A 228,140-nucleotide genomic window follows, 5' to 3' on the forward strand; every position below is an offset into this window, starting at 1 on the left:
GCTCAACCCTGTATCCCTTTGATTCTTCGACGATCGACAGGCCGTCCCTGAAGTCGTCGCGGCAACTACGTCCGGTGCGCGGTTCAGTGCAGAGATCGCTCGGCTGCGAGTACTGGCCTGTCCATGCCTCCCCGTCCCGGTTGCCTGCCAACGCCGCCTGCAGCGCGCAGGCGTGGAAGACCAACGAGAACCACACCAGCGTCTTTGCAAGATTGTTTTTCATTCATCTAACCTCTCGTGCTGGGCGTTGCATGTTGCGCACCTTCCTGGGCCATGCCGGCCAGCGGCCGGCACTACCGATCCGCTCAGAACGCGTTGATGCCCGTCAGCTCCCGCCCGATCACCAACTGGTGCACGGTTTCGGTGCCCTCGTAGGTGATGACCGATTCCAGGTTCAGCGCGTGGCGGATCGCCATGTGTTCGGTGGTGATGCCCGCGCCGCCGAGCAGGTCGCGGCATTCGCGGGCGATGTCGATGGCCATGCGGCAGTTGTTCCACTTGGCCAGGCTGACCTGCTGCGGCTGCAGCTGGCCGGCGTCCTTCAACCGCCCCAGCTGCAAGGCCAGCAGCTGCGCGGTGGTGATGCGCCGGGCCATGTCGGCCAGCTTGATCTGCGCGCTCTGCGTGGCAGCCACCGGCCGGCCGAACAGCACGCGCTGCTTGGTGTAGTTCAGCGCCTCGTCCAGGCAGGCCACCGCCGCGCCGATCGGGCCCCAGCTGATGCCGTAGCGCGCCTGGTTCAAGCAGCCCAGCGGGCCTTTCAGGCCCTGCACGTTGGGCAGGCGGTTGCGCTCGGGCACGCGCACGTTGTCGAAGAACAGCGCGCCGGTGAGCGAGGCGCGCAGGCTCATCTTGTGCTTGATTTCCTGCGTGGTGAAGCCGGCCATGCCCTTTTCCAGCACGAAGCCCTGGATGCCGTCTTCGGTGTGTGCCCAGACGATGGCGATGTCGGCCACCGGGCCGCTGGTGATCCACATCTTGCTGCCGTGGACCAGCCAGTCGCCGCCATCGCGCACCGCGCGCGTCTTCATCGCCGCCGGGTCGGAGCCGCCGTGCGCTTCGGTCAGGCCGAAGCAGCCGATCACCTTGCCGGCGGCCATGTCGGGCAGCCAGCGCGTGCGCTGTTCTTCGCTGCCGTAGGCATGGATCGGGTACATGCACAGCGAGCTCTGCACCGACACGAAGCTGCGCAGGCCCGAATCGCCGCGTTCCAGTTCCTGGCAGATCAGCCCGTAGCTGACCGCGTTGAGCCCGCCGCCGCCGTACTGCTCGGGCAGGCTGGAGCCGAGCAGACCCAGTGCAGCGATCTCGGGGATCAGTTCGTCCGGAAAGCGGCCTTCATCAAATGCATCACCGATGATCGGCAGCACCCGGGTATCAGTGAAGCGCGCCACTGTCGCCTGCACCGCGCGCTCCTCCTCGCTCAGCAGCGAACGGATATCGAACAGATCGAACGGATTGAGTGACATGGCATCCCGGCAGGTGGCGGTGGAACAGGCCCCCATTGTGGTCGTTGTGCAGGAAGCGGCCAAGGGACGGCGCCGCAGCGCGGTTGCTGCGCCGCAGCATCCCGGTATCCAACACGCGCCGACACCGCTCTCATCGTCGGCGATCTAGGCTTACATGCGCCGTGCCGGTACTCTGGCGCACTGATCCACCGTTTCGCCGTGGTGTGACACGCGCGATTCCCAGGCAACCGCCGCCGTTCAACCCGCGGCACTACCCAAGAGTTACGCAGCCCCATGAGCGAAGAAATCAACGTCCTGCCCCCGCGTGAAGTGATGGAATTCGATGTGGTGATCGTCGGTGGCGGCCCTGCTGGCCTGGCCACGGCGATCCGGCTGCGCCAGCGCGCCATCGAGGCTGGCCGCGAGCTGTCGGTCTGCATCCTGGAGAAGGGCTCCGAACCCGGCGCGCACATCCTGTCCGGCGCGGTGATGGACCCACGCGCGTTGACCGAACTGTTCCCGGACTGGGCCGAGCGCGGCGCACCGCTGAAGCAGAAGGTTACCCGCGACGAATTCCTGTTCCTCAATGAAACGGGGTCGCGCAGCACACCCAACGCACTGTTGCCGGAGTGCTTCCACAACGAAGGCAACTACATCGTCAGCCTGGGCGAGGTCACCCGCTGGCTCGCGCAGCAGGCCGAAGCGCTGGAGGTGGCGATCTTCCCCGGCTTCCCGGCAGCGGAAGTGCTGTACAGCGACGACGGCGCGGTGATCGGCGTGGCCACCGGCGACATGGGCATCGAGAAGAACGGTCAGCCCGGCCCGGCGTTCGAGCGCGGCATGGCGCTGCACGCCAAGTACACGATCTTCGCCGAAGGCTCGCGCGGCCATCTCGGCCGCCAGCTGATCGCCCGCTTCCAGCTCGATGCCGGCAAGGATCCGCAAGCCTACGGCATCGGCATCAAGGAACTGTGGCAGATCGATCCGGCCAAGCACGAACCGGGCCTGGTGGTGCACGCCGCCGGCTGGCCGCTGGACAACGACACCTACGGTGGCGCGTTCCTGTACCACGCCGAGGGTGGCAAGGTGTCGATCGGCTATGTGGTCGGCCTGGACTACAGGAATCCGTGGCTGAGCCCGTTCGAAGAGTTCCAGCGCTTCAAGACGCACCCGGACATCCGCAAGCACCTGGAAGGGGGCAAGCGCATCGGCTACGGCGCGCGCGCGATCACCGCCGGCGGCCTGATGTCGCTGCCCAAGACGGTGTTCCCCGGTGGCGCGCTGGTCGGCTGCGAGGCCGGCTACCTCAACGTCAGCCGGATCAAGGGCAGCCACGCCGCGATCAAGACCGGCATGCTCGCCGCCGATGCGGCCTTCGATGCGCTCGCCGCTGATCGCCAGCACGACGAGTTGAGCGCCTATCCGCAGGCGTTCGAGAGCAGCTGGCTGCATGCCGAGCTGCAGCAGGCCAAGAACTTCAAACAGTGGTTCAAGAAGGGCCAGACCGTGGCCACGCTGATGACCGGCATCGAGCAGTGGCTGCTGCCCAAGCTGGGCATCCGCAACCCGCCGTGGACGCTGCGCCACAGCACGCCGGACCACGCGTGCCTGGAGCCGGCGTCGAAGCACGCGAAGATCACTTATCCCAAGCCCGATGGCGTGCTCACCTTCGACCGCCTCAGCTCGGTGTTCCTGAGCAGCACCAACCACGCCGAAGACCAGCCCAGCCACCTGACGCTCAAGGACGCCAGCGTGCCGGTGCGGATCAACCTGAGCGAATACGCCGGGCCGGAAGCGCGTTACTGCCCGGCGGGCGTGTACGAGTTCGTCGGCAGCGATGGTCATGAGCAGTTGCAGATCAATGCGCAGAACTGCGTGCACTGCAAGACCTGCGACATCAAGGATCCGACCCAGAACATCGTCTGGGTGACCCCGCAGGGCGGCGGCGGCCCGAACTACTCGGGGATGTGACCGGCCCGACCTGCGACCACCGGTCGCAGGTCATCGGATGCGGCAGGCGCCACCGCGCTCGCTATCCTGAGCGTCCTGTTGGACCTGACCGTTGCGCCATGGCCCCTGCTTTCCGATCGACATTGGCGTTACTGGCCTGCCTGCTGCTGGCAGCGTGTTCGCGCACCCCGCAAACGCCGGAGCAGGCCCATCAGCAGGATCTGCAGCGCGCGTTCGCGATCTGCGCCGGCTGCCACACGGTCAGCCCGGGGGGCGTGCACCGCTTCGGCCCGAACCTGCACGGGGTGATCGGCCGGCGCGCCGGCAGTGTCACCGGCTACCCGTACTCCACCGCCATGCGCGAGGCCGGGCTGACCTGGAACGAGCAGACCCTGGATGCGTTCCTGCGCTCGCCGACCCACGTGGTGCCGGGCACCCGCATGGTCAACACCACCGCCGACCCGGAGCGCCGGCGGCAGGTGATCGAATACCTGCAGCAGCAGCGATGATCGGCAGGGCGCCGGTCAGGACGCCTGCAGCTGCACCAGATAAGCGCGCAACGCCGCATCGAATGCGCTGACCGCCTCGGCGTGCGCCGCCACGCCTTCGTCGTCGACGCGTTCCATCAGGCTGCGCGCCTGTAGCGCCAGCGCATCGGCCCCCAGCGTTGCCACGGCCCCCACCAGCCGGTGCAGCACATTCACCAGCGCGGGCCCGGCCTGCGCATCCAGGGCTGCCTGCAGCTTCACCAGATCCTCGGCCGAGGCCGTGCACAGGCTCTCGATCAGCACGCCAGCCACGTGCTCCGAACCAAACCGGCGCACGAGCGCGGCCCGGTCCGGCGGCGCGTCATCCGTACCCGATGCCTGCACCGCGCCGGACGGCGGGCGATCCCCGTCCGGCAGCCACTGCACCAGTGCCTGGCGCAAGGCGCCCAGTGCGACCGGCTTGGCCAGCAGATCGTCCATGCCGGCCTCGCGGCAGCGCTGCAGATCGTCCTCCATCGCGCTGGCGGTCAGCGCGATCACCGGCAGCCGGGCGCTGCCGCGGTCGCGCTCCTGCTCGCGGATGCGGCGGGTCATGGCATAGCCGTCCATGACCGGCATCCGGCAGTCGGTAAGGACCAGGTCGAAACGGGTACGCGCCAGCAGCGCCAGTGCCTGTTCCCCGTTCTCGGCCAGCACGTGTGGCAGGCCCAGCTGTTGCATGCGCCACCCCATCAGCGCCTGGTTGGTGGGATGGTCCTCCACGATCAGGATGCGCCGCTGCTGCACTGCGGCCGGCAACGGCACCGCCTGCGTGTGTTCTTCCGCGGCGCCGGGCTGTTCGTCCACCGGCACCACCGGTACGGTCAGCAGCACCTCCACGCGCGTACCCTCACCGGGCACGCTGTGCAGCGTCAGCGTGCCATGCATCATCGCCACCAGGCGCTGGCAGATGCTCAGCCCCAGCCCGGTGCCACCGTACTGGCGGCTGGTCGCCGCGTCGGCCTGTACGAACGGCGCGAACAGCCGTTCGCGCTGCTCGGGCGAAATGCCGATGCCTGTATCGCGAACGGTCAGGCGCAGCCGCTGCGCGCCGTCGGCCTCAGCGTCGAGCACCGCCAGCGCGATGCCGACCTCGCCGGCACGCGTGAACTTGATGGCATTGCTGAGCAGGTTGAATGCGATCTGCCGCAGGCGCATGCCATCGATCAGGTGCATGGCCGCGAGCGCGTCGTCGATCTGGATCTGCAGGTCCAGTCCCTTGGCCACCGCCTGTGGGGCAAGCAGCTGCTGCACATTGCCAAGCAATGCGCGCAGCGCGACCGGATGCGGTTGCAGCGACAGCGCGCCGGCCTCGATCTTGGAGTAGTCCAGCAGGTCATCGAGGATCTGCCGCAGCATCTGCGCCGAGTCCTCGATCACGCTGATGATGCGGCGCTGCTCGCCATCCAGCGAGGTATGCGAGAGCACCTCCACCATGCCCAGCACGCCGGACATCGGCGTGCGGATCTCGTGGCTCATCGTGGCCAGGAATTCGGATTTGGCGGCGGTGGCGCGCTCGGCTGCCGCCTTGGCCAGCGCCAGCGCGTCGGCCTGGGCGCGCGCATCGGTCACATCGATCCAATAGCCGCTCCACAGCAGCACCCCGTCCTCGGCGTCGTAGGGCAGCGCGCGCGAACGTACCCAGCGCAGCATGCCACTTGGGCGGGTACGGAATTCCATGTCCAACGGGGCGAAGTCACGCGCGGCGCTTTCCATGGCCTGGCGCACACTGGCGCGATCACGCTCGTCGATGCGCGCCATCAGCGCGCTTTCATCGGCCATCGCCTCGGCCGCGGTGAGCCCGAACAGCGCTTCGGTGTCACCGGCGATATACGGCAGCGACAGCCGGCCATCCCGTTCGCGACGGCCCTGGTAGACGATCGCCGGCAGGTTGTCGGTGACGTCGGCCAGGCGCTGCTCGGCACGGCGGCGCATCGCCACTTCACGGCGCAGGCGCCAGTGCCCCCACCCATGGACGAGCAGTGCGGTCAGCAGCACCAGGGCCAGCGGCACCGCCCAGCGCGCGATCCTGCGCCAGTCCAGATCGCTGCGGTACTCGGCCGACAACCAGTCGCTGCGGATCGCTTCGTGCTCGCGCGCGCTCATGTTCAACAGCAGGCGGTCGAACGTGGTGGCCAGCGGCGCGTACTGGCGTTTGACCGCCAACGACAGGCGATCGCTGAATCCTGCCGGCGCTGCCACCTGCAGCTGCGCGGGATAGTGATCACGCACGATCCGATCGATGACGGCCAGGTTGCCGATGTAGGCATCGGCGTCTCCCTTGGCCAACCGCGCCAGCGCCAGTTCGGCGCTGCGCGCGGGCACGATGCGCGCATTGGGGGCCTGCTGCAGGACATACCCGCGCAACCGCTCCGGATCGGACAGCAGGATGCTGCGGCCATCCAGATCGGGCACGCCCAGCACCGATGCACTGCCACTGGCTGTCACCACGACGTTGGGAACGGTGATGAAGGGCTGGCTGAACACCCAGCCGTCGCCCAGGTAGTTCGAATCGTTGGGGATGCCCATGATCGCGTCGACCTCGCCACGGCGCAGCTGCTCGCGCACATCGAACCAGTCGTGCGCCGGCACCCGCGTGAGCTGCGCCCCCACCGTGCGCAGCAGGCGCAGGTACTCGGCCGAGACACCGCTGGGCCGGTCGGCACTGTCGATGAAGGCCAGCGGTGCCGCGTTCGGCGCGAAAGCAAGGCGCAGCGGCGTTTCCAGGACACGCCGCTCCGCGTTGCCCAGGATCACCTGCGACTGCACCGACCATCGCGGCGTCGGGAGCCAGCGCCGTTCCAGGCGCTCGCGCTCGCTCTCGGCGAGCGCGGCCAGGCCCATGTCCAGCGCTTCAGCCAAGGGCTGCTTGCCGTTGGGTACACCGAAATGCAGCCGCTCCGGTGGCAGGTCGCTGGGGCGCAGCAGGCTGACATCGGTCAGCCGTCGCTCGGCGATCAGGGTCGTGGCCACATAAGCGTTGCCGATGTAGACATCGGCCTCGCCCCTGCCGACCATGGCCAATGCGGCGGCGGTGCTGGCCGCGGTCACGCGCCGGGCTTCGGGAAAGCGCGCGCGCACTTCGTCGCTGGTGACGAACTCGCGCTCGGTGACCACGCGCAGGCCGCGCAGGTCAGGATCAGACGATGCCCGGGTTTCGCCGGGGCGGCCCACCAGCGCCAGTGGCGCATGGGCATAGGGGCGGGTGTAGACCATGCAGCGCGTGCGATCAGCGGTGAGGGTGATGTTCATCACCACATCGACTTCGCCCCGACATGCCGCCTCCAGGACGTCGGTCCAGTCGCGATACATCCGCACCTGCACCTGCACCCCCAACTGCCGGGTCAGCAGGCTGAGATAGTCGTAGCCGAGGCCGACCGGCGTGCCGTCGCGCATGGACTCGAATGGCGGCCAGCCGCTGTCGTACATACCCAGGATGATGGTAGGGTGCCTGTCAAGCCACTCGCTCTGGTGGGCGGGCAAGGGAGGCGATGAAGCAGCGGATGCCTGCATGCCCATCGCCATCGCGAGCACGAACAGAACCAGCCAGCGAACGACGTGGGTACGCATGCTGCCTGATCTCCGTAGAATGACATTCCCATCCCGGCACGGCCCGACGGCTGCCTCACAGGCAATACTAGTCCATGACCCTGCGCATTATCATTGCCGATGACCATCCAGTCGTACGGATCGGCACGAAGGCCGTGATCGAATCCAGCGGCGTTGGCCAGGTGGTGGCCGAGGCCAGCACCGTGGCCGAGCTGATGACCGCACTGGGCGACCACGAGTGCGATGTCCTGGTCACCGACTACTCCATGCCCGGCGGCGCGCAGGCCGATGGCTTCGCGATGATCGCCATGATCCGCCGTCGTTTTCCCGAGCTGCCGGTGCTGATGCTCAGCGTGTCCAACAATCTGGCGATCCTGCGCATGGTCGTCGCTACCGGCGTGCTGGGGCTGGTCGACAAGACCTCGTCGATGGACGAACTGCCGCTGGCGATCCAGACGGTGCAGCGTGGCATGTCCTACGTCAGCCTGTCGCTGAAGGAACGCATTGACGCAATCGGCACGGAGAGTGTCGAGGAAGGCGAAGCCCGTCCCCTGTCACCGCGCGAAGTGGAAGTGCTGCGTCTGCTCGGCAGCGGCATGACGGTCAAAGAGATCGCCATCCATCTGCACAAGAGCGTGAGCACCATCAGCCGCCAGAAAGGCGATGCGATGTTGAAGCTCGGTCTGAAAGGCGACGCCGAGTTGTTCGATTACCTGCGCGACGGCGAACGCTGATCCCAGACGCCCGATAGCGGGCGCGTTTCTCATTTTTCTGCGCCGGCGATGCACCGTCATCGTCGCGATGCAGTGCGCGCGTGCATAGCAGATCGCGTCGGCAAAGTTCCCTGGAATGCCCTTGTATTTATGTACTGCTCAGTTTGATATTCAGGGCTAATTGGGGTGACTAACGGATAATTCACACCTGTCGCCAGCAGCGATTTCCCCTCCCCTCTGCTGGCGGACAAAACCAAAAAATACAAAGGTGTCCCCGAAAATGAAGACTTCCCTGCTTGCTCTGGGTCTGCTGGCTGCACTGCCGTTCGCTGCGTCGGCAACCGACGGTCTGTCGTACAACTATGTTGAAGGCGGCTACGTGAACACCGATGCCAAGGGCGGCGACGCTGATGGTTGGGCGGTGAAGGGCTCGGTCGCCGTGGCGCCGAACTTCCACATCTTCGGTGACTACAACGCGCAGGAAACCAAGCGCGGCAGCAACGATGTGGACCAGTGGAAGGTCGGTGTCGGCTACAACTACGGCATCGCCCCGACCACCGATCTGGTCGCCCGCGTTGCCTACCAGAAGTTCGATCCGAAGCACGGCCTGGACTTCAACGGCTACTCGACCGAAGTCGGCGTGCGCAGCGCGTTCACCCCGAACTTCGAAGGCTACGTGATGGCCGGTTACGAGGATTACAGCAAGAAGCACGGCATCAACCCGGACGGCGAGTTCTACGGCCGCGTCGGCGCCCAGGCCAAGCTCAACCAGAACTGGGGCCTGGCCGGCGAAGTGAAGCTGGCCAAGGGCGGCGACAAGGAATGGTTCGTCGGTCCGCGCTTCACCTGGTAATACGCGATACGCAACACCGCGGTACGTTGTTGGATGGCGCGGTCTCTCTCCCCTGCGCCATGAAGCCCGGCTCACGCCGGGCTTCACTTTTACAGCAGCCGACCAACGGTCGGCTCTACCTGCACGGCCGTCGCGGTTTTTTTGCGGTTGGCATGGCGACACCCTCGTCGGTACGCCACGAAACAACCCGGCCACGTGCCGGGTTGTTTCGTTCTGGCGTGGCCCAGCGCCCGACCCATCCGCCGTCGCGCCTGAAGGGACTCAGAGCGCGCTTCGTGCCTGCAACGCGGATGGAAGAAGAACCAAAAAAAACCCCGGCGTCTGCCGGGGTTTTTCGTGCCTCACTTGAACAGCGTGTCCGGATACTCCGGCTTCTGCTCGCGTGCCAACAGCGCACGCAATCCTTCTTCCGGCGTCTGCTCACCGTGCAGCACCGCGCGCACGCGGTCGGAGATGGGCAGGTCGATGCCGTGACGCCGCGCCTGGCGCATCACCTCATCGGCGGTCTGCACCGATTCCACCACCTGGCCGATCTCACGGACCGCATCGGTCAACGTCTGGCCGCGACCCAGGGCCAGGCCCAGGCGACGGTTGCGTGACAGATCGCCGGTGCAGGTCAGCACCAGATCGCCCAGCCCGGCCAACCCCATCAGGGTCTCCGGCTTGGCACCGATCGCCGCGGCCAGCCGCAGCATTTCGTTGAGGCCACGGGTGATCAGGCCGGCACGGGCGTTGAGGCCCAGCTGCATGCCATCGGCGACGCCGGTGGCCACGGCCAGCACGTTCTTCATCGCACCGCCGAGCTCGGCACCGACCATGTCATCGCCGGTGTAGGCGCGGAACGCCGGACCGTGCATGGCATCGGCCACCTGCTGGGCGAAGTCCGGCGCGTCACCGTGCACGGTGATCGCGGTCGGCAGACCCTGGGTGACCTCCTTGGCGAACGACGGACCGGTCACCACCGCCAGCGGCACGTCCGGCCCGAGGACCTCACGTGCCACTTCGTGCAGGAACCGACCGGAGCCGGGCTCGAAGCCCTTCGTCGCCCAGGCCACGCCGGCATCGGCCGGCCGCAACGGTGCCAGCGCACGCACGGTTTCACCGAAGGCGTGCGAGGGCACCACCACCAGGATCCAGGCAGCGTCCTTGACGGCAGCGGCCAGATCGGTGGTCGCGCGCAGCGACTCGGGCAGCGGAATGCCCGGCAGATAACGGGTGTTCTCGTGGCGCTGGTCGATGGCCTCGACCATCGCCGCATCGCGCCCCCACAGCACGGTCGGATGACCGTGCCGCGCGAGCAGGCTCGCCAGGGCAGTACCCCAGGAGCCGGCGCCGAGAACCGCGATTTTGTCTGCGTGGTTGCTCATCCGTACTGCAGCGCCGATCAGGCGTTGCCGGCCGGCTCGGAATCGGCGAGCGAGGTTTCGCCCTGTTCCTGGCGCTGACGCAGGGTTTCGGCGTACAGGCCTTCGAAGTTGATCGGCTGCAGGAAGAACGGCGGGAAGCCGCCGGCCTGGATCAGCTCGCTCACCAGCGAACGCACGTACGGGAACAGGATGTTCGGGCACTGGGTGCCGAGCAGCACGTCGATCGACTGCGGGTCCAGGCCGACCAGGCCGAACACGCCGGCCTGCTGCACTTCGGCCACGTAGGCGGTCTTCTCGCCGGCCTTGCAGGTCAGGGTCACGGCCAGCACGACTTCGAAGGCGCTCTCGCCCAGGCGCTGCACGCGCTGGTTCAGGTTGAGCTGCAGTTCCGGCTGCACGGCGTCATTGAAGACGGCCGGAGCGTTCGGCGATTCGAACGAAACGTCCTTGACGTAGATCTTCTCGACGGTGAACGAGGGACCGGTTGCGGCGTCGACCGGCGCGACAGCGCCGTTGGTGTTCTCTTCGGACATTTCCTGTTGCTCCAAAAATGAATGCTGTAAAAACGGATTGTTACATGCCCTGCGATGGGGGCGCTGTGCGCCGCGTACAAGGCGTGCGCTGCAATCCGATGGGGATCAGTTGCGGCCCTTGACCAGCGGCAACTCGGCCTGCTGCCACGCCGGGATGCCACCGTCGAGCACGTTGACCTGGGTGAAACCGGCCTTCTTGAGCGCCTTGGCGGCCGTCTCGGAGGCATTGCCACTGCGGCACACCAGCACCACCGGGCTCTGCTGGGCCTTGGCGACCAGCTTGTGCTCCGGACCGAACTGCGCCGGCTGCACGTTGCGGCTGCCCGCGATATGGCCCTTCTCGAAATCGCTGCTCGAAGACAGATCGACCACGATGGCGCCACCGGCATTCATCAGCTGGATCAGTTCGGCCGGCTTGAGCGACTTGAAGCCGCGGAACAGGCGGCGGACTTCGGTCACGATGATGGCCACGGTCAGGCCGACCAGGGCCATCGACAACATCGGGTTTCGGCCGGCAAAGGCCAGCAACTCTTCGTAATTCACTAAGATCACGGGTCGATAAGCGGGCGCCGATTGTCGCACATGCGGGCGAATCGGCGTCCAGCCCCGTGCGGGCGGGGGTCAGCGTTCCTGCCAGAGGTCCGGCAGGCCGTTGGCCTGGAGCCAGCGCTTGCCCTCGGCGTCCCAGCGCCAGATCTCCCGGACCCGTACCGTCCGCTCGGACTGGGTGTTGTTGTTGATCACCCGCACCTCGGCGTTGCGCCCGACCCGGCCATCGGGCAGCGGCACGTTGTCGCCGGCGCGATAGCTGGAGATCTTCACCTGCTCGAAGCGGCGCAGTTCCAGGTCGGTCATCGGGTGGGCACGGGCATAGTCGGGATCCAGGTACGGCAGCGCGTCCTCCACGGTGCCCCAGCGCATCGTGGCGTCGTACTTGACCTGGGTCTCCTCCAGTTCCTTGCGCTGCTTCCTGGTGGTCTTCTGCTCGGCAGCCAGTGCGCTCACGCTGGTCAGCGCGAACAAGGCGATCAGCAGGATCTGAAGCGTACGGCGCATGCGAATTCCCCAATAGGCAAGGCGCCCATCCTACCGCCTGGCGAAGGCCACGAAACGGCCGCTCAGTTCCGCCGCGGCCTTGTCGCCCTCGCCCGGCTGGCGGGCGGTGAGGCTGATGCGGGCCTTGCCGCGCTGGGCGAAGGTGGCCAGGAAGCTGTCCCAGTCGGTTTCCGCATCGGCCTGGGCCTGTGCGTGCAGATCGCCATAGACCGGGGCAAGGTAGCGGATATGGCTGTCGGCGACGTAGACATCCGCATCGAACCCGGCCAGGCGCAGGCGCAGGGTCACCAGCGCCCACCCGGACAGGGTCAGGGCCGAGGCCAGGCTGCCACCGAAGGCATTGCCCTTGTCGTTGACGTTGGCCGCCAGCGGAGCGTGGATGTGCAGGACGCCATCGCGGTAGTCGTGGACCCGGATCTGCATGGCCGCCACCGGCGGCATGGCATCCAGGACATGCTGCAGCGCGGACAACTGCGCCGGCAGGGAATCGGTTGCGGACATCTGGCTGATCACGTCACATCGAAGGGCTCGCATAATGCCCGCAATGAACACCGAAACGAAAGTCGCGCCCTGGACCCTGATCTCGCTGCGCCCGCGCGGCCAGCATGCGCCACTGCGGCGTGCGGCGAAGGCGGCGGGTGCCCACCTCATCGCGCTGTCGCCGTGGGCGCTGCAGGCCCAGCGCGATACTGCCACCCACGCCGACCTCACCGCCGCGCTGGCGGCCGAGCGGGTGGTCTTCAGCAGTCCCGCCGCGGTGCAGGCCGCCGCGCGCCTGGTGGATCTGGCCGCACCCCACCCGGGGCAGTGGCTTGCCGTGGGCGCCGGCACGGCGGCGGCGCTGCACCGCCAGGGCGCGCAGGACATCGCCGCACCGGCACGGATGGACAGCGAGGGCCTGCTTGCGTTGCCGGCATTGGCTGACCTGCGCGGCCTGCGCGCGGGCCTGGTCACCGCCCCCGGCGGCCGCGGGGTGATCGCGCAGACCCTTGAGCAACGTGGTGCCCAACTGCTGCGCGCCAACGTCTATGCGCGCCAGCCGCTGCCGCTGGCCCCGCGCGCCCTGCAGCGCCTGCGCCGTGCGGCCATGCCCTGGGTGCTGGCGCTGAGCAGCGGCGAGGCCCTGGCGCTGTTGCTGGCGCAGTTGCCCGACGATCTGCAGGCACCGCTGCGCGCGGCCACCGTGGTGGCCGCCAGCGAGCGGCTGGCCGCACAGGCGCGCGCCGCAGGCTTCGGGCAGGTGCGGGTCGCCGCCGGGCCGATGCCGGCACAGTTGGTTGCGGCTGCACACGCCGCGCTCATCCCGCCCGCATCTTCCTGAACAGGGAGCCGGGGCGGTCTTGCAGGGGCCTTGGGCGGCGGGCGATGCTGTGTGCCACGTCGCTCGCCAGCCAAGCGGATTGCCCGGCGCGCGCGACAAGGATGCCCGTATGAATGACCCTGTTTCGCCCCCCTCTCCGAGCCGCCCCCTGCGCTGGATCGTGCCGATCACGGCGCTTGTCGTGTTGGCCGGCGGCGGCGCCTGGGGCTGGACGCAGTGGCAATCGCGACAGGCGCAGGAACGACTGCGGCAAGAGAACGACCAGCTGCAGGTGCAGGGCCTGCTGGACAGCGTGGAAGCACTGCGCCGCGACCAGCGTTCGACCTCCCAGCGCGTGCAGGACGCCGCCGCCACCAACCGCGTGCTGCGCGATGAAATGCTCGGCCTGAGCCAGCGCAATGCGCTGCTTGAAGAGAACCTGGCCAAGCTGGCCGACAGCACCCGCCACGGCGCGCAGGCACTGCAGCTGGAAGAAGCCGAACTGTTGTTGAGCCAGGCCGGCCAGCGGCTGGCCTATGCCGATGACGCAGAAGGCGCCAAGCGCCTGTACGCGTTGGCGGCCGCCTCGCTGGACGATGTGCAGGGCAACGAGTATCTGAACCTGCGGCAGGCATTGATGCAGGAGCGCAATGCGGTGGACGCGCTCGGCCCCGGGGTGCGCGCGCAGACCCAGGCACGGTTGGGCCGGTTCGCCCAGGCCCTGACCACCCTGCCCGAACAGATCGACGCCCCCGCCGATACCGCTGGCGCCACGCCCTGGTGGCACCAGGTGCTGGCGCCGTTCGTGACCATCACCCCCACCCGCCTGCAGGGCCCGCTGACCGAAGCCGACCGCGTGGCCGCGTGGGATTCGCTGCAGCTGGAACTGACCTTGGCGCGGGCAGCGGTGGAGCGCGGCGATCAGCCGGGGTATCTCCAGGCGCTGGACCGCGTTGCCCTGTGGCTGCCGCGGCTGTGGCCGGATTCACCTGCTCTGCGCGAGCAACGTGCTGAACTGCAGCAACTACGCGCCTGCGAGCTGCGTCCATCGCTGCCCGAACTGGGCAGCACCCTGCAGCAACTGCGCTCGATGCGTAACGGGAGATAATCGATGAAGCCCTTTCAATCTCTGGTGGTCCTGCTCCTGGCCGTGGCCTTGGGCGTGATCGCCTCACAGTGGCTCGGCACCGAACAGCTGCGCCAGTTCGGCGAAGTGATCTACCGCTACGGCGGCACCGACTACCGCTCCACCGTGCCCCAGGTTGCCCTGATGGTGCTGGTCGGGCTGCTGGTGCTGTGGCTGCTGTGGAGTCTGCTGGCCTCGCCGTTCCGCGCCTGGGGCCGCTACCGCCGCAAGCAGGGCCGCGCGCGCCTGACCGAAGGCCTGCAGGCGCACGAACACGGCCACTGGCAGCGTGCGGAAAAACTGCTGACCAGTGCGGCTGAAGACAAGGAAGTGAGCGCTGTCGCCATGGTGACCGCGGTGCGCAGTGCGCAGGCGCGCGATGACGATGCTGCGGTCAATCAGTACCTGCAGCGCCTGGCCACCGAAGATGCCACCAGCCATGCCCTGCTGCTGGCCGAGCGCCTGCTGGTGCAGGAACGCCCGGTCGATGCGATCAACGTGCTGGACGTTGCCGCGATCCAGCCGCTGCCGCCGCGTGGCCTGTGGCTGCGCACCGAAGCGCTGGCACGTGCCGATCGCGCGCATGAGGCCTATGGCCAGCTGGGCGCACTGCGCAAGCAGAAGGTCCTGCCGGATGCAGCCGTGGCCGAGCTGGAAATCCGCCTGGCCGCACAGTCGCTGCTGGAAGCCGGTGACGTCAACGCGCTGGCCGCACAGTGGGAAGCCACGCCAAAGGCCCTGCGCAGCGATCCCGATGTCGTCTCCGCCTATGCGCTGCGCGCAGTGGCACTGGACTGGGACGAACCGGCCCTGCTCAACCTCGAACAGGCACTGGACACGCGCTGGGACGAATCGGTGGTGACGCTTTACGGCCAGATGCCGGTGGAAAAGCTGGCCACGCGCCAAGCCAATCTGCAACGCTGGTTGACCACGCAGCCCTCCAGCCCCGCACTGCTGCTGGCGCTGGGCCGCATCGCCGCCCGTCAGCGCCAGCACACGCTGGCCGAGGATTACCTGCACCGCGCGATCGCCGCCGGCGCCGGCCCGGCCGCGTGGGAAGCGTTGGGCGAGGTGTTCCTGGATCGCGGCGAGACCGCACTGGCCTCGCAGTGCTTCGCCAATGCCCTGCGCCAGCAGCGCGGCGACGACAGCGTGGCGCTGGCCCGTGCATCGGCCACCCCTCCGCTGGATCCGATCGTGCCCGAGCGCGCCACCATCGAAGAGCAATCACTGATGGGCGAACCGGCCCCGGTGCAGGATCGCCTGCACGTGGAACAGGGGCGCGTGCACGTCGAAGAAGATCGCCTGCACGTGGAACGCGACGAGTTCGGCAATCCGCGCCTGCCGTAAAGGGCGACGCGGCACCCGGTAGTGCCGGCCGCTGGCCGGCAATGCGGGGCCTCTGTGACGGTGTGGAGGAGCCGGCCAGCGGCCGGCACTACCAGAGCCCAATGGTGCACATCTCCGCCAGATACAAAAAAAGAAGGCCGCCCCGGGGCGGCCTTCTTCGTTCAATGCCGCCGGCGATCAGCGCTCGACGATCGCCACCACGCCCATGCCACCGGCGGTGCAGATCGAGACCAGCGCGCGACCACCGCCGCGTTCGGCCAGCTGCTTGGCCGCCGTGGCGATCACGCGGGCGCCGGTGGCGGCGAACGGGTGGCCGGTGGCCAGCGAGGAGCCCAGCGGATTGATCTTGGCCGGGTCGATCTTGCCCAGCGGCGCATCCAGGCCGAGGCGGTTGCGGCAGTAGTCTTCGCTTTCCCACGCGCGCAGCGTGCACAGCACCTGGGCGGCGAACGCTTCGTGGATTTCGTAGAGGTCGAAATCCTGCAGGGTCAGGCCGTTGCGCTTGAGCATCTCCGGCACGGCGATGGTCGGCGCCATCAACAGGCCTTCGCCGTGCACGAAATCAACGGCCGCCACCTGCGAATCACGCAGGTAGGCCAGCGGTTCGTGGCCGTGCGCGCGCGCCCATTCCTCGCTGGCCAGCAGCACCGCCGAGGCGCCGTCGGTGAGCGGGGTGGAGTTGGCGGCGGTCAGCGTGCCGCGGCCGGAGACCTTGTCGAACGCCGGCTTCAGCGTGGCCAGCTTTTCCAGCGAGGTATCGGCGCGCAGGATGTTGTCGCGCTCCACGCCGCGGAACGGCGCGATCAGATCGGTGAAGAACCCGCGCTCATAGGCGGCGGCCAGCTTCTTGTGCGAGGACACTGCCCACTCGTCCTGCGAGTCGCGGGAGATGTTCCACTCCTTGGCCATGTCTTCGCAGTGGTCGCCCATGCTCTTGCCGGTACGCGGCTCGGCCACGCCCGGGAACTCCGGCTTGAGCTCGCTCAGCTTGAAGCCGCGGGTCAGTGCCTTGAGCTTGTCGCCGGTGCTCTTGGCGCGGTTGGCCGCCAGCAGGCGCGCGCGCAGCTTCTTGCCATAGACGATCGGCACATCGGAGGTGGTGTCCGAACCGCCGCCGATGCCCGAATCGATCTGGCCCAGCGCGATCTTGTTGGCCACCGCGATGATCGTATCCAGCGAGGTGCCGCAGGCGCGCTGCATGGTGATACCGGGGGTCAGCGGAGACAGGCCCGAGGACAGCGTGGCTTCGCGGCCGAGGTTCCAGTCGCTGGAGTGCTTGATCACCGCGCCCATCGCCACTTCGCCCAACTGCTGGCCGTGCAGGCCGAAGCGTTCGACCAGCGCACCGAGGGTGCGCACCGACATACCGAGGTTGCCGACGTCCGAATAAGCCGTGTTCTGGCGACAGAACGGAATGCGGACGCCGCCGAGGATGGCGACGGGACGGGCGTTGGGCATGGAGATACCTGGCATGGGAGGGGTGTCTGCAACATGGCCTGCACGAAGGAGCAGGCATAATGGGGCCAAGTGTAGCTGCCGCCCTGTGATGGGCCAACCGTGAAACCATGAGCAAACCCGACCACGGCATGAATGCCATTGGCGTACTGGCATTGGAACTGGCCGGCGGCGACGCCCCGCGCCATGCCGCGCTGTCCTCCGAACAGGCTGGTGAACTGGCCGAGCGCGTCGGCCGCGATCTGGCCAAGCTGGTGCCCGGCGTCAGCGGGCTGGACTTCGTGTTCGCCGGCGCCCATTTCGATCCGGCGGAAATCCTGCGCCCGGGCTGGCCGGTGCACCGGCGCCTGGAAGAACTGCAGATGCGCGCCCCGGGCCGCAACCAGGGCCCGCGCGTGCTGGCCTTTGGTGCCGGCGCCGACGGCGATGTGCCGTTGCCGTTCCAGGCCGATGCCAGCCTGACCGGTGGCGGCCTGCGGGTCGTCCCGTTCCTGCTGACCGGCACCGAAGTCGTCCAGACCCAGGCCGTGGCCGAAGCACTGGAAGAGGTGCTGCTGGCCCAGGGCATGGCGCAGGCCGATACCGCGCTGCAGGCGCAGAACGCCTTCGGCGCGCAGATCGAGCACGCCCGCTATTTCACGGTGAATGATCTCGCCGCGATGATGTCGATGCAGTACGACAACCAGGGCCTGGCGATTCTGTGGCCGCTGATCGAAACCGCGCTGATGGCACCGCACGTGGAAGAGTGGCTGGATGCCGCGCCGGAGCCGCTGCTTCGATACGCTGATGGCGAAGTGCGTATGGCGCTGTTCGACCCCGCCGGCTGGTGTGCGTACTACAACCACGGCACCGGCGACTGCGATCGCCTGCAGGGCATCTACGACCAGTACCTGATCCGCCAGCGGCAGATGGCCGCCGTGCTCGAAGCGCATGGCCTGCCGGTGCTGTTCGTGCATTGCGAGGCCGGACAGGACGCGCGCGAACTGCTCACCCGCTAACGGTAATGCCGGCCGCTGGCCGGCTCCCTCGGGAAAATCGATATCGCTCATTGCAGCCACGCATGGCGTGGCTCTACCAACGTTCAAAAAAAACGCCGGCTTTCGCCGGCGTTTTTCGTCAAACACGGCCCGGATTACAGGGCCGCTTTGATCACCGCGCAGGCCAGGCGTGCACCGGCATTGCCGGTCGGCTGGGTCTTGTAGTCATCCGCGTCGGCATGGACGATCAGGCCGCGGCCGATGATGTCAAAGCCATCCCCCTTGCCGATGTTGACGTTGGTCGACACCGGGGCGTCGACCACGGCGTTGCCCTGGGCGTCGGCCTTGATGTTGGGCATGTCGCCGCCGTGATGCGGTTCGCTGGCCACGCTGCCATGGTCTTCCTGGCCCGGGTTGAAGTGGCCGCCGGCGCTGGCGCCGTCCGGCGCGCTGCAGTCGCCCTTCTCATGGATGTGGAAGCCGTGCTCGCTGTTCGGCTTCAGGCCGCTGACCTGGCCTTTCACGTGCACCTTGCCGTCAACGACGCTGAAGGTCACGGTGCCTTTGACGTCATTGCCCTGGGTGGCCGCGAGATCGGCACTGGCGGTGTGGTTGGCATGGGCTTCGCTGGTCATCGCCGGCGGTGCCTCGGGGGTCGCTTCAGCGGTCGGCTGGGCGGCAGTGGCTTCGGCGGCCGGGGTGGCTTCCGGGGTAGTGTCGGCCGGCTTGTTGCAGGCGGTCAGGCAGAGCGCGGCGATGGCAGCGAACAGCGTGGTGTGGATCAGGCGCATGTGGATCTCCTTGCGGGTAGCGTTGGTAGAAACGACGTCGTGGGAGGGCGCGATCAGCGCACGACCCGGATGACGCCGCAGGCAATGCGGGCGCCGGCGTTGCCGGCCGGCTGGCTGCGATAATCGTCGGCGTTGGCGTGCACGATCAGTGCACGCCCGGCGATATCAGTGGCTGCGCCGCCGCCAAGCGTAACCGCTGGCAGGCGGATGTCGACGTTGACGCGACCCTGCGCATCGGCGCGCAGGTTGTCCATGTCACCGGCGTGATGCGCACCGGCACTGTTGCGGCCGTGCGGCTGACCGGCGGGATTGAAATGCGCGCCAGCGCTGCTCGCGTCGACCGCACTGCAGTCGCCGCGCTCATGCACATGGAACCCGGCTACCTGCAGCGGCTGCAGGCCACCGATGACCCCGGTGATGTGCACGCCACGGGCGTCCGGCACCAGCGCCAGGCGTCCACTGACCAGACTGGCCGAGGCCGGCGACAGATTGGATTCGGCCATCTGCGCGGTGCTGACCACCGGTACGACGGGGGCGACGGGGCGCGGCGGCGGTGTGGTGCCGCAGGCGGCCAGACCGACCGCGATCACCGCAGCGAGGACGACTTGGGAACTGCGCATGGGAAGACTCCTTGGTTGCAAACTAACCGTGTGCTCGTCCACGGGCCATGAAAGCGGCCCGGACATCGCGCACACGCGGTGTGGACATGCGGTTCATCCGCCGCGACGGCGGCCGGCGCCGAGCTTGCGGGTGAGGGTGTTGCGGCCCATGCCCAGCCGCGCGGCGGCCTCGGCACGGCGGCCATGGGTGATCTGCAGGGCCGCTTCGAGCAGCGCCTGGTCGACCCGGTCGCGCACCTGCGCGTGCAGACCTTCAGCCCCTTCGGCCAGACGCTGGCGCGCCCATGCCGAAAGCAACGTTTCCCACTGCCCCGGATCGCCGGCACTGCGCGAGCGCGGTGCGCCGGCACCGCGGTGCAGTGCGCTGTCCACATCGGCCACGCCGATGCTGTCGGCCGCGGCAAGCGCCGCCATGCGCCAGCACACGTTCTCCAGCTCACGCACGTTGCCGGGCCAATCGTGTTCGCGCAGCGCCTGCAGGGCCGCCGCGGTCAGCCGCTTGGGTGGCGTATCCAGTTTGCGCGCGGCCGCGGCCAGGAAGGTCTCGGCCAGCTGCGCGACATCGTCGCGACGCTCACGCAGCGGCGGCAGTCGCAACCGCACCACATCCAGCCGGTGCAGCAGATCCGCGCGGAAGCGCCCCTGCGCGACCAGCGTTTCCAGATCCTGATGGGTCGCGGCGATCACACGCACATCGACCCGGATCAACTCGCGCCCGCCGACGCGGAAGAACTCGCCCTCGGCCAGCACGCGCAGCAGCCGTGTCTGCAGCGGCAACGGCATGTCGCCGATTTCATCCAGGAACAAGGTGCCGCCATTGGCCTGCTCGAAGCGGCCGATGTGGCGACGCTGCGCACCGGTGAACGCACCGGCCTCGTGGCCGAACAACTCGCTTTCCAGCAGTTCGGACGGAATCGCCGCGGTATTGAGGGCGACGAACGGCCCCTGCACCCGCGGCGACTCGTGGTGCAGCGCATGCGCGACCAGCTCCTTGCCGGTGCCGGTTTCGCCATTGATCAACACCGACAACGGCGCCTGCGCGAGGCGCCCGATCGCGCGGAACAGCGCGCGCATCGCCGGCGTATCGCCGACCAGCTGCGGACGCTGATCGGGCGGTATCGTGCTGGCGGTCTCGCTCGGCTCGGCCAAGGTGACATCCGGGGCCGGCAGGACGCGCTGCGCCAGGGCGACCGCATCGTCCAGATCGAATGGCTTGGACAGGAACTCCTGTGCACCGCCGCGGAAGGCACCTGCGGTGCTCGCCACATCGGTATAGGCCGACATCACGATCACCGGCAGCTGCGGATGCGCTGCCTTGAGCTTGTCGAGCAACACCAGCCCATCATCGCCGGGCATGCGGACATCGGTGAACAGCAGATCCGGCGGCGCCTGCTCGGCGAGCATCGCCAGCGCGGCAGCCGCACCGTCGAACCCTTCGACACGGTAGCCAGCCTCGCGCAGCGCGGTGCACAGCACGAAGCGCACCGCGCGGTCATCGTCGACCACCCAGACGCGCTGGGCGGTGGTGTCGACCTGGTCAGCCATGGGCGGCAGTGTCCTCGGCGGGGGTGCCCTGCCCGATCGGCAGCAGCACGGTGAATACGGTATGGCCCGGGCGCGAGCGGTAGGTCAGGGTGCCGCGATGCTCGCGCGCGACCTGCTGCGCCAACGCCAGGCCCAGCCCGGTGCCTTCGGCGCGGCCGCTGACCAGCGGCAGGAACAGATGCTCGGCCAGGTCTTCTGGCACGCCACGGCCGTCATCGGCGATTTCCAGCCGCAGCGCCAGCGGATGCAGTTGATCGGTGATGCGCACGCCGTGCTCCACGCGCGTGCGCAGGGTGACGGTGCCCGCACCGGCCTGGATCGCATTGCGGACCAGGTTCCACACGGCCTGGGTGAGCCGGTCCGCATCGCCATCAAACTCGGGAATGCTGGGGTCGTAATCGCGCTGGATCCGGACCGCCCAGCCACCCTCGCTCTCGGCCAGGCGCAGGACGCGTTCCAGCGAGGCATGAATGTTGAGCGCTGCATGCGGCGCGGCCGGCGCGGGTGACAGCAGTTGCTCGAGCAGGCCGTTCAGGCGCTCGATCTCCGAGCCGATCAGCTCGATCAGTTCACGCTCGTCCGGATCGCGTTGCGCGTTGCGGCGTGCCAGCAGCTGGGCCGCGCCCTTCAATCCCGCCAGCGGATTGCGCAGCTCGTGCGCCAGGCCCTTGAGCGCGGCACTGAGCGCGCTGGGCAGCGCCTGGGTGGGGTCCAACCCCGGGAATTCATCGACCGGATGCGCCTCCAGCAGCCAGCCGCCCTCGTCCCAGCGGCTGAGCCACCCCTCGGCAAAGCGCGGCGCATCGCCCGGCAGCGCCAGGGCCAGCCGGTGCAGGCGCAGGGTGTCGCGCTCATCGCGGGCCAGGAAGTGGGCCAAGGCGTCGCCCTGGGCCTCCAGCGAAGCCAGCGGCTGGCCCAGCAGGCGGCGCACGCTCACGCCCAGCCAGCGGGCGAAGGCCGGATTGCAGCCCACCACACGGCCGCTGGCGTCGGCCCAGGCGACCGGAGTGCCGAGGGCGTCGAGGGCGGGAGGCGGGAGCGTGGTGGTCATTGCACCAATGTAGTGCAAAACGAAGGTGGGTTGAGCGTAGGAGGACTGTGGACGGAGTAGATCGCCGAGAGATTCAGGTCAAATCAAACGGTGCCGGAGTGCTGCTTCAGTGCGTCTACCAAGTCCGCCTCGAGCCCGGCAACTGTTCCGTAGATCCCATTGGCCAAAAGCACCAACTCGTCTTCGAGACCATCGAACGCATAGTAGACATCCTCCGGAAGCTGCGTCGCACGCGCCACCTGCATGGCGGTCCGGCACGTGTCCAACGCCGAGCGCTGACCGGACTGGAACTGCGCCAGCAAGTCCTCCAGCAGCCAGCGGCCGGCGGCTGGCCAATCGGCATGGGCCGTAACGGCTTGCAGCGCATCCAGAGCTGCATTGCGGTCATACGCGGTGGCGATTTCGATGATCTCGATGGCCGGCGTATCGCGTGCTTCGATCCGGGCGTACGCCCATTCCCGGCTGGCCTCCTCATCCAGCACGCCCAAGACCAGTCCAATCCGGAAGAAAGCGCAGGCCGTTGCGTCGTCTGCGACATCTAGAGAAGTTGTGTGCATGGTCAGTCTGTACCTAGACATGCTCCAGGATATTTACCAGCTGGCCCAACGGATCCCGGACATGGAATCTGCGGACGCCCCATGGTTCGTTGGCTGGGCCATACGCGATGGGCAAGTTCGCCGCCTGGACCCGTCGGAGCGCTTCGTCCACGTCGTCCACCTCGATGGAAAGATCGGGAACCTCGGTACCGGATCCGCCCTCGGCCGCGACACTCACCTGGACGTTCATGTCGGCTGACCCGGCGTACGTGCGGATCCAGCCGTGATCCATGACCAGTTCCAGGCCGAGGATGTCCCGATAGAAACTGTCCGCGGCGGCGGGGTCGGACGCGGCGATGTTGGCGATGATGCGTTTGACTTTCATGAGTCCTCCCGGCAATTGATCGCTAGTGCTAAGCCTCAGCCCAACTGAGAAATACACCAAGCAACTCAGTCAAGTTCCCGGCGCCACCGCTCGCCACAAACTGCGACTTCTCAACCGTGCAGATGATCCAGTCAGCATCATCTTCCGAGTCCCCGCGGCTGATCGATGCAAAGGGCTTTTGCTCAAGCTCCGTCTCGATGAGATCAATGCTGACGTGCCAGCCGGGGTTATCAAGGGTCTCGATAGTGACCCCGAACGTATGCTCCCAGTCCTCATTGCACTGCATTCGATACCAGTGCTGGAGTCGCTGCAGTTCATCCATCGGTGTCACTCGCTCTTGTCCGGCGCCTTCGGCAACGCCACACCCTTCGGCCACAGCATCCAGATCGTGCCCTTCTGCTTCATGTGCCCGGCCAGCTCACCCGCCGCATCGCCGGTGCCCCAGAACAGGTCCGCGCGCACTTCGCCGGTGATGGCACCACCGGTATCCTGCGCGGCGACCGGGCGCACCAGGGCGGTGCCGTCCGGGCGCGTGGTGGACAGCCACAGCAGGCTGCCCAGCGGCACGACGTTGCGGTCCACCGCGACGCTGTAGCCGGCGGTCAGCGGCACGTTCAACGAGCCGCGCGGGCCGTCATCGCTGTCCGGGCCACGGGTGAAGAACACATAGCTGGGGTTGCTGGCCAGCAGCTCAGGCACGCGCGCGGGATGGGCATCGGCCCAGGCGCGGATGGCGGCCATGCTGACGTCGGCCTGCTTCAGCTCGCCCTGCTCCACCAGCCAGCGGCCGATCGGGCGATAGGGATGGCCGTTCTGGTCGGCGTAGGCGATCCGCAGCTGACGGCCGTCGGCCAGCTGGACGCGACCGGAGCCCTGGATCTGCAGGAACTGCAGGTCCATCGGGTGGGTCAGCCAAGCCAGCACCGGTGCTTTGACGCCGTTCGCGGCGATCCGCGCGGCATCGTCATACGGTTTGAGCACGCGCCCTTCCAAGCGGCCGCGCAGGCGCTTGCCCTTGAGTTCGGGGTAGAGGCTGTCGAGCTGGACGCTGACCATGTCGTCCGGCACGCCGTACACCGGCACCGATGCCTTGGCGGTACGCGTGAGGCTGCCGGCGTAGATGGGCTCGTAGTAGCCGGTGATCAGGCCGTCAGCCCGGTTGTTGGCGGCGCGCAGCGCATAGACGTCGAAATTCGCCTGCAGGAACTGGCGGATGGCGGCCGGCGTGGTGGCAACCTTGGCCGCCGCTGCGCAGGTAGGTGCCCAGTTGGCCTCCGTCTTCAGGCGCGGGCAGGCACTGCGCCAGGCCGCGAAGCCGGCTTGCAGATCGGCGTCCGCGACGGCGGGCAATGCGCTCCAGTTTGCCTTCGCATAGGTGCTGGTTGGCGCTGGCGCTGGTGATGCCGGGCGCTGCGGCGCGACCGCGCACGCGCTCAACAGCGCCAACCCGACGCCCATCAGCGCGGCGTGCTTGAGTGTGGACAGGACGGGCGTGAACTTCATGGGCGGCGTTCCTGTTGCAGCAGCAGCGAGTGCAGGATGCGGGCGTCTTCGGCATCGAGATCCGCGGGGAGATCATCGCGGCCGCGGAAGCGGCGATGGAAGGCGCCGACGGCAGCAGCGCGGTCGTCCATCGGGTAACCGAACGTCTGCAGGGCCATCCAGGGATCGAAGCCGACCGGTGCCGGGCCATCGGCTGCGCGCGGCCACACGCCGAAACCGGCTTCGGCCAGTTGCTGCCACGGGAAGAAACGGCTGGGATCCTGCTTGCGCGAGGGCGCCAGATCGGCATGCGCGATGATCTGGCTGGGCGGAATGCGCAGGCGCGTGCACAGGTCATCCAGCAGGCGGATCAAGGCCGCGATCTGTGCCGGTGCGAACGGCGTGTTGCCATCGTTGTCGATCTCGATGCCGATCGAGGCCGAGTTGAGATCGGTGATCGTCCCCCAGCGACCGGGACCGGCATGCCAGGCGCGCCGGTCATCGCCCACCAGTTGGTAGATGTGGCCATCGGCCCCGACCAGATAGTGCGAACTGACCTTGCCGCCGCTGTTGGCGCTGCGCAGCGTGTCCAGGCTCTGCTGCACGGAATGCTGATCGGTGTGGTGCAACACGATCACCACCGGCGCGCGCGCGTTGTGGTTCGGCGACGGCACCCAGGTGGCGAGCGGGCTGCGGACCTCGGTGCTGGCGCAGGCGGCGAGCAGCAGAAGGGCGAGCAGTGCGAGGGAAGTACGGGTCACGTGCATGCCTGCATTGTGCGTGATTGCACGATCAGCTGCCAAAGCACGGTAATGCCCGGCAGGCGCCCACAAAGAAGCCGGCGACCCGAAGGCCGCCGGCGAAGGTAAAGCATCTCTCTCTCGTTTCTAATGCGGTATCGCGCAGCTCAGGCCTCGTAGGCCGACTCGCCGTGCGAGGTGACGTCCAGGCCGGTGCGCTCTGCTTCTTCGGTGACGCGCAGGCCGAACACCATGCGTACCACCAGCAGGATCAGCACGGTGGCCACGGCACACCAGACGATGGTGAAGCCGACGCTGACCAGCTGCACCCAGACCTGGTGGCCGATGTCCAGATCGGCCTTGGTGCCGCCCAGCGATTGCGCGCTGAACACACCGGTGAGCAGTGCACCGACGATGCCGCCGATGCCGTGCACGCCGAACACGTCGGCGGTGTCATCGACCTTGAGCAGGCGCTTGAGACCGGTGACGCCCCAGACGCAGACCACGCCGGCGACCAGGCCGATCACGATCGCGCCCAGCGGACCCACGGTGCCGCAGGCCGGGGTGATGCCGACCAGGCCGGCCACGGCGCCGGAGGCGGCGCCCAGCGCGGACGGCTTGCCCTTGCTGACCGCTTCGACCAGGGTCCAGCCCAGCACGGCAGCAGCGGTGGCCAGGATGGTGTTGATGAAGGCCAGCGAGGCGACGGTATCGGCCGCGGCGGCCGAGCCGGCGTTGAAGCCGAACCAGCCCACCCACAGCAGCATCGCCCCGATGTAGGTGAACGGCACGTTGTGCGGCTTCAGTGCCGTCTGGCCGTAGCCGATGCGCTTGCCGACGAAGTACGCGCCCACCAGGCCCGCCACGCCGGCATTGATGTGGACCACGGTGCCACCGGCGAAATCGATCGCGCCCATCTCACCGAGATAGCCACCGCCCCACACGATGTGCGCCATCGGGATGTAGCTCAGGGTGAACCACAGGGCAGAGAACAGCAGCACGGCCTTGAACTTGATGCGCTCGGCGAACGCACCAACGATCAGGGCGGTGGTGATGCCGGCGAAGGTCGACTGGAAGGCAACGAACAGGTAGTCCGGCAGGCCGGCGATCGGCGTGTTGCCGACGGTGTCCGGGCCGAAGCCCTTGAGGAAGGCGAACTGCGTGAACGAGCCGAAGAAGGCGTTGCCTTCACTGAACACCGCGCTGTAGCCATAGGCCACCCACAGCATCAGCACCAGCGAGAACACCACCAGGATCTGGCTGAGGATGGACAGCACGTTCTTTGAGCGGACCAGGCCGCCGTAGAACAGGGCCAGGCCCGGCACCACCATCAGCAGCACCAGCAAGGTGGAGGTCAGCATCCAGGCGACATCGCCGTGGTCGAAGGTGGCTGCAGCAGCGGCTTCGGCGACCGGGGCAGCCGTGGCCTCCGGCGTGGCCGGCAGCGGCTCGACCGCGACCGTCTCCGAGGGTGCCGGCGTGACCTGCGCCTGGGCGTGCGCGCTGCTGGAGAAGGCACCAACGGCCAATGCGCTGAGCAGCATCATCAGGCACACGGCATGGAACCGGGCTTGCCACCCGGTGAACAAAGAGGTCTTCATTGTGGGCTCCGAGTGGGGTTAGAGCGCGTCAGCGCCGATTTCGCCGGTGCGGATGCGGACGACCTGTTCGACCGCGGTGACAAAGATTTTGCCGTCGCCGATCTTGCCGGTGCCGGCCGCGGTCTGGATGGCCTCGACGACGGCCTCCAGGCGATCGTCGGTCACGACGGTCTCGATCTTGATCTTCGGCAGGAAATCCACGACGTACTCCGCGCCGCGATACAACTCGGTGTGGCCCTTCTGGCGCCCGAAGCCTTTGACTTCGGTCACGGTGATGCCCGACACGCCAGCGTCGGAGAGGGCCTCGCGGACCTCGTCGAGCTTGAACGGCCGGATGATGGCGGAGATCAATTTCATGCGCATATCCCGATGGTGGATGGAACCGGCCCACGTGGGACCGATGTCAGGTCAACCGGCGGCCACTTGCACATGGCCGCCGGTCGTTGCGCCGAACGTTGCATGGGCCACGCCGTTGCCGACGCCCGAAGGGCGACGCCAGCGGTGACGCGGGAGGGAGGAAGGGCCCATGACACGCGTCCGGTCTCTCTTGCCCCTGGTGGTGAAGCGGACCAACGGTCCGCTCTACCCTTTCATAGCGGACCAACGGTCCGCTCTACCCTTTCGTAGCGGACCAACGGTCCGCTGTACGACGTACCTTGCCGGCTCCCCAGCCGGAAAGGCGGCGACGATGACGAAGGGTGGGAGGGAAATCCTTCGTCATCGTCACCTGTTGCTCAGTTCGCGTAGTACATCTGGTACTCGAGCGGGTGGGTCGCCGCGCGGAACTTGGTGACTTCCTGCATCTTCAGTGCGATGTAGCCGTCGATGAAGTCGTCGCTCATCACGCCACCGGCCTTGAGGAACTCGCGGTCCTTGTCCAGCGCTTCCAGGGCCTGGTCCAGCGAGGAGCAGACCTGCGGGATCAGCTTCTCTTCTTCCGGCGGCAGGTCGTACAGATCCTTGTCGCTCGGTGCGCCCGGGTCGATCTGGTTCTTGATGCCGTCCAGGCCGGCCATCATCAGCACGGTGAAAGTCAGGTAGCCGGACTGGATCGGATCGGGGAAGCGCATTTCGATGCGGCGCGCCTTCGGGTTGGACACCCACGGAATGCGGCACGAGGCGGAACGGTTGCGGGCCGAGTAGGCCAGCATCACCGGGGCTTCGAAGCCCGGGACCAGGCGCTTGTAGCTGTTGGTGCCGGAGTTGGCGAAGGCATTGATCGCCTTGGCGTGCTTGAAGATGCCGCCGATGTACCACAGCGCCAGCTGGCTCAGGCCGCCGTAGCCGTCACCGGAGAACAGGTTGGTGCCGCCCTTGGAGAGCGACTGGTGCACGTGCATGCCGCTGCCGTTGTCGCCGACCAGCGGCTTGGGCATGAAGGTGGCGGTCTTGCCGTTGCGGTGGGCGACGTTCTTGATGACGTGCTTCATGCGCAGCAGTTCGTCGGCCTTCTGCACCAGGGTGCTGAACTTGGTGCCGATTTCGCACTGGCCGGCGGTGGCCACTTCGTGATGCTGCACTTCCACTTCGATGCCGACCTGTTCCAGCGTCTTGCACATTTCCGCACGCAGGTCGTGCAGCGAATCGGTCGGCGGGACCGGGAAGTAGCCGCCCTTCACGGCGGGACGGTAGCCGCTGTTGGCGCCGTCGTACTTGTCACCGGTGCTCCACGCGGCTTCTTCGGAATCGATCTTGAAGAAGGTGTGGCCCATGTCGTTGGCGAAGCGGACCGAGTCGAAGATGAAGAACTCCGGCTCCGGACCGAAGAAGGCCTGCTCGGCGATGCCGGAGGACTTCAGGTAGGCCTCGGCGCGCTTGGCGATGCCGCGCGGGCAGCGGCCGTACGGCTGCATGGTGGCCGGATCGAGGATGTCGCAGCTGATGACCAGGGTCGGGTCGGCGTAGAACGGGTCGATGTAGGCACTGGACGGATCCGGCAGCAGGACCATGTCCGATTCGTTGATGCCCTTCCAGCCGGCGATCGAGCTGCCATCGAACATCTTGCCTTCTTCAAACAGCGACGGCTCCACGATGCTGACCGGGAAGGTGACGTGCTGCTCGATACCACGCATATCGACGAAACGCAGGTCGATGAACTCGATCTGGTTGTCCTTGATCAGCTTCTCAACATTTTCCACGGACATCGGTGAAACCTCAGATGGGTGATTGCGTAGGTAGATACAGCAAACCCCGTGCCAACTTTTCAGCGTTCACAAATCCTTGATTTCACTGGCCTGGCGCACCGCGCGCCGCGTGGGCGGACGCACCAAAGCAGTGCAAACGCTGCACCACGCACACCTTTGGTGCGATGCGCGATGCTCTATGCTTTACGCCCACGGGCCGTCGACAGGCGACGTTGGCCACAGCGTCCCGCTGTCGCCGCTGCCCGATTCCTCCCTTCCGCGAGCTCCAGTACCGCCGATGTCCGACCTGTTCTCCGCCCTCCTTCTGGGCATTCTTGAAGGCCTCACCGAATTCCTGCCGATCTCCAGCACCGGCCACCTGCTGATCGCCCAGCACTGGCTGGGAGCACGCTCGGATTTCTTCAACATCATCATCCAGGCCGGCGCGATCCTGGCGATCACGCTGGTGTTCCGGCAGCGGCTGTGGTCCCTGGCGACCGGCCTGCATGAGCGCGCCAACCGGGATTACGTGCTCAAGCTCGGGACCGCCTTCCTGGTCACCGCCGTGGTTGGCCTGCCGGTCCGCCTGGCCGGCTGGGAGCTGCCGGAGACGGTCACGCCGGTGGCCTGGGCGCTGATCATCGGTGGCCTGTGGATGATCCTGGTGGAGGCCTACACCGCGCGCCTGCCCGAGCGCGATGAGGTGACCTGGAAGGTCGCCATCCTGGTCGGTGTGGCGCAGGTGGTGGCGGGTGTGTTCCCGGGCACCTCGCGTTCGGCGGCGGCGATCTTCATCGCGATGCTGTTCGGCCTGAGTCGCCGCGCGAAAGCCACCGAGTTCGTGTTCCTGGTCGGCATCCCGACCATGTTCGCCGCCAGCGGCTATGCCTTCCTGGAACTGGCCAAGGACGGCAAGCTTGCCAGCGAGAACTGGACCGATGTGGGCGTGGCCTTCCTTGCCGCGGTCGTCACCGGCTTCATCGTAGTGAAGTGGTTGCTGGGCTACATCAAGTCGCACAAGTTCACGGCGTTCGCGGTTTACCGCATCGCACTGGGCGCGGCATTGCTGCTCTGGTTGCCGGCTGGCAACTGAACGGCCCGGCGCCGACGTCACCCCGTTGTGGCTGCGCCGGCGTTTTTCCCCAGGTTCCCAAGGAGATGTACATGAAACGCACCCTGATGCTGATCCTGCCGCTGGCCCTCATGGCCGCCTGCAGCAACCCCTCCACCGCCCCGGCCGGCCGCGATGACCTCGCCCCGGCACCGACCGCCGCCGCCGACCAGGCCGCCGTGGCCCGTCTGGACGTGCAGCGCCTGCAGGGCAGCCATTGGCGCCTGGATTCGGCCACCGACGCCGGCGGCAAGCGCATCGATGCGCTGTTCGCCCGCGCCGACAAGCCGGTCACGCTGGACTTCAAGGATGACCGCATCGCGATCAGCAACACCTGCAACCGCATGGGCGGCGGCTACACGCTGGCCGATGGTTCGCTGACCATCTCGCCGATGGCCTCGACCATGATGGCCTGCACGGACAAGCACCTGATGGCGCTGGACCAGGCCGTCGGCAGCCGCCTGGAAGGCGCGCTCAAGACCGAACTGGGCGATGCCGGCCAGCTGACCCTGCGTACCGCCAACGGGGATGTGCTGGTGTTCACCCCGGAACCGACCGCTGAAACCCGCTACGGCGGCGAAGGCGAAACGGTGTTCCTGGAAGTGGCCGCGCAGACCAAGCCGTGCCCACACCCGATGATCCGCGACAAGCAGTGCCTGCAGACCCGCGAGATCCGCTATGACGCCAACGGCATCAAGCAGGGCGAGCCGGGCGAGTGGCAGAACTTCTACGACGTCATCGAGGGCTACACTCACGAAGACGGCGTGCGCAACGTGGTGCGCGTGAAGCGCTACACGATCGCCAACCCGCCGGCCGATGCCTCGTCCAACGCCTATGTGCTGGACATGGTGGTCGAGTCCGCGAACGAGACAAAGTAAGACGCAGAAGGGCGGCCACGGGCCGCCCTTCTTCATCCCGTAGTGCCGGCCGCTGGCCGGCTCCCGACTGTAGTGCCGGCCGCTGGCCGGCTCCCGACAGCGCAGTACCGACCAACGGTCGGTACCTACCGGATGTGGCGCCGACCAACGGTCGGTACCTACCGGGGCGCGCCGACCTGCGGTCGGCACGTATCACCTCACGCCAGCGCCGGATTCAACGTGTAGGTGCCATGCAGCGAGGCTTCGGCCAGCACGTGCCCGTGCATCGCATGCAGCACATCCGCGGCGGTGAACGGCGTGGGCAGCACCAGCTGGGCCACGTCCAGCGCGAACACACGGAAGAAATAGCGGTGCACGCGCTCATCGTTGAACGGCGGGTACGGGCCGTCGTAGCCCAGGTACTGGCCGGCCATGTCCGGATTGCCGGCGAACCAGCCGGTGAAATCGTTCAGGCCCTGGCGGCAGCCTGCCGGGCCCGCCGGCTGCGTCTTGCCGCCCACGGTGAAGCCATCGCTGCAGCTGCCCGCGGCCAGCGCGCGCACGTCGGCCGGGATATCGGCCATCGCCCAGTGCGCGAAGTGCGCACGCGGCTGATCGCGCGGCACCGTGCAATCCTGGCGGCCGACCGTGTCCGGCACGGTCGGCACATCCGGGTCGATGCACAGCAGCGCGAACGACCGGGTGCCGGCCGGCACATCGTGCCAGGCCAGCTGCGGGTTGCGGTTGGGCGCGAAGCCCTCGGCATCGCCGGCCGCGAAGGTGGCGGCGATCGGTTGGCCGTTGGTGATGCTGTCACTGCTCAGATGCATACCGGTCTCCTCATTCTTCCGGGTAGCCCAGGCGCACGGCGACCGAGGTCAGCAGCGCGAAGGCCGGGCCCATTTCATCGCGGTAATCGCGCCAGTGGCCCGGTGCCATGCGGGCCGGGCCAAGCGTGGGTGCGGGCGGGAAACGCATGCCGAACTGGGCGCCGAGGTACTCGGCCATCGCCTGCGGATCGTTGCCGATGTCGTCGATCTTCAGCAGCGCGTGCGGGTACAGGCTCTGTTCGTGCAGGGTGGCGACCTGGGCCAGCGAACGCGCCAGCCATTCGGCCGCTTCGTGCACCGAGGTCACCGCGAGCGGCGCCGGGGCGCTGAAGGCGATCCACTCCAGCAGCATGTCGCGCGGATCGCGCAGCACGATCACCAGGCGTGCTTCCGGCAGCTGCGGGCGCAGCGCCCACAGCAGTGCGTTGTCCCACCACAGCAGCCAGTCGATCACCGCGCCTTCGGCGATGCCCCGGGCCGGCAACTGGCTGCGCCACTGCTCCACCAGCGCCTCGGGCGTGAGCTTGCCGGTCGAGAGCTCCTGCAGCGTGTGATAGCGCTGGAAGGGATCGTTGGGCGGCGTCGGCCCGAAGCGGTCACCGCGCATCACCGGGCTGGCGGCCGCCATCGCGGCGACCACCCGCTCCACCCCGGAGCCCGGCGCACCCCAGATGAACAGCGGGGCGATGGCATTGTCCTCAGCCACCGGCGCCAGCTCCGGCCAGCTCAGCGGGGCTTTGGCCTGCGGCGGCAACGGCAGGCGCTGGGGTGCCTCGGCCGCATGCAGGTCCACCCACGTCCGCAGCGCATCGTGGTACTGGCCGGCACGGTCCTGGACGGACCCCAGCCACGCGCGCAGTCCGGCCTTCGCTTCTTCAGGTGCGTTGTCATGCAGCGCCTGCACGCGCGCAATGGCGGCGGCCGGCTCGCGCGTGAGCAGGCCGTCGACCAGGCGCACTTCAGCAGACACCCGGCCCGGCTCCAGCGCGACGATGCGCTCGGCCACGGCCTCGGCCTGGTCGGCTTCGTTGTTCATGTCGTGCAGGCGCAGACGCGTTTCCAGTGCCGGCAGGTGCTCAGGCATGGCCTGCAGCCAGCGTTCGCCCACGGCCACCGCTTCCGGGCCACCCACGGGTTCCACGGTAAGGCGCGCCATCCACAGGTCATGCACCTCGGGATGATCGGCCAGGGTCGCATCCAGCGTTTCCCGGGCCTGCTGTTCACGCCCCAGGCGCTGCCAGGCCATCAGCAGCATCTGCAGCGTGTGGCGATCGGACGGCCACTGCGCCAGCACCGGCAACAGGTGCTCAAGCGCCAGCAACGGCTGACCGGCCTGCAGTTCGAGCTCCCCGGCCAGACGGCGCATGGCCGGGGTGTCGCCACCGGGCGCCGCCAGCACCTGGCGCATCATGTCCGACGCGCTTTCCAGGTTGCCTTGGCGCAGCGCAAGCTGGACCACCAGCCCCTGCAGGGCGGTGGTCGCCGGATTCAGGGCAAGCACACGGCGGAAGGCCTGTTCGGCGAAGGCCAACATGTCTTTGCCGAGGTAGGCGAAGCCGAGCGCATACAACACACGGGCGTCATCGGGCAGCGCCTGGCTGGCTGCCGAGAGCTGGGCCAGCGCGCGATCCACCTCGCCACGGCGCAGCGCGACCATGCCCGACAGCGCGGCCAGTTCCGGATGCTCGGCGTCCACGCGCAGCGCCAGGCGGGTCAGTCGATCGGCTTCATCCACGTCGTTGCGGGCCAGCGCCAGATGCGCCTGCATCACGTACGCGGACAGTTCGTTGGGATTGAGTTCGGCCGTGCGGTCCAGCGCCGAGCCGGCCGCATCGAACTGGCGCAGGGCCAGCAGCAGGCCCGCCTGCTGCAGATGCAGGTCGGCGTTGTCCGGCGCCAGCGTCAGCGCCTGCTGCAGGCTGGCCAGTGCGTCATCGAACTGGCCCTGCTGCTGCAGCGACAGCGACAGCCAGCGGTGCGCCTGCGGCTGCTCCGGCTCGGCCGTGGTCCATTCGCGCGCCAGCTGTACCGCGTCGTCGGCCGCATTGCGGCGCAGGGCTTGGAGAATCTGGTCTTGCATGACGGTCCGAACTCGAGGGCAAACCCCGATTGTAGCGGGGCCGGCCGGCCAGAACGCCCGATCAGGCGGGGGTATTGGCCTCGATCCGCAGCCGCTGGGCTACCCAGCGCTCGGAGAAGCCATCGCCGCGCCAGTTTTCCAGGAAGCCGCAATGGCCGCCCCACGGGGCAATCTCCAGGTGGGCATGGGCCGGCAGACGCCAGCCGTTGAAGGTGGCGAACGGGATCACCGGATCGTCCTGGGCCATCAGGATGTCGGCCGGCACCTGCAGCCCGGCCAGGCGATCACCCGCGATGGAGTAGCCATCGAAGTAGGCCTGCAGCGAGCCGAACTCGGTGTGGTGCTCGACCAGCCAGGCGGTCAGCGCGCGGATGTCCAGCTTGAGCACGCGGTCGTCCCAGTCGCTCAGCTCGGGAAACAGATCGCGCTTGCGGCGCAGCGAGCCAGCCCATTTACGCCGGAAGTACCAGTCATACATTGCCGGGCCGTTCTCGATGCTCTCCATCGTGATCGCCGGGTCCAGCACCGGGCAGACCGAGGCCACGCGGCGCAGCGGCACGCCGGCCGAGGGCGCACGCAGGGCCAGGCGGAGCACGAAGTTGCCACCCAGCGAATAACCGGCCGCGACCAGGGGCAGCTCGGGCCAGCGTCGGGCGATGTCGCCGGCGGCCTGCACCACTTCATCGATGCGGTTGGAGTGGAAGATGCCGGGGTTGAGGTGGTGGGTGTTGCCGTGGTCGCGGAAGTTCAGCCGCACCACGTCGTAGCCCTCCTCCAGCAGCCGCGCGGCAGTCATGCGCATGTAGCTGGATTCGGCACTGCCTTCCCAGCCATGCAGCAGCAACGCCATGCCGATCGGCTGGCGTCCCTGGATATAGCTGTGCCACCCCTGCAGGCGGACGCCTTCGCCGCCATCGAGAATGAGTTCGTCGGTATGTGCGCCGGTGGCCGCCAGCAGCACCAGGCCGCGCTGCATGCGCATCCGGCTGGAACTGAGCATCGACTGCAGGTGCGGATTGCGCAGCCAACGCGGGGGGTGATAGTCGGCAGCGGTCAACATGGGCGCGAGCCTGCTCCCGGCCGCGACGCTGGCGTGTGAAGGATCACCACCGCCTACTCGGCGGACATGGCCGCCAGGATGCGCGCACGCGAGGTTTCTGCGATGCGGCGACGGCCTTCCAGATCGTGGGTATCAATGGGCGCGAGGAAGTGCACCTCGGCCCGCCGTGCCGGCTCTCCCAGCACACGCAGGAAGTTGGCGAAGAAGCTCTCTTTCGGGCCGAACGCGACAATTGTCTGCGCATCACCGCGCCAGCCATACCGCAACGCGACCGGCTGGATCGGGACCTGGGTCTCGACGGCGGCCTGGAAGATGCGCGCATGGAACGGGCCGACTTCATGGCCACCGCGGGTGCGTCCTTCGGGGAACACGCCGACCGCCTTGCCTTCGCGCAGGCGCACGACCATTTCCTGCATCACGCCGCCCAACGATTCGGTGCTGCCACGCTGGTGGAAAATGGTCTGCCCGCGCGCGGCCAGCCAACCGACCACCGGCCAGCCGGCGATCTCCTGCTTGGCCACGAAGCCCATCATCCGCTGGCTGTGCAGCATCGAGATATCGACCCAGCTGACATGGTTGGCCACGAACAGCACCGCGCCCGGCAGCGGCGTGCCGATCCGGTGCAGGCGGAAGCCGAAGATCCACATCAGGCCGGCCGACCAGGCGTTCACCGCCGCATGTTCGAACGTGCGCTCGCCCACACGCATACGCCCCCACGGCGGCAGCATGGCGATCAGCAGCATCGGCAGGAACAGCAACAGGTGGACCAGCAGCAGCGGTACGCGGTACAGGTAACGGCACACACGCGCCACGCCGCCACGTGAGGCCGGAGTGGGGGAATTCATCCGCGAACGATACCCGAGCGCCGCAGGCTCTGCCAGCGGAATCCGGACAAATCGATGGCGTGCGCAAGCCAGCCGCCGCAAGCCGTCAAGCCAACGGCCACCGGCGGCACAACGGCCGTGCCCACATGCGCCGGCGCACTGTCGCGGGCCACGCAACACAGCATCCGTGCCATGCGCGCGATCAGCCCGGGCGCACGGCGGGCACCACCGCCAGGGTCAACCGCGAGGTACAGACCAGCTTGCCGGCCTCGTCCTCGATGCGGATGTCCCACACCTGGGTGCTGCGCCCGACATGCACCGCACGCGCGGTGCCGGTCACCGTGCCGGCGCGCACGGCGCGGATGTGGTTGGCATTGATCTCCAGCCCGACGCAGACCTGCGCGGTGGTATCCACGCACAGGTTGCCGGCGCTGCTGCCGAGGGTTTCGGCCAGCACGACCGACGCCCCGCCGTGGAGGATGCCGTACGGCTGGCGGGTGCGTTCATCGACCGGCATGGTCGCGCTGATCCAGTCCTCGCCGGCGGCGGTGAACGCGATGCCCAGGTGCTCGATGAGCGTGTTGCGGCTGAGCGCGTTGAGCGCTTCGATGGACACCGCGTCGCGGAATACCTGGGACATGCAGCTTCTCCGTGGGGTTGCAGACTTACAGGATCGGGACCAGCCCGGCGCCGAAGGCGGTGAGCATGCGCACCAGCAGCCACTTCGGCCCGACATTCACTTCGGGAAAGTCACCGACGGCGACATAGCACGTGTGGAAGGCCGGGTCCTGCCGCTTGAGCGGATCCGGGCACGCGGGCCCGGGCTGGAATTCGTAATCGGTGGCGTAGCGCCACGGCCAGAAATCGAGCACCGGCAGCGCCTCGGAGGCCTTGCCGACGCTGTAGTTCAGGCCGGACAGCACCGGCGGCTTGGCACGCGGCGCGACCACCCAGGAGTTCTGCGGGTGGATGTCGCGCAGGATGCTCTGCGCCAGCGCCTCGGCGAACACCGGGTCATCGATGATCACCGCGCCTTCGGTGTTGTAGTTCTCGCTGCGCGGATCGAAGTTGTGCGTGCCGATCACGCCGATGCGGCGGTCAACCACCATCGACTTGGCATGCAGGCCCATGCGCGCGCCCTTGCGGGTGACCGGCAGCGGCTTGTTGACCGCCTTGGTGCCCAGGAACGAGGGCCGGGTTTCGGCACGCAGCACGCGGCGCTCGACTTCGCTGCCATCGGTACTGCGGCGGCGACCGCTGGCGCTGTTTCGATCGGCGCTCCCTCGGCGGGGGCCGCTGCTGGCACGGTTGTCGGCGCTGCCGCGCGCATTGCTGCCGGCCGCGCTGCCGCCGAGCAGGCTGCTGCGCTTGCCCTGCGACGGCGGCTCCTCGGTTCCCAGCGGTGCGGGCAGCAGATTGCGGTAATCCACCGGCGCATCCAGCGGGAACGGCTTGAACTCGTAGATGTTGAAGCCAAGCTCACGCAGGTTGCGGCGTTTGTACTTGTAGGACAGCGCGTAGACGATCGGGTTGTCGGTGGCGGCCAGGCTGTTGGTCGAGACCACCACGCGCGGCGCCTGCTCGCGCTTGCGCAGGGTGCGGAACAGCTGCTGCGCCGGCTTGGACAGGACCAGATACGGCGTCTGCAGCAACACCTCGGACTGCGCGCTGGCAATCAGCGCATCCAGCTGCGGTTCGGTCACGTGCTGGCCGTTGGCCGGCTGGCTGGCGCGTTCGCGGCGATGTTTGCGTGGCAGGTCCGCGACGTACTGCACCGAGGCTACCGGCAGAGCGGTGTCGACGAAGGTACGCCGCACGAAGTCCGGATCGTTGGCTTCTTCGCTGACCCGCTCGACCCGCTCCGGGCGCCGGAAGTCGGCCGGCGGCATGGCCGGTACGCCCTGGCGGAGCAGGGTTCGCCCCACATCGTTGAGGCGCTCGGCCGGCACGCTGCGCGGCGCGCGCCAGAAGGCATCGAAGTTGGCGGCCATCTCACGCACTTCCGGGCCGGCCACGATCACGTCGCGGTCGCGGAAATTGTATTCACTGTCCCAGTCGTAATAGTCGTCCTGGTAATTGCGCCCACCGACCACGCCCAACGCATCGTCGACCACCAGCAGCTTGTTGTGCATGCGCTGGTTGAAGCGGCGGAAGCAGCAGACCACGCTGGCGGCGTAGTCGAAGTAGTTCAGGCGTGCCTTGCCGAAGGTCGGGTTGTAGACCCGCAGCGAAAAATTGGCATGGCTACCGGACAGGGCGCCGAGAATCTCCAAGTCGGAGATCGCCGAGAGCTGGTCGATCAGCACGCGCACCTTGACCCCGCGGCGGGCGGCCGCCTGCAGTTCGTCCAGCACCAGCCGGGCGCTGTCGTCCTTGTCGAAGATGTAGGTCTGCAGGTCGATGCTGCGGGTGGCGCTGCGGATCAGGTTCAACCGTGCGACCAGCGAGATCTCGCCTTCGTCCAGGATGGTGGCGTAATGCCGCGGCTGCCCCGGGTGGGATTCGGCAAAGGCGCGGCCACCGAGCGCGCGCAGCGGTGAATCCAGCGCGCAGCGGTCCGGCTGGTCGCAGTCGACCACGGTCGAGCGCGCCTGCACGGCGATGCCGGCCGCGCGCTCGCGTTCGGCGTTGGACAGCGAGGCACAGCCGCTGCCCAGCAACAGCGTTGCCAGCACCAACAGACGCAGCAATGGATTCACGGTTTCGGCGCCTCGCTCAGACGCGCACGCAATACAAAGGTCACTCGATCACTCAGGGCAAGCTGCCAGCTGTCCATTCCATACCGGCCACGTTGGACGGTACCGCGGCTGACCACATCGCAATCATACCCGGCCCGGGCACAGGCCGGCGGCTCGACCCGCAGGGTCTCCGGGTGGCTGACCCCGCGCAGGATCAGCCGGCCCTGGATGCTGCCGCCCTTGTCCACCACCTCGGGCCAGTAGGGCAGCGAGTCGAACTCGACCACCGGGTAGCGGGCCGAGTCGAAGAACTCCTCGCCGCGCATCCAGCCGGTGTACCGGGGCTTGCCGGGGATTTCCACATAACGGGTGAACATCCGCAGGTGCACCTGGTGGCGACCGTCGGAGAGCACCTCGATGTTGCCTTCAAAGCGCGGGAACACGCCCTCGATGCGCTGTCCCAGCCGCGTCCGGATCTCAAACCCGAAGCGCGAACTGGCCGTATCGAAGGCCAGGGCATGGCTGGTCGGAGCCGGTACCGACGACGGCGGGGCGGCATGCACCGCCCCTGCCATCAACAGCAGCCCGGACCACGCCGCGCGGACTGCCCACACTGCTTACGGCCACCAGAAGGCGGTCAGGCTGGCCACGCCAGGCTCGATGGCGGCCTCACGGTCGAAGGCCAGTACCGCGATCCCACCCGGCGGCATGCCCCGGTAGTCGCTGCTGGTGCCCTCGCTCATCAGGGCCACCAGTTGTTCCAGGCCGGGGTTATGGCCCACCACCAGCAGGCGGTCCACATCGCGGCGTGCATCGATCAACCCCATCAGGGTGCCGGGGGTGGCCTCATAGACAGCATCCTCCAGCCGCTTCTCGACGAAGCCGGTGATGCCCAGGACGGCTTCCAGGGTTTCGCGGGTCCGCCGCGACGGCGAGCAGAGCACGCAGTCCGGCAGCAGATTGTTTTCCTTGAGCCAGCGGCCGGCGGCCTCGGCTTCGGCCAGACCGACCGGCGACAGCGGGCGGTCCAGATCGGCCTGGCCGGTGCTGGCGGTTTCAGCATGGGCGTGACGCAGCAGTATCAGTTCTCGCATGGGATCTCTCGTGTCAGGCTTTCTTCAGCCACTTCAACAGCGGCTCCCAGTCATTCTGGTGCTCGCGCACCTGGGCCGAGCGGTAGTCGAACAGACTCCGTCCGAGCCCGACCATCACCACATAGCTTTGGCTGTCGCGCAACTGCGCGACGACCTCATACGGCCAATCGGCCAACATCTGTATCGCCTGTTGCGAGGTCTGCGTCCAGGGTTTGGTGCGGTTGAGCACCAGCCCGACCGGCAGGCGGCGGTTATGTACGCGGGGAACCTTGGACAGGCTGTTGAGGAAGCCGACGATGGCTTCGATGTCCAGCGCGGAGGGCAGCACGGGGACCACCACCGCATCGGCAACGTCAAGGAAATGCGGAATATCGTCGGCCATCGCACCGGCCGGGGCATCGATGATGACCTCGTCGGTGCCCTCGGGAACCAGTCGTTCCCAGCTCTTTTTGCGGTACACGTCGATCGGCAGCACGGCGCTTTCCAGGACCGAGCGGCGTTGCGCCCAGCGGGTGCTGGAGCCCTGTGGATCGGCATCGGCCAGGACGGTCCGTTTGCCTTCCAATGCCGAATGCGCCGCCAGGTGGGTGGCGACGGTGGTCTTGCCCACCCCGCCCTTGGAACCGGCCACCAGGATCGTCTTCATGCAAGCCTCGCTTCCGGGGAACGTTCCCGCAGCCTACACCGGCGCCTGTGACGGAGATAGTCGCAGCGCTGAACCAGAACCGACGGCCACGGCTTTGCTATCGTGGGTGGTTCCAATGGACTGACCGCCAGCATGAGCGAACTACAGGACCTGAGCGCGCTGATCCGCGCCAACACCCCGCTGATCATCATCGAGACCCAGGATGAGGGCCGGGTGGTGGAGCTGTTCCGCCAGACCCTGATGCATGTCTGGCGTGCCCTGCACCGCTGGTCGATCACCGAGGGCCTGCGCCGGATCGACATGGACCGCGAGGACGACCCGGTCGGCCCGCCCGATGCCAGTTCGGCCCTGCAGATGATCCGCCAGGCCGAGCAGCGCGGCATCTATCTGCTGCTCGATTTCCACCCCTACCTGGGCTATGCCAGCCACCAGCGCGCCCTGCGCGACCTGATCCAGCGGCGGCACTGCGAGGCCCATGTGCTGGTGCTGATCGGGGCCAAGGTCGAGCTGCCGGCCGAGCTGGAAGCGCTGGCCACCCGCTTCAATCCGCGCCTGCCCGACCTAAACGCGCTGCTGAAGATGCTGCGCGAGGAAGCTGAAACCTATGCGCGCGAGAACGGCGGGCGGCGCGTGGAGGTGGACAACGAGGCGGTCCAGAAGATCCTGCACAACCTGCGCGGACTGAGCCTGGTCGACGCGCGGCGGATCGCCCGGCAGCTGATCTTCGCCGACGGCGCACTCAGCCAGGACGACCTGCCACAGCTGGCCCGGCTCAAGTTCGAGCTGCTCAACCGGGCCGGCCACCTGCACTTCGAATACGACACCACCCGCTTTGCCGACGTGGCCGGCGCCAACCGGCTCAAGCGCTGGGTCAACCAGCGCCGGCCGGTGTTCCTCGGCGGCGCGGGCCCGGCCGGCCTGGACCCGCCCAAGGGCATGCTGCTGCTCGGTGTGCAGGGCTGCGGCAAATCGATGCTGGCCAAGGCAACCGCGGCCGGTTTCGGCGTGCCACTGCTGCGGTTGGACTTCGGCAGCCTGTACGACAAGTACCACGGCGAGACCGAGAAGAACCTGCGCGACGCACTCGCCTCGGCCGAGCAGCTGGCCCCGTGCGTGCTGTGGATCGATGAGATCGAGAAAGGCCTGGCCAGTGGCGGCGAAGACGGCGGCGTGTCGCGCCGCGTGCTCGGCCACCTGCTGACCTGGCTGGCCGAGCGCAAGAGCACGGTGTTCATCGTCGCCACCGCCAACCAGGTGCATGAACTGCCGGCCGAGCTGCTGCGCAAGGGCCGTTTCGACGAAATCTTCTTCGTCGATCTGCCCGATGCCAACACCCGGGTCGAGCTGCTGCGCCTGCACCTGGGCAAGCGCCAGCTCAATGCCGACGACTTCGCGCTGCCCGCGCTGGCGGCCGCGGCGGATGGCTTCTCCGGTGCGGAGATCGAACAGGCGGTGGTCTCGGGGCTGTACGCCGCGCATGCCGAATCACGCGTGCTGGATACCGAACTGTTGATGCAGGAGATCCGCGGCAGCCGGCCGTTGTCGGTGCTGATGGCCGAACAGGTCACCGCGCTGCGCGAGTGGGCACGCGGGCGCACCGTCAGCGCGGACGCGTAGCGCCGACCGTTGGTCGGCTGCCGCATCACGGCGGACCCTGAACACCGGCCCCGCGCTGCAACACCCACACCCACGCCGGCAGCGTCACCAGCGACAGCAGGATCCCGTAGCCAACCAGTGCAGCGGCCAGGCGCGGGGCCAGGCGATGGGACATTGCCAGCGCGGCGGCGGTGATCATGGTCGGCATCGCCGACTCCAGCACATTGGCCTGCAGCATCGTGCCGTGCAGGCCGAACGCCCAGGAGATCGGCAGCGCCAGTGCCGGCATCACCAGCAGCTTGAGCAGCAACCCGATGCCCAGGGGCTTGAGTTCATCCAGTGGCAGGCGCAGCTGGATGGAGAAACCGACCGCCAGCATCACCAGCGGCAGCATCGCATCGGCCAGCTGCTTCAGTCCGGTGCCGATCCAGCCCGGCGGCTGTTCAGGCATCAGGGTCAACGCGAACAGCAACGCCCACAGCGGCGGGAACTTCGCGATCCGCAGCAGGATCTGCGCGGCGGTAGGCGGGGTGTCGCCGCTGTAGCGCGCGATCACATACAGGCCGAACGTGGACAGCAGCACGAAGGTGCCGAACTGGTCGTAGACCACCGCATACGGCAGTGCGTGATCACCGAGCAGCGCACGCACCATCGGGTAGCCGATGAAACTGGAATTGGACAGCGCCACGCAGATCAGCAGCACCGCATGCACGTCGCGGGCGAAGCCGAAGACGCGCGTGGCCAGGCTGACCCCGGCCAGCGTGCACAGCATCAACAACCACGGCGTGGCGACCAGCCCGATCAGGCTGATATCCAGATGCAGCCGCGGGACGTAGATCAGCACCGCCGCCGGCAGGCAGACATACAGCACGATGCGGTTGAGCACATCGGCCGTGTTGTCGGGCAACGCGCGCAGACGCGAGAACGCCATGCCCAGGCCGAGCATGGTCAGGATGAGAGCGAATGCATCGAACGCCATCGCGACAGCCTAGCCGATCCGGCAGTGGCCGCCGCCCCGACCATGGTCGAAACGGAAGGGTACGGCGGCCTCACCCGCCCCGATCACGGCCAGGCGGGCGGCTTCTCTGCCCACGCCCGCTGTACCTCGGCCAGCGTGCTGCGTTCGCTGTCGCGCCAACCCGGCAACAGTTCGGCATAGCGGTCCGTTCCGTTCCACTGCTGTGGCTCGGTGCGCACGGCCGCGGCATACCACTGCACGGCTTCGGCCTTGCGGCCCAGCGTCCACAGGGCCAGCGCGAAGGTGGGCGGCACCCACCCGGGGTTCCCGCGCAGCGTGTTCTGGGCCGCTGTCCACTGGGCCAGTGCAGCGTCGGTCTCCCCGAGGCGGAACAGATCCCAGCCATAGTTCCACCGCACGGAACGGCCCACCACCGAACTGGCCGACGCGGTCGTGGCGGCCTGTTCGTAAAGACTGCGTCCCAGCTCAGGGCGGCCCTGCGCGATGGCTACGCCCGCCAGCTGCACGGTGGCCTCCAGCGTCTTGCGGCCGCGCTCGCGGTGTTTCATCAATTGGTCGACGAGATCCCCGCCCTCGCCCTGCACCACCACCATCGGGGCGGCGGCCACGTCATTGTCGAAGTAGAACTCCTGCACCGCCGGCAGCGATTGCGCCGACACATTGAACACACCAGCCCCCATGGCCAGCATCACGCCGGCCAGCCTCTGTCTTGCAACTGCCATGCAAACTCCCCCAGGTTGTCACAACAACCTCCCCTCCTGATCCTAACCGCAGCGCAGGCCCGGCACCAAGCGCGGCCGACCAACGGTCGGATCTACCCGGCGCGCCGCCACACCCGCAGGCGGTTGTTGGCCGGCATCGCCACGTCCTCGGCCAGCTGCAGGCCCACCCCGGCCGCCAGGGCATCCACCGCTTCGGCATCGCGGATGCCCGAGGCCGGGTCCCGCGCCTTCAGCCACGCATCGAACTGGCGATTGCTCTCGCTGCTGTAGGCACCGTGGGCGTTGAACGGACCGTAGACGCACAGCACGGCGTCCTCGGCCATCACGGCAGGCAACCCGGCGAACAGCGCCTGCACGTGCGCCCAGCTCATGATGTGCAGGGTATTGGCAGTGAACACCGCATCGAACGCCAGCGGTGCGTCCGGCAGCGGCCCCAGCCCGGCCGCGGGCGACAGCTCCGCCTGCAGCGACCACGGCGCCGGCGTATTGGGCAGGCCGGCGGCCTGGAGCCGGGCGCCGATGCCGGGCAGGTGATCGGGATGATCGCTGGCCTGCCATTGCAGGTGGGGCAATGCCGCAGCGAAGTGTTCGGCATGCTGGCCGGTGCCGCTGCCGATCTCCAGCACCCGATGGCGGGCGGCGAGGTGGCGCTGCAGCACCGCCAGGATCGGTGCGCGGTTGCGGTCGCAGGCCTCGGACCAGCGTATCTGGCTCATCGGAATGTCACATCGGCAGGGAATCGATGTCCATCCAACCATGACCGCAGTCACTTGTGCCACTCCGCGATGCCACCGAAAGTCGAAGACTTGTCCAATGTCGGGGGCCTGCGTGCCGTCGGCCGTCCTTGGGGGATGTGAGCTGTGCAACGTCGTGAGTTTCTAGCGCTGTCTGGAATGGGCCTGGCGGGCCTGGTACTGCCGCATGGCCGGCTGATCGCCGCCGAGCAGCTGCTCGAGCCGGGAGATGTGGGCCGCCGCAAGGCGCTGGCCGAGGCCGCGCTCGCCGCCGCCAAGCGCGCCGGTGCCAGCTACTGCGACGTGCGCATCGGCCGCTACCTCAACCAGGCGGTCATCACCCGCGAGGCCAACGTCCAGAACGTCACCAACAGCGAGTCCTCGGGCATCGGCATCCGGGTGATCGTCAACGGCGCATGGGGCTTTGCCGCCACCCACCAGCAGACCCCGGCCGCGGTGCTGGCCACGGTCGAGCAGGCCGCGGCGATCGCCCGCGCCAACGCCGGCATCCAGACCCGTCCGGTGCAGCTGGCGCCGGTCACCGGCGTGGGTGACGTGAGCTGGAAGACCCCGATCCGCAAGAACGCGATGGCGGTGCCGATCAAGGACAAGGTCGAGATGCTGCTGTCGCTGAACGCGGCTGCGCTCAATGCCGGAGCCGACTTCATCAACTCCACGCTGTTCCTGGTCAACGAGCAGAAGTTCTTCGCTTCCAGCGATGGCTCCTTCATCGACCAGGACGTGCACCGGATCTGGCTGCCCTTCACCGCCACCGCGATCGACAAGGCCAGCGGCAAGTTCCGCACCCGCGCCGGGCTGTCCTCGCCGATGGGCATGGGCTACGAATTCCTGGATGGCGACGCGCGTGGCAAGATCGCGCTGCCGGGCGGCGTGGTCGCCTACCGTGATTCCTACGATCCGGTGGAGGACGCGATCGCCGCGGCCCGCCAGGCGCGGGAAAAGCTCAAGGCGCCGTCGGTCAAGCCGGGCAAGTACGACCTGGTACTGGACCCGTCCAACCTGTTCCTCACCATCCACGAGAACGTCGGCCACCCGCTGGAGCTGGACCGCGTGCTCGGCTACGAGGCCAACTACGCCGGCACCAGCTTCGCCACGCTGGACAAGCGCGATGCGGGCTTCCGCTGGGGCAGCGACATCGTCAACTTCTTCGCCGACAAGACCGCCCCGGGCAGCCTGGGCGCGGTGGGCTACGACGATGAGGGCGTGAAAACCAAGCGCTGGGACCTGGTCAAGGACGGCATCCTGGTCAACTACCAGGCCACCCGCGACGAGGTGCATATCCTTGGCGAGAAGGAGAGCCACGGCTGCAGCTATGCCGATTCGTGGTCCAGCGTGCAGTTCCAGCGCATGGCCAACGTGTCGCTGGCGCCGGGCAGGACCCCGCTGAGCGTGACCGACATGATCAAGAACGTGGAGAACGGCATCTACATCCACGGCCGTGGCTCCTACTCGATCGACCAGCAGCGCTTCAACGCGCAGTTCGGCGGCCAGCTGTACTACCAGATCAAGAACGGTGAGATCACCGGCATGGTCGAGGACGCCGCCTACCAGATCCGCACGCCGGAGTTCTGGAATGCCTGCAGCGCGATCTGCGACGAGCGCGATTTCCGCTTCGGCGGTTCGTTCTTCGATGGCAAGGGCCAGCCGGGCCAGGTCTCGGCGGTCTCGCATGGCTCATCGACCACGCGCTTCGATGGCATCAACATCATCAACACCGCGCGCAGCCTGGGATGAGCCTGTCCCCGCTCCGTGCCGAATGTCACTACCGCGGCGCCCGCATGGCCGCAAGAATCGGCTGTGCCGCCGCGGCGGTCGCCCTGATGTCGCTGTTTCCCTGCCACCCCCACACCGACGTGGAGAGCTGCCTTGCAAAGACGTGACTTTCTCGCCCTGACCGGGCTTACCGCTGGCGGACTGATCGTGCCGTCGTTCTTCGGCAAGGTCATTGCCGCCGAACAACTGCAGAGCGCACTCGATCCGGCGCTGAAAAAGCGCCTGGCCGATGCCGCCCTGGCCGCCGCGCGCCAGGCCGGTGCGACCTACTGCGACGTGCGTATCGGCCGCTACCTGCGCCAGTACGTGATCACCCGCGAGGACAAGGTCCAGAACGTGGTGAACACCGAATCGACCGGCGTGGGCATCCGCGTGATCGTCAACGGCGCCTGGGGCTTTGCCGCCACCAACCAGCTCGGCACCACCGATGTGGCGCGTGCCGCGCAGCAGGCCGCCGCGATCGCCAAGGCCAACGCCGGCGTGCAGACCGCCCCGGTGCAGCTGGCCGCCGCGCCCGGCGTGGGCGAAGTGTCCTGGCGCACCCCGATCCGCAAGAACGCGATGGACGTGCCGATCAAGGAGAAGGTCGAGCTGCTGCTGGACGTCAATGCAGGCGCGATGGGCGCCGGCGCCAGCTTCGTCAACTCGATGCTGTTCCTGGTCAACGAGCAGAAGTACTTCGCCTCCACCGATGGCTCCTACATCGACCAGGATGTGCACCGCATCTGGGCACCGATGACGGTCACCGCCATCGACAAGAGCACCGGCAAGTTCCGCACCCGCTCCGGGCTGTCCTCGCCGATGGGCCTGGGCTACGAGTACCTCGATGGCGTCGGCACCGGCAAGGCGGTCTCGCCCAACGGCGTGGTCAACTACCGCAACTCCTATGACATGAAGGCCGATGCGATCGCCGCGGCCAAGCAGGCGCAGGAAAAGCTCAAGGCACCGTCGGTGAAGCCAGGCAAGTACGACCTGATCCTGGATCCGTCGCACACCTGGCTCACCATCCACGAGTCGGTCGGCCACCCGCTGGAACTGGACCGCGTGCTTGGCTACGAAGCCAACTACGCCGGCACCAGCTTCGCCACGCTGGACAAGCGAGAGCAGCATTTCCAGTACGGCAGCGACAAGGTCAACATCTTTGCCGACAAGACCCAGCCGGGCAGTCTCGGTGCGGTCGGCTACGACGATGAGGGCGTCAAGACCAAGCGCTGGGACCTGATCAGCGAAGGCAAGCTGGTGGATTACCAGACCATCCGCGACCAGGCCCATATCCTGGGCAAGACCGAGTCCGACGGCTGCTGCTATGCCGATTCCTGGTCCAGCGTGCAGTTCCAGCGCATGGCCAATGTCTCGATGGCGCCGGGCAAGTCCAAGCTGAGCGTGGCCGACATGGTCAAGGACGTCGAGAACGGCATCTACATCATCGGCGACGGCTCGTTCTCCATCGATCAACAGCGCTACAACGCGCAGTTCGGTGGCCAGCTGTTCTATGAAATCAAGAACGGGCAGATCACCCGCATGCTCGAGGACGTGGCCTACCAGATCCGCACGCCGGAGTTCTGGAACGCCTGCACCGCGGTGGCCGATGAAAGCGACTACCGCCTGGGCGGTTCGTTCTTCGACGGCAAGGGCCAGCCCGGCCAGGTCTCGGCGGTCTCGCACGGTTCGTCCACCGCGCGCTTCAACGGCATCAACGTCATCAACACCGCGCGCAGCCTCGGCTGACCGGTCAGGAGCCCCAATCCATGAGTATCTTCACCGAAGCGCAGGCCAAGGCCATCCTCGACAAGGTCATCGCGCTCTCCAAGGCCGATGAGTGCACCGCCGTGCTGGCCGGCTCGATCGACGGCAACATCCGTTTCGCGCTCAACAACGTCTCCACCAGCGGCATCGTCGACAACACCGAACTGGCCGTCACGGTCGCCTTCGGCAAGCGGGTCGGCACCGCCTCGATCAACGAGTTCGACGACGCCGCACTGGAACGTGTGGTGCGTCGTGCCGAAGATCTGGCCCGCCTGGCCCCGGAGAACCCGGAGTTCCTGCCGGCGATCGGCAAGCAGACCTACCGGTCCAGCCCGACCTTCAGCGAATCCACCGCGGCCATCGACCCGGCCTTCCGTGCCAAGGTCGCCGCCGACTCGATCGCGCCGTGCCGTGGCAACGGCCTGATCGCCGCCGGCTTCCTGGAAGATGGCCAGAGCTTCTACGCCACCGCCAACAGCAACGGCAACTTCGGTTACCAGCGCGGCACCAACTTCGATTACACCTGCACCGTGCGTACCGAAGACGGCCGCGGTTCGGGCTGGGTCGGCCGCAACCTCAAGGATGCCGCCGATTTCAAGGCCGACCAGGACATCCGCATCGCCATGCGCAAGGCCACCGAATCGGCCGAAGCCAAGGCGTTGGAGCCGGGCAAGTACACGGTGATCCTGGAGCCGGCGGCCGCGGCCGGCCTGATCAGCTTCATGATGAACTTCTTCGATGCGCGCTCGGCCGATGAAGGCCGCAGCTTCCTCTCCAGGAAGGGCGGCGGCAACAAGCTCGGCGAACAGGTCTACGACCCGCGCGTGACCATGGTGGCCGACCCGTGGCACCCGGAGGCGGCCGTGCTGCCGTGGGACAACGAAGGCCAGCCGCGCGAGAAGCTGGACATCATCAAGGACGGCAAGATCGCCAACCTCAACTACTCGCGTTTCTGGGCGCAGAAGCAGGGCAAGACCGCCAACGCGCGGCCGGGCAACCTGCTGATGGCCGGTGGCGACAAGAGCACCGCCGAGCTGGTGCGTGGCACCCAGAAGGGCATCCTGGTCACCCGCACCTGGTACATCCGCATGGTCGATCCGCAGACCGTGCTGCTGACCGGCCTGACCCGCGATGGCACCTTCTACATCGAGAACGGCCAGATCAAGCACCCGGTGAAGAACTTCCGCTTCAACGAGTCGCCGGTGATCATGCTCAACAACATCGAAGAACTGGGCAAGCCGGTGCGTGTGGCCGGTGACGAGTCCAGCTTGGTGATGATGATTCCGCCGATGAAGCTGCGTGATTTCACCTTCACCTCGTTGTCCGACGCGGTCTGATGAACGGTCGTGACGGCCACCGGCCGTCTCTTCGTCTGGCCGGTGACACCCGGGAACGTGCGTGGCGATGAACCGCGCACAGTTCCTGCGCCTGATGCTGGGCAGTGCCGCCTTCGCGGCATTGCCCGCGCCGGCACGCGCCCAGGCCGGGCGTTATGACTTCTGGTTCACCCGCCTCAAGTACGACTCCGGCGACTGGGACGTGGATGCGCGCATGCCATCCAACGTGATCACCTCGCTGATCGATTACACCTCCCTGCGCGTGGACCCGACCGAGCACGTGATCGCGCTGTCCGATCCGCGCATGCTGGAGGCACCATTCTGCTACCTGGCCGGGCACAAGCTGGTCGAGTTCAATGCCGCCGAGCGGCAGAACTTCGTGCGTTACGTGCGCAACGGCGGCTTCGTGTTCGTCGATGACTGCAACCACGATATCGATGGTCTGTTCGCAAAGTCCTTCGAAGCACAGATGGCCAAGCTGTTCGGGCCGAAGGCGCTGAACAAGCTGCCCAACAACCACGCGCTGTACCGCAGCTTCTTCCGCTTCCCCGAGGGCCCGCCCGCCACGGGGTTCGAGCTCAATGGCTGGGGCGACGACCTGGTCCACGATTACCTCAAGGGCATCGAGATCGATGGCCGGCTCGGCGTGCTCTACAGCAACAAGGACTACGGCTGCGAGTGGGACTACGACTGGCGCAACAAGCGTTTCCTCGCCGAAGACAACACTCGTTTCGCGGTGAACATCGTGATGTACGCGTTGAACAACTAGTTTCTTCCTGATTCTTCAGCCACGCATGGCGTGGCTCTACATCGATTGATGCGAGTGCCTTATGACGACCGACCGCCTTGATGCCCTTCTTCCCAAACTGCAGCAGCTGCGCGGCGCGCTGGCCCAGGCCGTGGTCGGCCAGCACGCGGTGGTCGAGCAGCTGCTGATCGGCCTGCTGGCCGGCGGCCACTGCCTGCTCGAAGGCGCGCCCGGGCTGGGCAAGACCCTGCTGGTGCGCTCGCTCGGGCAGGCGCTGGAGCTGCAGTTCCGGCGCGTGCAGTTCACGCCCGATCTGATGCCCAGCGACATCCTCGGCACCGAGCTGCTGGAAGAAGACCACGGCACCGGGCACCGCCACTTCCGGTTCCAGAAGGGCCCGATCTTCACGAACCTGCTGCTGGCCGACGAGCTCAACCGCACCCCGCCCAAGACCCAGGCCGCCCTGCTGGAGGCGATGCAGGAGCGCACCGTCAGCTACGCCGGCATTACCTATGCGCTACCGGCGCCGTTCTTCGTGCTGGCCACGCAGAACCCGATCGAACAGGCCGGCACCTACCCGCTGCCGGAAGCCCAGCTGGACCGCTTCCTGCTGCACGTGCGGGTGGATTACCCCACCGAACAGGAAGAGCGCGACATCCTGCTGCAGACCACCGGCAGCGCCAGTGGCAGCGTCCCCAAGGTGATGGAGGCTGACGAGGTCCTGGCGCTGCAGGCTGCCGTGCGCGAGGTCCACATCAGCGAAGACGTACTCACCTGGATCACCCGCCTGGTGCGTGCCAGCCGCCCGGGCAGCGACGCACCGGCGGCGGTGAACCAGTGGATCAAGTGGGGCGCCGGCCCGCGCGCCGGGCAGTCGCTGGTGTTGGCGGCCAAGGCGCGCGCGCTGCTGCAGGGCCGTTTCGCCGCAACCCGCGAGGACGTGCAGGCGCTGGCCGCGCCGGTGATGCGTCACCGGCTGCTGCTGTCGTTTGCCGCCGAAGCCGAGCAGAAGAGCGCCGACGACGTGGTCGCCGCGCTGCTGCAGGCCGTGCCGTTCCCGGGTTGATCCACACGCCGTGAGCCGCAACGCGCCGATCGCGATCCCCGCCGATGTCCGCAGCCGCCTCAAGGCGCTGCGGCTGCTGCCACGCCGTGCGCGCGGCGCGCACGGGATCGGCCAGCACGCCAGCCGCAGCCGCGGCGCCGGGCTGGAGTTCGCGCAGTACCGTGCCTACGAACCCGGTGATGAGCTGCGCCAGATCGACTGGAAGCTCTACGCGCGCTCGGACCGGTTCTTCGTGCGCGAATCCGAACGCGAAAGTCCGATCACGGCCTGGGTGCTGATCGATGCGACCGCCTCGGCGGGCCAGCGTGATCGCGCGCGACCGGACTGGTCGCGGCTGGACCATGCCTGCGCGACCGCCGCCTGCCTGGTGGAACTGGCCCTGCAGCAGGCCGACCGCTTCGGGGTGATCGCCATCAGCGGCGAGGGCGTGCAACTGGTTCCCGCCGGGCACGGCCCGCGCCAGCGCGACCGCGTGCACCTGCTGCTGCGCCAGCTGCAGGCCAGTGGCACGTGGCCGCCGGCCACTTCGCTGGCCCCGGTCTGGGAGCGGGTGCAGGCCGGCGACCTGCTGGTCGCACTGGGCGACGGTTTTGACGAGGGCGGCATCGTGCTGCTGGAACGGCTGGCCGCCGCCCGCCGCGAGGTGCTGCACCTGCAGCTATTGACGGCCGAAGAGCGCGATTTCCCGTTCACCGACGGCCACCGTTTCCGCGATCCGGAAACCGGCGACGAGCTGCTGGGCGACGGCCGTGCGATCCGTGCCGAATACCTGGCCCGTTTCGATGCCGCCCAGCGCGCGTTGCAGGCGCGACTGCAGAGCAGCGGCATCGTGCATGCGACCGGCTATCTCGACCAGCCGCTGGACCAGCCGCTGCGTGCGCTGCTGGGTGCCGGAGGCGGCGCGTGAGCCTGCTGTTTCCCCTCGGGCTGCTGGCACTGGCGGCCTGGCTGGTGCCGCTGCTGATCCACCTGGCACGTCGCCACCAGTACGCGCCACTCGACTTCGCCGCGCTGCGCTGGCTGCAGGCCCGGATCCGGCCGCGTCAGAAAATCCGCTTCGATGCGTGGCCGCTGCTGCTGGTGCGGCTGCTGTTGCTTGCCGCGCTGGCCTTGCTGCTGGCGCGGCCGGTGCTGCACGGTGGCGGCGCCGATACCCACGCGGTCACGGTCGTCGCCCCTGGTCTCGACGGCGCGGCGCTGCGTGGCCAGGACGCCAAAGGCGACTGGCGATGGCTGGCGCCTGGCTTCCCTGCGCTGGCCGACGGCGCCCCGGCGTCCCATCAACCACTGGCCAGCCTGCTGCGCGAGCTGGACCAGACACTGCCTGCCGGCGCACCGCTGACGGTGTACGTGCCCGACCCGATGCCCGGACTGGATGGCGAGCGTCCACGCCTGTCGCGTGCCGTGAACTGGCGGCCGATCCTCATGGCGCCGGCCAGCGCGCGTACGGCGACACTGCCTGTGCTGCAGGTCGGTGGCGATATCGCAGAAGGCGAGCAGCGCGTGCTGGCCGCGCTGCAGCGCGCCTGGTCCAACCAGGCGCTGTCGCCTGCCCGCGGTGCTGATACCGCCCCCGATGCCGGGCAGACCGGCGTGTGGCTCGCTGCTACGCCGCTGCCTGCCGCCTGGCAGACGTGGGTGCAACAGGGCGGCAGTGTGCTGGTCGCGCCCGGTGCTGCGGGGGCCGGCTGGATGCCCGTCCTGCGCGATGCAGAGGGTGCAGTGGTGCTGGAACAACGGCAGGAAGGCAGCGGTCGTCTGCTGCGCTTCAGCGCAGCGCTGTCACCGACGGCGCTGCCGGCGTTGCGCGATCCCGGCTTCCCCCGCCAATTGCTGGCGGTCATCGCGGCACCGGCCGCACCCACCCTCGCACCTGCGGCCACACAGGCACCGTTGCGTGGCGCTGCCGCACCGCTTCCCGCACCGCGTGAGCTGAGCCCCTGGCTGCTCGCGCTGATCGTGCTGCTGTTCGCGCTGGAACGGGCGATGGCGACCTCGCCGCGCCGCGGAGCAGGCGCATGAACGCTGCCATCCAGCACGCCTGGCAGCGCGCGCGTCGGCGCCAATGGTGGATCATCACCCTGCTCGCGGGGCCGGTCGCGTTGGCGATCAGCGCGGTGGCGTGGCGGCTGGCCGGCTTCAACGCGGCGACGGTGGTCCTGCTGTTGACGTTGCTGATCAGCGTCGGCGTGGCAACCTGGCGCGCACGTCGTCTGGATCGCCAATGGCTGGTCCGCCGGTTGGACGACCACCCGCTCGTGCAGGACAGTGCCGACCTGCTGTTTGCCATACCGGCGGCATTGAACCCGTTGCAGCAGCGGCAGCGCGCACATGTCGCCGCCGCCCTGCAGTCGCGCATGCCCGAACTGCGGCCGCGCTGGCCGGGCCGGTGGGTGCTGGCCTCGGTGATCACGTCGGTGGTGATGATCGCGCTTGCGCTGGGCTGGCCACGCGGCCAGAACGCGGCGCCCCTGTTCCCGGGCACGGCGGCACCGCCGGCCACACCTGCGCAACCACCACAGCTGCGTTCCGCGCGGCTGGAGATCACCGCCCCGGCCTACACCGGGCAGGCCGCGCGTGTGCAGAGCGCGCTGGACGGCAAGGTGCCGCAGGACAGCCGCCTGCACTGGTCACTGCGTTTCTCCGCGCAGCCGCAGACCGCGACCCTGCAGTTCCACGATGGCCAGCGCATCGCGCTGGCGCGTGACGGCGAACAATGGACCGCGCAGTGGACCGCCACGCGTCCGGCGCTGTATCGCGTGGTCACCGAGCCTGCCCTGCGCGACACCCGCCTGTACCGGCTCGATGTGGTGCCCGATCGCCCGCCTGTGGTGCGCGTGATCGCGCCCGACCGCAGTCTCGTGCTGGGTACGCCCGGCCAACGTCAGTGGCCGCTGCAGTTCGAGGCTACCGACGACTATGGTGTGGTCGCCACCGCGCAGTTGAAGGTCACGTTGGCCCAGGGCAGCGGCGAGAACATCACCTTCCGCGAGCAGACGTTCAGCCTGACCGGCACCGGGCCGGCGACGCAGCGGCGTTTCGCGCGCACGCTGGACCTGGCCGCGCTGGGCGCCACCGAAGGCAACGACGTGATCGCGCAGCTGACCGTGCGTGACACCCACACACCCACTGCGCAGAGCGCCCAGAGCAGCAGCGTGATCCTGCGCCTGCCCAGCGCCGCGGAGATCCAGGGCACCGACATGGAGGGCATGGTCAAGAAGACGTTGCCAGCGTATTTCCGCAGCCAGCGCCAGATCATCATCGACGCCGAAGCCCTGATCAAACAGCGTCGCCAGCTGCCGGCAGAGGAATTCGTGAAGCGTTCCGATGCGATCGGCGTGGACCAGCGCATCCTGCGCCTGCGCTATGGCCAGTTCCTCGGCGAGGAAAGCGAAGGCGGGGCCAAGCCGCCGCCGACCAGCGATGCCCTGCCGACCAGTGACACACCGGCGGCCGCGCACGATGACGATCATGATCACGATGGTGAGCATGCCCAGACGCAGGCCGGCCATGATGATCACGACCACGGCGCGCCGACCGACGGCAGCGCCCCGGTGTTCGGCAGCGCCACCGATGTGCTCTCCGAGTACGGTCATACCCACGATCACGCCGAGGCCGCGACCCTGCTCGATCCCAAGACGCGCGCCACGCTGAAGGCAGCACTGGACCAGATGTGGTCCTCGGAAGGCGAACTGCGCCAGGGCCAGCCCGAGCGTGCCCTGCCCTACGCTTACAAGGCGCTGGGCTTCATCAAGGAAGTGCAGCAGGCCGAGCGCATCTACCTGGCGCGGGTCGGCCCGGAACTGCCGCCGATCGACGAGAGCCGACGCATGAGCGGCGATCGCGCCGACCTGGCCAGCCGCACCTTGCCACTGCGTGCGCTGGAGGCACCCGACCAGGCCATCGTGCAGGTCTGGCAGCAGCTGGCCGATCCGGCCAGCGCCCCCGATCTGGACGCGCTGACCCAGTGGCTCCGACGCAATGAAGCACGCCTGCCGGACCCGCTGAGCCTGGCCGCCGCCATCGAAACACTGCGCATCACCCCCGGCTGCGCCGACTGCCATCAGGCCCTGCGCGCGCAGCTGTGGCGTGCCCTGCTGCGCCCGCTGCCGCAGGTAGCCCGGCGCAGCGCACCCGATGCCATGGGTCAGCGCTACCTGGATGCACTGGAGGCGACACCGTGAGCGACCCGCGCTGGATCCTGTTCGCGCTGCTCGCCGTGCTGCTGCTGAGCAGCGCGCGTCTGTGCTGGCAGCAGTGGCGTGGACCGGCGCGGGCAAGCGGCGTGTTCGCCACCCTGCTGGTGTTGCAGGCCGTGGTGACCGTGCTGCTCTACCTGACCCTGGTGCCACCGATGCAGCGCGTGGCCGGTGGCCAGCTGACCGTGCTGACGGGCGCGGCCGATCAGGTGCGCTGGTCGGCGGCGCCGGGCGAGACCGTGGTCGCGCTGCCGGAAGCGACGAAGGTGGCAGACGCCCTCGCAGCACCCGACCTGGCCACCGTGTTGCGCCAGCATCCGGGTCCCACCTCCCTTCGGCTGATCGGCGATGGCCTGTCGGCCCGCGATCGCGATGCCGCGCTGCCCCGTGGCGTACGTATCGAATTGCCCAGCGCACCACAGGGCTGGATCGCACTGCAGCCGCCGCCGGTCACTGCGCCCGGTGCGGTGTTCACCGTCAGCGCGCGCGCGCAGGGCGTGTCGAAGGCACGCGCCGAGCTGGTGGATCCTGCCGGTGTGGTCATCGACAGGTCTACGCCAGATGCCGAAGGGAAGATGCAACTCAGCGGTGTGGCCCGCGTCGCCGGACAGAGCGTGTTCGGCCTGCGTCTGATCGACGCCGAACAGCATGTGGTCGATACGCTTGCCGTTCCCGTGGACACCGCGGCCGCGGCGACGCCCCGCCTGTTGCTGCTGGCCGGTGCGCCCGGCCCGGAGCTCAAATACCTGCGCCGCTGGGCCACCGATGCCGGGCTGCGGGTGCAGGCGCAGGCCAACGCCGGCGGTGGGGTATCACTCGGCGATGCACCGATCGCGCTTACCGCTGCCACCTTGGCTGAGACCGATGTCGTGGTACTGGATGAGCGCAGCTTGGGCGGGCTGTCGGGCGCGCAACGCAGCGCGCTGCAGCAGGCGATCCGCGGCGGGCTGGGCGTGCTCGTCCGCACCAGTGGCCCGCTCGGCGATGGCGCCCGCCAGACGCTGCGCAGCTGGGGTCTGTCCGTCACCGGCGGCAACCAGGCCGCGCCCCTGTCACTGACGGCCGATGCCGACGCGGCGTTGCTGCAGGCACGTCGTGGCCCACAACGAACCGCATCGGACACCACCGCCTACATCGAGGACGCCGACACGGCCTCGCACCAGGCTGCGCTGCCGGTGTTGGAGCAGCTGGGCCTCAAGGCCAACGATGCGACCGCCCTGCTGCGCGATGACAAGGGCGCTGCCGTCGGCGGTTATCGCGCGCTCGGACGCGGCCGCGTTGCGCTCCTGCCCGTCACCGACAGCTATCGCCTGTTGCTGGCCGGCCGCGACGATCGCCACGCCGAGTTGTGGAGCAGCGTGCTGGCCAGCGTGGCGCGCCCGCTTCCCGCCGCGGATGCGCCACGCGTAGAGACCACCACCCCTTGGGCCGGCGAGCGCGTGGCACTGTGCCAGCTTCGGGAGTCGGCACAGGTGCGCGCGCCGGATGGCACACTGATCCCGCTTCGGGTTGACCCGGCCAGCGGTGCCGAACACTGCGCCGGCTACTGGCCGAACCAGCCGGGCTGGCATCAGCTGCAGCAGGGCGAAGACCGCCACGCGTTCTACGTTTTCGATCCGGCCAGCGCGCGACCGCTGTATCGGCAGCAGCTGCGCGACGCGACGGCCCAGCGCCTGGCCACCGGCGCCGCCGCAGCATCGGCTGGCGTGGTCGAGACGCCGGGCGCACGGCGGCCGTGGCTGCTCGCCTTCGTGCTGGCGGCCGGGCTGCTGTGGTGGCTGGAGCGGCGGCGGGTGGCAGCCCCTGCACGGTGATACGCCAAGGGTGTCAGTAATGCCTGCTGAGCTCAGTCAACGTCCATCATCCTCTCCAGTGAATGCAACCGCTGCAGTCGCTGCCGGTGCCGGCGGCATACCACCCAGGCTGCGACCGCAAACACCCCTACGACGACGGCATTGACCACGATGTTCAAGGCCCATGCCGCAGGGGGTGCAACCTGCACCATCGGCATCCGTCCCTGCACCGTGAACAATGCCCAGAGCGTCATCGCCGTCCACAGCGCCACACTCACCCATGTCGACACGCGCCAGATACGGAGCGCCGTGCGTGAGCGCTCAGCTTCGAACGCCATCAGCGCGCGTGCATCGAGTGCCTTCGCGTACCACTGGCGTCGGCGTTGCCACAGCGTCCAGCCCGTCATGGCGATGATCAGTCCGATCAGGAACCACACCAGTCCGGCGGGCACAGGCAGTCGCTCACCCAGTGACAATGCCCGGACGCAGTTGGCAAGCGACAGTACTGCCAGGACCACCTCAACACTCCAGACCATGCGCAGGCGGCGGCTCCGGCGATGCACCTCGCGCTGAAGTACCTGCACATCGGGCACTCCGCTGGGCTGGGCCTGCCAGCGCATCGCAAGTGCATCCCACCCCGTGTTCTCGTCGTCGATCGCGGTCATCGCGAAGCTCCCATCAGATCTCGCAGCATTCGCCTGGCGCGGCTCAACCGCTGCGCGACCGCATTCTCTTCCAGCCCCAGCGCTTCGGAAATCTCGCGGTGGGCGAATCCCTCCAACGCGAGGGACACGACCTGCCGGTAGCCGAGTGGCAGACTGAGAACGGCAGTCAGCAGGCCATCGCGCTGCTGTTGTGCTTCGGCATGGCGCAGCGGATCGGCATGCGGATCGGGCCAGGTCTCATCCAGATCACTGGCAGACAGGCGCTGCTCCTTGGCGAATACATCGACGCAGCGGTTGTGGGCAACACGTGCGACGAAGGCACGCAACGAGCCGTCGCCACGCCAGCGCGGGAGCGCCTGCCATACCGCGATGCTGACTTCCTGGAGGAGATCATCGCGGCGGGCGATATCGCGCGTGTAGCTGTGGGCCAGTCGGCTCAGCATCGGCCAGTGCTCACGAAGGATGGACTGCAGGTCAGCGGCGGTCGGCAGCGGCAAGGCGGCGGCTCAGTCAGCGGCAACGGAATCAAATGCATCGCGGTAGGCCCAGTAGCCCACATACCCCAGCTGCAGCAACGGCAACAGCAACCAGGGCTGGAATGCCACGCTGCCAACCAGCAGGATCGATAGCGCAAGGTACACCGCAAGCGGCCGCCAGCCCACGCCAAGCAGCCGGAGGTTCTCGTGCAATGCCTCCACCACTCCTGCATGCTCCAGCACCACCCGCGGCGCGGTGAAGAACAGCAGCATGCCCGGCAGCGTCCCCGCCGCGAAGACGGTGGCCAGCTGCAGGCGGGTCAGCTGGGTGACCACCGCCGGATCCCCCGTCGCCACGCCGAGCGCCACCGACGGCCCGACCCACATCCACAGCAGCGCGATCTGGAAGGCGAACACACTCGCTGACAACACGGCCAACTGCAGCAGACGGCCGCGCAGCCGGAACGTCCGGGCCATGCCTTGCCTTATGGCGAAGCGGCCATTGCGCACACGCTGGTCCAGGACGATCAGGCACCACACCGATGCGACCGGCACCACGAACTTGGACAGCACCACGCCGGCCACCGGAATGGACACCTGCAGGACGAGTTCGAGCGCCATCGGCACCAGGGACAGCCCGAACCAGCGTATCGGCGCCTGCCGGTACATGCGCCAGGCTGCGGCCCACCAGTGCCACATGCGACGGGCGGGCCAGGCGCTTGCGTGAGGTGACGGCAGAACGGTGTCAGGGGTAAGCATGCGGCTCTCCATGTGGGCGTGCGTCCTTTAGAAGACCGTCAGTGCGTGGAAAACCTGACAGATGGTCTGGATCACCAGGCCCAGAGGTCAGTCGTGATGCTTCCGGCTGGCATGCGCCGCACACTGCTGGCGGCACCCACGTCATTCTCCCGTACGACGTCATGGTGCATTTCAGCGACTGCAACCGCGCGGAGGTGATGCTCGGCAGAAGCGCGTTCCCGTGGTGCCATGAACTACAACTTCTTGCATGGTGAGCGCGCCGGCAAACTGCCAACCTGCCTGGTTTTCCACACGCTGACATGAGCATGACGAATGCACCTGCCATGGTGAAGATCGACTCGATGGGGACATCGGCCTGGTACACCGTCCCCCTTGAGGCAGCCCGCTTGCGATGAAGATCATGGCATTCGGCGTGCTCGTCCTCTTGTTTCTGGCGCCGGTCATACAGTGGCAACGACGGCGTGACGCCCGTCATTTCTTCGAACGGTTATGCGAGCAGGCACCCCTGCGTGTGCTGTCGGTCAAAGAGCGCGCCGCCCTGGCGCCGCTCCATGCCTGCCTTGACCTCACCGTGGATGCCGAGGTGCGCGCACTGACCGGGCCCCATACCCGCGAAGTGTTGCGCAACCGGGGTATCTCATTCGTGCGGGAGAGCGTGGGCGGCGTGGACGTACTGCTGCCCTTTGATGCGGCGGACCACCTGGCCGAGCAGAACACCGCAGAGGTCGTTCTGGCGCCGGGCTATGCGATCGTGGTGCGGCTCAATGCATTCGATATCACCACAGCAGGGTCACGCGCGCTACGGACGCCCGCACGACACGTGGGCGAGCGCATGGAGCATCCGGAGGAACGCCGGCTCCGTCGCCGCCCCGGTACGCCGTGGGCGGCTGCCGGGTTGGCCCTGCTGGCCAATGCCTGCGGCGTGGCCCTGCTCTGGGACAACGGCCCGTGGGCCTGGGGCGTGCTGGGTGCAGGACTGGCCTTGATGCTGTTGTCGGCCGGCTTCTATCTGCGTCGGCAGGTTGGTCCGGCTGCCCTTCAGCCAATCGACCGGGTGCATGGTCGCCTGAACCGCTTGCAGCTTCTGCGCCCCGGCGATCCTGCGGGCACCGGATGTCACGTGTTGATCGGCAACGACCAGCGGATTCGCCCCTGCCACGACTGGAACGAATCGAAGGGACTGCAGGCGGGTCACCCAATCGAAGCCGAGATATACCGGCACAGCCGGCGCGTACTGTCCCTGGGTCCGGGCTGGTCGATGCTGGATGAGCATCGTCGATATCCACCAGTGCCGCTGGCGCGGCATGCCCTGATGCTCGCGGTAGCGCTGGTGTCGCTGTGCCTTGCGCTGAGTGCCAGCGATGGCCCCACCTACGAAGTGCAGCGCGCGATGCGATTGTTCTCGGCGCACCAGCTCCGTACCGATGCTGACCCCGGCAGCCTGCTGCAACGACCTCCCGCCATCGGCGATGGTGTGCACCTGCGCGTGCGCGCAACGTGCGAGTTGGTGCCTCAGCAACGGCACGGCCATACCGTGGCCACCGCCGACTGCGACCGGGTCCGCTGGGGAGTGCCCCAGGTGCCGATGGCTGAACTGGAGATCGCAGAACCGATCCTGAGATTGGGGTCCTACGATACGCAGCTGCGTACGCAGTACACCGGGACCACCGATCTGTTGGCACCCTTTCGCCAGGTAACCGGACTGGGCGACCTGCTGGAGCGCGTCGATGCCGCGTGCGTGCAGGGCCTGGATGCCTGCGGCGACCTTCAGTCAACGTTGCTGCGTCTGCTGTCCTGGCAGAGCGATCACACCGCGCATGGCGACCAGGATTGGGCCTCGCTCATGCGCGCCGCCCGCCTCGCCAGCGATCAGGCGGGTCCGGAGGGCCTGGCGTTTCCCAGCCACGTGATCAGAAAGATCAACACCGCGGTCGAGCAGGCGGCCGATGCGCATGTGCTGTCGCGGTGGGCGGCGCAGACGCCTGCGCTGCTCGCACAGCAGCAGGGCGGCGTGGTCCTGGTGACGGCTTCGCCGGCTGAGTTCCACTCTGTCGGCGACGCCTGGCTCGGCACGGCGCATGACCAGTGGAAGCGCATGCGCGCCACCGCGACCATCGCTCGACCGGTCGCCGTCTCTGGCACGGTCACTGCGCGTATCCACGATGGGCGCACGCAGTGGCTGGAGATTGATCCGACCGAGCCCTCCGATGCAGCCATCGCCGGGCTGGGCCGTTGCGCATGGCTGCTGGCAGCGCTGCTGCTGATGCTGTTCCACGCGGTACAGTGCGTGCGCTACGTGCCACGGGCCATCGCACGCCGCAGCGCGCTGGACGCGGACATCCTCCAGCGGCCAGCGCCGATGCACCGCTGGTCGCCCTGACCGATCAGGGCTCCGGCAGCACCGGGCACCCACCCTGCTGCGCACACACCTCCTGCGCGCGACGCTGCTCTTCGTCGGTCAGCTCCGGCGGTGGGCGGGCGCTCGCGGACTGGATCTGGTCGGGTCCGCCGGTAAGTTTGTTCACGCCCTGCGCAGCGGCGGCCAGCCCCTTGTTGATGCCCATCATCAGATAGCCACCGCTCATGCTGACCTGCTCCGGCGAGGGTGGTTCGCTCCAGGTGCGGCTGAAGCGGTTGGGCTGCACCTGTACCGGATTCTTGAAGCGGTACAGGTCCAGCGGTTCGTCGTCGGGCTTGAGGGCGCGCACCTCGCCCAGCGTGGTGACATCCCCCTGCGTTGTCGGGGGCGGCGGCTCCACGGGTTCGGGTGGCGCCACCTGCTGTGCCTGCGCGGCGGCGGCCAGCAGCAGGCTGGCCAGCAGAACTGCACCTTGGTGTCCACGTAATGCCACTGCGGCGCCATCCTTGTGTGTGCGGGCTCCCTCAAGCATACGGACGCCGCCTTCAGATTTCGTTGCTGGCAGCTGTCCAGATAGCGCGGGCGGGCACTGAACCATTCACCGGCCTGCATCGCGATGTCTCAGACATTGAGACGCGGTCATGTTTCCATAGCGTCCTTTGCAGACCGTTGTGACCATGGCTTACGAACTCGCCAAGCGCACCGAGGACGCCGAGCGCAACCTCGCCACCACCGATGGGCTGCCCTCGCGCGATGGTGCGCTGCTGACCGCGCGCCTGCAGCGGCGCTATAACGACCGCATCACCGGCAGCTTTACGATTCCCGCCCGCGAGGGCCAGTACGCGCCGATCCCGGCCGATGTGCCCGATGCCCTGGTCAACGCGCTGAAAGCACGCGGCATCGAGCAGCTGTACAGCCACCAGGCGCAGGCCTGGGAGGCCAGCCAGCGGGGCGAGCACGTGGCCATCGTGACCCCGACCGCCAGCGGGAAATCGCTGTGCTACACCCTGCCGGTGGTCAGCGCCGCCATGCAGGGCAAGGCCAAGGCGCTGTACCTGTTCCCGACCAAGGCGCTGGCCCAGGACCAGGTGGCCGAGCTGCTGGAGCTCAACCGCGCCGGCGACCTGGGCGTGAAAGCCTTCACCTTCGATGGCGACACGCCGGGCGATGCACGCCAGGCGATCCGCCTGCACGGCGACATCGTGGTCTCCAACCCGGACATGCTGCATCAGGCGATCCTGCCGCATCACACCAAGTGGGCACAGTTCTTCGAGAACCTGCGCTACGTGGTGATCGATGAGGTGCACACCTACCGCGGGGTGTTCGGCAGCCACGTCACCAACGTGCTGCGCCGGCTCAAGCGGATCTGCGCGTTCTACGGCGTGGAGCCGCAGTTCATTCTGTGCTCGGCCACCATCGGCAACCCGCAGGCGCATGCCGAGGCGCTGATCGAAGCGCCGGTCACCGCGATCACCGAATCCGGCGCGCCGACCGGGCCCAAGCATGTGCTGCTGTGGAACCCGCCGGTGGTCAATGCCGATCTCGGCCTGCGGGCCTCGGCGCGCTCGCAGAGCAACCGCATCGCCCGCATCGCGATCAAGTCCGGCCTGAAGACCCTGATCTTCGCGCAGAGCCGGTTGATGGTTGAAGTGCTCACCAAGTACCTCAAGGACATCTTCGACCACGACCCGCGCAAGCCGGCCCGTATCCGCGCCTACCGGGGCGGCTACCTCCCCACCGAACGGCGCGAGACCGAGCGGGCGATGCGCGCCGGGCAGATCGACGGCATCGTCAGCACCTCGGCGCTTGAGCTGGGCGTGGATATCGGCAGCCTGGACGTGGTCATCCTCAATGGCTATCCGGGCAGCGTCGCCGCGACCTGGCAGCGTTTCGGCCGCGCCGGCCGGCGCCAGCAGCCCGCACTGGGCGTGATGGTGGCCAGCTCGCAGCCGCTGGACCAATACGTTGTGCGGCATCCGGACTTCTTCGCCGACGCCTCGCCCGAGCATGCGCGCATCGCGCCGGACCAGCCGCTGATCCTGTTCGATCACATCCGCTGCGCCGCCTTCGAGCTGCCGTTCCTGGCCGGCGATCCGTTCGGCCCGATCGATCCGCTGGTGTTCCTGGAAGCCCTGGCCGAAACCGAGGTGGTGCATCGCGAAGGCGACCGCTGGGAGTGGATCGCCGACAGCTACCCGGCCAACGCGGTCAGCCTGCGCTCGGTCGCCGACGGCAACTTCGTGGTGGTGGACCGCAGCGACGGCAAGCAGCAGATCATCGCCGAGGTGGATTACTCCGCCGCCGCGCTGACGCTGTATGAAGGCGCCATCCACATGGTGCAGTCCACCCCCTACCAGGTGGAGCGGCTGGATTGGGAAGGCCGCAAGGCCTACGTCACCCGTACCCACGTGGACTACTACACCGACAGCATCGACTTCACCAAGCTCAAGGTGCTGGACCGCTTCGATGGCTGCATCGCCGGGCGTGGCGATTCGCACCACGGCGAAGTGCACGTGGTGCGCCGCGTGGCCGGCTACAAGAAGATCCGCTATTACACCCACGAGAACATCGGCTACGGCCCGGTCAATCTGCCCGACCAGGAGCTGCACACCACCGCGGTGTGGTGGCAGTTGCCGCAGGCGCTGCTGCTGACCGCGTTCGACAGCAAGCAGGAAGCGCTGGATGGCTTCCTCGGCGCGGCCTACGCGCTGCACATCGTCGCCACGGTGGCGGTGATGGCCGATGCTCGCGATCTGCAGAAGGCGGTCGGCAATGGCGATGGCGCGTGGTTCGCGGTGGCCGACCAGAGCGGACGCGGGCAGCTGCGCGGCGCCGAGTTCGATGCCAGCGCGATCGAGCTGCAGCAGCAGTTCGTGCCGACGGTGTATCTGTACGACAACTTCCCTGGCGGTGTGGGCCTGAGCGAACCGCTCTGGGTGCGCCAGGCCGAGCTGCTGCTGCGCGCGCGCGAGCTGGTGCAGGGCTGCGACTGCAAGGCCGGCTGCCCGGCCTGCGTGGGCCCGGTGCTGGCCGGCCAGGAGGACGATGCCACCACGCCCAAGGCGCTGGCGTTGAAGGTGCTGGATCTGTTCGACAGCGCCGCGCTGCCGTCTGCTGAAGAGCAGGAGCGCCGTAGCGCCGAGGTGGTGACCCCGTGAGCCTGAGCCTGGACAAGCTGCGCCTGCTGCGTCGGCAGGCCGGTGATGCGACAGCGGCGCCTGCCTCTGGTCCCGCCATCGCCGCTGGGCGCGGATCCGCTGCCGATGACACGGGCGCTCCCGGCGACACGGGCAGCACCCCGCTTCCGCCCGCCGCCAACGATGCGCGTGCGCGTACGCCCGCACCGGCCTCCGTCTTCGGCTGGGTCGAGCAGGAGATCCGCCACAAGCCAACCGGTGCGGCCGCACGCGAGACCGCACCGGCGGTTCCCGCTGTTCCTGCTCCCGCGCCGGCGCTGCGCAAGCCCGAGATTGGTGGCCTGCGCCGTCTGCTCGGCCTGCGCGGCCGCGGCATCAGCACGGCCCCCGCGCGCGAGAACGCCAAGGACCGCCATGTGCCGGGTGAGGAGATCGCGCCGGGCCTGTTCCTGATCGAATCGTTCGTTATCCAAGCCATTCCGACCGAACCGTTGTCGCTGGCCTTCGCCAAGCGCGAGGGTGAACAGGTGCAGCCGCAGGACCTGCTGTTCTTCGATACCGAAACCACCGGCCTGGCCGGCGGCACCGGCACCCGCGCCTTCATGATCGGTGCCGCGGACTGGCACACGCATCCCGAACGTGGCGACGGCCTGCGCATCCGCCAGTTGCTGATGACGACGATGGCCGCGGAAACCGCGATGCTGCGCGAGTTCGCCGGCTGGCTGCAGCCGAGCACGGTGTTTTCCAGTTACAACGGGCGCTGCTACGACGCCCCGCTGCTCAAGACGCGCTATCGGCTGGCCCGGCAGCGCTGCCCGATCACGCCGCTGGATCACGTCGATCTGTTGTTCCCGACACGCCGCCGCTATCGCGGCACCTGGGAAAACTGCCGGCTGGCCACGATCGAGCGGCAGCTGCTGCAGATCGTGCGCGAGGACGATCTGCCCGGCTCGGAAGCGCCGGCTGCGTGGCTGAACTACCTGCGCGGCGGCAGTGCGGTGAACCTGCGCCGGGTAGCCGAGCACAACCATCAGGACGTGGTGACCCTGGCGCTGCTGATGCGGCGGCTGGTGGCCGAAGAACAGCGCGACCGGGAGACGTTGGCGCTGCAGGCCATTGACGCGGTGTAAAGGCCGGCCCACGGACACTGCGGGTACTTACCGTGGGAGGACCACCACATGCGTCTGAACCTTCTGTTCGCCCTGGGCTGTGCCCTGCCGCTGGCCGCCTGCAGCCCTCCGGCCAAGACCGCCGCGACGCCACCTGACAGCCCGACCTCGACCGCCCCGCCTGCGGTAGCCGGCAGCGCCTCCCAATGCGACCCGGAAAAGCTCACCGGCCTGACCGGGCAGACTGCCACCGAGGCGGTGATCCAGAAGGCGGTGAAGGACAGCGGTGCCCGCAATGCCCGCGTGCTCAAGCCGGGCATGGCGATGACCATGGATTTCCGCGAAGACCGGCTCAGCATCGAAGTGGACGAACAGAACAGGATCGTGCGGGCCAACTGCGGCTAATCGGTTGAAGCCGGCGGCCTGGCACGCAGGCCGCCGTGGCGAACGTGGCGAACGTGGCGATCAGTTGCGCACGCGCTCCGCTTTGCCGCTGGCCAGTGCCTGATCGATCGCGGTGCGCACGTCGCGCACCGCACGCGCCGAGGCCACACTCTGCTGCTGTGCCAGGCGTGCCTGTTCCTTGCCCAGTTCGGCCTGCTCACGCGCCACCAGCGCGATCTGGCGGGCGTCCACCGCCCTGGCTGAGGCGGTACGTGCTTCGCGTGCGGCCTGGCTGGCAGCCGACGCCGCTGCACGTGACTGGCGAGCCCCTTGGCGGGCCGCCCGGTCAGCTTCGACAGCGGCATCCAGACCGGCATCGCGGATCGCGCTGTTGACCACCGCGCTGACATCCACCGAGGCCATTGCATCGGCCGTGATCTGCAACGATGCCGCCGCGATCTGTTGACCGATCGCCGCTTGGCGGTTGCCCAGCTCGGCCTGCGCCGTTCCCAGCGCGGCCACTTCCGTCTGGGTGTGTCCCAGCGCTTTGAGCACCGCCGGATCGCGGATCAGATAGCGGTCCTGGCCGCGGCGCACCCACAGCGCCGGTTGATCGTTGCCGGCATCGCGTCGTGCCTGCTTGAGATCAGCGACGGAGGCATCGACGAAATTGCTCTCGCCGCCAATCAACACGAAGGCCTGCGCGGGTTGACGCGTGATGTTGAGTTTACCGTGGGTCACGAAGCTCACGTCGTCAGCCAGGGCCTCGGACGGCGCCGGTGCGCGCGGTGCAGCAGGGGCCTGCGGGGGCTGCGGGGCGGATACCGGCGGTGGCGCCGGCGGCGGTTCGGGTGCCGGGGCCGGTGGCGCGGGCGGGGTGGGCGCGGTCGGCGCGACCGGTGCCTGGGGTGCGGCCGGCGGCGGCGGTGCAGCCACCAGACGCAACGGTGCAATACCGATCACCACGAACAGCGCGGTGATTGCCAGCGAGGCCACGCGCGGGACGCTGCGGGTCTGCTGCAGCGTCCGCAGCCGGCGCTTGAGACTGCGCAGGTTCGGCGAGGCGCTGGCCACGCCGACGGCGGGACGGGGCGCCACACCCAGCTGCACCAGCAGGCGACCGTAGTCATGGCGGCAGTGATCATGCCCGGCCACCACCGCCCCATCGCAGGCTTCTTCGCGAGCCAGCGCATATTCGCGGGCCGCCACGTGGACCAGCGGATGGAAGAAGAACAGATGCTGCGACAACGCTGGCAGCAACCCCCACCACAGGTCACGGCGCTGCAGATGGATCAGTTCGTGGGTCAGCGCCATGTCCAGATCGTCCGCCGACATCGTCGGCAGCTCGCGGGCCGGCAGCAGCAGCACCGGCCGCCACGGGCCGATCAACTGCGGCGACCGGATCTGCGCGGAAAGCTTCAGCTGCGGTGAGCGCCGCAGGCCATGCGCTTCGGCGGCCAGTTGCAGCGCCTGCTGCAGGCCGGCGTCGGTGCACTCGGTGGCGCTGCGCACCAGCGCGCGGCTGGCGCGGTAGCCGCGCAGGCTGTGCATCAGCATCAGCAGCACACCGGCAGCCCACGCGGCCAGCAGCAGCAAGGGCCAGGAGGCTGTCATCGTCGCCGACTCGAGCGCAGTGGCGGCGTACGTGACCGGCGCGGCCTGCACGGCGGCGTCGAACGCGGGCAGCGCCATCGCCGGTGCCGTCACCGCCGCCGGGGCCGGCAACACCGCCAGTTCCAGCGGGCTGCTCCAGAGCAGGCCGAGCACGGCCTGCGCGGCCACCAGCCACCACAGCCGGCAACGGGTGGCGGACGGCAGCTGCGGCAGCAGCCGGCACACGCCCCACACCAGCGCCACCAGCACCGCACTCTGTAGGCTGGTCCAGCCCAGGCGCATCAGCACTTCACTCATCATCATGTCCATGACTCAGCCCTCCCGCTTGCGTGACTGCAACTGTGCGACCAGCGCTTCCAGCTCGGCCAGTTCCTGATCGCTGACATCCACCTTGTGCGACATGAACGCCACGAACGGCGAGACCGAGCCCTGCAGCGTCTTCTCCACGAAGCTGGCCACGGCGCCCTGCACCACGCTGTCCTGGCCGCTTGTGGTGGCATAGCGGTAGACACCGTCCACCTGCTTGCGGCTCAGGTACGACTTGGCGCGCAGGCGCTCCATCATGGTCAGCACGGTCGAGCGTGCCAGCCCGCGCGGCTCCCCGAAGCCGGTGGCGACCTCCCCGACACTGGGGCGGTCCTGTTCCGCGATGTACTGCAGCAGGGCCAGTTCCTGGTCCCCGATCGTCTTGCCGCGCATGACGCTCTCCCTATGACTACACGTGTCGCTACCGTGCCAGTGACTACAGGTGTCGTCAAGTGCCGGATGGAGGGTGCCGACGAACGGTAGGCGGCGCAGTGGACAGCCCGTGGGCCTTAAACCTTTTCGCCCCGGCCCGCATCCAAGCCTTCGAGCTGCCGCAGTCCGCCGTGGCATCGCGCCCGCCTCGCCAAGGACCCACCGCATGCGTTCCACCCGTCGCGTGATCATGATCGTCGCCCTGTTGTTCCCGCTGGCCGTGCACGCCCAAGCCGGCAACGTGGACACCGCCAACCAGCAGACCCGGCAGTTCATCGGCCAGACCATGGATGCGCTGCGTATTCCCGGGCTGCAGATCGCCGTGGTCCAGGACGGGAAAGTGGTGCTGTCCGAAAGCCACGGGCTGGCCAATGTCGAGAACAAGCTGCCGACCACGCGCGCCACGCGTTTTCCGCTCAACTCGGCGACGAAGTCATTCACCGCGGTGGCGATGATGCAGCTGGCCGAAGCAGGCAAGGTGAACCTGGATGCGCCGATCTCGGCCTATCTCGCCGACCTGCCCGACGCGTGGCGCGGGGTGCGGGTGCGCCAGTTGCTGGCACATACCTCAGGACTGCCGGACATTCTGGATGCACAGGGCCTGCTCGGCGGCGGGACCGAGGCGGCCGCCTGGACCGCCGTGACGCAACGCCCGGTAGACGCTGCGCCCGGCACCCGCTTCACGTACAACCAGACCAACTACGTGCTGCTGGCACGAATCATCGCCGCACAGTCCGCGATGCCGTACGACCGCTACGTACCCACGCGCCAGTTCGATCTGGCCGGGATGCCGTCATCCACGTTCGGCGACAGCTACGACCTGATCGCCAACAGCGCCACGATCTACAGCTGGTTCCCGCGCCGCACCGATGCGCCGGACGCCGCGCCACGGCTCTCGCACTGGTTCTACGACATGCCCCCCGGGCTGTGGGCTGGCGGCGGCATGCTGACCACTGCCGACGACGTCGCGCAGTGGCTGGTCGCGTTGACCGGCAACCGCTTGGTCAACGCCGCCGGCACCCGCCGGATGTGGACCCCGGAACGGCTCAATGACGGCAGCGACGGCGCATGGGGGGCCGGCTGGGCGGTGCTGCAACGTGCACCGCAACGCCAGGTGGCCGGCATGGGCGGTGCACGCTCGGCCTTCATCGTCTACCCCGACCAGGGGCTGGCCATCGTGGTGCTGACCAACCTGGTCGGGGCCAACCCGCAGACCTTCATTCCACGGATCGCCGCGTTCTACGGCGTGGACGCGCCCGCGCCGGCGATCAGCCGCGCGGCCCGCCCATCACCGGCAGGATCACGCCGCTGATGTAGCTGGCGGTGATCGGCGAGGCGAGGAAGACGTAGGCCGGCGACAGCTCTTCCGGCTGCGCCGGACGGCCCATGTCGCTGTCCTGGCCGAACTCGGCTACATCCGGCGCCTTCTTGTCGGCCGGATTGAGCGGGGTCCAGACCGGGCCCGGGGCGACCGCGTTGACCCGGATGCCGCGTGGCAGCAGCTGGCTGGCCAGCGCCTTGGTGAAGGCATGGATGGCGCCCTTGGTGGCCGAGTAGTCCACCAGCGATTTGCTGCCGAACAGGCCGGTCTCCGAGCCGGTGTTGATGATGCTCGCGCCTTCGCCCAGGTGTGGCAGCACCGCGCGCGCCATCTGGATGTAGCCGCCGATGTTGGTCTGCAGGGTTTCCTGCAGGTGCTCGTCCTCGAGGTCTTCCAGACGATCGCAATGCAGCTGGAAGGCCGCGTTGTTGACCAGGATGTCGACACCGCCGAAGGCCTTGACGACCTGCTTGACGGCCTTGTTGCAGAACGCCGGATCGCGCACGTCGCCCGCGATCACCACGCAGCGGCCGCCTTCTTTCTCGACGTGCTCGCGGGTGATCTTCGCGTCCTTCTTTTCATCCAGGTGCAGTACCGCCACATCCGCCCCTTCGCGGGCGAACAGCACCGCCACCGCGCGGCCGATGCCGGAGTCGGCGCCGGTGATGATCGCGCGCTTGCCCTTGAGCTTGCCGCTGCCCTGGTAGTCCGGCGCGAGGAAACGCGGGGCCAGCTGCATCTCGTGTTCGTTGCCCGGTTTGGCCAGCTGCTCGGCCGGCATTTTTTCCGGCTGGCGGCGCGTGCCCGCTTGGGTGGCCTTTTTGGCGGCCTTCGTGGTGGGCGCCTTCGCGGCCTTCTTCGCCGCACGCGCGTCCTTGGCCTTTTCCTGGTCCTGCAGACGGCGCTGGCGGGCCGCCACGCGCGCAGCGCGCGGATCGGTGGCGGCGGCCTTGCGGGTCGCGGTTTTGACGACCGGGGTACGGGCGCGTGGTTCGGCCGCCGCGGCAGCCGCCTCCGCCGGACGCGGACGCTTGCGGGAAGTGGGGGTCTTGGTGGTCTTACGGGTTTTGGCCGTGGCCATGTTCGACTCCTGTTGCCGGATCAGATGCGTGGGTCTCACGCGGGCGCATGTTCGTCGCGGCGATGGCCGCCGTGGAATGCGCAGCCCCACTATGGTCAACCCGGCGGCCAGGGACGGTGAATGGAGCGTGCCCACACCGTGTAGAGATTCATGCGCCGCATACGGGCACCGATGCACCCTGAGCGCAATTCCCATGGAGTGCGTCGCATGCTTCGTTACCTGTCCGCGGCTGTGGCCGTCCTTGCTTTGTCCGCCTGCAGCAGCACCCCTGTCGCGCAGGTCCAGCCGATCGACGGCGTCATTTCCGGCCAGTGCCACGTGGACAAGGTCCGCGGCGCCGTGGGCCTGGCGGCATCGCAAGCCACGGTCGAGCGTGCCCGCGTGGACAGCGACAGCTTGCAGGTCATCGTCGTGCGCAGCGAGCGTGCCGCAAGTGGCGCCACTGCCAGTGGCGCGGCCAATCCCACCCCGGGCGCAGAACAGGGCGGCGAACGGCTGACCATTGAAACCGGTCGTACCAACAACATCACCGCACTCTACTGCGGCTGACCGCTACGCTCATCCCGCGCGGGCACGCCGGACGGTGCGCCGCGCGGCCTTGAGCACTTTCAGCGTGGCCAGTTCCCACTGGCGCTCGCCACGCAGGCCGGCAAGGGCCTTCAATGAGCCGGCCCGCCAGCCATCGAATACGCAAGGATCGATATAGGCCTTGCGGCACACCGACGGTGTGTTGCCCAGCAGGTTGGCGACCTCGCATACCACCTGTTTCTGCAATGCTGCCAGCGCGCGCTCACTGGAGGGTTCGGGCAGCTCGGTCACGGCAAGCTGACGGATCGCCTCCAGCGTGCCGCCCCAGGTGCGGAAGTCCTTGGCGCTGAAATCCTCGCCCATCGCATCGTGCAGATAGTCGTTGACCATGCCCGAGTCCACCGGTTGGACTGCGCCATCGTCATCGCGATACTGGAACAGCGCCTGCCCGGGCAGCTGCTGGCAGCCACGGATCAGCTTGACCAGTTCGCGGTCATCCACATCCACCTCATGCGCCTGCCCGGACTTGCCCCGGAAGCGCATCTGCGCCCGGCCGCCCTTGACCAGCGCGAGGTGGCGGTTGCGTAGCGTGGTCAGCCCGTAAGAGCGGTTGTCACGTGCATAGACTTCATTGCCAACGCGCACCAGCGTCTGTGCCAGCAGCGCCACCACGATCGCCAGCACCTTGTCGCGTGGGAAGCCGGGCAGCTTCAGATCGCGGCGCAGGCGCCGGCGCAGCGTGGGCAGGGCGGTACCAAAGGCAATGATGCGATCGAACTTGCCATCGCCCCTTACCCGCGCCCAATCGGCGTGGTAGCGGTACTGCTTGCGTCCGCGCGCGTCACGCCCAGTGGCCTGCAGATGGCCGTTGGGCAGTGCGCAGATCCAGACATCGGTGTACGCCGGCGGGATCGCCAGCGCGCGGATCCGGGCCAGGGTGGCGGCATCGCGGACCGTCGCGCCATCGGCATCGCGGTAGGCAAAGCCCTTGCCGGCCTTGCGGCGGGCAATGCCTGGCAGTTCATCGCTGACATAGCGCAGGCCGGCCTGGCGGGCGGCGGCGGCTTCGGGGGTAGTGGTGCGGCTCGGGCTCATGGACGCGGCGCGGATCAGGGAAACGCAGTGTTACCGCTGCCGGTGCGGCGCCGCGTCAATAACGCAACACAAACACCTCACGCCGCGCTTGGCGATATCCTCCAGTGTTTACTGGCTCGCTTTCTGGAGTACCGATGTCGTCCCTGTCGTTCCGCCGCGTGCGGCGTTCTTTCGGGCTGATTGCCCTGTTCCCCGCCCTGCTGGTCCTCGGTGCGTGCAGCGCCCCGCCGATGGACGAGCAGGAGGCCGTCGCCACCCATGCGCAGAAGGCGGCCGAAGCCGCCGCCGCGCCGACCGACGAAGCCGGCAAGGCGACCGAAGCGCCGCCGGTCGGCAGCTGCGATGCCACCCAGGTGCAGAGCCTGGTCGGCCAGCCCTATACCGCCGAGCTCGGCAGCCAGGCCCAGCAGGATGCCGGCGCCACCAGCGTGCGCGTGCTCAAGCCGAACGACATGACCACGATGGAGTTCATCGGCGAGCGTCTGAACGTGGAAGTGGATGCCAAGAACGTGGTGGCCGGCGTCCGCTGCGGCTGAACAGGCGACGGAGAAAACCCCTGAAACACAGGGGTTTGGTTGCGCCTGCAACCGTGTATTGCGGCGTTGCAGCAACTATGCTCTAGTCGAGTCATCCGGTGCCTCCAGATGCGCTCAACGGATTGAGCGGGGACGAGTGTCGCCGCTCACCCGACATTGAGGCAGAGATGGCCCCCCGCAACCGCCAAGGGCTTTACGACCCGCAAGATGAGCGAGATGCCTGTGGTTTCGGCATGGTCGCCCAACTCGACGACCAGCCGTCCCGACTGCTGGTCGACACGGCTATCGCCGCACTCTCGCGCATGACCCACCGCGGCGGCGTCGCCGCCGACGGTGTCACCGGTGACGGCTGCGGCCTGTTGCTGCGCCGTCCCGACGTGTTCCTCAAGGCGCTCGCCGTCGAGGCCGGCCTCACCCTTGGCGCGCGGTTCGCCGCCGGCGTGGTGTTCCTGCCGCACGACCCCACCGACGCACAGGCCTGCCGCGACACGCTGGAACAGCAGCTGCGCGACGCCGGCTGCCAGCCGGTCGGCTGGCGCGTGGTGCCCACCGACCCCAGCGTCTGTGGCCAGCTCGCCCGTGACACGCTGCCGCATATCGAGCAGGTGTTCGTCGATGCCGGTGCCACGCAGGACGAGGCCGCCTTCACCCTGGCCCTGTTCCTGGCCCGCCGCCGCAGCGAGCAGCAGCTGCGCGAGCACGCCGATTACTACGTCACCACGCTCAGCCCGAATGCGATCAGCTACAAGGGCATGGTGCTGCCGGACAAGCTGAGCCGCTTCTACATGGATCTGCAGCGCAACGATCTGGCCTCCAGCGCCATCGTGTTCCATCAGCGCTTCTCCACCAACACGCTGCCGCGCTGGCCGCTGGCGCATCCGTTCCGGATGCTCGCCCACAACGGCGAGATCAACACCATCGAGGGCAACCGCCGTTGGGCGCAGGCGCGCAGCAAGGTGTGGAAGACCCCGCGCTTCGACATCGGCGAGTTCGACCCGGTGATCTCCATGCATGGCTCGGATTCGCAGAGCCTGGACAACATGCTGGAGCTGATGGTCAGCGCCGGCATGGACCTGATCCAGGCGCTGCGCATCCTGGTGCCGCCGGCGACCCAGTCGCTGGAGTTCAAGGACCCCGACCTAGCCGCGTTCTACGAGTTCTACGGCCTCAACAGCGAACCGTGGGACGGCCCGGCCGGCATCGTGGCCTGCGATGGGCGCTATGCCGCCTGCACGCTGGACCGCAACGGCCTGCGCCCGGCGCGCTGGATGCTCACCTCCGACCGCCACTTCCTGGTCGCCTCCGAAGCCGGTGTGTGGGAAGTGCCGGCCGAGCGCGTGGTGCGCAAGGGCAAGCTGGGGCCGGGCGAGATGATGGCCATCGACCTCAAGCGCGGTGACCTGCTCGACTCGGACGCCATCGACCGCATCAACCGCGGCCGCGCACCGTACAAGCAGTGGCTGCAGCAGGGCGTGACCTACCTGCAGACCGAGCTGATCGATCCGTCACTGGTGGAAGAGCCGTTCGACGAGCGCACCCTGCGCAGCTATCACAAGCTGTTCCAGCTAAGCACCGAGGAAGTGGAGCAGATCCTGCGGCCGCTGGCCGAAACCGAGCAGGAAGCCACCGGCTCGATGGGCGATGACACGCCCATGGCCGTGCTCAGCCAGCACAGTCGCCCGCTCTACGACTACTTCCGCCAGGCCTTCGCGCAGGTCACCAACCCGCCGATCGATCCGCTGCGCGAAGACTGCGTCATGTCGCTGTCCACCCAGCTCGGCAAGGAAACCAACATCTTCCATGCCGGCGCGGAGACGGTGAACCACGTCATCCTCAATTCGCCGGTGCTCAGCCAGCGCAAGCTGCGCCAGCTGATCAAGATGGAGCAGTACGCCGACAAGAACCGGCTGATCGATCTGTCCTACAGCCTGGACGAAGGCCTGAAGGCGGGCATCGAGCGCATCTGCGCCGAGGCCGAGGCGGCGGCCCGCGAGGGCATCGTGATGCTGCTGCTGAGCGACCGCTACCCGGTCGCCGACCGGCCGATGGTGCATGCGTTGCTGGCCACCAGCGCGGTCCACCACCACCTGTCCAACGCCGGGCTGCGCTGCGACGTCAACCTGATTCTGGAAACCGGCACCGCGCGCGACGCGCACCACATGGCCTGCCTGCTCGGCTTCGGTGCCACCGCGGTGTACCCGTACCTGGCCTACCAGACCCTGTTCGACCTCGGCCGGCGCGGCATCCTGCAGCTGAGCAAGGGCGGCGAGCAGTCTCAGATCGGCCGCCGCTACCGCAAGGGCATCTACAAGGGCCTGTCCAAGATCATCTCCAAGATGGGCATCTGCACCGTGGCCAGTTACCGCGGCGCGCAGCTGTTCGAGATCGTCGGCCTCGATGACGAGGTGGTCGACCTGTGCTTCCCGGACACCGCCTCGCGCGTGGCCGGCGTGGGCTTTGCGCGCCTGGACGACGAAGCCCGCGAACTCACCGTGCGTGCCTGGAACGACCTGCTGCGCCCGGATGTGGGCGGCGTGCTGAAGTACGTGCACGGCGGCGAATACCACATGTACAACCCGGACGTGGTCATGACCCTGCAGCGTGCCGCGCGCAGTGGTGATGCCGCGGACTGGCAGCGCTACTGCGAGGCCGTGCACGGCCGCCCGGTGTCGGCGCTGCGCGACCTGCTGCAGCTCAAGGCCGCGCCCACGCCCACGCCGCTGGACGAGGTGGCCCCGGCCGAAGACCTGTTCCGCCGCTTCGACACCGCCGCCATCAGCCTGGGCGCGTTGTCGCCCGAGGCGCACGAAGCGCTGGCCATTGCCATGAACCGGCTCGGCGGCCGCAGCAACTCCGGCGAAGGCGGCGAAGACCCGGTGCGCTACGGCACCGAGAAGCGCAGCAAGATCAAGCAGGTGGCCTCGGGCCGCTTCGGCGTCACCGCCGAGTACCTGGTCAACGCCGAGGTGCTGCAGATCAAGGTCGCCCAGGGCGCCAAGCCCGGCGAAGGCGGCCAGCTGCCCGGCCACAAGGTCAATGAACTGATCGCGCGGCTGCGCTATGCCAAGCCGGGCATCGGCCTGATCTCGCCGCCGCCGCACCACGACATCTACTCCATCGAAGACCTGGCCCAGCTGATCTACGACCTCAAGCAGGTCAATCCGACCGCGCTGGTGTCGGTGAAGCTGGTCAGCCATGCCGGCGTCGGTACCATCGCCGCCGGCGTGGTGAAGGCCGGCGCCGACCTGATCACCGTGTCCGGCCATGACGGCGGTACCGGTGCCAGCCCGGTCAGCTCGATCCGCTATGCCGGCGTGCCGTGGGAACTGGGCGTGGCCGAGTCGCACCAGGCGCTGGTGGCCAACGACCTGCGTGGGCGCACCCTGCTGCAGACCGACGGTGGCCTGAAGACCGGCCTGGACGTGATCAAGGCCGCGCTGCTGGGCGCGGACAGCTTCGGCTTCGGTACCGCGCCGATGATCGTGCTGGGCTGCAAGTACCTGCGCATCTGCCACCTCAACAACTGCGCCACCGGCGTGGCCACCCAGGACGAGCGCCTGCGCGCGCAGTACTTCACCGGCCTGCCCGAGCGCGTGGAGAACTTCTTCCGCCTGCTGGCCGAGGAAGTGCGGGGCTGGCTGTCCTACCTGGGCGTGCGCTCGCTGGACGAGATCGTCGGCCGCACCGACCTGCTGCAGCAGCTGGAGGTCTCGCCGCGCCCGGGCGTCAAGGTGGATCTGTCGCGCCTGCTCAACCCGGCCGAGTACGCCGGCAGCCACTGCGCCGCGCAGCGCCTGTACGAATCGCCGGACAGCCTGGCCACGCAGATGGACGGCCTGCTGGCCCCGGCCATTGCCGGCAAGCTCGGCGGTGAACACCGCTTCCTGATCCACAACACCGACCGCTCGATCGGCACCCGCCTGTCCGGTGAGATCGCGCGCACGCACGGCAACCAGGGCATGAGTGATGCGCCGCTGACGCTGCGTTTCCGCGGTACCGCCGGGCAGAGTTTCGGTGCGTTCAACGTGGGTGGCCTGCAGCTGGAAGTGGAAGGCGAAGCCAACGATTACGTTGGCAAGGGCATGGCCGGCGGCCGACTGGTCGTGCGCCCGCCGCGTGGCGCGCGCTTCGAAGCACGCAACACCGCGATCATCGGCAACACCTGCCTGTATGGCGCCACCGGCGGCGAGCTGTTCGCGGCCGGGCGTGCCGGCGAGCGCTTCGGCGTGCGCAACTCCGGCGCGCTGGCGGTGATCGAAGGCGCCGGTGACCACTGCTGCGAATACATGACCGACGGCATCGTGCTGGTGCTGGGCAAGGTGGGCCTGAACTTCGGCGCCGGCTTCACCGGCGGCCTGGCCTACGTGCTGGATATCGACCGCGATTTCGTGGACCGCTACAACCACGAGCTGATCGACATCCACCGCATCTCCGCCGAAGGCTTCGAGAACCACCGCCAGCACCTGCATACGCTGATCAGCCGCCACCGCGAGCTGACCGGCAGCATCTGGGCGCAGCAGATCCTCGATGAATTCCGCGATTACGTCGGCAAGTTCTGGCTGGTCAAACCGAAGGCGGCCAGCATCGAATCGCTGACCGAATCCCTGCGCCGCGCCGCCTGACCGGGGTCACGGCGCCAGCCCCACGCCGGCGCTGTACATCCCACCGCTGTAGTGCCGGCCGCTGGCCGGCAACCTCAACTCGTAGTGCCGGCCGTTGGCCGGCAACTCACCACCGCAGGGCCCACCGATGAGCCGCAAGCAAGCTTTCCAGTTCCTCGATCTGCCCCGGACGATGCCGCAGCGCATCCCGGTCGAACTGCGCACCTCCGGCGACTGGGGCGAGCTGTACGGCAAGTTCGGCAAGGAAGACGCGCAGTTCCAGGCCGGCCGCTGCCTGGACTGCGGCAATCCGTACTGCAGCTGGAAGTGCCCGGTGCACAACGCCATCCCGCAGTGGCTGCAGCTGGTACAGGAAAACCGCATCCACGAAGCGGCCACGCTGTGCCATTCAACCAACCCGCTGCCGGAAGTGTGCGGCCGGGTGTGCCCACAGGACCGCCTGTGCGAAGGCAGCTGCACGCTGGAGGAATTCGGCGCGGTCACCATCGGCGCCGTGGAGAAGTACATCGTCGATACGGCGCTGGCCACCGGCTGGCGCCCGGACATGAGCGCGGTGGAAGCCACCGGCAAGCGCGTGGCGGTGATCGGCGCCGGCCCGGCCGGGCTGGCGTGCGCCGACAAGCTGGCGCATGCCGGCATCCAGGCCGTGGTGTATGACCGCTACGAACAGATCGGCGGGCTGCTGCAGTTCGGCATCCCCAGTTTCAAGCTCGACAAATCGGTGATCAGCCGCCGCCGCAACGTGCTGGAGGGCATGGGCGTGCAGTTCCGCCTCGGCGTGGAGATTGGCCGCGATGTGAGCATCGATGCGCTGCTGGCCGAGTACGACGCGGTGTTCGTCGGCACCGGCGCGTACCGCTATACCGATGGTGGCCTGCTCGGCCAGGACCTCAAGGGCGTGCTGCCGGCGCTGCCGTTCCTGGTGCAGAACAGCCGCATCGTCAGTGGCAGCGATGCCCACGGCCGGCCGATTGCCGGCTGGGAAGACCAGATCGCCCTGCCCGACCTGGAGGGCAAGCGCGTGGTGGTGCTGGGCGGTGGCGATACCGGCATGGACTGCGTGCGCAGCGCGATCCGCCTGGGTGCGGCCAAGGTGACCTGCGCCTACCGCCGCGACGAGGCCAACATGCCCGGCTCGGCGCGCGAAGTGGCCAACGCCCGCGAGGAAGGCGTGCGCTTCCTGTTCAACCGCCAGCCGCTCTCGATCGAAGCCGGTGCGGACGATGAAGTGATCGGGGTGATGGTGGTGGAAACGCATCTGGACGAACCGGATGCCCAGGGCCGCCGCAACGCAGTACCGATCGAAGGCAGTGAATCGCTGCTGGAAGCGGACGTGGTGATCATCGCCTTCGGCTTCTCGCCGACTGCGCCGGCCTGGCTGACCGAACAGGGCGTGGAAGCCGGCCACAACGGCCGCATCGTGGCCGGTGGCAGCGGCCGCCTGCCGTTCCAGACCGCCCACCCGCGCCTGTTCGCCGGTGGCGATGCGGTGCGCGGTGCGGATCTGGTGGTGACGGCCGTGGCCGAGGGCCGCGATGCGGCCGGCAGCATCGTGCAGCTGCTTTCGGCGTAACGGCGCCCTACCGAAGCGCGCCTCTCAAGCGGCGCGCGGGACCGCAGGTACCGGCGTGTGACGCACGCCGGCGCGCTCGATCTCCAGTGCCATCAGCAGCTCGATGTTGTCCAGCTGGTCGCGGATGCGGCGGTTGCTGACCACATCATCGTGGCCGCGGCCCATGTGCGCATCGAGCATGCGCGCCAGCCCGGCCAGCAGCACCTCGGCATCGGCCCGGGGCGCCTCGCGCAGCACCGTGGCCAGCGCACGGATGCGGCGGCCCGTCTCCGAGGCGGGCGATGATGAGGAGACGATGGGGGAACGGGGGAGGGTCATGGCAGGGGTTTCCTGATTGACGGACGACCACCACTGTCGGATACGGCCCCTCCCGAGACCATGCAACAACTACGAAACTGCGTGAAGACGCGTGATCTCCATCACTGTTCGATGCTTGCTTCCCCGCAACCTGAGCGGATTACACTGGCGCGGTCTTCCTCTGGACTGCCCTCATGCGCATCGGCTTGGCCGCGAACCGCCTGCATCACCACGACAAGCACGCCGCGCTGTTCCGCTGGCTGCGTGCCAGCGATACCGGCCTGCGCGAACTGGGCGTCGAGCTGCATGCGGTCGGGCGCACCTTCGATGCGATCCAGCGGCTGGGCTTCCTGCAGGACTTCGCCCCGCTGCGCCGCTACCCCAACGGCCGCGAGGGCGGCCTGATGAAGCTGGTCGCCGAGGTGGTCGGGATGGGCACGCCGGAGCGCACGCTGGACGGCGCGATCTACCTGATGGACCCGGTCGATCCGTCCTCGGTCTTTCCCGAAGCGACCGCGCTCAAGCGCCAGTGCGTGATCCACGGTAAACCCTTCATCTCCACCGTGGCCACCGCGCGCGACTGGGTCGAGGTGGAGCGCCTGCATGCTGGCCTGGCGCCGGACCCGGGCGCCGATGACCTGCACGCCTTCGAACAGCACACGCTGGCCCTGATCGCGCATGACGCGATGAAGCCGGCGATGCTGGCCTTCGCCGATGAGCACTTCGCGGTGCTGTCGCGCTTCCGCCGCCGGGTCGGCACCGGCACCACCGGCCAGCGCCTCAACGAACTGGCCTGGAGCCGCGGCTGGCCGCAGGGCGAGGAATGGGTGACGCGCTACCAGAGCGGCCCGATGGGCGGCGATGCGCAGATTGCCGACCGCGTGCTGGAAGGCCACTGCCAGCGCGCGATCTTCTTCGAAGACCCGCACGTGGCCCGCCAGCACGAAGCCGACATCCAGCTGCTGGAGCGCGCGGTCACCACCGTGACCGACCAGGCCGTGTGCATCACCGCGCCACGCGTGGCGGCGCGCTGGGCGCAGGCCGCCACCGCCCGCGCCACCCGGTAGGTACCGACCGTTGGTCGGTACGCCAGACCCCGACGAATCGATGGTCGGCCGATGCGCCACACACCGGTAGGTACCGACCGTTGGTCGGTGCGCCAGGATCGCGGGGTTGGATGTCATGCGCAGCCGACCAACGGTCGGCTCTACGGGGTGGGGGTCAGCAGCTGCCGCAGCATGGCCTTCAACCGCCGTCCTTCGGCCTGAAAATAATCGCGCTCCTGCCGCCACGCCGGGAAGCGCTTCTCCACCTCCGCCCAGAACGCCGGCGAGTGATTGGCCTGGATCAGGTGGCAGAGCTCGTGCACCAGCACGTACTCGAACGCCGAAGGCCGCCCCAACACCAGGGCCAGATCCAGCGCCATGCTGCCGTCCGGGGCCAGCGAGCCCCATTGCGAGGACATCACCTTCAGCCGCAGCCGCGCCGGTGCACGCGGCAGGCCGGGCAGGTAACGCGGCAGCCACTGGCCGACATCGGCACGGGTCTGTGCTTCGTAGAACTCGCGCAGGGTGCGGCGCAGCGTGGCATCGGTCCCGCGCGTGGGCCAGTGCAGGCAGGCGCCCTGTTCGTCCACGCGCATGTGCGCGTAGCGGCCGGTTTCCCAGCGCAGCGGCAGCAGCTCACCGCGCAGCGGCAGCACCCCCGCCTCGCCGATCACCAGCGGTGGCGGCAGGTTGGTGGCCTGGTAGCTGCGCAGTTGTTCGGACAACCAGCCGCGATGCTGGTCGAGAAAACGCTCGCCCATCACCAGGCTGGCGCGCGGTGGCAGGGTCAGGCGTACGCCGCGCTCATCGACGCTGAGCTTGATCCGGCGCGCACGCGGATCGCGCACACGCAGGACATCGATCTCGGCATCCTCCAGGCGCAGCCGTACCGTATCGCGCTGCAGCGTGCTGACAGCCGGCGAAATCAGGCGGCGGAGGAATCCGGACATGGGTACAGCATAGCGCCGGCCGTGACCGGCGCATGACTGGGGACTGATCGGAACCGATCAGTCCGCCTTGCTCAGCTTGAACGCCTCTTCCAGCAGCAGGAACAGGCGGCGCACTTCGCCGCTCTGCAGGGCGAAACGGGCATCCAGTTCGGCGCGGCGGCCGTCATCGTCGGCGTGCTCGAGCTGGTCCAGCGCGCCATCCAGGAACTTCAGCTTGCGCACGATCAGGTCGTCGCCCAGCACGAAGGACAGGTTGTCCTCGAAGACCAGGGCCAGCTTGGTCACCTGCTTGCCGGCGTCCAGGTGCTTGTCGATCTCGTCGCAGCGCAGTTCCTGGTGCTGGCACTTGACCACCGCACCGCCCTCGGCCGGGTCCTTCATCTCGCACTCTTCGCCCAGGCTCAGCCCGGTCGGCAGGGTTTCGCCGGCGATCCAGCCGGTGAGGATCGAGCGCGGCGCCACTTCGGCGTTCAGCGGCATCGCCGGGAAGCTGCCGAGCAGGCCGCGGATGTCGGACATCATGTTCTCGCCCTTCTTGCTGCTCGAGCAGTCCACGGCGACGTACCCGTGGGTCAGGTCGATCAGCGCGTCGGTACGCGAGCTCTTCACGAAGGCACGCGGCATCAGTTCGTGCAGCAGATCGTCCTTCATGCGCTTGCGCTCGCGGCCGCCGGGCTTGCGGCCTTCCTTCTCTTCGATTTCCTCGAGCTTGCGCGCGAGCAGGTCGTTGACCACCGCGCCCGGCAGGATCTTGTCCTCACCGCCGACGGTCAGCCACAGCGCATCGCCGACGCGGTGCGAGAACACGGCCTTTTCTTCACGGCCGAACGGCGAGATGAAGCCGCGCGAATTCATTTCAAGCGGACCGACCGGCTTGAGCAGCACCTGCGGCAGCAGGGTGTCTACCTCGGAGAAATCGGTGGCGGTCGGGAAGCGGAACAGCGTCAGGTTGCGAAAGAACATGGACGTCCAGAGTAAGAGCGTGAAAGGGAGGGCGGGCGCACCGGCGTGGCTCAGGCCGGGCCGGGGGCGTCGCCGAGGTCGTGGGCAGTGCCGGCCCAGGCCGGCGGATCGGGCAGCGGGGCCGCCGCGGCGCGCCCCAGTGCCATGAAATCAAACAGGGCCGGATCGGCCAGCTGCGAGGGATGGATGTTACCCAGCGCGCGTGCGATCTGGTCGATGCGCCCGGGCTGCTCGCGCTCCCACTGCTGCAGCATCTGTTCCACCTGGCGGCGCTGCAGGGTGTCCTGGCTGCCACACAGCGTGCAGGGAATGATCGGGAACGCACGCGCCTGCGCGTAGGCGCTGATGTCTGCCTCGCCCACGTAGGCCAGCGGGCGGATCACGATGTGCTGGCCGTCGTCGCTGCGCAGCTTGGGCGGCATCGCCGAGAGCTTGGCGTGGTGGAACAGATTGAGGAAGAACGTGGCCACGCTGTCATCGCGGTGGTGGCCCAGCGCGATCTTGGTGTAGCCGTGTTCGGCCGCATGCCGGTACAGCGCGCCACGGCGCAGACGCGAGCACAGCGAACACATCGTGCGGCCTTCCGGGATCACCCGGCTGACCACCGAATAGGTGTCCTGCTCGATGATCTGGAACGGCACACCGATCGAGGCCAGGTACGTCGGCAGCACCTGCTCGGGAAAGCCCGGCTGCTTCTGGTCCAGGTTCACCGCGACCAGCTCGAACGGTACGGGCGCTTTCTTCTGCAGCTGCAACAGGATGTCGAGCAGGGTGTAGCTGTCCTTGCCGCCGGACAGGCACACCATCACTTTGTCGCCCGCCTCGATCATGCCGAAGTCGGCGATGGCCTGGCCGACCTGGCGCCGCAGCTGCCGCGCCAGCCGGTCCTGCACACCGCCGGGCGCACGCGGATCGCGGGCGCGCGGGACGGGATCGGGCAGGCGGATGACAGCAGCGCTCATGCACGCATTCTACCGGCTGCAACGCGCCCTCACAGGGGCCAGGAAGTGACTGCGTTCACTCCCGGCGGTCATCCGGGATGTGTATGCTCGGAGCTTGTGGACACCATGACACCCGCCGATATCACTGCCCGCCTTGCCGTCCTTCGGCAGGAGCATCGTGCGCTGGACGATCAGATCCTGCGCATGGCCGCCAACGGCGACGATGAGCTGGACGCCAAGCGCCTGAAGCGGCGCAAGCTGCAGTTGAAGGACTGCATCGCCAAGCTGGAAGACATGCTGATTCCGGACGAACCCGCGTAGAGCCGACCGTTGGTCGGCTGCCGTTCGCACCGATCACTGCCCATGTTCCGGGGGTAGAGCCGACCGTTGGTCGGCTGCCGTTCGTCCCGGCGACATGAACCCCTGTCATGTGGCTTCGGACGGTGGTCAACGTCGGTCAATCGGTGCACGCCGTGTTGCCTGGTCTGCGGACGCTTGTGCCGCGCTTGCGCGCGGGTACCGACCAACGGTCGGTACCTACGAATTGCTGGCGAACGCAATTAGATTCGGATACGTCCGGATGCGTCCGGATGCGTGCGGATACGTCCGGATGCGCCTCGGCGCATCCGCTTCCGTCAATCCGTGCTGACCGGCTCTTCCGGCTTGGCCGCTTCCGGGCTGACACGCTCGATGGTATGGCGCAGTTCGCGGCCGAGGATGAATTTCGCATCCTTTGCCCACGCGTCCAGGCGCGCATCGAACAGCAGCTTGCTGTTTTCATCGGGCCACACCAGGCGCAGTTCGCGCAGCTTCTGGATGAAACCGCGGAACAGGGTGCGGTCGAAGAACTCCGGCGCGGCCGGCGCATAGAGCAGGCTCAGACGCTGTGCAGCCTGCTGGCACAGGCTTTCCAGCTCGGCCGCGCCCAACGTGCCGGGGCCATTCTTCACCAGCACCGAGATCGCGATGTAATAGCGCTCGAACGCCTGCTGCAGCGAATGGCCGATCGCGCGCAGGCGGAAGACTTCGTCGGTCTGCCCGGTGTTGCGCGCCAGGATGCCGCCGTCGTCATCGTTGATGTTCTGCAGCAGCCCTTCGCGCACGAACACGTTGATGGTCTGCTCGATGCGCTGGGCGAACTCGTCTTCGGTCCACGGCAGGAACAGCTCGGCCTGCAGGAACGGATACACCGTGCGGCCCAGCTGGACCAGCCCGGTACGGCTCATGCGGCGGTTGTTCTGGAAGCAGCAGGCCACCCACGACGAGGCCGTGAACAGGTGGATGACGTTGTTGCGGAAGTAGCTCAGCAGCACCGCGGTGTCGCCGCTCACGCTGAGCACATCGCCCAGCGGGTGCTTGATGCGGGTGAGGACGTTGATCTCCTCGGCGTGGGCGATGATCCGCTCCGGCGAGTGCGGGGTCACCGTGACCCGGTCCGAGTACGGCATCTCGACCAGCAGGGTCTTGCACAGTTCGATCTGCGCGATCAGGTCCGCCTCGCCCATCGCATGCTTGGGCGTGGACAGCAGCGCCAGCGCGAGCAGGTTGATCGGATTGACGTCGGCCGCGCCGTTGATATGCACCTGGATACGTTCGGCCAGGTGATCCACCGTGCCGGACAACCACGAGGGCTTCTCGTCCTCGCCGACCGGTTGGCCGTTCCAGTCCGGCGCACGCTGGGCGAGCACGTCGTTGAGCGCGATCGGCTCGCCGAAGTTCACCACGACCTGGCCGTAGTTCTGCTTGAGCACCTTCGGGATCGACCACAGCAGCGACCAGATCGATTCCTTTTCCTTCGGCCGCCCGGACAGTTCGTCCAGGTAGCTGCCGCCTTCCATCAGCTTTTCATAGCCGATGTAGACCGGCTGGAACAGCACCGGCTTGCGCGGCTGGCGCAGGAAGGCGCGCAGCGTCATCGAGATCATGCCGCCCTTGGGCTGCAGCAGGCGCCCGGTGCGCGAGCGGCCGCCTTCGACGAAGTACTCGATCGAGTAGCCGCCGGCGACCAGCTGCGCCACGTATTCGCTGAGCACCGCCGAGTACAGCGCGTTGCCACGGATCGAGCGGCGGATGAAGAACGCACCGCCCTTGCGCAGCAGCGTGCCGACCACCGGCAGGTTGAGATTGATGCCGGCCACGATGTGCGGCGGCACGATGCCGCGGTCGTACAGCAGGTAGGACAGCAGCAGGTAATCCATGTGGCTGCGGTGGCTGGGCACATACACCACTTCGTGCCCGGGCGCGGCCGCCTTGAACTTGTCCAGGTGGTGGACCAGCACGCCGGCATAGATGCGGTTCCAGACATGGCTGAGCATGAAGCTGGCCGAGCGCACCACGGGACTGGAGTAGTCCGCGGCAATTTCCCACGCGTAGGCGTGGGCTTTTTTCCAGGCATCGGCCGGCTTGGAGTTGTCGCGCTTGGCCTGTGAGGCGATCGCTTCGCGCACGGTGTCCGCGTCGAGCACCTTGTCCACCAGCAGGCGGCGGGTCGACAGATCCGGCCCGATCACCGATTCGCGGATGCGGCGGAAATGGGTGCGCAGCACGCGCTGCAGCTTGCGCACGGTGCGCTCGGGGTCCAGCCCCTCATCGACCGTGGTGCGCAGCGAGATCGGCGGGGCAAAGCGCACGATCGTGCTGCGGCCGTTGAGCAGCACCGCCAGCAGGCGACGGAAACGACCCACCAGGGCCCAGTTTTCCGAGAACAGCACCGCGAACCAGCCGCTTTGCTTGTCCGGCGCGCGGCCGACGAAGATCGACACCGGCACCAGGTGCACGTCCAGCTCGCCGCGGGCGCGGTGCGCCTGCAGGACCTTGGCCAACGAGTCCGAGTGGGTCTTGGCACCACGCTGCTCGGGGATCAGCGAGTTGCTGCTGCTCCGGCGCGACAGGGCCAGGTAGGCGCGCTTGCGCCCGGTCGGGTCACCGGCGATCGGCACCAGCGGCGAGGGCAGGCCGGCTTCGCGGCAGGCCTTGTCCAGGATCAGCGCGTTGGACAGACCGTAGTCCTCCAGCACGTAGACCACCGGGCGGCCGTCGTTGTACTGGCCGGGGTGCTCCGGTTCGATCTTCAGCGACAGCCACGGCTCGACCAGACGGCCGAGCAGGCGCGCCCACCACGGCGGGCGACCGCTGGGGGGGCGGGTGCCGGGCACGATCGCGGACGGCGCAACAGTGGACGGCTCCGCCTCGACGGCAACGGCCTCCACGGGCGCGCCAGCGGCCGGTGGAACCGGGGCGGCAGCAACGTCGGACGGCACGGTATCGGGCGACGAGGACGTAGCGTCCGGCGTCTTGGGCGGCTCTTCGCCGGGGAAAGGCAGGGGATTCTGGTTCGGCATCGGCTTCATTATGGCTTAGCCGGTGCAGAAGCACCGTCCTTGACCGTCGCAGCCGCCTCTGCTTCAGCGGCCTGGCGGGCATCATGTTCAGCTTGCGCGGCGTCGGCGGCCTGCAGCAGCGCATCGGTGTCTTCCAGCGTGCGGGTCACATACCAGTGCCCGTCGCGCCGTGTCATCCGCACCTGGGCGTCGATCTGCTCGCCGGCCAACGTGTACTGGATGCGCACCACGGCATCGTCGCCCAGCTCGGACGTCAGCTCGCCACGCAGCTCGGTCAACGCCGCGTCCAGCGACAGCCCGTAACTGGCCAGCGCGGTCTTGAAGGCCTTGATGAAGGGGCCGAGGCGACGCAGGCTCTCTTCCATGCCCGCGGCCTGCAGTTCGGCATCCGTGGACAGCCCCGCAGTGCGCGCGGTAGCGGTGAGCAGGGTGATGGTCGTCTTTGCCCGCTGCTTGTCGGTCAGTGGCGCCGCGGCGGCCCAGCGGCTGAGCGCCTTCACCACCTGGGTGTAATGGGCGCGCTCGCTGTCGCTGTACTCGCTCTGGTTGCTCAGGTACTGCTCGCCGAACAATCCCATCGAGTGGGCCGCCTGGCGGACCTGCGTGGCCTGACCGGCGATCTGGGTATCGAACGAGCGTTGCAGCCGCTGCGGCGCATCCGGCCGCGACAGCGCGGCCAGCATCGGCAACAACTGCCCATCCAGTGGCAGCTCGGTCAGCGGCCAACGGCTGTGCCCCTGGCGCCAGGCGCCCTGCAGGCGGGCGTACTGGGTGGGCGGCACCGCTGCCTTCGCGTAGCCGACCAGATCGTTGTCGGCGACCCGCTGCGCCAGTTGCTGCAGGGCCGCGACCGGCTCGGACGCCGGTGCATCCGGATCGATCTGCTTGTCCCTGCAGGCACTGAGCAGCACCAACCCGCACAGGGCGAGCGCCAACGCCTGCCCTCGGTACTGCCACGGCTTCAACGACATGGACATGAATTCGGACTCCCCGGACCGGTCCGCATCTTGCGGCCTGTTCGGTGACAGCGGCAAGCCGGCAGACCTGCCGACCCTGCGCTCGGTGCGCAAGCCCTTGAATGTACAGAAAAACCGCGTGTGACGGAGCGTCCGGCCCCGTCACCGCCTCAGCGCGCGGCGAGCGCCTGGGCGATCTCGGCCTGGAGGGCGCGCGCGGCGGCCTGCGGGTCGCTGGCGAGCCGGATCGGGCGGCCGACCACGATCGCATCGGCGCCGTCGGCAAAGGCCTGGGCCACGCCGACGGTGCGCTTCTGGTCATCGCCGACCGGCCCCCCGGGGCGGATGCCCGGGCAGACGATCGAGAACCCGGCGCCGGTGGCGGCGCGGATCGGCCCGGCCTCCTGGCCGGAGGCGATCACCCCGTCGATGCCGGCGGCCTGGGCGGCGAGCGCGCGTTCCACCACCACCTCGACCGGCTCGCGGTCGATGCCCATCTGGGCCAGGTCGCTGCGGCCCATCGAGGTCAGCACGGTCACCGCCAGCAGGCGCATGTCGCTGCCGTTGGCGGCCGCGCAGGCCTCCATCATCGCCGGGTGCCAGCCATGGATGGTGGCGTAGCTCACCGGCCACTGCGACAGGCGCTTGATCACCGCCGCGGCGGTGGCCGGGATGTCGAAGAACTTGAGATCGACGAACACCCGCTTGTCGCGTGCGGCCAGTGCATCGAGCACCTCGAAGTACTCGCCGGAGGCCAGCAGTTCCATGCCGATCTTGTAGAACGACACGGCATCGCCGAGACGATCGACCCAGGCCAGCGCATCGTCGCGGCCGGGCACGTCGAGCGCGAAGATCAGGCGCTCCTCGTCCCGCAGCGGCAGCGGCGCGCGGCTCACGGTGCGTAATCCAGCGCGGCGCGCTTGGCGTCGTGGCGGGCCTGGCGCGACTGGCTGTAATCGTTGTTGAACTGGGCCGGCTCGAAGCCGCCGTAGGTCGGGTTGGGCAGCATCCACCAGCGCTCGCCGAACCAGTCGTGATACTGCTGCAGCAGCGCGTCACGGCCATCGTTGGTGTTGGCGGTGACTTCCACGAAGTCGCCCAGCTGGTCACCGAACTGCATCAGCACGCGGTATTTCTGGCCGGCCAGGCGGCGGCGGCAGTTCTTTTCGCTGCCGGCCTGCTCGCAGCCGTCCACCACGGTGCCCAGGCCGAGGAACACGCTGTCATCGGCCACCGGCAGGCCCTGCTCGCGCAGGTTGGCCAGGGTGGCCTCCTTGAGGTGGACGGCGCGGTTGGAGATGTACAGCAGGGTCACGCCCTTGGCATTGGCGGCCTTGGCGAAATCGACCACGCCCGGAATCGCCTTGGCCTTCTTTTCAGCCACCCACTGGTCCCAGCTCAGCTCGTCGTATTCCTTGCCATCGCGCACCAGGCGCGCCTGGTAGGGCGAGTTGTCCAGCACGGTTTCATCCACATCCAGCACCACGGCAGGCTTCAGGCCCTTGGCGGCATTGCCGCGTTCTTCAGGCACCAGCGCGTCCCAGTTGGGCTCCTTGAGTGCCTTGTCCAGGTGATCGGCCGCCGAACGGTAGGTCTGCTCGGTGATTGCCCGGTACTCCTGCGAACGCTGCATCCACAGCACCGCGTTGAGGTTGTCATTGGCAGCCACGGCGGCATCGCCGGTGGCGACCGGCGCGCTCGCCGCGGCAGCGGCCGCCGGCGGGGCGGCATCGGCCGGGGTTTCAGTGCGCTTGCAGGCACTCAGTGCCAGCACGGCACAGGCAAGCACGGACAGGGAAACAGCACTACGACGCATGGCATTCACCGGCAACAGATTCGCGCCAGTTTACCGGCTTGTCCCGCGGCATTCATGCCACAGGCGGGGCTCGGCTATGCTGCACGCCCCTGAAACACCCCGGAGCGCCCCATGACCGACGACACCCAGACCCCTGCCCTGCCCGTGCTCAGCGCGGCCCAGGCCCGCGCGTTGGGCTGCCTGATCGAGAAGGAGGCGACCACCCCGGACGCCTACCCGCTGACGGTCAACGCCGCCCAGGTGGCGGCCAACCAGAAGACCGCCCGCGAGCCGGTCATGGCCCTGTCGGCCGGCGATGTGCACCACGCGTTGCGCCAGCTGGAGACCCTGGGCCTGGCGCGCCAGCAGTACTCCTCGCGCGCCGAGCGCTACGAGCACCGCGCCGGTGCCGCGCTGGACCTGACCCGCCAGCAACTGGCCATCCTGGGCCTGTTGCTGCTGCGCGGCCCGCAGACCCTCAATGAACTGCTGACCCGCAGCGAGCGGCTGGTCCGCTTCCAGGACGTGGACGAACTGCGCCACCACCTGGAGCGCATGATCCAGCGCGGCATGGCGATCCAGCTGCCGCGCGCCAGCGGCCAGCGCGAAGACCGCTACATGCATTTGATGGCCGGCCCGGTGGACGTGCAGGCCTTGGCCGAGCAGTACCGGTCGGCGCCGTCCGGCGGCGGCGGCAGCGGTGCCAATCCGGCGCTGGAGTCCCGCGTGCAGCAGCTGGAAGCCACCGTGGCCGAGCTGCAGGAACAGCTGGCGGAGCTGCGCGCACAGTTGGGGGGCTGAGAGCAGCCGACCAACGGTCGGCTCTACCCGTGCTGCGATTGGCTGGGGGGTGAAGCGCAGCCGACCAACGGTCGGCTCTACCGTTGGGGGGCCGGCGCGCCCGGGGTGGCGAACAACAGCACCACGTCTTCGTTTGGCGGCGGCAGCAGCAGGTCCCCCCGGTCCTCCATGCCCAGCTTGCGCAGCAGCGCGGCGGAGCGCACGTTGTCCGGCGAGACGATGCCGTACAGATCGGCATGACCGAGCACATCGCGTGCGTAGTGCATCACCCCGCGCGCGGCTTCGAATGCGTAGCCGTGGCCTTCGTACTGCGACAGCAGTGCATAACCGATATCCGGTGCCGGCAGCCCGGCGCGGCGGACCAGACCGGCGTTGCCCAGCCATGCGCCGTCCTCGCGGCGGATCACGGCGTACATGCCAAAGCCATTGAGGGTGTAGCTGCCGAGCACGCGCTCGGCGGTGTAGTCGCGCGCCTGCGCCAAGGTGCGTACGCCGCGGTCGGCGATGTTGCGGATGAAGCCCGGCTCGTTGAGCAGGGCCAGCATGTCGGCCGCGTCATGATCGGGATCGATCAGGCGCAGGTGCAGGCGGTCGGTCTGGATCACGGCGGACATGCGGGTACCGGTGGAAGGCGATACACCGATTGTGCAATGCGTGCCCCGAACACGGTAGAGCCGACCGTTGGTCGGCTGCGGGAACATGGTAGAACCGACCGTTGGTCGGCTGCGGGAACACGGTAGAGCCGACCGTTGGTCGGCTGCGGGAACATGGTAGAGCCGACCGTTGGTCGGCTGCTCTTCGAGCCGGGGATACGGCAGCCGACGCGCTTTGGGCAGCCGACCAACGGTCGGCTCTACCCGTGCGGTGGGTCAGTCGAACAGGGCCTGGATCGCGGCCAGGCCCGCGCTGGCGCGCTCTTTCTTGCGCGCGGCATCGGCGACGGGGTCAGCACCGTCGCGCTGCATTTCCTCGGCGGGTATCTCATCGAAGAAACGGCTGGGCTTGAGCCGCACGTGCTCGCCGAACTTGCGGGTGAGCTTGCTGTAACTCATCCACAGCTGCACCTTGGCGCGGGTGATACCCACGTACAACAGACGCCGCTCTTCCTGCAGGTTGCCTTCGTCCAGGCTGACCTGGTGTGGCAGTACGCCGTCCTCGCAGCCGATGATGAACACGTACGGGAATTCCAGGCCCTTGGAGGCGTGCATGGTCATCATCCGCACCTGGTTGCCGCCGTCGTCCTTGTCGTTGCGCGAGAGCAAGGCCAGCTGCGCGGCCAGATCCGCCGTGGAGGCACCCCGCGGGCCGCCTTCGAACCACTGCGCCAGTTCTTCCAGGTTGCCGAGGCGGCGCTGGTAGACCGACTCTTCCTTGCACGCACTGCGCAGGTCCGAGACCAGCCCGGAATCCTTCACCAGCTTGCGCACCAGATCGCCGGAGCTGAGCTTGGGCATTTCCGCGCGCAGATCGCGCAGGATATCGGTGAAGCGGCTCAGCCCGTTGGCCGCGCGCGGTGGCAGCTGCGAGAGCGCCCCGATCGCTTCGGCGGCATGCGCCATCGGCAGGTCTTTTTCCGAGGCCAGCTCGGCCAGCTTGGCCAGCGTGCCGGCACCCACTTCGCGCTTGGGTGACTGCACCGCACGCATGAACGCCGTATCGTCATCCGGGTTCACCAGCAGACGCAGCCAGGACAGCGTGTCCTTGACCTCCTGCCGTTCCAGGAACGCGGTGCCGCCGGTGATGTGGTACGGCGCACGCACCAGCTGCAGCGCTTTTTCCAGCGGCCGCGACTGGAAATTGCCGCGGAACAGGATGCAGAAATCGCTCCACGGAATCTTCTTGGAGGTGGCCAGGAAGGAGATTTCCGCCGCGACCTTTTCCGCTTCGTGCTCGCTGTTGCGGCACTCCCACACACGGATGCGCTCGCCGTCGGCCTGGTCGCTCCACAGCTTCTTGAGGTGTTCGTGCGGGTTGTTGGCGATCAGCGCGTTGGCCGCGCGCAGCACGCGGTTGGAGCAGCGGTAGTTCTGCTCCAGCTTGATGATTTCCAGCGCAGGATAATCGCGCGCCATCTGCTGCAGGTTTTCCGGGTTCGCACCGCGCCAGGCGTAGATCGACTGATCGTCATCGCCCACGCAGGTGAAGTTGCCCTTGCTGCCGGCCAGCTGCTTGAGCAGCCGGTACTGCGCATCGTTGGTGTCCTGGCATTCGTCGACCAGCAGGTAGCCGATGCGTTCGCGCCAGGCGATGGCGATCTCCGGATTCTCTTCCAGCACCTGCACCGGCAGGCGGATCAGATCATCGAAATCGACCGCGTTGAACGCAGTCAGGCGCAGCTGGTAGCGCTCGTAGACGCTGGCCGCTTCCTTCTCGCGCGTGCTGCGCGCCGCGGCCATCGCCTGCTCGGGTGAGAGGCCGGCGTTCTTGGCGCGCGAGATCAGGTTCTTCACGTCCTCGATGTCGTCCGGCTTGGCCCCGTACATCAGGTCCTTGACCTGCGCGGTCGAATCGTCGGCATCGAAGATCGAAAAGCCGCGCTTGAGCCCGACGGCCGCATGTTCAATCTGCAGGAACTTCAGCCCCAGCGCGTGGAACGTACAGATCGTCACTTCATCGGCGTCGTCACCGCGCAGGCGCTTGGCCACGCGCTCGCGCATTTCCTTGGCCGATTTGTTGGTGAAGGTGATCGCCGCGATCCGCCGCGCCGGGTAGCGCTTGCTGGCGATCAGCTGGCCGATCTTCTCCACGATCACGCGCGTCTTGCCGCTGCCCGCGCCCGCAAGCACCAGCAGAGGACCTTCGCAGTGCATCACTGCCGCGTGTTGGGGAGGATTGAGACCGTGCATGCCATCTCCAGGGGAGGGGCATTGTACCGGGCCTTGGTCAGCCCGCATCGACGTGCCACCAGCCGGATTGACGCCTTCACGGGGCTGGGGTATCCATTGTCCCGATCAACGCAGAGGACGCGACGCATGGCAATCGTCAGGAAGGCAAGCCGGGTATGCACCATGATCGCCGCCCTGGCCGCGCTGCCAGCATGGGGGCAGTCGAGTCAGCCGGACCTGCGCGCGCAGGATGCGCAGGACACCCACACCTTTCTGGCCAGCCATCCTGACCTGCGCTACCGCAAACTCGGCAAGGAGGCGCAGGCGCGTGGCCGCCTCGAAGAGGCGCGGCGCTTTTACCGGCTCGGCGCGCGCCATGCCGACAAGTTGTCCCAGGCCGCGCTTGCCGAGATGTGGTGGAACGGCCAGGGCGGCGATCAGGATCGGGCCCTGTCCTATGCCTGGATGGACCTGGCGGCCGAGCGCGGGACCGAATTCCTCCTGGTGCTGCGTGAGCGGTACTGGGCCGCGCTGACCCCGGACGAACAGACCCGCGCAGTGCAGCAAGGCCAAGCCCTGTACGCGGAGTTCGGAGACACGGTCGCCCAGCCCCGACAGGAGCGTGAGCTGCGTCGTGGCCTGCTTGAGGTCACTGGCAGCCGCACCGGCTGGGTCGGAGGCATGCGCATGCTGGTCCGCGATGATCGTGGCAAGCGTTACGTGGAACCGGACGTGTTCTATCGGGACGAATACTGGCAGCCTGACCAGTACTGGCACTGGCAGGCACAGCAACTGGAGGCCGCCGGGCGTACCATCGGCACCGGCAGCGTCGAGGTCGGCATCCCCACCGCCGTACCCGGTTCCCAGGACTGAATGAACACGGCACCATGCCCGGGCGCCCGAGCGGATAAAATCCCGGCATGGCCAAGCTCTATTTCTATTATTCGGCGATGAACGCCGGCAAGACCACGACCCTGCTGCAGTCGGCGCACAACTACCGCGAGCGGGGCATGCGCGTGGCAATCCTGACCCCACGGCTGGATGATCGCGCCGGGCGCGGCGTAGTGGCCTCGCGGATCGGCCTGAAGGCCGACGGGATCGCGTTCCAGCAGGACACCGACCTGCAGCAGCTGATCGCCGAGGACATCGCCACGCACGGCCTGCTGGGCTGCGTCCTCGTCGATGAGGCGCAGTTCCTGACCCGCAGCCAGGTCTGGCAGCTCAGCGAGGTGGTCGACCAGATGCGCATCCCGGTGCTGTGCTACGGCCTGCGCACCGATTTCCGCGGCGAGCTGTTCGAAGGCAGCCAGTACCTGCTGGCCTGGGCCGACGAGATGCAGGAGATCAAGACGATCTGCCACAGCGGCAAGAAGGCCACGATGACCGTGCGCGTGGACGAGCACGGCCACGCGGTGCAGGACGGGCCGCAGGTGGAGATCGGCGGCAACGAGCGCTATGTGTCGGTGAGCCGCGCGGAGTTCAAGAAGATCACGCGCGGCGAGGGAAGAATCGACCCGGCACAGGCCCCACTGCCGCTCTGATCAGTACAACGTGCGCTCCGGCGCACCCTTCGGCGGCGGGCTGTACTGGTACAGCCAGGTTTCGGTCAGCGTCTTGCCGCCACTGCGCAGGTACAGGCGGATGTCGATCTGCTCGGTGGAATCGTCTGGCGGCACCAGATCGAACATGGCGCGGTAGCCCTTGATCTCGCGCAGCGGGCGGGCCGAAACGATCTCGGTGCGGCCACGGCTGACCTGGACCACGGCGTCCACCTCACCCTTGTCGATCAACGCGGCCAGTTCGCCGCCTTCGAAATCGACCGCGAAGCGCCACGAGAAATACTCGCGCCGCTTGCCGATCACCCCGCCCAGGCCGGTGCGGCTGGCCACGCAGTGTGCCAGCGGCGTACGCGCCGGCGGCTCGGCGCCCCAGTACAGGCGGTAGCCGAGCAGCAGCTCCTGGCCCGGCTGCGGCTTGGCCTCGGGATTCCAGAACGCCACGATGTTGTCGAAGGTTTCATCCACGGTCGGGATTTCGACCAGCTGCACCGAGCCCTTGCCCCACTGCCCCTTCGGTTCCACCCACAGGCACGGGCGCTTCTCGTAGAAGACGCCGTCGTCCTGGTAGTGATCGAAATTGCGGTCGCGCTGGAGCAGGCCGAAGCCGCGCGGGTTGTTGTCCACGAACATGTTGAAGCGCAGGTGGTACGGGTTGCACAGCGGCCGCCAGATCCATTCACCGGCTCCGGTCCATATCGACAGGCCGTCGGTATCGTGGATCTCCGGGCGCCAGTCCCAGGCCATGCGGCGGTCGTTCTCGCCCACCTGGTACATGCTGGTGCACGGGGCGATGCCGAGCCGCTCGATCGCCTTGCGCGGGTACAGCGCGCAGTCGATGTCCATCAGCAGCACATCGCCGTTGGTGATCGCAAAGCGGTAGGCGCCGGTGGTGCTCGGCGAATCCAGCAGGGCGTACACCACCAGCGTGTTGGAGTCGGCCGCCGGCTGCTCGAGGTAATAGGCGATGAAATCCGGGAACTCCTCGGGCTTGCCCGTGCCGGTATCGATCGCCAGACCGCGCGCGGACTGGCCGTACTGGCCCTCTTTGCCGACTGCGCGGAAATAGCTGGCCCCCAGGAATGCGGCGAAGTCGCGGTCGGTGTCCTTGCGGGTGTTGAGACGGAAACCGGCAAAGCCCAGGTCGGCCGGCAGATGGCTGCCCTTCAGGCCACTCTTGCCGTAGTCGAACGCGGCGCCGTCGTAGGCCAGCTCCTGCGCCTTGCCGTCGGTCACGTCGAACATCCGCACCGGCGAGTGGAAGTACAGGCCGAGGTGGAAGAACTTGGCCTGGTAGCGACCGGGCTGGTCGGCCCACAGCGCGTGATCCTGGCGGTACTGGATCGACTGGTACTGATCCCAGTCCAGCGCTTCGACCGGACCCGGCAGGGTGCGCTTGTGGCTCTGGTAGGCGGCCTGGGACAGCGCGCGGGCCTGCCCCTTCAGCGAGGCGAAATCGAACGGCTGCGGCTCGCCCAGCCGGCGCAGGCCGACCTGGTTGCCCTGCGCGGCACACGCCGGCAGTGCAGGCAGGCCGAAGGCGGCCAGGGCCACGGAGGCATTGCGGAGGAAGTCGCGTCGTTGCATGCAGGCAGCGATGGCAAGGGAGGGCCGGCCATCATAGGCACGCAGACGTTAATTCGCCGAGGTGAATGCGCGGCGGCGTTCAGCCAGCGTGCTCAGGGGCGGCCGCGATCTGCGCCGGTGCGCATGCCTGCCGCATCTGGTTCACCTCCTGCAGCAGCTGCCCGCCCTGCGGCCACTGTGCCTGCAGCTCCTGCTGCAGCTGCCCCAGCGCCTCACGCGCACGCGCCGGTGCGCTCGTGCAGTCCAGCTCCGCCATCGCGGCGCGGGCGCGCCAGCGCAGGACGCGGCTGCCCTGATCGGCGGCGTCGCCCACCAGCAACGGGGCCAGCGCGCGGCGTGCTTCCACGGCCTGGCCCATGCGGCCCAGATTGCGGCCCCAGGCCAGTTGCAGCGCGCGCTGCAGCGCCGGGCTGGACGGACCCGCCCGGTCCACCCGGCGCATCAGCGCCGCCAGTTGCTCGCCGGCCTGATGCGGGTCGCCGTAGGCGCTGACCAGTTCGGCCATGCGCCGATCCGCCTGCTGCACGGACGCATCGTCGTCGCCCCGTTGCGCCGCCTGCCACTGCCGGCCCTCATGCAGGGCAGCCAGCGCCGCCTGCCAGCGCCCCGCCTGGGCCAAGGCTTCGCCCAGGTCATACAGGCCCTGCGGCAGCAGCCCCACGCAGTCGGGTTGCCGCCAGATCGCCACCGCCCGGGCGAAGTCATCGATCGCCACGGTGCTGTCACCGCGCTCCAGTGCCAACCGGCCCAGCGCGTGCCAGGTCAGCCCGGTGTCGCGGTGTTGCTCGCCCAGGGCCTGCCGGGTCAGGTGATGGACCTGCTGCAGCTGGGTCTGGGCCTGCTGAAGATCACCGCGCTGCATCGCCAGCAGGGCACGCAAGCGACGGATCGACAGGGTTTCCGGGTGATCCGGCCCATACATGCCCACCGCATCGGCACTGGCGATCTTCAGGGCCCGCTCGGCCGCGTCCAGATCGCCCTGCGCAGCCAGCGTCTCGCCCATGTGCCGGCGCAGCGCGATCAACTGGGGATACCGCACGGTGTCACCGGCCTGCAGCAGCTGCAGCGCTTGCCGGTAGCCGGCCAGTGCCGCCGCGGCGCGGCCATCGTCGCTGTCCAGTGCGGCCAGGTCGGCCAGGCTCTCGGAGGTGCCGGGGGTATCGCGCAGTACATCGCGCCGCAGCACCCGTGCCTGTTCGAAGGCAGCGCGGGCGTTGTCGCGGTACCCCAGAAGTTGTTGGCAGCGCCCGAGTTGGGTGTGGTACTCGGCCACGGCCGCCGGCAGCCGCAGGCGGTACTCGGCGGCCAGCGCCTGCATCGGAGTGAGGTGGGTCACGCACTCGCGCGAGCGGCCCAGCATGCGCAGCGCACGGCCGCGCTGGGTCACCGCTTCCAGCTGCAGGGTGGGCGGCACCTCGCCGGCCTCCTCCAGCAGCGCGCGTTGTCGGTCCAGCGTCTGCAGCGCCAGCTGGTAGTCGCCCATGCCGATCCGCAGCCGGCCGATCACGCCCTCCAGCTCGGCCAGCGACAGCGGTTGATCGCGCAGTTCCGCCTCACCGCGTTGTTGACCGGTGGCCAGCAGCTGGCGCAGATCGAAGCTGCCATGGCGCACGCCGGCGGCGCGATCGAACAGGCCGACCGTGAAATCCTGCATGGCCTGGGCACGCGCGATCTCCCGCCGCGCCTGCTGCATCTGCCACAACGCAGTCAATGCCAATGCGAGCAGCGCCAGCACGGCCATGCTGCCCAACGCTACGCCCCAGCGATGCCGGCCCAGATATTTGCGCAGCCGGTAGCCCACATGCTGCGGGCGCGCGTGGATCGGGCGGCCTTCGAGGAAGCGGCGCAGGTCCTGGGCCAGGGCTTCCACCGAGGCGTAGCGCTGCGCAGGTTCCTTCTGCAGGGCCTTGAGCAGGATGGTGTCCAGATCGCCGCGCAGGCGCCGCGACAGGCGCCGGGCTGCCCCGGCCTGTTCGCCACCGGCGGCGGCCACGCGCGCCATGACGGCCGAGGCGCGCGGTGCCTGCACCTCCAGGATCGAGCGCTCCCACTCGGCATCGCTGTGCCGGCGCAGGCGATAGGGCTTCTGCCCGGTGATCACCTCGAACAGCACCACGCCCAGCGAGTACACATCGGTCAGCGTGGACACCGGCTCGCCGCGGACCTGTTCCGGCGCGGCGTAGTGCAGGGTGAACGCCCGCGCTTCGGTGGGGGGATGCACGGGTGGTTTGCCTTCGTCATCGTCGAGCAGCTTGGCGATGCCGAAATCCAGCAGCTTCACGTCGCCCTCGGCCGTGACCAGGATGTTGGAGGGCTTGAGGTCGCGGTGCACGATCAGGTTGGCATGCGCATGGCTGACCACCGCGCAGACCTGCAACATCAGCTGCAGCCGCCGCTCCAGCGGGAGCGCCAGGCGCTGGCAGTGCTCGGTGATCGGCTCGCCTTCCACGTAGGCCAGCGCAAGGTAAGGCTGCCCCTGCAGATCCACGCCGGCATCCAGCAGATGGGCCAGGTTCGGGTGCTGCAGCCGCGCCAGAATCTCGCGTTCGCGGCTGAAGCGCTGACGCAGGCCGGGATCGGCGTAGCCGCTGCGCAGCAGCTTCAGCGCGACCTGGCGCTCATACAGGCCATCGGCGCGCTCGGCCAGCCAGACCTCGCCCATCCCGCCCTCGCCGAGGGGCCGGAGCAAGCGGTAGGGGCCGACGCGCGTGCCCACCCGGCTGTCCTCCGGCGCGGCGGTCCACAGCGGCTGGGCCAGGAACTCGTGGCTGTCGCGCTCATGCGCGAGCAGGCGCTCCACATCGTCGGCCAGGCCCGGATCCTCCACACGCAGGCGCGCGAGCCGCTGCTCACGCGCCGGTTCGGGCAGTTCCAGCAATTGATCCAGCAGGCAGGACAACTGCCGCCAGCGTGACGCCTCCATCGGTCCTCTCCCCGGACGATGCGTGGCTTTTCAGGGTTCCCCGACCGAGGCCAGCAGGAACATGCGCGCCTTCTGCCAGTCGCGGCGGATGCTGCGTTCCGAGCGTTGGCACAGGTCGGCAATCTCCTGCTCGGACAGGCCGGCGAAGTACCGCAGTTCCACCACCTTGGCCAGGTGCGCATCCACCGCATGCAGTTGGGCCAGCGCCACATCCAGCGCCAGCAGATCTTCATCCAGACGCACGCCGCTGCTGCTGTTCTCGGGCAGCTCCACCCGCTTGAGGTCGCCGCCGCGTTTGCGCGCCAGCCGGTTGCGTGCGTAATCGACCACCACGCTGCGCATCGCCGAGGCGGCGTAGGCGAAGAAATGCGCGCGGTCCTCGAAGCGGGCCGCACCCCGGGAGCCGAGCAGCTTCAGGTAGGACTCGTGCACCAGCGAGGTGGCATCCAGGGTGCGCCCCTGCTGCCCGGCCAGCTGCCGGCGGGCCATGCTGTGCAGCTCGTGATAGAGCAGGGTCAGGACCCGGTCGAGCGCGGCGCGGTCGCCCGCCCGGGCCGAATCCAGCCACACGGTGATATCCGGTCCTTCGTCCATCGCACACCCCCGCCGGTGACGTTGGGCGGACTATACCGCCGGGCAGGCGACAGGCGCGCGACGATTCAGCGCTGGCAGTGCCCGCACCAGACGCTGGCGCGCTGGCCGATGGTGGCGTGGCGGAGCAGCCGGCCACACTGGCGGCAGGGCTCGCCTTCACGCCCGTAGACCAGCAGCTCCTGCTCGAAGTAGCCCGGCGCCCCGTCCGGGTTGATGAAATCGCGCAGGGTGGTGCCGCCGCGGGTGATGGCGTAGGCCAGGATCTGTTTCACCGCATCGGCCAGGCGCTGATAGCGCGCGCGGGAGATCTTGCCGGCCTCGCGCAGCGGGTTGATCCCGGCCATGAACAGGCTTTCGGCGGCATAGATGTTGCCCACCCCGACCACGATGCCCTGGTCCATCAGGAAGGTCTTCACCGAGGCGCTGCGGCCACGGCTGCGGGCGAACAGGTAGTCGCCATCGAACGCGTCATCCAGCGGCTCGGGCCCCAGCGCTGCCAGCAGCTCATGGGTTTCCCCGGCCGGCTGCCAGAGCAGGCTGCCGAACCGGCGCGGGTCGTTGAAGCGCAGCAGGCGGCCGTTGTCCAGGCTGATGTCGACGTGGTCGTGTGCGCGCACCGGGGTGTCGCCGGGCAGTACGCGCAGGCTGCCGGACATGCCCAGGTGCAGCAGTGCGCTGCCAATGGCGGTATCGAGCAGCAGGTACTTGGCGCGGCGGCGCACGCCCTGGATGGCCTGCCCGGGGAGCAGCGTGCTGATCTCCGGCGGGATTGGCCAGCGCAGGTCGGGCCGGCGCAGGATCACGCCGTGGACGTTGCGGCCTTCCAGGTGCGGGGCCAGGCCGCGACGGGTGGTTTCTACTTCGGGAAGCTCGGGCATGGGGGGATTCTAAGGCGTCCCCCGATGAACCGCGGTAGAGCGTGCGCTGCCTCGCGGCGGTCCGGGCGCGACGTTCAGCGCGGCGGCGCAGCCAACTCGCGCGCACTCAGATACCCGTCGCCATTCGCATCCTGTTTGTGGAACCGCTGGATCAGCGTCTGCCGCTGCTGCTCCCGCGTGATCGACGGGCCTTTGCCACCGGGCAGCTCATCGGCGCTGAGCACGCCATCGCCGTTGCGGTCCATGCGGTCAAAGGCGTACAGCAGCCACTGCACGTATTCCTCCACGCTGACCCGGCCGTCGCCGTCGGTGTCCATGCGCTGCAGGTAGCTGCCGGTATCCGTGACCTGCGCCTGTGCCGTCGCGCCGAGCAGGCCCACGGCCAGGCCCACACACGCGAAACGCCGCACAAGGCGGCGTTTCGCGGAGACGTTCCCGGTTGGGAAGCGCATCGATCAGTGCGCCGTCAGTGCGTAGCCTTTCAGGCGCGCGGCGTAGTTCTGCAGCGCGGCGATGCCACTGGCTTCGGCTTCATGGCACCAGGCCTGCAGCAGCTTCAAGCGCTCGGCGGCGTCATTACCGCGCGCTTCCAGCAGGGCCGCCAGACGCGCGCGGTGTTCGACCAGCACGCGGATCCGCGGGCGCTGCTCGACCCACGTGCTGAGCTGGGCGCGGCAATCCGGCTTGAGCCAGCGGCCGTCGTTGACCAGGCCACGGCGCATGCGGCGCGGCAGCAGCTTGCGCAGCTTGGCGCCGGCCATCGCGGCCTCTTCGCGCAGGGCCGGCACGAATACGTTGCGCTGGTAATCGGTCATCGCCTGGAAGCGATGCGACAGCAGGGCCTTGAGGGTTTCCGCATCCGGCACGGCGATGTTCGGGCGCACGTCCATGCTCGGCGCCACGCGCAGCACCTTGGCCAGACGCACCGCCTGCAGGCCGCGGATCACCGCCCAGCCGATGTCGAACTCCCAGCGGCGCATCGAGAAGCGCGCCGAGCTCGGGAAGGCATGGTGGTTGTTGTGCAGCTCTTCGCCGCCCACCCAGAACGCCCACGGCGTCAGATTGGTGGAGGTGTCGGCCGATTCGAAGTTGCGGTAGCCCCACCAGTGGCCCAGGCCATTGATGACGCCGGCGGCCCAGAACGGGATCCAGGCCATCTGGATCGCCCACAGGGCCACGCCGGGCAGGCCGAACAGCACGCTGTTGATCACCAGCAGCGCGACAGGGCCGAGATTGGCGTGCGGGGTGTACAGGTGACGCTCGATCCAGTCATCCGGAGCACCGCGGCCGTACTGCTCGATGTCCGCGCGCATCGCGCGGGCCTCGCGGTACAGCTCCACGCCCCGCCAGAACACCATGCCGATGCCCTTGGTCACCGGGCTGTGCGGGTCTTCATCGGTTTCCACCTTGGCGTGGTGCTTGCGATGGATCGCCACCCACTCCTTGGTGATCATGGAGGTGGTGAGCCAGGTCCAGAAGCGGAAGAAGTGCGCGATCACCGGGTGGAAATCCACCCCCCGGTGCGCCTGGCTGCGGTGCAGATACAGCGTCACGGCAAAGATGGTCAGCTGGGTGAACACCAGCAGCACCAGACCCATGCCCCACCAGCCGAGGCCGACGACACCGCCGGTCAGGAAGTTGAGGAGCGTATCGAACATCGCAGGACTCCGGGCCGCAGTCGGCCGTCAAGGAAACAGGGATACCTTCGGACATGATGGGGCCAGACGTTGCAAACTTCATCCCTTCGATGCCATTTTTGCGCAGTCATTCAGTTCTCCCCTTACCTTCGTGAGCATGCCCCCGCATTCATGACAGTCGCAGCCTCACCGGCGGTGCCGGCCTCCCCCGTCCCCCTGATCGAGCTCGACCGCGCCTGTGTCATCCGCGGCCAGGTCCGGGTCCTGCACGATCTCAGCCTGCGCATCGAACAGGGCCAGCACACCGCGCTGCTCGGCCCCAATGGCTGCGGCAAGTCGTCCTTCATCAAGCTGATCACCCGCGAGCTGTACCCGCTGGCGCACGGTGATGGCACGGTGGCGGTGCGCGTGCTCGGCCAGAACCGCTGGCAGGTGGACCGGCTGCGCTCGCAGCTGGGCATCGTCACCGGCGACCTGAGCAGCAATCTTTCCGACATGCCCGGGCTGACCGTGGAAGAGGCGGTGCTGACCGGCTTCTTCGCCAGCTTCGTGGTGCCGGCCTTCCGCGAGGTGAGCCCGGAGATGCGCGAGCGCGCGCGTGAAACCCTGGCCATGACCGGTGCCCTGCCGCTGCTGCAGCGCGGCTATGCCGAACTCTCGGCCGGCGAAACCCGGCGCGTGCTGATCGCCCGGGCGCTGGTGAACCGCCCACAGGCCCTGCTGCTGGATGAACCCTCCACCGGGCTGGACCTGATCGCGCGCGAGCAGCTGATCGCCACCATGCGTGAGCTCGCCCGCCAGGGCATCACCCTGGTGCTGGTCACTCATCACATCGAGGAGATCATCCCTGAGATCGAGCGGGTGGTGATGCTGCGCGGCGGCAAGATCCTCGCTGACGGCCCGCGCGCGGAGCTGCTGCGCGATGCACCGTTGTCCCAGCTGTTCGGCGGCCCGATCCGGGTGGTGGATCAGGCCGGCCGATTGAGTGCGTTCGCGGGTTAGGTCACGCAGCCTAGAACCTCACCGCCACCGCACGCGATTCGATCGGTGCCATCCGGCTCTGGTCCTGCAACTGCAGGTCGCGCACTTCGAACGGGGCGGCATAGCCACTCGGCAACGCCACGCTGGCGAACGGCAGGCGCAGCTCACCCGCCCCTGCCGTCGCGAACCACGCCGCACTGTGTGCCTGCGCGACGGGCCGCAGCGTCCCGTCCGGGCCGGTGGCATACAGCGTACCGCGCGCCTCGTAGCGGCCGGGCGCACCGATCTGCAACGGCAGGCGCACCTCGCGGCGGCTGGCATCCGCCTCGACCTGGCCCTGGAAGCGCGCCGTCGGCTGCGCCACCGCAAACGCCACCTTGGCATCGCGCTGCACGCCGTCGGCACTGACGAACGCCTGCAGCTCCCACAGCCCCTGCGCCGTGCCGATGTCCTGCGGCACCGTCACCTGGGCACGTAGACCGTCTTTGGCGGCGACCAGCGGCACCGGCCAGCTGCGGCCATCCGGCGCCACCAGCAGGGCCTCGCCCACGGCCGGCAGCGGCCGCGTACTGGCACGGGCGGGCCGTGCCGCAGCCGCGCCACCGTCGTTGACCAGACGCGCGCTCAGCGCCAGCGTGCCCCCGGCGAGCACCCGTTCGCTGCTCGCCTGCAGCTGCAGGGCGATCGGGCTGTTGGGTTCCAGCACCTGCACCACGTAGCGGCCCTGGGCCTGTGTGCTCTGCAGCCGGTAGCTGCCGACCGCCGATGTGGTGCCCGTGCGGACCATGGCCGTGCCCGTGCCGACCGACATCCCGGCCGCGCGCAGTTGCTGCTCATCGACCACCTGGGCCACCGCCAGCGCACCGGCCGGGTCACGCACCTGCCATTGGGTGGTATCCAGCGCACGCGCGCCCTGCACCGGACTGAGCTGGATCACCGCGTCGGGCGCGGTCAGCGGCAAGGCCAGGCCCTGCTGCAGCGCCGGCGCGTCCACCATCTCCCAGTAGCTGCGGCTGCTGGCCATGAAGGCCGGCGCAGCGGCCAGTGCCTGGGCGGGATCCAGCGCCCACGCAAAGCTGAGCGGTGCCTGCTCCACCGGTCCGGCCGGCAGGGGCGCACGCTCTACCGCACGCGGGACCTGGTCGCTGGCGCGGGCGGCCAGCAACGGTTGTGCCGCCTGCAGTGGCAAGGCTGCCAGGGCGGCGAGCAGGGCCACCGCGATCGTCGTCTGTCGCATCATCGGGAGGCTCCTCACAGGGTCAGGTCGTTGCGCAGGATCGTGCCCAGGCCGAAGCATTCGCGCCGGCTCTGGTTGTGGCTGAGCGGCTCGGCGCCCCGGGTGCGCTGCGTGTCGGTGAACCAGGTCGTACCGGCCGCCTTCTGGCTGCTGCACTCCAGGAAGCCATCCGAGCAGCTGTTCAACCAGTTCTGGGTGAACTCCAGGCCCACGTTCTGCGCATAGCCACCGCAGTAGCTGTTGCTGTCCCACACCGCCGATTCCACATCCGAGCCGACCACGGCGCGGAACGGCTTGGGCAACGCAGGGCGGCCAGCGGTGCCGTACAGGTTCTGCGCGTTGTAGGTGGCCATGTGGCCCACCTGCTGCTGCCGCACGGCATCGCTCTTGTAGCCCAGCAGCCAGCCCACCGAGGTTTCGAACACGTTGCCGTTGAGCACCGCGTCGGCGAGCGGCGTGCCGGCCGAGGACGGCGCCAGCGCAGTGACCTTGCTGACCGTCTGGATGATCTTCGGATAGCGGCTGTCATAGGTGGGGTTGGAGAGGATCCAGCGCACCACGTTGCCGCCGTTGGAATGGGTGATCACCACCAGTTTGGTGATGCCCTTGCTGTTGATGAAGGTGGTCAGCTGCCCGGCCAGGCAACCCGCCGCCTCGGGCGTCCACATGTACTGTTCGAAATCACAGTTGATGACCGTGTAGTTGCTGCTGTTGGGCAGCCCCTGGCGCACGGTGTCGATGATGCCCGGCTGCCAGTAGTCCGTACGTGCGTCGGTCTGCTTGCCGGTGCCGTGCACGAACGCCACGCCCACCACATCGGCCGCGTGCGTGGTGCCGCACGCCAGCATCAGACCCAGGGCGAGACCGCCACCCCACCTTCCCGCGTTGCTTCGCATCCGCTGTCTCCTTGCAGGTGATCCCCCTGATGACGGCGCTGCCGCGTTGCCATGGGGTGCATATATCCATGGAGATATGACGATCGATGGCGCCTGCGATGACGCTATGTCGTGCGACCCATGAAATCCGTGAACCAGTCGCGGGTTTCCGTCATCCGGGGCACGGCCATGCCGGATCTGGCCGGATGACGAACGGCCGCTGTCGTTGCCAGAGGAAGCTGCGATCATGCGGCTCCCCCTCTTCGAGACCTGCCGATGTCGTCGTCCCTGCGCTCTGCTGCCGTTCGCCCGCTGCTGGTGACCGCCCTGCTCGCCGCCCTCGCCGGCTGTTCGTCAACGGCCGCGCCGCGCACCACGGCGGTGGAAGCCTCGGTCACCACCAAGGCGGTCGGCTACCTGCAGAGCACGGCCGTGCCGGACAGCCTGGCACTGGTACCGGCACCGCCGGCCGCCGGTTCGGCCGGCTTCGCACTGGACGAACAGGTCAGCCGTGAAGCCCGTGGCCTGCGCGGCAGCCCGCGCTTCGAACAGGCCCATCGCGACGCCGAACTCGCCTTCCCGGCCGGTGCCAACCAGTTCTCGTGTGCGATCGATGTCGAGGTGGATGCGGTGAAGACGCCGGCCCTGTACCGCCTGCTCGAACGCAGCCGGATCGATGCCAGCGCGGCCACCCGCACGGCGAAGAAGCACTACCAGCGCGCGCGGCCGTTCATGGTCAACAACGAACCGACCTGTTCGCCGGAAGACGAGCAGGACCTGCGCGGCAACGGCTCCTATCCGTCCGGCCACACCTCGATCGGCTGGGCCTGGGCCCTGATCCTCTCGGAGATCGCCCCGGACCGCGCCGATGCGATCCACGCACGCGGCCGCAACTACGGCGAGAGTCGCCTGGTCTGCAACGTGCATTGGCAGAGCGACATCCTGGAGGGCCGTTTCATGGGCGCTGCTGCTGTGGCACGCCTGCATGACAATGCCGCCTTCAACAGCGACCTGCTGGCTGCACGCAAGGAAATCGTGGCGGCACGCAAGGCGGGGCTCCATTCGGCACGGGATTGCGCGACTGAAGAAGCGGTGTTGAAGGTGCGGCCGGCGAGCGCGTTGTAAGACACCGCGTGTCGGTGGAGTTGCGTTGCTGGTAGTGCCGGCCGCTGGCCGGCTCCTCACGGCGCCGATCGACAGACAGCAGAGCTGTAACGGGATTGGGGCAGCCGACCAACGGTCGGCTCTACCTCGCAGGACGAAAAACGGCGCGGATTTCTCCGCGCCGTTTTCGTTTCAGGGGCGTGCCCACCCACGGTGGGCACCTACCGCATGTCGTGGATCAGAACTTCGCGGTGAACTCCAGACCGAACGTACGCGGCTCGTTGAGGAAGCCGGTCAGGTTGTTGAAGTCGATTGCGCCCACCACGCGGACCTGGTCGGTCAGGTTGCGGCCGTACACGGCCACGTCGTACTGGCCGTAATCCCAGTTGTAGCCCAGGCGCAGGCCACCTTCCAGCGAGGAGCGGCTGCGGAACTCCGGCGACTCGTACAGGAAGAAGTTCACTTCGCTGCGGTAGGCCCAGTCGGTGTAGACGTAGAACTCGCTGGCATCGTTGACCGGGAAGCCGGCGCGCAACGTCAGGTTGTGGATCCACTTCGGCGCCTGCGGCAGCGGGTTGCCGTTGACCAGCGCATAGGTGCCGCCATCGATGACCGTGGTCGGGTCGGTGATGGTGCAGCCGCCGCCACAGATCGCCACCGCCAGATCCTTGTCCTTGATCTCGGTGTCGTTGTAACTGCTGCCCAGGGTCAGCAGGACGTGGTCGGTCAGGTAGGCTTCGAAGTCGAGCTCGGCGCCCTGGCCGAGGGTCTTGTCGGCATTGAGCAGGGTCGCGGTGTTGTTGGTGCCACCCACGGCGATCAGCTGCTGGCCATCAACGTTGTAGCGGAACACGTTGAAGCCCAGGCGCGCGCGACGATCGAAGAGGTCGGCCTTGATGCCGGCCTCGTACGAGATCACCTTCTCCGAATCGGCCTGCGAGACGCCACCGAAAGCCAGGCGGCCCTGGATCGACGGCGCGCGGAAGCCCTTGGCCACGCGGGCATACGCGTTGAGGTTGTCGGTGATCTGGTAGACGCCGCTCAGGTCCCAGCTGACGTCGTTGACGTCGGTCCTGGCGATGTACGGGCCACTGACCGGGGTGCCGAACGGCACGGCCTGCAGCACGCTGGCGCTGAAGTCCTTCTTGTCCTGCGTGTAACGCACGCCACCGCGCAGCTTGAAGCGCTCGGTCACGTCAAAATCGCCGGAGGCGAACGCGGCCCACGCCTTGTTGCGCTGCTGCTGCACGGCGTGACCAGTCTGCGGATTGCCCGGGGTCAGCGAGTCGTAGTTGAAGCTGTCGATGGTGACATCTTCATCGAAGTAGAACACGCCGGCCTGCCAGTCGAAGCGGCCCCACTCATTGGATTCCACGCGGAATTCCTGGGTCCACTGGCGGTGGTGCGGCAGGCCATCGGCCGATTCGGAGGCGAACGGGATGTTGCCCGGGCCGTAGTTGCCGGCGCCCAGGAAGCTGGCACCGTAGCCGCCGTCGATGTCGCCGTGGTTCAGCGATTCGGCGGTCTCGTAACCGGTGATCGAGTGCAGCGTCACGCGGCCCAGATCCCACTTCAGGCGCGCGCTGCCGCCCCAGGTTTCCAGGTCGGAGAAGTTCTGGCCATCGGTGGAGACTTCATCGCGGTCGAAGTTCTCGACCAGCTGGTTGGTGCCCGGCTTGAGGATGTTGGCGCGGAACAGGCGCGCGGTGCCGTTGAGCTTGCGCTTGTGCAGGTTGAACAGCGCTTCGACATCGTCGCCTTCGTACAGGAACTGCACGCGGGCGGCGGCTTCGTCATAGCCCTCGAAGCCCTGCGCCGGGGCGCCCTGGCGGGTGTTGGTGACCCAGTCGTCGCGGCGCTGGTACAGCGCGGACACGCGCGCCGACCAGCGGTCGGTCAACGGGCCGCCGTAGGCGCCCTGCGTGTTCCAGGTGTTGTAGCTGCCGTAGGCGACCTTGATGTAGCCGTCGGCATCCTGCGAGGGACGCGCCGAATCGAATTTCACCACGCCGGCCGGGGTGTTGCGGCCGAACAGCGTGCCCTGCGGGCCGCGCAGCACTTCCACACCGGCCAGGTCGAACAGCGGGAAGCCCTTCAGCAGCGGGCTTTCCTGCACCACGTCGTCATACACCAGCGAGACCGGCTGCGAGGCATTGAGGTCGAAATCGGTGTTGCCCAGGCCGCGGATGTAGAACCGCGGGAAGGCACGACCGTAGGACGATTCAATGTTCAGGCTGGGCACACGCGCCGACAGGAAGCGGATGTCATCGCCGGCCGAACCGAGCACGTCGAGCTTTTCACCCTGGATGGCCGAGATCGAGACCGGCACGTCCTTGGCGTTTTCGACGCGGCGTTGCGCCGTGACCTGCAGCGTATCGAGGGCGACCGGATCCTTGGCGGCGGGGGCGTCCTGGGCTGCGGCCGTCAATGGCAGCAGGGCGGCAAGGGCGACAACGAGCGGGTGCACGGACGGGAAACGGCCGTGGGCAGTGCGGTTCGGGAACATGGCGTTTAGGCTGTGTTGGGAGGGGTGGTGGACCGGCGCTACCAGACAATTGTTGCAGTACAGCAACAGAGCCGCAAACAACCGCTATTCATTACGCCCTCCCGGGCAGGCGCGTTGTGACGGCCGTCGCGGCCTGACCTCCCCGGTCATGGCCTGAATGCCCTGCCCGGCTGTTCTGCCGGGCGCGCCATCGCTTCGGTATGCTGGCGCCCCTTGATGCCCATTCAGTTGCCACGCCGATGACTTCACTGCGCCGTACCCGCCTGACGCTGTCCGTTGCCCTGCTCGGCCTGCTGGCCGGTTGCGGCGGTGACCCCGTGCGCCCGACCCCGCCGCCGGCGGCTGTGCCGGTGACCCCGGCCAAGCCGGTCAAGATCGGCATCGCGCTGGGCGGCGGCGCGGCCAAGGGCTTTGCGCATATCGGCGTGATCAAGATGCTGGAGGCCAACGGCTTCGAACCGGTGGTGGTGTCCGGCACCAGCGCCGGCAGCGTGGTCGGCGCGCTGTATGCCAGCGGCATGGACGCGTTCCAGATGCAGTCCAAGGCGGTGGCCCTGGATGAAGCCAGCATCCGCGACGTGCGCCTGTTCTCCGGCGGCCTGGTCCAAGGCCAGAAGCTGCAGGACTACGTCAACGCACAGGTCGACAACCGTCCCGCCGAAAAGCTGAGCAAGCCCTTCGCCGCGGTCGCCACCCAGTTGGAAACCGGCGAGCGCACCGTGTTCGTGCGGGGCAACGTCGGCCAGGCCGTGCGCGCCTCCAGCAGCATCCCCGGTGTGTTCGAGCCGGTGAAGATCGGCAAGTACAACTACATCGACGGCGGCGTGGTCAGCCCGGTGCCGGTGGATGCGGCGCGCCAGCTCGGCGCGGACATCGTGATCGCCGTGGACATCTCCAGCAAGGCCAGCGGCAAGGCGCCGACCGGCATGCTCGGCATCGTCAACCAGTCGATCTCGATCATGGGCCAGCGCCTGGGCGAGCAGGAACTGGCGCGCGCGGACGTGATCATCCGGCCGAAGGTGCTGGACATCGGCGCCGCCGATTTCGGCCAGCGCAACAACGCGATCCTGGAAGGCGAGAAGGCCGCGATGGCGGCGATGCCGCAGATCCGCGCCAAGGTCCAGCAACTGCAGAAGGCGCGTGCGGCCGCGCTGGCCCCGCCCCCGCCGCCCAAGTGCGATGAGCCCTCGCGCGTGGGCAAGCTGATGGGGCGCAAGGAAAAGTGCGAGGGCTGAAGCCCTGCCACCGGTAGAGCCGACCGTTGGTCGGCTGCTCCTGGCTCTGGTCTCCACGAACCCGACCAATGGTCGGCTCTACCGTGCGGTCGCGAGGGCGATCCGCGTCATTCCAACTGCGACAACGGCAGCGCGCGGAAATCCTTCACCGTGCGCAGCACGAAGCTGGAATTGACGTCGGCCACGCCGGCGGCATTGAGCAGCTTGTCGAGCAGGAAGCTGGAAAAGTGCTCCAGGTCGCGCACGTAGATGTGCAGCAGGTAATCCATGTCGCCGGTGAGCGCATGGCAGGCCACCACCTCATCCCAGTTCAGCACGCTGTCGGCGAACACGCCGATGGCGTGCTGGTCGTGCTTCTCCAGCTGCACCCGGACGAAGGCCTGCAGGCCCAGGCCAATCTGGCGCGGCTCCAGGCGGGCGCCATAGCCGGCGATCACGCCCTCGCTTTCCAGCCGCTGGACGCGCCGCAGGCAGGCCGACGGAGACAGATTCACCCGTGCGGCCAACTCGGCGTTGGTCGCGCGGCCGTGTTGCTGGATTTCGGCCAGCAAGCGCAGATCCGTGCGGTCGAACTGGGTATCTCCGGCCATTGCTGCCCCGCAACATGAGGTGGACGCAATGATCTTGCGCCAGAAGCCCATATCCGCGCAACTTTGCAAACCTCTTGCGCGTGCCCTGCCCTAGCATCGACAGATGACTTCCCAGGAGACCACCACGATGGAAACCGCCACCGCCCCCCGCCGCGTCGAACACCAGCAGACCGACAAGGGATACGTGCCGGTCTATACCACCGCCATCGTGGAACAGCCCTGGGACAGCTACACCGCCGACGACCACGCCACCTGGAGCACGCTGTACCAGCGCCAGCGTGCGCTGCTGGAAGGCCGCGCCAGCAAGGAGTTCCTGCACGCGCAGGACGAGATGGGCATGAGCGCGCACATGATCCCGCGCTTCGACCAGCTCAATGAGGTGCTCGGCGCCGCCACCGGCTGGACCCTGGTGGGTGTGGAGGGGCTGCTGCCGGAACTGGATTTCTTCGACCATCTGGCCAACCGCCGTTTCCCGGTCACCTGGTGGATCCGCCGTCCGGACCAGATCGACTACATCGCCGAGCCGGACATGTTCCATGACCTGTTCGGGCATGTGCCGCTGCTGATGAACCCGGTGTTCGCCGACTACATGGCCGCCTACGGCCGCGGCGGCGTCAAGGCGCATGCGATCGGCCCGGAAGCGCTGCAGCACCTGACACGCCTGTACTGGTACACGGTGGAGTTCGGCCTGATCAACACCGAGGAAGGCCTGCGCATCTATGGCGCCGGCATCGTCTCCTCGAAGGGCGAATCGCTGTACTCGCTGGAGTCGGCGGCGCCGAACCGGATCGGCTTCGATCTGGAGCGGATCATGCGCACCCGCTACCGCATCGACACCTTCCAGAAAACCTACTTCGTCATCGACAGCTTCGAGCAGTTGATGGCCGCGACCGCGGCGGACTTCACCCCGATCTATGCCGCGCTGGAAGCCAAGGACCATCTGCCCGCCGGTGAGGTGCAGGCCAGCGACACGGTGTTCCAGAAGGGCACCGGCGAAGGCTGGGAAGACGGCGGCGACGTGTGATCGGTAGAGCCGACCGTTGTGTGATCGGTAGAGCCGACCGTTGTGCGATCGGTAGAGCCGACCGTTGGTCGGCTGCCGTTCGAGCCACGATGCGGCGGATGCCGTGGAGCTGGAGCAGACGACCAACGGTCGGCTCTACCGGGGATACGCCAGCAGCACCACCAGATCCATCTCCCCCACCTGCTGCAGCGCATGCGAACTGCCCGTTCGCGTCAGCAGCGCATCCCCCTCCGCCACGTCGTACTGCTTCCCATCCAGCACGTAGCTGCCCTGCCCGCTGACGATGTAGTAGATCTCGTCTTTGTGCTGGGGGTGCAGGCCGATGCCGGCCCCCTTGTGCAGCACGCGCTTGCGAAGTACGAACGGCAGGTCGGTGTCTTCGGCGAAAAACGGATACGCCGTGGTCGGCCCAGCTCCACCATGCGGGCCGGGCTGGGTCACCGCGATGTCACGCTCGTGGACCACGCGCGAGGGTTTGGCGGCCTCACCGCCCTGCCCCGCACTGCGCACCTCGCAGTCGATATCGCGCTTCAGCGCCGACGTGAGGTCAGGCTGCAACGCCAGCCAGTCGCGCATCACCAGGCACGCCACCGCCGTCGCACCGGCCACGCTGAAGTGCGTGCCATCGGCCTTGTTCTGCTCGGGCACGAACATGAAATACGGCTTGGCGCCATGTTCGCCCAGCCCGCGGATCCAGCGCGTGGAACTGTCGTTGAGATCGATCAGCGCGACCTGCTCGCGGGTCGCCAGCGCTTTCACCGCCTGGGTGTACACACCGTGCGTGTCCAGCAGCGAACCGAAGTCGTACAGCAGCCGCGCCACCGGGGTGATCAGCACCGGCGTGGCGCCCTTGTCGCGGGCCAGCTGCACGTAGCGCATCAGGAACTGCGGGTACGCCGTAGCGGGATCGGTATAGCGGGTGGGATCTTCGAACTTGGCATCGTTGTGGCCGAACTGGATCAGCAGCACGTCCCCGCGCTGGAGCTCGGCGGCGATCGCATCCAGGCGCTTCTCATCGATGAAGCTGCGCGTGCTGCGGCCGCCCTTGGCGTGGTTGCGGACCTCCCACACAGCGGGATCGAGATAGCTCTGCAGGGCCTGGCCCCAGCCGGCCTGTGGCGCGCGCTCCGGGCCGTACGCGGCGGCGGTGGAATCCCCGGCAATGAAGATGCGGTGTGGGGCACACAGCGCGCTGGGGGCCGCGAGGAGGAACGACAGGGACAACAGCAAACGCAGCATGGTCATGCTCCTGGGTGGAGAGCTGCCGGCCAGCGGCCGGCACTACCGGCGTGCATCTGGTGGAAAGCCCCCTGAGTCAGGGGGCGACCGCGAAGCGGTGGCGGTCTGGATGCAACGATTGCTCGGGGCCCACGATCTGCAGCGCAGATCGTGGGAGCGCCAGCGCATAGCGATGGTGTTACCGGGCGAGCCAGCCGCCATCAACCGGCAGCACCGCCCCGTTGACGTAGTCCGAGGCGCTGGAGGCCAGGAACACGGCGGTGCCGCCGAGGTCTTCCGGGGTGCCCCAGCGCGCGGCCGGGATGCGATCGAGGATGGATTTGTTGCGGTCCTCGTCGGCGCGCAGCGCGGCGGTGTTGTCGGTCGCCATGTAGCCCGGGGCGATCGCGTTGACGTTGATGCCCTTGCTGGCCCATTCGTTGGCGAGCAGACGGGTGATGCCGGCGATGCCGCTCTTGCTGGCCGTGTACGACGGCACCCGGATACCGCCCTGGAAGGACAGCATCGAGGCGATGTTGATGATCTTGCCGCGGCCCTGGGCGATGAAATGCTTGCCGGCGGCCTGCGAGATGAAGAACGCGGACTTGATGTTGACGTTCATCACGTCGTCCCAGTCCTGCTCGCTGAACTCCACGGCATCGGCGCGGCGGATCAGGCCGGCGTTGTTGACCAGGATATCCAGGCCGCCCAGGCCTTCGATGGTTTCGCGGATGACGCGCTCGACCGGCTCGATGCTGATCAGGTTCGCTTCGATCGCCAGGCAGCGGCGGCCCAGCGCGGTGATCTTGGCGATGGTCTCGGTGGGCGGCGCGATGCCGGCCACGGCGACGTCGGCACCGGCCTGCGCCAATGCGACCGCGATGCCCTGGCCCAGGCCGGTGTTGCCACCGGTGACGAGGGCGACCTTGCCTTCCAGACTGAACGGATTAGCCATTGCGTATGTAGTCCTTGTCCAATGCGTAACAGACGCCGCCGGCGCGATGCCGGCGGCGCGTCGGGGTCACTTGAGCTGGCAGATGTCCAGCACGTGCATGTCGGTGTAATCCAGGTTCTCGCCGCCCATCGCCCAGATGAAGGCGTAATTGCTGGTGCCGGCGCCCATGTGGATGGACCACGGCGGCGACACGACGGCTTCGTTGTTCTGGATGACGATGTGACGCTGCGCGTCCGGCTCGCCCATGAAGTGGTACACGCGGTCGTTCTGACCCAGATCGAAGTAGAAATACACTTCGCTGCGGCGGTCATGCAGGTGCGGCGGCATGGTGTTCCAGACGCTGCCAGGCTTGAGCACGGTCAGGCCCAGCAGCAGCTGCGAGGACTGGCAGGTGGCCGGCACGATGTACTGGTAGATGGTGCGCTCGTTGCTGGTTTCCAGCGCGCCACGGTCCAGGGCCACGGCGTCCTTGATCGACAGCGCCTTGGTCTCGAAGCGCGCGTGCGCCGGGGTCGAGGCCAGGTAGAACTGCGCCGGGTTGGCGGCGTCATCGGAGGCGAACACCACGTCTTCGCTGCCCATGGCCACGTACAGGCCATCCTTCGGGCCCAGCGTGAACACGGTGCCGTCCACGGTGATGGTACCGCTGCCGGCGCCGACGTTGATCACGCCCAGCTCGCGGCGTTCCAGGAAGGCATGGCCGGCGGCCGAGGCCGGTTCGGTCTGCTTGGGCAGCGAGACCGGGCCGTTGACCGGGGCCGCACCGCCGAGCACGAAGCGCTCGTAGTGGGTGTACTTCAGGGTCACCGCATCGGCGTTGAACAGACCGTCGAGCAGGTACAGGTCGCGCAGGTCGTCATTGCTGGCGCCCTTGATGGCGTCGGGATGGGTGGCGTAATGGGTCTTGCAGTACATGGCGTCTCCAGAGCAGGGGTGGGGCGATGCGTCGGCCCCGGCACGATTTCAGGTGATTGTAGCCAGTTGGTAAACCGGTGTCATTTTGCAGCGCACGATAGGTCGGGTGGCCCGCAGACGGGGTCGGGACGGGAGGCGACAGGACAGGGGGAGGCGCCGAGGATTGACGCCCGGGGCGTCAATCCTCGGGGGGCTGACAGGAGTCGCGCACGATCAGGTGCGGGCGCACGCTGGCGTGCTGCATCACCGCCTGGCCGTCGGGCTGGATCAGCATCGCGGCCGCTGTGCGGCCGGTGTCGCGGGTGTGGCGCCGCACCGAGGTCAGCGACGGCCACAGGCGCGAGGCCAGCGGGCTGTCGTCGTAGCCGATGATCGAGAGCTGGCGTGGGATGTTGATGCCCGCGCGCAGCGCGACCTTGTAGATACCGGCGGCCATTTCATCGTTACCGGTGAAGATGGCGGTCGGGCGCTGCTTGCCCAGCAGCAGCTTTTCGGCGGCGGCCACGCCCGATTCGAAGGTATAGCCGGCCTCGACGATGCGCGCCGGGGGCAGCTCGATGCCGCGCTTGGCGAGGGCATCGATGAAGCCGGCGGTGCGTTCGTGCGCCGAGCGGTAGGCACTCGGGCCGGTGACCAGGGCGATATCGCGGTGGCCCAGCGAGAGCAGGTAATCGGCCGCTTCGGCGGCACCGTCGCGGTCGTGGGTGACCACCATCTGCGAGGTTTCGTCCAGCGGCAGCGAGGCGATCCGGGTGAAGCGGCAGCCGATCTCATCGAGCATGTCCACCAGCGCCTGGTCTTCGGAGGCACGTGGCACCAGGATCACGCCGTGCAGCTTCTGCTGCTGGACGAAGCGGCGCACGCCGTCGATGTAGCCGGGGCTGCGCGAATCGCAGGGATGCACGACCAGTTCGAAACTGGAGCCGCGCAGCGCATCCAGCGCGCCGTACTGCATGTCCACGATGTACTGGGCGGTCGGGTTGTCGTAGACCATACCGATCAGGAACGAGCGGCGGAATGCCAGCCCGCGGGCCAGCGGGTCCGGCGTGTAACCGACCTCGCGCATCAGTGCTTCCACCTTCTCGCGCGTGTCCTTACGCACCAGCGGCGAGTTGTTGATGATGCGCGAGACGGTCTTCTTCGATACCCCGGACAGACGCGCGATGTCGTTGATCGTGGCGGCCTTGCCTTTGGTCAATCCGTGCGGCGACGGATCGGTTTTGCTGCGCAATGACATGTCGTTCAAACCGGGGATGAGTCAAGGGATTCTAGCGGGGAGCTCAATCGAGGGCGCGGTAGCGGAAATTCCGGAACTCGACCTTGCCGTCGCCGGCAGCATAGATCGCCGGCTTCAGGGCCAGGAACTTGCCCGCCACATTGTGATGGTAGCCGGAGACTTCCATCTGAACCGGGTACTTCTGCCAGGTTTTGCCGTCGGTGCTGGAGTGGATGGTGACGATGTGGCGGTTGTTGGTCACCCGCAGCCACAGCGTGCCGCCGGTGGCGCTGGGGGCCAGCCGGGTGGGGCGCTCCTCGCCGTAGCGGTGCATGATGAACTTCTCGCCGTTGCTGCCCACGCCCACATACAGGCGGTCGCTGTAGTAGAGCAGGGCCCCGCCCACCGCGCCCGGGGCGATCTCCATCTCGACCTCGAACTGGTAGGCCTTGTCGCCGGCGATGGCGGTCAGCGGCGAGCTGTCGCGCGGGGTGCTGCCCTTGCCCTGCAGCACCATGCCCTTGCCGGTGAAGGCCAGGCGCTTGTACTCGTCCTGGGCCGGGTTGAAGAACGACCACTGCGCACCGAGCGTGCTGCCGCGGAAATCGTCGGACAACGCCATGCCGTGCTGGCCGACCGAGGTGCCCGACGGCTTGGCGAGCGGCTGGCCGAGGTCGCCGCCCTTGGCCACGAACCAGCCATCGGCGGTCCATTCGATCGGCTCCAGCAGGGCCTGGCGGCCCAGCGTCCAGTACCCGTTCTCGTAGCCGTGATACATCATCCACCAGCGCCCGTCGGTGCCTTCGATCACCGTGGCATGGCCGCGCGACCACCACGGCTCGGCGGCCGACCGGGTACGCATGATCGGGTTGTTCGGCGCATTCACCCACGGGCCGTGGATCGAGCGCGAGCGCGCGGTGATCACCATGTGCCCGGTCGGCGGGCCGGCGGTGCCACCCACGGCGGTGGTCATGTAGTACCAGCCATCGCGGAAGTTGATCTTCGGGCCTTCCTGCGCATAGGCCTCCACGTCCCAGCTTTCCGGGTACTTCCAGCCGTCGTAGACGTGCTTGGGCGTGCCGACCACGCTCAGGCCGTCATCGGCCAGCTGCACGTAGTCGCCACCGCTGAGGAACAGGTAGCGCTTGCCGTCTTCGCCCACCGCATGGCCGGGATCGATGTAGCTGCCCAGGCCGATATCGATGGGCTCGCTCCACGGGCCCTTGATGCTGTCGGCCCAGACCACGAAGTTGCTGCGGGTCTCGCCGGTGCGGGCCGGGAAATAGATGTAATAGCGGCTGCCGTGCTTGACGATGTCCGGCGCCCAGATCGCACCGACGTTCTTGGTGATCGCGTGGCCCAGCGGCTGCCAGTTGACCAGATCGCGCGAGTGCCAGATCGGCAGGCCGGGGTAGGCATCGAACGAGGACAAGGTGAGGTAGTAGTCCTCCCCATCCTTGAGCACGGAAGGATCCGGGCGATCACCGGCGAACACCGGGTTGAGGAAGGTGCCGTTGCCCAGATCGGCCTGGCGCTGGTTCTCGATCCCGCGCGTCCAGTGGGTGGCCGGCTCGGCGGCGTGGCCGGCGCCGGCCAGCAGCAGGCAGGCAGTGGCGAAGCTCGCCAGGGTCTTCCTCAGGTGCATCGTCTTTCTCCCTTGAACGTATCGTGGGCCGGCCGCGCTCAGCGCGCCCCGGGCCCGGCAAGACGCTGTTGCCAGCGTGGGTACTCGGTGGTGATCAGGGCCTGCGGCCAGGTGCCGTACCAGTGATAGCCGGTGCGGCGCTCGCGCGGGATGTCGTTGAACGTGGCGACGCGTTCGCCCTCGCGGTTGGCCAGCAGCACGCCACTGTCGTGCAGGTCGTGGAAGCGGCCCCACAGCAGCGGCGCGCCCGGATCGGCGACCAGGCGGCGGTCGACCGTGGTGCGATGGAACTGGAACTGCGCGGGGGTGGTTTCGAAGGTCTCCAGCCGCCACCCGGTCAACGCATGCGCCTGGAACCACGCCATCGCGGCGTGGACCGAGGCGACCACCTCCGGCGCGGGATCGGGGATCGACATCAGGTAGCGGACCACGCCGACACTCTCGTCGGTGACCAGCGCCGGCAGCTCGAACTTCCGGCCCTGCGCGGGCAGCAAGGTGGTGCGGTCGTACTGCCCGGCCCAGATCGTCGGCACGCCGTCCTGGCGCACCTGCAGGCGCAGCAGGCAGGCATCGCCGGCGGTCACGGCCGCGTCCACGCGGGCACGCTGACCGGCCGTGATGAAGCCGAACGCCGGCTCGCGCTGGATGCGCCGCAGCGTGGTCAACACACCGCTGGTGACATCGTCGGCGAAGGTGATGTGGCCGTGGTACGACGTGCGCGAGGGCACCGAATGCGGCCAGCCACCACAGCCGGGGATCTGCTCGGCGAGAATGAAATCCAGCCCGCGTACGGCCGCGTCGCGGTAGCGGGCATCGCCGCTGCGCGCGAAGGCGTCGGCCAGGTAGCTGACCTGGGTGTAGATGTTGCGGTTGTCGAGGCTGCCGCCGGGGGTGGCCTGGTCGGCCAGCACCTGTGCCCTGGCGGCATCATCGAGGATCCGCTGCGGATCCTGGTTGACCGCCCAGCCCCCACCACGCCGCTGCAGCACGACCAGGTTGTCGGCGATCTGTCGGTACTGATCAGGGGCATAGCGCGGGTAGTCCGTGCCATGCCCGCTCTGCCAATGGTGGATGCCGTCCTGGAAGCCGCGCAGCGGGATGTCCTGGCGCTGCGCCATGACGGCGCAGGGCAGGGCGATCCACAGCAGGGCTGCCAGCCGCCGCACGCTTACGCGCGCAGCAGGGCGGGCAGCCACAGCGACATTTCCGGGAAGAAGGTCACGATCAACAGCACGCCCAGCGCGGCGAACCAGAACGGCCAGATCGAGCGCATGCTCTCGCCGACGCTGATCTTGCCGATCGCGGTCCCGATGAACAGCACCGAGCCCACCGGCGGCGTCACCAGGCCCAGGCCACCGGTCAGCACCAGCACCAGGCCGAAGTGGATCGGATCGATGCCGTAGGCCTTGGCCACCGGCAGGAAGATCGGCGTGCAGATCAGGATCATCGGCGCCAGGTCCATGAAGGTGCCCAGCAGCAACAGCATGATCACGATCATCAGCAGCACCATGAACTGGCTGTGCGCGAACGACTGCAGGAAGTTGACCGCGGCCGAGGGCACTTCGAGATAGGCCAGCAGCCAGCCGAACACGGCGGCCGTGGCGATCACGAACAGGATCACACCGGTGCTGCGCGCGGCATGGGTGACCGTGCCGAGGAACTCGCGCCAGTCGAGCTGGCGGTACAGCACGGTGGTCACCAGCAGCGCGTAGACCACGGCGATCGCCGCGCTCTCCACCGCGGTGAAGATGCCGGCCCGGATACCGATGAAGATCAGCGCGACCAGGCCCAGGCCAGGCAGCGCCGAGACCAGGCGCAGCAGCACCGCACGCCAGCCCGGGAAGATCTCCACGCCGTAACCGCGGCGGCGTGCCACCAGATAACCGGTGATCATCAGCACGACGGTCATCAGCAGCGCCGGCACGATACCGGCCGCGAACAGATCGGCGATCGACAGGCCACCACCGGCCGCGGCCGAGAACAGGATCAGGTTGTGCGACGGCGGCACCAGCAGCGCGACCAGCGCGGCGGTGATGCTGACGTTGACCGCGAAGTCACGGTCGTAACCGCGCTTGACCATCTGCGGAATCATCGTGCCGCCGACCGCCGAGACATCGGCGATGGCCGAGCCGGACACACCGCCGAAGAACAGCGAGGACAGGATCGAGACCTGGCCCAGGCCACCGCGCATGCGACCGACCAGCGACGAGGCCAGCGAGATCAGACGCTCGGAGATGCCGCCGCGCATCATGATTTCACCGGCGAAGATGAACAATGGAATGGCGATCAGCGAGGCCGACCCGGTACCGGCGGAGATCTGCTGGACCAGCACCAGCGTCGGCAGATCCAGGTACCACAGCGTGGCCAGGGCGGCGGCGGCCAGCGCGAACGCGACCGGCACACCGAGCAGCAACAGCACCGCGAACACGGTGAAAAGAATGGTAATACCCATGACTCAGCGATCTCCCTCGGCAACGGCATCGGCCGGCCGTACAGCCAGCGCCATCTGGTTCACGGCGAAGATCGCCATCAAGGCGCCACCGATCGACAGGGGCAGGTAGTTGATGCTCTGCGGCAGGTGGGCGCCGGCGGCCTTGATATCCAGGCCGTCCATCAGCAGCACCGCCGCCCACCAGGCGATGACCACGCCCAGCACGGCCACCACCAGCGCGGTGAACACATCCACCGCGCGGCGCAGGCCCGGGCCCATGTGCGCGGCCAGCAGGAAGAAACCGAAGTGGCGGCGGGTATGCACACCGGTGGCCGCACCCAGGCTCATCGCCGTGGCCAGCAGCAGCAGCGTGACCGGCTCGGTCCAGCTGGGCGAATCATTGATCACATAGCGGGCGAACACCTGCCAGCCCTGCACCACCACCAGGCCCAGCAGGGCGATGACGGCAATGTAGATCGCCACGTCGGCAATGATGTTGAGCAGGCGCTGCGGCCCGGTGGGGGTGATGACGGTTTCGGAAGTCGAGTCGGACATCGCGTCGGGGCCTCAGGCGAAGTCGCGGATGCGACGGGTGAGGGCGGCCAGCTCCGGCTGCTGCAGGTAACGCTGCAGCAGCGGGTCGGCGGCCTTGCGGAAGGCCGGCATGTCGACCTCGTTGAACTTGATGCCGAAGTCGGCCACGGCCTGGCGGGCGGTGTTTTCCGAGGCATCCCACTGCTCGCGCATCACCTGCACCGATTCACGCGCGGTCTCGATCACCAGGGTACGGTCGGCCGGACTCAGCGCATCGAAGCTCTGGCGCGACATCAGCAGCACGTCCGGTGCATAGGAGTGATCGCTCTGCGACCAGTAGTGCGCGGCCTCGAAATGACGGCTGGAATGGAAGCTGCGCATGTTGTTTTCCGCACCGTCGATCATGTGCGTTTCCATGCCCGAGAAGGTGTCGCCCAGCGACATCGGGGTCGGGTTGGCACCGAGCAGGCGCATCAGCTGGATGAAGATGTCCGAGGACGCCACGCGCAGCTTGAGACCGTGCAGATCCTTGGGCTCCACGATCGGGTGCTTGGTGTTGTAGAAGCAGCGCGCCCCGGAATCGTAGATGGCCAGGCCGACCAGATCGCGCGTTTCAAAGCCCTGCAGGACCGTATCGGCGACGCCGCCGTCGAGCGCGCGGCGCATATGCGCCACCGACTCGAACACATACGGCAGGCACAGGCCCTGGGTCAGCGGAAACGCGTTGTTGAGCGCGCCGGAGTAGACGCGGGTGATATCGATGGCGCCGAAGCGGGCCATGTCGATCGCCTCGGACTCACGGCCCAGCTGGCCGGAGTGATACTGGCGCAGCCGCAGCCGGCCGCCGGTTTTTTCTTCCAGCGTCTTCCCGATCCATTTCACCGCGGTGACGGTGGGGTAATCGGCGACGTGGACGTCGGTGGCGGTCAACAGCTGCGCACCGGCCGGTGCGGCGTTGGATGACCGCGAACAGGCTGTCAGCGCGGGCGCGGCAAGCGCGCCCAGACTGGTAGCCAGGAAACTTCTGCGAGTGAACATCTGCGCCCTCCCAAGCGTGCTCGCCATGTCCGCGCGGTCAACCGGCGGCGATGGCCTTGCAGGTAATGTCGCCGTAACCGACGAAACGGATCAATGCTTCCTGGCCCACGGCGATGTCGTGGATGCCGGTCGCGTTCCCACTGGCGATCAGATCGCCGGCCTTCAACGGGCGGCCACGCTGCGCCGAGCGGCCCAGGGCGAACGCATAGGCGGTGCGCAGGCCGCCGGGCAGCAGGGTCGCGCCACCGGTGCCGACCACCTGGCCTTCGATGCGGGTTTCCGCACGCAGGTCGGCGGCGTCCAGGCGGGTCCAGTCCGGGATTTCCGGGCCGAGCACCAGGCCGTTGTTGTTGCCGAAGTCCGACACCACCACGCGCGGGCCGAGCTTGTTGATCGTCGCCAGCGGGCTGCTGGCCACCTCAACGCCGATGAACAGCTTGGCGGCCAGCGCCTCGGCTTCTTCCGGGGTCCAGTGCAGCTTGTCCGCCGGGGCGTCTTCCTGCAGCTGGATCACGTACTCGGCCTCGACCGCGCCGAAGCCACCGACGAACACCGGAATCTCGACTGTTCCACCGGTAGCATTCCAGAGCTGACGCGAGAAAATCGGCCCCAGCAGACGGTCGTCGCCGGAGACATCGCGGCGCTCGGCAGCGATGTAGCCGACCTTCCAGCCGACCACCTGGTCGTCCCACAGCGCGATGGCCTGGTCCTGTACCTGATAGGCCGAGACCAGGTCTTCCGGGATGGTTCCCGGGAAATCGGGCAGGGATTGGCCGTGTTGGCGGGCGCTGACGAAGTGCCGGGCGATCTCGCCCAACCCCTGGTCGGGCAGGTCCTGTTTGCCGTGGTCGTTGCTCAAGCGGGTCTCCCGGAAAAATTGTTGCACTGCCAATCGACAGTGGCTGGATGAGCTGTATATGGTAAACCGGTGTCATTGGCAATGTGCAGCGCATCAGAACGGCTGCCGGTCAGGCACGATGCCTGTTCCCCTTGCCCGAAGGACGTACCCGGATGCGCCGCTTCCTCGCGTTGCCCATGCTCACTCTCCTGCTGCTGGTCGGCGGTCTGGCCCACGCGGTCGAGCGTGCCGTACCGGAGACCGAACCGGCCCTCGGCGACCCGGACCGCATCGCGCTCTGGCCGGACGGCCGGGTGCCGGGTGAATCCGGCCCGGCCGCCGTGCCCAACGTGATCGAGCGCAGCCGCGATCCGGCGCTGCCGGACCGTTACATCGACAACGTCAGTGCGCCTTACCTGGTGGTGTACCGACCGGCGCGCCCGAATGGCACCGCCCTGCTGGTGGTGCCGGGCGGCGGCTATCAGCGCATCGTGCTCGACAAGGAAGGCACCGCGCTGGTGCCGGCGTTCGTCGAGCAGGGTGGGGTGACCCTGTTCGTGCTGCGTTACCGGCTGCCGGCCGGTCGCAGTGATCGCCAGGCCGCACTGGCCGATGCCCAGCGTGCGATGCGGGTGATCCGCGCCGATGCTGCGCGATGGCAGATTGATCCGCAGCGCATCGGGGTGATGGGCTTCTCGGCCGGCGGGCACGTTGCCGCGCGGTTGAGCAACGGCTTCGATGCACCGGTGTATCCGCACCGCGACGCCATCGATGCGCTCAGCGCACGCCCGGATGTCGCGCTGCTGATCTACCCGGTGATCGACATGGGCACGCATGCGCATACCGGCTCGCGTTCGCGCCTGCTCGGGCCGCATCCGGACAGCACGCTGCAGCAGCAGTTCTCGATGCAGGACCAGGTCCGCGCCGATACCCCGCCGACCTTCCTGGTGCATGCGCAGGACGACAACGTGGTCTCGGTCCACAACAGCCTGGTGTATTACCAGGCGCTGCTGCGCGCCGGCGTCACCACCGAAATGCACCTGTTCCCGTTCGGTGGCCACGGCTTCGGCGTGCGCATCCCGGCCGGTCTGACCGTTGCGCAGTGGCCCGAGCTGGCCCTGCGCTGGATCCCTTCGCGCCACACGGAGCCCGCGCGCCATGAGTGAGTCCCCCGCCGACCTGCAGCGTCGACGCTTTCTGCGCGACAGCGCGCGCTACGCCCTGATGCTGGGCGCCACCAGCCTGCCGCTGATGCCGGCATTCGCCGGCGTGCCCGGGCCGCGCGATGACGCCGCGCCGCTGGCCCGGGTACGCAGTGGCCCGGTGCGCGGACAACGGGAGCAGGGGGTGAATGTGTTCCGCGGCATCCCCTATGGGGCCGACACCGCGCCCCGGCGATTCCAGCCGGCGCTGCCCGAGGTTGCCTGGCGTGGCGTGCGCGATGCGCTGGACTACGGCAACGCCGCCCCGCAGACCGGCAAGGAAGGGCCGGGCAGCGAAGACTGCCTCTACCTCAATGTGTGGACCCCGGCGCTGCGCGACGGCGGCAAGCGGCCGATCGTGTTCTACATCCATGGCGGCGCGTACAACAACGGCTCCGGCAGCGACCCGCTGTACGACGGCAGCGCGTTGTGCCGGCGCGGCGACGTGGTCGTGGTCACGGTCAACCATCGTCTCAACGTGTTCGGCTACCTGTACCTGGCGCAGCTGGGCGATTCGCGCTTCGCCGACTCGGGCAATGTCGGCCAGCTCGACCTGGTCCAGGCGCTGCACTGGGTGCGCCAGCATGCCGCCGAATTCGGGGGCGATGCCGGCAACATCACCGTGGTCGGGCAATCCGGCGGCGGCGCCAAGATCGCCACGCTGATGGCCATGCCGGCCGCGCGCGGTTTGTTCCAGCGCGCGTGGACCATGAGTGGGCAGCAGGTCACCGCGGCCGGCCCGCGGGCGGCCACCCAGCGCGCGCAGATCGCGATGCAGGCGGTAGGCGCGGCCGACGCCGAGGCGCTGCGCACGATGCCGATGGAGGCACTGCTGGCCGCCACCCGTGCGCGCGACCCGTCGCGCGTGGAGAACAGCAGTCTCTACGTCGGGCCGGTGCTCGACGGGCGTGCGTTGCCGGTGCATCCGTTCTGGCCGGAGGCGCCCGCGCAGTCCGCCGGGATTCCGATGGTGATCGGCAACACCCACGATGAGACCCGCGCCTTCCTCGGCAACGACCCGGCCAACTTCGCGCTGACCTGGGAGACGCTGCCGGCCAAGCTGGAAAAGGAGCAGTACGTGGACCTGCTGCCCTCGGTGGTGATCGCCGAGTACCGCCGCCTGTATCCGCACTACACGCCTTCGGAGGTGTTCTTCGCCGCCACCACCGCCGGTCGTTCATGGCGCGGTGCGGTGGAGGAACTGGAGGCGCGCGCGCGCCAGGGCGCCCCCACCTGGGCCTATCAACTCGATTGGGGCTCGCCGCTGGACGGCGGCAGGTTCGGCGCGTTCCACACGCTGGATATCCCGCTGGTATTCGATACCACCGATCGCCCCGGCTCACGCACCGGTAACGGCGAATCGGCGACCCGTGTCGCAGCGACCATGAGCGAGGCGTTGATCGCCTTTGCGCGCCATGGCGATCCGAATCATGGCGCACTGCCCCGCTGGCAGACCTATTCGCTGGCCCGCCGCGAAACGATGCTGTTCGATACCCCTTCGCAGCAGGCCGACGACCCGCGCGGTGGCGAGCGCCGCCTCTATCAGCAGGCCCCCTTCATTCAACGAGGTACGTTCTGATGCGCGCGTCGACCTGGCTGCTGGGCAGCGTGCTGCTCGGCCTGATGAGCGTTGCGCACGCCGCCGTGGATCCGGCGGTGCTGGATCGTCCGGCACCGACCCCGATCCGGGCCAGCAAGATCGTGCTGGTCGGCGATTCCACCACGGCCGTGCAGGGCGGCTGGGGCCCGGCGTTCTGCGCACGGCACGTGACCTCGTTCCTGACCTGCACCAACCTGGCCCGTGGCGGTCGCAGCACGTACAACTACCGCGCCGAAGGCTCGTGGGCGTTGGCCGACGCGGAGATGCGCACGCCCGGCTATGCCACCACCTGGGTGCTGGTCCAGTTCGGCCATAACGACCAGCCCGGCAAGCCGGGCCGCTCCACCGATCTGCAGCGCGAGTTCCCGGACAACCTGCGTCGCTATGTACGTGAGATCCGCGCCGCCGGTGCGCAGCCGGTGCTGCTGACCCCGTTGACCCGCCGCCAGTTCGCCGATGGCGTGCTGATCGATGACCTGGCGCCGTGGGCCGAGGCGGTGCGGACCGTGGCGCGCGAGATGAAGGTGCCGCTGGTCGATCTGCACGCGCGCAGCCGCGCGGTGGTGCAGGCGTTGGGGCCGGTGGCTTCGATGCCGCTGGCGCAGGCGGCCGCCACGCCCGCCCAGGTCAGCGCGGCGCTGGGCGGGACCACCGTGGGCGCCGCCCCCATGGCCGGCGCACCGGCCGCGCAGAACAACGCCCTCACCGAGCCCATGGGGCAGGCCAAGGTCGCCTTCGATTACACCCATCTGGGCCCGGACGGCGCAGCGTTGTTCGCCACGCTGGTCACCGAGGAACTGGCCCGGCAGGTCCCGTCGTTGCGACCGCTGCTGATTCCCTGATCGATAGGCAGACCCTTCGAATTCTTTCGAATGGATCGCTACGTCGGGGATTGAGGGTCGATTGGATGTGATTCAGGTCAAACACGCTGTTCACCGGGATCGCCTAGACTCGGGGTATGCAAGACCAATGCAACCCGTTTCCTCCGTTCCATGGCCGTGATCGATTGATCGCCGCCGTCGACCATGCCGTCCAGCACCAGCACGCGCACCAGATCGCCGCAACGCTGCGCGCGGCGTTGCGCGAAGCGATCGCCGACAGCCGCATCCAGCTGCCGGCCTGCGTGCACCGCCCGATCGAGGATCACTACGCCCGCCGCGAGCTGTATCGCAGCCCGGTGCACGGCTACAGCATCGTCGCGATGAGCTGGGGCCCGGGACAGGGCACGCCGCTGCACGACCACAGCGGGCTGTGGTGCGTGGAAGGGGTCTGGCTGGGCCAGCTGGAGATCACCCAGTACCAGCTGCTGGAGCGCGACGGCGAGCGCTTCCGCTTCCGTGCCGAACCGGCGGTGCTGGGGGACTGCGGCAGTGCCGGCAGCCTGATCCCGCCGCATGAGTACCACACCCTCCGCAACACCAGCGATGACGACCTGGCGATCTCCGTGCACGTCTATCAGGGCGAGATGACCCGCAGCGCCGTCTTCGAACCCGAGGCCGACGGCTGGTACCAGCGCCGCGTGCAGGTGATGGAAACCGACGCGGCCTAGGGCCGCGCTCGACCTGCGGCCTGCGCCGCGCGCATCATCCGGTTCCCACCTTTCGAAGCGCCGCCATGCGTACGTTTCCGTTCCAGCAGGTCAACGTCTTCAGCCAGGACCCGCTGCGCGGCAATCCGCTGGCCGTAGTGCTTGATGCAGAAGGCATCGACGACGCACGCATGGCCGCGTTCGCCCACTGGACCAACCTGAGCGAGACCACCTTCCTGCTGCCGCCGACCGATCCGCAGGCGGACTATCGCGTGCGCATCTTCACCACGCTGGAAGAGCTGCCGTTCGCCGGGCATCCCACCTTGGGCAGCTGCCATGCGTGGTTGGCCCATGGCGGCGTGCCGAAGGGCGCGGAGATCGTGCAGGAGTGCGGGATCGGGCGGGTGCGGATACGGCGCAGCGCGTCCGGCCTGGCGTTCCTGGCGCCGCCGCTGCTGCGGGGCGAGGCGTTGACGCCGGACCTGCGTGAGCGCGTCCGACGCGGCCTGGGCGTGGCGGCAGAGGACGTGGTGGACGCCCGCTGGGCCGACAACGGCACCGGCTGGCTGGCACTGCGCCTGCGTGATCGTGCGGCCGTACTTGCGATCCAGCCGGACTACGCGCAGCTGGAGGGCATGAAGGTCGGCGTGTTCGGGCCTTGGCTGCCCAGTGATGGCGACGAGGCCCAGTACGAAAGCCGTGCCTTCATTGCCGGCGACGGCGCCCCGGAAGACCCGGCCACCGGCAGCCTCAATGCCGGCATCGCGCGCTGGCTGCTGGCCACCGGCGAGGCGCCGGATCGCTATGTGATCAGCCAGGGCACGGCGATCGGGCGCGCCGGCCGGTTGCGGGTGGAGCGGCTGGGCGATGCGCTGTGGATCGGCGGCGACTGCGTGACCTGCATCGAGGGGCAGGTCACGCTGTGAGCCAGACAGGGGCAGGGCGCCGGCAGCGCCATGCACCGCATGGCGTTATGGGTCCAGCGCCACCACGTTGTTGCGCTGGGTCACTTCCGCCGCACCGTCGGCCTGCATCACGCGCACGCGCAGGCCAGCGCGCTCCCCGGCCGGCAGCGGCAAGCTGACGGTCGTGGTCTTCGGCAGCAGGTCGCTCGGCGCCGCCAGACTCGGAATCTCGGCCCGGGCCAGCTCGCGGCCCTTCGCATCCTCCAGCACTGCCACGCCCACCCCGGTGGCGACGTGGCCCAGGCTGTGCACGGTCACCTGCACCTGACGCCCGTCCACGCGCACATCGCCGCGCCCGATGCCGAGGTCGGCACGCTGTTCGACCGGCGTGCCGGCCTGCACCAGCTCGAACTCGAACACCTGGCTCTGGCCCGGCACGAACCGCAGCGTGGTCGAGGCACTGCGCTCCAGGGTGAGATCACGCGTGGTGGCCTTGCCATCGATGGTGTCATCGCCGTCGCGGTCCACGCCGCTGGTCATCCGCCATTGCCCGGCGGTGACGTTCCAGGTGCTCATCTCCGCATCCACTGCGTGCTTGCCCAGGTTGTAGGCGATCACCTTGAAGCGGTCCGGCGAGGGTGCATGCACCAGCAGCGCGACCTGCTCGGCGGCCTGCGGCTGGGCGAAGCGCCAGCTCACGGTGTGGCCCGGCCAGCTCTGGTTGCGCTTGAGCGCGATGCCGCCCAGGCGTGCACGCTGCAGGAATTCGCTTGGCGCTTCGACACGGTCGGACCACCAGTGGCCTTCGGTGTTCATGTATTCGCGCTGCGCCTTGGCCTGGATGCCGTCGGCATGCAGCGCCTCCAGGTACTTCTTGTCGCCGGTGGCCTGCCACGCCATCAGGCTGGCGAAGCCGGTGCTGCCACCGTCGGCATCGCTGATGAAGCGCGGGTTCCACTCGGCACCGCGGCCCAGCGCTTCCACGTAGTTCTCGCCCAGGTTGGACAAGGCGCCCGGGCCACCCCGCTCGACGCGGTAGTCCAGCGCCTTGAGGTATTTGTCATCGCCGGTCCAGCGCCATGCCGCCCAGAAGGTGTGCATGATGTCGCCGCTGCCCGAGCCGTTGTTGAGCTCGCCGCCACGGGTCTTGCCGGTCGCCCAGTTGATCTCGTTCGGCAGCGCCCAGCGTCCCTTGTCGTCGGTGTAGGCGTGGGCCAGGTAGCCATCGGCCAGCCCGGTGACCAGCTTGCGACCGGTCGGATCGGCGTTGTACTGGCCGATCAGGAACGCCGGGTGCAGGACCGGGAAGGAATACGGCTTCTGCCATTGCCAGTTCGGTTCGCGGTACACCTTGTTGCCGCCGAACCAGTTGCTGGAGAACAGCAGATGGCCCTGCGGGTTGGGCAGGATGATGCGTTGGTCGAACGCCTTCACCGTTTCCATCAGACGCTCGACGGTGAGCGGATCGCCCCAGTTGAGGTAGAGCATCGCACTGTTGGTGTTGATGCCTTCCTCGTACGCGTGCAGCTCATCGGTTTCGATGGTGCTCAAGCCGTTGCTGAACATGCCATTGCGGTACACCGCATCGGACAGCGCGGTCAGCGAGGCATTGAGCTTGTCCGGCTGCACGCCCATCAGCGCCAGGCCGGGCCACTGCTGGGTCAGGTCGGAATCGTCGGAGATGCCACCGCCGAAATCGCCGTAGGCGATCTGCCGATGGTCGATCCACCACTCGATGAAGCGGCGCACGTAGGTGAGGTCTTCGGTCTGCCGGAACGCCCACAGCGGCACGCCCTTGGGCGGCTCGGGCTGGGTGAATGGCGGCTTGCCCTGGCTGTTGTAGCTGATGTAGTTCCAGTACAGGCGCCCGAGTTCGTGGTCCGGGTCCACCCGCAGCAGATCACTGAGATCGGCATACACGCGCGCGTATAGGCGCTGGCGCTTGGAGGTAGTGTGCTCTTCGACCAGGAAGCCCCAGTTGTCACGCACCTGGTTGAAACGATCGGCGATGTGCTCCTTCTTCGCCTCCTCGCGGTCCTTGTAGACCATGCGGATTTCCGCACCGTCCAGCGAGGTGGCGTTGAACCCCGGTGCGGCCGAGGCGATGGAGATCCACAGGCTGTCGGCGGTGAGGATGCGGTCGCGCAGATCCAGCCACAGGGTGCGCTTCTGGCCCGGTTTGACCGACACCGACACGTCGATCATGTCGCGCGCCGGCCAGAGCGGGTCCTTGATGCGGATGTTGAGCGGGATCAGCCCGTCGTGGGTGGCGGGCAGGTCCAGCGCGGGCAGGTCGATGGCCACGCCGTCCAGGCCGTCATGCATGTTCTCCCAGCTGTGCGCCCAGCTGCGGATCAGCGGTTGTGCCGCCGGGGCATCACTGACGCCGGAGGGAATCAGTACGTGCACGATCGGCAGCGGTTGCGCGGGCAGCGTGTCGGCCGTGCGCTTGCGTGAGCCGGCGCCCTTGGGCAGCGCCATCACCGTGCTGCGTTCGGCCGCCGGGTAGCGGCCGTCGATGTACTCCCGAAGTGCCGCGATGTTGGTGTAGTCCGGCAGCGCCTGGCTGTCGACCAGGTAGCGCTGCTTGACCGTGCCCTCCGGCTCGGCCGCGTCGCTGACCTGGTAGGCCCAGATTTCCTGGATCGGCGTTTCCTGTTCGGTATTGCGGAAGTGCAGGACGCCGCCGGTCTGTGCGGCAATGGCATTCACGCTGCGCACCACGCCCTGCGGGCGCTGGAACAGGGTCTGCGACGGCTGGCCGTCGGTGCTGTGGCTGAGCCCGCCGAACGCGGCGCCACGCACTTCGATGCGATTGACGCTTTCACCGGCCGGCAGGGTCAGGTCCAGCTGCTGGCCGCCCTCGACGTAGGTGTTCCAGTCGGGCAGCTGGAAGTAGTCGTTGCGGCCCGGCAGGCGCGAGCGGTTGTATACGCCCGGCCAGGTGGTTTCGGCAATGCCGTCGGTCGCCTTCCACATCCACTGTTTGTGGTCCTTGGTATCGGCGAACTCGACCTTGCGGATCGTGGTGGTCGGCGCGGTCAGCGCCGGCGGTGGCGCAGCGTCCCAGCCATGGCGGTGGCGCCAGGCGCGCATCGGCTCCGGCACGGCCACGGCGGTGGCGGGCGTGGCATTGCGCGCCAGGGCGGCCATGCCGGCCGGATCGAGCAGGCGGTCGTAGACGCGGATCTCGTCGAAGTCGCTGCCGCGCAGGAAGTTGTAGCGGCTCTGCACCTGGTAGGGCGCCATCACGCGCGCGGCCAGGCCGAGCTGATCGAGTGCGGCGTCGTAGTCGGCGGTGGTCTCCTGGCGGGCCACTTCCTTGCCGTCCACGTACAGGCGCACGCCGTGGTTTTCGTCCCAGCCGAAGGCGATGTGCTGCCACTGCTGCGGCGAGGGAGTCTGGTCGAGCTTGAACGACACGCGCGTGCGCGCCAGGTTGGCATCGGTGACGAACGCATCGAAGCCGTGGCCGTTCCAGTCGATGCGCAGCCAGGCCATGTCCCAGCTGCTGTGGTCGGCGTAGCCGACCCGGAAGATCACGAACGGTGCTTCGCCCACCGCGTAGCGCGCGCGCCAGAAGAAGCCCAGCGTGCCGCGCTGGGCCTGGATGTTGCCCGGCGCGTTCCACGACAACACGCCATCATCCGCCCACTCAATGGCGCTGCCGTGCGCCCCGTTCGGCACCCGCTTCACCTTGTCCACGAAGTTGGGGACCGGGTCGCCCGCGGCGGTGTCGGCCTGCAGGCCCTGGTCGGCCGAGACGTGGAAGAGCAGCTGCGGCGCGGTCTGCGCCCAGGCGGTGCCACTGCCCGCAAGCAGCAGCGCCAGCAGGCTGGCGGACAGGCGGGAGAGGCGGATCGAGGGGGCGACAACGCGATGCATGAGACCTTCCTTTCGACAGCAGAAACAGTACAGCGGAACCAGCAGCGGGGGTCAGCCGCTTACGGTGGCCTCCCGCCCCGGCACCGCGCCCGCCATCCCGGAGAGAAGGACGGGGACGGGCGCGATAGCGGTGGCGGAAGACGCAGCACGGTCAGAACTTGTAGCGCAGGCCGAGGTAGTACTGGCGGCCAGTGTGGGTGTAGCGGTCCGGCAGCGACAGCGCCGAATCGACATAGCGCTCATCGGCGGTATCGAGCAGGTTGATCGCCTCGAAGGTCAGCGAGAGATTCTTGTTGACCTTGTAGGACATGTTGAAATCCACGTTCTCCACGCTGTACTTGCCCTGCACATCGGCGGTGGCGAACTGGTTGCCGTCCAGGTCCCAGACGTTTTCCTGCGAGAGGATGGTGCTGATGTACGCGTCGCGGTAGCTGGTGGAGACGCGCGCGCTGAAGCGGCCGTCGTCGTAGTACAGCGTGGCGTTGTACGAGTTCGGCGAGAGGTTCAGCAGGTCGTTTTCGGTGTACGTGGTGACGATCGTGCTGCCGGTTCCCGAGCTGAACATGTATTTGATCTTGGATTCGACGTGCGTGTAGTTGAGCTGCACGCCGAAGTTGCGCCAGAAGCCGGGCAGGAAGCTGAAAGGCTGCTGGTAGGAGACTTCATAGCCCTTGAGCGGGCCGCCCGGGGTATTGAAGTAGCTCTGCACGTTGAACACCGTGTCCGGGCTGAAGCCGGTCGGCAGCAGATCCAGCGAGTAGCCCATGTTCGCCCAGGTGGTGAGCAGGCGGGTGCGCTGCACGTAGCTCTCGATGTCCTTGTAGAACACCGCGGCCGACAGCAGCGCGCCTTCGTCGAAGTACCACTCCGCGCTCAGGTCGTAGTTGGTCGAGCGGAACGGATCCAGCTTGGGGTTGCCCAGGTTGATCGAGTAGCTGCGATCGTCATCGAAGTACGCGGTGGGGCCACCGCTGACGCTCGGCGACAGGTTGGACAGGGTCGGGCGGGCCATGGTCTTGGCCGCGCCGAAGCGCAGCACGAAGGTATCGCTCAGGTCCCACGCCAGGTTCAACGAAGGCAGCCAGTCGTCGTACTTGTGGCCGACCCGGGTGCCGACCTGCAGGCGCTCGCCGGGATCGGCGGTGGCGCTGGCCACCCCGAAGAACGGTTCGCAGGCCGAGGACAGATCGTTGGCGTTGGCGGCGGTGCACGGCGCATAGCCATCGGCGGTGATGCGGGTCTGCACGTAGCGCACGCCCAGGTTGCCGCGGAACGCGCGGCCCAGCAGGTCGGTGTTGAAGTCCAGCTGCAGGTAGCTGCCGTAGCTTTTTTCGTTGACGTCGAAGTTGTTGTTCGATGCGCCGAAGTGACCGACGCTGGCCAGGCGGTAGTCACCGCCGAGCGTGCCGGTGTTGCAGTTGCAGTAGATGTCCAGCAGCTTGGCGATCTGGTTGAAGTCCGGCACCAGCCAGGCGTTGGGCAGGTTGCCGTCCATGCCCTTGCCGAAGCCGCTCAGGGTGTTGCTCAGGTCACCCACGCCCACACCGGCCGGCAGCGCCTGGGAGAGGCGCCCGTAGCTGATGTTGCGGTACTCCTGCGTGCTCATGTCGTAGTCCTTGTAGGCCAGACCGCCGCGCAGGGTGAAGGTGGGGTTGATGTTGAACGTGAGGTCGACCTTGGCCGTATCGAAGGCATTGTCGACGTACTGCGGGTTCAAGCGCACTTCGCTGATGTTGCCGCCGCGCGCGGTACCGTTGGCATTGACCGGCGTGCTGCCGTAGCCCAGCCACTTCCAGTTGTCCACGGCGTTGAGATCGAACGGGAAGGACATCGCCGGCACCTTGCCGTTGCGCATGTCCAGCACGAAGCCATCCAGGTTGCTGTTGTCGAAGCTGACCATCGAGAAGACCGGCCGCTCATAGTTCGACTCGGAGTGGCCGATCACCGCATCCAGGCGCACCGCGTCGTTGAAGCGATGTTCCAGGTTCAGGCTGAACTGCTTGAATTCGGTGCTCTCTTCGATCGCGGTGGATTCGGTGCGGAAGTCGACGTTGTCGAACACGCCGTAGGTCAGGCGGTTCTGTTCATCGGCCTGCGCCTCGCGGACCACGATCTGGGTCTTGCCGCCGTACTGCGCGGTGCGGTGCAGGTTGGCACCGATCGAATCTTCGCGCACATTCTTGTCGAGCTTGGAGTACAGCATGTCCAGGTTCAACTGCGTGTCGTCGCTGACCTTGAACTGCAGCGCGCCGGTGACACCCAGGCGCTCGATCTCATGTTCGGTGCGGATGTAACGCGGGTAACGCGGGATCCAGGCATTGGTCGCGGTCTCGTACGCGGCGATGCTCTCGGCGGTCGTGGCCGGGCGATCCAGGCCGGGGCCGCAGTGGGTCGCATCGATGCCGTAGCTGCCCCAGCCGTTGCTGCGCGCCTGGTTGGCGGCGCTGCCGACACCGGCGGCGGTTTCATTGGCCAGCGGATTGCGCGGGGTCTGCGGGTCGTAACCAGCCGGGCTGCAGAAGCCGTAGGTGCCGTTGTTGGCCGCGGTGCTCTGGTTGGAGTTGCGGTAGTTGCCGTGCTCCCAGCGGACCGGGTTGTAGCCTTCTTCGAAGATGGTGCGCTTGCTGTAGGCCACCGACATCAGCGCGCCGACCCGGCCGTCGGCCCAGGTGTTGCTGATCAGCCCGGAGATGCGCGGGTCCTTGTTCCTGGACAGCTCGTTGAAGCCGTACTGGCCGCCGAGCGAGGCCTGGAAGCCCTCGAAATCGAACGGGCGCGAGCCGCGAAGATCGACGGTGGCGCCGAGCGAGCCCTCATCGGTCTGCGCCGACTGGGTCTTGTTGATCTTGACCCGGCTGAACAGCTCCGAGGCGAAGGTATTGAAGTCGAAGCCGCGGCTGCGGTTGACGCCGGTGGTACCGCTGCCGGCGGTGGACAGCGCTTCCAGACCGTTGATGCGCACGCGGGTGAAATCCGAGCCCAGGCCGCGCACGGAGATCTGCTGGCCTTCACCGCCTTCGCGATCGATCGAGACGCCGGCGATGCGCTGCATCGACTCGGCCAGGTTCAGATCGGGGAACTTGCCGATGTCTTCGGCGTAGATCGCATCGACCTGCTCGACGCTGTAGCGCTTTTCATCCAGGGATTGCTGCAGGCTTTCGCGGTAGGTCGCCTTGACCTCCACCTTGTCCAGATCCACTGCGTTGAGCGAGGCGGCCGCTTCGGGCGTCTGCTGTGCCGCGGCGATGCCGGCCACGCCCTGCAGCGCGAACGCGATTGAGACCGCAAGCAGGGTAACCGGTGTCTTTTTACGGGTGTCGAGTCGATCCATCGTGTGTAACCCCCTCCCAGGGTGCGCCGCCATGCGACTTTGATGTTGATGAGTCATGACGTCCGGCCTCCCCCGGAGCGTCTGTCGCGCCTTGCCGCGTGACACCGCTGGTCATCCGAAACGTAACAAACCCTTCACGGGGCGGCATCTTGCGCCGCAGCAGCGTGCATGTGCTGGCGAGGGTCGGGGATGGCAACGATGGCGGCGTGCGCGCAGCCGGCGGCGTGATCGCTCACGCCGCCGGTGGGTACTGCCGTTGAATCAGAACTTGTAGCGCACGCCCAGCAGGAACTGGCGGCCGGTTTCGGTGTACTGCAGCGGCAGGCGACCCGTGGCCGGCGAGTAGACCCACTCGTCGGAGGCTTCGTTGGTCAGGTTGATGCCTTCCAGGCTCAGTTCGAGCTGGTCGCTGATGGTGTAGCGGATCGAGGCATCAAGGACCGTGGTGCCGGTCATGCCGTGGTAACCGTCGAGGTTGAAGCCGGTTTCCGTACCCGGTGCCTGGGTCAGGTAGTCATCGCGGTTGGTCGCCGAGACGCGGCCGGAGAAGACCTTGCCTTCGTAGAACAGCGTGGCGTTCCAGGACGACTTGGACAGACCGGTCAGGTCGGTCTTCATCACCGGCTGGCCCGCAGCGTTGAGGTACTGGATCTGCGACTCCACCCAGGTGTAGTTCAACTGCACGCCGAGGTTGGACCACTTGCCCGGCAGGAAGGTGAACGGCTGGGTGTAGTTCGCTTCCACGCCGTGCAGTTCACCACCGGGGGTGTTGACCGGGCGGCTGTAGGTGAAGTCGTCGGCAGGCGAGGCACCGGTGCCGATCAGCAGCGAGGCAGGCAGGCCGCTGTCGGAGTACGGACGCACTTCGCGGGTGGTCTGCACGAAGCTCTCGATGTCCTTGTAGAACAGACCGATACCGGCCATCGCGCCTTCGGCGAAGTACCACTCGAAGCCGAGGTCGACGTTGGTCGCGCGGATCGGCTCCAGGTCCGGGTTGCCGCTGGAGATGGTGCGTGCACCACCGGCCACGGCCACCGTTGCGCCCGGCGTCAGGCTGCCCAGACCCGGGCGGCTCATCACCTTGGCCGCGCCGAGGCGGATCAGGAAGTCAGGGGTGACTTCGGCCACCAGGTTGAACGAGGGCAGGGTGTCGTTGTAGGTGCGGTTCTCCGTGGTGGAGACCGTACCGGTGGCCAGCGTGGACAGGCCGGTGGAGCTCTGCTTGGTGCGCACGTAGCGCACACCCACGTTACCCGACAACGGCAGGCTGCCCAGTTCGGTGGAGAACTCGCCCATCAGGTAGGCACCACGGTCCTTCTCTTCGACGCTGCGCACGTTGTTGGCGCGCGGGGCGACGGCGAAGATGCCGCTGTTGCTGTAGATATCGAACTGATCGGCAATCGCGTTCAGATCCGGCACCACCCAGTTGGACGGGCTGCCGTTGATGCCCTTCAGGCCGGCCTGCTCGGTCATGTCCACCGGCACGATCTTGGTGCCATCGGCGAAGTTGGGCACGGCCAGTTCGCTGGCACGGCGCAGTTCGGTGGTCTTGAAGGTGTAGTCCTTGGCAAGCACGCCGCCCTTCAGGCGGAAGCCAGGGCTGATGTTCCAGTTGAAGTCGAGCTGGCCGGTATCGAAGTCGTTGTCCACGTACTGCGGACGCAGGCGGATTTCGGCCAGTTCCCAGCCTGCGGGGTTGGTCGGGTCGATGCCGTAGTTCAGCGTCGGGAACCGGCTGTTGCCCCGGTAGTCGTAGCTGTAATTGTCGACGTCGTACTTGTCCATGATGATCGTGGTCTGCACCGGATTCTCGTGCTTGGAGCGCGAGATGCCGACCTTGCCGGACAAGGTGAAGTCATCGCCGAAGCGGTGCTGGCCGTTGAGGCTGAGCTGCTTGAACTCGGTGCTCCACTCGTCATGGCGGTTTTCGGTGCGGATGTCGACATTGTCGAACTCGCCGTAGACCAGCGCGTTGTTCTCGATCACGCCGTTCTTGACGATCATCGCCGGCTTGCCGACCAGGCGCGGCGTGGTGCTGGTGCCACGGCTGAAGGAGATCGCCTCGATGTAATGCTCGTCGCGGGTGGCGTCGATCTTGGAGTACAGCGCATCCAGCGAGAACTCGGTGGCGTCGCTCGGCTTCCACTGCAGGGTACCGGTCACGCCCAGGCGCTTCTGCTCATGCTCCATCTGCACGTAGCGCGGGAAGCGCGGGTGGTAGACGTTGGCCGAACGCGCCGCGGCGAACGGCGAGGCCGCATTGAAGTTGCCGTTGCTCGGGCCGTTGGCCCAGCGGCCGGTGTTGGAGCCCTCTTCCAGCGCCTGGCGCTCGGAATAGGCCACCGACAACAAGGCACCGAAGGTGCCATCGGCAAAGGTGTTGGAGATCAGCGCGGCCATGCGCGGGTCGGCCTTTTCGGCCATCGCGTTGTAGCCGGCCTGGCCGCTGGCGGCGAAGGTGAAGCCGTCATAGTCGAACGGGCGCGCGGTGCGCAGGTCGACCGTGGCCCCCAGCGAGCCTTCCTCGACGTCCGCCGAGGCGGTCTTGCGCACCATCAACTGCGAGAACAGGTCCGAGGCGAACACGTTGAAATCGAAGCCACGGCCACGGTTGGTGCCGCCGCTCTGGTCGCCGGCGCCGACGGTGGTCAGCGCTTCCATGCCGTTGATGCGCACGCGGGTGAAGTCCGGGCCCAGGCCGCGCACCGAGATGTTGCGGCCTTCGCCGGCCTCACGGGTGATGACCACGCCGGGAATGCGCTGCAGCGACTCGGCCAGGTTCAGATCCGGGAACTTGCCGATATCCTCGGCGACGATGGCATCGACCACGCCGGCTTCGCCGCGCTTGATGTCCAGCGCCTTCTCGACACTGGCGCGGTAGCCGGTGACGGTGACGGTATCCAGGTCGGTGGGGTTGGTGCCCGCATCCTGGGCCAGCGCGGTACCACTCAGCGCCAGGCCGATCGACAATGCGAGCAAGGTAACCGGTGTCTTTTTCTGCGTGTTCTGGACTTGCATGTTTTCCCTCTCCCAAGGTGCTACATGAAACAGCTATCCAACGACATGTCAGTGCAATGACACCGCTGGTCAGGGCGGACGTTAACAGCCCGTTACTGATCCGGCATCTTGCACCGCAGCAGACTTTTAATGTCTCGCAGACGCTTGCAGGACAATGGTTCCGACATTCGGGACAGGTGGACGGGGCGGCGTCCATCGCTAGAATGACACCGCTAGCCATTGCTGCTGGGCGTCCTTGCGGCGTCCGCGGCCCTCACAAGGATCCAGGACCATGAGTCGTGTTGTCTGTTTCGGAGAGTTGTTGCTGCGCATGAGCGCCCCCGGCCGCGAGCTGTTGCTGCAGCGCGGCCAGTTGGCGGTTCACGCGGGGGGCGCGGAGGCCAACGTTGGTGTCTCGCTGGCCCATCTTGGGCATGCAGTGGCGGCGGTCAGCACGGTGCCGTCCAACCCGCTGGGCGAGTTCGCGCTGGGCGAGCTGCGCCGCCACGGCGTGGACACCACCGCCGTGCGGCGCACCGACGGCCGGATGGGCCTGTACTTCCTGACCACCGGCGCCGTACAGCGTGCCAGTGAAGTGGTCTACGACCGCGCCGATTCGGCCTTCGCCAACAGCAGTCCCGCCGACTACGACTGGGACACGCTGCTGGCCGGCGCCGACTGGCTGCACCTGTCAGGGGTCAGCCCGGCGCTCAACCCGGCGATGGCCCAGGCCACGCTGGCTGCAGCCCGTGCGGCGTGCGCGCGCGGCGTGAAGGTGTCCTTCGACGGCAACTTCCGCCCGTCGCTGTGGGCGCGCTGGCAGGGCGATGCGCCTGGCATCCTGCGCGAATTGTTCGCCTGCGCCGATCTCGTCTTCGCTGACTACCGCGATATCGGCGTGGTGCTCGGGGGTGCGTTCGAGCAGGCCGATGTGCGTGAGCGCGTCGATGCGGCCGCGGCGCAGGCCTTCGCCGCGTTCCCGCGGTTGCAGTGGATGGCCTGCACCCAGCGCACCCCGCACAGCGTGGACAACCATGCACTCGGGGCGATGCTGATCGGCCGTGATGGCACCCGCGCGGTGGCGCCAACCCGCGAAATGATCGGCATCGTGGACCGCATCGGCGGTGGCGACGCCTTCGCCGCCGGCATCCTGCATGGCATGATGCGCGGCTTCGCGCCAGACGCGATCGTGCGTTTCGGCCTCGCCGCAGGCTGCCTGAAGCACTCGATCCCCGGCGACTTCAACCCTGTCAGCGAGGCTGACATCATGGCCCTCACGGGCGAGGAGCGATTCGATGTCCGGCGCTGATCCACGCGTACGCGCAGTCCTGAAACTGGCCCCGGTGATTCCGGTGTTCACCCCGGAAAACGTCGACGATGCCGTCGAGGTCGCGCGCGCACTGTTCAACGGCGGCCTGCCGGTGATCGAAGTGACGCTGCGCACGCCGATGGCGATGGACGCGATCCAGGCCATGGTGGAGGCGGTGCCTGATGCCGTGGTCGGCGCCGGCACCGTGCTGACCGCCGCGCAGATGGAGAAGGTCAAGCAGGTGGGCGGGCGCTTTGCGGTATCGCCGGGTGCGACCCCGCGCCTGTACGCCGCCGCGCGCGATACCGATCTGCCGTTCCTGCCGGGCGTGGCGACCTCGTCGGAGCTGATGCTCGGCCTGGAGCACGGCCTGGATACCTTCAAGTTCTTCCCGGCCGTGCAGGCCGGCGGCGCGGCCATGCTCTCGGCATGGAACGGCCCGTTCGGCGATGTGCGCTTCTGCCCGACCGGCGGCATCAGCGCGCAGACCGCGCGCGATTTCCTCCACCTGCCCAACGTGCTGTGCGTGGGCGGGTCCTGGCTGACCACCCGGGCCCTGCTGCAGGCCAAGGACTGGACCGGCATCGAGCAGCTGGCACGCGATTCGGCCGCGCTGGTCGGCTAAGCCTGCAGGGCCTGCCGCCTCAGTGGCGGCGGGCCGTTGCGCCGACGCGGCGATACAGCGTGCTGCGGCTGATGCCCAGCGCGCGCGCCGCCTCGGCGACATTGCCGTTGCTCGCGCGCAGCGCGTCGCGCATGGCGGTTTCGGTCATCGCCTCCAGCCCTTCTGCCGTGGATGGCATCACCGCTGCGTGCACCCTGTGCAGATAGGCCGGCAGCATCCCATGCAGGATCACCTCGCCCGGATCGCTCAGCGCCACCAGCGTGCGCAGGCACGAGCACAACTGCCGCACATTGCCTGGCCAGGCATACCCGGCCAACGCCTCCAGCGCGGCGGACTCCAGTTGCCGGCCCTGGCCAAGGCGTTGCCACAGGCCCTGCACCAGCGCCGCACGGCCGGCATGCTCGCGAAGGGCGGGCAGATGCACGCTGTGATCGGCGATGCGGTAGTAGAGATCGCTGCGGAAGTCACCGGCGGTCATCGCCACATCGAGATCACGGTGGGTGGCGCAGATCAGGGCGAAATCCAGTTGCACCGGCTTGCCGCCGCCCAGCGGTGACAGCGTGCGCTCCTGCAACACCCGCAGGAGGCGCGGCTGCAGCGCCAGCGGCATGTCGCCGATCTCATCGAGGAACAGCACGCCGCCCTGGGCCTGGCGCAGCAGGCCGGTATTGCCGCTCTTGCGCGCACCGGTGAAGGCCCCTTCCTCGTAGCCGAACAGCTCGGCTTCGATCAGCCCTTCCGGCAGCGCCGCGCAGTTGACCGCCACGAACGGTTTGTCGGCACGCGTGCTGCGCCGATGCAGTTCGCGTGCGAACACCTCCTTGCCGGTGCCGGTCTCGCCCTGCAGCAGCACCGGCAACTGCGCGTCCAGCACGCGGCAGGCGCGCTCGAGCACCTGCTGCTGGGCGGCGTCGAACAGGGGGCTGGCATCCACCCGCACCGCTGCCCCGGCGGCACGCGCGGGTGCGGCGGCGGCCGGACGCGCGGGCAGCGGCGAGCGGACCGTGGCGCCGCCGGCAGGGCTCACGTGGCCGTAGAGCGCGCGTCCCTGGCGATCAACCAGCGCGCCATCATCGTGCAGCCGCGAGAGCGGACCATCGAACAGCGCCGCGTAGGGCGCCCTGCCGATGTCGCCGTGGTCCAGACCGAACAGGGCCAGCCCGGCGCGGTTGGCGGCCACCAGGCGGCCATTGCGGAAGCCCAGCACGCCTTCGCGCGCGGTACCGAGCAGGCCGGCGTCGTGATGCAGGCGGACCACCTCGCAATCGCCCAGTCCCGCCTCGAAGTAGCGGTGCTCGATATGCGCCACCGCCTGCCGTGCCAGCACACGGGCGTGCAGGTGCTGCTGGCGCGCGTCGCCGGAGATGTCGAGCACGCCCACACGCTGCCCGTACGGGTCGAAGATCGGCGTCGCCGAACAGGTCAGGATCGCGTGCGGGGCGAAGTAGTGCTCACCGCCACGCACCTCCACCGAGCGACCTTCGACGATGGCGGTGCCGATCGCATTGGTGCCCACCGTGGTTTCATCCCAGCGCACGCCTGGCATCAACGCCACCCGCCCGGCCTTGTCGAGGAAACCCGGGTTGCCCTCCGCATCCAGGATCCAGCCGTCTTCGTCGGTGAGCAGCGCGATGCTGCCGGTCGCGGCGATGTCGGCGGCCAGGCCATCCAGCTCCGGCCGCGCCAACCGCCACAGTGTTTCCTGGCGCTGACGCAGCTCGCGCAGGCGGGCGTCCGGCAGCGGTTCGACCTCCGGCTGTGCGTCCACCGAGAGCCCGCCGCGCTGGCAGCGCTGCCACGACTGCAGGATGGTGTCGGGCACGATGCCGACCGGCGCCGCGCCGCGCTCGAAAAAGGAGCGTCGCGCATTGCCGACACGGTGCTGGAGCGGGAGCTGGGACACCTGGATTCTCCAGTGTCGCAATCTGCGACAGTTGTAGCGGGGCCTGTTCCGATAAACACCACACCCGGCGTTACCGTGCAATGACCGGCGGTGGCGCACCGCACCAGTTTCCGCGGGCCTCCCCAATCGGTGCGCCGGGTGAGGCCATGTCGCACCGCACCACGTCGAACCTGGCATCGTCCTTGCGCCATGGAACAGACCCTTACCGGGCCTGTCCACCGCCATCCGGAGATGCACCCATGAATGCCGTCACGTCCGCCAAGCCGCACGCCACCGACCCGCAGTCCATCTTCAAGCCGCGCTACGGCAATTACATCGGCGGGGAGTGGGTGGCGCCGCGCAGCGGTCAGTATTTCGACAACACCACGCCGGTGACCGGCAAGGTGTTCACCGAGGTCGCCCGCTCCAACGCCGAGGACATCGAAGCGGCGCTGGACGCCGCCCACGCGGCCAAGACCGCCTGGGGCCAGACCTCGACCACCGAGCGCGCCAACATCCTCAACCGGATCGCCGACCGCATCGAAGAAAATCTCGAGCTGCTCGCCCATGCCGAGACCTGGGACAACGGCAAGCCGATCCGCGAAACGCTCAACGCCGACATCCCGCTGATGGCCGACCACTTCCGCTACTTCGCCGGGGCGGTGCGCGCGCAGGAAGGCAGCCTGTCGGAGATCGACAAGGACACCATCGCCTACCACTTCCACGAGCCGCTCGGCGTGGTCGGGCAGATCATCCCGTGGAATTTCCCGATGCTGATGGCCGCCTGGAAGCTGGCGCCGGCGCTGGCCGCCGGCAACTGCGTGGTGCTCAAGCCGGCCGAGCAGACCCCGGCCTCGATCCTGGTGCTGATGGAGGTGATCGGCGACCTGCTGCCGGCCGGCGTGCTCAACGTGGTCAACGGCTTCGGCGTGGAGGCGGGCAAGCCGCTGGCGTCCAACCCGCGCATCGCCAAGATCGCCTTCACCGGTGAAACCACCACCGGCCGGCTGATCATGCAGTACGCCAGCCAGAACCTGATTCCGGTGACGCTGGAACTGGGCGGCAAGTCGCCCAACATTTTCTTCGCCGATGTGATGGCCGAGGACGATGATTTCCTGGACAAGGCCATCGAAGGCTTCGTGCTGTTCGCCTTCAACCAGGGCGAGGTGTGCACCTGCCCGTCGCGTGCGCTGATCCAGGAATCGATCTACGACAGATTCATGGAGCGCGCGCTCAAGCGCGTGGCCGCGATCAAGCAGGGCAACCCGCTGGACCCCAACACGATGGTCGGTGCGCAGGCCTCCTCCGAGCAGCTGGAGAAGATTCTGTCCTACTTCGACATCGGCCGGCAGGAAGGCGCGGAGGTGCTGATCGGCGGCGAGCAGGCCACCCTCGACGGCGACCTGGCCGGCGGCTTCTACGTGAAGCCGACCGTGTTCAAGGGCCACAACAAGATGCGCGTGTTCCAGGAAGAAATCTTCGGGCCGGTGGTCTCGGTGACCACCTTCAAGACCGAGGAAGAAGCACTGGAGCTGGCCAACGACACCTTGTACGGCCTCGGTGCCGGCGTGTGGAGCCGCGATGCCTCGCGCCTGTACCGCATGGGCCGCGGCATCCAGGCCGGGCGGGTGTGGACCAACTGCTACCACGCCTATCCGGCGCATGCCGCCTTCGGTGGCTACAAGCAGTCGGGCATCGGCCGCGAGAACCACAAGATGATGCTCGACCACTACCAGCAGACCAAGAACCTGCTGGTCAGCTATTCGCCCAAGAAGCTGGGCTTCTTCTGAGCCCCCGGGCTTGATCCCGATCAAGGCGCCGGCATGCGGCCGGCGCCACAGTGCAGTGATTGGCAATCCACGGAGATCCACGCATGAACAAGACCATGAAGGCCGCTGTCGTCCGCGAATTCGGAAAGCCGTTGCGTATCGAGGAAGTCGAGGTGCCGCGTCCGGGGCCCGGCGACATCCTGGTGAAGATCGAAGCCTGTGGCGTGTGCCACACCGACCTGCATGCGGTGGACGGGGACTGGCCGGTCAAACCAAACCCGCCCTTCATTCCCGGCCACGAGGGCGTCGGCCACGTGGTGGCGGTGGGTGCGGGTGTCAGCCATATCCGAGAAGGCGACCGTGTCGGCATCCCGTGGCTGTATTCGGCGTGCGGCTACTGCGAGCACTGCCTGGGCGGCTGGGAAACCCTGTGCGAAGCGCAGCAGAACACCGGTTACTCGGTGAACGGCGGGTTCGCCGAGTACGCCCTGGCCAACGCGGCGTATGTCGGGCTGCTGCCCAAGAGCGTGGGCTTCATCGAGGTCGCGCCGATCCTGTGCGCCGGCGTCACGGTCTACAAGGGCCTGAAGGTCACCGATACGAAGCCGGGCCAGTGGGTGGTGATTTCCGGCATTGGCGGGCTGGGCCACATGGCCGTGCAGTACGCCAAGGCGATGGGCCTGAACGTGGCGGCAGTGGATATCGACGACGGCAAGCTCGCCCTGGCCGAGCGGCTGGGCGCGACGATCACGGTCAACGCACGCAACACCGATCCGGCCGCGTTCCTGAAGAAGGAGATCGGCGGGGCACATGGCGCACTGGTCACCGCCGTCTCGCCGAAGGCCTTCGAGCAGGCACTGGGCATGGTCCGCCGCGGTGGCACGGTCTCGTTGAACGGCCTGCCGCCGGGCAACTTCCCGCTGGACATCTTCGGCATGGTGCTCAACGGCATCACCGTGCGTGGCTCGATCGTCGGCACCCGCCTGGACCTGCAGGAATCGCTGGAATTCGCCGAGCAGGGCAAGGTCGCCGCGACGGTCACCAGCGATTCGCTGGAGAACATCAACGACATCTTCGCGCGCATGCAGGCCGGCAAGATCGAAGGCCGCGTGGTACTGGACATGAGCGCGTAAGCACACGGCGCGCTGCCGAGCCATCGGCAGCGCCTGTTTCACGGTAGTGCCGGCCGCTGGCCGGCTCGGAGAGCCCCGATCATGCCCGACCTCCCGCTCCAGGTAATGGCCACGCTCCCGGCCCTCCAGCTGATCGAGACATTGCAGGCCCGCCATGGCGACCTGCTGTTCCACCAGTCCGGTGGCTGCTGCGACGGCTCCTCGCCGATGTGTTTCGCCCAGGGCGATTTCATCGTGGGCGACCGTGACGTGCGCATGGGCGAAATCGGCGGGGCGCCGTTCTACATCAGCCCCGCGCAGTTCGAATACTGGAAGCACACCCAGCTGATCATCGACGTGGTGCCTGGCCGGGGCGGCATGTTCTCGCTGGAGAACGGCGAGGGCGTGCGCTTCCTGGTCCGCTCACGGCTGTTCAGTGATGACGAGTTCGCCCAGCTCAAGGCAGCCGGCCGGGTCTGAAACACGCCGCGGCAACCCGTCCATAATGGCGGCTCCCCCGCCGTGACGCCCCTGCCATGCCTGTGTGGTCCGCCCTGAAGAATCCACTGCTGTCCGTACTGGCTGTCGTGTTCGCGTTCGCGGTGATGGTGCTGGTCAACAGCCTCGGTTCGTGGCTGGTGCCGTTGCTGCGCATTCCGCCGGGCGGCGAGCCGCAGCTGGCCTGGGACCTGGCCTGGACGATCCTCAGCGGCATCGCCGCGATCGCCTTTGCCAGCCGTTATGCGCCGACCTGGCCGCGTGTGCACGGCGGCGTGGTGTGGGCGGTGATCGCGGCCGCATCGATCTACACCGCGTGGGATTTCGGCAGCGATTTCCCGTTCTGGTTCGTGGTGATCCTGCTGGTCTCGCTGCCGGTGCAGGCATTCGTGGGCCTGTGGGTAGGCACGCGGTTCCGGCCAGCGCGCGCCTGATCAGCTGCCCGGCAGCACCTGCTTCACCTGCTTCATGCCTTCCCACGGGTCCTGCTTCAGCCGCTCCGCGCGCTGCAGCGCCTTCGCCATCGGGAAGGCGTCCGGCGCCGCGATGCGACCCAGTTCTTCCCAACGCAGTGGCACCGCCACGCCGGCACCCGGTCGCGCCCGCAGCGACCACGAGCTCACGCTGGTGGCGCCGCGCGCATTGCGCAGCCAGTCGATGAAGATCACCCCGTCGCGCTTTGCCTTGCTCATCGTCGCCACATAGCGCTCCGGTGCCTGGGTGGCCATGGCCTGCGCAAACGCCTCGCAGAAGTCCTTGGCCTGCGCCCAGTCGGCCTTGGGCTGCAAGGGCACCACCACGTGCACGCCCTTGCCGCCGGAGAGCCGGACGAAACTCTCCAGCCCGGCTTCCTGCAGACGCGCGCGCACATCGCGTGCGGCGGCCTTGATCTGCGTCCAGTTCACGCCTTCGCCCGGATCCAGATCGAACACCAGCCGGTCCGGATGTTCGGGATCCTCGACGGTGGCGCCCCAAGGATGCAGCTCCAGGGTGTTCATCTGCACCAGCTGCAGCAGACCCTCCACGTCCTCGATGTAGAGGTAGTCTTCGCGCCCGCTCTTCTGCTCCAGCGGGATCGCCTTGACCGCGCCACCCAGGCCGGTGCCATGGTGTTTCTGGAAGAAGCAGGGCTTGTCCACCCCGTCCGGGCAGCGCAGCACCGACAGCGGGCGGTGCGCCACCTCGGGCAGGATCCAGCGCGCCATGCGGCGGTAGTAGTCGGCCACCTCGCCCTTGGTGATCTTCGCCTTGGCGAACACCACGCGCTCGGGATGGCTGATCGTCACGGTGCTCTCGTCCTGCGCGGCCGTAGCTGCCTTCTTTCGCCCGCGCGTTCCGGCCGGGGTGGCGGAGGCCGCGGTAGTGGAGACGGTAGGGGAGACGGCAGTAGCTGTGGCGCCCAGATCCTTCGGCTGTTTATCCTCGCGCAGGCGCTTGAAACTGGCCTGGCGCAGCAGCCCTTCCTTGGCCCACCCACGGAAAGCGACTTCCGCCACCACAACCGGCGTCACCCAGTGCACGCTGCGCGCGGTGAACGGCACATGCGTGGGCAGCGCCACCACCGCGTCCTTCACCGTCAGGGGCATCAGTTGCTTGGTCAGCGCGCGCAGCGCGGCATCGTCGAAGCCCGTGCCGACGCGGCCGACATAACGCAATCCGCCCTTTTCCGGTTTGGCCATCAGCAGCGAGCCGAAACCGCTGCGCGATCCCTTCGGTTCGGTATAGCCGACGATGAGGAACTCATCGGTGTTCTCGTGCTTGATCTTGATCCAGTCGCGTGAGCGTGCGTTGACGTAGGGCGCATCGATCCGCTTGCTGATGATGCCTTCGAACCCGGCCTCGCCACTGGCGGCGAACACCGCCGGGCCGTGGTCGCGCACATGGTCGCTGTAGGCCAGGGTGTCCGGCTTGCTGCCCAGCAGGTCCTTGAGCAGGGCCTTGCGCGCCAGCAGCGGCACCCGGCTGACATCCACCCCGGCGATGCCGGGCATGTCGAACACCACATAGCGCAGCGGCTGTTTGGCGGTGCCATCGATGACCTTCTGCAATGCAGTGAAGTCGCTGCGGCCCTGCGCATCCAGCACCACCAGCTCACCGTCCAGGCGCAGATCGCGCACCGGCAGCCGCTCGATCGCCTGCACCACCTCGGGGAAATCGTCGGTCCAGTTCAACCCGCCGCGTGAGCGCAGCGACACCACGCCATCGCGCACATCGGCCAGCAGGCGATAGCCGTCCCATTTGATCTCGTGCAGCCACTGCTCGCCGTCCGGTGCGGTGGCACGGTGATCGGTCAGCTGGGGCTTGAAGTCATGTGGGTAGGGCGTTGTGCGAGCGCCCTGCAGGGCCAGCGCGCGCTTGGACCAGCGCGCATCGGCCTTGCGTTCGGCCTTGCGTGCGGGGCTACCTGTCGCGGCCTTGGCCGGCGCGGTCTTCCTTGCCGGGGCAGCTTTGCTGGCGTTGGCAGCGGCAACCTTCGTCGCGCTTGCGCGCTTGCCTGCCTTGGGCGGTGCCTCCAACAGATCATCAGCCTCCATATCCCTGGCCTCCTCGTCATCGCGTTTGATCAACAGCCACTGATGCTGCTTGCCCTTCATCGCGGTGCGCACCAGTTTCCAGCCGCCCTTGAGCCGCTCACCGTGCAGGACGAAGTCCACCTTGCCGGCCGCGATCGCCTCCAGCGGATCGCCATCGCAGGCCCAGGTGCCGTGGTCGTAGACGTCCACATGCCCGGCGCCGTAGTGGCCACTGGGGATGTCGCCGGCAAAGGTCGCGTAGGACAGCGGGTGATCCTCGACCTCCACCGCAAGCCGTTTTTCACCGACGCGCAGCGAGGGGCCTTTGGGTACCGCCCAGCTCTTGAGCACGCCATCGGCTTCCAGCCGGAAATCATAATGGCGCGAACTGGCGTGGTGCAGCTGCACGACGAAGATCGGCCGGCGCGCCAGCGCACCGCGGCGCTCGGCGTCCGGCTCGGGGGTGCCGTCGAAACGGCGTTTGCGGCGATATTCCTGCAGGGACACGTGGGCTTACCCGGCTTTGCGCGCGGGTGCACGCTTGGTGGTTTTCTTGGTCGCCTTGCCTGCTGTCTTGGTCGCCTTTTTGGCCGCCGTGGGTTTGGCGACCTTGGCCGTGGCCTTCTTCGCCGCTGTCTTTTTGGCAGCCGGCGTGCGCTTCTTGGCATCCAGGCTTTTCTGCAGCAGCGACATGAAGTCGACCACGTTGGTCGCATCATCCTCGCGCGGGACCGGCTCTTCCTCCACCTTGGTGGTGCCGCCCTTGGCCTTGATCCGCTTCTTCAGCAGCGTGTGCAGGCGCTCGCGGAACTCATCGTGGTACTCGTCCGGCTTCCACTCGCCGGACATCGACTCGATCAGCTGCTCGGCCATGGCCGTTTCCTTGCTGTTGATCCGGTACTCGGCCAGGCTGCCGCTGGGCAGCTTGTAGTCTTCCGGGTCCACCAGTTCCTGCGGATAGCGCAGGATCATCAGTACCAGCGCGTCGCCGTGCGGCATCACCGCGCACAGGTACTCGCGGGTGCGCACCACGACCCGCGCGATGCCGACCTTGCCGGTGCTGCGCAACGTTTCGCGCAGCAGCACGTAGCCTTTCTCGGCTTTCTTGGCGGGCACCAGCAGGTAGGGCTTCTCGTAGTAGCGCGGATCGATCGTGCCGGCATCGACGAAGGTCTCCACCTCCACCGCCTCATGACTTTCCGGCGCGGCCGAGCGGATGTCGTCTTCTTCCAATACGACGTAGCTGCCCTTGTCGTACTCGTAGGCTTTGACGATATCCTTCCACGGCACTTCTTCGCCGGTATCCGCGTTGACGCGCTCGAAGCGGATCGGTTTGCGGTCGCGCGAATCCAGCATCCGGAAGTGCAGATCCACATTGCGTTCGCCGGACATCAGCGACACCGGGACATTGAGCAGCCCGAATGACAGCGTGCCGGTCCAGATCGGTCGGGCCATGGTGGCGCCACTCCAACACTTCAGGGAGGGCAGCTGTACCGCGCAGCACGTGAAACGCCTGTGTCCGGGCTGTGCAGGCCGGCTGCACGCCGCGGCTACTGCAGCAGGCCGTTCACCGCCGCCGCCGGCATGTGGTCCAGGGCCAGCCACGCGTCTTCGACCACGGCGCGGGCCTGGTGCCAGCCCAGCCGCGACTGCCCGCGCATCTGTTCCCAGTGCTCGGCGAGCTCACCATCGGTGTCATCGGCACCGCGCGGCCAGTCCGCGTAGTGGGTGGTCAGCGCGAAGGCGTAGGCCGGATACAGGTCGCGCCAGCTGCGGCGGCCGTGGCTGCGGCGCTGCTCATAATCGCTGCGCATGTACTGCAGGTAGTCCTGTGCGATCGCCTGCGCGTCCTCGGCGCGGTCGCGGCGCGCACGGCGCCCGCTCCGTTCCGGCTGCAGGTAGGCGTTGAACAACGCGGGTGCGGCACGGCGGTCCAGGCGGGGCATGACACGACTCCGACAGCGGCGGGGCAGGCAGGAATAGTCCCGCCGCCGTTATCCAGCCGTGACAGATTCGTTGATGCGGCGGGATTCGCAGCGACTTCACCCGCCGCGCGCTGTAGTGGGGCGCACAGCAACTGGAGAACTCCCATGCCCCGCGATCCCCTGCGCGACGCCACCGCCCCGGTCCCCGGCGAGCAGCGCGCCAAACATGACAACCAGGACGCCGAAGACCGCGGCGCCGGCATGTCCGTGCCCGACGACGCACCCGATCACCTGCCGGTGGCGGTCACGCCGGATCCGGTCCCGCGCGACCGCAAGGATTCGGCGGCCGGCGAGAAAGGCCCGGCCGGTCATCATCGCCGCGAAGATGAATACCAGCGCCGCCAGCGCAAGGAACACGCCAGCGACAACCAGGACGAGGCGCTGGAAGAGACGTTCCCGGCCAGCGACCCGACCTCACCCTTCGTGCCGGCCAAGCGGCCCAGGTAAGTCCCTTGGGTCAGGGCGCCCACTGCCACTGCAGGCCCACGTTGTAGCGGCGGTCCGGGCCGGGTTCGAAGAAGCGCTGGTTGCCGTCGTTGACGATCACCGAGCCGATGTAGCGCTGGTCCAGCGCATTGTCGATCCGCGCGAAGGCCCGCAGCGTGCCCTGCGCGGTGCTCCAGCGCCGCGACACCTCCAGGTTCAACAGGGCATAGCCCGGCGCGCTGTCGGTGGCCAGATCGTTGACCACGGTGTCGCTGGAGGCCACCACCTCGGCGGCCCACTGCCACGGGCCCGGGCGGTACTGCACCCGCGCGTTCCACTGCTGCCTGGGTACACCTGGCAGGCGTGAGCCGGCGGTCACCGTGTTGCAGCCAGCGGCCGCGCACAGCGCATACGGGTCACGCACGGTGGCCTCGATCCAGGTGTAGGCCAGCGAAAGATCCGCCTGCGCGCCCAGCGGCTGCACATAGCTGGCCTCCGCGCCCTGCCGGCGCGTGCGGCCGATGTTGCGGTAGGTGCTGCGGCCGCCGCTGTTGCTCGCCACGGCCAGCTCGTCATCGGTATCGGCGCGGAACAGCGCCGCCTCGACCTGCGCGCCACTGCGCCCATGCCACTTGCTGCCGACTTCCAGGTTGCGGCTGCGGGCGGCCGAGAGATCCAGCGCCAGCCCGGCCTGGCCATCGGCGCGATAGCCCAGCTCGTTGAAGGTCGGGGTTTCGAAGCCACGTCCGGCCGACGCGTACAGCCGCCAGGCATCGCTGGCGCGGAACACCACGCCGGCCACCGGCGTGGTCGCTTCGTAGCGACGCGATCCGCTGTCGTCCGGATTGCCGGCGGTGATGTAGTGGTCGTTGGAGCGGAAGCGGACGGTGCTGTGGCGCACACCGAGCAGCAACGACCAGCGCGGTGCCCACTGCCACCACGCCTGCGCGAACTGGTCCACGTTCTCGACCCGGTCGCTCTGGTCGCGGCGCAGGCGGCCCTTGATACCGACCTGATCACCCACGAAGTTCTCGTAACCGCGGCGATCCTGCTGCTGACGGTCGGCATTGGCACCGATCACCACATCCAACGGGCGGCCGGCCCAGTCACCGTGCCACGCCCAGCGCGCGTCCAGGCCGCCATAGGCCCCGTCCAGATCGATCACCCCGCCGGCGTGCAGCGGGTTGGCCTGCGGCCCCGGTGGGATCGCCAGGTACTGCGCCACGCTGCGCTGGCCGGCATAGCCCATCGCACGCCAGGTCTGCGCGCCCTCCGTTCGGGTGAAGACCAGCCCGGCCTGGGCCTGGCGCACGGATTTGCGGGTGTTGTACTGGGTAGCCACCGCGGTCGCCTGACGCGGGTTCTCGCGCACCTGGGCGCGGGTGAGGCCGAGCGGATCCTGTGCGTCGGGCGCATCGAAGTAGTTCAGGACCAGATCCAGCTGGCCGCCGCCGACATCGGTGCCCAGCCGGGCGTTGACCGACTCGCGCCGGGCCTGGCTGTGATCGCGCCAACCATCGGTGCGGAAGTGGTTGGCGGCCACGTTGTAGCGGATCGGCCCCTGCACGCCGCGCAGCTGGGCGCCGGCGCTGACAGTGTTGTCGCTGCCGGTATCCAGCCGCAGGCGCCACGGGTCGCCCTCGGCGCCATCCGCGCTCCAGACCTGGACCACGCCACCGGACGAGTTGCCGTACAGCGCCGAGAACGGCCCGCGCAACACCTCCACGCGCTGCGCCGAGAGCAGGCTGGCGTGGGAGAGCTGGCCCTGGCCGTCGGGCATGGTGGCCGGCACACCGTCCACCAGCACGCGTACGCCGCGCACACCGAAGGTCGAGCGCGCGCCGAAGCCACGGATCGAGAGCTGGGTGTCCTGCGCGTAGTTCTGGCGATCGCGGGCGACCACCCCGGGGATGCCGTTGAGGGCCTCGGAGAGCTGGGCCAGCGGGCCGGTACGGTCCTCGTCCACCCAGACCGTGGTCAGCGAGGCCGGCAGATCGATATCGGCCACCTGCGCCACGCGGGCGGCCTGGACCTGGACCGTCGGCAGCCGCTCGATCGAGGCAGCGGGAGCGGGGGTGTTCTGGGCCTGCGCCAGCGACGGCAGCAACACGGCCGAGGCCAGCGCACAGTGGCGGGCCAGCGGGGTAAGACGGAGCATGCGGGGCGGGATCCTCGGTAAATGAGCGTGCCGCACGCCATGGTACGGAAGACGACGTGACGACGGCCTCGGCGCCCTCGGCGGGGCTTTGTTACGATGGGTCGGTTTTGGCTGATTCTGCCGCCAACTCCGCGTCGCGCCACCCTCCCCCTTCCGTCATCCGAATGAGTACCGCCGTGTCCTTCTTTGCAAATGTGGAACTGGTCCCAGGCGACCCGATCCTGGGCCTGACCGAGGCTTACAACGCCGACAGCCGCCCGATCAAGGTCAACCTGGGCGTGGGCATCTATTACGACGAGAGCGGCCGCATCCCGCTGCTCCGCGCCGTGAACACGATCGAACAGCAGCTGGCCACTGACGCCAAACCGCGCGGCTACCTGCCGATCGACGGTCTGCCGGCCTACAACCAGGCCACCCGCGAGCTGGTCTTCGGCAAGGATTCGCCGCTGCTGGCCGCTGGTCGCGTGGCCACCTCGCAGACCATCGGCGGCAGCGGTGCGCTGCGCATCGGCGCGGACCTGCTGCACAAGCTGTTGCCACACGCCACCATCGCCATCAGCAACCCGAGCTGGGAAAACCATCGCGCGGTGTTCGGCGCGGCCGGCTTCGACGTAGTCGATTACACCTACTTCGATGCCGCCACCCATGGCGTGGACTTCGACGGCATGCTGGCCGACCTCGGCAAGCTGCAGCCGGGCACCGTGGTGCTGCTGCACGCGTGCTGCCACAACCCGACCGGTGCCGACCTCACCGTCGCGCAGTGGAAGCAGGTGGCCGAGCTGTTGAAGGACCGCCAGCTGTTCCCGTTCATCGACATGGCCTACCAGGGCTTCGACAAGGGCATCAGCGAAGACGGCGCCGCCGTGCGCATCATCGCCGAGGCCGGCATCGACAGCTTCGTGGTCGCCAACTCGTACTCCAAGTCGTTCTCGCTGTATGGCGAGCGCATTGGCGCGCTGTCGGTGGTCGCCCCGGACGCGAACGCGGCCAAGGCCGTGCAGTCGCAGGTCAAGCGCATCATCCGCACGATCTACTCCAGCCCGTCCAACCACGGTGCGGCACTGGTGGCCGGCGTGCTCAACAGCGTTGAGCTGCGCCAGGTGTGGGAAGCGGAACTGACCGAGATGCGTGAGCGTATCCACGCCCTGCGCCACGGTCTGGTGGAGAACCTGGTCGCCGCCGGCGCACCGGAGTACGCCTTCATCAACGACCAGGCCGGCATGTTCTCGTACTCGGGCCTGAGCCGCGCCCAGGTGGACCGCCTGCGCGACGAGTTCGCGATCTACGCCGTCGGCACCGGCCGCATCTGCGTGGCCGCACTCAACCAGGGCAACCTGGCATACGTGGCCAAGGCCGTGGCGACCGTCAGCAAGGGCTGAGCAGTAGTGCTCCTGTGAAGCAGAACGGCCGCCCTGCGCGGCCGTTTTTCTTTGCCGCGCCGGCAGCGCGTTGCGCGCGGTGGGAACGGTTACGGCGGCCGCGCCTCGTAATGGCTCCGGCGAAGGGCGACAATAGGCGCTTCTCCTCTGAAGGCCGCCTGATTCCATGTCCCAGACGTCGCTGACCCGCTATCTGATCGAAGAGCAACATGCCGGCCGCATCAACGCCGATCTGCGCCAGCTGATCGCTGTTGTCGCCCGCGCCTGCACCAGCATCTCCATCGCGGTCAGCAAGGGCGCGCTGGGCGGTGTGCTCGGCGAAGCCGGTACCGGCAACGTGCAGGGCGAGGCGCAGAAGAAGCTGGACGTGATCAGCAACGAGATCCTGCTGGAAGCCAACGCCTGGGGCGGTCACCTGGCTGCCTGTGCCTCGGAAGAAATGGATCACTGCCAGCCGGTGCCCGACACCTACCCGCGCGGTGACTTCCTGCTGCTGTTCGATCCCCTCGATGGCAGCTCCAACATCGACGTCAACGTGTCGGTCGGCACCATCTTCTCGGTGCTGCGCTGCCCGCCGGGCACCGAGCAGCCCAGCGATGCCAGCTTCCTGCAGCCGGGCACCGCGCAGGTCGCGGCCGGCTACTGCATCTACGGGCCGAGCACGCAGATGGTGCTCACCGTCGGCCACGGCACGCACGCGTTCACCCTGGACCGCGAGAAGGGCGAGTTCGTGCTGACCACGCCGGACATGCAGATCCCGGCGGACACCCAGGAATTCGCGATCAACATGTCCAACCAGCGGCATTGGGAAGCCCCGATGCAGGGCTACGTGCAGGACCTGCTGGCCGGCAAGGAAGGCGCGCGCGGCAAGAACTTCAACATGCGCTGGATCGCCAGCATGGTGGCCGACGTGCATCGCATCCTGACCCGCGGCGGCATCTTCATCTACCCGTGGGACACGAAGGATCCCTCCAAGGCCGGCAAGCTGCGCCTGATGTACGAAGCCAACCCGATGGGCCTGCTGGTCGAGCAGGCCGGCGGCGCCGCCACCACCGGCCGCAAGCGCATTCTCGACATCCAGCCCGATCAGCTGCACCAGCGCGTGCCGGTGTTCCTCGGGTCGCGCAATGAAGTGGAAGAAGCCACCCGTTACCACCGCGAACACGACAGCGCGGCGGGTTGATTTGCTACACAGGGCTGGCCATCCGGTCAGCCCTGTTGATACGTGGCAACGGCGTGACATCGGCCACGGCAGCGTTCACCATCGGCCATTCGTGCCCACGGATGACCCCATGACTGCCGACGCGCCGCTCGATTTCATCGAAGTAATCCACAACGCCGTCCCCAACGAGGTCTGCGCGGCCCTGCAGGCCCAGATGCGATCCAGTGCGCAGTTGCAGCCGGGCGAAGTGGGCAGCGGTGTGTTCCCGGAACTCAAGCACAGCAAGGATCTTCGCATCAGCGGGCGCCCCGAGTGGCGGCAGGCCGAAGCAGTGCTGCAGCAGGCGGTTTTCAAGGGTTTGCTGACTTATCTACGCCGTTATCCACAGGCCCTGATCTCGCCGTTGATGTTGCAGATCCAGGACAGCCAGGGCCAGCCGCGCCGGTTGGCCGCCGAGGATTTCCCCGACATGGACGACGCCACGCTGTCCGACCTGGCCCGCACCTGCCTGCGGCCCGGTGCCATCAATCTGCAATGGTATGCGGCGGGCGAGGGCGGCTATCCGTACTGGCACTGCGAGCTGTACCCACGCGATCCGGCCGGCGAAACGCTGCACCGCCACCTGCTGTGGACGCTCTACCTCAATGACGATTTCGAGGCCGGCGAAACCGAGTTCCTGTTCCAGGGCCGCAAGGTTGCGCCGCGCACGGGCAGCCTGTTGATCGCACCGACGTCGTTCACCCACACGCATCGGGGCAACCGGCCGCAGGGTGGGGACAAGTTCATTGCGACGAGCTGGATTCTTTTCCAGAGTGCGCAGAAATTATTTGGTGGGAATTGATCAGCGCGCCGACACCAGCAACACAGCACCGACCACCACTACCGCCGCCAACACCATCACCGTGATCAGCACATTGCGCCCGGTGCGCTTCGCCTTGGCCTTCAACCCGGCCAGCACGTCCAGATCGAGATAGAGACGATCAGCGCCCGCGTCGCGGATGACGCCGTTGTCGCGGTAGTAACTCAGCGGAGCATGGAGTGCCAGGTCTAGACCTTTGCGTAACTCGCCAAGAGACGACGAAATCACCTTCGATATTTTCCGTACTTCTGATCAAGCGATCTGACGTTTTCCTCCGTCTTCTGGACAACCAAAAATCGAGAATGAAGAATAATTGCAGGCAGAAGTGCCAGGAGTGCAAATAATAAGCCTGAGATCAGAACCTGAAGAACATTGCCAGTAACCAATCCAATTATGAATGCAGACCCCAGTAGGCCGGCAAATATATATGTATAGGACACCAGTAATATATACCTGAGCCAGCCTATATCCGATTCAATGATTGATCGACATCCTCTACATTTGACGACGAGCACTCTCTCAAGCGATTTAAATGCTGGCAATCGCTGTGCTCTTGTGCCGCATGCTGGACACTTGAATTTAAAAGATGAATTCATCGACATGTTTCCTCCCCAACTATTCCTGCTGTCGCTATTGCTTTAGAGTCATTGTAAGTGGCGGTAAACATTGAGCCATAGAAGGCGGCAGCGGAAGCATAACCACCCACGTGCCCGCCAAATGCAGTCCCGACGGCGATGCCGGAGATCAGTGATGCTTCCGGCGCCTACTGCAGCCAGTAGTCGTGTGTTGCTTGCTTCACTTTGTGTGCGCAGCTCTATCGCAGTCTGCTGCGACTACTACACCAGCACTCGATGCCCATTGGTCAGCGCGCCAACACCAGCAACACAGCACCGACAACCACAACCACGGCCAACACCATCACCGTGATCAGCACATTGCGCCCGGTGCGCTTCGCCTTGGCCTTCAGCCCGGCCAACACGTCCAGATCCAGATAAAGACGATCACCGCCCGCGTCGCGGATGACGCCGTTGTCGCGGTAGTACTTCAGCGCTACCTGCAATGCAGGGTCGATGCTGTCCGCCGCGATCGCGCTCTGCGGGGACAACGCCTGATGGCCGGCGAAGTGTGCGATCACCGCGTCGCGCTGCTGCTGCACCGCTGCGGTGATGGCAGCGTTGATCGCGATGTTGGCCGCGTTCGATGCGGCCGAGGTGGCTGCCGATGACATGGGGTTCCCCCTGGATATCCGATATGGACGTCAGGCCACCGCGGCGCGGTGCCTTGGCCCGATTGTTGGTCGGGCGCGCCCTAAAGTCCATCGGGGGCTGATCAGAACAACGAGCCCTGCGGTGACTCCGCCCGCGGCGGCAACGGCCGCAGGAAGCGGGTGCAATCCAGTTTCGGCCAGTGGCTGTGCTGCGCATCGAAGCCCAGGCGCTTGCGGGCCAGCTTGAAGCGGTTGGACAGCAGGTCGGCGTAGACCCCTTCACCGCGCATGCGCGTGCCGAATTGGCTGTTGTAATCCTTGCCACCGCGCAGCTGGTTGATGGTGCTCATCACGTGCGTGGCGCGGTCTGGATGGTGGGTGTCGAGCCAGTCGCGGAACAGCGGCGCCACTTCCAGCGGCAGGCGCAGCAGCACGTAGCCAGCGGTGGAGGCACCCGCATCGTGGGCGGCTTCAAGCACGGCTTCCAGTTCGGCATCGTTGATCCACGGGATCACCGGCGCGACCATCACCCCGACCGGGATGCCGGCATCGCTCAGGCGACGCATCGCGCGCAGCCGTGCATGCGGCGCAGAGGCACGCGGTTCGAGCTTGGCGGACAGGTGCGGGTCCAGCGAGGTCACCGAGAAGTGCACGCTGACCAGCTGCTTTTCCGCCAGCGGCGCAAGCAGGTCGATGTCGCGCTCGACCAGCGCGTTCTTGGTGATCAACGAGAACGGGTGCTGCGTTTCGAGCATCACCTCGATCAGCTGGCGGGTCAGTTTGAGCTTGCGCTCGATCGGCTGGTAGGCGTCGGTGTTGATGCCCAGCGCGATCGGCTGCGGCACGTAGCCGGGGCGCGAAAACTCCTTGCGCAGCAGCTGCGGCGCATTGGTCTTGGCGAACAGCTTGGTCTCGAAGTCCAGCCCGGGCGAGAGATTGAGATAGGCGTGCGAGGGTCGGGCGAAGCAGTACGAGCACCCATGCTCGCAGCCGCGGTACGGATTGACCGACTGGCTGAAGCCGACGTCCGGCGACTTGTTGCGGCTGATGATGCTACGGGCGGTCTCGGCGCGCACTTCCGTGCGCAGACGCGGCGCGGCGAACTCCTCGCTCTCGTCCGGCGCCCAGCCGTCGTCCATCGCTTCGCTGACGGTGACCTCGAAACGGCCCGCCAGGTGCGTGCGGGAGCCCCGGCCTTTGATCGCAATACCCATCGTCAAAGGCTATCGCCGGGAGGTCTCAGGGAATGAGACGTGGTGGCGTCGGAACGGCGGGGATAGGGGATATCCATGGTTAGTAGTATTACTAACCACAGGCGTAAAGAGAAGTGAAACCCGCGCCGGGTAAGGGTCGGCGGAGGTGGAGACCGATTTGATCCCCCAATTTATCCACAGGGCCAGAGCGCGTGCCTGCGGTGCCACGTCACGGGCGGCTGAGCCGACCAACGGTCGGCGCTACCTGATGCCGGGCGCCCCTTACGCGGCAGGGCTACGCGCCGCATCACAGCAGCCGCAGATAGCCCTTCACCGTGGCATCCAGCCCGTCATACAGCGCCTCGCTGATCAGCGCATGGCCGATCGAGACTTCCAGCACGTCCGGCACGGTCCGCAGGAAATCGGCCAGGTTGTCCTGCGACAGGTCGTGGCCGGCGTTGACGCCCAGGCCGGCCGCCTGGGCGCGGCGGGCGGCATCGGCGAACACCGCCAGCATGGCGGTGGCATCGCCGGCGGCATGCGCCTCGGCGTAGGGGCCGGTGTAGAGCTCCACGCGGTCGGCCCCGATCTCGGCGGCCTGGGCGAGGTCGGCATTGCCCGCGTCCACGAACAGGCTGACCCGGCACCCATACGACTTCAACTCGGCGATCAGCGGTCGCAGCCGCTCGGCATCCCGGGCGAAGTCGACGCCATGGTCGGAGGTCAGTTGGCCGTCGCCATCGGGCACCAGGGTGGCCTGGGCGGGGCGGGTCTGCGCGCACAGCGGCAGCAGCCCGGGATAGCCCTCACGCGGGGGCGCGAACGGGTTGCCCTCGATGTTGAACTCCACGCCGCGCTCGGCCGTCAGCGCGGACAACGCGAGAACGTCCTCGGCGCGGATGTGGCGTCGGTCCGGGCGCGGGTGCACGGTGATCCCATGCGCGCCGGCATCCAGGCATGCACGGGCGGCCTGCAGCACGTCCGGGTCGGTGCCGCCGCGCGAGTTGCGCAGGACGGCGATCTTGTTCACGTTGACGCTGAGTTGGGTCATGGCACTACGAGGGGTCGGATTCACCCTGAGCAGCCGGGGTGCGCGCCTGGAGGGCGAGCTCCCGCAGCCGACGGAGTTCGTTGGGATCGGTGATGGCCGCGCGGGTGGGCTGCACATCGCCGAAGCGGGCCACGTAGAGGCCGCGGACCCACGCCAGCAGGAACACCAGGGTGCCCAGCAGCGACAGCGCCATCAGCCCCATGTGGGGGGTCTTGAGCGCCATGCCGAAACAGGCCAGCGCGAACAGCAGAAACAGCCAGTACATGTCGTTCTCCCCGATTGACCGGGCCAGTGTAGCGCTGGCGCCGGGTGCGGTTCCACGGGGAGCAGTGGCTACAGCAGCGGCGAGGCCAGGCGGGCGAACGCCTCGGGCACACGGTGCCGCCACAGCGAACGCTGGCGGTCGTTGTAGACCGGCGCGGCGCTGCTGTATTCGGCCAGCAGGATCTCGGCCAGCGCCGCAACGCGGCCGGTGTCGCTGATCATCATCGAGAGCTCGAAGTTGAGCCGGAAGCTGCGGTGATCGAAGTTGGCACTGCCGACGATGCACACGTCGTCATCGGCGATGAAGGCCTTGGTGTGCAGCATGCGTGGGCCGTACTCGTAGATCTTGACCCCGGCCTGCAGCAGCTCGTCGAAATAGGAGCGCGCGGCCTGGGTGACGAACCAGGAGTCGCTCATCTTGGGCACCAGCAGGCGCACGTCCAGGCCACCGAGTGCGGCCGAGGTCAGTGCCATGCGCGCGGCCTCGCCGGGCACGAAGTAGGGCGTCACCAGCCAGACGCGCTCCTTCGCTTCGTGGATCGCCGCCACGTGCAGCCGGTGGATGGTCTCCCACGACGAATCCGGACCGGAGACCAGCACCTGCGCATTGATGCTGCCCTCGCTGCGGCTGGGCATGGTTTCCGGCCACAGCTGGGCGATGTTGAAGCGCGCCGGCTCCTGGCCGGTGGCGTAGATCCAATCCTCGATGAAGACCAGCTGCAGGCTGCGCACCACGTGGCCCCGCAGCCGCATGTGCAGGTCGCGATACGCATCCGGGCGGACGCTCTCATCTTCCTCATCGGTGATGTTGATGCCGCCGGTGAAGGCCTGCAGGCCATCGATGATGACGAGCTTGCGGTGCGTGCGCAGGTTCAACCAGGGCCGCTTGAACGGTTTGAGCAGCTGTCGCGGGTGGAACCAGACGACTTCGGCGCCTGCATCCAGCAGCGGCTGCAGGAAGCGCTTGCGGATGGACGACGAGCCGACCGCATCGAGCAGCAGGCGCACGCGCACGCCGGCGGCCGCACGCTCGGTCAGCGCATCGCGCAGCGCGGTGCCGGCGTGGTCCGGATTGAAGATGTAGTACTCAAGGTGCAAGTGGTCCTTGGCCGTGGCCACCGCGGCAAGCAGTGCGCTGTAGGTGGCCGCGCCATCGACCAGCCACTCCACCTCGGTGGCCGAGCTCGGTGAGAGCCCGGTGGTGGCCTGGGCGATCTTGGCCAGCTCGGTGCAGTCCGCATCCGGTGGGCAGACGCTGCTGTAATGCTCCATCCCCGAGCGCGAACGACCACGGCGCAGGCGCTGCCGCTTCACCTTCTGCGGGCCGAGCAGGTAGTAGATGAACAGGCCAAGGTAGGGCAGGGCGGCCAGCGACAGGATCCAGCTCAGCGTGGCGACCGGCTCGCGCTTCTGCAGCATGATCCAGCCGGTCAGCCACAGCAGATAGAGAATGTAGGCCGCCACCATCAGGGGGCGCAGGTGGGGGATGGCATCGAGCCAGTCCCCGAAGATGTCGAAGGTTGCGAGCATGGCCGGATGATAGCGGGCAGCGTGGCGCTGGCGCGTATCCACGGCCGGCGGCACAAAAAAAACGCCCCTGTTTCCAGGGGCGTTTTCCAGTCGCGTCATGACTGCGTCTTGCGTATTACTGCTGTACGAAGCCGATCTTCTTCATCTGAGCATTCTTCGCGGCAGCCAACACCTTGGCCATCACGTCGTACTCGGAGTCCGGGCTGGCATCGATGCGCAGTTCCGGCTGGTTGGTCGGATCGCGCTGCACTTCCTGTTCCATACGCTGCTGCAGTTCGCCCACAGCCACGGGGCTGTTGTTCCACGACACCTGGTTGCTGGCGTCCACCTTCAGCTCGATCGGCGGCGGCGGTTCGACCGTCACCGGCGGTGGGTTGAGCACGCGCTGCGGCAGGTCAACGGCGATCGGGTACGTCATGATCGGCGCGGTGACGATGAAGATGATCAGCAGCACCAGCATCACGTCCACCAGGGGCGTGACGTTGATGTCGGCCATGGGGCCTTTGTTACCACCAGTACTGAACGCCATGGCTTACTGCCCCTTTACTTTGGTGGCGACGAAGCCCACGTCGAGCATGCCCTGTTCCTGCGCGACCTTCGTCATCTCATTGATGACGCGCATCTTGGTGGTGCGATCACCACGCAGGTTGAGGGGCGGCTGCGGGGTCTGCTGGGCGGCGGTCGCCAAGCGCGACTCAAGAGTCTGCTTGTCGATTTCCTCGTCGTTCCAGTAGATCGAGCCGTCTTCCTTGACTGCCAAGGTGATCGGGCTCGCCCGCTTTTCAGCGTCTTCCGGATTCTGCACCAGGTTGGCCTCAGGCAGATCCACCTTGACCTTGTGGGACATCAGGGGCGCCGTGATGATGAAGATGATCAGCAGCACCAGCATCACGTCCACGAGGGGCGTAACGTTGATGTCGGCCATGGGGCCGCCGCTGTTACCACTACTGAAAGCCATAACGGGCTCCGTCTAGATCGTGTTGACTACGTTCTCGCTGGGTGACGCGCGTCGCTATTAGCGAACGCGCGAACCGGTGGCGAAGAAGTCGTGCAGGTCGTGAGCGAACGTATCGAACTTGCTGATCGTGGCGCTGTTGATCTTGCTGAAGAAGTTGAAGGCGAACACGGCCGGGATAGCCACGAACAGACCGATGGCGGTCATGATCAGTGCTTCACCCACCGGGCCGGCAACGGCGTCGATCGAGGCGGAACCGGTGGCACCGATCTTGATCAGCGCGCCGTAGATGCCCCACACGGTACCCAGCAGACCCACGAACGGAGCGGTTGCGCCGACGGTGGCCAGCAGGGTCATGCCCGACTGCAGGTTGTTGCTTTCGCGGGTCACGGCCTGACGCAGGGCGCGATCGACGAACTCCGAACGGCTCAGGTTCTCACCCAGGCCACCCGAGGTGCCGCCTTCCGAACGCTGGTGGTGCGCAGCAGCCTGTGCAGCGTCCAGAGCGATCTTGGAGAAGGGCTCCGAAGCCGGCTGTTCTTCCATCGCACGGATGGCGTCCTGGGCGTTCGGGGTATCCCAGAACAGGCTCACGACCTTGTCGGCAGCAGCCTTCAGACGGGTGGCGCGGAAGATGTTGATGACGGTCCAGTACCAGGACATGGCCGACATGATGATCAGGGTCAGCAGCACGACCCAGGAGACGGCGAAGTCACCCGGCTGGGTGGTCATCTCGTGGATCAGGTGCTCGAAGCCCATCTGCGACAGGGCGTTGGAGTTGCCCCCGGCAGCAGCGGCGATGAAAAGTTCCTGCAGCATGACGCTTACCTTTGTTGTGTGTGGTGATAAAGGGTATTGCTAGAAATAACCGCTAGGGGCGGTGGCCGGCGGGCCACCGGCCACTATCAGTTCAGCGCAAAGTTGACCGGGACGCGAACGCGACCTGCGACCTTCTTCCCGCCCGATTCCGCGGAACGGAAGCTCCACTTGCGAGCTGCGTCCATGGCGGCGCGATCGAGGTCACGGTTACGGCTGGACTTCTCGACCGACACATTGGTGACGTTGCCATTGGCATCGACGTCAATGATCAGGATGACTTCACCCTGGATACCAGCACGGAACGCGGCCGGCGGGTAACGCGGGGGGTTCATGTTCTTCGACGAGATGTCGACGCTTGCCTCAATGGTGCTCGGCGGCTGCGGCGGCGACGGCGGCGAAGGCGGTGTGACGATGTCGGTCGGACGCGGGTCCGGGATATCGACCACAGGAGCCTGCGGCGGCGGCGGAACCGGGGACGGCTTCGGCGGCGACAGGTTCTTGACCGGCGGCGGCGGGGTGTCATCCGGCGGCGGCGGCGGCGGCGGCGGTGGTGGCGGCGGCGGAGCGTCGACCAGGGTCACCATGATGTTGCGTTCTTTCTCCGCCACGGCCTTGGGAGCCACAGCCGGGATCAGAAGCATCATGAAGGCGGCGAGATGCAGTGCGATTACAAAAGCGATACCCACGATACGCGGCCAGGAGAGGCCGGTGTCATCGCGTTGTTCGTACCTGTGAACGACTAGTTGTTCCGTCATGCGCCAAGAGCTCATTAGTGGGGCCGGGATACCCGGGGACAGGTAGCCCATGATCAGCGGTGCATGACACCGCAGGAACCTCCAAGCTTATACCAATCCTGAGCGCCTGCGCATCACTTATGCAGGCGTTCAGGCGTTATTCCTACTTACTTCAGGTTGATGATTTTCTTGGCATCCGCCTGGTTCTTCACACCCTTCGCCAGCGCTTGCTGGGCGGCCTGCTTGGCCTCCGGAATGCGACCTTCCGAATGCAGCACGCGTGCCAGATTCAGGTAGGTCTCGCCATCCTTGGAAAGCGGGGCAGCCTTCTGCCACGCCTCGATCGCCTTGTCCGTCTGCTGTGGGTCGGAGTAGTAGTACGCCTGGGCCAGTGCCAGGTATACCTGATAATCCGGCTTCAGGATGTTTTTCTGCAGGCCATCATTGATAACGGCAATGACGTCCTTTTCTTTGTTCTCGCTGTTGGCGTAGATCGAGTACAGCTGCTTGTACTCGCGCTCGTCGGTCAGCTGGCCGGCGGCGTACAGCTTGGCCATGACAGCGCCAGCCTGGTCCATCTGGTCGGCCTGCATGTACATGCTGGCCAGGTTCAACTGCACCTTCTTGTCGTTCGGGTTCTTGGCCGCCAGCGCTTCGGCCTGCTTGACCGCTTCACCGGTCTGGCCGGCTTCGGCCATGGCAGCCATCAGCAACTGGTTCCAGTTGTCCTTCGGCTCGGGCGAGCCGGCGATGGCCTGCTGCAGCACCGGGATGGCCTCGGCGTAGCGCTCGGCCTGGTACAGCGCCTGGCCCTTGGCGATCAGCTCTTCGGGCTTGTTCGACTTGGTCTCGGCGAAGTACTTGTCCAGCGTCGCCAGGCCTTCGTTGATCTGGTCGTCCTGCAGCTGCAGCTGACCCAGCATCAGCATCGACTGGTAGTGGCCGTTGTTGTCCAGGCCACCGAGCTGCAGCACCTGCTCGAGGTACTTCTTGGCAGCGGCGACGTCATCAAGCTGGTAGGCCGCCTGCGAGGCGAGCTGCGCGGCGAGCGACTTGTCGTAGGCGTTGGCAGCGGGATTGGCCAGGATTTCGTCGGCCTGCGCGCGCGTCTCCGGGAACTTCTGGTCGTTGTAGCTGTCAATCATTTTCTGCAGCTTCGGACCGACCTTGGCCGAGGACTTCTGCTCCGGCTCCTGGCGGGTCGCCTGCGGGTAGAGCACTTCGGCCTTGGCCTGCTTCTTCCCGCCACGCGCGCCACGCTCCGACGAGCGGGCCTGGGCGAAGGCATCGGTGATCATGGCGCCACTTACAGCGGTCGCGATGAGGACGGAAAGGACGGCTTGCTTGTGGTTGCTGAAAATCATCTTTCACCTCGATCGAACCGCCGCAGCGGCATCAAAACGGACTGTCAGAAAAATCTGAGCCGCCAAACGTATCAGAAACTGATGGCGTGAGAAATCGTTTCCGATGCTGCAATACAGCATCTTTGACTCGTATCCGGACGCGTCAACCGCACTTTGGCCTGCGCCCGGCCGCCTGGGCTTGTTGGTATACACCACTCAGGGACGGCGCGTCTCGCTGAAGTTCACGGATACGGTTGGCAGGATCGGGGTGGGTGGACAGCCATTGGGGCGAGCGACCCCCACTGGCGGCCATCATGTTCTGCCACAGATCCACTGCCTGGGCGGGGTTGAAACCGGCCTCGGCCATCAGCCGCTGACCCACGATATCGGCCTCGCTTTCCTGCGTCCGCGAGCCGGGCAGCAGGAACGCGGCTTGGGCGCCGGCGCCGCCGAGCTGGCTGACCGTACTGGCCGCACCCTCACCGTAGGCCGCACCGGCAAGTGCCCCGAGCACCGACAGGCCGGTCTGCGCGCCCATCTGGCGGGTGATGCGCTCTTCGTGGTGGCGGGAGATGACGTGCCCGATCTCGTGACCGATCACCGCGGCCAGCTGATCCTGGTTTTTGGCGACCGTGAAGATGCCGGTATTGACCCCGACTTTGCCACCGGGCAGGGCGAACGCGTTGGGCTCCTTGTCGACCATCAACGCCGTCTCCCACCGTACGCCACGGTACTGTGGCGGCAACTGGGCGACCAGCGCATTGACCACGCACTGCACGTAGGCGGTCTGCTTCGGGTCCTTGCTGAGGGTTCCCTTGGACTTGGTCTCGGTGAACGCCTGCGCGCCCAGCTGGTCCAGTTCCGCCTGCGAAACACCGCCGACCATCTGGCGGCGGCCGGTGGGTGAGGTCGTGGTGGCGCACGCGCTCACCAGCATGGCGACGGCAATTCCCAACAGCACTGGTTTCATGTGCGATCCCCCGTGTTCATGTGCGCAGTGTGGAACGCGGCCACGTAAATTTTCGTCAAGCCGCGTGATCGATCAATGGAGGCCCAGAAACATCAGCGCGACCAGGGCAATGCCGTTGTTCAAGGCATGCGCGGCGATCGGCGCCCACAAGGTTCCGGTGCGTTGGTAGAGCCAGGCGAAGGCCGCGCCCATGCCGCCATAGACGAGCCATAGCTGTGCGATTTCCCACGGGCCGTTGGCACTGGTGCCGGGGATTTCATGTACCAGGGCGAACGCCAGGCTGCTCAGGACGATGCCCAACACCGGGCGACCGGCCTGCCACAGGCGACCGAACAGGACACGGCGGAACAGCAGCTCTTCATAGGCCGGCGCGAGCACCACGGCAAACAGCGCGAGGAACCAGGGGAAGCGCGTGATCGCCTGTTCCATCAGGGCCAGGTTGGTCGGCACCGGTTCGATGCCGCCCTGCTTGGCCAGCCATGCGATCAGATTGCTGCCGATGATCACACCGGTGGCGACCAGCAGCGTCCACCCCCATGTCGAGGGGCGGCGTGCCGCCTGGAAGGACAGCGTACGTTCGGCGGGCGTGGCCCGGCGACGGAAGAAATACAGCACCAGCGCGGCACCACCGGTGGCAACGAGCGCCATCAGGATCTGGGCCAGCGCCCCGGGTTGGCCCAATTGCTGGGCAAGACCGGCAACGGCCGAAGCATCCGCACCGTCGCGAGCGGCCTGGTAGCCAACGATCGCCCCGCGGTACAGCCCCCAGACCAAGCCGCTGATCAGGCTCAGCGACAGCAGCACCAGCACGACAATGCCCAGGTCGATGAAGAAGCCCGCGAGCGGGGAACCCGGCTTGCGCGGCAATGACGGAACGGCAGGGGGCAGCGGAGGCGTCATGGACGCCGGGGGGGTAGCGGACATCGGATTCCTGGCATCGGGGGGCGATGGCCGGCCAGGGTGCAGGTCGCACCCGGCCGGCCCGTCCCCGATTGTGTCAGATATCCAGGTTGGCGACCTTCAGCGCGTTGTCTTCGATGAAGTCGCGGCGCGGCTCGACCACGTCGCCCATCAGCGTGCTGAAGATCTGGTCGGCGGCCACGGCATCCTCGATCCGCACCTGGAGCAGGCGTCGTGTGTCGGGATTGACCGTGGTGTCCCAGAGCTGCTCGGGATTCATTTCACCCAGACCCTTGAATCGCTGGATCTGGCGGCCCTTCTTGGCTTCATCCAGCAGCCAGTTGCGTGCTTCGGCGAAGCTGGCCACCTCGGCCGACTTCGCACCGCGGCTGATCTTGGCACCGGCGCGGACCAGGCCATGCAGCAGCAGCGAGGACTGGTGCAACGCACGCAGCTCGCCGGTCTCGAACGCGGCCAGCGGCAGCACCTGGATCATCTGCTCGCCCATGTGGCGACGCGTGACCAGCACGGCGGCCGGACGCTCGTCGGTGGGTTCCTGCAGTTCCAGCGTGTAGCGCGGGGAACCCAGGCTGCCCTGGTTGAGGCGGGTCGCCAGTGCGGCGAGGCCTTCGTCGGCGCCGGCCTTGCGCAGGTGCTCCAGATCCATCGGCGTGAAATCGATCAGTGCTTCGAGCACCTGGCGATCATAGCGATGGCCGTTGCGCGCAATGGTTTCCTGCGCCGAAGCATAGGAGAGCAACAGCTTCTCCAGCGCTACGCCTTCGATACCCGGCTCGCTTTCGGCCGGGATCAACGACGCGTTCTCCACCGCACTGCTGGCCAGATACGCGTCCAGCGCCGGATCATCCTTCAGGTACAGCTCCTGCTTGCCCTGCTTGATCTTGTACAGCGGGGGCAGGCCGATGTAGATATGGCCGCGCTCGATCAGCTCCGGCATCTGACGGTAGAAGAAGGTCAACAGCAGCGTACGGATATGCGCGCCGTCGACGTCGGCATCGGTCATGATGATGATGCGGTGGTAGCGCAGCTTGTCCGGGTTGTACTCGTCCCGGCCGATGCCGGTGCCCAGCGCGGTGATCAGCGTCCCGACCTGGTCCGAGGCGAGCATGCGGTCGAAGCGGGCACGTTCCACGTTGAGGATCTTGCCGCGCAGTGGCAGCACCGCCTGGTTCTTGCGGTTGCGGCCCTGCTTGGCCGAACCACCTGCCGAGTCACCCTCGACGATGAACAGTTCGGACAGCGCCGGATCCTTTTCCTGGCAGTCAGCCAGCTTGCCCGGCAGGCCGGCGATATCCAGCGCGCCCTTGCGACGGGTCAGATCGCGCGCCTTGCGGGCGGCCTCACGTGCACGCGCCGCGTCCACGATCTTGCCGGCGATCGCCTTGGCTTCGTTCGGGTTTTCCTGCAGGAATTCTTCCAGCCGCGCACCGAAGGCACTTTCCACGGCGGGGCGCACGTCCGAGCTGACCAGCTTTTCCTTGGTCTGGCTGGAGAAGCTCGGGTCAGGAACCTTCACCGACAGCACCGCGATCATGCCTTCGCGCATGTCATCGCCGGTCAGGTTGATCTTGGCCTGCTTGGCGATGCCGTTCTGCTCGATGTAGTTATTGAGCACACGGGTCAGCGCGCCGCGGAAGCCGGCCAGATGGGTACCGCCGTCCTTCTGCGGAATGTTGTTGGTGAAGCAGTACATCGTTTCCTGATAGGAATCGGTCCACTGCAGCGCCACGTCCACGACGATGCCGTTGGATTCGCCGGTCACCGAGATCACGTTCGGGTGCAGCGGCGTCTTCAACTGCGCCAGATGCTCCACGAAGCTGCGGATGCCGCCTTCGTAATGGAAGTCGTCGCGGCGGCCATCGCCGCGCTCGTCGACCAGCACGATCTTGACGCCGGAATTGAGGAAGGACAGCTCGCGCAGGCGGCGGGCCAGGATGTCGTAGTGGAACTCCACGTTGTCGTGGAACGCCTTCACCGACGGCCAGAAACGCAGGGTCGTACCGCGCTTGGTGCTGGCTTCGACCTGCTTCAGCGAATTGACGGCGGCACCGTCAGCGAATTCCTGCTGGTAGTGGAAGCCGCCCTGGTAGATATCCAGCAGCAGCTTCTGCGAGAGCGCGTTGACCACGCTGACACCCACGCCGTGCAGACCGCCAGAGACCTTGTAGCTGTTGTCATCGAACTTGCCGCCGGCATGCAGCACCGTCATCACGACTTCGGCTGCAGAGACTTCGCGATCGAGCTTCTTGCTCATCTGCTCGTGCTTGCCGGTCGGGATGCCGCGCCCGTTGTCCGACACCGAGACCGAGCCATCGGCGTGGATCATCACCGACACATGGTCGGCGTGGCCGGCCAAGGCTTCGTCGATGGAGTTGTCGACGACCTCGAACACCATGTGGTGCAGACCGGTGCCGTCATGGACGTCGCCGATGTACATACCAGGACGCTTGCGGACAGCCTCGAGGCCTTCCAGGGCGGTGATGCTGTTGGCGTCGTAGTTGCCGCTGTTTGCGGGGATGTTCTGTTCTTCAGTCATTGCGCTTGCCGTAGGCTCCGCAGGTCGGTCCGCCGCCGTGAGGCGGGGCGCCGAGTAATAAGGGGTTGCAACAGCAATTATACCAGCCGGGCACTGTGGCCCCTGGGGGACCACTATGGCACAGGCAGGACCTGTCCATGTTCCACGTGGAACCGGGTGATATCTGTCGCGTCCACCAGCGCCGCCGGCACCTCGGTGGCGGTGATGAAGATCTGTGCCGGGCCGGCCTTGAGCCGTTCCAGCACCCGCGCCTGGTGATGGCGATCCAACTCGGACGACAGATCGTCCAGGGCGATCACCGGCCATTCGCCGCGCTGCTCGGCATAGTCCTCGGCCTGCGCCAGCAGGCAGGTGAGGGCGGTCAGCTTGGCTTGGCCGCGCGACAGTGCATCCCGGCCCGGAATGGTCTCAAATCCGACGCTCCAGTCGGCCCGGTGCGGACCGACCGACGTATAGCCGGCCATGCGGTCACGTTCCCGGGCCAGCAGCAGGGCGTCGGAGAGCGAAACCTCCTGCTTGCGCCACCCTGGGCTCAAACTCAGCGACTGGATCCCCAGATTGGGCGCCAGTACGGCGGCCAGTTCCACGGTCCGTTCCTGTAGCCGTTCCAGGTAATGCTGGCGGCGGGTGGTCAGCGGTTCGCCGGCCTCGGCGAGTTCCCGGTCCCACGCATCGAGCGCGTTCGGGTGCCCTCCTTGCTTGAGCAGGGCATTGCGCTGTTTCAGGGCCCGCGAGTACCGCCGCCACAGACCCATGAAGTCTGGTTCCACGTGGAACAAACCCCAATCAAGGAACCGGCGACGCGGTTCGCCGCCGCCGCTGACCAAGGCATGGCTACCGGGCTCGAAGGTGACGACCGCCAGTGCGGCGCACAGCGTCCCGAGCTGAGCGACGTCTTCCCCGTCCAGTCGGCCTTTCCATTCCTGGCCGCTGTGGCGAAGCCCGGCCTTGCGACGGGTCGGGGTGTCGGCACCTTCGCGCTGCTCATCCCATTCCACGAACACATCCAGCGCCTCCCGGCCCTGGCGTACCAGGCCATCCCGGACACGGCCGCGAAAACTGCGCCCATACGCCATGACGTGCAGCGCCTCCAGGACACTGGTCTTGCCGGCGCCATTGTCACCGGTGATCAGGTTGATGCCCGGTTGCGGTGCCAGTTCGACGGTATCGAAGCGGCGAACCTGGTGCAGGGTCAAGCGGCGGATGTGCATGCGGACGATCAACGCCGCACGGGGCGGCAGACGGGTAGGGGGAATCGATCAGCTTACTGCATTGCCCAGGTTCCACGTGGCCGGATGCTCCGCGCGCCGGTTGTCGACCTGACCATTCGCCGAGGGCGGAAGGAGCCGGTCGGTGCGTCCCGGTGTTCAGCGCGATGGCGGCTCGGTCTGCCATGCGTGCATTTCGGGTGCGCCAACGATCATCGGGCCAGACAAGCGCGATGTTCGCCGCCGACGTCAGCGCCGCGGCCAGCACCGCCACGTGAAACCTCCGTTTCCCGCCGCATGGCCAGCTGGAGGGGCCTGAATTTTTTCAAATCTGCGCCGTACGCAGCACTGAGGTACTGCAGATTTCAACGAATTCGCACCGTTTTTTGCCCGCCTTGCGAGCCAGGACCCGGCCGGTCCCCTGTTTTTTTTTGAAATCTGGACGTGAGGTCGAATCGCCGAAGCGTACCCGAGCAGCTCGCGCAGACCCAAACGAGACTGTCCACACCCGCTCTGTATGGCTTATGCACAGCCTATGGGCAATCTGTGGATAAAAAGGGCCTCTTGAACGGCCTCGAAAGATACCCACAGGATCACCCCCAGGCTCAGACCCTGTTTTACCGGGGGTTTCAGGCCTATATTCCTCTTTAAAACCAACCACTTAACCTACTTTTCAACCAAATCTGGCCCTACCACCACCACCAAGCTTTAGATTTATATACAGTTTTTAAAAGCATAGAGCTGTGATCCAGCGGCCCAAAAGCCGGGTACCGCAGCGCTTCGGAGCGGACGTGCAGTTGGCGCAGTTCGCTCGGCTGACGTATGCAGAATCGACACGCGCGGCAGCCGTCCGTCGCCATTCGCTCTCTGGCCCCGTCCCGTGCCGCACCAACCGAAGGGCCGGAGCAAACGTGGTCACCACCTCGTGGGGCTCGTTGCCAAAGTCCCGCTCGCTGCGTGTCCTCCGGCTCGCGAGCGTTGCGGATGCGCCACAGGATCAGCCGAACGGTACGGCCACGCCACAAACGCACCGCGCAAAAATAATGCTCCACGTGGAACATCGTTCTCTCGCCCAAAAAGAAACCCGGCAATGCCGGGCTTCTCAGAACCACTCGGTTCCACGTGGAACCTACACGTCGCAGGTCACAGACGCAGCGGCATCACCACGTGACGTGACTTCTCGCTGCTGGCCTCACGGACCAGGGCAGAGGAGTTCGAATCGCGTAGCTGGATCACGACGTGCTCGTCGCGCAGTGCGGACAACGCGTCCAGCAGGTAGTTCACGTTGAAGCCAATGGCCAGATCGCTGACCGTGGTATCGGCCTCGATCTCTTCCTGGGCTTCTTCCTGCTCCGGGTTGTGCGCGCTGATTTTCAGGTTGCCCGGCGAGACTTCCACGCGGATGCCGCGGTACTTCTCGTTGGACAGAATCGCAGCGCGCTGCAGCGAGGCACGCAGGGCTTCGCGATCCACCTTCACTTCGCGGTCGGCACCGATCGGAATCACAGCCTCGTAATCCGGGAACCGGCCGTCGATCAGCTTGGAGGTGAAGGTCACATCGTCGCGCTTGACGCGAACGTGGCTGCGGCCGACTTCCAGCTCGATCTCACGATCGCCGCTTTCCAGCAGACGCTGCAGCTCGGTCACGCCCTTGCGCGGCACGATGATCTGACGCTTGGCGCCGCTGGCTTTTTCCAGCTCGGTTTCGCACAGCGCCAGGCGGTGACCGTCGGTCGCCACGGTACGCAGGGCATCGCCACGCAGGTCGAACAGCAGGCCGTTGAGGTAGTACCGCACGTCCTGCTGGGCCATCGCGAACGCGGTGCGTTCGATCAGTTCCTTCAGGGTCGCTTCGCCGATGGCCACGCGTTCGGTCGCTTCGACTTCGTCGACAGACGGGAAGTCGTTGGCCGGCAGCGTTGCCAGGGTGAAGCGGCTGCGCCCGGCCTGCACGGTGATCTTGTCACCGGTCTGCGAGACGGTGATCCGGCTGCCGTCGGGCAGGGCGCGGATGATCTCGAACAACTTGCGGGCGGGGATGGTGGTCTCGCCGTCCTGGGCATCTTCCACCGCGATCCGCGACACCATTTCCACTTCCAGGTCCGTACCCGTCAGCGAGAGCTGTCCGTTCTGGACCTGAACCAGGAAATTAGCCAGAACCGGCAGGGTCTGGCGGCGTTCGACCACGTTGACGACTTGTGCCAACGGCTTGAGAAAGGCTTCGCGCTGCAGTGTGAAACGCATGTGGTTCCGTGCCCCTATGCTTTAAAAAAATGTGGAATAAATCAAAAGCTTGGTGGTGCTGGTAGGGCCAGAATCGCGGGAAAACACGACTAAGCCTTTGTAAACAATAGGGTTTTTGACCTCGAAACCCTCTGCATTACTAGCCCCCAAGGGGTGGGGAAAGGTGTGGATAACTTTACCGCCGAATCGAGCGGCTTTTTTATCCACAACCTATCCCGCGCTTACTACCGGATTCTGCACCGTTTTATGCGATGACGCCTTAGCGGCGTACATGCATCATTCGCTCAACTTCCGGATCAGCTTGTCCCAGTCTTCCCGCAACTTGCCGTCCGCTTCCATCAACGTCCGGATCTGCCGGCAGGCATGCAGCACCGTGGTGTGGTCCCGGCCGGCAAAGGCGTCGCCGATTTCCGGCAGGCTGTGCTCGGTCAGTTCCTTGGTCAGGGCCATGGCAACCTGACGGGGCCGGGCCAGCGACCGGGTCCGACGCTTGGACAGCAGATCCTTGATCTGCAGCCCGTAGTAGTCGGCCACGGTTTTCTGGATGTTGGGAATGCTGATCGCCTGCTGCTGGGCGCGAAGCAGGTCGCGCAGGGTTTCCTGGGCGAAATCAGTGGTGATCGCACGGCCGGTGAAGTTGGCGCGTGCGGCCAGGGTATTCAACGCACCTTCGAGGTCGCGGACATTGGAGCGCATCTTCTTGGCAATCAGAAACGCCACATCGTCGGGGATATCGGTGCCACGCTCGCGGGCCTTGGCCAGCACGATCGCTGCACGCGTCTCGAAGTCCGGCGGCTCGATCGCCACCGACAGGCCCCAGGCCAGGCGCGACTTCAGCCGTGCTTCCAGGCCCTCGACTTCGCGCGGGTACCGGTCGCAGGTCAGGATGATCTGCTGCTTGCCGTCGAACAGGGCGTTGAACGTGTGGAAGAACTCTTCCTGGGTACGGTCCTTGCCGGCGAAGAACTGGATGTCATCGATCAGCAGCGCGTCCACCTGCTGGAACTGGCGCTTGAACTGGTCCATGGTTTTTTCCTGCAGCGCACGGATCATCGCGCTGAAGAACTGTTCCGAACGCAGGTACAGCACCTTGGCCGCCGGATTGGCCTGACGCATCGCATTGCCGGCCGCGAACATCAGGTGGGTCTTGCCCAGGCCGGTCCCGCCGTAGAGCAGCAACGGGTTGTGGGCGCGGTCGCCCGGCTTCTGCGCCGCCTGGAACGCCGCAGCCAGACCCAGCTGGTTGCTGCGGCCTTCCACGAAGTTGGCGAAGGTGTAGTGCGAATCCATGTTGCCGGCGAACGGCACCAGCGGTTCGGCCGGCGCCGCCGGTGCGGACAGGCCCGGAATCGGCGCGATCTGCGCCTCTACCGGACGCGGACGCGAGCCGATTTCAAGAAAAACGTCGCCGAAACCGGCGAAGTGCGCCAGCAGCTCCTTGATGCGCGGCAGATACAGCTCGCGCACCTGGTCGACGATGAAGGCGTTTGGCGCATAAAGCACCAGGCTGTCCGCGCGCAGATCTGCCTGCAGCGGCTTCAACCAGGTGTGAACATCCTCGGGCGGAAACTCCGCTTCGAGGCGTTCGAGAGAACGAGACCAGGCATCCATCGGCAATAATCGTCTGGGGCCAGCGGATAGGCGAACAAAAGCGCCGCACCGCAGGCCGGAAGGGGGGAAGAATGGATGGCGCAGACTACCACCGACGAGGGGGGCCGGGAATGGTTGTCCCAAAGTTATTCACAAAACGATCCACAGCTATTGCACAGCCCGGTGAATTCCCGTAGTGACAGACACTTGACGGGACCTCGATGAGGTCTATAGAATTTCCGGTTCTTTCCGTCCCCTTCATATAGAGGCCCGCATGGCCACCAAGCGCACTTTCCAACCCAGCAACCTCAAGCGTAAGCGCGACCATGGCTTCCGTGCCCGTATGAAGACCGCTGACGGCCGCAAGATCCTGTCGCGTCGCCGCGCCAAGGGCCGTAAAGTCCTGAGCGCTTGATTGCAATGCCGCTTTCCGCGGCAGACGCAATCCTGACTGTGAGCAGTTCCGACCCGCGCAAGCGATTTCCTCGCTCTGCGCGGGTTCGTACGCGTGCCGAATATACAACGGTCTTCAACGGCGCCCGCCGTGTGTCCGATCCGCTGATGACCCTGCACTGGCTGAAGAGCGATACGCCAGCCAGGTTGGGTCTTGCGGTGTCGCGCAAAGTCGATCCCCGAGCCGTGGGTCGCAACCGAGTGAAGCGTGTGTTGCGCGATGCCACACGCCACGTACGGCCGTGGATGAGTGCCGGCGATTACGTCGTCGTTGCCCGCAGTGCCGCCCGTACCGCCAGCAATTCAGAACTCCGCCAGGCCTTTGAACGCCTGTTGCGCCGCCTTGGCGCATTGCCCATGCCGGGCGCGGACGGCACAATGCCGCCGCCCCTGGGCGTTGCACCCCTTTCCCAGTCCGAGCCGGCATTGCGTGCCGGCCCCGTCGAGCCTGCACGCTGATGAACCAGACCCGCGTTTTCCTGATTTTTGCCTGGCTGATGGTGGCCGTGTTGCTGTGGATGGAGTGGGGCCGCGATAAAGCCGCGCCGCCGACCCCGGCCGTGGCCACCCAGACTACCCAGGCCAGCGTGCCCGGTGCGGCTGCCGGCAGCATCCCCGGTGCGCCCGTGCCCCAGGCGGACGGTTCCCTGCCGGCGGCACAGCCGGCCGCACAGACCGAGGCCGGTCCGGCCCGCGTGACCATCACCACCGACGTCCTGCGTCTGGTGCTGGACGGTGGCACGGTGCTGGATGCCGAGCTGCTGCAGTTCCCGCAGACCAAGGAAGAAGGCAGCCCGCCGGTCCGCCTGCTGACCGAAGAAGCGACCCACCCGTACCGCGCGGTGAGTGGCTGGATCAGCGAAGACAAGACCATGCCGGTGCCGGCCGCCAACGGCTTCAAGCTGGTCGGCGACAACCACGACTTCGTGCTGGCCAAGGGCCAGGACGAGGTCACGGTGCCTTTCGAATGGACCGGCCCGAACGGCGTGACCATCCGCCGCACCTACTCGCTGGGTCGCAACGAGTACGCGATCACGGTCAAGGATGAAGTGGTCAACGGTGGCAGCGCCCCGTGGAGCGGCTACGTGTTCCGCACCCTGGACCGCACCCCGACCATCCTCTCGCGCAGCATGACCAACCCGGACTCGTTCAGCTTCAACGGCGCGACCTGGTTCAGCCCGCAGGACGGTTACGAGCGTCGCGCGTTCAAGGATTACCTGGACGACGGCCACCTCAACCGCACCATCACCGGCGGCTGGCTGGCGATGCTGCAGCACCACTTCTTCACCGCGTGGATTCCTCAGGCCGACCAGGCCGCGCAGTACTCGCTGGCGCAGAACAATGGCCGCGACCAGATCGAGGCGCGTGGCCCGGCCTTCACCGTGGCCCCGGGCCAGCAGGTCAGCACCGAAGCCCGCCTGTGGGTCGGCCCGAAGCTGGTCAACCTGATTGCCAAGGAAGACGTGAAGGGCCTGGACCGCGTGGTCGACTACAGCCGCTTCTCGCTGATGGCGATCATCGGCCAGGGCCTGTTCTGGGTCCTCAACCAGGTCCACAAGGTCGTCAACAACTGGGGCTGGGCGATCGTCGGCCTGGTGGTGCTGCTGAAGCTGGTGCTGTATCCGCTCTCGGCCGTGCAGTACAAGTCCGGCGCCAAGATGCGTCGCTTCCAGCCGCGCATCGCGCAGCTCAAGGAACGCTATGGCGATGACCGCCAGAAGTTCCAGACCGCGATGATGGAGCTGTACAAGAAAGAGAAGATCAACCCGATGGGCGGCTGTCTGCCGATCCTCATCCAGATGCCGATCTTCTTCGCGCTGTACTGGGTGCTGGTGGAATCGGTGGAACTGCGCCAGGCCCCGTGGCTGGGCTGGATCCAGGATCTGACCGCACGTGACCCGTACTTCATCCTGCCGGTGATCAACGTGGCGGTGATGTGGGCCACCCAGAAGCTGACCCCGGCACCGGGCATGGACCCGATGCAGGCCAAGATGATGCAGCTGATGCCGCTGGTGTTCGGCGTCATGATGGCCTTCATGCCGTCCGGTCTGGTGCTGTACTGGGTCGTCAACGGCGGCCTGGGCCTGCTCCAGCAGTGGTGGATGACCAAGCGTCATGGCAGCGATCCGCTGCCGGTCGTCACCGCCAAGAAGTAAGCCACACAGGAGACCCGCCGCAAGGCGGGTTTCCTGCATCTGCGGCCCGGCCAACCGTGCGGTCCGTAGAATGCCCCCTGATTCCCCGCACCCTGCAGTGAGCCCGACATGACCCATGCCCCCGACACCATCGTGGCCATCGCCACCGCGCCCGGCGCTGGCGGCGTCGGCATGCTGCGGCTGTCCGGCCCGCAGGCGCGGCCCATCGCCGAGGCGATCGGCGTGCGCGCGATGCAGCCACGGCATGCGCACTACGCGCGCTTCCGCGATGCGGGCGACGAGGTGATCGACGACGGCATCGCGCTGTGGTTCCCGGCGCCGAACAGCTTCACCGGCGAAGAGGTGGTGGAACTGCAGGGGCACGGCAGCCCGGTGGTGCTGCAGCAGCTGGTCGCGCGCTGCATTGCCTTGGGCGCACGCCAGGCACGACCCGGTGAGTTCAGCGAGCGCGCCTTCCTCAACGGCAAGCTCGACCTGGCCCAGGCCGAGGCGATCGCCGACCTGATCGCTGCCAGCGATACCCGCGCAGCGCGCGCGGCGCGCCGCTCGCTGGACGGCGTGTTCTCGCGCCGTGTGGACGAGGTCGCAGAACAGCTTGTTCTGCTGCGGATCCACGTGGAGGCGGCGATCGACTTCGCCGACGAACCGCTCGATACCCTCGGCGGGGCGCAGGTGCGCAGTGGCCTGGTCACCGCCCTGCAGGCGTTGATCCGGCTCCGCGAGGATGCCGAACGCGGCCGCAAACTGCGCGACGGCCTGCACGCCGTGCTGGTCGGGCCGCCGAACGCCGGCAAGAGTTCGTTGCTCAATGCGCTGGCCGGCAGTGAACGGGCGATCGTCACCGACATCGCCGGGACCACCCGCGACACCCTGCGCGAGACCATCCGCATCGACGGTCTTGAGCTCACGCTGGTCGACACCGCCGGCCTGCGCGACGGCGGCGACGCGATCGAGCGCGAGGGCATGCGCCGGGCGCGCGTGGAGATGCAGCGCACCGACCTGGCCATCGTGGTGGTCGATGCACGCGATCCGCAGGCCGGCCGCGACGCGGTGGGCGACAGCATCGACGATGTGCCGCAGCAGCTGTGGATCCACAACAAGAGCGATCTGCTGGCCGCGATGCCGTCCGACGCTCGTGCAGACGTGGTGCATGTCTCGGCCGCGACCGGCCTCGGCCTGGATCAGCTGCACGCACGCCTGCGCGCGCTGGCCAGCGGCAGTGCCGGCGACAGCGTGGACGGTGAGTTCTCCGCGCGCGCCCGCCACGTCGAGGCGATCAGCCAGGCCATCGGCCATGCCGAGCGCGCCGAATCGGAGCTGGTCCACGAGCATCTGGAGCTGGCGGCGGAGGAACTGCGCCTGGCCCATGAGGCGCTGGGCGAGATTACCGGGCGGATGAGCGCCGATGACCTGCTGGGGCGGATTTTCTCGAGCTTCTGTATCGGGAAGTAGGCACGCGGCCTTTCTTCGCGCTGTCACAGCCTTGCAGCAGACTGACCGGGTTCTTTATCGACAGGGGTTTGCAGTGTCCAAGCAGTTGTGGGGAGGTGTGTTGCTGGTGTTGCTGGTGTTGCTGGTGTCGCTGGCCGTGGCACCATCGGTGGCCATGAGCGCTGAATCTTCTTCCTCCACGCCGGCCAGGGCCGCCGTCTACGGCCACCGCGGCGCCAGTGCGCTGCTGCCCGAGCACACCCTGGCCGCCTACGCGCAGGCCATCGCCGATGGCGCCGACTATATCGAGCCGGACCTGGTGATGACCAAGGACGGCGTGCTGGTATCGCGGCACGAGAACGAGATCGGCGGCACCACCGATGTGGCCGCGCACCCCGAGTTCGCCAGCCGCAAGACCGTCAAGACCATCGACGGCGAGCGCATCGAAGGCTGGTTCACCGAAGACTTCAGCCTGGCCGAACTGAAGACGCTGTACGCCCGCGAGCGCCTGCCGCAGCTGCGCAGCACCGCGTTCGACGGCCAGTTCCGCATCGCCACGCTGGACGAAATCATCGCCTTCCTGGTGCAGCAGGCCGGCCGCGCCAACCGCGGCATCGGGCTGGTGCCCGAGATCAAACACGGCACCTACTTCAAGGGCATCGGCCTGCCGATGGAAGACAAGGTGCTGGCCACGCTGCAGGGCAACGCCTATACCCGCGTGGCGCCGGTGACGATCCAGTCCTTCGAGGTCGGCAACCTGCGTTACCTGCGCGGCAAGCTCGGCCGCGACAGCAATATCCGCCTGCTGCAGCTGCTCGGCGATCCCAAGCAGCAGCCCGGTGATGTACTCGCGGCCAAGGGCAGCCAGCGCTATGCCGACCTGATCACCCCGGCCGGGCTGCGCGACGTGGCCACCTACGCCGACGGCATCGGCCCAAGCCTGCGCATGGTCATTCCGCTGGACGCGCAGGGGAAGCTCGGCACCCCGACTTCCCTGGTGCGTGATGCGCATGCGGCCGGCTTGATGGTGGTGCCGTATACGTTCCGGCCGGAAAACTACTTCCAGGCCGCGGAGTTCCGCAGCGGCGAGCCGAATGCCCGCAACGCGGAAGGTTCGGTCGCCGAGATGCGGGCCTATCTGGCCACCGGCATCGATGCCTTCTTCACCGATGACCCGGCGCTGGGCAGGCGTGCGGTGGATGGGGATGGCGCACCGGCGAGCCGGTAGGTACCGACCGTTGGTCGGTACGCTCGTGATCGGCGCGATATCGGAATGTCCGGCGCACGGCAGCCACGCATGGCGTGGCTCTACCCCGGCATGCCATCAGATGGCGTCGCCGGTCAATCCAGCGATGACCCTTCATCGCGCCGCCGGAACGGCAGCACCACGAAGTCGCGGCCCTCGCGCGGTTGCCACAGCACCGGCACGCGGGTCGGGGAGGGCGGCTCCAGATCGGCGTCGCGCGCTGCCTCGATGTCGTCCTCTTCCTCATCCTCCCAGCTGTAGCGTTTGCGCGGCGCCATCGGGTCGGAGAGGCGGAACAGCAGCGCGCTGATGATGCCGGCAAAGGCACCGCCCATATGCGATTGCCAGGACACGCCCGGCTCGTGCGGCAGGATGGTCAGCAGCATGCTGCCGTAGAACAGGAAGGCGATCAGCCCGGCAGCGATCGCTGGCCGGTCGCGGCGCAGCAGGCCGAGCACGAACACCAGGAACATCAGGCCGTGGGTGATGCCACTGGCGCCCAGATGGCGGCTGCCCAGATCGCCGAGCAACCAGGCACCCAGGCCCGAGCCGAGCCACAGCAGGGGCAGCGCGCGCAGCGTTGCTTTGGGATACACGCTGCCGGCCAGGGTGCCGAGGATCAGCAGGGCTGCCGCGTTGGCACCCAGATGCTGGATCGAGCCGTGCAGCAGCGGTGCACCGAGAATGCCGAGCAGGCCGGCCTTGTCCAGCGGGGCCACGGCCCACGGACGCCAGTCGAAGTGGCCCTGGGCGGTATACACCGCAACCAGCAGCACCACGAAGGCCAGGCTCAGGTTGAACGCCCGCAGTACACCACCACGGTCGTTGCGGGACGGAACCGGCGGCGCGCCGGTGGGCTGGGGCAGGTTGGCGTTCATACCCTTAGGGATGGCGTCGCCCCGGATGAACACAAGGGCAACGTCGTGGGAGAGAGAGGTACCGCCTGCGGGACAATCCCGCAGGCGGCACGGTCGGTCAGGCGTGGCCGCCTTCTTTCGGCGGGTTCTTCAGGCTCAACACCACGGTCGCGGCGATGATCACCGCCACCACGCCCAGCGAGATCGGGGTGGGGATCTTGAAGAGGTCGATCAGCATCATCTTGATGCCGATGAAGGCCAGCACCAGGGCCAGGCCGTACGGCAACAGGTGGAAGCGATCGGCCATGCCGGCCAGCAGGAAGAACATCGCGCGCAGGCCCAGCACCGCGAAGACGTTGGAGGTCAGCACGATGAACGGGTCGGTGGTGATGGCAAAGATCGCCGGGATGCTGTCCACCGCGAAGATCACGTCGGTGACCGCGATCAGGATCAGCACCACGAACAGCGGCGTGAACCAGCGCTTGCCATCGCGCATGACGCTCATGGCGTTGCCGGCATAGTCGGGCAGCAGGCGCAGGTGCTTGCGCATCCAGCGCAGGGCGGGGTTGGTCTCAAGATCCGGCTCGCTGCCGGCCGAGAACCACATCTTCCAGCCGGTGAAGAGCAGGAACGCGCCGAACACGTAGAGCAGCCAGTGGAACTTGGTCAGCAGCACGCTGCCGGCGAAGATCATGATCGTACGCAGCACGATCGCGCCCAGGATGCCGATGATCAATACCTTCTGACGCTGTTCCTCGGGCACTGCGAAGTAGCCCATGATCATCAGGAACACGAAGATGTTGTCCACCGCCAGGGCTTTCTCGACCAGGTACCCGGTCAGGAACTCCAGGCCGACCTTGTTGGCCACCACCTGGCCGGCAGTCTCGTTCAGGTAGTACCAGAGGCCACCGTTGAAGGCCAGGGCCAGGGCGACCCAGCCGATGGACCACCACAGGGCCTCCTTGAAGGTGACCTTGTGGGGGCCGCCGTGTCGCATCAAGACGAGGTCGACCAGCAGCGCGATGATCACCACCGCGCCGAAGCCGCCCCACAACCACACATTACCGATCGTCTGCATTGGGTTTATCCGTTGGAAAAATAGATTGCCTCAAGCCGGATGGCGAGGATCTGCAACGGAGGATCGGGGGGATCCAGGGACAGAGCTTCGCCATACGGCGAAGGTCTCGCTCGCAGTCCCGATGGGTGGGACTGCCGTTGCACCGGAGCCTGCGGGCTCGAATTGACGGCGACAACGTCTGGGAGCTACTCCCCTTCTGGGGCCGATTCTGCGGGGTGCCGGGGCCGGCGTCAAATCCTTTCCATGCCCCGGTGCGGCTGAACGAAACGCCCCAACCGGTAGTGACGGCCGCTGGCCATCAACCACGTAGCGGCCGGGTTTAGCGCGCTGACGGCCAGCGGCCGTCACTACCAGAGCGCCAGCGGCGTCGCTCCCAGCGCCGAGGGCTGCAGGCTTCCCGTTTACAATACGCCCATGAATACCCCTGCCCCCGTTGTCCGCCTCAAGAACGCCTGGCGCTCCAGCCACCCGTGGATCTTCCAGAAACTGGTCGAAAAGCCGGCCGTCCGTCCCAAACCCGGTGCCATCGTCGACGTCGTCGGCGTGGACGGCGAGTGGATCGGGCGTGGCTTCTACAACGGTCATTCGCGCATTGCCGTGCGCATCCTGGAGACCGATCAGGGCATCCCGGTCGACGCCGGCTGGTTCTCGCGCAAGATCGCCCAGGCGGTGTCGCTGCGCCGTGAGGTGCTCAAGCTGGACGAGATCTCCGATGCCTGGCGCGTGGTCCACAGCGAAGGTGACGGTCTGTCCGGCCTGGTCGTGGATCGCTATGGCGACCTGGTAGTGGTCGAATTCTTCGCCGCCGGCATGTTCCGCCACCGCGAGTGGGTGTATGAAGCCCTGCGCGAACAATTCCCGGGCTGCCGTTTCCACAGCTTCGCCGACGAACACGTGCAGAAGCAGGAAAGTTTCGACTTCCACGGCAACACCACCACCGAAGCCTCGGTGATCACCGAGTACGGCGTGAAGTTCCGCGCCGACCCGGCCGGTGCGCACAAGACCGGCTTCTTCGCCGATCAGCGTGAGAACCGCCAATGGCTGAGCCAGCAGGTGGAAGGCAAGACCGTGCTGGACCTGTGCTGCAACACCGGTGGCTTTGCGGTGTACGCCGCCGCGCGCGGCGCGGCCGAGGTGGTCGGCATCGACATCGATGAAGACGTTATCGCCATCGCCAAGGGCAACGCCAAGCTCAACAACGTGCGCCCGAAGTTCATCCAGTCCGACATCTTCCCGTGGCTGCGCGATGCTTCCAACCGCGGCGAGCAGTTCGACGTGGTGATCCTCGACCCGGCCAAGATGACCCGCGACCGCGACCAGGTCATCACCGCGCTGAAGAAGTATCTGGACATGAACAAGCTGGCGCTGGGGGTGGTCAAGCCCGGTGGCCTGCTCGCCACGTTCTCGTGCACCGGCCTGGTGGCCGAAGATCAGTTCCTGGACATGCTGCGCCGCGCCGCCTTCTACGCCGGCCGCACCATCCAGATCCTGAAGGTGGCCGGCGCCGGTCCGGATCACCCGTTCATGGCCCACGTGCAGGAATCGCGGTATCTCAAGGCGGTGTTCTGCCGCGTGGTGGATTGAGGTCTGACCGGGCCAGACCCGTTGAACCCGGGACCGTAGAGCCACGCCATGCGTGGCTTCGCGGGCCAGATCAATCCCAGCCACGCATGGCGTGGCTCTACAACCCAAGGTGAGGCGTCATGACGTTGCGCAGTCTGTCTTTGCTGGTCTCGCTGGCGTTGTGCACGCCACTGGCCGCCCACGCGGTCGACTTCACCCCGCAGGAACTGGCCAGGGCGTCCACGCTGCAGCAGCGGCTGCTGACCCTGGACAGCCATCTGGATACGCCGGCCAACTTCCACCGCGCCGGCTTCGACATCACCCAGCGGCACGACCACAACGCACTGTCGCAGGTGGACTACCCGCGCATGGTCGAAGGCGCGCTCGACGGCGGCTTCTGGGCGATCTACACCGATCAGGGCGACCGCAGCGCGCAGGCGCACCAGCATGACCGCGATGCCGGCCTGCTGCGGCTGACCGAGATCCGCGAGATGCTCGCCGCGCATCCGGACACCTTCCAGCTTGCGCTGACCGCCGCCGATGCCGCGCGCATCAAGGCCGCCGGCAAGCGCGTGGTCTACATCAGCATGGAGAACGCCAGCCCGCTGGTCGACGATCCCACACTGCTCAGCTACTACCACCTGGCCGGCCTGCGCCTGCTCAGCACGGTGCATTTCGCCAACAACGAGTTCGCCGATTCGGCCACCGATCCCAAGGGCGCCGAGTGGAAGGGCCTGAGTCCGGCCGGCAAGGCGCTGGTGGATGAAGCGGTGCGGCTGGGCATCGTGATCGATCAGTCGCATGCCGCCGATGCGGTGTTCGATGATCTGATCGAGCGCATGCCGGTGCCGTTCGTGCTCTCGCACAGCTCGGCCAAGGCGATCTACAACCATCCGCGCAACCTCGACGATGCGCGTCTGAAGCGGCTGGCCAAGGCCGGCGGCGTGATCCAGGTCAACGCCTATGGTGGTTATCTGATCGACACCGCCAAGAGTGAGGCGCGCAAGGCGGCCGAGACGGCGCTGATGGCGCAGCTGGGCACCGATTACGACGGCATGAGCATCCAGCAGGGTGTCGCGCTGAAGAAGGGATTGGAGGAAATCGACCAGCGCATTCCGCTGCGCAAGGCCACGCTCGACGATTTCTTCGCGCATTTCGAGCACATCCTCACGGTGGTCGGCCCCGAACACGTGGGCATCGGGCTGGACTGGGATGGCGGCGGCGGCCTGGCCGATCTGCCCGACGTGAGCCAGCTGCCGAAGATCACCGCGTGGCTGCTGCGCAAGGGCTACAGCGAGAAACAGATCGCCGGTATCTGGGGCGGCAACCTGCTGCGCGTCATGCAGCAGGCGCAGGATCACGCGGCCAAGGTCGCCGCCGCCAAACCCTGAGGCCAGTGGCGCGTCGCGCGCTGCCCGGCAGGGCGGTGTCACCGCTGCCAACAACGAAAAAGGCAGGCCCTGGGCCTGCCTTTTTCACCCCCGCTCATCGCCGGCCCGGTGGCCGGCGCGATAGCTCAGCGTTTGCCCAGGACCGCATTGCGACGCCCGTAGGCGAAGTAGGCGATCAGGCCCAGAACGTTCCACGCCAGGAAGTACAACTGCGTGGTGCTCGGCAGGCTGAAGAACAGGTACACACAGCCGATCACCGCCAGCGGGCCGACCACGTACGCCAGCGGCGTGCGGAACTTGCGCACGCGGTTCGGCTCGCGCTTGCGCAGCACCACCAGGCACAGGCCCACCGCGGTGAACGCGGCCAGCGTACCGGCGTTGGCCAGCGCGGCGATCTCGTCCAGACGTGCCACGCCGGCCAGCGCGGCCACCAGCACCGCGGTGAACAGCGTGGTGGCGACCGGCGTGCCGGTGCGCGCGCTGACCTTGGAAAGACCGCGCGGCAGCAGGCCATCGCGCGACATGACGAAGAAGATGCGGCTCTGGCCGTACAGGAAGGCCAGCAGCACGGTCGGCAGCGCGATCACGGCGGCAGCGCCGATCCACTTGGCCGCACCCGGGCTGCCCAGCTCGCGCAGGATCAGCGCCAGCGGCTCGGCGCTCTGGCCGAAGATCGTGTAGCTCATCGCACCCACGGCGGCCAGCGCCACCAGCACGTAGATGATGGTGCAACCGACCATCGAGCCGATGATGCCGATCGCCAGGTCGCGCTCGGGCTTCTTGGTTTCTTCAGCGGCGGTGGAGATCGCATCGAAGCCGTAGAACGCGAAGAAGATGATCGCGGCGGCCGCCATCACCCCGCGTTCCACGCCATCGGCGCCCAGCGACTTGACGAAGCCGAACGGCATGAACGGCTCCATGTGGCTGGTATCGAAGTGCGGCAGGGCGATCGCCACGAACACGGTCAGCGCGATGATCTTGATCACCACCAGGACTGCGTTGAGGGTCGCGCTTTCCTTGGTGCCGGCCATCAGCATGCCGGCCACCAGGAAGGTGATCAGCACCGCCGGCAGGTTGATGAAGCCGCCTTCCACGTGGGGGCCGGCGGTCAGCATCAAGGGCAGGTCGATCCCGAAGCCGTGCAGGAAGCCGACCGCGTAGCCGGACCACCCGACCGCGACCGTGCTCACCACCAGCGAGTACTCCAGGATCAGGCTCCAGCCGACCACCCAGGCCACCACCTCGCCCAGGGCGGTGTAGCTATAGGTGTAGGCGCTGCCAGCGGCCGGCATCATCGTCGACAGCTCGGCATAGGACAGGGCCGCGCAGGCGCAGACCGCGCCGGCGATGGCGAAGGAAATCAGCACCGCGGGGCCGGCCAGGTTCGCGCCGACACCGATCAGGGTGTAGATGCCGGTGCCGACGATGGCGCCGATGCCCAGCGCGATCAGGTGCGGCCAACTCAGGGTCGGGATCAGTTGCCTGCCGGCTTCATGGACGGTGACAGTGTCTAGGGACTTGCGCCGGAGCAATGACATGGGGCCTCGCGGTGGATGACTGTGAACGACAAGTCTGCGAGTTTTACCGAACGCGGCGCAGCATTACTACTGCCAAGCGTCGTAAGCGGCTGCACGGCCCGCATGACTGAGGCGAAGGTGACGAAACCGGCACAAAGGCCGGACGCTCATTCCCAGTGGCAGCCCGTGTCGGTCATCGCACCGACGTCTTCACCGAACACGGTCTGCTGGCCCGTCCGCGCGTTGGTGTAGGAGAAGCCATAGATGCGCGCGCCCTGGGTGCTGATCGCATAGTGGCCGATGACCTTGCCGTCCAGGTGCTCGTCCCACACCGTATCGAACTGCCAAGGGCGATCCTCGGCCAGTACGGTGCTCTCCTGCGAGGCCAGGGTCAGCCGCAGCCACGCGGTCTTGCCGGCGTAACGCACATGGCTGACCCGCTCACCGTCGGCAGTGCCCTCGGGGAGTTTCCATTCAAGGTGGATCTGTTGGCGGCTGCCGCCGGTCAGGCAGCGGATCTCATCGGCGTGTGCCGGCGCGATGGCCAGCAGCAGCAACAGCGGGGCGAGCCAGCGCATGGGGCAGGGTCCAACCAGGCAGAAAGAGGGCCATTGTCCTCCCCCGCGCACGGTGTCGGCAGCCTCGGCCGGATCGAGCATGCCGATCCGGCCGGTGGAGGTCAGCGGTTCAACGTCGCCATGGCCGCAGGGGCATAACGCGGGCCGGCGGCGGCATGGGCCGGGAAGATCGCATCGATCCGGGCCAGCGCGTCGGCGCTCAGCTGCACCTGCAGCGCGCCGAGGTTCTCTTCCAGATAGGCCAGCCGCTTGGTGCCCGGGATCGGCACCAGGTCTTCGCCCTGCGCCAGCACCCAGGCCAGGGCCAGCTGCCCGGGGCTCACGCCCTGGGTCTTGGCCATCGCGGTGACCGCGTCGACCAGCGCCAGGTTGCGGTCGAAGTTCTCGCCCTGGAAACGCGGCGATTGGCGGCGGTAGTCATCGGCGTCGAAATCGGCCGGGCTGCGGATCGCGCCGGTCAGGAAGCCACGGCCCAGCGGCGAGTAGGGCACGAAGCCGATGCCGAGCTCGCGCACCGTCGCCAGCACACCGTTGGCTTCCGGATCGCGCGACCACAGCGAGTACTCGGTCTGCACCGCGGTGATCGGATGCACCGCATGGGCGCGGCGGATCGTGCTTGCCGAGGCTTCGGAGAGGCCGAGGAAGCGCACCTTGCCCTGTTCGACCAGCCGCGCCATCGCCCCCACGGTGTCCTCGATCGGCACCGTGCCGTCCACGCGGTGCTGGTAGTACAGGTCGATGTGGTCCACGCCCAGCCGCTGCAGGCTGGCCTCGCAGGCGGCGATCACGTACTCGGGGCGGCCATCGACGCTGCGCGCGGCGGTGTCGCTCGGCTCCAGCCTGATCCCGAACTTGGTGGCGAGGAACACCTGGTCGCGGCGGCCGGCGATCGCCTTGCCGACCAGCACCTCGTTGGTGTGCGGGCCGTACATGTCGGCGGTGTCGAGCAGGGTGACGCCGCGTTCCAGCGCGCGGTGGATGACCGCGATCGCGTCGGCATCGCTGCCGCGGCCGCCATAGAAGGCGCTCATGCCCATGCAGCCCAGGCCGAGCGCGGAAACGGTGGGGCCATCACGGCCAAGGGTGCGGGTCTGCATGAAGTACTCCGGGGAAGGGAAGGAACAGGACCAGCATCCTCCTGCGGACTATGTGGATAAACTGGCCGCTCCTGCATCATCTTTGAAGCAAGCCTTCACAATGAGCGCTCAGCATCCCCTGCCCGCCGTGGTTGCCTTCGCCCGCGTCGCGCACCATGCCAGCTTCACCCGGGCCGCCGACGAGCTGGGCGTATCGCCCTCGGCGCTCTCGCAGACGGTGCGCGCGCTGGAGGCCCACCTTGGCGTGCGGCTGCTGCACCGGACCACGCGCCGGGTCGGCCTGACCGAGCAGGGCGCACGCTTCCTGGCGCAGGTACGCGAGGGCCTGGCCCGGATCGACGCCGCGTTCGACGACCTGGACCAGGTGCGCGATGTCCCCGCCGGCAAGCTGCGCATCAACGTGCCGCGGATCGCTGCCGAACTGCTGGTGCTGCCGCACCTGCCCGGCTTCCTGGCGCGTTATCCACAGATCGAGGTGGAGCTGTTCGTGGAAACCGCGCTGACGGATCTGGTCGCCGGCGGCTTCGACGCGGGGATCCGCTTGGGCGAAAGCCTGGCCCGCGGCATGATCGCGGTGCCGATCGGGCCGCTGGAACGCCAGGTGGTGGTGGCCACGCCGGACTATCTGGCCATGCACGGCGTGCCCGCGACCCCGGCCGACCTGGTCGCGCACGAGTGCATCGTGCACCGGCTCAGCACCGGCCGGCGGATGGCGTGGGAGTTCACCGGCGAGGGTCGCGATTTCGAGGTCGAGGTGGCGGGCCGGCTGGTGTTCAACGACGCCGGGCTGATCCATGCCGCCGTCACCCGGGGCATTGGCCTGGCCCAGGGGTTCGAGGCGCTGTACGCCGGCGACGTGGCGGCCGGCCGGCTGCAGTGCGTGCTGCAGGACTGGCAGCAGCCGTTCGCCGGTTTCCACCTTTACTACCCGGCACGTGAGCAGATGGCGCCCAAGCTGCGGGTGTTCATCGACCACCTGCGTGAGGTGATGCGGCGCTGACGCGCGCGGCTGGGCCGGTGCCGGGCAGCAGGGCGCGTGCCCAGTCTGCCTGCGGTGGATGGCCCTGTGGATAGATCACCTGCGCATCCCCGGGGAAGCGCTTGCAGCACAACACGCCGTCGGCATCGAACAGACGCCAGCCCTGCGCCGCCGCTTCGGCCTCGGCGATGCGATGGCGCAGCCCAAGCACCAGGCTGGCGTGGCAGTCGAACAGGCACGTACGCAGATCGATCCGGTCCAGCGGCTTAAGCCCCGCGACGATGCGGGTCACGGCGGGATGGGCCAGATCGATGCGCCGGGTGTGCATGCCGAGCAGGCGCTCGTCATGACCGCTCAGGTGCTGCACGAAGTAGACAGGTGGCGGCATGGGTCCCCGCAGTGTTGCGCACGCGCCGGTGGCGACGTTGGACGATGGCGCCGATTGGACACCTCGCCGGTACGCAGGGGAATCTCAATGTTTGAATGAAAACCGAGCGTCGCGATGATGCTGCCTATCCGCAGCCGAACACGACGCGCGCTGTCATCGTGCACCCTGCCGGCCTGCAAGGGTTCAGCCGCTCGCGCCCAGCCGCACACCGAACCCGACCAGGAACACCCCTGCGACCCGCCTCAGCCAAAGCCCGACACGCGGGTGCTGCAGAATCCGACGGCGCAGCAGGTTGCCCACCCCGATCAGCACCGAGCAGTAGGCCAGCCCCATGACGAAGATGATCAGCGCCATGGTCGCAAACGTCACCACACCCTGGTGCCGTGCCGGATCGATGAACAACGGCAGGAAGGCCATGTAGAAGATGATCGCCTTCGGGTTGAGCAGGTTGATCAGCACCGCCTGGCGGAAGTAGTGGCCCGGCGTGAGGCGGATGCCACCTTCCTCGCCCTGGGCGCGCGGTGCGCGCAGCAGGCCGATGCCGATCCACACCAGGTACGCCGCGCCGAGGTACTGCACCGCGTGGAACACCAGCGGGTTGGCCTTGAGCAGCGCCGCCACACCGGCTACCGCCAGCCACATCAGGATCTGGTCGCCCAGCAGCAGGCCGAACAGCGCCGTGTAACCGCCGCGCACCCCGCCGCGCCCGGTGGCGGTGAGCAGGGTGAAGGTGCCTGGGCCCGGCAGTGCAAGGAACACCAGCACGGCAGCAACAAAGGTCCACAGATCCTGGATGCCCATCCACGGCATGGCGGCGACTCGACTACGGGGGGAGGGGCATTGTCCGGCAGCCGCGCGCCGGGCGATAGCGTCAGCGCGCGCCGGCCGGCAACCCGGCGAGCAGCGGCTGCAGCCGTTGCGCGAACATCGCATGCAGCTGCCGGATGGCGGGCGAGAACTGCTTGCGGTGCGGGCACACCAGGTTCAACGGAAGACTGTCGCCGGCCCCGTCCAGCAGCACCTGCAGGCGCCCGGCCTGCACATCGGCGCAGATATCCAGCCACGACTTGAACACGATGCCTTCCCCCGCCACTGCCCAGCGCCGGACCACGTCGGCATCGTCGCAGACCATGTTGCCGCGCACCGGGATCACCGTGCGCCGACCATCGGCCTCGAAGCTCCAGCGGTCATAGGCACGCCCAGCGAGTTGATAGAGCAGGCAGTGGTGCTCCTTCAGCGCTTCCAGGTTGTCCGGCGTACCGTGCCGGGCCAGGTAGTCCGGTGATGCGGCCAGCACCCGGCGATTGCCGGGCAGCAGGGGCAGGGCGACATAGCTGGCGTTGTCGAAGCGGCCCAGGCGGAAGGCGATGTCGACCGGATCGCGGAACACATCGGCCACCTGGTCGGACAACTGCAGGCGCAGCTGCAGCTTCGGGTGCGCGGCGCGGAACTCGGTCAGCCATGGCAGCAGCAGGTTGCGGCCCAGATCCGAGGGTGCGGCCACCTGCAGCGTGCCGCGCAGTTCGGCATCCTCGCCACGCACCCGGGCCTCGCCCTCGCGCAGCGCGGCCAGCACCTCCTGCGCATAGGGCAGGTACAGCGCGCCCTCGGCGGTCAGGCGCAGGCTGCGGGTGGAGCGCACGAACAGGCGCAGGTCCAGCTCGCGTTCCAGCCGCGCCACCGCCGCAGCAACCTGGCCGGGCAGCAGATCCGCCTCGCGTGCGGCGTTGGAAAAGCTGCCCAGCGCGGCGGTGCGGACGAACAGGGCGAGGTCGTCGAACCGGATCATTTTCATTCCTGCAGTGAAAGTGCTGCCCGATTTTGCGCCTTTCCCCACCCCGCCGTGAAGCGCACGCTGTCCGCCTTCCCCACTGGATCTCCCCCGATGAAAGCCGTCGCCTATACCCAGCATGGCCTGCCGATCAGCGACCCCGCCGCGCTGGTGGACATCACCCTGCCGATCCCCACCCCCGGCCCGCGCGATCTGCGGGTCGAGGTCCGCGCGATCTCGGTGAACCCGGTCGATACCAAGGTCCGCACCGGCGTGGCGGTCACCGAGCCGCGCGTACTGGGCTTCGACGCGGTCGGCATCGTGGATGCGGTGGGCGACGCGGTGACCCTGTTCCAGCCCGGCGACGCGGTCTTCTATGCGGGCGCGATCGGCCGCGCCGGCAGCAATGCCGAGTACCAGCTGGTGGACGAGCGCATCGTCGGCCACAAGCCGGCCAGCCTGGATGACGCCGCCGCCGCGGCGTTGCCGCTGACCGCGATCACGGCCTGGGAGCTGCTGTTCGATCGCCTGCGCATCGCGGAAAACGGCGGCGAAGGGCAGACCCTGCTGGTGATCGGTGCCGCCGGTGGCGTCGGCTCGATCCTGGTCCAGTTGGCTCGCCAGCTGACCCGCCTGACCGTGATCGGCACCGCCTCGCGCCCGGATACCCAGGACTGGGTCTACGCGCTGGGCGCGCACCACGTGATCGACCACACCCAGCCGCTGAGCGAAGGCCTGCAGCGCCTGGGCATCGCCGAGGTCAGCCACGTGGCCAGCCTGACCCATACCGACCAGCACTACGACCAGATCGTCACCGTGCTAGCCCCGCAGGGCCAGCTGGCGCTGATCGACGATCCCGGCCAGCTCGATGTGATGGCGCTCAAGCGCAAGAGCCTGTCCCTGCACTGGGAATCGATGTTCACCCGCTCCAGCTTCAACACCCCCGATGTGCAGCGCCAGCACGAGCTGCTCGAGCGCGTCGCCGCGCTGATCGACGCGGGCGTGCTGCGCACCACGCTGGGCGAACACTACGGCCGCATCAACGCCGCCAACCTGCGTCAGGCGCACGCCCTGATCGAGAGCCACCGCGCGCGGGGCAAGCTCGTGCTTGAAGGGTTCTGACGCAGCCAATGAGACCGCCGCGGCCTACACTTGGCGCATGCAAACCGAATTCCTCATTCTCGGCGGCCTGGTGTGTGCCGTCCTCGTGCTGCAGCTGCTCGCGCTGCTGCGGCGTTCCGGCAACGGCGGCCTCGAACAGACCCTGCGCGAGGAAGCGCGGGTCGGCCGCAGCGAACTGCGTGAGCAGCTCGAAGGCCTGGGCCGCCAGCAGGATGCCCGGCTGGAGAGTTTCGCGCGCGCGCTGACCGATCTCTCCACCCGCACCGACCAGCGCCTGGACCTGCTGCGCGATGCGCTCGGTGAAGACGCGCGCAAGGCACGCGAGGAAAGCACGCTCAGCCAGCAGCGCACCGGCGACCTGCTGGCACTGCGCATGCAGGAAGTGCGTGCGCAGCTGGAAGCATTCGGGCAACAGCAGCAGGCGCGCATTGAAGCGTTCGGCCAGCAGCTGGTGGACCTGACCACGCGCACCGACAGCCACATGGCCGCGCTGCGCCAGGCCCTGGCCGAAGACGCGCGCCTGGGCCGCGAGGAAACCGGGCAGTCGCAGCAGCGCCTGGGTGAATCGCTGGGCCTGCGCCTGCAGGAAATGACCCAGCGCAACGAGCAGCGTATCGGCGAGATGCGCGCCACGCTCGAGCAGCAGCTCAAGAGCCTGCAGAGCGACAACGCCGAGAAGCTCGACCAGATGCGCGTGACCGTGGACGAGAAGCTGCAGACCACCCTGGAAACCCGCCTGGGTGCTTCGTTCCAGCTGGTCTCCGAGCGGCTGGAGCAGGTCCAGCGCGGGCTTGGCGAGATGCAGCAGCTGGCCACCGGCGTGGGCGACCTCAAGCGCGTGCTGACCAACGTCAAGAACCGCGGCAGCTGGGGCGAAGTGCAGCTGGACAACATCCTCGAGCAGACGCTCACCCAGGAGCAGTACGCGCGCGGCGTCAAAGTGCGCCCGGACAGCAACGAGATCGTCGATATCGCCGTGCGCCTGCCGGGCCGCGGCCATGAAGACACCCCGGTGTGGTTGCCGATCGATTCCAAGTTCCCGCGCGAGGATTACGAGCGCCTGCTCGATGCGCAGGAGCAGGGCGACGTCGAGGGCGTGCGCGTGCAGGGCGCGCAGCTCGAGCGCGCGATCCGCATCCAGGCCAAATCGATCTGCGACAAGTACATCGCCCCGCCACACACCACCGATTTCGCGGTGATGTTCCTGCCCACTGAAAGCCTGTACGCCGAAGTGATCCGCCGCCCCGGCCTGATCGACCTGCTGCAGCGCGACCACCGTGTGGTGGTGGCCGGCCCGACCACCGTGACCGCGCTGCTCAACAGCCTGCAGATGGGCTTCCGCACGCTGGCCATCGAACAGCGCTCCAGTGAAGTGTGGGGCCTGCTCGGTGCGGTCAAGAGCGAGTTCGGCAAGTTCGCCGGCATCCTGGAAAAGGCCGAGAAGCAGATCACCACCGTCGGCCGCAGCCTCGGCGAAGCCAGCCGCAAGACGCGCACCATCGAGCGCCGCCTGCGCAGCGTGGAAACGCTGGGCAGTGAACAGACCCAGGACCTGCTCGGCGACATGAGCGGCGAGGACGAGGACGTGGCCGGCGACGAAGCCAGCCCGCCGCAGGACTAAGCGCCGACGCCCTGCATGCACGCGATCGCGCATGCTGCGGGGCACGTCTTTTCCCTGCTTTCTCCCATCCTTCAAGGAACCGTCCATGCGCCTGCCCCTGATGCTGTCTCTCCTGTTCGCCCTGGCCGGGTGCAGCAGTGCCCCACCTGCAGACACCACCGCAGCGACACCGACAACGCCCAGCGCCGCCGAATGCACCGCCGCCGGTGGCAGCCTGCAGCCGCTGGGCCGCCTGCAGCGCGTGCAGTGCGTGGTGCCCTACGCCGATGCCGGCAAGGTCTGCAGCGCCAAGGCCGACTGCAGTGGCCAGTGCCTGGCCACCAGTGATGTCGCGCCGGGAACGGCCGCGCGCGGCGTCTGCCAGCGCGATGTCAGCCAGAACTTCGGCTGCCGCCAGCGCATCGATGGCGGTGTGGCGATGGGCACGATCTGCGTCGATTGACGCCCCCCGGGCACGGCTATGCTGTGCCTCCCCTGATCCAACGCAAGGAATCTGCAGTGAGCCAGACCGTCTACGACATCCCCGTGACCACCATCGAAGGTCAGCCGACCTCGCTGGCCGACTACCGCGGCAAGGTGCTGCTGGTCGTCAACGTCGCCTCCAAGTGTGGCCTGACCCCGCAGTACGAAGGCCTGCAGGCGCTGTACGCCGACAAGCAGGCCGCCGGCCTGGAAGTGCTGGGGTTCCCGGCCAACAACTTCCTGGCCCAGGAGCCGGGCAGCGAAGCGGACATCCAGCAGTTCTGCCAGCTGGAATACAACGTCAGCTTCCCGATGTTCGCCAAGATCAGCGTGGCCGGTGAGGACACCCATCCGCTGTACCAGCAGCTGACCGCCGCGCAGCCGGCCGCCACCGGCGAAGGCCCGATGCGCGAGAAGCTGCAGGGCGCCGTGGCCAAGTATCCGGAGCTGGTGGTCAACGCCGCCCCGGGCGTGCTGTGGAACTTCGAGAAGTTCCTGATCGGCCGCGACGGCCAGGTCATTGCCCGCTTCGCCCCGGACGTGCCGGCCGACGATGCCCGCCTGGTGGCCGCGATCGACGCCGCGCTGGCGGCCTGATCGGCGGACCCGGAAACAAAAAAAAGCCCCGCTTCGGCGGGGCTTTTTCTGTGCTCGCACCACGACCAACGGTCGTGGTCTACCAACTCGGTAGGTACCGACCGTTGGTCGGTACTCCGATCAGTTACCCCAGTTCGGCATCGGCATCGCATCGACCGGAATCGGTGCGTCCGGATCGTCCTTGCCGCGCGCATGCTTGCCACGCAGGTCATTCTCGATCTGGTAGTTGCGGCGCTGCAGCCACGCATCACGGACCAGCGAGTACTCGTCCACGGCGTTGTCGCGCATGTCGTCCACTGCCAGCAGCTGCGACCGCATGTCCACCAGCTGCAGGCCCTGCAGGCCGATGCGGATCTTGTCCTCTTCGATCGTACGGATCGGCGAGAGCGGCATGTCGCCGGCCAGGCCGAACACGTCACGCACGGTACGCGGGCCGAAGAACGGCAGTTCCACGTAGCGCGAACGGCGCCAGCCCCACGTGCCCAGGGTCTGGCCGAAGTCTTCCTTGCGACGCGGCACCATCGCCTTGCTGGCCGGATCGAACAGACCGCCGATACCCAGCGTGGAGTTCATCAGGAAACGGCCCAGGCTGTCCCAGGCGTCGTCCGGACGGCCCTGCAGCAGCTGGTTGGTGATCGTCACCGGCGCGCGCAGGTTGCTGAAGAAGTTGCTCACGCCGGTGCGTGCGAAGCGTGGCACCACGTTGGTGTAAGCCACCGCCAGCGGGCGTGCGACCGCACGGTCGACCACGTTGTTGAAGCTGTGCACCTTGCGGTTGAACGGTTCCCACGGATCGTACGGCGCGCCGGTGGGCTCGGTGCCGTCCGCGGTCGGGGCCGGGCCGCCGTACAGCGCGGCGAAGTCGTCCTCGGCGTTGGTCGGCGCGGTGCCGCCGGTGACCGGTGCGGTCGCCGGATCGGTGCTGGCCTGCGTTGCTTCGGTGGCCGTGTCGGCGCCGGCCTCGGCCGGTACCGCATCGGTGTTGGCCACATCGGCGGCCGCCGCCGCCGCCGGGGCGACCTCGACGCTGACCGGTGCGCTGTCGCGTGCCGGCTTGCCGGCACAGGCGCTCAGGGCCAGCGCCAGCACAAGGAGGGGGAGGGTGCGTATGACGTTCATGTCAGCTCGCCGCAGAAAAGGCATGGAAATCCAGGGTGGGTGCCAGCCGGTAGGCGGCACTGAGGTCGGTGAAACCGTCCGGGCTGCCGACGATCGTCGGCGTTGTCCCGTTTGCACGCAGGCGTGCGGCCAGCTCGGCCAGCAGCGCCAGACCGGCGCTGTCGAGCCGGCTCACTGCCGCCAGATCCACCTGCTGCACGCCGTCCAGCGCGGTCAGCGAGGGCCACAGGGCCGTCACCGCCGCGCGGTCGAGCGGCCCGCTGAACACCAGCGAGCTGCCGTTGCGCTGCACGCTGGCGTTGTTACTTGCCACGCGGGGCCTGCCCGGCCTGCATGCTGCCGTTGCGCAGTTCGGTGGCCACCTGCTGGATCGACTTCTGGCGCAGGGGGGCGTCGAACTGGGTCTTGAAGGTCTGCACGTAGGAGATGCCTTCGATCATCACATCGAAGATCTTCCACTGGCCGTTGACGTTGCGCATCAGGTAGTCGACCGGGGTCGGCTCGTTGCCGGCGCGGATCAGCTCGGTGGACACGCGCACGCCGCGGTTGCCCGGCAGCGGCGACTCGCTCTTCAGGCGGAAGGTCGGCTTGCCCTGGATCTCGAGCAGCGCCGAACCGTAGCGCTGCATCAGGTTGTCGGCCATCGCATCGGCGAACAGCTTGACGTCGGCATCGGACGCGCCGCGGCCGTGCACGCCCAGCACCAGGCGGGCGGCGTAGTCGCGGTCGAAGGTCTTGTTGAGCTCGCTGTTGATGAAGTCACGCAGCACGGCCGGGTTGGCCCGGAACTCGGTGCGGCGCTGCTGCAGCGAGGTCAGGATGCGGGTGCTGGCGTCCATCACGGCCTTGCTGGCCTGGCCCTGCTGGGCGGCAGCGGCCGCCGGGGCCGCCTGGGCGAAGGAGAGCGAGGGCGTGGCGGCGAGCAGGGCCGAGGCCAGCAGCGCCGGGATCAGGGTCTTTTTCATGGTTGCGGTTCCGTTGCAGGCGCGGGCGCGCCGTTGCCATCGTGGGAGTCAGCGCCACCGGTGTTGGCCGGACCGCTGAACATGTACTTGCCGACCAGCTGGAGCAGGTCCACCGCCGGCTGGGTGAAGACGATCTCGTCGCCGGACTTGAGCACGTCCGGATCTCCGCCCGGCTGCAGTCCGATATAGCTCTCGCCGAGCAAACCGCTGGTGAAGATGCCGGCCGAGGTGTCGGCGGGCAGATCCTTGAACTTGCCGTCGAGCTTGAGGGTCACGATCGAGTCGAACTTCTGGGGATCCAGTTCGATGCCCGAGACCTGGCCGATGGTGACGCCGCCGATCTTGACCGGGGCCTGCTTGCGCAGCTGGCCGATCTGGGTGAAGCGCGCCTTGAGTTCGTAGCCGCTGCCACCGGTGCCCCACCGTTGATTGGTGGAGGCCACGGCCAGCACCAGCAGCGAGGCCAGCGCCAGCAGCAGGAACGCGCCGACGGAAAATTCGAGTCTGGGACCGCGGATGGCCATGGGATATCTCACTGTTCTTTGTCAGGTGCCTGGACAGGTGTCCGGGCGGGAAGTCTTTGCGTACCGAAGAAGCGCACCGAAGAAGCGTACCGACCAACGGTCGGTACCTACTGGAACATCATGGCGGACAGCACGAAGTTGAAGACCAGCACCAGCAGCGAGGCGTTGACCACCGCACGCGTGGTGGCGACCGAGGTGCCTTCGATGGTGGGTTCGGCATGGAAACCGACATAGGAGGCCACCAGGGCCGCCGTGCCGCCGAAGATCGCCGACTTCAGCATCGCCACGCCGAAGTCGTCCCAGAAGTCCACGCTGTTGCTCAGCGCCGACCAGAACACGCCATTGTCCAGGCCGAGCACGTGCACGGCCTCGAAGTAGCTGGCACTGATCGCCAGTGAACAGAAGATGCCGGTCAGCAGCGGAACGGTCAGTACCGCCGCCCAGAAGCGCGGGGCAACGACCTTGGCGACCGGGTCGATCGCCATCAGCTCCAGGGCCTTGATCTGATCGGTGGCCCGCATCAGGCCCAGCTCGGCGGCGATCGAGCTGCCGGCGCGGCCGATGAACAGCAGCGCGGTCAGCACCGGGGCCAGTTCGCGGTACAGCGACAGGCCAAGCAGGGTGGACAAGGCGTCCGCAGCACCGAAGGTGGTCAGCGTGCGGTAACCCTGCAGGGTCAGCACCAGGCCCACGAAGGCACCGCCCACGGCGATGATCGGCAGCGAACGTGCGCCGATCTTGTAGATCTCGCGGGTCAGCTCGGCCAGGAAATCGGCGGTCGGCAGCGAGCCGCGCAGCACCGTCAGCGAGAACAGGCCGGCGCGACCGAGCGAGCGGGTGGCGTCAACGAACGGCATCAGGCAACCCTCGCACGCGGTGCGGCATCAAACGGGATCGGGCCGTCCGGCTCACCATGCAGGAACTGCCGCAGCAGCGGGTCCTGGCTGGATTCGAGCGCGGCCGGGCTGCCCTGGAACACGATGCCGCCGTTGGCGATCGCGATCACCTGGTCGCAGATCGGCAGGGTCTCGTGCACGTGGTGGCTGACGATGATGCTGGTCAGCCCCAGACTGTGGTTGAGGCGCTGGATCAGGCTCATGATCACGCCCGAGGCGATCGGGTCCAGCCCGGTCAGCGGCTCGTCGTAGATCATCAGCGGCGGGTCCAGTGCCAGCGCGCGGGCCAGGGCCACACGGCGCGCCATGCCGCCGGACAGCTCGCGCGGCCAGGCATCGGCAGCGGCCAGCAGGCCGACCGCGTGCAGCTTCATCTGCACCAGGCGGCGCAACACGGGCTTGGGCAGGCGGGTGTGGGTGCGCAGCGGCAGGGCCACGTTCTCGGCCACGGTCAGATCGGTCAGCAGGCCGTTGCCCTGCAGCAGCACGCCCACGCTCTTGCGCATCTCCAACAGCGCGCGTGCGCCGGTCGGGATGGGCTGGCCGAACAGGGTGACCTCGCCGGCAACCGGCCGCAGCTCACCGGTCAGCGCGGCCAGCAGGGTGGACTTGCCACTGCCCGACGGGCCGAGCACGGCGGTGATGCTGCCGCGCGGAACGGTCAGCGAAACGTCGCGCAGGATCGTACGTCCGCCGCGGTCGATGCGGACGTTGGACAACTGCACCACACTCTCTTCGGAAACCGTCATGGGCGCCATTAACAAAATTCCAACGTTGTAAGATCGTGGTGAACGGCTGAACATAACCGAACTGCACCGTGCAGTATTGTCGCACGGGCAGGTGAGGGCAGCGCCCCGACGGCCACGCCGTGGGCTGCAACACAGCGTGTCGGGCCGGTATCGGCCATGGCCTCTTCCGTGTCCTGACACCCGTCAGCGCTGCGTTCGTGCGCGGGCTGCGGCACACTCCTGCGATGACCGACGCCGCTTCAGACTTCCGCCTGTACCACTCCAACTCGCTCGATGTGCTGGCCGCCCTGCTGGCCACGACGCTGCGCACGCCCGTGCCGGGCCAATCGATCCTGGTGCCGGAGGTGGTCCTGATCCCGCAGGTCGCGATGCGCCGCTGGCTGCAATCGACCCTGGCGGCCGAGTATGGCATTGCCGCCAATCTCGAGTTCCTCACCCCCGGCGAGCTGGTCGCCCGCGCCCTCAACGCCAACGTGCCCGGCGAACATGACGATCTCAATGCCGAGGGCCTGCGCTGGGGACTGTATGCCGCGCTGCGCGACCCGGTGCTGATGGCGCAGCCGCCGATGGCGGCCCTGCAGGCCTACCTGTCCGCGGCCGATCCGCTCAAGCCGTGGGCGCTGGCCGCCGAGCTGGCGGCGGTGTTCGAGAAGTACCAGGCCTGGCGTCGCGATTGGCTGCTGCGGTGGGAGGCCGGCGCGGCACCGAACGACCCGCAGGCGATCCTGTGGCGGCATATCGCCAGCGGCAAGCAGTACCGTGCGCGCCGCATCGATGCCTATCTCGCCCGTTTCGAGGGCGCGGGCCAGCCGCTTCCGCAGGGCCTGCCGGCGCGGGTGTTCGCCTTCGCCACGCTCAACATCTCCCCGGACGTGCTGCGGGTGATGGCCACCCAGGCGCGGGTCGGCACGATGCACTTCTATCTGCCCACGCCGACCCAGGCCTACTGGGGCGATCTGCAGACGCTGGGCGAGAAGCTGCGCAGTGGCGCGCCCGATCCGTTCGGCGAGGCGGCCGGCGAGAACCGCCTGCTGCAGGCCTGGGGCGCGGCGGGCCGCGACTTCATGGCGGTGCTGGGCAGCTACGAGGTCGTGCACCCCTCCGGTGAGATCGCCGCCTACGACGATCCCGAAGAGGACGCGCGCCCGGACATGGACGCCGGTGGCCTGTCCGACAGCCTGCTGCATCGCCTGCAGCGCGACCTGTTCCACCGCCGCGGGCAGCCCGCCGGCCCTCTGCGCGAGGCACTGCGCTACGACGACCCGAGCCTGCAGGTGCATGCCTGCCATACCCGCCTGCGCGAGCTGCAGGTGCTGCACGACCAGCTGCGCGGCCTGCTCCAGGACCCGCGCTTCGATCCGCCGCTGCAGGCGCGCGACATCGCGGTGCTGGCGCCGGACATCGATCCCTACGTGCCCTACCTGGAAGCGGTGTTCGGCGGGCGCGGCGGCGGCGATGACCACATTCCCTATGCGCTGGCCGACACCAGCCCGCTGGCGGGTGAACCCCTGGCCGATGTGTTCGTGCACCTGCTCGGGTTGCCGGTCTCGCGCTTTGGCTTGAACGAAGTGCTGGATCTGCTCGCCAGCGCGCCGCTGGCCGAAGCGGCCGGTCTGGATGCGGCGGCGTTCGACCGCCTGCACGATTGGCTGCAGGCCGCCGGCGCACGCTGGGGGCTGGATGCGACCCATCGCGGCCAGCACCAGGCCCCGGTCGATGATGCCTTCACCTGGCAGTTCGCACTCGATCGCCTGCTGCTCGGCCATGCCAGCGGCAGCGACGGCGACATCGCCGGGGTCGCGCCGTGGCCGGAGCTGGAAGGCAGCGCGCTGGATGCGCTGGACCGCCTGCTCGGCCTGCTGCGGGTGCTGGCGCGCTACCAGAAGGCGTTGGGAGAGGCGATGTCGCCTGGCCAGTGGCGGCAGCGTCTGCTGGGGCTGCTCGATGCGCTGCTGCCGGCGCCGCCGCAGGCCGCCAACAGCCAGCGCGCGCTGGAGCGGCTGCGCAAACTGATCAACGAGTTCGCCCGTGACGCCGACATCGCCGGCTTCGAGGGCGACGTGCCGCCGGAGGTGCTGCGCGCGCATTTCGCCGGCGTGCTTGCCCAGGCCGATACACGTGCGCCGCTGCTGACCGGCGGCGTCAGCTTCGGGCGGATGGTGCCGATGCGCCTGCTGCCGTTCCGGGTGATCTGCGTGCTGGGCCTGAACGATGGCGATTTCCCGCGCCGCGACCCGGCTGCCGGGCTCAACCAGCTCACCGCCGAACTGGGCACCGACAAGCGCCGGCATGGCGACCGTTCGCTGCGCGAGGACGACCGCTTCCTGTTCCTGCAGCTGTTCGCCTCGGCGCAGGACGTGTTCTACCTGAGCTACCTGGGCGCCGATCCGCGCGATGGCAGCGTGCGCGAACCCTCGGTGCTGGTCAGCGAGCTGATCGATGCCGCTGCCGAGTACCACCTGGATCCGCCCGCGGCGGCCAAGCGGATGACGGTGCGGCACTCGCTGCAGCCGTTCGCCCCGGCGGCATTCGGTGGCGGTGAGGAACCGCGACGTTTCAGCTACCGCCAGCAATGGCACCCGGCTGCCGGCTCGCTTGGCGGCGCACGGCGCGCGCTGGCACCCTGGTTCGCACGGCCCCTGCCGCCGATGGACAGCGTTGCGGGCGAGGCCGAACTTAGCGTGGATGCGCTGCGTCGCTTCCTCACCGATCCGGCCAGCCAGTTCCTCTCGCAACGGCTCGGCCTGCGCCTGCCCGACGACGTGGACAACGCCGAGGATGTGGAGCCGCTGGTGATGGCGGCGCGCGGTGGCGATACCGTACTGCTGCAGCAGGCGGTGATCGAGGCCACCCTCGACGAGGAGGCCGCGCCGCTCTACCCCCGGCTGCGCGCGCGTGCGCTGCTGCCCTCCGGTGCACTGGGCGAGCGTCAGTTCGCGCTGCTGCAGGCGCAGACCGAACCCTACGCACAGGCGCTGGCGCGGTGGCAGGCCGGTACCGCTGCCGGCAGCCGCCGCTACGACGTGGATATCGACGGGGTGCGCCTGCATGGCCGGGTCGAGGGCCTGCACCCGCATGGCCTGGTGCGCCTGCGCCCGGGCCCGCTCACTGGCCGCGCCGCGATCCGCCAGGGCCTGGACTGGCTGCTCGCCAACGCCGCCGGTGACCCGCAGCCACTGGTCCAGTTCCACGACGCGGGCGATGACGGGCTCGGCCCGCACACGCTGCCGCCGCTGGAGGCCGAACGCGCGCACGAGGTATTGCGGCGCCTGCTGCAGCTGCGCAGCGAGGGGCTGCGCGCGCCGCTGTTGTATGGCCCGTCCACGGGCTGGGTGCTGTACACCGCCGCCGAGGCCAAGCGCGAAGCCGAGGGCCGCGCCAAATGGCACGGCAGCGATCGCACCTGGGGCGAATCCACGGGCGCCGGCTACCCGCTTGCGTTGCGCGGGCACGATCCGTTCGCCAGCGCGGACAGCTACCGGCAATTGCTGCACAACAGCTTCGTGGTGTTCACCGCGGTGCGCGAAGGCCGGGTCTTCCCGGGCTTTGACGAGGAAGGAGCCCTGCGATGATCGACCACGACCTGCTCAACGATCCCTACCTGGCGCTGCCGCTGGAGGGCGTGCGCCTGATCGAGGCCAGCGCCGGTACCGGCAAGACCTTCACCCTGGCCACGCTGTTCACCCGGCTGGTGGTGGAGAAGGGCTGGCGCATCGGCCAGATCCTGGCGGTCACCTTCACCGATGCCGCGACGCAGGAACTGCGCAAGCGCATCCGCGAGCGCCTTGCCTTGGCCGCACAGCTGGTCGAGCGCGCGCCGAGCGAACAGGACAGCCCGGAGGTCGTCCTGACCCGGGTGATCCTGCACCGCCAGCTCGCCCTCGGTGAAGAAACGCCGGCCGCGCTGGCGCGTCGGCTGCAGACCGCGGCCGACGAAATCGACCTCGCCTCGATCTTCACCATCCATGGCTTCTGCACCCGCGTGCTGCGTGAGCATGCCCTGGAGAGCGGACATACCTTCGATCCGCCGACCCTGCTGCCGAGCGAACGCGCGCTGCACGAGGAACTCGCCGCCGACCTGTGGCGGGTGCATGCCAACGACCCGGCCACGGTCGATGCGCTGACCTGGCTGTGGTCCTCGCCCGAGGCGTTGGCCGGCGATCTCGCCACGCTGATCAAGCCGTTGCCGCTGTTGCCGGCGCGACCCACCCACAGCGTCGACGACCCCGCGCCGCAGCTGCGGCTCGCCGCGGCCGCGCTGGCCGAGGCGATCGAGACCCACGCCGAACACGCGCAGGCGCAGATCGCCGTCGCCTTCGATCGCAAGATCTTCGACGGTCGCCGTGCCAAACGGCCCAGCTTCGACAAGGCCTTCGGCGAGCTGTTCGCCGGCCGCAGCGCGCAGCACTGGCCGCGCGGCGACAAGAGCCACCTGGGCAAGCTGCTGCCAGTGCAGCTGCTGGCCTTCTGCAAGGACGGCATGGACGGCCAGTGCCCGGTCTCGCCGCTGTTCGATGCACTGCAACGCTGGTGGCACGCCGCCGACGCGCGCGAGCAGTGGCTGCGCCAGCAGGCCACCGCGTTCCTGCATGACCTGCGCGATGAAGCGCGTGCGCGCCTGGCCGAGCTCAAGCGGATCGGACGCGTGCAGACCTACGATGACCTGATCGACGGTGTCGCCGATGCACTCGACGGCCCGCACCGCGCCACCCTGGTGCAGCAGCTGCGCGCGCAGTACGCGATCGCGCTGGTGGACGAGTTCCAGGATACCGACGACCGCCAATGGGGCATCTTCCAGCGCGTGTTCGGCGATTCGCAGGAGACCCGCGAGGCCGGCCTGGCACCGGCGCTGTTCCTGATCGGCGATCCGAAGCAGGCGATCTACGGTTTCCGCGGCGGCGATATCCACACCTACCTCAAGGCCAAGCGCCAGGCCGATGCAGCGCCTGCGCTGGACCGCAACTTCCGCTCGCGTCCGGCGGTGCTGCACGCGATCGAAGCGCTGTACGCCAATGCCGGCGAACGTGCCTTCCTCGAAGCCGACATCGCCTTCGAGCCGGTGCACCCCGGCAGCACCCGCGTGGATGCGGATTTCCTGCGCGACGGGATTCCCGCACCCGGCCTGACCGTGCGCGTGCTGCACAACACCGAGGCGGGCGATCTCAAGGCCGATCCCTCGCGCCAGCAGGCCAGCGACGCCTGTGTCGCCGCGATCCACCAGATCCTCGGCGAGGCCCGGCAAGGGCGCGCGCTGCTGCGCGACGTGCCGGTGCAACCCGGCGACATCGCGGTCCTGGTGCGCTCGCACAAGGAGGCCACGCGCATCCAGCAGGCGCTCGGTGCGGTGGGCATTCCCGCCGTCGCCGCGGGCAAGCAGAGCCTGTACGCCACGCCCGAGGCACACGACCTGCGCCTGCTGTTGCTGGCCCTGCTGCAGCCGGCCGATGAAGGACGCCTGCGCGCGGCGCTGTCGACCGTGCTGCTTGGCGAAGATGCCGAGGCGATCGACGCGCTGGAACGCGAAGGCGATGCGCAGCGCTCGTTCCAGGTGCGGTTGCTGGAATGGCGCGAGCGCTGGCAGCGCGGCGGTCCGTTCGCGGTGATCGCCGATCTCTGCGCCGAACATGCCGAGCGCCTGCTCGGTCTGCTGGATGGCGAGCGCCGCCTGACCAACTACCTGCAGCTGGGCGAACTGCTGCAGCAGGCGGCCGGGCAGACCCTGGGCATGCACGGCCTGCTCGACTGGCTGCAGGTGCAGATGGCGCATGCCGACCAGAACGACGAGCAGCAGCTGCTGCGCCTGGAATCGGATGCGCGCCGCGTGCAGATCATCACCCTGCACAAGAGCAAGGGCCTGGAGTATCCGCTGGTGTTCCTGCCGTTCGTGGGCATCGGTGGTGGCGCGCCGAACACCGAGGCCAACTGCACGGTATACGCCAACGGCCGCCGCGAGCTGCACTGGAAGCTGGACAAGGACGACAGCTGGAGCGCGGCCAGCACGCGCAGCGCGCAGGAACAGGAGGCCGAAGACGCGCGCCTGCTCTACGTCGGGTTGACCCGCGCCGAGCACGCGCTGTGGATCGCCGCCGGCGATCTCGCCGGCCTGGCGAAGACCCGCCTGGCACCGATGCTGTCGAACATCGCCGCCCTGCGTGACCACCCGGACATCGCCGTGATCGAAGGCCCGGTGGAGACCCGGCCGGCACAGCTCGCCTTCGAACGCGAGGGCGAACTGCCGCCGGTGCGCGCGCTGACCCGCCGCGTCCCGCACGACTGGTGGGTGTACAGCTTCACCCAGCTGGCGCATGCCGATGCGGGCCACGACACCGATGCCGCCGCGACCGAAGTGCCGGCCCCCGCCGCCGATGAACCGGCCGGCGTGGACCTCACCCTGGACGCCGAGCAACCGGCTGTGCCTTTGGAAGAGATCGACCCGCGGTTCATGGGCAGCCGCTTCGGCAATGTGCTGCACGATGCACTGGAAAACACCGATTTCGCGGTGTGGGGCGGCTGGCATGCCGGGCAGCCCGCACCCGGCGAGGAGGCCGAGGTCCTGCGTGCTTCGCTGCGCGTGGAAGGCTATGCCGAGCAAGACCTGGACGATGGCGTGGCCATGTTGACCGCGCTGGTCGGCCAGACCCTGACCGTGCCCTTGCCGGAAGGCGGCGCACTGCACGACCTGCCGGCCGATGCACGGCGCGCCGAGATCGAGTTCCACTTCGCGATGCAACCGACCGCCGTTCCCGCCCTGCTGGCCCTGCTGCACGCGCACGGACTGGTCCGTGATCGCCATGGCTTCGGCACCCGCCGGCGGCTGGAGGGCCTGATGACCGGCAAGATCGACCTCACCTACGTGCGTGCGGACCGCTGGTACGTGCTTGATTACAAATCCAATCGCCTGTCCGGCTACGACGCAGCCCGGCTGGCCAGCGCCATGCAGCACAGCGAGTACGACCTGCAGGCGCTGATCTACACCGTGGCATTGCATCGCTGGCTGCGCTTCCGGCTGGGTGCGCAGTACGACTACACGCGCGACATGGGCGGCATCCGCTATCTGTTCTGCCGCGGCCTGGATGCAGGCCGCGACGACAGCCCCGGCCTGTACGCGCATCGCTTCGATCCTGCTCTGGTGGACGCGCTGGATGCGCTGTTCGCGGGTGGCGAACACGCCCAGGCCCGCATGGCCGCGCGCGCACGGGGGGACGCATGAGCCTGCTCACCACGCTGTACCGCGGCAACGCGCTGCGCACACTCGATCATGCACTGGCGCAGAGCCTGCGCCGGTTGCGCCCGGACACGCCCGAGGCGGTGCTGCTCGGTGCTGCACTGGCGTCGCTGGCGGTCTCGGAAGGCCATGCCGGCCTGGATCCGGGCCAGCCGCAGCGGCTGATCGACGCCGAGATCGAGTGGCCCGCGCCCGGGGGTTGGCTGGCGCAGCTGCGCGCCTCGCCGTGGGTGGAGGTGCCCGGCGCAGACGACGTGGTCGCCGGCGATGCACCGCTGGTGCTGGAGAACGGGCTGCTCTATCTGCGCCGCTACCGCGAATACGAACGTCGGCTGGCGCAGGGCCTGCAACGCATCGCCACGCATCCGCTGGCGCAGGCCGATCCCGGTACCTTGGCCACCCTGTTTGGCCAGCTGTTCCCGCAGGCGCGCGAGGGCATCGATCACCAGGCGCGTGCCGCGGCGGTCGCGCTGCGCCATCCGCTGGTGCTGGTGACCGGTGGTCCCGGTACGGGCAAGACCACCACCATCGCACGCCTGTTGGTGCTGCTGGCGGCCCAGGCGGTCCAGGCGGACCAGGCATTGCCACGGGTCGCGCTGGCCGCGCCCACCGGCCGCGCCGCCGAACGCATGGCCGAGAGCCTGCGCCTGGCCGTGCAGCGGCTGCGGCTGGTCGGCATCGCGCCGGCCCTGTGCGATGCGATGCCGAGCACCGGCACCACCCTGCATCGCCTGCTCGGGGTGATCCCGGATTCGCCGCGTTTCCGCCATCACGCCGACAACCCGCTGCCGTATGACGTGGTGGTGGTGGACGAGGCCTCGATGATCGATCTGCCGTTGATGACCAAGCTGGTCGAGGCGGTCGCCGATGGCAGCCGGCTGGTGCTGCTCGGCGATCCGGACCAGCTCCCCTCGGTGGAAGCCGGTGATGTGCTCAGTGCGATCCTGCGCGCCAGTGGCGATGGCCTGGGCACCCAGGCCGATGATGCGCAGGCATTGCGCGCGCTGCTGGCGCCCGACGCGCTGCAACCGCTGGCACCGCCACGCCGGTTCGCGGGCCGGCGCGTGCAGCTGCAGCGCGGCTACCGGCAGACCGACGCGCTCGATCTGGCGCCGTTGGCGCATGCCGTGCGCGAGGGCAACAGTGGCACCGCACTGGCGCTGCTGCGCGTGGGCACGCTGGCCGGTGTGCACTTCCACGAGGACCAGAGCGACCCGCTGCAGCATCATCGCGAGCACCTGCTCGGGCATTGGCGTGGCCTCGGCGAAGCCGTCGATCCCGGCGTCGCGCTGGCCAATGCCGGACGCATCCGCCTGCTCACCGCCGTGCGCGAAGGTCCGCAGGGTGCGCGCGGGCTCAACGCGCGCATCGAAGCCCTGTTGGCCGGTGTGCCGCGGCCGGGCATGGCGCCGGGCTATTTCCACGGTCGGCTGCTGCTGATCACTGAAAACAGCTACCGGCACCGCCTGTTCAACGGCGACATCGGCATCTGCCTGATTGATCGGCACGGCAGCGTCACGGCGTGGTTTCCCGGTGAGACGCCGGACCAGCCGCGCGGCTTCCATCCGGGTGCGTTGCCCGCACATGAGAGTGCGTTCGCCATGACTGTGCACAAGGCACAGGGCTCGGAGTTCGATGAGGTCTGGCTGCAGTTGCCACGGCGCGACAACCGCGTGCTCTCGCGTGAGCTGATCTACACGGGTATGACCCGCGCGCGGCAGTCGCTGCACGTGCTCGGCAGTGCGGACGTGTTGGAGGCCGCGTTGGCGCGGCATGCCAGCCGTTTGTCGGGCCTGGCGGCGCGCCTGCAGGGCGGCCAGGGGGACGCAGTGGCCGACGCCGTGGTGACGGCGCCGGCCCAGGGGCAGTTGTTCTAGCCCCGTCGCCGGTCTTACTCCGGAATCACCACGGTGCCATCGGGGAACACGATGGCGCCGTCACCGCTGACATCGAAGAAGCCCAGCTGGTGGGTGTTGGCCAGCACCTGCACCAGGCCGTGCGCGTTCTCGGCCACCTCGTCATCGAACGAGGCGTAGACCACGTGCTGGCCGATGCTGTAGTCGGTCACTTCCGGGCGGTCGTCTTCCTCATCGGACAGCGGGCCGTCCATCGGCGGGTAATGCTCGGCCAATGCGGCGAAGAATGCCTGCAGCGCCGGCACCGACACCTTCGGGTCGTCGTAGTCGTGCGTCTCGTTCCATTCGGTCTGCGCGTCATACCACTGCAGGAAGGCCTCGGCCTCGCGCGGGGCGACGGCGGGGTCGAACACCATCAGGTCGTAACTCATCGGAAATCACCTTGATCCATGCGCAAATGCATGCGTCAGGATAGCCCTGATCGGTGTGGGCCGGCCGGTCTGCGGCCAGGCCGGTTCAGCGCGGCGCGGGCAGGCCAGGGGCCGCTGCGGAGGGCTGGGCAGGGGTATCGACCACCGGCGCCTCGGGGAACAGGGCATAGCGCAGCCCGATCAGGCCCATCAGCGCTTCATCGCGGGCCTTGCCGGCCGCCACGGTCTGCACGCGCTTGAGCGAGGCCTCCAGCCGGGTCTGCAGCCCGGCCGGGGCAGGCACTGGCCGGCGCTGCGCGGCCTGGGCGCGGTAATGGCGGGCGATGTCGTCCAGGATCGCGTCGATCGCGGCCACGCTGGCCGGCGGCAGGCCATGCCGTGAGCGGCGCAGCTGCAGGATGTTCAGGCCGATCCGCGCTTCGGTGAGCATGTCCACCGAGGCGATGTCGCTGCCTTCCGGCGTCGCCGCCAGGCGCGGTGCCAGCAGGCCGAGCAGATCGAGCATGCGCGCGGCGAACTGCTGGCGGTCCTGCTGGCCACGGCCCTCGGCCGCATCGGCCAGCGTGTTCCAGCCTTGGCGTACCAGCCGGCGTGCGGTCCACTCGGCACCCACCGAGCGGAACAGCCGCGTCATCACCACCGCAAAGCCAATGCCGATGAACATCGCCACGGCCGAGTTGATGAAGCTCTGGATGTTGGCGCTGTAGGTGTTCTGCACGTTCAACAGCGCGACCAGGTTCACCGTGAGCGGCAGGCCGATCAATGCGGTCTTGGGCCGATGCAGCAGCAGGCCCAGCGGCAGGAAGATCACCGCTAGCACCAGCACCAGGCTGCCGAAGTCGTGTACGGCCGGGAAGATCCCGAACAGGTACACGCCGGCCACCAGGCTGGCCACGATGGCCCAGAGCAGGAAGGACAGCATGCTCGGCGCCGGATCATCCTGCGCGGCGAAGAACGCGGCGGCCACCGCGGCCATCATCGCGCCGTTGCCGCCGCCCTCCCAGCCGAGCCCGATCCACAGCACGCAGTACGTCATCAGGGCGACGCCGGCACTGGCGGCGGAGAACAGCGCCATGCCGTAGTCCACATGGCGCACGTGATCCACGCGCTGGGTGCGCACGCGGTAATGCGCGGTATCGCTCGGCGCGGTGCCGGCATCGATGGCGGCATGCAGGGTGGTGCAGTCCTGCCAGAGGTCGACCAGCTCTTCCAGCCGCAGCAGCAGGGTCACCAGCAGCAGGTGGTCCAGCTCACCATCCACCGCCGGCTTGAGCGCGACGATGCGTGCGCGCAGTGTGGCGTACGCACTGGCGCTGGAGCGGCCGGGCTGTTCCAGCCACTGGGCCAGATCGGCGATCAGCGTCTCCAGCCCGGGCGGCAGCGCACGGCCACCCGCACGCAACGCCCCGAGCCGGTCGGCGATCGAAGAGAGCACCGGCAGCATCAGCAGCATGCGCTCGCGTAGTCGCTCCATCGAGACCGCCGCGCCGGCATGGCGCGGATCATCGCGACGCATGAATTCGATCAGCGCCTCGAACTGGACCAGATCGGCGGCCAACCGGTTGCGCGGGCCATGCGCATGGCCGCGCGTCAGGATCTGCCGGCACCAGTCGGCCGCATCGCCCATCCAGCTGCCGATCCGCGAGCGCAGCATCGGCCGCACCGAGGCCGGGAAGAACAGCGAGGCGAACAGCACCGCCACCACCGTGCCGAGGATGATCTCCTCGCTGCGCGCCACCACGGTGTCGAAGATGGTGTCCGGCGAGGTCACCGCCGGGAAGCCGATGAAGGCGGTGGTGTACCCGGCCAGCAGGAACGCGTAGCCGCGCGGGCCGCGGTTGAGCAGGGCGATGAACAGACACCCGGACAGCCACAGCGACATCGCCGCGCTGAGCAGCAAGGGGGTTTCCACCAGGTGCGGCAGCATCCACAGCGTCGCCGCACCGGCGATCAGCGTGCCGAGGATGCGATAGGCGCCCTTGGCGCGGGTCGGGCCCAGCATCGGTTGGGTCACGATGTAGACCGTGGCCATCGCCCAGTACGGCCGCGAAAGATTGCCGGCCAGGCCGATGTACAGCGCCGCGATCGCCGCCAGGAAGGTCTTGACCGAGAACAACCAGGCCTGTCTGTCCAGCAGCAGCATGGCTTACCTCGCGGCCGTGCCGGTGGCGACGGCGTCGGCATTCCAGCCGCCGCCGAGCACCAGGAACAGCTGGATCTGGTCGCGCGAGACCTGCGCCTGGGCCTCGGCCAGGGTCGCATCGGCGCTGGCCAGGCTGCGGTCGGCATCCAGGCTGGCCAGGTAGGGCGTGCGCCCGCCCTGATAGAGGCGGCGGTTCTGGCTGGCGGCCAGGTCGGCCTGCTGCTGGGCCTGCTGCAGGAACTGCAGGCGCTGCAGATCCTGGGCATAGCGGCTCAGCGCGGTCTGGGTTTCGCGCAGGGCCTGCAGCACGCTGTGATCGAACTCGGCCAGCGCGGCGTCGGCGCCGGCTTCGGTGGCGTGGATGCGCGCATGCGTACCGGAAGAGGGCAGCGTCCAGGAAATCAGTGGGCCGATCGACCACTGCTGGGTCAGCGGCGTACCGAAGTCTTCCAGCAGGCCGGCGGCACCCACCGAGGCACCGAGGCGGATGTCCGGGTACAGCTCGGCGGTGGCCACCCCGATCCGCGCGGTGGCGGCGGCCAGTTTGCGCTCGGCCTGGCGGATGTCCGGGCGGCGCTGCAGCAGCGCGCGGCCATCACCGATCGGCAGCGCCTGCGCCAGGGTCGGGGCCTGGCTGCAGTCGCTCACGCCCTCGGGCAGTTGCCCCGGGGTGCGGCCGAGCAGGGCGGCCAGCTGGTATTCGGAGGCTTGGCGGTGCGCGCGCAGCGGCGGCAGCGCGGCCTGCAGCATCGCCACCTGGGCGTTGGCGCGGGCCAGCTCCGGCGGGGTGCCGCGGCCGGCCGTGATCAAGCGCTGGGTGACCTCGCGGCTGCGCTGCTGCAGCTGCAGCGAGTGCTCGGCCACGTGCAGCTCGTGGTTGGCGTGGCAGATGTCGACGTAGCTGCCGGCCACCTGCGCCACCAGCGACACGCGCGCCAGGTCCATCGCGGCGGCGGTGGCCTGCTCGTCGGCATGCGCGGCCTCGGAGGCGCGCTTGAGCTTGCCGAACAGATCGAACTGATAGGACACCGCGAATTTGCCGTCGGCCAGGTTGATCGGCGGCAGTTCGTGCTCCAGCAGGAACGATTCGGCGGACAGCTGCGCGCGGCTCACGCCGGCCTCGGCCTCGTACTCGAAGCCACCGGCATCCAGCGCCTGCTCGTACACGGCGGCGGCGCGGCGCAGGTTGGCATCGGCCACCTTCAGTTCCACGTTGTCGCGCAGCGCCTGCTGCACCAGCGCATTGAGGGTGTCGTCCTGGTACAGCTCCCACCAGCGCGCGGGCAGCGCGGCCCCAGCGGCGACCTGCGGGTTACCGGTCTCGAGGAAGGCGGCATTCGCCTCCGGCCGCTGGAAGGCGGACCCGGCCGGCACCGCATAGTCCGGGCCGACCGTGCGACACGCGGCCAGCGTGGTCAGGGCCAACCCCAGGGCGATGCGGTGCAGCGCCGGGCGGTTCACAGCGCCGTCCGTGCCGGTTGCGCCGGCGTGGCCGGGGCGGTGTCCGGCTGGATGGTGACCGTGGCGGTACGCCCGGCGATCAGGTTGACGCCGGCCGGCACGCGGTCGATATGGATGCGCACCGGGATGCGCTGGGCCAGCCGCACCCAGTCGAAGGCCGGGGTCACGTTCGGCAGCAGGCTGCTGCCTTCGCTGCGGTAACGGTCTTCGATGCCGGCGGCGATGCTCTGGACGTGGCCCTGCAGCGGCTGCGCTTCGCCCATCAGGCGGATGTCGACCTTCTGCCCGGCATGCACGCCCTGCAGGCGGGTTTCCTCGAAGTAGCCGTCCACGCGGAACGAGCCGGTATCGAGCACGGCCATCACCGGCCGCCCAGCGGTCACGTAGTCGCCGGCACGCACGGTGCGGTCGTTGACGTGGCCATCGCTGGGGCTGCGCACTTCGGTGCGGGCCAGATTGAGCTTTGCCAGATCCACGGCCGCCTGCGCGGTGGCCATCGAAGCCTGCGCGGCGAGCAGCTTGGCCCGGCGCACTTCGGCATCTTCTGCAGCGACCAGGTCCTGCAGGCTGCGGTCGCGGGCGATCTCGCGGCGCAGCTGGTCCAGCGTGGCGCGGCGCTCGCCCAAAGCGGCCTGGGACTGCTCCAGCGCGATCTCATAGCGCGCGCGATCGACCACGAACAGCACCTCACCGCGCTTGACCGGCTGGTTGTCGGCCACCTTCACTGCCTCCACCAGCCCGGACACGTCCGGCGCGACCTGGACCACGTCGGCACTGACGTGCGCATCGCGCGTCCACGGCTCATCCATGTAATAGGCCCACAGGTGGCGCAGCACCAGCACGGCGGCCACTACGGCCACGGCGGTCAATACGACCGGGAATGTCTGCTTGAGGATCTTGTTCACGATTGCATCCAACGCATCAGGGAAAACAACCCGCCGAGCACGATCACGTACACGGCCAGGTTGAACAGGGCGGGGTGCCAGATGTGGCGGTAGGCGCCGGTGCGCTGCAGGACCACGCGCAACCCGCTCTTGAGCAGGTAGGCAAGCAGCATCAGCCCGAGCAGGGTCGGGACGAACACACCATAGAGACTGAATTCACCGTACATCGAGGCAGAGGGTTCACTGGAAAAAGGTAGGCGACGACCGTGGGTCGTCGTACGTCATGCCGTCGCAGTACGACACCGGGCCGTACAACGGGAGAGCAGGCTTACGTCACGCGGTCGGCAGCATCGGCCAGCAGCTGCCACAGCTTCAGCACGGTGCGCAGTTCATCCAGGGTCAACGCGCCGAACACGTCCTGGCGCAGCCCGATCAACTGGGTCTCCAGCTGGCTGACCAGGGCCTCGCCCTTGTCGGTCAGCCACAGCAGGTTGGCGCGGCGGTCGCTGGCATCGCATTCGCGGCGGACCAGGTCGCTGGCGGCCAGCTTGTCCAGCAGGCGGACCAGCGAAGGGCCTTCCATGCCCAGCTGGTGGGCCAGCGCCACCTGGCGGATACCCCCGCCGGCGCGCCCGATCATCAGCAGCGGCATGGTGCAGGCAGCGGAAATGCCGTAGCTGCCCAGGGCCTGGTCGGCCAGGCGCTGCCACTGCCGCCCTGCGTATAGCAGGCCGGAACTGAGCTGCATCTGCAGCTGGGTACGTTCGTCGAGGGATCGGTTCATCAGAATAGATAGGATACTACTAATTCGTCTCCTATCAATACCCGTGGCACAACCGCGGCCCAATGACTGCCTGTCCGGACACGGCCCGGGCGCCCCGGCGCAGGACGCCCGAGGGGTCTGTCGGGTACGATGCTTGCCCCCCTTCGGGTGCTGTATGTAATGAGCAAGCAAGACAACGACGCCAACCCCGTCACCCAGGCCGAGGCCGAATCGGCGGTGCGCACCCTGCTGCGCTGGGCCGGTGAAGATCCGACCCGTGAAGGCCTGCTGGATACCCCGCGCCGCGTCGCCGAAGCCTATGGCGACTGGTTCAGCGGCTACCGCGACGACCCGCGCGCCTATATGGAGCGGACCTTCGAGGAAGTGGCCGGCTACGACGAACTGATCGTGCTGCGCGACATCGAGTACGAAAGCCACTGCGAACACCACATGGCGCCGATCATCGGCCGCGTGCACGTCGGCTATCTGCCGGCTGGCAAGGTGGTGGGCATCAGCAAGCTGGCCCGTGTGGTCGAGGCGTACGCACGCCGCTTCCAGGTCCAGGAAAAGATGACCGCGCAGATCGCCCAGTGCATCCAGGACGTGCTGCAGCCGGTCGGCGTGGGCGTGGTGGTGGAAGGTGCGCATGAGTGCATGACCACCCGCGGCATCCACAAGCGCGGCGTCAGCATGGTCACCTCCAAGATGCTGGGCAGCTTCCGCGAGGACGCGCGCACCCGCGCCGAGTTCCTGCGTTTCATCGAAGTGGGCGGCAAGCGCTGATTCCCCGCGCTGTCGCGCGCGGCCGGCAGGCGCTGGGCTTCGGCCCGGCCCTGCGGGTGCGTGCGCGTCCCGTTTCCCTCCCGGCCGCCGCGACCCGCGCGGCCTGTCTTCCTGTCCCCGGTCTCGAATGAAACATCGCGAGCGCATTACCCGTTACCGCCACCTGCGCGAACAATCGCAGTGGAAGCTGCTGGCGGCCGATCACGCGCCGGAGATCATCGGCCTGCTGCAGAGCCTGCTGATGCAGGACGAGCGCACCCTGTCCACCGCGGTGCTGCACGAACGCCTGCAGCGCGCGCTGGATGATCTGAAGGCCGATGAGCTGTCGCGCGATCTGCCGCGCACCGCACAGGCCTACATCGCGCATTGGCTGGCCCAGGGCTGGCTGGAACGCCGCTTGCCCGACGGCGCCGACCAGGAACAGTACGAACTGTCCACCCAGGCCGCGCAGGCGATCCGCTTCGCCGACAGCCTGGAGCAGGCGCGCGCTGCCGCCACCGAGAGCCGCCTGGCCCTGGTGATCGAGCAGCTCTCGCAGCTGGCCGCGCTGACCGAATCCAATCCGGATGCACGCCTGTCCGCGCTGCGCGACGAGCGCGACCGCATCGATGCCGAGATCGCCCGCGTCAGCGGCGGCAAGGTGTCCTCGCTGGATGGCAAGCGCGCGCTGGAACGGACCCGCCAGATCATCGGCCTGGCCGACGAACTGACCGAAGATTTCCGCCGCGTGCGCGATGACTTCGAACGCCTCAACCGTGAATTCCGCGAACGCATCATCGATGACGAAGGCGAGCGCGGCGACGTGCTGTCCAAGCTGTTCGAAGGCGTGGACGTGATCGGCGACAGCGACGCCGGGCGCAGCTTCGAGGCGTTCTGGCGCCTGCTCAATGATGCCGAACAGAGCGCCCAGCTCGATGCCGCGCTGGAGACCGTGCTCGCGCGTGGCTTCGCCCGCAAGCTGGATCGCAACGAGCGCACCTTCCTGCGCGGCTTCACCACCACCATGCTCGAGCGCGGTGGCCAGGTCCACGATGTGCTGCAGCACTTCGCCCGCAGCCTGCGCGGCTTCGTGCAGAGCCGTGGCTACCTGGAACAGCGCCGCCTCAACCAGCTGCTCAAGCAGGCCCAGGGCGAGGCGCTGGGCCTGCGCGACCACATCCCGGCGCAGCGCGGCATCGGCCGCGACCTGCAGCTCACCACCAGCCGGCTGCGCTCGCTGTCGCAATGGAAGCTGCACGACCCGCGCCAGGCGCAGGTGGATGGCAGCGTGCAGCGCAACGACACCGCCGCGATCTCGCTGGAGAGTGTTGGTGATCTGGTGGCCGCCTCTGAAATCGACTTCCGCACCCTGCGCCGCGATCTGCACGACCTGCTCGGCGAGCAGCCGCGGCTGTCGATCGCGCAGGTGCTTGAGCACCGTGAGGCCCCGCAGGGGCTGGGCAGCATCATCGGCTACCTCTCTCTTGGCACCCGCCACGGCGAGGTCGCCACCGATCAACAGGAGATCGCGCAATGGCGCGGCGGCGATGGCCAATGGCGTCGCGCCCGCATTCCGCTGATCTGGTTCACCCAGGAGAAACGCCATGAGCTGGCATGAACAATCCACCGACACCCCGATCGACGGCGGCGCAGACGGGCACGACGACGAACCGGTCGTGGTGACGCCCGTCCTGCGGCGTAACAATGACGTGTTCTACATGGGCGACACCGGCCGGCTGCCGCTCGATGGCCGCCGCGCGCTGTGCCAGCTGCTGATCGGCCCGAGCATCGACCAGCTGCGTCACGCCAAGCTGTGGCCGGCGCTGATCCGCAGCGAAGCGGCGATCCGCTCGGCGCTCTCGGACCTGTTCCTGGAACTGGTGCTGGACCGCGAGAGTGGCGTGGCGTTCACCCGCCAGGCCGATACCGAAGATATCGATGCACCGGTGCTGCTGCGTACCTCGCCGCTGACCTTCATCGACTCGGTGCTGCTGCTGCACCTGCGCCAGCAGTTGGCCGAAGCCGATGCGCGCGGCGTGCGCGCGGTGGTCGAGGATGCCGAGCTGGCCGAAGCACTGGCCGTGTACGAGCGCCACCTGTCCACCGACCGCGCCGGCTTCAACCGCCGCGTCGCCAGTGCCGTGCAGAAGATGAAGGACAACCACATCCTCACCCGCCTCGGCGGCGACGATGCGCGTCATGAAGTCTCGCCGGCACTGAAACTGATGTTCTCCGCCGAAGATGTCGCCGCCCTGGCCCAGGTGTACCGCCGCCTGCGCGAAGCGCCGGCCGACCTCGACGCCTGAGCGCGCGCCCGCGCGCCGCTGCCCTGCCTGGATTGCTAGCCCTGCCATGACCGTCCACATTCCCGCACCCGCCCTGTTCCCCGGCGACCAGCCCGACCCGCGCGCGCAGCAGTTCCGCATGCGCCGCCTGCAGGTCCACAACTGGGGCACCTTCTCCGGCCTGACCGAAGTGCCGATCGCCGAGCGCGGCTTCCTGTTCGTCGGCCGCTCCGGCTCGGGCAAGTCGACCCTGCTCGATGCGATGTCCGCGCTGCTGGTGCCGCCGGCCCTGGTCGACTTCAACGCCGCCGCGCGCGAAGCCGAACGCAGTGGCCGCGACCGCAACCTGGTCTCCTACGTGCGGGGCGCCTGGGCCGACCAGCAGGACAGCGGCACCGGTGAAATCGCCACCCAGTACCTGCGCAAAGGCGCTACCTGGACCGCCCTGGTGCTGGAATACCGCAGCAATGACGGCCGCATCGTCAGCCTGGTGCGCCTGTTCTGGATTGCCGGCAACGGCGCGGCCGCGGCCGATGTGCGCAAGCACTACATGGTGGCCGAGCGCAGTTTCGACATCGCACGTGACCTCGGTGGCTTCGACCTGGACCTGCGCAAGCTCAAGCAGCGCCTGGGCGATGTGCATCACTTCGACAGCTTCGCCAGCTATGCCGAACGGTTCCGCCATGTGCTCGGGATCGAGAACGAGATGGCGCTGCGCCTGCTGCACAAGACGCAGTCGGCGAAGAACCTCGGCGATCTGAACGTGTTCCTGCGCGACTTCATGCTCGATGCACCGCGCACCTTCGATGCGGCCGAGCGGCTGGTCGATGATTTCGCCGAACTCGATGGCGCCCATCAGGCCGTGGTCACCGCGCGCCGCCAGGTCGAAACCCTGCTGCCCGCACGCGGCCACTACGCCGATCTGCAGGCACTGCGCCGCCAGCGCGAAGACCTGGACGAGATGAAGCTGGGCATCGACGGCGTGCGCGAGCAGCGTCGCCTGGCCCTGCTTGAGGCACGCCTGCTGGAACTGGATACCCGCGACCGCGGTCTGTCCGGGGAAGAAGGCCAGCGCCGCAGCGCGCTGGAGAATCATGAAAGCCACCTCGCCGAGCTGGAAGCGCAGCGTCGCCAGCAGGGCGGCGAGCGCATCGAGGAACTGGAGCGCGAGCAGGGCCGTGTCGCCCAGGAGCGCGACCGCCGGCTGGCCAAGCGCAGCCAGGCCAACCACGCCAGCCGCGAACTGGGGGAAACCCTGGCCGAGACCGCGCACGGGTTTGCCGAGCAGCTCGCCCGCGCGCAGGCCCGCCTCGACAACGGCCAGCGCGCCGCGGCCGAGCTGGACGAAGCCATCGCCGAGCGCATGGGCGGCAAGCGCGACGACGAGCGCCGCTTCGCCGAGGTGCGTTCGGAACTGGAGGCGCTCAAGCGCACCCCGTCCAGCATTCCCGCGCCGATGCAGCAGCTGCGCGCGCGCCTGAGCAGCGACACCGGCATTCCCGAGGCGGCACTGCCGTTCGTGGGCGAACTGCTGCAGGTCCGCGACGAAGACGCCGCATGGCAGGGCGCCATCGAGCGCGTGCTGCACGGCTTCGCGCAGTCGCTGCTGGTCGATGAGCGCCACCACGCCGAGGTCTCGGCGTGGATCAACCAGACCCACCTCGGGACCCGCCTGGTCTATTACCGGGTGCGCCGCAACGACGATGCACTGCATGGCCGCGAGCCGGGCGCACGTTCGCTGCTGCACAAGCTGGTGCTGCGCGAGCACGGCTATGCCGGCTGGCTGCGCCGCGAGCTGGGCAAGCGCTTCGACTACGAGTGCGTGGATGCACGCCATCTGCGCGATACCGACCGCGGCATCACCAAGGAAGGCCAGGTCAAGCACCCGGGCGAGCGCTTCGAGAAGGACGATCGCCACAACATCAGCGACCGCCGCCGCTGGCTGCTCGGCTTCAACAACCGCGACAAGCTGGATCTGTACGAGCGCGAAGCGATTGAACTGGCCCAGCGCATCGCTGCCTGCGACAGCGACGTGGCCGGCCTGCGTGCGCAGCGCGAACAGGACGGCAAGGCCCGACTGGCCTGCCATCAGCTGTGCACGCTGGGCTGGGACGAGATTGATGTGGCCGCACCGCTGCAGCGCCTGGACGACATCGCCCAGGCCCTGCACGACCTGCGCGAAGGCAATGCCGATCTGCGCAGGCTGGGCGAACAGATGGAGAAGACCCGGGCCGATGTGGCCCAGGCCAAGCGCACCTATGAAGACGTACGCGTGGAGCGCGGCCAGCTCGGCCGTGAACACGAACGCCTGGAACGCCTGCACGAGCAGTGCGCGCCGCTGGCCAAGCGCGTGGTCACGCCGCTGCAGCAGCAGGGCCTGGACGAACGCCTGAAGGCGCTCGGCGTGCTCAGCCTGGAGAACCTGGAAGCCCACTTCCGGCAGATCAGCAACACCCTCAACGAACAGCTCGGCGGTGCCCAGGCCGAACACAACCGGCTGGAAAACCTGCTGCTCGGCTGCTTCCGCCGCTACTGCCAGGCCTGGCCGGAAGACAGCGGCGACTTCACCGTCAGCCTGTCCAGCGCCGAAGATTTCCTGGCCCGCCTGCAACGGCTGGAGAACGATGGCCTGCCGCAGCACGAGGCACGCTTCTTCGATCTGCTGCAGAGCCAGAGCAAGAACAACCTGTTGGCCCTGCAGCGGCACACGGCCGAGGCGCGCAAGTCGATCGCCCAGCGCCTGGACGAGGTCAATGCCTCGCTGGAGCAGGTACCGTTCAATCGCGGCACCCTGCTGACCATCGAACTCACCGACCGCCGCCTGCCCGAGGTACTGGATTTCCACCAGCGCCTGCGTGACGTGCTGTCCCAGCAGCAGACCGAGCAGCGCGAACTGGCCGAAGCGCAGTTCGCGGTGCTGCGTGAGCTGGTCGCCAAGCTCGGCTCGCAGGAAGGCGAGGACAAGCGCTGGCGCGAGCTGGTGCTGGACGTGCGCCTGCATGTGGAATTCGTCGGCGTCGAGCTCGACGCCGCCACCCGCCAGCAGGTCGAGATCTACCGCAGCGGTGCGGGCAAGTCCGGCGGTCAGCGCCAGAAGCTGGCCACCACCTGCCTGGCGGCCGCGCTGCGCTACCAGCTCGGTGGCGCCGACGGCCAGCTGCCCAGCTACGCGGCGGTGGTGCTCGATGAAGCCTTCGACAAGGCCGACAACGAGTTCACCGCGTTGGCGATGAACATCTTCGACAACTTCGGGTTCCAGATGGTCGTGGCCACCCCGCTGAAGTCGGTGATGACGCTGGAGCCGTTCATCGGCGGTGCCTGCTTCGTGGAGATCAGCGGTCGCCACGACTCCGGCGTCCTGTTGATCGAGTACGACGACGAAGGCAAGCGCCTGAAGCTGCCCGAGCGTGCCCGCGCCGGCGAGACGACGGCGGCACCGGCACCGGCCGTGATTGCCCCGCCTGCCGTAGTGGATGCCCCCGAGGCGATGGCCACTGAAGTGATGGCGGCCTCGATCGACGAGGACGCCCACGTCGAGGCCGAGGTCGTGGCGGCGCCGGCAGCGGCGTCGGCATCCCGCCCAAAGAAGGCTGTGCCCCAGGTGCCGGCAAAGAAAGCGGCAAAGAAGACGGCCACCAAGGCCGCGCCCGAGGCGCCCGCAAAGAAGCCCGCCAAGCCCAAGCGCTGAGCAACCGACGGGTCAGCCCCAGGGCTGGCCCGTCCTGCTAACCGGCGAAGGTGTCCCAGCCCATCCGGGCGATCAGCACCACCACCAGGCCGACGAACAGCTTGCGGATGAAGGGCGTGCCACCGCGCAGCGCCATCCGCGTGCCGACCACCGAGCCGATGATGTTGGCCGCGGCCATCGGCAGTGCGAACAGCCACAGGATGTTGCCGGTCGGCACGAAGAAGGAGATCGCCGCCACGTTGGTCGCCAGGTTCACCACCTTGGAGGCGGCCGACGCACGCAGGAAGTCCAGCCCGAAGAAGCGCACGAACAGGAAGATCAGGAAGCTGCCGGTGCCGGGCCCGAAGAAGCCGTCGTAAAACCCGATCACCGCACCGATCGCCAACGCGGTCACCAGTTCCTTGCGGCCGATCTCGCGCGGGCGGTGCAGGGCACCGAAGTCCTTCTTCCACAGCGTGTAGCCGAGCATCGCCACCAGCAGCACCAGCACCAGCGGGCGTACCGCGTCCTTGGGCAGCAGGCTGACCGCCGTGGCCCCGGCAAACGAGAACACAAACGCCGTGCCCGCCGCGAACAGTACCGGCCGCCACGGGAAGCGCACATTGCGCGCGTAGCGGAATGCGGCAGCCGCCGTGCCGAACATCGAGCTGAACTTGTTGGTGCCGAACAGCATCGCCGGCGTGTGCTGCGGCAAGACGGTGAACAACCCGGGCAACTGCACCAGCCCACCGCCGCCGACGGCGGCATCGACCAGGCCGGCGATGAAGGCGATCGCCACCAACCACAACAGCTCAGGGGGAACCAGCTCAAGCACGGCAGCACATCGCGGCAGAAGGCGCGCCAGCATACGCCCGGTCATCGCGCGACAATACCCCCATGACCACCGCCATCTCCGACCCCTGTCCCTGCGGCCGCCCACTGGCCTACGCCGCCTGCTGCGGCCGCTACCACGCCGGCACACCCGCGCCGGATGCCGAAGCGCTGATGCGCTCGCGCTACAGCGCCTACGTGCGCCACCTGGCCGGGTACCTGCTGGCCAGCTGGCACCCGTCCACGCGCCCGGCCGAGCTGTCGCTGGACGAAGCACCCGGCCAGCGCACGCAGTGGCTGGGGCTGACGATCCACGCACATACCCGCTCAGATGCCGACCACGCCCAGGTCCGTTTCACCGCGCGCTACAAGGTCGGCGGCGGCAGTGCGGTGAAAATGCTCGAACACAGTCGCTTCGTCCGCGAAGACGGCCGCTGGTTCTATCTCGACGCATTCTGAGCGTTGTCACCCGATCCATGCCGTGCCATGACGTGGCGCTCACCCCGGCTGGCCGATCCTGATCGCGATGACTACCGCCGTTGCTGCCGCACCTCCGCATACTGCCGCCCCGCCGACGTCGCTGGCCGCCCGCTACGCCAGCGTGCGCGCCCGCACGGTCGCGCTGGCCGCCCCCCTCAGTGCGGAAGACGCCATGGTGCAGAGCATGGCCGACGCCAGTCCGGCCAAATGGCACCTGGCCCACACCACGTGGTTCTTCGAGCGCTTCGTGCTGGCCACCCGGCCCGGCTACGCACCGGTCGATGCGGACTGGCATTACCTGTTCAACAGCTACTACCAGAGCATCGGCCCGGCCCATGCGCGCCCCCAGCGCGGTCTGCTCTCGCGGCCCTCGCTGGATGAAGTGCTGCATTTCCGCGCCGAGATCGACCAGCGCGTGATCGCTGCGCTGCAGGCCGGCAGCCTGAGTGAGCAGGCCCAGCAGCAGCTGCTGCTCGGCCTGCACCATGAGCAGCAGCACCAGGAACTCCTGCTGACCGATATCAAGCACGCGTTCTGGTCCAACCCGCTGCAGCCGGCCTACCGCGAGGATCTTGTCGTGGCGCCGGCCCGTGCGCTGCCGCTGCAGTGGCTCAGCAGTCCCGAACAGATCGTGGAGATCGGCGCGCCGGTCTGGCCCACCCGCCCCACGTTCGCCTATGACAACGAATCGCCGGTCCACCGCGTATTGGTGCCCGCGCATGCGCTGGCCAACCGCCCGGTCAGCAACGAGGAGTACCGCCAGTTCGTGCAGGCCGGTGGCTACCGCGAGCCGCGTTGGTGGATGAGCGAAGGCTGGACCCTGTGTCAGGAGCAGCACTGGGAGCATCCACTCTATTGGGATGACGCGCTGGAGCGGGAGTTCACCCTCGGCGGCTGGCGTGCGCTCGACCCCCACGCACCGGTCTGCCATCTCAGTTACTTCGAAGCCGACGCCTACGCACGCTGGCAGGACGCCAGGCTGCCCACCGAATTCGAATGGGAGGCCGCCACCGCCGGCCGGCCGCTGCGGGGTCGCTTCGCCGATACCGATCACCTCCACCCGGGCGGGGCGGCGGAAGAAGGCGATCTCGTCCAGCTGTTTGGCGATGTCTGGGAATGGACCAGCAGCGCCTACGGGCCGTATCCCGGCTTCCGCACCTTCCCGGGCAACCTCGGTGAGTACAACGGCAAATTCATGTGCGGGCAGTGGGTGCTGCGCGGAGGCAGCTGCGCCACCCCGGCCGATCACCTGCGCGCCAGCTACCGCAATTTCTTCGCGCCGTCGGCCCGGTGGCAGTTCGCCGGCCTGCGCCTGGCCCGGGATGCCGCATGAGTTCGGTCCGTGATGCACTCCAAGCGTTGACCGATCTGCAGCCGGATCGGGACCAGATCACCGCCGACATCCTGCGTGGTCTGTCCACCACGCCGCGGCAGCTGCCCTCCAAGTACTTCTACGATGCGCAGGGCTCGGCGCTGTTCGAGCAGATCACCCAGCAGCCGGAGTACTACCCGACCCGCACCGAGCTGCAGCTGCTGCAGGACTGCGCGCGTGACATCGCCAAGGTGGTCGGCCCGCGCCTGCATGTGGTCGAGCTGGGCAGTGGCAGCGGGCGCAAGACCGAACTGCTGCTGCATGCGCTGCGGGACCCGGTCGCTTACACCCCGATCGAAATCTCCCGCGCCGCGCTGCTGGACAGCATCACCCGGCTGGCCCCCTCGCTGCCGGACATCGAAATGCTGCCGGTCTGCGCGGATTTCACCCAGCCGGTGCAGTTGCCATCGCCGCAGCGCGAGCCGGCCCGCCACCTGGTGTTCTTCCCTGGCTCGACCTTGGGCAACTTCGCCCACGACGACGCCGTCGCCCTGTTGAAGGCGATGCGCCAGACCATGGGCCCGGATGGCATGGCCCTGATCGGCATCGACCTGCACAAGGACGCGGCGTTGATCGAAGCGGCGTACAACGATGCCGCCGGGGTCACCGCCGAGTTCACCCTCAATCTGCTGCGTCGGCTCAACCGCGACATCGGCAGCGATTTCGATCTGGACGGCTTCCGCCATCGTGCCCGCTACAGCGTGCCGCGGCTGCGCATCGAAACCGAGCTGGTCAGCCAGCGCGACCAGCGCGTGCAGGTGGGGGGGCAGAGCTTCGACTTCGCCGAAGGCGAGGCGATGACCGTCGAGTACAGTCACAAGTACACCGATGCGGTGTTCGCCGCGATGGCCGCCGCCGCCGGCCTGCGCGTGACCGCCCACTGGAACGCCACCGATCCCGCCTTCGGCCTGCGTCTGCTGCAGCCGGCCTGACCTGCGCGGCATTGCCGCTATGATGCAGGTCCACTGGCTGCAAGGATTCCGCCAATGCGATGGTCGCCCCTGTTGTTGGCCGGGCTGTGGCTCGGCGCACCGTCGATCGCGGTCGCCGCGCCGGACGCATTCGCCACCTGCCTGGTCACGCTGAAGGCGCAGGCCGGCAAGCAGGGCATCAGCGCCGAGCGCTTCGAGGTGCTCACCGCCGGGCTGACCCCCGACCCCAGCGTGTTGCCGCTGCTGGATGCACAGCCGGAGTTCACCACTCCGTTGTGGGATTACCTGGCCGCGCTGGTGGATACCCAGCGCGTTGATGACGGGCGCTCCCGTCTGATCGAGCACCGTGATCTGCTGGCCCGTGTTTCGGCCGAGTACGGTGTCGATGCCGCCACCATTGTCGCGGTGTGGGGCGTAGAGAGCGATTACGGCCGCGTGTTCGGCAAGCGCCCGCTGCTGCAGTCGTTGGCCACGCTCTCCTGCGAAGGCCGCCGCCAGCCCTTCTTCCGCGGTGAACTGCTGGCCCTGCTCAAGCTGATCGATGCCGGCGACCTGCGCGCCGAGGGCCTGACCGGCTCGTGGGCCGGCGCCTTCGGCCACACCCAGTTCATGCCCTCCACCTATGCGCGCATCGCGGTGGATGGCGACGGCGATGGTCGCCGCGATCTGGTCGCCTCGATTCCCGATGCGCTGGCCTCCACCGCCAACTACCTCAAGAAGGCGGGCTGGCGAACCGGGCAGCCATGGGGCATCGAAGTAAAGATTCCCGCTGGCTTCAACGCCAGCGTGGCCGGGCGTACCCAGCGCAAGCCACTGGCCGACTGGCGCGCGCTGGGCATCGTCCCGGTGGCCGGTGGTGCTCTGGCGCCCGCCGGGCTCCCGGCCGACAGCAACGCGGCACTGCTACTCCCGACCGGTGCCAAGGGCCCGGCGTGGCTGGTGTTCCGCAACTACGACGCGATCTACGCCTACAACGCCGCCGAGAGCTACGCCCTGGCGATCGCCACCCTGGCCGATCGCCTGCGGGGTGGTCCGGGTATCGTCGCCGCCTGGCCGACCGACGATCCCGGCATCGGCCGTACCGAACGTCGAGAGCTGCAGACCCTGTTGCTGGCCCGCGGCCACGATATCGGTACGGCCGACGGCATGATCGGTACCGCGACCCGCCGCGCCATCCAGGCCGAGCAGCAGCGCCTGGGCTGGACCCCCGCCGATGGCCGTGCCGGCCAGCGCATTCTCACCGCCCTGCGCGGTGCTCCTCCTTCTTCCACACCGACCATGCCCGCATCCACCGTGTTCACCCTGCCGCCCAATCACGCCCAGTATGTCCAGTCCCCGGCCGCGCCGCGCGCTGCCCTGCCCAAGGTGCCTGGCCTGAGCCTGGCCGACATCCAGGGCTTCCCCGCGTGGACGGTCCAGACCCCGTTCGCCACCGCCGCGATCAGCGTGTTCGGTGGCCAGCTCCTGTCCTATGTGCCCAAGGGCGGGCAGGACGTCATGTGGCTCTCGCCGAGCGCCCAGCCGCTGCCGACCCCGATCCGCGGGGGCAGCCCCGTGTGCTGGCCGTACTTCGGCCGCCAGGGGCAGGGCAATGACGTGCCCTCGCATGGCTTCGTCCGCAACGTGCCATGGACCCTGCAGCAGGCCCGTCGAGAGGCCGACGGCACCATGGTGCTGACCCTGGCGCCGCCGGTGCTGGAGAACCTGGACCTGCGCCTGCGCATGGAGCTGCGCATCGGCCGGACCCTGGAACAGCGCCTGATCACCGAAAACACCGGCCGCCAGCCGGTCGCCTTCACCCAGGCCCTGCACAACTACTTCCATGTCACCGATGCGATGCAGGTCAGCGTGGAGGGCCTGGATGGCCTGTCCTACCTGGACAAGTTCGAGAATTACGCGACCCCGCGCCAGCAGCAGGGCGACTGGAACCTGCGCGACCCGCGCGATCCCGGCCGCAGCGACCGCATCTATACGCAGGCCGGCGGCCGCTACGTGCTCAAGGACCCGGGCCTGAAGCGCCGCATCGAGATCACCACCACCGGCAGCCGCTCGCTGGTCGCCTGGAACCCGGGCGAGGCCGGCGCCAGCAAGATGGCCGATGTCGGGGCCGGCTGGCGCAACTATGTGTGCCTGGAAGCGGCCAATGCCGGCCCGGATGTGGTGACCCTGGCACCGGGTGCGCAGCACGTGCTGCAGCAGACGCTGGCGGTTCGCCCGCTATGAGTACGGTTCCGTCCCCGGCCCGGCCGGACGAGACGGCCGAGGATCCTTATCGCGCGCCCAGCACCGCCCTGCACGAGGCCATGATCGACGCCCAGATCGATGCGGCCGTGGCGGTGCATGACCGCCATCCGCTGCTGGCGAAGGCGGTGGGCGACAACTTCGCGTTGTATGCCCGTCGCTGGCATCTCGATGAGGCCGGTGGCCGCTGGCCGCGCCCGTGGCACTGGCCGGCCGTCCTGTTTGGCTTCCACTGGCTCATGTACCGGCGTATGTACCTGGTGGCATTCGCGGTGCTCATGGCCGATTTCGCCATTGGCATGGCGATGGTCCTGCTGGACCTGGCGGTGGGCGGCGTCGTGTTATCGCTGGGTGTGCGGCTCTCGCTGGGCATCTTCGGCAATGCGCTGTACCGCTGGCATTGCCGCCGCATGGTGGCGCGGGCGCAGGCCCGTTTTACCGGGCAGCCGGAGCGGATCAACGCCGAACTGGTACGCCGCGGGGGTACCAGCCGGCTTGCCCTGGGCCTGGGCCTGGCACTGTTCGTCGTACTGCGTATCTTCGAAGGCGCGTGAGGCGTCAGCGGGCGACCGGACGCGGTCGCAGTGCTGCCAGGCAGATGCCGCCGGCGACCAACCCCCAGAACGCCGAGCCGATCCCGGCCAGCGACAGGCCCGAGGCGGTGACCAGGAAGGTCACCAGCGCCGCTTCGCGATCGGCCTCCTCACGCAGGGCCGTCGCCAGGCTGTTGGCGATGGTGCCCAACAGTGCGATGCCGGCCACGCAGGCCACCAGTTCCTTGGGGAAGGCGGCGAACACGGCCGCCACCGTCGCCCCGAACAGGCCCACCACGATATAGAAGGCGCCCGCGGCCACCGCGGCGGTATAACGGCGGGCCGGATCCTCGTGTGCCTCACGGCCCATGCAGATCGCGGCGGTGATCGCGGCCAGGTTGAGCCCATAGGCGCCAAACGGGGCGAGCAGCGTGTTGACCACCCCGATCCAGCCGATCACCGGCGATACCGGTGTGTCGTAGCCGGAGGCACGGATCACCGCTACGCCCGGGATGTTCTGCGAGGCCATGGTGACCACGAACAGGGGCAGGGCGATGCCGAACACCGCCGACCACGACAGCGTTGGCCAGGTGAATACCGGCGTGGCCAGTTCCAGCCGCACGTCCTGCATATGAAGCAGGCCCTGACCGGCCGCCACCATGACACCGACAAGCAGGGTGGCGATCACCGCATAGCGCGGGAACAGCCGTCGCCCGATCAGCCAGGTGGCGAACATCGCCAGTGCCATGCCCAGCTGGGTGCCCATCGAGACGAACACATCCAGCCCGAAGCGCAGCAAGACGCCAGCAAGCATGCCCGCGGCCAGCGCCATCGGCACACGCTTCATCAGCTTCGCGAAGATCCCCGAGAAGCCGGCAAGCATCCCGAGCACGGCAGCCAGAACAAACGCACCGATTGCATCGCTGTAGCCGGCCGCGCCCGCACCCACCACGAGCATGGCCGCACCCGGCGTGGACCATGCAGTGACGACCGGCATCCGATAGCGCAGTGACAGACCAATACAGGTCACGCCCATGCCAAGGCCCAACGCCCACATCCACGAGGCGATCTGCGCCTGGTCGGCGCCTACCGCGCGTGCGGCCTGGAACACGATCACCGCCGAACTGGCGAAGCCCACCAGTACCGTAATGAAGCCCGCCATCACCGCAGGCAGGGAGAGATCGCGCCACAACGAACGTTTGCCTACCGCGGACATCGCATGCATTCCTGATGACTAGAGATGCATTGTTAGCAAGCCAGCGGCAGCACGCGCAACGCGCGTGCTGCCGCGCTTGTTGATGAGCAGCACGTATGGATGACGCGTTGATGAAAAAGATCGACGAAAACGCTTGACGAATTTTCAGAAGTCTTTAGTATTCGCTCCCTCGCTGCGACGCGGTCTTCACCCCGGTGAACACCCACCCGCAGCGACGGCAACAAGCTTCGAAAGAAGGTGTTGACGGAAACGAAAAGCCTGACATAATAGGCGGCTCGCAACGACGAAAGCCTCTGAGGCGAACGACGAAGCGGCATCGGCAACAACGGTTCACTTCGGTGAAACGGCCTTGAAAAAAGGTGTTGACGAAGCAGATAAGCCGGTCTACAATGGGCGGCTCGCAACGA

General features: G+C 67.7%; 196 protein-coding genes and 1 pseudogene (1 of these 197 cut by a window edge). 78 read left to right on the forward strand and 119 right to left on the reverse strand.

What is annotated here, in order from left to right; translation table 11 throughout:
• A protein-coding gene (locus tag ABE546_RS03635) for a hypothetical protein (protein WP_038691220.1) crosses the window boundary here: on the reverse strand, window positions 1-223 show its start. It extends 242 nt beyond the left edge of the window; only the first 223 of its 465 coding nucleotides appear in the window; its start codon is at window positions 221-223; its stop codon lies beyond the left edge, outside the window.
• Window positions 224-305: 82 nt separating this feature from the next.
• Window positions 306-1,469, reverse strand: a complete 1,164-nt coding sequence (locus tag ABE546_RS03640) for an acyl-CoA dehydrogenase family protein (protein WP_346462729.1) — start codon at window positions 1,467-1,469, stop codon at window positions 306-308.
• 273 nt (window positions 1,470-1,742) lie between these two features.
• Between ABE546_RS03640 and ABE546_RS03645 the strand changes: the two genes are divergently transcribed.
• Together ABE546_RS03645 and ABE546_RS03650 are read left to right on the forward strand one after the other, a co-directional pair.
• Window positions 1,743-3,419 carry an electron transfer flavoprotein-ubiquinone oxidoreductase gene (locus ABE546_RS03645; protein ID WP_346462730.1) on the forward strand — a complete coding sequence of 559 codons (1,677 nt, stop codon included), beginning with the start codon at window positions 1,743-1,745 and terminating at the stop codon, window positions 3,417-3,419.
• 98 nt (window positions 3,420-3,517) lie between these two features.
• On the forward strand, window positions 3,518-3,907 hold the full coding sequence (locus ABE546_RS03650) for a c-type cytochrome (RefSeq protein WP_313212639.1): 390 nt from the start codon (window positions 3,518-3,520) through the stop codon (window positions 3,905-3,907).
• A 15-nt stretch (window positions 3,908-3,922) separates the two neighbouring features.
• On the opposite strand, the gene ABE546_RS03655 is transcribed toward ABE546_RS03650, so the two are convergent.
• Window positions 3,923-7,495, reverse strand: coding sequence for a transporter substrate-binding domain-containing protein (locus tag ABE546_RS03655; RefSeq protein WP_346462731.1), 3,573 nt, complete (start codon window positions 7,493-7,495; stop codon window positions 3,923-3,925).
• Window positions 7,496-7,569: 74 nt separating this feature from the next.
• On the opposite strand from ABE546_RS03655, the gene ABE546_RS03660 reads away from it, so the two are divergent.
• Entirely contained in the window at window positions 7,570-8,208 is a 639-nt protein-coding gene (locus ABE546_RS03660) for a response regulator transcription factor (RefSeq protein WP_313212641.1), read from the forward strand.
• A 259-nt stretch (window positions 8,209-8,467) separates the two neighbouring features.
• Window positions 8,468-9,040, forward strand: a complete 573-nt coding sequence (locus ABE546_RS03665; protein WP_313212642.1) for an Ax21 family protein — start codon at window positions 8,468-8,470, stop codon at window positions 9,038-9,040.
• A 341-nt stretch (window positions 9,041-9,381) separates the two neighbouring features.
• On the opposite strand, the gene ABE546_RS03670 is transcribed toward ABE546_RS03665, so the two are convergent.
• The 5 genes from ABE546_RS03670 to ABE546_RS03690 form a co-directional block, all read right to left on the reverse strand.
• Entirely contained in the window at window positions 9,382-10,407 is a 1,026-nt protein-coding gene (locus ABE546_RS03670) for an NAD(P)H-dependent glycerol-3-phosphate dehydrogenase (RefSeq protein ID WP_121044455.1), read from the reverse strand.
• Window positions 10,408-10,424: 17 nt separating this feature from the next.
• Window positions 10,425-10,940, reverse strand: coding sequence for a protein-export chaperone SecB (secB, locus tag ABE546_RS03675; protein WP_019184891.1), 516 nt, complete (start codon window positions 10,938-10,940; stop codon window positions 10,425-10,427).
• A gap of 105 nt (window positions 10,941-11,045) precedes the next feature.
• A complete protein-coding gene (locus ABE546_RS03680) occupies window positions 11,046-11,483 on the reverse strand; it encodes a rhodanese-like domain-containing protein (RefSeq protein ID WP_346462816.1) in 438 nt (145 codons plus the stop codon).
• A 78-nt stretch (window positions 11,484-11,561) separates the two neighbouring features.
• The gene (locus tag ABE546_RS03685) at window positions 11,562-11,996 is read right to left on the reverse strand and encodes a hypothetical protein (RefSeq protein ID WP_121044462.1); all 435 of its coding nucleotides are present in this window, start codon (window positions 11,994-11,996) and stop codon (window positions 11,562-11,564) included.
• 30 nt (window positions 11,997-12,026) lie between these two features.
• Window positions 12,027-12,497, reverse strand: coding sequence for a YiiD C-terminal domain-containing protein (locus ABE546_RS03690; RefSeq protein WP_026070058.1), 471 nt, complete (start codon window positions 12,495-12,497; stop codon window positions 12,027-12,029).
• A 43-nt stretch (window positions 12,498-12,540) separates the two neighbouring features.
• Here ABE546_RS03690 and ABE546_RS03695 point away from each other — a divergent pair, with 43 nt between their 5' ends.
• The 3 genes from ABE546_RS03695 to ABE546_RS03705 all read left to right on the forward strand — a co-directional run bounded on the left by ABE546_RS03695 (window position 12,541) and on the right by ABE546_RS03705 (window position 15,772).
• The gene (locus ABE546_RS03695; RefSeq protein ID WP_346462732.1) at window positions 12,541-13,317 is read left to right on the forward strand and encodes a uroporphyrinogen-III synthase; all 777 of its coding nucleotides are present in this window, start codon (window positions 12,541-12,543) and stop codon (window positions 13,315-13,317) included.
• 109 nt (window positions 13,318-13,426) lie between these two features.
• Window positions 13,427-14,404: a uroporphyrinogen-III C-methyltransferase gene (locus ABE546_RS03700; protein WP_346462733.1), complete on the forward strand. Its 978-nt coding sequence runs from the start codon at window positions 13,427-13,429 to the stop codon at window positions 14,402-14,404.
• Window positions 14,405-14,407: 3 nt separating this feature from the next.
• The gene (locus ABE546_RS03705) at window positions 14,408-15,772 is read left to right on the forward strand and encodes a heme biosynthesis HemY N-terminal domain-containing protein (RefSeq protein WP_346462734.1); all 1,365 of its coding nucleotides are present in this window, start codon (window positions 14,408-14,410) and stop codon (window positions 15,770-15,772) included.
• Between the two features lie 177 nt (window positions 15,773-15,949).
• Here the strand turns inward: ABE546_RS03705 and ABE546_RS03710 are convergent, their stop codons facing one another.
• Window positions 15,950-17,245 carry an acetyl-CoA C-acetyltransferase gene (locus tag ABE546_RS03710; RefSeq protein ID WP_313219853.1) on the reverse strand — a complete coding sequence of 432 codons (1,296 nt, stop codon included), beginning with the start codon at window positions 17,243-17,245 and terminating at the stop codon, window positions 15,950-15,952.
• Window positions 17,246-17,337: 92 nt separating this feature from the next.
• On the opposite strand from ABE546_RS03710, the gene ABE546_RS03715 reads away from it, so the two are divergent.
• On the forward strand, window positions 17,338-18,225 hold the full coding sequence (locus ABE546_RS03715) for a hypothetical protein (protein WP_346462735.1): 888 nt from the start codon (window positions 17,338-17,340) through the stop codon (window positions 18,223-18,225).
• Between the two features lie 134 nt (window positions 18,226-18,359).
• Here the strand turns inward: ABE546_RS03715 and ABE546_RS03720 are convergent, their stop codons facing one another.
• The 12 genes from ABE546_RS03720 to glnA form a co-directional block, all read right to left on the reverse strand.
• Window positions 18,360-18,995 carry a superoxide dismutase family protein gene (locus ABE546_RS03720; RefSeq protein WP_346462736.1) on the reverse strand — a complete coding sequence of 212 codons (636 nt, stop codon included), beginning with the start codon at window positions 18,993-18,995 and terminating at the stop codon, window positions 18,360-18,362.
• Between the two features lie 53 nt (window positions 18,996-19,048).
• Window positions 19,049-19,615, reverse strand: a complete 567-nt coding sequence (locus ABE546_RS03725) for a superoxide dismutase family protein (protein ID WP_346462737.1) — start codon at window positions 19,613-19,615, stop codon at window positions 19,049-19,051.
• A gap of 93 nt (window positions 19,616-19,708) precedes the next feature.
• Window positions 19,709-21,160, reverse strand: a complete 1,452-nt coding sequence (gene ntrC, locus ABE546_RS03730; protein ID WP_319624542.1) for a nitrogen regulation protein NR(I) — start codon at window positions 21,158-21,160, stop codon at window positions 19,709-19,711.
• On the reverse strand, window positions 21,153-22,211 hold the full coding sequence (locus tag ABE546_RS03735) for an ATP-binding protein (RefSeq protein WP_346462738.1): 1,059 nt from the start codon (window positions 22,209-22,211) through the stop codon (window positions 21,153-21,155). Before ABE546_RS03735 ends, ntrC begins: the two co-directional genes overlap by 8 nt.
• Before the next feature lie 83 nt (window positions 22,212-22,294).
• Entirely contained in the window at window positions 22,295-22,768 is a 474-nt protein-coding gene (locus ABE546_RS03740; RefSeq protein ID WP_313211224.1) for a hypothetical protein, read from the reverse strand.
• Window positions 22,769-22,781: 13 nt separating this feature from the next.
• Window positions 22,782-23,132 (reverse strand): VOC family protein, encoded by a 351-nt coding sequence (locus ABE546_RS03745; RefSeq protein WP_313211223.1) that lies wholly within the window; start codon window positions 23,130-23,132, stop codon window positions 22,782-22,784.
• A gap of 28 nt (window positions 23,133-23,160) precedes the next feature.
• The gene (locus ABE546_RS03750) at window positions 23,161-23,454 is read right to left on the reverse strand and encodes an immunity 53 family protein (RefSeq protein WP_313219851.1); all 294 of its coding nucleotides are present in this window, start codon (window positions 23,452-23,454) and stop codon (window positions 23,161-23,163) included.
• A 5-nt stretch (window positions 23,455-23,459) separates the two neighbouring features.
• Entirely contained in the window at window positions 23,460-24,635 is a 1,176-nt protein-coding gene (locus ABE546_RS03755; RefSeq protein ID WP_346462739.1) for a murein transglycosylase A, read from the reverse strand.
• Window positions 24,632-25,381: an N-acetylmuramoyl-L-alanine amidase gene (locus ABE546_RS03760; RefSeq protein ID WP_346462740.1), complete on the reverse strand. Its 750-nt coding sequence runs from the start codon at window positions 25,379-25,381 to the stop codon at window positions 24,632-24,634. The genes ABE546_RS03755 and ABE546_RS03760 overlap by 4 nt, the downstream gene beginning before the upstream one ends.
• A gap of 140 nt (window positions 25,382-25,521) precedes the next feature.
• A complete protein-coding gene (gene amt / locus ABE546_RS03765; protein ID WP_346462741.1) occupies window positions 25,522-26,955 on the reverse strand; it encodes an ammonium transporter in 1,434 nt (477 codons plus the stop codon).
• An 18-nt stretch (window positions 26,956-26,973) separates the two neighbouring features.
• Complete coding sequence (locus ABE546_RS03770) at window positions 26,974-27,312, reverse strand: P-II family nitrogen regulator (protein WP_019184907.1); 339 nt, start codon at window positions 27,310-27,312, stop codon at window positions 26,974-26,976.
• A 377-nt stretch (window positions 27,313-27,689) separates the two neighbouring features.
• Complete coding sequence (gene glnA, locus ABE546_RS03775) at window positions 27,690-29,099, reverse strand: type I glutamate--ammonia ligase (RefSeq protein ID WP_121044004.1); 1,410 nt, start codon at window positions 29,097-29,099, stop codon at window positions 27,690-27,692.
• 277 nt (window positions 29,100-29,376) lie between these two features.
• Between glnA and ABE546_RS03780 the strand changes: the two genes are divergently transcribed.
• Window positions 29,377-30,171 (forward strand): undecaprenyl-diphosphate phosphatase, encoded by a 795-nt coding sequence (locus tag ABE546_RS03780; protein WP_313211218.1) that lies wholly within the window; start codon window positions 29,377-29,379, stop codon window positions 30,169-30,171.
• 71 nt (window positions 30,172-30,242) lie between these two features.
• Complete coding sequence (locus ABE546_RS03785; RefSeq protein WP_346462742.1) at window positions 30,243-31,067, forward strand: META and DUF4377 domain-containing protein; 825 nt, start codon at window positions 30,243-30,245, stop codon at window positions 31,065-31,067.
• A gap of 197 nt (window positions 31,068-31,264) precedes the next feature.
• On the opposite strand, the gene ABE546_RS03790 is transcribed toward ABE546_RS03785, so the two are convergent.
• The 9 genes from ABE546_RS03790 to ABE546_RS03830 all read right to left on the reverse strand — a co-directional run bounded on the left by ABE546_RS03790 (window position 31,265) and on the right by ABE546_RS03830 (window position 40,258).
• The gene (locus ABE546_RS03790; RefSeq protein ID WP_313211216.1) at window positions 31,265-31,876 is read right to left on the reverse strand and encodes a YbhB/YbcL family Raf kinase inhibitor-like protein; all 612 of its coding nucleotides are present in this window, start codon (window positions 31,874-31,876) and stop codon (window positions 31,265-31,267) included.
• 10 nt (window positions 31,877-31,886) lie between these two features.
• The gene (locus tag ABE546_RS03795) at window positions 31,887-33,956 is read right to left on the reverse strand and encodes a tetratricopeptide repeat protein (RefSeq protein ID WP_346462743.1); all 2,070 of its coding nucleotides are present in this window, start codon (window positions 33,954-33,956) and stop codon (window positions 31,887-31,889) included.
• 61 nt (window positions 33,957-34,017) lie between these two features.
• Window positions 34,018-35,013 (reverse strand): alpha/beta fold hydrolase, encoded by a 996-nt coding sequence (locus tag ABE546_RS03800; RefSeq protein ID WP_313211229.1) that lies wholly within the window; start codon window positions 35,011-35,013, stop codon window positions 34,018-34,020.
• A 56-nt stretch (window positions 35,014-35,069) separates the two neighbouring features.
• A complete protein-coding gene (locus ABE546_RS03805; RefSeq protein WP_313211214.1) occupies window positions 35,070-35,861 on the reverse strand; it encodes a lysophospholipid acyltransferase family protein in 792 nt (263 codons plus the stop codon).
• A gap of 181 nt (window positions 35,862-36,042) precedes the next feature.
• Window positions 36,043-36,480, reverse strand: coding sequence for a hotdog fold thioesterase (locus tag ABE546_RS03810; RefSeq protein WP_313211213.1), 438 nt, complete (start codon window positions 36,478-36,480; stop codon window positions 36,043-36,045).
• Window positions 36,481-36,505: 25 nt separating this feature from the next.
• Window positions 36,506-38,539 carry a phospholipase D family protein gene (locus ABE546_RS03815; RefSeq protein WP_313211212.1) on the reverse strand — a complete coding sequence of 678 codons (2,034 nt, stop codon included), beginning with the start codon at window positions 38,537-38,539 and terminating at the stop codon, window positions 36,506-36,508.
• Window positions 38,536-39,093, reverse strand: coding sequence for a YceI family protein (locus ABE546_RS03820; protein WP_259462215.1), 558 nt, complete (start codon window positions 39,091-39,093; stop codon window positions 38,536-38,538). The genes ABE546_RS03815 and ABE546_RS03820 overlap by 4 nt, the downstream gene beginning before the upstream one ends.
• A gap of 42 nt (window positions 39,094-39,135) precedes the next feature.
• A complete protein-coding gene (locus ABE546_RS03825) occupies window positions 39,136-39,612 on the reverse strand; it encodes a histidine phosphatase family protein (protein ID WP_121043976.1) in 477 nt (158 codons plus the stop codon).
• Between the two features lie 13 nt (window positions 39,613-39,625).
• Entirely contained in the window at window positions 39,626-40,258 is a 633-nt protein-coding gene (locus tag ABE546_RS03830; protein ID WP_313211211.1) for a ParA family protein, read from the reverse strand.
• Window positions 40,259-40,390: 132 nt separating this feature from the next.
• Here ABE546_RS03830 and ABE546_RS03835 point away from each other — a divergent pair, with 132 nt between their 5' ends.
• On the forward strand, window positions 40,391-41,875 hold the full coding sequence (locus ABE546_RS03835) for an AAA family ATPase (RefSeq protein ID WP_313211210.1): 1,485 nt from the start codon (window positions 40,391-40,393) through the stop codon (window positions 41,873-41,875).
• Window positions 41,876-41,900: 25 nt separating this feature from the next.
• Here ABE546_RS03835 and ABE546_RS03840 read toward each other — a convergent pair whose 3' ends face one another.
• The 3 genes from ABE546_RS03840 to ABE546_RS03850 all read right to left on the reverse strand — a co-directional run bounded on the left by ABE546_RS03840 (window position 41,901) and on the right by ABE546_RS03850 (window position 44,271).
• Window positions 41,901-42,833: an AEC family transporter gene (locus ABE546_RS03840; protein WP_313219846.1), complete on the reverse strand. Its 933-nt coding sequence runs from the start codon at window positions 42,831-42,833 to the stop codon at window positions 41,901-41,903.
• 83 nt (window positions 42,834-42,916) lie between these two features.
• Window positions 42,917-43,555, reverse strand: a complete 639-nt coding sequence (locus ABE546_RS03845) for a tetratricopeptide repeat protein (RefSeq protein WP_346462744.1) — start codon at window positions 43,553-43,555, stop codon at window positions 42,917-42,919.
• A gap of 92 nt (window positions 43,556-43,647) precedes the next feature.
• Complete coding sequence (locus tag ABE546_RS03850) at window positions 43,648-44,271, reverse strand: DUF938 domain-containing protein (RefSeq protein ID WP_313219845.1); 624 nt, start codon at window positions 44,269-44,271, stop codon at window positions 43,648-43,650.
• A 144-nt stretch (window positions 44,272-44,415) separates the two neighbouring features.
• Between ABE546_RS03850 and ABE546_RS03855 the strand changes: the two genes are divergently transcribed.
• From ABE546_RS03855 to ABE546_RS03895, 9 genes are all read left to right on the forward strand, one after another.
• Window positions 44,416-46,044: a TldD/PmbA family protein gene (locus ABE546_RS03855; protein WP_346462745.1), complete on the forward strand. Its 1,629-nt coding sequence runs from the start codon at window positions 44,416-44,418 to the stop codon at window positions 46,042-46,044.
• A gap of 132 nt (window positions 46,045-46,176) precedes the next feature.
• Entirely contained in the window at window positions 46,177-47,811 is a 1,635-nt protein-coding gene (locus ABE546_RS03860; protein ID WP_313211205.1) for a TldD/PmbA family protein, read from the forward strand.
• A 20-nt stretch (window positions 47,812-47,831) separates the two neighbouring features.
• Window positions 47,832-49,166 (forward strand): TldD/PmbA family protein, encoded by a 1,335-nt coding sequence (locus ABE546_RS03865; RefSeq protein ID WP_313211204.1) that lies wholly within the window; start codon window positions 47,832-47,834, stop codon window positions 49,164-49,166.
• Window positions 49,167-49,233: 67 nt separating this feature from the next.
• Entirely contained in the window at window positions 49,234-49,935 is a 702-nt protein-coding gene (locus ABE546_RS03870; RefSeq protein WP_346462746.1) for a DUF4159 domain-containing protein, read from the forward strand.
• A gap of 61 nt (window positions 49,936-49,996) precedes the next feature.
• Complete coding sequence (locus tag ABE546_RS03875; RefSeq protein ID WP_346462747.1) at window positions 49,997-50,980, forward strand: MoxR family ATPase; 984 nt, start codon at window positions 49,997-49,999, stop codon at window positions 50,978-50,980.
• Between the two features lie 10 nt (window positions 50,981-50,990).
• Window positions 50,991-51,887, forward strand: coding sequence for a DUF58 domain-containing protein (locus tag ABE546_RS03880; protein WP_346462748.1), 897 nt, complete (start codon window positions 50,991-50,993; stop codon window positions 51,885-51,887).
• Window positions 51,884-53,002, forward strand: coding sequence for a BatA domain-containing protein (locus tag ABE546_RS03885; protein ID WP_346462749.1), 1,119 nt, complete (start codon window positions 51,884-51,886; stop codon window positions 53,000-53,002). The genes ABE546_RS03880 and ABE546_RS03885 overlap by 4 nt, the downstream gene beginning before the upstream one ends.
• A complete protein-coding gene (locus tag ABE546_RS03890; RefSeq protein ID WP_346462750.1) occupies window positions 52,999-55,164 on the forward strand; it encodes a hypothetical protein in 2,166 nt (721 codons plus the stop codon). The genes ABE546_RS03885 and ABE546_RS03890 overlap by 4 nt, the downstream gene beginning before the upstream one ends.
• The gene (locus ABE546_RS03895) at window positions 55,161-56,993 is read left to right on the forward strand and encodes a hypothetical protein (RefSeq protein ID WP_346462751.1); all 1,833 of its coding nucleotides are present in this window, start codon (window positions 55,161-55,163) and stop codon (window positions 56,991-56,993) included. Before ABE546_RS03890 ends, ABE546_RS03895 begins: the two co-directional genes overlap by 4 nt.
• A gap of 32 nt (window positions 56,994-57,025) precedes the next feature.
• Here ABE546_RS03895 and ABE546_RS03900 read toward each other — a convergent pair whose 3' ends face one another.
• From ABE546_RS03900 to ABE546_RS03910, 3 genes are read right to left on the reverse strand one after another with little or no spacing between them, the layout of a single operon-like run.
• The gene (locus ABE546_RS03900) at window positions 57,026-57,637 is read right to left on the reverse strand and encodes a hypothetical protein (RefSeq protein ID WP_346462752.1); all 612 of its coding nucleotides are present in this window, start codon (window positions 57,635-57,637) and stop codon (window positions 57,026-57,028) included.
• On the reverse strand, window positions 57,634-58,134 hold the full coding sequence (locus ABE546_RS03905) for a sigma-70 family RNA polymerase sigma factor (RefSeq protein ID WP_313211196.1): 501 nt from the start codon (window positions 58,132-58,134) through the stop codon (window positions 57,634-57,636). The genes ABE546_RS03900 and ABE546_RS03905 overlap by 4 nt, the downstream gene beginning before the upstream one ends.
• Before the next feature lie 9 nt (window positions 58,135-58,143).
• Window positions 58,144-58,872 carry a hypothetical protein gene (locus ABE546_RS03910; RefSeq protein WP_346462753.1) on the reverse strand — a complete coding sequence of 243 codons (729 nt, stop codon included), beginning with the start codon at window positions 58,870-58,872 and terminating at the stop codon, window positions 58,144-58,146.
• Window positions 58,873-59,263: 391 nt separating this feature from the next.
• Here ABE546_RS03910 and ABE546_RS03915 point away from each other — a divergent pair, with 391 nt between their 5' ends.
• On the forward strand, window positions 59,264-61,252 hold the full coding sequence (locus ABE546_RS03915; RefSeq protein ID WP_346462754.1) for an IgaA/UmoB family intracellular growth attenuator: 1,989 nt from the start codon (window positions 59,264-59,266) through the stop codon (window positions 61,250-61,252).
• A 4-nt stretch (window positions 61,253-61,256) separates the two neighbouring features.
• Here ABE546_RS03915 and ABE546_RS03920 read toward each other — a convergent pair whose 3' ends face one another.
• Window positions 61,257-61,763: a hypothetical protein gene (locus tag ABE546_RS03920; protein WP_313219836.1), complete on the reverse strand. Its 507-nt coding sequence runs from the start codon at window positions 61,761-61,763 to the stop codon at window positions 61,257-61,259.
• 145 nt (window positions 61,764-61,908) lie between these two features.
• On the opposite strand from ABE546_RS03920, the gene ABE546_RS03925 reads away from it, so the two are divergent.
• Genes ABE546_RS03925 through ABE546_RS03935 form a run of 3 tightly spaced genes read left to right on the forward strand, consistent with a single transcriptional unit; the run spans window position 61,909 to window position 65,882 of the window.
• Window positions 61,909-64,389: a DEAD/DEAH box helicase gene (locus ABE546_RS03925; protein WP_313219835.1), complete on the forward strand. Its 2,481-nt coding sequence runs from the start codon at window positions 61,909-61,911 to the stop codon at window positions 64,387-64,389.
• On the forward strand, window positions 64,386-65,498 hold the full coding sequence (locus ABE546_RS03930; RefSeq protein ID WP_346462755.1) for a ribonuclease H-like domain-containing protein: 1,113 nt from the start codon (window positions 64,386-64,388) through the stop codon (window positions 65,496-65,498). Before ABE546_RS03925 ends, ABE546_RS03930 begins: the two co-directional genes overlap by 4 nt.
• Before the next feature lie 48 nt (window positions 65,499-65,546).
• A complete protein-coding gene (locus tag ABE546_RS03935) occupies window positions 65,547-65,882 on the forward strand; it encodes an I78 family peptidase inhibitor (protein ID WP_313211190.1) in 336 nt (111 codons plus the stop codon).
• A gap of 60 nt (window positions 65,883-65,942) precedes the next feature.
• Here ABE546_RS03935 and ABE546_RS03940 read toward each other — a convergent pair whose 3' ends face one another.
• Window positions 65,943-67,772: a M56 family metallopeptidase gene (locus ABE546_RS03940; protein WP_346462756.1), complete on the reverse strand. Its 1,830-nt coding sequence runs from the start codon at window positions 67,770-67,772 to the stop codon at window positions 65,943-65,945.
• A 15-nt stretch (window positions 67,773-67,787) separates the two neighbouring features.
• Window positions 67,788-68,174, reverse strand: a complete 387-nt coding sequence (locus tag ABE546_RS03945; protein WP_019184134.1) for a BlaI/MecI/CopY family transcriptional regulator — start codon at window positions 68,172-68,174, stop codon at window positions 67,788-67,790.
• Between the two features lie 205 nt (window positions 68,175-68,379).
• Here ABE546_RS03945 and ABE546_RS03950 point away from each other — a divergent pair, with 205 nt between their 5' ends.
• Entirely contained in the window at window positions 68,380-69,525 is a 1,146-nt protein-coding gene (locus tag ABE546_RS03950) for a serine hydrolase domain-containing protein (protein WP_346462757.1), read from the forward strand.
• On the opposite strand, the gene ABE546_RS03955 is transcribed toward ABE546_RS03950, so the two are convergent.
• On the reverse strand, window positions 69,482-70,615 hold the full coding sequence (locus tag ABE546_RS03955) for an SDR family oxidoreductase (protein ID WP_313219831.1): 1,134 nt from the start codon (window positions 70,613-70,615) through the stop codon (window positions 69,482-69,484). The genes ABE546_RS03950 and ABE546_RS03955 overlap by 44 nt on opposite strands.
• A gap of 207 nt (window positions 70,616-70,822) precedes the next feature.
• Between ABE546_RS03955 and ABE546_RS03960 the strand changes: the two genes are divergently transcribed.
• On the forward strand, window positions 70,823-71,164 hold the full coding sequence (locus ABE546_RS03960) for a hypothetical protein (RefSeq protein WP_313211186.1): 342 nt from the start codon (window positions 70,823-70,825) through the stop codon (window positions 71,162-71,164).
• 9 nt (window positions 71,165-71,173) lie between these two features.
• Here the strand turns inward: ABE546_RS03960 and ABE546_RS03965 are convergent, their stop codons facing one another.
• The gene (locus tag ABE546_RS03965) at window positions 71,174-72,238 is read right to left on the reverse strand and encodes a DNA topoisomerase IB (protein WP_313219829.1); all 1,065 of its coding nucleotides are present in this window, start codon (window positions 72,236-72,238) and stop codon (window positions 71,174-71,176) included.
• 134 nt (window positions 72,239-72,372) lie between these two features.
• On the opposite strand from ABE546_RS03965, the gene ABE546_RS03970 reads away from it, so the two are divergent.
• The 3 genes from ABE546_RS03970 to ABE546_RS03980 all read left to right on the forward strand — a co-directional run bounded on the left by ABE546_RS03970 (window position 72,373) and on the right by ABE546_RS03980 (window position 78,969).
• The gene (locus ABE546_RS03970) at window positions 72,373-72,774 is read left to right on the forward strand and encodes an I78 family peptidase inhibitor (protein WP_313211184.1); all 402 of its coding nucleotides are present in this window, start codon (window positions 72,373-72,375) and stop codon (window positions 72,772-72,774) included.
• Window positions 72,775-72,941: 167 nt separating this feature from the next.
• Complete coding sequence (gene gltB / locus ABE546_RS03975; protein WP_346462758.1) at window positions 72,942-77,396, forward strand: glutamate synthase large subunit; 4,455 nt, start codon at window positions 72,942-72,944, stop codon at window positions 77,394-77,396.
• Between the two features lie 127 nt (window positions 77,397-77,523).
• A complete protein-coding gene (locus ABE546_RS03980) occupies window positions 77,524-78,969 on the forward strand; it encodes an FAD-dependent oxidoreductase (RefSeq protein ID WP_313211182.1) in 1,446 nt (481 codons plus the stop codon).
• A 24-nt stretch (window positions 78,970-78,993) separates the two neighbouring features.
• Here ABE546_RS03980 and ABE546_RS03985 read toward each other — a convergent pair whose 3' ends face one another.
• The gene (locus ABE546_RS03985; RefSeq protein WP_313219827.1) at window positions 78,994-79,287 is read right to left on the reverse strand and encodes a hypothetical protein; all 294 of its coding nucleotides are present in this window, start codon (window positions 79,285-79,287) and stop codon (window positions 78,994-78,996) included.
• Between the two features lie 173 nt (window positions 79,288-79,460).
• Between ABE546_RS03985 and ABE546_RS03990 the strand changes: the two genes are divergently transcribed.
• Window positions 79,461-80,333 carry a methylglyoxal synthase gene (locus tag ABE546_RS03990; protein ID WP_313211180.1) on the forward strand — a complete coding sequence of 291 codons (873 nt, stop codon included), beginning with the start codon at window positions 79,461-79,463 and terminating at the stop codon, window positions 80,331-80,333.
• Between the two features lie 140 nt (window positions 80,334-80,473).
• On the opposite strand, the gene ABE546_RS03995 is transcribed toward ABE546_RS03990, so the two are convergent.
• The 3 genes from ABE546_RS03995 to ttcA are packed head-to-tail and all read right to left on the reverse strand — an operon-like array spanning window position 80,474 to window position 83,187.
• Window positions 80,474-81,262, reverse strand: a complete 789-nt coding sequence (locus tag ABE546_RS03995; RefSeq protein ID WP_313211179.1) for a SprT family zinc-dependent metalloprotease — start codon at window positions 81,260-81,262, stop codon at window positions 80,474-80,476.
• A 57-nt stretch (window positions 81,263-81,319) separates the two neighbouring features.
• Window positions 81,320-82,225 carry a recombination-associated protein RdgC gene (locus ABE546_RS04000; protein ID WP_313211178.1) on the reverse strand — a complete coding sequence of 302 codons (906 nt, stop codon included), beginning with the start codon at window positions 82,223-82,225 and terminating at the stop codon, window positions 81,320-81,322.
• Window positions 82,226-82,275: 50 nt separating this feature from the next.
• Window positions 82,276-83,187, reverse strand: a complete 912-nt coding sequence (ttcA, locus tag ABE546_RS04005; protein ID WP_346462759.1) for a tRNA 2-thiocytidine(32) synthetase TtcA — start codon at window positions 83,185-83,187, stop codon at window positions 82,276-82,278.
• Between the two features lie 96 nt (window positions 83,188-83,283).
• Here ttcA and ABE546_RS04010 point away from each other — a divergent pair, with 96 nt between their 5' ends.
• Window positions 83,284-83,487 (forward strand): DUF465 domain-containing protein, encoded by a 204-nt coding sequence (locus ABE546_RS04010; protein WP_313211176.1) that lies wholly within the window; start codon window positions 83,284-83,286, stop codon window positions 83,485-83,487.
• A 314-nt stretch (window positions 83,488-83,801) separates the two neighbouring features.
• Here the strand turns inward: ABE546_RS04010 and plsB are convergent, their stop codons facing one another.
• Entirely contained in the window at window positions 83,802-86,516 is a 2,715-nt protein-coding gene (plsB, locus tag ABE546_RS04015) for a glycerol-3-phosphate 1-O-acyltransferase PlsB (protein WP_346462760.1), read from the reverse strand.
• A complete protein-coding gene (locus ABE546_RS04020) occupies window positions 86,516-87,484 on the reverse strand; it encodes a hypothetical protein (RefSeq protein WP_313210637.1) in 969 nt (322 codons plus the stop codon). Before ABE546_RS04020 ends, plsB begins: the two co-directional genes overlap by 1 nt.
• Here ABE546_RS04020 and ABE546_RS04025 point away from each other — a divergent pair.
• On the forward strand, window positions 87,483-87,608 hold the full coding sequence (locus ABE546_RS04025) for a hypothetical protein (RefSeq protein WP_313210635.1): 126 nt from the start codon (window positions 87,483-87,485) through the stop codon (window positions 87,606-87,608). The two genes, ABE546_RS04020 and ABE546_RS04025, sit on opposite strands and share 2 nt — an antisense overlap.
• Before the next feature lie 25 nt (window positions 87,609-87,633).
• On the opposite strand, the gene pyrF is transcribed toward ABE546_RS04025, so the two are convergent.
• Window positions 87,634-88,359 carry an orotidine-5'-phosphate decarboxylase gene (gene pyrF / locus ABE546_RS04030; protein WP_313210633.1) on the reverse strand — a complete coding sequence of 242 codons (726 nt, stop codon included), beginning with the start codon at window positions 88,357-88,359 and terminating at the stop codon, window positions 87,634-87,636.
• Window positions 88,356-89,279, reverse strand: coding sequence for a 5'-nucleotidase, lipoprotein e(P4) family (locus tag ABE546_RS04035; RefSeq protein ID WP_313210631.1), 924 nt, complete (start codon window positions 89,277-89,279; stop codon window positions 88,356-88,358). Before ABE546_RS04035 ends, pyrF begins: the two co-directional genes overlap by 4 nt.
• 111 nt (window positions 89,280-89,390) lie before the next feature.
• Here ABE546_RS04035 and ABE546_RS04040 point away from each other — a divergent pair, with 111 nt between their 5' ends.
• Window positions 89,391-90,059, forward strand: a complete 669-nt coding sequence (locus ABE546_RS04040) for a DUF480 domain-containing protein (protein WP_346462761.1) — start codon at window positions 89,391-89,393, stop codon at window positions 90,057-90,059.
• Window positions 90,060-90,136: 77 nt separating this feature from the next.
• Here ABE546_RS04040 and ABE546_RS04045 read toward each other — a convergent pair whose 3' ends face one another.
• Both ABE546_RS04045 and ABE546_RS04050 read right to left on the reverse strand, forming a co-directional pair.
• Window positions 90,137-90,673 carry a GNAT family N-acetyltransferase gene (locus ABE546_RS04045; protein ID WP_346462762.1) on the reverse strand — a complete coding sequence of 179 codons (537 nt, stop codon included), beginning with the start codon at window positions 90,671-90,673 and terminating at the stop codon, window positions 90,137-90,139.
• 255 nt (window positions 90,674-90,928) lie between these two features.
• Entirely contained in the window at window positions 90,929-92,905 is a 1,977-nt protein-coding gene (locus tag ABE546_RS04050) for a UvrD-helicase domain-containing protein (protein ID WP_176990295.1), read from the reverse strand.
• Between the two features lie 162 nt (window positions 92,906-93,067).
• Between ABE546_RS04050 and ABE546_RS04055 the strand changes: the two genes are divergently transcribed.
• Window positions 93,068-93,757 carry a hypothetical protein gene (locus ABE546_RS04055; protein ID WP_346462763.1) on the forward strand — a complete coding sequence of 230 codons (690 nt, stop codon included), beginning with the start codon at window positions 93,068-93,070 and terminating at the stop codon, window positions 93,755-93,757.
• A gap of 47 nt (window positions 93,758-93,804) precedes the next feature.
• Window positions 93,805-94,425 (forward strand): thymidine kinase, encoded by a 621-nt coding sequence (locus ABE546_RS04060; protein WP_313210619.1) that lies wholly within the window; start codon window positions 93,805-93,807, stop codon window positions 94,423-94,425.
• Here the strand turns inward: ABE546_RS04060 and ABE546_RS04065 are convergent, their stop codons facing one another.
• The 6 genes from ABE546_RS04065 to ABE546_RS04090 all read right to left on the reverse strand — a co-directional run bounded on the left by ABE546_RS04065 (window position 94,426) and on the right by ABE546_RS04090 (window position 102,080).
• Window positions 94,426-96,027 carry a glucan biosynthesis protein D gene (locus tag ABE546_RS04065; protein ID WP_346462764.1) on the reverse strand — a complete coding sequence of 534 codons (1,602 nt, stop codon included), beginning with the start codon at window positions 96,025-96,027 and terminating at the stop codon, window positions 94,426-94,428. It abuts the gene before it with no gap.
• Window positions 96,028-96,106: 79 nt separating this feature from the next.
• Window positions 96,107-98,950 carry a protein kinase gene (locus ABE546_RS04070; RefSeq protein ID WP_346462765.1) on the reverse strand — a complete coding sequence of 948 codons (2,844 nt, stop codon included), beginning with the start codon at window positions 98,948-98,950 and terminating at the stop codon, window positions 96,107-96,109.
• Between the two features lie 30 nt (window positions 98,951-98,980).
• The gene (locus ABE546_RS04075) at window positions 98,981-99,544 is read right to left on the reverse strand and encodes an ECF-type sigma factor (protein ID WP_088435324.1); all 564 of its coding nucleotides are present in this window, start codon (window positions 99,542-99,544) and stop codon (window positions 98,981-98,983) included.
• Between the two features lie 65 nt (window positions 99,545-99,609).
• Window positions 99,610-100,422 carry a bifunctional DNA-formamidopyrimidine glycosylase/DNA-(apurinic or apyrimidinic site) lyase gene (mutM, locus tag ABE546_RS04080; RefSeq protein WP_313210611.1) on the reverse strand — a complete coding sequence of 271 codons (813 nt, stop codon included), beginning with the start codon at window positions 100,420-100,422 and terminating at the stop codon, window positions 99,610-99,612.
• Between the two features lie 74 nt (window positions 100,423-100,496).
• Window positions 100,497-100,874, reverse strand: coding sequence for an EF-hand domain-containing protein (locus ABE546_RS04085; RefSeq protein ID WP_346462766.1), 378 nt, complete (start codon window positions 100,872-100,874; stop codon window positions 100,497-100,499).
• A 3-nt stretch (window positions 100,875-100,877) separates the two neighbouring features.
• Complete coding sequence (locus tag ABE546_RS04090; RefSeq protein ID WP_123730986.1) at window positions 100,878-102,080, reverse strand: fatty acid desaturase; 1,203 nt, start codon at window positions 102,078-102,080, stop codon at window positions 100,878-100,880.
• A gap of 150 nt (window positions 102,081-102,230) precedes the next feature.
• Between ABE546_RS04090 and ABE546_RS04095 the strand changes: the two genes are divergently transcribed.
• A complete protein-coding gene (locus tag ABE546_RS04095; RefSeq protein ID WP_346462767.1) occupies window positions 102,231-103,061 on the forward strand; it encodes an ATP-binding cassette domain-containing protein in 831 nt (276 codons plus the stop codon).
• Window positions 103,062-103,071: 10 nt separating this feature from the next.
• On the opposite strand, the gene ABE546_RS04100 is transcribed toward ABE546_RS04095, so the two are convergent.
• Both ABE546_RS04100 and ABE546_RS04105 read right to left on the reverse strand, forming a co-directional pair.
• Window positions 103,072-104,280 (reverse strand): DUF4785 domain-containing protein, encoded by a 1,209-nt coding sequence (locus tag ABE546_RS04100; protein WP_346462768.1) that lies wholly within the window; start codon window positions 104,278-104,280, stop codon window positions 103,072-103,074.
• A gap of 11 nt (window positions 104,281-104,291) precedes the next feature.
• Window positions 104,292-105,125, reverse strand: a complete 834-nt coding sequence (locus ABE546_RS04105) for a hypothetical protein (RefSeq protein WP_313210650.1) — start codon at window positions 105,123-105,125, stop codon at window positions 104,292-104,294.
• Window positions 105,126-105,428: 303 nt separating this feature from the next.
• Between ABE546_RS04105 and ABE546_RS04110 the strand changes: the two genes are divergently transcribed.
• On the forward strand, window positions 105,429-106,277 hold the full coding sequence (locus tag ABE546_RS04110) for a phosphatase PAP2 family protein (protein WP_346462769.1): 849 nt from the start codon (window positions 105,429-105,431) through the stop codon (window positions 106,275-106,277).
• Between the two features lie 217 nt (window positions 106,278-106,494).
• Here the strand turns inward: ABE546_RS04110 and ABE546_RS04115 are convergent, their stop codons facing one another.
• The gene (locus ABE546_RS04115) at window positions 106,495-108,762 is read right to left on the reverse strand and encodes a TonB-dependent receptor (RefSeq protein ID WP_313210599.1); all 2,268 of its coding nucleotides are present in this window, start codon (window positions 108,760-108,762) and stop codon (window positions 106,495-106,497) included.
• Window positions 108,763-109,001: 239 nt separating this feature from the next.
• On the opposite strand from ABE546_RS04115, the gene ABE546_RS04120 reads away from it, so the two are divergent.
• The gene (locus ABE546_RS04120; RefSeq protein ID WP_313219817.1) at window positions 109,002-109,997 is read left to right on the forward strand and encodes a patatin-like phospholipase family protein; all 996 of its coding nucleotides are present in this window, start codon (window positions 109,002-109,004) and stop codon (window positions 109,995-109,997) included.
• Window positions 109,998-110,104: 107 nt separating this feature from the next.
• On the opposite strand, the gene ABE546_RS04125 is transcribed toward ABE546_RS04120, so the two are convergent.
• A complete protein-coding gene (locus ABE546_RS04125; RefSeq protein ID WP_313210595.1) occupies window positions 110,105-110,587 on the reverse strand; it encodes an Lrp/AsnC family transcriptional regulator in 483 nt (160 codons plus the stop codon).
• A gap of 127 nt (window positions 110,588-110,714) precedes the next feature.
• Between ABE546_RS04125 and phhA the strand changes: the two genes are divergently transcribed.
• On the forward strand, window positions 110,715-111,611 hold the full coding sequence (gene phhA / locus ABE546_RS04130) for a phenylalanine 4-monooxygenase (protein WP_346462817.1): 897 nt from the start codon (window positions 110,715-110,717) through the stop codon (window positions 111,609-111,611).
• A 135-nt stretch (window positions 111,612-111,746) separates the two neighbouring features.
• Here phhA and ABE546_RS04135 read toward each other — a convergent pair whose 3' ends face one another.
• The 10 genes from ABE546_RS04135 to ABE546_RS04180 form a co-directional block, all read right to left on the reverse strand.
• A complete protein-coding gene (locus tag ABE546_RS04135) occupies window positions 111,747-112,850 on the reverse strand; it encodes a GDSL-type esterase/lipase family protein (protein ID WP_346462770.1) in 1,104 nt (367 codons plus the stop codon).
• A gap of 178 nt (window positions 112,851-113,028) precedes the next feature.
• A complete protein-coding gene (gene kduD, locus ABE546_RS04140) occupies window positions 113,029-113,784 on the reverse strand; it encodes a 2-dehydro-3-deoxy-D-gluconate 5-dehydrogenase KduD (protein WP_019184096.1) in 756 nt (251 codons plus the stop codon).
• A 66-nt stretch (window positions 113,785-113,850) separates the two neighbouring features.
• Window positions 113,851-114,699 carry a 5-dehydro-4-deoxy-D-glucuronate isomerase gene (gene kduI, locus ABE546_RS04145; RefSeq protein WP_313210589.1) on the reverse strand — a complete coding sequence of 283 codons (849 nt, stop codon included), beginning with the start codon at window positions 114,697-114,699 and terminating at the stop codon, window positions 113,851-113,853.
• A 178-nt stretch (window positions 114,700-114,877) separates the two neighbouring features.
• Window positions 114,878-115,936 (reverse strand): LacI family DNA-binding transcriptional regulator, encoded by a 1,059-nt coding sequence (locus tag ABE546_RS04150; RefSeq protein WP_123731196.1) that lies wholly within the window; start codon window positions 115,934-115,936, stop codon window positions 114,878-114,880.
• 43 nt (window positions 115,937-115,979) lie between these two features.
• On the reverse strand, window positions 115,980-117,560 hold the full coding sequence (locus tag ABE546_RS04155; protein ID WP_313210585.1) for a family 43 glycosylhydrolase: 1,581 nt from the start codon (window positions 117,558-117,560) through the stop codon (window positions 115,980-115,982).
• Window positions 117,561-117,598: 38 nt separating this feature from the next.
• The gene (pelA, locus tag ABE546_RS04160) at window positions 117,599-118,756 is read right to left on the reverse strand and encodes a pectate lyase (protein ID WP_346462771.1); all 1,158 of its coding nucleotides are present in this window, start codon (window positions 118,754-118,756) and stop codon (window positions 117,599-117,601) included.
• Window positions 118,729-120,012, reverse strand: coding sequence for a TRAP transporter large permease (locus ABE546_RS04165; protein WP_123730975.1), 1,284 nt, complete (start codon window positions 120,010-120,012; stop codon window positions 118,729-118,731). Before ABE546_RS04165 ends, pelA begins: the two co-directional genes overlap by 28 nt.
• A 3-nt stretch (window positions 120,013-120,015) precedes the next feature.
• Window positions 120,016-120,546: a TRAP transporter small permease gene (locus tag ABE546_RS04170; protein WP_346462772.1), complete on the reverse strand. Its 531-nt coding sequence runs from the start codon at window positions 120,544-120,546 to the stop codon at window positions 120,016-120,018.
• Between the two features lie 12 nt (window positions 120,547-120,558).
• Window positions 120,559-121,563, reverse strand: a complete 1,005-nt coding sequence (locus tag ABE546_RS04175; RefSeq protein WP_026069922.1) for a TRAP transporter substrate-binding protein — start codon at window positions 121,561-121,563, stop codon at window positions 120,559-120,561.
• Window positions 121,564-121,600: 37 nt separating this feature from the next.
• Window positions 121,601-122,422, reverse strand: coding sequence for a 2-keto-4-pentenoate hydratase (locus ABE546_RS04180; protein WP_346462773.1), 822 nt, complete (start codon window positions 122,420-122,422; stop codon window positions 121,601-121,603).
• A gap of 152 nt (window positions 122,423-122,574) precedes the next feature.
• Here ABE546_RS04180 and ABE546_RS04185 point away from each other — a divergent pair, with 152 nt between their 5' ends.
• The 5 genes from ABE546_RS04185 (at window position 122,575) to ABE546_RS04205 (ending at window position 127,657) form a co-directional block, all read left to right on the forward strand.
• Entirely contained in the window at window positions 122,575-123,567 is a 993-nt protein-coding gene (locus tag ABE546_RS04185; protein WP_346462774.1) for an alpha/beta hydrolase, read from the forward strand.
• On the forward strand, window positions 123,560-125,182 hold the full coding sequence (locus tag ABE546_RS04190) for a carboxylesterase/lipase family protein (RefSeq protein WP_346462775.1): 1,623 nt from the start codon (window positions 123,560-123,562) through the stop codon (window positions 125,180-125,182). The genes ABE546_RS04185 and ABE546_RS04190 overlap by 8 nt, the downstream gene beginning before the upstream one ends.
• A gap of 44 nt (window positions 125,183-125,226) precedes the next feature.
• Window positions 125,227-126,045 carry a rhamnogalacturonan acetylesterase gene (locus ABE546_RS04195; RefSeq protein WP_346462818.1) on the forward strand — a complete coding sequence of 273 codons (819 nt, stop codon included), beginning with the start codon at window positions 125,227-125,229 and terminating at the stop codon, window positions 126,043-126,045.
• A gap of 116 nt (window positions 126,046-126,161) precedes the next feature.
• Complete coding sequence (locus tag ABE546_RS04200; RefSeq protein ID WP_346462776.1) at window positions 126,162-126,752, forward strand: cysteine dioxygenase family protein; 591 nt, start codon at window positions 126,162-126,164, stop codon at window positions 126,750-126,752.
• Window positions 126,753-126,817: 65 nt separating this feature from the next.
• A complete protein-coding gene (locus ABE546_RS04205; RefSeq protein WP_346462777.1) occupies window positions 126,818-127,657 on the forward strand; it encodes a PhzF family phenazine biosynthesis protein in 840 nt (279 codons plus the stop codon).
• 45 nt (window positions 127,658-127,702) lie between these two features.
• Here the strand turns inward: ABE546_RS04205 and ABE546_RS04210 are convergent, their stop codons facing one another.
• From ABE546_RS04210 to ABE546_RS04220, 3 genes are all read right to left on the reverse strand, one after another.
• A complete protein-coding gene (locus tag ABE546_RS04210; protein ID WP_346462778.1) occupies window positions 127,703-131,521 on the reverse strand; it encodes a LamG-like jellyroll fold domain-containing protein in 3,819 nt (1,272 codons plus the stop codon).
• A gap of 151 nt (window positions 131,522-131,672) precedes the next feature.
• Window positions 131,673-134,852 (reverse strand): TonB-dependent receptor, encoded by a 3,180-nt coding sequence (locus ABE546_RS04215; protein WP_346462779.1) that lies wholly within the window; start codon window positions 134,850-134,852, stop codon window positions 131,673-131,675.
• A gap of 261 nt (window positions 134,853-135,113) precedes the next feature.
• On the reverse strand, window positions 135,114-137,870 hold the full coding sequence (locus ABE546_RS04220) for a TonB-dependent receptor (protein ID WP_346462780.1): 2,757 nt from the start codon (window positions 137,868-137,870) through the stop codon (window positions 135,114-135,116).
• Between the two features lie 271 nt (window positions 137,871-138,141).
• Between ABE546_RS04220 and ABE546_RS04225 the strand changes: the two genes are divergently transcribed.
• Both ABE546_RS04225 and eda read left to right on the forward strand, forming a co-directional pair.
• On the forward strand, window positions 138,142-139,158 hold the full coding sequence (locus ABE546_RS04225; RefSeq protein WP_313210560.1) for a sugar kinase: 1,017 nt from the start codon (window positions 138,142-138,144) through the stop codon (window positions 139,156-139,158).
• Complete coding sequence (gene eda, locus ABE546_RS04230) at window positions 139,145-139,783, forward strand: bifunctional 4-hydroxy-2-oxoglutarate aldolase/2-dehydro-3-deoxy-phosphogluconate aldolase (protein WP_346462781.1); 639 nt, start codon at window positions 139,145-139,147, stop codon at window positions 139,781-139,783. The genes ABE546_RS04225 and eda overlap by 14 nt, the downstream gene beginning before the upstream one ends.
• Before the next feature lie 19 nt (window positions 139,784-139,802).
• On the opposite strand, the gene ABE546_RS04235 is transcribed toward eda, so the two are convergent.
• Window positions 139,803-141,686 (reverse strand): sigma-54-dependent Fis family transcriptional regulator, encoded by a 1,884-nt coding sequence (locus ABE546_RS04235; RefSeq protein WP_346462782.1) that lies wholly within the window; start codon window positions 141,684-141,686, stop codon window positions 139,803-139,805.
• A 239-nt stretch (window positions 141,687-141,925) separates the two neighbouring features.
• On the opposite strand from ABE546_RS04235, the gene adh reads away from it, so the two are divergent.
• From adh to ABE546_RS04255, 4 genes are all read left to right on the forward strand, one after another.
• Window positions 141,926-143,455, forward strand: coding sequence for an aldehyde dehydrogenase (gene adh / locus ABE546_RS04240; protein WP_313210554.1), 1,530 nt, complete (start codon window positions 141,926-141,928; stop codon window positions 143,453-143,455).
• 83 nt (window positions 143,456-143,538) lie between these two features.
• Window positions 143,539-144,567: an alcohol dehydrogenase AdhP gene (gene adhP / locus ABE546_RS04245; RefSeq protein WP_176990769.1), complete on the forward strand. Its 1,029-nt coding sequence runs from the start codon at window positions 143,539-143,541 to the stop codon at window positions 144,565-144,567.
• 81 nt (window positions 144,568-144,648) lie between these two features.
• Window positions 144,649-145,026 carry a DUF779 domain-containing protein gene (locus ABE546_RS04250; RefSeq protein ID WP_070474214.1) on the forward strand — a complete coding sequence of 126 codons (378 nt, stop codon included), beginning with the start codon at window positions 144,649-144,651 and terminating at the stop codon, window positions 145,024-145,026.
• 56 nt (window positions 145,027-145,082) lie between these two features.
• The gene (locus ABE546_RS04255; RefSeq protein ID WP_102788777.1) at window positions 145,083-145,478 is read left to right on the forward strand and encodes a hypothetical protein; all 396 of its coding nucleotides are present in this window, start codon (window positions 145,083-145,085) and stop codon (window positions 145,476-145,478) included.
• On the opposite strand, the gene ligD is transcribed toward ABE546_RS04255, so the two are convergent.
• From ligD to ABE546_RS04270, 3 genes are all read right to left on the reverse strand, one after another.
• A complete protein-coding gene (gene ligD / locus ABE546_RS04260; protein WP_346462783.1) occupies window positions 145,479-148,064 on the reverse strand; it encodes a DNA ligase D in 2,586 nt (861 codons plus the stop codon).
• A 6-nt stretch (window positions 148,065-148,070) separates the two neighbouring features.
• The gene (locus ABE546_RS04265; RefSeq protein ID WP_070474208.1) at window positions 148,071-149,012 is read right to left on the reverse strand and encodes a Ku protein; all 942 of its coding nucleotides are present in this window, start codon (window positions 149,010-149,012) and stop codon (window positions 148,071-148,073) included.
• Between the two features lie 95 nt (window positions 149,013-149,107).
• Entirely contained in the window at window positions 149,108-149,503 is a 396-nt protein-coding gene (locus ABE546_RS04270; RefSeq protein WP_346462784.1) for a hypothetical protein, read from the reverse strand.
• A 144-nt stretch (window positions 149,504-149,647) separates the two neighbouring features.
• On the opposite strand from ABE546_RS04270, the gene ABE546_RS04275 reads away from it, so the two are divergent.
• Window positions 149,648-149,989, forward strand: a complete 342-nt coding sequence (locus ABE546_RS04275; RefSeq protein ID WP_346462785.1) for a hypothetical protein — start codon at window positions 149,648-149,650, stop codon at window positions 149,987-149,989.
• A gap of 10 nt (window positions 149,990-149,999) precedes the next feature.
• Here the strand turns inward: ABE546_RS04275 and ABE546_RS04280 are convergent, their stop codons facing one another.
• The gene (locus ABE546_RS04280; protein ID WP_346462786.1) at window positions 150,000-152,126 is read right to left on the reverse strand and encodes a TonB-dependent receptor; all 2,127 of its coding nucleotides are present in this window, start codon (window positions 152,124-152,126) and stop codon (window positions 150,000-150,002) included.
• Window positions 152,127-152,302: 176 nt separating this feature from the next.
• On the opposite strand from ABE546_RS04280, the gene ABE546_RS04285 reads away from it, so the two are divergent.
• The 3 genes from ABE546_RS04285 (at window position 152,303) to ABE546_RS04295 (ending at window position 155,508) form a co-directional block, all read left to right on the forward strand.
• The gene (locus ABE546_RS04285) at window positions 152,303-153,505 is read left to right on the forward strand and encodes an amino acid aminotransferase (protein ID WP_346462787.1); all 1,203 of its coding nucleotides are present in this window, start codon (window positions 152,303-152,305) and stop codon (window positions 153,503-153,505) included.
• 166 nt (window positions 153,506-153,671) lie between these two features.
• The gene (locus ABE546_RS04290) at window positions 153,672-154,688 is read left to right on the forward strand and encodes a class 1 fructose-bisphosphatase (RefSeq protein WP_313210537.1); all 1,017 of its coding nucleotides are present in this window, start codon (window positions 153,672-153,674) and stop codon (window positions 154,686-154,688) included.
• A 109-nt stretch (window positions 154,689-154,797) separates the two neighbouring features.
• Window positions 154,798-155,508: a 2OG-Fe(II) oxygenase gene (locus ABE546_RS04295; RefSeq protein ID WP_346462819.1), complete on the forward strand. Its 711-nt coding sequence runs from the start codon at window positions 154,798-154,800 to the stop codon at window positions 155,506-155,508.
• Here ABE546_RS04295 and ABE546_RS04300 read toward each other — a convergent pair whose 3' ends face one another.
• From ABE546_RS04300 to dnaA, 17 genes are all read right to left on the reverse strand, one after another.
• On the reverse strand, window positions 155,509-155,754 hold the full coding sequence (locus ABE546_RS04300) for a hypothetical protein (RefSeq protein WP_346462788.1): 246 nt from the start codon (window positions 155,752-155,754) through the stop codon (window positions 155,509-155,511).
• Between the two features lie 634 nt (window positions 155,755-156,388).
• Window positions 156,389-156,754 carry a hypothetical protein gene (locus ABE546_RS04305; protein WP_346462789.1) on the reverse strand — a complete coding sequence of 122 codons (366 nt, stop codon included), beginning with the start codon at window positions 156,752-156,754 and terminating at the stop codon, window positions 156,389-156,391.
• A gap of 101 nt (window positions 156,755-156,855) precedes the next feature.
• Window positions 156,856-157,947: a PA0069 family radical SAM protein gene (locus ABE546_RS04310; protein WP_346462790.1), complete on the reverse strand. Its 1,092-nt coding sequence runs from the start codon at window positions 157,945-157,947 to the stop codon at window positions 156,856-156,858.
• Window positions 157,948-158,233: 286 nt separating this feature from the next.
• On the reverse strand, window positions 158,234-158,977 hold the full coding sequence (locus ABE546_RS04315) for a pyridoxine 5'-phosphate synthase (RefSeq protein WP_346462791.1): 744 nt from the start codon (window positions 158,975-158,977) through the stop codon (window positions 158,234-158,236).
• Between the two features lie 4 nt (window positions 158,978-158,981).
• Complete coding sequence (locus ABE546_RS04320; RefSeq protein ID WP_070474188.1) at window positions 158,982-159,242, reverse strand: hypothetical protein; 261 nt, start codon at window positions 159,240-159,242, stop codon at window positions 158,982-158,984.
• 68 nt (window positions 159,243-159,310) lie between these two features.
• The gene (gene cls / locus ABE546_RS04325; RefSeq protein ID WP_346462792.1) at window positions 159,311-160,771 is read right to left on the reverse strand and encodes a cardiolipin synthase; all 1,461 of its coding nucleotides are present in this window, start codon (window positions 160,769-160,771) and stop codon (window positions 159,311-159,313) included.
• Between the two features lie 115 nt (window positions 160,772-160,886).
• On the reverse strand, window positions 160,887-161,300 hold the full coding sequence (locus tag ABE546_RS04330) for a biopolymer transporter ExbD (RefSeq protein WP_046272258.1): 414 nt from the start codon (window positions 161,298-161,300) through the stop codon (window positions 160,887-160,889).
• A 3-nt stretch (window positions 161,301-161,303) separates the two neighbouring features.
• Window positions 161,304-161,729 carry a biopolymer transporter ExbD gene (locus ABE546_RS04335; protein ID WP_046272259.1) on the reverse strand — a complete coding sequence of 142 codons (426 nt, stop codon included), beginning with the start codon at window positions 161,727-161,729 and terminating at the stop codon, window positions 161,304-161,306.
• Between the two features lie 57 nt (window positions 161,730-161,786).
• Window positions 161,787-162,545 carry a TonB-system energizer ExbB gene (gene exbB, locus ABE546_RS04340; protein WP_019184055.1) on the reverse strand — a complete coding sequence of 253 codons (759 nt, stop codon included), beginning with the start codon at window positions 162,543-162,545 and terminating at the stop codon, window positions 161,787-161,789.
• An 86-nt stretch (window positions 162,546-162,631) separates the two neighbouring features.
• The gene (locus tag ABE546_RS04345; protein ID WP_172407616.1) at window positions 162,632-163,189 is read right to left on the reverse strand and encodes an energy transducer TonB; all 558 of its coding nucleotides are present in this window, start codon (window positions 163,187-163,189) and stop codon (window positions 162,632-162,634) included.
• A 257-nt stretch (window positions 163,190-163,446) separates the two neighbouring features.
• The gene (locus ABE546_RS04350; RefSeq protein ID WP_313211271.1) at window positions 163,447-164,643 is read right to left on the reverse strand and encodes a tetratricopeptide repeat protein; all 1,197 of its coding nucleotides are present in this window, start codon (window positions 164,641-164,643) and stop codon (window positions 163,447-163,449) included.
• A gap of 142 nt (window positions 164,644-164,785) precedes the next feature.
• Window positions 164,786-165,592, reverse strand: a complete 807-nt coding sequence (locus ABE546_RS04355; RefSeq protein ID WP_346462793.1) for a M48 family metallopeptidase — start codon at window positions 165,590-165,592, stop codon at window positions 164,786-164,788.
• 72 nt (window positions 165,593-165,664) lie between these two features.
• Complete coding sequence (locus ABE546_RS04360; RefSeq protein WP_346462794.1) at window positions 165,665-166,516, reverse strand: CPBP family intramembrane glutamic endopeptidase; 852 nt, start codon at window positions 166,514-166,516, stop codon at window positions 165,665-165,667.
• Window positions 166,517-166,589: 73 nt separating this feature from the next.
• Window positions 166,590-169,049 carry a DNA topoisomerase (ATP-hydrolyzing) subunit B gene (gyrB, locus tag ABE546_RS04365; protein WP_346462795.1) on the reverse strand — a complete coding sequence of 820 codons (2,460 nt, stop codon included), beginning with the start codon at window positions 169,047-169,049 and terminating at the stop codon, window positions 166,590-166,592.
• Between the two features lie 113 nt (window positions 169,050-169,162).
• Complete coding sequence (gene recF / locus ABE546_RS04370; RefSeq protein ID WP_313211275.1) at window positions 169,163-170,260, reverse strand: DNA replication/repair protein RecF; 1,098 nt, start codon at window positions 170,258-170,260, stop codon at window positions 169,163-169,165.
• A 1,140-nt stretch (window positions 170,261-171,400) separates the two neighbouring features.
• Complete coding sequence (gene dnaN / locus ABE546_RS04375; RefSeq protein WP_019184048.1) at window positions 171,401-172,501, reverse strand: DNA polymerase III subunit beta; 1,101 nt, start codon at window positions 172,499-172,501, stop codon at window positions 171,401-171,403.
• A 276-nt stretch (window positions 172,502-172,777) separates the two neighbouring features.
• On the reverse strand, window positions 172,778-174,112 hold the full coding sequence (gene dnaA / locus ABE546_RS04380) for a chromosomal replication initiator protein DnaA (RefSeq protein ID WP_046272260.1): 1,335 nt from the start codon (window positions 174,110-174,112) through the stop codon (window positions 172,778-172,780).
• Window positions 174,113-174,365: 253 nt separating this feature from the next.
• On the opposite strand from dnaA, the gene rpmH reads away from it, so the two are divergent.
• From rpmH to ABE546_RS04405, 5 genes are all read left to right on the forward strand, one after another.
• Window positions 174,366-174,506 carry a 50S ribosomal protein L34 gene (rpmH, locus tag ABE546_RS04385; protein WP_006404565.1) on the forward strand — a complete coding sequence of 47 codons (141 nt, stop codon included), beginning with the start codon at window positions 174,366-174,368 and terminating at the stop codon, window positions 174,504-174,506.
• Between the two features lie 5 nt (window positions 174,507-174,511).
• Window positions 174,512-175,003: a ribonuclease P protein component gene (rnpA, locus tag ABE546_RS04390; protein WP_313211276.1), complete on the forward strand. Its 492-nt coding sequence runs from the start codon at window positions 174,512-174,514 to the stop codon at window positions 175,001-175,003.
• Entirely contained in the window at window positions 175,003-176,700 is a 1,698-nt protein-coding gene (gene yidC, locus ABE546_RS04395; protein ID WP_088435262.1) for a membrane protein insertase YidC, read from the forward strand. The genes rnpA and yidC overlap by 1 nt, the downstream gene beginning before the upstream one ends.
• 108 nt (window positions 176,701-176,808) lie before the next feature.
• Window positions 176,809-178,152, forward strand: coding sequence for a tRNA uridine-5-carboxymethylaminomethyl(34) synthesis GTPase MnmE (gene mnmE / locus ABE546_RS04400; protein ID WP_313219799.1), 1,344 nt, complete (start codon window positions 176,809-176,811; stop codon window positions 178,150-178,152).
• A gap of 154 nt (window positions 178,153-178,306) precedes the next feature.
• Window positions 178,307-179,359, forward strand: a complete 1,053-nt coding sequence (locus ABE546_RS04405) for a glycerophosphodiester phosphodiesterase (RefSeq protein WP_346462820.1) — start codon at window positions 178,307-178,309, stop codon at window positions 179,357-179,359.
• Between the two features lie 113 nt (window positions 179,360-179,472).
• On the opposite strand, the gene ABE546_RS04410 is transcribed toward ABE546_RS04405, so the two are convergent.
• Complete coding sequence (locus tag ABE546_RS04410; protein ID WP_070474180.1) at window positions 179,473-180,255, reverse strand: rhomboid family intramembrane serine protease; 783 nt, start codon at window positions 180,253-180,255, stop codon at window positions 179,473-179,475.
• A 97-nt stretch (window positions 180,256-180,352) separates the two neighbouring features.
• Entirely contained in the window at window positions 180,353-181,312 is a 960-nt protein-coding gene (locus ABE546_RS04415; RefSeq protein ID WP_070474178.1) for a TerC family protein, read from the reverse strand.
• A 414-nt stretch (window positions 181,313-181,726) separates the two neighbouring features.
• Here ABE546_RS04415 and ABE546_RS04420 point away from each other — a divergent pair, with 414 nt between their 5' ends.
• Together ABE546_RS04420 and ABE546_RS04425 are read left to right on the forward strand one after the other, a co-directional pair.
• The gene (locus tag ABE546_RS04420; protein WP_313211278.1) at window positions 181,727-182,896 is read left to right on the forward strand and encodes a class I SAM-dependent rRNA methyltransferase; all 1,170 of its coding nucleotides are present in this window, start codon (window positions 181,727-181,729) and stop codon (window positions 182,894-182,896) included.
• Window positions 182,897-183,015: 119 nt separating this feature from the next.
• The gene (locus ABE546_RS04425; protein ID WP_346462796.1) at window positions 183,016-184,266 is read left to right on the forward strand and encodes a dipeptidase; all 1,251 of its coding nucleotides are present in this window, start codon (window positions 183,016-183,018) and stop codon (window positions 184,264-184,266) included.
• Between the two features lie 125 nt (window positions 184,267-184,391).
• Here ABE546_RS04425 and ABE546_RS04430 read toward each other — a convergent pair whose 3' ends face one another.
• The 3 genes from ABE546_RS04430 to ABE546_RS04440 form a co-directional block, all read right to left on the reverse strand.
• Window positions 184,392-185,804 carry an amino acid permease gene (locus ABE546_RS04430; RefSeq protein WP_346462797.1) on the reverse strand — a complete coding sequence of 471 codons (1,413 nt, stop codon included), beginning with the start codon at window positions 185,802-185,804 and terminating at the stop codon, window positions 184,392-184,394.
• A 146-nt stretch (window positions 185,805-185,950) separates the two neighbouring features.
• Window positions 185,951-186,361 carry a hypothetical protein gene (locus tag ABE546_RS04435; protein ID WP_313211281.1) on the reverse strand — a complete coding sequence of 137 codons (411 nt, stop codon included), beginning with the start codon at window positions 186,359-186,361 and terminating at the stop codon, window positions 185,951-185,953.
• Between the two features lie 101 nt (window positions 186,362-186,462).
• Window positions 186,463-187,458: an aldo/keto reductase gene (locus ABE546_RS04440; protein WP_313211282.1), complete on the reverse strand. Its 996-nt coding sequence runs from the start codon at window positions 187,456-187,458 to the stop codon at window positions 186,463-186,465.
• Window positions 187,459-187,558: 100 nt separating this feature from the next.
• Here ABE546_RS04440 and ABE546_RS04445 point away from each other — a divergent pair, with 100 nt between their 5' ends.
• Window positions 187,559-188,458 (forward strand): LysR family transcriptional regulator, encoded by a 900-nt coding sequence (locus tag ABE546_RS04445; protein ID WP_346462798.1) that lies wholly within the window; start codon window positions 187,559-187,561, stop codon window positions 188,456-188,458.
• Here the strand turns inward: ABE546_RS04445 and ABE546_RS04450 are convergent.
• From ABE546_RS04450 to ABE546_RS04460, 3 genes are all read right to left on the reverse strand, one after another.
• Window positions 188,424-188,825: a hypothetical protein gene (locus ABE546_RS04450; RefSeq protein ID WP_346462799.1), complete on the reverse strand. Its 402-nt coding sequence runs from the start codon at window positions 188,823-188,825 to the stop codon at window positions 188,424-188,426. The genes ABE546_RS04445 and ABE546_RS04450 overlap by 35 nt on opposite strands.
• Before the next feature lie 183 nt (window positions 188,826-189,008).
• Window positions 189,009-189,635, reverse strand: a complete 627-nt coding sequence (gene leuE, locus ABE546_RS04455) for a leucine efflux protein LeuE (RefSeq protein WP_346462800.1) — start codon at window positions 189,633-189,635, stop codon at window positions 189,009-189,011.
• A 61-nt stretch (window positions 189,636-189,696) separates the two neighbouring features.
• Entirely contained in the window at window positions 189,697-190,620 is a 924-nt protein-coding gene (locus tag ABE546_RS04460; RefSeq protein ID WP_313211285.1) for a LysR family transcriptional regulator, read from the reverse strand.
• A 90-nt stretch (window positions 190,621-190,710) separates the two neighbouring features.
• Between ABE546_RS04460 and ABE546_RS04465 the strand changes: the two genes are divergently transcribed.
• From ABE546_RS04465 to ABE546_RS04480, 4 genes are all read left to right on the forward strand, one after another.
• Window positions 190,711-191,718 carry a zinc-binding alcohol dehydrogenase family protein gene (locus ABE546_RS04465; protein ID WP_346462801.1) on the forward strand — a complete coding sequence of 336 codons (1,008 nt, stop codon included), beginning with the start codon at window positions 190,711-190,713 and terminating at the stop codon, window positions 191,716-191,718.
• 37 nt (window positions 191,719-191,755) lie between these two features.
• Complete coding sequence (gene rmuC / locus ABE546_RS04470; RefSeq protein ID WP_313211286.1) at window positions 191,756-193,339, forward strand: DNA recombination protein RmuC; 1,584 nt, start codon at window positions 191,756-191,758, stop codon at window positions 193,337-193,339.
• Window positions 193,340-193,424: 85 nt separating this feature from the next.
• Complete coding sequence (locus ABE546_RS04475) at window positions 193,425-193,781, forward strand: hypothetical protein (RefSeq protein ID WP_346462802.1); 357 nt, start codon at window positions 193,425-193,427, stop codon at window positions 193,779-193,781.
• Between the two features lie 56 nt (window positions 193,782-193,837).
• Window positions 193,838-194,398 carry a glutathione peroxidase gene (locus tag ABE546_RS04480; protein WP_088435249.1) on the forward strand — a complete coding sequence of 187 codons (561 nt, stop codon included), beginning with the start codon at window positions 193,838-193,840 and terminating at the stop codon, window positions 194,396-194,398.
• Window positions 194,399-194,518: 120 nt separating this feature from the next.
• On the opposite strand, the gene ABE546_RS04485 is transcribed toward ABE546_RS04480, so the two are convergent.
• The 6 genes from ABE546_RS04485 to ABE546_RS04510 form a co-directional block, all read right to left on the reverse strand.
• Window positions 194,519-195,517, reverse strand: a complete 999-nt coding sequence (locus tag ABE546_RS04485) for a VacJ family lipoprotein (RefSeq protein ID WP_346462803.1) — start codon at window positions 195,515-195,517, stop codon at window positions 194,519-194,521.
• Between the two features lies 1 nt (window position 195,518).
• Window positions 195,519-195,830: an STAS domain-containing protein gene (locus ABE546_RS04490; protein ID WP_346462804.1), complete on the reverse strand. Its 312-nt coding sequence runs from the start codon at window positions 195,828-195,830 to the stop codon at window positions 195,519-195,521.
• A complete protein-coding gene (locus ABE546_RS04495; protein ID WP_019183995.1) occupies window positions 195,820-196,482 on the reverse strand; it encodes an ABC transporter substrate-binding protein in 663 nt (220 codons plus the stop codon). Before ABE546_RS04495 ends, ABE546_RS04490 begins: the two co-directional genes overlap by 11 nt.
• On the reverse strand, window positions 196,479-197,006 hold the full coding sequence (mlaD, locus tag ABE546_RS04500) for an outer membrane lipid asymmetry maintenance protein MlaD (RefSeq protein ID WP_019183994.1): 528 nt from the start codon (window positions 197,004-197,006) through the stop codon (window positions 196,479-196,481). Before mlaD ends, ABE546_RS04495 begins: the two co-directional genes overlap by 4 nt.
• A 107-nt stretch (window positions 197,007-197,113) precedes the next feature.
• Window positions 197,114-197,863 (reverse strand): MlaE family lipid ABC transporter permease subunit, encoded by a 750-nt coding sequence (locus ABE546_RS04505; RefSeq protein ID WP_019183993.1) that lies wholly within the window; start codon window positions 197,861-197,863, stop codon window positions 197,114-197,116.
• Window positions 197,863-198,651 (reverse strand): ATP-binding cassette domain-containing protein, encoded by a 789-nt coding sequence (locus tag ABE546_RS04510; protein ID WP_346462805.1) that lies wholly within the window; start codon window positions 198,649-198,651, stop codon window positions 197,863-197,865. Before ABE546_RS04510 ends, ABE546_RS04505 begins: the two co-directional genes overlap by 1 nt.
• Before the next feature lie 224 nt (window positions 198,652-198,875).
• Between ABE546_RS04510 and recC the strand changes: the two genes are divergently transcribed.
• Genes recC through recD form a run of 3 tightly spaced genes read left to right on the forward strand, consistent with a single transcriptional unit; the run spans window position 198,876 to window position 207,753 of the window.
• Window positions 198,876-202,223, forward strand: a complete 3,348-nt coding sequence (gene recC, locus ABE546_RS04515) for an exodeoxyribonuclease V subunit gamma (protein WP_346462806.1) — start codon at window positions 198,876-198,878, stop codon at window positions 202,221-202,223.
• Window positions 202,220-205,861 (forward strand): exodeoxyribonuclease V subunit beta, encoded by a 3,642-nt coding sequence (gene recB, locus ABE546_RS04520; protein ID WP_346462807.1) that lies wholly within the window; start codon window positions 202,220-202,222, stop codon window positions 205,859-205,861. Before recC ends, recB begins: the two co-directional genes overlap by 4 nt.
• Complete coding sequence (recD, locus tag ABE546_RS04525) at window positions 205,858-207,753, forward strand: exodeoxyribonuclease V subunit alpha (RefSeq protein ID WP_346462808.1); 1,896 nt, start codon at window positions 205,858-205,860, stop codon at window positions 207,751-207,753. Before recB ends, recD begins: the two co-directional genes overlap by 4 nt.
• Window positions 207,754-207,767: 14 nt before the next feature.
• Here recD and ABE546_RS04530 read toward each other — a convergent pair whose 3' ends face one another.
• The 6 genes from ABE546_RS04530 to ABE546_RS04555 form a co-directional block, all read right to left on the reverse strand.
• Window positions 207,768-208,163, reverse strand: coding sequence for a hypothetical protein (locus tag ABE546_RS04530; protein ID WP_088435243.1), 396 nt, complete (start codon window positions 208,161-208,163; stop codon window positions 207,768-207,770).
• Window positions 208,164-208,248: 85 nt separating this feature from the next.
• A complete protein-coding gene (locus tag ABE546_RS04535; RefSeq protein WP_346462809.1) occupies window positions 208,249-210,306 on the reverse strand; it encodes an FUSC family protein in 2,058 nt (685 codons plus the stop codon).
• A 3-nt stretch (window positions 210,307-210,309) separates the two neighbouring features.
• Window positions 210,310-211,767: an efflux transporter outer membrane subunit gene (locus ABE546_RS04540; protein WP_313219794.1), complete on the reverse strand. Its 1,458-nt coding sequence runs from the start codon at window positions 211,765-211,767 to the stop codon at window positions 210,310-210,312.
• Window positions 211,764-212,672 (reverse strand): HlyD family secretion protein, encoded by a 909-nt coding sequence (locus ABE546_RS04545; protein ID WP_313211296.1) that lies wholly within the window; start codon window positions 212,670-212,672, stop codon window positions 211,764-211,766. The genes ABE546_RS04540 and ABE546_RS04545 overlap by 4 nt, the downstream gene beginning before the upstream one ends.
• Window positions 212,669-212,878 carry a DUF1656 domain-containing protein gene (locus ABE546_RS04550; protein ID WP_019183984.1) on the reverse strand — a complete coding sequence of 70 codons (210 nt, stop codon included), beginning with the start codon at window positions 212,876-212,878 and terminating at the stop codon, window positions 212,669-212,671. The genes ABE546_RS04545 and ABE546_RS04550 overlap by 4 nt, the downstream gene beginning before the upstream one ends.
• Before the next feature lie 101 nt (window positions 212,879-212,979).
• Window positions 212,980-213,435 (reverse strand): MarR family transcriptional regulator, encoded by a 456-nt coding sequence (locus ABE546_RS04555; protein WP_313211297.1) that lies wholly within the window; start codon window positions 213,433-213,435, stop codon window positions 212,980-212,982.
• Between the two features lie 159 nt (window positions 213,436-213,594).
• Here ABE546_RS04555 and folE point away from each other — a divergent pair, with 159 nt between their 5' ends.
• The 4 genes and pseudogenes from folE to ABE546_RS04575 all read left to right on the forward strand — a co-directional run bounded on the left by folE (window position 213,595) and on the right by ABE546_RS04575 (window position 220,149).
• Window positions 213,595-214,197: a GTP cyclohydrolase I FolE gene (gene folE, locus ABE546_RS04560; protein WP_019183982.1), complete on the forward strand. Its 603-nt coding sequence runs from the start codon at window positions 213,595-213,597 to the stop codon at window positions 214,195-214,197.
• Between the two features lie 127 nt (window positions 214,198-214,324).
• Entirely contained in the window at window positions 214,325-215,794 is a 1,470-nt protein-coding gene (locus ABE546_RS04565) for a DUF3375 domain-containing protein (protein ID WP_346462810.1), read from the forward strand.
• Between the two features lie 88 nt (window positions 215,795-215,882).
• Window positions 215,883-216,482: pseudogene (locus ABE546_RS04570) on the forward strand (DUF4194 domain-containing protein); the annotation flags it as partial.
• A 46-nt stretch (window positions 216,483-216,528) separates the two neighbouring features.
• Entirely contained in the window at window positions 216,529-220,149 is a 3,621-nt protein-coding gene (locus ABE546_RS04575) for an SbcC/MukB-like Walker B domain-containing protein (protein ID WP_346462811.1), read from the forward strand.
• Between the two features lie 37 nt (window positions 220,150-220,186).
• Here ABE546_RS04575 and ABE546_RS04580 read toward each other — a convergent pair whose 3' ends face one another.
• Window positions 220,187-220,963: a TSUP family transporter gene (locus ABE546_RS04580; protein ID WP_070474219.1), complete on the reverse strand. Its 777-nt coding sequence runs from the start codon at window positions 220,961-220,963 to the stop codon at window positions 220,187-220,189.
• A gap of 62 nt (window positions 220,964-221,025) precedes the next feature.
• Between ABE546_RS04580 and ABE546_RS04585 the strand changes: the two genes are divergently transcribed.
• From ABE546_RS04585 to ABE546_RS04605, 5 genes are all read left to right on the forward strand, one after another.
• Complete coding sequence (locus tag ABE546_RS04585; protein ID WP_313219792.1) at window positions 221,026-221,418, forward strand: YchJ family metal-binding protein; 393 nt, start codon at window positions 221,026-221,028, stop codon at window positions 221,416-221,418.
• A 67-nt stretch (window positions 221,419-221,485) separates the two neighbouring features.
• Complete coding sequence (gene egtB / locus ABE546_RS04590) at window positions 221,486-222,772, forward strand: ergothioneine biosynthesis protein EgtB (protein WP_313211301.1); 1,287 nt, start codon at window positions 221,486-221,488, stop codon at window positions 222,770-222,772.
• Complete coding sequence (egtD, locus tag ABE546_RS04595; RefSeq protein ID WP_346462812.1) at window positions 222,769-223,743, forward strand: L-histidine N(alpha)-methyltransferase; 975 nt, start codon at window positions 222,769-222,771, stop codon at window positions 223,741-223,743. Before egtB ends, egtD begins: the two co-directional genes overlap by 4 nt.
• Before the next feature lie 54 nt (window positions 223,744-223,797).
• The gene (locus ABE546_RS04600) at window positions 223,798-225,966 is read left to right on the forward strand and encodes a lytic murein transglycosylase (protein ID WP_346462813.1); all 2,169 of its coding nucleotides are present in this window, start codon (window positions 223,798-223,800) and stop codon (window positions 225,964-225,966) included.
• Window positions 225,963-226,538: a DUF2628 domain-containing protein gene (locus tag ABE546_RS04605; RefSeq protein ID WP_313219788.1), complete on the forward strand. Its 576-nt coding sequence runs from the start codon at window positions 225,963-225,965 to the stop codon at window positions 226,536-226,538. Before ABE546_RS04600 ends, ABE546_RS04605 begins: the two co-directional genes overlap by 4 nt.
• Window positions 226,539-226,542: 4 nt before the next feature.
• On the opposite strand, the gene ABE546_RS04610 is transcribed toward ABE546_RS04605, so the two are convergent.
• Both ABE546_RS04610 and ABE546_RS04615 read right to left on the reverse strand, forming a co-directional pair.
• The gene (locus tag ABE546_RS04610) at window positions 226,543-227,733 is read right to left on the reverse strand and encodes a benzoate/H(+) symporter BenE family transporter (protein ID WP_346462814.1); all 1,191 of its coding nucleotides are present in this window, start codon (window positions 227,731-227,733) and stop codon (window positions 226,543-226,545) included.
• A 32-nt stretch (window positions 227,734-227,765) separates the two neighbouring features.
• A partial coding sequence (locus ABE546_RS04615) for a hypothetical protein (RefSeq protein WP_346462815.1) occupies window positions 227,766-228,140 on the reverse strand: 375 nt, incomplete at its 5' end.

The organism is Stenotrophomonas sp. TWI377, from assembly GCF_039674525.1.
Taxonomy (GTDB): Bacteria; Pseudomonadota; Gammaproteobacteria; order Xanthomonadales; family Xanthomonadaceae; genus Stenotrophomonas.

Excerpts from the sequence above, each read along its gene's own strand:
- ABE546_RS03640 (WP_346462729.1), bottom strand. The coding sequence starts at position 1,469 with ATGTCACTCAATCCGTTCGATCTGTTCGATATCCGTTCGCTGCTGAGC.
- ABE546_RS03645 (WP_346462730.1), top strand. The coding sequence starts at position 1,743 with ATGAGCGAAGAAATCAACGTCCTGCCCCCGCGTGAAGTGATGGAATTC.
- ABE546_RS03650 (WP_313212639.1), top strand. The coding sequence starts at position 3,518 with ATGGCCCCTGCTTTCCGATCGACATTGGCGTTACTGGCCTGCCTGCTG.
- ABE546_RS03655 (WP_346462731.1), bottom strand. The coding sequence starts at position 7,495 with ATGCGTACCCACGTCGTTCGCTGGCTGGTTCTGTTCGTGCTCGCGATG.
- ABE546_RS03660 (WP_313212641.1), top strand. The coding sequence starts at position 7,570 with ATGACCCTGCGCATTATCATTGCCGATGACCATCCAGTCGTACGGATC.
- ABE546_RS03665 (WP_313212642.1), top strand. The coding sequence starts at position 8,468 with ATGAAGACTTCCCTGCTTGCTCTGGGTCTGCTGGCTGCACTGCCGTTC.
- ABE546_RS03670 (WP_121044455.1), bottom strand. The coding sequence starts at position 10,407 with ATGAGCAACCACGCAGACAAAATCGCGGTTCTCGGCGCCGGCTCCTGG.
- secB (WP_019184891.1), bottom strand. The coding sequence starts at position 10,940 with ATGTCCGAAGAGAACACCAACGGCGCTGTCGCGCCGGTCGACGCCGCA.
- ABE546_RS03685 (WP_121044462.1), bottom strand. The coding sequence starts at position 11,996 with ATGCGCCGTACGCTTCAGATCCTGCTGATCGCCTTGTTCGCGCTGACC.
- ABE546_RS03690 (WP_026070058.1), bottom strand. The coding sequence starts at position 12,497 with ATGTCCGCAACCGATTCCCTGCCGGCGCAGTTGTCCGCGCTGCAGCAT.
- ABE546_RS03695 (WP_346462732.1), top strand. The coding sequence starts at position 12,541 with ATGAACACCGAAACGAAAGTCGCGCCCTGGACCCTGATCTCGCTGCGC.
- ABE546_RS03700 (WP_346462733.1), top strand. The coding sequence starts at position 13,427 with ATGAATGACCCTGTTTCGCCCCCCTCTCCGAGCCGCCCCCTGCGCTGG.
- ABE546_RS03705 (WP_346462734.1), top strand. The coding sequence starts at position 14,408 with ATGAAGCCCTTTCAATCTCTGGTGGTCCTGCTCCTGGCCGTGGCCTTG.
- ABE546_RS03710 (WP_313219853.1), bottom strand. The coding sequence starts at position 17,245 with ATGCCAGGTATCTCCATGCCCAACGCCCGTCCCGTCGCCATCCTCGGC.
- ABE546_RS03715 (WP_346462735.1), top strand. The coding sequence starts at position 17,338 with ATGAGCAAACCCGACCACGGCATGAATGCCATTGGCGTACTGGCATTG.
- ABE546_RS03720 (WP_346462736.1), bottom strand. The coding sequence starts at position 18,995 with ATGCGCCTGATCCACACCACGCTGTTCGCTGCCATCGCCGCGCTCTGC.
- ABE546_RS03725 (WP_346462737.1), bottom strand. The coding sequence starts at position 19,615 with ATGCGCAGTTCCCAAGTCGTCCTCGCTGCGGTGATCGCGGTCGGTCTG.
- ntrC (WP_319624542.1), bottom strand. The coding sequence starts at position 21,160 with ATGGCTGACCAGGTCGACACCACCGCCCAGCGCGTCTGGGTGGTCGAC.
- ABE546_RS03735 (WP_346462738.1), bottom strand. The coding sequence starts at position 22,211 with ATGACCACCACGCTCCCGCCTCCCGCCCTCGACGCCCTCGGCACTCCG.
- ABE546_RS03740 (WP_313211224.1), bottom strand. The coding sequence starts at position 22,768 with ATGCACACAACTTCTCTAGATGTCGCAGACGACGCAACGGCCTGCGCT.
- ABE546_RS03745 (WP_313211223.1), bottom strand. The coding sequence starts at position 23,132 with ATGAAAGTCAAACGCATCATCGCCAACATCGCCGCGTCCGACCCCGCC.
- ABE546_RS03750 (WP_313219851.1), bottom strand. The coding sequence starts at position 23,454 with ATGGATGAACTGCAGCGACTCCAGCACTGGTATCGAATGCAGTGCAAT.
- ABE546_RS03755 (WP_346462739.1), bottom strand. The coding sequence starts at position 24,635 with ATGAAGTTCACGCCCGTCCTGTCCACACTCAAGCACGCCGCGCTGATG.
- ABE546_RS03760 (WP_346462740.1), bottom strand. The coding sequence starts at position 25,381 with ATGCACGTGACCCGTACTTCCCTCGCACTGCTCGCCCTTCTGCTGCTC.
- amt (WP_346462741.1), bottom strand. The coding sequence starts at position 26,955 with ATGAAGACCTCTTTGTTCACCGGGTGGCAAGCCCGGTTCCATGCCGTG.
- ABE546_RS03770 (WP_019184907.1), bottom strand. The coding sequence starts at position 27,312 with ATGAAATTGATCTCCGCCATCATCCGGCCGTTCAAGCTCGACGAGGTC.
- glnA (WP_121044004.1), bottom strand. The coding sequence starts at position 29,099 with ATGTCCGTGGAAAATGTTGAGAAGCTGATCAAGGACAACCAGATCGAG.
- ABE546_RS03780 (WP_313211218.1), top strand. The coding sequence starts at position 29,377 with ATGTCCGACCTGTTCTCCGCCCTCCTTCTGGGCATTCTTGAAGGCCTC.
- ABE546_RS03785 (WP_346462742.1), top strand. The coding sequence starts at position 30,243 with ATGAAACGCACCCTGATGCTGATCCTGCCGCTGGCCCTCATGGCCGCC.
- ABE546_RS03790 (WP_313211216.1), bottom strand. The coding sequence starts at position 31,876 with ATGCATCTGAGCAGTGACAGCATCACCAACGGCCAACCGATCGCCGCC.
- ABE546_RS03795 (WP_346462743.1), bottom strand. The coding sequence starts at position 33,956 with ATGCAAGACCAGATTCTCCAAGCCCTGCGCCGCAATGCGGCCGACGAC.
- ABE546_RS03805 (WP_313211214.1), bottom strand. The coding sequence starts at position 35,861 with ATGAATTCCCCCACTCCGGCCTCACGTGGCGGCGTGGCGCGTGTGTGC.
- ABE546_RS03810 (WP_313211213.1), bottom strand. The coding sequence starts at position 36,480 with ATGTCCCAGGTATTCCGCGACGCGGTGTCCATCGAAGCGCTCAACGCG.
- ABE546_RS03820 (WP_259462215.1), bottom strand. The coding sequence starts at position 39,093 with ATGGCAGGGGCGGTGCATGCCGCCCCGCCGTCGTCGGTACCGGCTCCG.
- ABE546_RS03825 (WP_121043976.1), bottom strand. The coding sequence starts at position 39,612 with ATGCGAGAACTGATACTGCTGCGTCACGCCCATGCTGAAACCGCCAGC.
- ABE546_RS03830 (WP_313211211.1), bottom strand. The coding sequence starts at position 40,258 with ATGAAGACGATCCTGGTGGCCGGTTCCAAGGGCGGGGTGGGCAAGACC.
- ABE546_RS03835 (WP_313211210.1), top strand. The coding sequence starts at position 40,391 with ATGAGCGAACTACAGGACCTGAGCGCGCTGATCCGCGCCAACACCCCG.
- ABE546_RS03840 (WP_313219846.1), bottom strand. The coding sequence starts at position 42,833 with ATGGCGTTCGATGCATTCGCTCTCATCCTGACCATGCTCGGCCTGGGC.
- ABE546_RS03845 (WP_346462744.1), bottom strand. The coding sequence starts at position 43,555 with ATGGCAGTTGCAAGACAGAGGCTGGCCGGCGTGATGCTGGCCATGGGG.
- ABE546_RS03850 (WP_313219845.1), bottom strand. The coding sequence starts at position 44,271 with ATGAGCCAGATACGCTGGTCCGAGGCCTGCGACCGCAACCGCGCACCG.
- ABE546_RS03865 (WP_313211204.1), top strand. The coding sequence starts at position 47,832 with ATGAGTATCTTCACCGAAGCGCAGGCCAAGGCCATCCTCGACAAGGTC.
- ABE546_RS03870 (WP_346462746.1), top strand. The coding sequence starts at position 49,234 with ATGAACCGCGCACAGTTCCTGCGCCTGATGCTGGGCAGTGCCGCCTTC.
- ABE546_RS03875 (WP_346462747.1), top strand. The coding sequence starts at position 49,997 with ATGACGACCGACCGCCTTGATGCCCTTCTTCCCAAACTGCAGCAGCTG.
- ABE546_RS03890 (WP_346462750.1), top strand. The coding sequence starts at position 52,999 with ATGAACGCTGCCATCCAGCACGCCTGGCAGCGCGCGCGTCGGCGCCAA.
- ABE546_RS03900 (WP_346462752.1), bottom strand. The coding sequence starts at position 57,637 with ATGACCGCGATCGACGACGAGAACACGGGGTGGGATGCACTTGCGATG.
- ABE546_RS03910 (WP_346462753.1), bottom strand. The coding sequence starts at position 58,872 with ATGCTTACCCCTGACACCGTTCTGCCGTCACCTCACGCAAGCGCCTGG.
- ABE546_RS03915 (WP_346462754.1), top strand. The coding sequence starts at position 59,264 with ATGAAGATCATGGCATTCGGCGTGCTCGTCCTCTTGTTTCTGGCGCCG.
- ABE546_RS03920 (WP_313219836.1), bottom strand. The coding sequence starts at position 61,763 with ATGCTTGAGGGAGCCCGCACACACAAGGATGGCGCCGCAGTGGCATTA.
- ABE546_RS03925 (WP_313219835.1), top strand. The coding sequence starts at position 61,909 with ATGGCTTACGAACTCGCCAAGCGCACCGAGGACGCCGAGCGCAACCTC.
- ABE546_RS03935 (WP_313211190.1), top strand. The coding sequence starts at position 65,547 with ATGCGTCTGAACCTTCTGTTCGCCCTGGGCTGTGCCCTGCCGCTGGCC.
- ABE546_RS03940 (WP_346462756.1), bottom strand. The coding sequence starts at position 67,772 with ATGAGTGAAGTGCTGATGCGCCTGGGCTGGACCAGCCTACAGAGTGCG.
- ABE546_RS03945 (WP_019184134.1), bottom strand. The coding sequence starts at position 68,174 with ATGCGCGGCAAGACGATCGGGGACCAGGAACTGGCCCTGCTGCAGTAC.
- ABE546_RS03950 (WP_346462757.1), top strand. The coding sequence starts at position 68,380 with ATGCGTTCCACCCGTCGCGTGATCATGATCGTCGCCCTGTTGTTCCCG.
- ABE546_RS03955 (WP_313219831.1), bottom strand. The coding sequence starts at position 70,615 with ATGGCCACGGCCAAAACCCGTAAGACCACCAAGACCCCCACTTCCCGC.
- ABE546_RS03960 (WP_313211186.1), top strand. The coding sequence starts at position 70,823 with ATGCTTCGTTACCTGTCCGCGGCTGTGGCCGTCCTTGCTTTGTCCGCC.
- ABE546_RS03965 (WP_313219829.1), bottom strand. The coding sequence starts at position 72,238 with ATGAGCCCGAGCCGCACCACTACCCCCGAAGCCGCCGCCGCCCGCCAG.
- ABE546_RS03970 (WP_313211184.1), top strand. The coding sequence starts at position 72,373 with ATGTCGTCCCTGTCGTTCCGCCGCGTGCGGCGTTCTTTCGGGCTGATT.
- gltB (WP_346462758.1), top strand. The coding sequence starts at position 72,942 with ATGGCCCCCCGCAACCGCCAAGGGCTTTACGACCCGCAAGATGAGCGA.
- ABE546_RS03980 (WP_313211182.1), top strand. The coding sequence starts at position 77,524 with ATGAGCCGCAAGCAAGCTTTCCAGTTCCTCGATCTGCCCCGGACGATG.
- ABE546_RS03985 (WP_313219827.1), bottom strand. The coding sequence starts at position 79,287 with ATGACCCTCCCCCGTTCCCCCATCGTCTCCTCATCATCGCCCGCCTCG.
- ABE546_RS03990 (WP_313211180.1), top strand. The coding sequence starts at position 79,461 with ATGCGCATCGGCTTGGCCGCGAACCGCCTGCATCACCACGACAAGCAC.
- ABE546_RS03995 (WP_313211179.1), bottom strand. The coding sequence starts at position 81,262 with ATGTCCGGATTCCTCCGCCGCCTGATTTCGCCGGCTGTCAGCACGCTG.
- ABE546_RS04000 (WP_313211178.1), bottom strand. The coding sequence starts at position 82,225 with ATGTTCTTTCGCAACCTGACGCTGTTCCGCTTCCCGACCGCCACCGAT.
- ttcA (WP_346462759.1), bottom strand. The coding sequence starts at position 83,187 with ATGAGCGCTGCTGTCATCCGCCTGCCCGATCCCGTCCCGCGCGCCCGC.
- plsB (WP_346462760.1), bottom strand. The coding sequence starts at position 86,516 with ATGAAGCCGATGCCGAACCAGAATCCCCTGCCTTTCCCCGGCGAAGAG.
- ABE546_RS04025 (WP_313210635.1), top strand. The coding sequence starts at position 87,483 with ATGAATTCGGACTCCCCGGACCGGTCCGCATCTTGCGGCCTGTTCGGT.
- ABE546_RS04020 (WP_313210637.1), bottom strand. The coding sequence starts at position 87,484 with ATGTCCATGTCGTTGAAGCCGTGGCAGTACCGAGGGCAGGCGTTGGCG.
- ABE546_RS04035 (WP_313210631.1), bottom strand. The coding sequence starts at position 89,279 with ATGCGTCGTAGTGCTGTTTCCCTGTCCGTGCTTGCCTGTGCCGTGCTG.
- ABE546_RS04040 (WP_346462761.1), top strand. The coding sequence starts at position 89,391 with ATGACCGACGACACCCAGACCCCTGCCCTGCCCGTGCTCAGCGCGGCC.
- ABE546_RS04045 (WP_346462762.1), bottom strand. The coding sequence starts at position 90,673 with ATGTCCGCCGTGATCCAGACCGACCGCCTGCACCTGCGCCTGATCGAT.
- ABE546_RS04050 (WP_176990295.1), bottom strand. The coding sequence starts at position 92,905 with ATGCACGGTCTCAATCCTCCCCAACACGCGGCAGTGATGCACTGCGAA.
- ABE546_RS04055 (WP_346462763.1), top strand. The coding sequence starts at position 93,068 with ATGATCGCCGCCCTGGCCGCGCTGCCAGCATGGGGGCAGTCGAGTCAG.
- ABE546_RS04060 (WP_313210619.1), top strand. The coding sequence starts at position 93,805 with ATGGCCAAGCTCTATTTCTATTATTCGGCGATGAACGCCGGCAAGACC.
- ABE546_RS04065 (WP_346462764.1), bottom strand. The coding sequence starts at position 96,027 with ATGCAACGACGCGACTTCCTCCGCAATGCCTCCGTGGCCCTGGCCGCC.
- ABE546_RS04070 (WP_346462765.1), bottom strand. The coding sequence starts at position 98,950 with ATGGAGGCGTCACGCTGGCGGCAGTTGTCCTGCCTGCTGGATCAATTG.
- ABE546_RS04075 (WP_088435324.1), bottom strand. The coding sequence starts at position 99,544 with ATGGACGAAGGACCGGATATCACCGTGTGGCTGGATTCGGCCCGGGCG.
- mutM (WP_313210611.1), bottom strand. The coding sequence starts at position 100,422 with ATGCCCGAGCTTCCCGAAGTAGAAACCACCCGTCGCGGCCTGGCCCCG.
- ABE546_RS04085 (WP_346462766.1), bottom strand. The coding sequence starts at position 100,874 with ATGCGCTTCCCAACCGGGAACGTCTCCGCGAAACGCCGCCTTGTGCGG.
- ABE546_RS04090 (WP_123730986.1), bottom strand. The coding sequence starts at position 102,080 with ATGTTCGATACGCTCCTCAACTTCCTGACCGGCGGTGTCGTCGGCCTC.
- ABE546_RS04095 (WP_346462767.1), top strand. The coding sequence starts at position 102,231 with ATGACAGTCGCAGCCTCACCGGCGGTGCCGGCCTCCCCCGTCCCCCTG.
- ABE546_RS04100 (WP_346462768.1), bottom strand. The coding sequence starts at position 104,280 with ATGATGCGACAGACGACGATCGCGGTGGCCCTGCTCGCCGCCCTGGCA.
- ABE546_RS04105 (WP_313210650.1), bottom strand. The coding sequence starts at position 105,125 with ATGCTGGCGTGCGGCACCACGCACGCGGCCGATGTGGTGGGCGTGGCG.
- ABE546_RS04110 (WP_346462769.1), top strand. The coding sequence starts at position 105,429 with ATGTCGTCGTCCCTGCGCTCTGCTGCCGTTCGCCCGCTGCTGGTGACC.
- ABE546_RS04115 (WP_313210599.1), bottom strand. The coding sequence starts at position 108,762 with ATGTTCCCGAACCGCACTGCCCACGGCCGTTTCCCGTCCGTGCACCCG.
- ABE546_RS04120 (WP_313219817.1), top strand. The coding sequence starts at position 109,002 with ATGACTTCACTGCGCCGTACCCGCCTGACGCTGTCCGTTGCCCTGCTC.
- ABE546_RS04125 (WP_313210595.1), bottom strand. The coding sequence starts at position 110,587 with ATGGCCGGAGATACCCAGTTCGACCGCACGGATCTGCGCTTGCTGGCC.
- phhA (WP_346462817.1), top strand. The coding sequence starts at position 110,715 with ATGGAAACCGCCACCGCCCCCCGCCGCGTCGAACACCAGCAGACCGAC.
- ABE546_RS04135 (WP_346462770.1), bottom strand. The coding sequence starts at position 112,850 with ATGCTGCGTTTGCTGTTGTCCCTGTCGTTCCTCCTCGCGGCCCCCAGC.
- kduD (WP_019184096.1), bottom strand. The coding sequence starts at position 113,784 with ATGGCTAATCCGTTCAGTCTGGAAGGCAAGGTCGCCCTCGTCACCGGT.
- kduI (WP_313210589.1), bottom strand. The coding sequence starts at position 114,699 with ATGTACTGCAAGACCCATTACGCCACCCATCCCGACGCCATCAAGGGC.
- ABE546_RS04150 (WP_123731196.1), bottom strand. The coding sequence starts at position 115,936 with ATGTCATTGCGCAGCAAAACCGATCCGTCGCCGCACGGATTGACCAAA.
- ABE546_RS04155 (WP_313210585.1), bottom strand. The coding sequence starts at position 117,560 with ATGCACCTGAGGAAGACCCTGGCGAGCTTCGCCACTGCCTGCCTGCTG.
- ABE546_RS04165 (WP_123730975.1), bottom strand. The coding sequence starts at position 120,012 with ATGGGTATTACCATTCTTTTCACCGTGTTCGCGGTGCTGTTGCTGCTC.
- ABE546_RS04170 (WP_346462772.1), bottom strand. The coding sequence starts at position 120,546 with ATGTCCGACTCGACTTCCGAAACCGTCATCACCCCCACCGGGCCGCAG.
- ABE546_RS04175 (WP_026069922.1), bottom strand. The coding sequence starts at position 121,563 with ATGTTCACTCGCAGAAGTTTCCTGGCTACCAGTCTGGGCGCGCTTGCC.
- ABE546_RS04185 (WP_346462774.1), top strand. The coding sequence starts at position 122,575 with ATGCGCCGCTTCCTCGCGTTGCCCATGCTCACTCTCCTGCTGCTGGTC.
- ABE546_RS04190 (WP_346462775.1), top strand. The coding sequence starts at position 123,560 with ATGAGTGAGTCCCCCGCCGACCTGCAGCGTCGACGCTTTCTGCGCGAC.
- ABE546_RS04195 (WP_346462818.1), top strand. The coding sequence starts at position 125,227 with ATGAGCGTTGCGCACGCCGCCGTGGATCCGGCGGTGCTGGATCGTCCG.
- ABE546_RS04200 (WP_346462776.1), top strand. The coding sequence starts at position 126,162 with ATGCAAGACCAATGCAACCCGTTTCCTCCGTTCCATGGCCGTGATCGA.
- ABE546_RS04205 (WP_346462777.1), top strand. The coding sequence starts at position 126,818 with ATGCGTACGTTTCCGTTCCAGCAGGTCAACGTCTTCAGCCAGGACCCG.
- ABE546_RS04210 (WP_346462778.1), bottom strand. The coding sequence starts at position 131,521 with ATGCATCGCGTTGTCGCCCCCTCGATCCGCCTCTCCCGCCTGTCCGCC.
- ABE546_RS04215 (WP_346462779.1), bottom strand. The coding sequence starts at position 134,852 with ATGGATCGACTCGACACCCGTAAAAAGACACCGGTTACCCTGCTTGCG.
- ABE546_RS04220 (WP_346462780.1), bottom strand. The coding sequence starts at position 137,870 with ATGCAAGTCCAGAACACGCAGAAAAAGACACCGGTTACCTTGCTCGCA.
- ABE546_RS04225 (WP_313210560.1), top strand. The coding sequence starts at position 138,142 with ATGAGTCGTGTTGTCTGTTTCGGAGAGTTGTTGCTGCGCATGAGCGCC.
- eda (WP_346462781.1), top strand. The coding sequence starts at position 139,145 with ATGTCCGGCGCTGATCCACGCGTACGCGCAGTCCTGAAACTGGCCCCG.
- adh (WP_313210554.1), top strand. The coding sequence starts at position 141,926 with ATGAATGCCGTCACGTCCGCCAAGCCGCACGCCACCGACCCGCAGTCC.
- adhP (WP_176990769.1), top strand. The coding sequence starts at position 143,539 with ATGAACAAGACCATGAAGGCCGCTGTCGTCCGCGAATTCGGAAAGCCG.
- ABE546_RS04250 (WP_070474214.1), top strand. The coding sequence starts at position 144,649 with ATGCCCGACCTCCCGCTCCAGGTAATGGCCACGCTCCCGGCCCTCCAG.
- ABE546_RS04255 (WP_102788777.1), top strand. The coding sequence starts at position 145,083 with ATGCCTGTGTGGTCCGCCCTGAAGAATCCACTGCTGTCCGTACTGGCT.
- ABE546_RS04265 (WP_070474208.1), bottom strand. The coding sequence starts at position 149,012 with ATGGCCCGACCGATCTGGACCGGCACGCTGTCATTCGGGCTGCTCAAT.
- ABE546_RS04270 (WP_346462784.1), bottom strand. The coding sequence starts at position 149,503 with ATGCCCCGCCTGGACCGCCGTGCCGCACCCGCGTTGTTCAACGCCTAC.
- ABE546_RS04275 (WP_346462785.1), top strand. The coding sequence starts at position 149,648 with ATGCCCCGCGATCCCCTGCGCGACGCCACCGCCCCGGTCCCCGGCGAG.
- ABE546_RS04280 (WP_346462786.1), bottom strand. The coding sequence starts at position 152,126 with ATGCTCCGTCTTACCCCGCTGGCCCGCCACTGTGCGCTGGCCTCGGCC.
- ABE546_RS04290 (WP_313210537.1), top strand. The coding sequence starts at position 153,672 with ATGTCCCAGACGTCGCTGACCCGCTATCTGATCGAAGAGCAACATGCC.
- ABE546_RS04295 (WP_346462819.1), top strand. The coding sequence starts at position 154,798 with ATGACTGCCGACGCGCCGCTCGATTTCATCGAAGTAATCCACAACGCC.
- ABE546_RS04305 (WP_346462789.1), bottom strand. The coding sequence starts at position 156,754 with ATGTCATCGGCAGCCACCTCGGCCGCATCGAACGCGGCCAACATCGCG.
- ABE546_RS04310 (WP_346462790.1), bottom strand. The coding sequence starts at position 157,947 with ATGGGTATTGCGATCAAAGGCCGGGGCTCCCGCACGCACCTGGCGGGC.
- ABE546_RS04315 (WP_346462791.1), bottom strand. The coding sequence starts at position 158,977 with ATGACCCAACTCAGCGTCAACGTGAACAAGATCGCCGTCCTGCGCAAC.
- ABE546_RS04320 (WP_070474188.1), bottom strand. The coding sequence starts at position 159,242 with ATGTACTGGCTGTTTCTGCTGTTCGCGCTGGCCTGTTTCGGCATGGCG.
- cls (WP_346462792.1), bottom strand. The coding sequence starts at position 160,771 with ATGCTCGCAACCTTCGACATCTTCGGGGACTGGCTCGATGCCATCCCC.
- ABE546_RS04330 (WP_046272258.1), bottom strand. The coding sequence starts at position 161,300 with ATGGCGTTCAGTACTGGTGGTAACAAAGGCCCCATGGCCGACATCAAC.
- ABE546_RS04335 (WP_046272259.1), bottom strand. The coding sequence starts at position 161,729 with ATGGCTTTCAGTAGTGGTAACAGCGGCGGCCCCATGGCCGACATCAAC.
- exbB (WP_019184055.1), bottom strand. The coding sequence starts at position 162,545 with ATGCTGCAGGAACTTTTCATCGCCGCTGCTGCCGGGGGCAACTCCAAC.
- ABE546_RS04345 (WP_172407616.1), bottom strand. The coding sequence starts at position 163,189 with ATGATGCTTCTGATCCCGGCTGTGGCTCCCAAGGCCGTGGCGGAGAAA.
- ABE546_RS04350 (WP_313211271.1), bottom strand. The coding sequence starts at position 164,643 with ATGATTTTCAGCAACCACAAGCAAGCCGTCCTTTCCGTCCTCATCGCG.
- ABE546_RS04355 (WP_346462793.1), bottom strand. The coding sequence starts at position 165,592 with ATGAAACCAGTGCTGTTGGGAATTGCCGTCGCCATGCTGGTGAGCGCG.
- ABE546_RS04360 (WP_346462794.1), bottom strand. The coding sequence starts at position 166,516 with ATGTCCGCTACCCCCCCGGCGTCCATGACGCCTCCGCTGCCCCCTGCC.
- gyrB (WP_346462795.1), bottom strand. The coding sequence starts at position 169,049 with ATGACTGAAGAACAGAACATCCCCGCAAACAGCGGCAACTACGACGCC.
- recF (WP_313211275.1), bottom strand. The coding sequence starts at position 170,260 with ATGCACATCCGCCGCTTGACCCTGCACCAGGTTCGCCGCTTCGATACC.
- dnaN (WP_019184048.1), bottom strand. The coding sequence starts at position 172,501 with ATGCGTTTCACACTGCAGCGCGAAGCCTTTCTCAAGCCGTTGGCACAA.
- dnaA (WP_046272260.1), bottom strand. The coding sequence starts at position 174,112 with ATGGATGCCTGGTCTCGTTCTCTCGAACGCCTCGAAGCGGAGTTTCCG.
- rpmH (WP_006404565.1), top strand. The coding sequence starts at position 174,366 with ATGGCCACCAAGCGCACTTTCCAACCCAGCAACCTCAAGCGTAAGCGC.
- rnpA (WP_313211276.1), top strand. The coding sequence starts at position 174,512 with ATGCCGCTTTCCGCGGCAGACGCAATCCTGACTGTGAGCAGTTCCGAC.
- yidC (WP_088435262.1), top strand. The coding sequence starts at position 175,003 with ATGAACCAGACCCGCGTTTTCCTGATTTTTGCCTGGCTGATGGTGGCC.
- mnmE (WP_313219799.1), top strand. The coding sequence starts at position 176,809 with ATGACCCATGCCCCCGACACCATCGTGGCCATCGCCACCGCGCCCGGC.
- ABE546_RS04405 (WP_346462820.1), top strand. The coding sequence starts at position 178,307 with ATGAGCGCTGAATCTTCTTCCTCCACGCCGGCCAGGGCCGCCGTCTAC.
- ABE546_RS04410 (WP_070474180.1), bottom strand. The coding sequence starts at position 180,255 with ATGAACGCCAACCTGCCCCAGCCCACCGGCGCGCCGCCGGTTCCGTCC.
- ABE546_RS04415 (WP_070474178.1), bottom strand. The coding sequence starts at position 181,312 with ATGCAGACGATCGGTAATGTGTGGTTGTGGGGCGGCTTCGGCGCGGTG.
- ABE546_RS04420 (WP_313211278.1), top strand. The coding sequence starts at position 181,727 with ATGAATACCCCTGCCCCCGTTGTCCGCCTCAAGAACGCCTGGCGCTCC.
- ABE546_RS04425 (WP_346462796.1), top strand. The coding sequence starts at position 183,016 with ATGACGTTGCGCAGTCTGTCTTTGCTGGTCTCGCTGGCGTTGTGCACG.
- ABE546_RS04430 (WP_346462797.1), bottom strand. The coding sequence starts at position 185,804 with ATGTCATTGCTCCGGCGCAAGTCCCTAGACACTGTCACCGTCCATGAA.
- ABE546_RS04435 (WP_313211281.1), bottom strand. The coding sequence starts at position 186,361 with ATGCGCTGGCTCGCCCCGCTGTTGCTGCTGCTGGCCATCGCGCCGGCA.
- ABE546_RS04440 (WP_313211282.1), bottom strand. The coding sequence starts at position 187,458 with ATGCAGACCCGCACCCTTGGCCGTGATGGCCCCACCGTTTCCGCGCTC.
- ABE546_RS04445 (WP_346462798.1), top strand. The coding sequence starts at position 187,559 with ATGAGCGCTCAGCATCCCCTGCCCGCCGTGGTTGCCTTCGCCCGCGTC.
- ABE546_RS04450 (WP_346462799.1), bottom strand. The coding sequence starts at position 188,825 with ATGCCGCCACCTGTCTACTTCGTGCAGCACCTGAGCGGTCATGACGAG.
- leuE (WP_346462800.1), bottom strand. The coding sequence starts at position 189,635 with ATGCCGTGGATGGGCATCCAGGATCTGTGGACCTTTGTTGCTGCCGTG.
- ABE546_RS04460 (WP_313211285.1), bottom strand. The coding sequence starts at position 190,620 with ATGAAAATGATCCGGTTCGACGACCTCGCCCTGTTCGTCCGCACCGCC.
- ABE546_RS04465 (WP_346462801.1), top strand. The coding sequence starts at position 190,711 with ATGAAAGCCGTCGCCTATACCCAGCATGGCCTGCCGATCAGCGACCCC.
- rmuC (WP_313211286.1), top strand. The coding sequence starts at position 191,756 with ATGCAAACCGAATTCCTCATTCTCGGCGGCCTGGTGTGTGCCGTCCTC.
- ABE546_RS04475 (WP_346462802.1), top strand. The coding sequence starts at position 193,425 with ATGCGCCTGCCCCTGATGCTGTCTCTCCTGTTCGCCCTGGCCGGGTGC.
- ABE546_RS04485 (WP_346462803.1), bottom strand. The coding sequence starts at position 195,517 with ATGAACGTCATACGCACCCTCCCCCTCCTTGTGCTGGCGCTGGCCCTG.
- ABE546_RS04495 (WP_019183995.1), bottom strand. The coding sequence starts at position 196,482 with ATGAAAAAGACCCTGATCCCGGCGCTGCTGGCCTCGGCCCTGCTCGCC.
- mlaD (WP_019183994.1), bottom strand. The coding sequence starts at position 197,006 with ATGGCCATCCGCGGTCCCAGACTCGAATTTTCCGTCGGCGCGTTCCTG.
- ABE546_RS04505 (WP_019183993.1), bottom strand. The coding sequence starts at position 197,863 with ATGCCGTTCGTTGACGCCACCCGCTCGCTCGGTCGCGCCGGCCTGTTC.
- ABE546_RS04510 (WP_346462805.1), bottom strand. The coding sequence starts at position 198,651 with ATGACGGTTTCCGAAGAGAGTGTGGTGCAGTTGTCCAACGTCCGCATC.
- recC (WP_346462806.1), top strand. The coding sequence starts at position 198,876 with ATGACCGACGCCGCTTCAGACTTCCGCCTGTACCACTCCAACTCGCTC.
- recB (WP_346462807.1), top strand. The coding sequence starts at position 202,220 with ATGATCGACCACGACCTGCTCAACGATCCCTACCTGGCGCTGCCGCTG.
- recD (WP_346462808.1), top strand. The coding sequence starts at position 205,858 with ATGAGCCTGCTCACCACGCTGTACCGCGGCAACGCGCTGCGCACACTC.
- ABE546_RS04530 (WP_088435243.1), bottom strand. The coding sequence starts at position 208,163 with ATGAGTTACGACCTGATGGTGTTCGACCCCGCCGTCGCCCCGCGCGAG.
- ABE546_RS04535 (WP_346462809.1), bottom strand. The coding sequence starts at position 210,306 with ATGCTGCTGCTGGACAGACAGGCCTGGTTGTTCTCGGTCAAGACCTTC.
- ABE546_RS04550 (WP_019183984.1), bottom strand. The coding sequence starts at position 212,878 with ATGTACGGTGAATTCAGTCTCTATGGTGTGTTCGTCCCGACCCTGCTC.
- ABE546_RS04555 (WP_313211297.1), bottom strand. The coding sequence starts at position 213,435 with ATGAACCGATCCCTCGACGAACGTACCCAGCTGCAGATGCAGCTCAGT.
- folE (WP_019183982.1), top strand. The coding sequence starts at position 213,595 with ATGAGCAAGCAAGACAACGACGCCAACCCCGTCACCCAGGCCGAGGCC.
- ABE546_RS04565 (WP_346462810.1), top strand. The coding sequence starts at position 214,325 with ATGAAACATCGCGAGCGCATTACCCGTTACCGCCACCTGCGCGAACAA.
- ABE546_RS04575 (WP_346462811.1), top strand. The coding sequence starts at position 216,529 with ATGACCGTCCACATTCCCGCACCCGCCCTGTTCCCCGGCGACCAGCCC.
- ABE546_RS04585 (WP_313219792.1), top strand. The coding sequence starts at position 221,026 with ATGACCACCGCCATCTCCGACCCCTGTCCCTGCGGCCGCCCACTGGCC.
- egtB (WP_313211301.1), top strand. The coding sequence starts at position 221,486 with ATGACTACCGCCGTTGCTGCCGCACCTCCGCATACTGCCGCCCCGCCG.
- egtD (WP_346462812.1), top strand. The coding sequence starts at position 222,769 with ATGAGTTCGGTCCGTGATGCACTCCAAGCGTTGACCGATCTGCAGCCG.
- ABE546_RS04600 (WP_346462813.1), top strand. The coding sequence starts at position 223,798 with ATGCGATGGTCGCCCCTGTTGTTGGCCGGGCTGTGGCTCGGCGCACCG.
- ABE546_RS04605 (WP_313219788.1), top strand. The coding sequence starts at position 225,963 with ATGAGTACGGTTCCGTCCCCGGCCCGGCCGGACGAGACGGCCGAGGAT.
- ABE546_RS04610 (WP_346462814.1), bottom strand. The coding sequence starts at position 227,733 with ATGTCCGCGGTAGGCAAACGTTCGTTGTGGCGCGATCTCTCCCTGCCT.